Raw genomic sequence first — 221,913 nt, 5'->3', positions numbered from 1 at the left:
TGGTCGCCCCGCGCCGCGACCCGCTCCTGTATCTCGGGGGCGCCGTCGCCGTCGCGCTCAACGGCTGGCTCGACCTCGTCGACGGCGAGCTCGCCCGCGAGACCGGCACCGGCAGCGCCGCCGGCGACCTGCTCGACCACGTCCTCGACCGCTACGCCGACATCGTCGTCATCGCCGGCCTCGCCGCCGGGCTGGAGGCCTACGCCCTCGGTCTGGCCGCCGTGACCGGCGTCCTGATGACCTCCTACCTCGGCACGCAGGCCCAGGCCGTCGGCCTCGACCGCGTCTACGGCGGCCTCGTCGGCCGCGCCGACCGCCTCGCGCTGGTCGTTCTCGTGGGTACCGTCGCCGCGTTCGTCACGGGGTCGTTCTCGGGGCTTACTGTGGTCGGGTGGCTGCTGGTCTTCTTCGCCGTCGTCGGCCACTTCACCGCGCTCCAGCGCTTTTACTACGCGATGAAGGCGCTTTGAGGGGTTTGGAGTCGAGGAGCGTCGGTTGGAGCGAACGACGGCGAGCGATGAAAGCCCTCGACCCGCTCGCTAGCAGTCATCTCACCCGTACTCGACAGCAGCCGCTGAAAGCCCTCGACCCGCTCGCTCACGGCTCACTCCGTTCGCCGTTCGCATGTCGAGGTGCTCGCTTCGCTCGCACCTCGCACTCGCGGTCGCTGAGCGGCCTATCCGCGCTCGGACAACCGCACAGCACCACACTCGCGCGGATAGGGGCCGCTCAGGCGACTGAAATAAACGCGAGCGCGCCTCGCCCTTTCAGTCCGCCAGGACAACCCAGCAGACCGCACCACACGGCACTGCAGACGGCCACACACCTCCCCATCCGATTGCGTTACTCGTCGCTTCGCTCCTGCGTTACTCATCCCTCGCACGGTGCTGGCGCGAGACGAGACTCGCGACAGCGCGCGCCACCGCACCCCAAATATTTCATAGATATCCGCCGAAGCGACAGCCCCAAATCGCCGGAGAACGTGGGTATCGACACGGTTCGTGCCGCCGCGAAACAACCAGGCACGTCCGAAATCACGATGTCAGACGCAAACTACGATCCGTCGAGAACCAGCAGGATCGACACACAGATCGGACTCGTCGTCGAGGACCAGCGCACCGCCGAGTTGCGGCAGGTGATCTACACCGACGACAGCGTCGCGCTCCTCCGCGACGAGTCCGGGAACACGACGCTCGTCCGCCGAGACACCTTCGACGCGGAACTCGGCACCCGCTATCGACCGCGTCCGGGCGCCGAGATGCCGAGCGACGCCGGACAGTACGACCGCCTCCGCGAACACCTCTCGACCTACGAGCGCGAGGAGGGTCGCAAGGCGAAACACAAGGCCGACGCGCTCCGGGAGGCGCTCGACCTCCTCGCGAGCGAGGGGGGAGAAGAGGCAGAGGTCGACGGAGACGACTCAGACGATAGCACCGACGAGACGGAGGTCCCCTTCGAGGAAGTCGCGGGCATCGGCCCGACGACTGCCGGGAAGTTGCGGACCGCGGGCTACGTCACCGAGCGAGACGTTCGCGCGGCGAGCGACGACGAACTGCTCTCGGTCGCCGGCCTCGGTCCCGAGAACCTAACGAATCTCCGGGGGTTCGTCGACTGAGGAGTTACCACTCCAGCAGCACGTCGTCGCCGACCGCGAGGCCGAACGCCTCGTCGCCGCGGCCCTGGTTGACGGCGAACTCGACGTTGCCGTGGCTCCCCACGGTGACGAGTCGGTCTTCCGGGTCCAGAGCGGCGTACGCGTCTCGAACGGGGACCGATTCGCCGCCGACGCGGACGGTGTCGCGGTCGGCGACCGTCTCGCCGGGGACGTTGGTGACGACGTTCCCGAACCCGTCGACGACGAGCACCTCGCCGCGGGCCGCCGAGGCGAGGACTTCAGGTTCGGGGAAGGTCAGGTCGACCCAGTCGTCGGTCGGGACGCAGCGGTCGACTGCTTCGGGTCCGCCCGCGTCGTGGACGTCGGCCGCGCCGGGAGCGAACACGTCCCGCCCGTGGAAGGTGTTGCTCGCCGTCTCGTCGTCCTCGTACTCGATCTCCCAGACCGCGAAGTCGTCGCCGGCGAGTTCGCGAGCGACCGGGATCGCGACGCCGTTGTCCGGCGCGACGACGTGGTGGTCGCCGGCCTCGACGACGACGGCCGCTCGGTCGGTCCCGACGCCGGGGTCGACGACGACGCAGTGCGTGGCGGGCGGAAAGTACGGCAGCACCTCTCTGAGCCAGAACGCCGTCGCTCGCACGTCCTGGCGCGGGAAGTCGTGCGCGATCTCTTCGATGCGCGCGTCGCTACGCGAGCAGATCACGCCCCGCATCGCCGCGGGGTAGGGAGTCGGGAAGTCCGACGCGAGGGTTATCATGTCTCTTGTCACGGCGATACAGCTGTTAAGACTCCCGATATATCACGAGGGAGCGAGTCACAGCACCCGCGCGTCACCCGGGTCGAATCCGAGCGTCAGGCGCTCGGCGTCGTGGGGGTCCGGCGTGCGGAAGACGATACTCTTCTCGCCCCAGTCGACGTAGTAGCGGGTCGTCTCGCCGAGGAACTCCACGGTGTCGACGGTCACCTCGAAGCGGTTGGTGTCGGCGTCGACGGTCAGGTCCTCCGGCCTGACGCAGAATGTGAGGTCGCCGGCCGCGAGGTCGCCGTCAGCTACCCGGAACTCCGTCCCGTCGACGGCGACGGTCGTCGTCCCGTCGTCGCGGGTGCCGACGGCCTCGCCGCGAAAGAGGTTGTTCTCGCCGACGAAGGCGGCGACGAACTCCGTGGCGGGGCGCTCGTACACCTCGCGGGGCGTCCCGACCTGTTCGACGCGCCCGTCGTGCATCACGGCGAGGCGGTCGGAGATGGCGAGCGCCTCCTCCTGGTCGTGGGTGACGTAGACGGTCGTCACGTCGAGTTCGGCCTGGATGCGCTTGACCTGCCGGCGGAGCGTCTCCCGCAGGCGGGCGTCGAGCGCAGACATCGGCTCGTCGAGCAGGAGGACGTCGGGAGCCGGTGCCAACGCTCTGGCGAGCGCGACGCGCTGCTGCTGGCCGCCCGAGAGCTGGTCGGGTTCGCGGTCGCCCATCCCGGAGAGGTCGACGAGGTCGAGCAGTTCGGTGACGCGCTCGTCGGTCGATTTGCCGTCCGGGGGCTCGACGAAGTTCAGCCCGTAGGCGACGTTCTCGCGGACGCTCATGTGGGGAAACAGGGCGTAGTTCTGGAAGACGATGCCCACGTCTCGCTCCTCCGTGGGGACGCCCGAAACGTCGACGCCGTCGAAGCGGACGCTACCACTGGTAGGCGTCTCGAGGCCGGCGATGGTACGGAGCGTGGTCGTCTTGCCACAGCCCGAGGGGCCGACGAGGGTAAAGAACTCGCCCTCGGCGATGTCGAGGGAAACGCCGTCGAGCGCGACGGTGTCGGCGAACTCCTTGCGGACGGCGTCGAGTTCGAGGCTACCCACCGAAACCACTCCCCTCGCCGAGGCGGTCGATGATCACGAAACTCACGCCGGTCACGACGAGCAGGACCACGCCCATCGCGGTCGCGGGGCCGAGTCGCCGGCCGATGAAGCGCTCGATCGCCACTGGCATGGTGTAGCTGGTTCCGCCCGAGGCCAGTATAACCGTCGAATCGAACTCGCCGATGCTGATGGCGAACGCGAACGCCGTCCCGGCGAGGATGGCCGGGACGACCAGCGGGAGTTCGACGTCGAGCATCACCCGAACCCGGGATGCCCCGAGCGAGCGCGCGGACTCGACGAGGGAGTCGTCGATGCCGGCCAGCGCGGGCGCGACGTTCCGGGTGACGAACGGGTAGGCGCCGACGGCGTGGGCGGCGACGATGGCGATCGGTCCGGCGATGGTGAAGCGGTAGCCGAAGGCCTCGGTGCCGAAGACGAACCCCCGGAGGAGGCCGAGGCCGACGACGACCCCGCTCACGGCGAAGGGGGCCATCGCGAGCGTGTCGATCAGCTTCCGACCGCGGAAGTTCCGGGTGCTGACGACGGCGAGGAACACGCCCATCGGCACCGCCAGCAGGAGCGTCCCGCCGCCGAACAGGAGGGAGTTGACGACGGCGGTCAGCGGTTTGACCTGGAAGTCGTACGCGTCGGCCTGCCGGTCGAGGAGGAACTGGTAGTTCCGGAGCGTGAGTCCCTCCGAACCCGTGACGCTCGCGAGGACCATGCTCGCCATCGGGCCGACGAAGACGACGAGAGCGACGACGGCGTACCCCCACGCGAACAGCCGACGCTTCGAGACGGCCCCGAAGAGATCGACGCGCTCGGCCGGGCGAGCGGCGCTCGTGGCGCGCTGTCTGGCCTCGTAGCGCAGGTAGGCGTACGTGAGCGCCAGCGAGAACAGCATCTCCAGCACCGCCAGCGCGGTCGCGGTCTGGTAGTCCAGCTGGTTGACCCTGTCGTACACCCACACCTCGACGGTCGCGAGGCTGAGCCCCCCGAGAGCGAGGACGATGGCGAACGACATGAACGAGAAGATGAACGTGAGGAGCGCGCCCGTCAGTACGGCGGGGAGCAGTTGCGGGACGATGACGTCACGGAACGCTCGGAGCGGCGACGCACCGAGCGAGCGGGCTGTCTCGGTCATCTCGGCGTCGACGCCCTCCCACGCCGCGGCCGTGATCCGGGCGATCAGCGGCGCGTCGTAGAACGCGTGAGCGAGGACGATGATCTTCAGCGTGAACAGGAGCTCGACCGTCGGGAGTCCGAGCGACCGCAGGACCGTGTTCAACACGCCGTTGCGTCCGAACGTCGCGACGAACCCGATGGCGACCATGATCGACGGCATCACGAACGGGAGCGCCGTGAGCGACCGGACCGTTCGGCGCCCGGGGAACTCGAAGCGAGCGAGCACGTACGCCCCGGGGAGTCCCAGCAGGACGGCCGCGATAGTCGACAGAATCGCCTGGTAGACGGTGAATCCGAACAGGCCGAGACGGTAGTCCGGGAACGAGCGGACGAGCACCGCCGGGTCCGAGAGCGCCTGCGCGAACACGCCGAAGTAGAACTCGTCTGTGAGGATGGCCGTGATCGGCGCGAGCGAGTAGCCGCCGGGGACCTGCACGGACTCAACGAGGACGATCGCGACCGGGTAGACGAACATCACGCCGAGGAGTCCGAGTGTCACCACTCCCAGAGCGGGCGCACCAACCCGTTCGGCGACCCGCGCCAGTCGCATCTACTGGCTCGCGATCTGCTGGGACCAGTCGTTCAGCCACGGCTCGACGTTGCCCATCAGCTCGTCGTACCCGAAGCTGACGATCTCGTCGGGTTCGTGGACGAAGTCGTAGTAGTCGTCGGGGAGCGTCGCGTTGTCGACCGACGGCAGCCCGACGTTCCGTTCGGCGATCTCGGCCTGCATCTCCGGCTGGAGGACGAAGTCGATGAACTCCGTCGCCAGGTCGAGCTTGTCGGTGCCGGTGAAGGGCGCGGCGCCTTCGAGATAGGCGTACCCCTGGCCGTTCGGGAAGGCGATCTGGTGTTCGGCCATGTCCTGGTCGTAGCGGTCGGCGTACACCTGGTCGGTCGAGAAGGACACGACCATCGGTGCCTCCCCGTTCGAGTACGCGTCGTAGGCGGTCCCCCAGTCTTTCAGGACCTGCGTGCCGTTGTCCATCAGGTCGCTCCAGTAGTCGAGGTAGCCGTCCTCGCCGAACTGGTCGACGGTCCAGAACAGGAACTCGAGCCCGGTCTCGCTGTTCTGGGGGTTGGGGACGAGCAGGCCGTCCTCGTAGGGCTCGCTCGTCAGGTCGTCGAAGGTCTCGGGCCCGCCGATGCCTCGCTCGTCGAGGAGGTTCTGGTTGTAGACGAGGCTGATGTAGGAGGCGCCGACGGGGATGGCGCGGTCCTGCGGGTCGAAGCGGTAGTCGTCGACGACGTGGCTCTCGTTCGAGAGGTCGCCCGTGTCGACGCTGGTGAACAGGGAGTCGCCCTCGCCGGTCTCGCGGTCGGCCTTGACGAGGTTCTCCGGCGTCAGCCCGAGGAACAGGTCCGTGTCGATGGTGACGTTCTGCTGGCGGCGCTGGAGGAAGTAGTCCATGTTGCCCTCCGGCGCGAACCACTGCAGTTCGGCGTCGTACTCGGCCTCGAACTGCTCTTTGAGCCACGGCCCCGGGCTGGTACTCGGCGCGTCGACGTACGACGAGTAGGTCCCGACCCGGAGCACCGGCGTCTGTCCAGACATCGTGCCGGTGACCGTGCCCTCGGCCGTCCCGCTCTGGGTCGGACTGTCGGTCGCGTCGTCGGTCGTCTCGGTCGACCCGTCCTCGGTCGGTTCCGCGCTACACCCCGCGGCGAGGCCGGCCACCCCGGCACCCACTGCCTTGACGAAACGTCGTCGGTCCATAACCAGGGAATATAGGTCGCGAATAAAAACCCCCGCGATCCGTCCCGCACGGAATCGGACAATATCGCCCGTTCCAGTCCGTGTCTGTCCAGAAGTGGACAACCAGCCGTCAGGAGAGGTCGGTCGGGACCGGCGACTCCTCGGAGCGGCGCTCGTCGACCATCGCCGCCCGCTCGTCGGCGCTCATCGGTTCGAACGACTCTGCCGCGTCGAGGATCGGGTCGACTAAACGTGGATCGCCCGCGTTCGTCAGCGTGGTCACGTCCTGCGAGAGGGTGTATCGGAGACACCGCGCGAGTTCGTCGGGGTCGTCGTACGGTTCGTACCACGTCTCGTAGGGGCGCTCGTCCTCCGGCATCGAGTCGGGCCAGGGCCGTTTCGCGAACGTCTTGATGGCGATCACGCCCAGTCCCTGCTCGGAGAGCTGGCGCGCCAGGTTCAGGAAGTCGTGGTCCGCGTCGTCCTTCGCGGCGACCGTCGCGTTGACCGGGAACATCGCCGTCTCCAGGTCCGGGATGCGCTCGACGGCGTTGCGGATCACGTCTGGCCGACCGTGGCTCGTGAGGCCGATGTGGTCGATCAGTCCCTCCTCCTGAGCCTCCCGATAGGCCCGCAGCGCGCCGTCGTCGGCGGTGATCCGGTCGACCTCCTCGTGCTCCGTGACGGCGTGGAACTGGTAGAGGTCGATGTGGTCGGTGCCGAGGCGGTCGAGGGACTCCTCCAGTTTCTCCCAGGCAGCCTCGTAGCCGCGTTCGAGCGTCTTGCAGCCGAGGAACACCTCCTCGCGGCGGTCTTCGAGCGTCGGCGCGAGTTTCACCTCCGCGGTGCCGTACTGGGGGGCCACGTCGACGTGGTTCACCCCGCGGTCGAGCACTTCCTCGGTCAGTTCGTCCGCCTCGTCCTGGTCAAGGAAGTCCAGCGCGATGGCGCCGAAGGTGAGTACCGTGCTCTCCTGTCCGGTGTCGCCGAGTGGTCTCGTCTCCATACCACCGGTACGGACGAGCGCGGCAAAAAGGGGATGGGGCGAGTCCCCCCGGTCGGCTGCGCCGCGGTCCGCGGAGCGGGCCGGACCAACCACGCCGTCGCTGGCGTATACTTTATCAACAGTCGCCGGTAAGGATGGACTATGGTTCAGTGTGAGATGTGCGGGAGCGAGACGAGTTCCCCCAACCGCGTCAAGGTCGAGGGGGCGGAACTCGACGTCTGCGACGAGTGTACGGACTTCGGGACCGAGGTGAAACAGCAGACCTCCTCCGGCGCGTCGACGAAGTACTCCACGTCGTCGTCCTCGTCGAGTTCGTCGAGCGGGTCGTCGACGTCGTCGTCCTCGAGCTCGGGTGGCTCCTCGCAGCGTCGCCAGGACATGTTCGACGAGATGGACGAACTCGCACAGGACTACGACGAGATCGTCCGCTCGGCCCGCGAGGACGCGGGCCTGAGCCAGGAGGACCTCGCGCGCAAACTCAACGAGAAGGCGAGCCTCATCCGAAAGATCGAACGCGGCGACACGCTCCCGGCCGACGACGTCCAGACGAAGATCGAGAGCGCGCTCGACGTCGACCTCTCGGCGGGTGGGACCGCCGACGAGTCGGAGTGGTCCGGTGGATCCTCGACGGGCGAGTACACGCTCGGTGACGTCGTCGAGCGGAAAGACTCCTGAGAAGACGGGTCGAGACGCGCGGCGGTTACTGTTCTTTCGCGACGTAGTCGGTGCCGAGGTCGTCGGCGATGCCCTGGATGGTCTCCTCCATCTCGGCGATCTCCGTCTGGAGGCGCTGGAACGTGTCGCTCTCGTCGAGTTCTGACTCCGTCTTCTCCACCTGCAGGACGTTGCGCTTGAGCTTCTTCGAGGTGAGATCGCGCATCCGGTCGTTGTACTCCGAGAGCTTCATCAGCCGCTCGACGACGTCCGTCAGGCGGTCGCGCGTGACCGGTTTGACGACGTAGTCGTCACAGCCCATGTCGATGATGTCGAAGTCGGGGTCGACGGCCGTCACCATGGCCACCCGGCACTGCAACCCGCGCTCCTCGATCTCGGCGAGGACTTCGTTGCCGGAGACGATCGGCATCCGACGGTCGAGGAGGACGACGTCGAGGTCCGATGCGAGCATCTCCATGGCCTCGACGCCGCCGTAGGCGGTCCGAACGTCGTACTCGTCGGCGAGATACTCCGTGTACAACTCGGCGAGGTGGTCCTCGTCTTCGACGACCAACACCGTTCCCCGTTCGCCGGTCCCCTCTGTCACAACGGGAGTACGTTGCGAGTAATCCGCCTTAACTCTCACCCATCTCGCGCCGAGCGATCGCCGCGGCAACACCTGTCGTCACCGACCGCCGGAGGGTCGTGTCCGCGTCTCCTGACTCACAACCTATTTTGTCGTCGGGGTCCCCCACACGGGTATGTTCGTCCTGGTCAATCTGAAAGCCTACCCGTGTGACCCCGTCGAGATCGCCGAGGCGGCACACGAAGTGAGCGAAGACAGCGGCGTCCGCGTCGCCGTCGCACCGCAGGCCGCCCACCTCGGGGCCGTCGCAGACACCGGCGTCGAGACGTGGGCACAGCACGTCAGCCCCGTCGAGCACGGCAGCCACACCGGGAGTACCCTCGCCGAAGCCGTCGCCGACGCCGGCGCGGTCGGCACAATGATCAACCACTCGGAGGCGCGGCGCAAGCTCGCCGACATCGACGCGAGCCTCGACGCCGCCGACCGCACGGACCTCGACACGGTAGTCTGTGCGAACAACCCCGAACAGGTCGGTGCCGCGGCCGCGCTCGGCCCGGACGCCGTCGCGGTCGAACCGCCGGAGCTCATCGGCACCGGGACGCCGGTCAGCAAGGCCGACCCCGACATCGTCACGGACGCGGTCGAGGCCGCCGCGGCGGTCGACGAGTCCGTCGACGTCTACTGCGGCGCCGGTATCTCGACCGGCGAGGACCTCGCGGCCGCTCGGGAACTGGGCGCGTCGGGCGTGCTCCTCGCGAGCGGCGTCGCCAAGGCCGACGACCCGAAGGCCGCCCTCGAGGACCTCGTCGCACCGCTCTCCTGATCACCCCTCGAGATCCGGGAGGGTGAGCCACTCGCGGACCGCGTCGGCGTCGGCCGCCAGCCTCACCACGCCGCGCTCGCGGTCGTGATCCAGAACTCCGGCGTCCGCGAGTTTCGGCACGTGAGTGTGATACAGCGTCGCGTGTGTGGTTTCGACCGACGTACCGTCGTCGCCGTCACCTCTCCACGCCGCGAGTTCGGTCGCGAGTTCCTCGAGCGCCGTCTCACCGGAGCGCTCGGCGAGGACGGCGACCAGGAATCGCCTGTCGGCGTCCGAGAGGGCGCGGAAGACGCGGGTCGCGTCGGCGTCGAACGCGTCTGCAGCACGAAGGGGATGGGACTCTGCTGTCATGGTACTCGAAGGGAGTCGCCGCACACGAATCAGCTACGGCCTTCGGTCGTAACGCCGTTTAACTGCAGTCGACGCCCTCGTCGATCAGCAGCGCGTTTCGGACGAGCGCGCCGGAGCCGCGTCGAATCCGCTGTGAGGCGGCGTTCCCGGATATCCCGAGTCGGTCACCGAGGTCCGCGGCGGACACCTTCCGCGGGACGTCGAAGTAGCCCGCACGGGCGGCGGTCGCGAGCGCCTCGTACTGGTCTTCGGTGAGGTCGAACTCCCGCTGGCGCGGTCCCGTGGAGTGCCACAGCGACCGCACCTCGAAGTGCCGGCCGGTCTCGTCGAAGTGCTCCCGGAACGACGACACCATCTCCTCGTCGGCGAAGCGCAACCGGAGCGTCCACTGCGTGCCGCTCGCGGCGGCTTCGACGATCGCGGCGTGGTGGTCGACCATGTCGTGGATCAGCTCGCGGAACGGCTTCGCCCAGGTGATCCGATACAGCACCGCGTCCTCCGTCCGCTCGGCGACCGAGACGGACTCGATCGACGGCGACGCGTCGAGTTCGTCCCGGAACGCCTCGAAGTCGCCGCCCGTCGCCCAGAGAAAGGGAAGGACCTCCCTCGGACTGTGGGTCGCGTGTCGGTCCGCCTCCAGTCGCATCTCCGGGTGGGAGGCGAGCGCGTCCGCGAGCACGAACGACGCTGCCGGCACGGTGAACTCTCCGATGACGCTCATACCCTCCAGTTGGGCCCGGAGCCGAATAAGACCGCGCCGGCGGTTCGGTGCAAGCTACGTACCTGTTTGTTACGTAAGGGTGAATCACTAAATCTATCGGGGCCGAACCACCGAGCGATGGACGACGAACGTGAGACCGACGTCGTGCGCAGAGATCTCGACACCGACGCCGATGAACCGGCCGCGCAGGTCGCGGTCGCCGTCGCCGAGATGGACGGCAAAGACGTCACCGAGGTCGGCAACATGTACGACTGCGTGGACCACGTCCTCGACAATCTCTTCTCGACTCCACCGAGCCCCGACGCGCGGATGGAGATCACCTTCAGCTACGAGGGCTACCGCATCACCGTCGGGCAGGACGGGACCGCGCGGTTCCTGAAAAGCGAGTGACCGACCGCCGGCGTCCGTGACCGCCCGCGAGCGTCCGTGACCAGCAGCGGGCGCCGACCGATCGGCTATAGGGGCGTCGGTCGCAACACCGATGCATGGTGGACGACGACGCCGACGGGCCGTCCAGCGACGAGGACGCGGCCGGCGGCGACCCGGACGGCGCCGACATTCCCGCCGGCGACCCGGACGGCGCCGACGTCCCCGCCGCGGACGCCGCCGACGCCGTCCCGCGGAGTTCCTACCTGCTCGTCGTCCTCGGAGCGGTCGGCTACCTCCTCCTGATGGCGAACTGGTTCGTGCTCGCGGCCTTCCTCGAACCGATCGCCGACGGTCTCGGTCTCTCGGACACCCAGTCCGGCGCGCTCGTCGGCGCGGTGCCGCTCACGTACGTCCCGATCTCCCTGCTCTCTGGGCTCGCGCTCGACCGAATCGGCGCTCGTCGGGGGATCGCGCTCGCGGTCCTGATCTTCGGCGTCGCCCAGCTGCTCCGGTCGGCGACAGTCGGCTTCGCCGGGATGCTCGCGACGACGGTGCTGTTCGCCGTGGGCGCGACGGGGATCACGTTCGGCCTGCCGAAACTCGTCGCGAGCATCTTCCCCTCGCGCCTCCTGGGGACGATGTCGACGGTGTACATCCTCGGCTCCTACGCCGGGACAGCCGCCGCCTACAGCGTCGGTCGGGCGATCCTCGGCCCCGCGCTCGGCGGCTGGCGGCCGACGTTCCGCGCGCTCGGTGGCGCTGCGCTCGCCTTCCTCCTCGTGTGGGTCCCGGTCGCCGTCTGGCACGCCCGCCGCCACGGGACGCCCTACGGCGGCGACGAAGAGAGCGGCTTCTCGGTGGCCTCGCTCCGGGCCGACGTGGCGAACGTGTTCTCCCACCGCGTGATGCGACTCCTTGTCGTGATAGGGACCGTCTATCTCCTGCTCGGTCATAGCCTGCAGGGGTGGCTCCCGACGCTCGCCGGGTCGCGCGGTGTCTCGCCCGAGGCCGCCGCCACGGTCGCGACGCTGTTCGTCGTCGGGCAGGCCGTCGGGACTATCGTCGTCCCGCCGGCGTCCGATCGGCTCAATCGCCGACGCGAAGCGGTCGTCGTCTGCGGACTGGCCGCGGTCGTCGGCGTCGTGGCGCTCGTGTTCGTCGGGAGCGCAGTCACCGCGGCCGCCGCGGCGCTCGTCGTCGGGAGCGGCGTCGGCGGTGTCTCCCCGCTGGTCCGCGCTATCCCGACCGAGATCGAGGAGATCGGCCCGGCGCTGACGGCGACGGCGGTGAGCCTCGTGTTCGCGGTCGGCGAACTCGGCGGCTTCTTCGGCCCGTTCCTCGTCGGCGGTCTCCGGGACCTGACGGGGTCGTTCGTCCCCGGCCTCGCCCTGCTGGCCGTCGGCGCGCTCGCGATGGTCGTCGCCGGGCTTCGGCTCCCGGAGATCTGAGCGGCGTCGCTGTCTACAGGGTAGCCGGTCAGGCCGTGTACCCGAACCGCGTGACCAGCCCCACCTCGTCCGGGATCCGGAACAGCGTCGCCTCTATCGGTCCGAGGCCATCGCCCTCGCAGTCTCCGTCCAGTTCCGTGCGTTCGTACGCCAGTTCGATCGCGACCGCCCCCTCCGGCCCCTGTTCGGCCGCTCCCCATTCGAGGCGGTCCAGTCGGCGCGTCTCGCACGTTTTCACGTAGTACTGGTGGATCAGGAGCGTCGCTTCCGAGAGGTCGGTCTCGGCCGCGAACGTTCGTGCCGCGTCCGCACCGCTCGTCGCCCCGGAGAACTCCAGCGCGTCTCGCTCGTCCGAGTTCGAGACGGTCCAGCGCTCGTCTGCCGGCCTCGCCGGGGTCCCAAGCATCACTTCGTCTGTCGAGCGGGCCGACGAGCGGACCGCCGGTGCTCCGTCGACGTTCCTGACGGTCCGGGCGGCCGGGTCCGAGACGCTCCGCTCGTAGGAGCGCTCCGTGGCAGTGGCCGTGTCTGTCCCCCTGTCCCCGTCCGCGCCCGTACAACCGCTCACTCCGGTGAGAAGGGCAGTACCTGCCCCGAGTATCTGCCGCCGGGAGAAGGATATCACATCGAATCGAGTTGTCAATCCGTGATGAATTTTGTGGTCGAGGCGAGCGGTCGGTCACAGCCGATTCCGTCAGATCACCTGTCGAGCGACGTCGAATCGCGGATCCTGAGCGTCGCCGTCGCCTCCGCCGACGCGAGTTCGTACGACCCCGCGGGGACGACCCGTTCGCCGGACCCGGTCATCCCACCGCTCGTCACCGCGAGCGCATCGAGCGAGAGCGGGACCGCCGCCGTCGTCGTTTCTCCCGCGTCGACGCCGACGCGCTCGAACCCGACGACCTGCCGTGCGGGCGGGATCGCCGGACTGTCCGACCCGTCGGCCTCGTGGTCGTAGTCGGCGAGGACGACGACCACCTCGTCGGTGGCCCGGTCGCCCTCGTTGGTGATCTCGACCGTCGCGGTCACGCCGTCGGTCGCCGCGGCGCTCTCGACCGTCGACGCGGAGAGCGTCATCCCGTCGTGCGAGGTCGGGACGTAGCTCCCGCCGTGGCCGAACGGGAACTGCGGTGCCGATCCGTCACCACCGCCTGCCCCGACACCGTCCCCGACCGCGCCGCCGTCGTGGGGCGGCGTCCGGTGAGTGATCACGTCCGGGATCTGGCCGACGTCGCGGGGCCACGTGAACGGCAACCGGCCCGCAGGCGGTTTGGCGCCGAACAGAGCGTCGCCGACCGCACGGCCGCCCTCGCTCCCCGGATAGTACGCCATCAGCGCAGCGTCGAGGTCGTCGAACAGGTCCGGGGACCCACGCGAGCGGCCGGCGACGATCACCCCCACGGATGGAGCGTCGGCGTCGCCGAGCGCGGACACGAGTTCGCGCTGACCCGGCGGAAGCGACAGGTCGTCGACGTCTCCCTCGCCTTCGGCGTAGGGTTCCTCGCCGATGGCCGCGATGGTCACGTCGGCCTCGGCGGCCGCGTGCTCGACCTCGTCACGGTTCGAGAGGGTCTGCGCGCCGGTCTCGACGACGGTCACGTCCACGCCCGTGGGCGCGGCAGCGTCGACGCCCTGGGCGACCGTGACGGTCTCCGGGGCGGCCTCGGGCTGTTCGACGCCCTGCCAGCCGGTCGTCCACCCGCCGAGCTGTCGACGCGCCGAGTCGGCCGTCGGCCCCGCGACCAGTACCGAGTCCACGTCGTCCCCGAACGGGAGCGTCCCGCCCTCGTTCGACAGCAGGGTCAGCGATTCGGCGGCCGCGCGACGGGCGAGCGTCCGGTCGCGCTCCGTCGCCGCCTCCGTATGGCGCTCCACGGGGACCGTCGGGTCGTCGAACAGGCCCAGTCGGTCCTTGACGCGGAGGATCCGGCGGACCGCGTCGTCGAGCCGCGACTCCGACACGCGGCCGCTCTCGACGTGCTCCCGGAGGGCCGACTGGTACGGCCGGATCTGCCGGGGATGGGGCGCCATGTACATGTCGACGCCCGCGTTCACGGCCATCGCGACGGCCTCGGGGAAGTCCGACGCGTAGCCGTGCGCGGTCACCAGGTTGTGGAGGTCGGTCCAGTCGGAGACGACGAGGCCGTCGAACCCCCAGCGCTCGCGCAACACGGTCGTCTGGAGCCACTCCGAGGCGTGGGCGGGGACGCCGTTGACCGACCCGCTGTTGGCCATCACCGTCTCGGCGCCGGCGTCGACGCCCGCACGATACGGCGGGAGGACGGTGTCTTCGAGCGTCCGCCGCGACACGTCTGCGGGTTCGCGGTCGTTCCCCGTCTCGGGCAGCGAGTAGCCGGCGAAGTGTTTGACCGACGCGGCGACGCGTTTGTCGCCGTCGTCGACCCGCTCGTACCCGCGGACCATCGCGGCGGTGAACGCGCCCGTCACGAGGGGGTCCTCGCTGAACGACTCGTAGTAGCGGCCCCACCGCGGGTCGAAGGCCACGTCGGCGACCGGCGAGAACGTCCAGTTGACGCCGACCGCGGACAGCGACCGACCCGTCGTCGCCGCCAGCGAGCGCGCGAGCCCCGTGTTCCACGTGGCCCCGACCCCGATCTGGTGTGGGAACACCGCCGCCTCCGCCACCGTCGCGTTGCCGTGGACGGCGTCGAGGCCGATCAACAAGGGGACGCCGACCGAGTCCATCGCCGCCGACTGCATCTCGTCGAAGAACTCCGCGGCCTCCTCGGCGGTCGCCCCGGGGGCGTTCGCCCCGCCGAAGAGGATCGACCCGACGCCGAACGAGTCGACCTCGTCACGCGCTCTGTCGATATCGTACACCTGTCCGCGCTCCTTCGGTTCGAGCTGTGTCGTCTGGCCGATCTTCTCGGCCAGCGAGAGGTCATCCAGCACCGACTCGATCCGCTCGGCGTCCGCACTCGCCGTCTCGGCGGGCGTCCCACCGGCGTCGAGGTCACCGATGGTCGACTCCGGCGTCGGTGACGACCCGTCGGACGGTCCCGGGTCGGTCGCCGACTCCGACCCGAACAGCCCCGAACAGCCGCTCACCGAGAGTCCGGCCACCGCTCCGCTCAATCCGAGAAATCGACGCCGGCCGATCGACCCTGCGAGCGTCCGCGAACGCCGCTCCCGACCGCCGTCACCCACCGTTCCGTCGCCGTCAGCGCTCCCGTCTGCTGTCATGACTCTCGTGTCACAGAGTCGCAAAATAAGCGCTTCGCCACCACGTCGGCGGTCACGGAGAGAGGCGCCGTCAGTCCGCGCTGCCGGCGTCGCTCGCGTCCCCGACGGGTTCGTCAAGCGGGCTCTCGACCTGCTGGACGAACGGGTCGACCGTCTCGCCCTCTGTCCGTTCTTCGAGCAGTTCGGGGACGCGATAGTCGTAGCGGCCGCGGCCGACGTGTTCGACGAGGCCGTGGACGCGCAGGCGTCGGTTCCGGGCGTACGCCTCGGTGCGGTCCTCGGAGCCGCCCGCGGCGAACAGCGCGTCCATGGGCGTTCCCGGGCCGTGGTCGCGGTAGTAGCGGAGCATCTGACGGGTCTCGGCTTCCATGTCGGCGAGGTCGTCCGCCAGTTCGCGAGCGAACGCCGCCGCGTCGGCGACGGCCTCGTCGTCGACGGCTGTCGACGTGCCCGAGGCGAACGCGTCGGCCGCCCGGTCGCCCAGCGGGTTCTCCTCGACGCCGTCGAAGCCGCGCGTCACCGTCGACGGGACGGTCGAATCGGGGTGTGCGCTCGCTCGGTCCGACAGTTCGGACTCCCCGTTACTCACCAGCCCACCGTCGGTCGCCGCGCCGCCGTCCGCCGTCCCGGCGTCGGCCGCGCCGCCGTCGTCGCCGAACGCGCCGGCCATGTCGAACATCCCGCCGGCGTCGGCGGTCGCGGCGTCTCCGTTCGTATTCGCGCCGTTCGCGCTCGCACCGTTCGCATTGCTCGCGTTCGCCGCCGGGGCGTCGCCGGCCCAGGTCATCGCGGTCTCCTCGTAGCCGTCGTCCTCCCGGGCCGTCTCGTCCGGGAGCGGCGGTTCGTCGCCGGGTCGAGGGCCGGAGTCGCTCCACGTCTCGGCGTCGTCGAACGAGGCCTGGTCGCCCGTCGCGGCCTGACGCCGGTCGCGCATGCGCTCCTGTTCGGTACGGCCCGGGTTCGCGCCCTTGACGTGGTCGACGAGCGCCTGCGTGAACTGGTCGGCCATCCGCTGCATGTCGCGAGCGTCCTGCAGTTCGGCTTCGAGCTCCGCGATCCGCGAGTTCTTCTCGTCTAACTGGTCGCGCAGTTCCGAGATGCGGTCCTCGGTCTGCTCTTTTTCCTCGCTGATCTCGGCGAGTTCGGAGACCAGGTCGTCGCTGACGGACTTCAGGTCGGGGCGCTCGAAGTCGTCGAGGCCGGGGGTCGCGCCGGCGTCGAACGTCTGCTTGCGGCGGAACTGGACCCGCTGTATCTCCTCGGCCCAGTCGTTCATCATGAACGCCTCGCCGTCGTCGAGATCCTCGACGGCCTCGGCGTACTCGCGGTCCAGCACGCGGCTCACGACTTTCGTGTCGTTGTTCCAGGTGAGCCGGTGCCAGACGAGCCAGTCGCACTGGGTGATGAAGTCCTTCTTCACGTCGGCGGGGCGCTGACTGATGCCGACGATGCCCAGGCCGTGTTTCCGGCCGCGCTTGCTGATCTTGATGAGCATCTTGCCGCACTCGCCGACGCTCCCCTTCTGGGGGATCCACTCGTGGCACTCCTCGACGAGCATGAGGAACGGCTGTTTGAGCTTCTTGGCCTTGGCGAACAGCCGCTTGGACACCTCGGTCAGGAGCTCCGCGGCCTCGTCCTCGTCGAGGAACGAGGAGACGTCGAGGATGATGGGGACGTTCTGTTCGAGGGCGAGAGTGGCGATCTTCTCGGCGTGTTCGACGGTGACCTGGATGTCGCACTCGTCGTCGGCGCCGGCGTGGAGGATCTCGTACTCCTCCTTGAGCCCGTAGTACTCGCCGTCGATGTCGACGATGAGCATGCCGAAGCCGTTGTCGAGCAGCTTCTCGACGACGACGCTCGCGGTGTTGGACTTGCCGGAGCCGGACTTCCCGGTGACGAATCCCCGGCCGGTCAGCAACTCGACGACGGGCAGGTCGACCGGCCGACCCGGCTCGCCCGACCCACAGGGTCCGTCGCTCACGTCCGCGACGGTGATCGACTCTGTCTCTGCCATTACCGATCGACAGCCGCGGCGGAGCCATAAGCCCCCGTCAGACCTCCGTCAGACGCGGCACCGCCGCCGAACGGATCCCCGCGAGCGGCCGCGTCGGTGCGGCCGTGCGTAAGGTCAAGCGATTTAACTGCGGACCACGAACGTGGAGTAGAGTGGTCGCGACCGATGGAGTGGATGGGACTGTGACGCGCTACGAGACGACCGTCGAGGAGGGGACGGTGTACGTCGGCGCGCCGGACGGCCCGCTGGAGATCGGGTCGCTGGAGACGGTGCTCGACGCCGTCGGCGGCCCCTCGTGGACGATCACCTACTCCGCCGCCGAGACGGACCGTCACCCCGAGATGGACACCAGCGACGCGGGGCTCACCGTCGACGTCGTGGACATGATGCACACGATGACCTTCGGCGAGCGCTTCGTCGAGACGATGGCCGCCCACCCGACCGAGACGCCCGAGAACGGCGACCTGTCCCCTCGGATGGGGCTGTTCGTCGGCAAACTTCTGGACAATCTGGAGAACGGCGTCGACTGACGCCGCGTCGGTCTGCCGGATGTCGGCGCTATGCTACGCCAGAGCCGCGCAAACGGGGTGGAGTCGCGGTGTCGCGGCGTCTCACGCCACGGTCCGACGGGCCAGCACGACGCCGATCAGGGACCCGACCGCGGCGATCGCGGCGAGGACGAGGAACAGCGCGGTCGCGTCGGCGAAAGAGAGGATGCCGCCGGCGATAGTGCCGCCGAGCGCGCCGACGCCGAACACCCCGAGATACGTGAACCCGTAGGAGAGGCCGCGAGTGCCCGAGGGCGAGTACTCCGCGACGGTCGCCTGGTACATCGGCTGGACGACGAACAGGAAGCCGCCGAGCAGCGCCCCGAGCGCCATCAGCGGTCCGATTCCCATGTTCGAGACCGGGACGAACAGGACGGCGAGGACCGCGAGCACGCCGAACGAGCCGGCGATGCCGTACTCGACCGGGATGCGGTCGGTGAGCTTGCCGCCGACGTACTGCCCGACGACGCCGACCAGGAGCAGTCCCGAGTAGAAGTAGTCCTGCGGGTTGAGCGTCTGGCCGGTCCCCGACTCGACGCCCAGCGCCGAGCGGAGCGACTCGGGGAGGAGCGTCTCCACGGGGATGGGTTCGAAGCCCGGTAGCTCGCGCAGGAGTTCCGGGAGGAAGGTGAGGACGCCGCGGTAGTAGAGCCCGGAGCACATCACGACGACGAACACGAGGACGAACGCGCCGGCGAACAGCCGCCGGGACTCCGCGAGGAACTCGCCGAGGTCGTCGACGCCGCTCCCGGCCTTGGAGTCGTCGGTTTCGGGCCCGTCTCCCGCCGACCCGCCGTCCGTGGCGGCGGCCTCCGCGTCGACGGCCGCCGTCTCGTCGAAGTTCGCGCGGGCGGCGTAGACGGCCGCCAGCACGGCGGGCGCGCCGAGGACGAGCGCGACGGTCCGCCACTCGACGAACAGGAGCATGACCGCGGCGGCGAGCGGCCCGAGTCCGATACCGAGGTTGCCGGCGATGCCGTGGTAGGCGAGGCCGGTCCCGCGCTCCTCGACGCCCTTGCTGATGAGCGAGAGCCCCGCCGGGTGGTAGACGCTGGCCGCCAGCCCCCAGAGGACGAGCGCGGCGGCGACGACGACCATGTTCGGAGCGAGACCGAGCAGGACGTAGGAGAGCCCCATACCGAACAGACAGGCGCTGATGAGCCGCCGGGAGCCGATCCGGTCGACGAGGATCCCGCCCGGGAGCGCGCCGACGCCGAACAGGCCGTAGCCGAGCGTGACGATAACGCCGACGGTCGCCGTCGTCACGTCGAAACTGGCGACGCCGAGCGAGATGACCTCGAACTCCGTCAGCCAGACGACGACGAACAGCGGCACCGCCATCTCGTACGTGTGGACCGCGCCGTGGGCGAGCATCACCAGCGCGGTGATAGCCCTGTCGTTGGCGTTCACTGTCCCTCCGTTACCCGTCGACGCTCTTTATTTCGATGATAGCGGAACCCGAGTGCTCGCGACGAAACCGCCCGTTCCGCGCCCCGCGTTCGAGGTACCGACTCCGCGCCTCAGTCGCCCGCCGCGACGACCGTGTTGCGCAGCGTCCCGACGCCCTCGTAGGTGATCTCCACGGTGTCACCGGGCTCGACGGTGCCGGGGTTCGCGGGACTCCCGAACGCGATGGCGTCTCCCGGCCGGAACGTGAACCGCCGGGAGAGATATGAGACGATCTCGTAGGGGTCGAACAGCATCAGTTCCGTGTTGGCTTCCTGGCGCCGCTCCCCGCTGACGAGCGTCTCCATGTCGAGGGTCCGCGGGTCGAGATCCGTCTCGATCCACGGGCCGAGCGGCCCGGAGGTGTCGAAGGCCTTTCTGGCCGTCCGACCCTGCTGGTCGAGCGCGTCCACGTCGTTCATGATCGTGTACCCGCGGACGACTTCGGGCACCTCCTCGGGCGTCACGTCCCGGCAGCGCTCGTCGATCACGGCGACGAGTTCGCCGGCGTAGGTCAACTCGTCGGTCCAGTCGGGGTAGCGGACCGGGTCCTCGGGCCCGACGAGCGACGCCGGCGGCTTGACGAAGAAGTCGGGTTCCTCGGGGCGCTCGTAGTCCATCTGGTCGAGCGTCTCCGCGAAGTTCCGGCCGACGCAGTACAGCGCCGACGGCGAGCACGGGTAGGTGAGGTCGCCGTCGCGGCCGACGACGTACTCGCCCTCGTCGGTGATCACCGTCCCGTCCTCGTAGCGTCCCTCCACGACTCCTTCAGGAGTCTGTAAGCGGGCCAGTCGCATGCCACCGCGTTCGACGGTCTCCTACAAAGATCTGCTGGATACTCACTCGTACTCCCGGAGCGAGCGCTGGCCGTCGCGCTCGCCAGCGGTATCGCCCTCGACCGCTTCGTCCCCGTTCCCGGGTGCCGATGCGGACTCCGAGTCGTCCGCAGACGCAGTGCCGTCCGCGGACGCGCTGTCGGCACCGGACGCGCCATCGCCCGCGGACGCGTCTGAACCGGACGCGCTCTCGAACCCCGTCAGACTCGCCTGCTCGTCCTCGGTAAAGGAGAGGTTCGAGACGCGGACGCCGAGCTTTCGGACCCGGTCGTCCTCGAACTCCTCGAGCAGGTCTAGTGCGGTCGACTCGAGGAGGTCGGCGTCCTCGACGGGACCGGGGAGGGACTCGGCGCGGGTGTTCACGTCGAACGGCGGCGTGACGACCTTGATCCCGATGGTCCGGTAGAGCGCGCCCTCCCGCCGGGCGCGCTCGGCCACGTCTTCGGCGAGCGACCGGACCTTCTCCCGCTTCTCGTCCGTCGCCTCGGTCGCCTCGGTGAACGCCGACTCGCGGGAGAGGCTCTTGGGCTCGCCGACGGGCGTCACTTCGCGAGGGTCCTCGCCGCGGGCGAACCGCCGGACCTCCAGTCCGCGCTCGCCGAAGCGGTCGCGGATGCGGTCGGGGTCGGCGGCCGCCAGGTCCCCCGCGGTCTCGATGCCCATCTCCCGGAGCTCGCGGGCGGTGACCGGCCCGACGTTGTGGATCTCGGCGACGTCCAGCGGGGCGAGAAACGCCCGTATCTCGCCGGGTTCGACGACCACGAGGCCCTCGGGCTTGTCGTAATCGCTGGCGATCTTCGCGGCGCTCATCGTCGGCGCGACGCCGACGCTCGCGACGACGCCCACTTCCTCGCGGATCCGCGCCCTGAGGTCACGGGCGAAGGCGTCGACGGTGGGGAGCGAGTCTCCCTCGTCGCCCGCGGCACTCGCGTCGCTCTCCCAGCGGACCCGGTCGGTCACGTCGAGGTACGCCTCGTCGATGCTCACTTCGCGGACGGTGTCGGCCGACTCGTGGAGGATCGCCTTGACCTCGGCGCCGACCTCGTTGTAGTAGTCCAGATCGACCGGGCGGTAGAACCCAGCCTCGTCGACGTCGAGGTCCGGGTCCGTCGCCGCCTCGACCTTGCGCGGGAGCAGCTCGAGCGCCTCGGAGATGGCCATCGCGCTCTCGACGCCGAACTCGCGGGCCTCGTAGCTCGCGGTGGCGACCGCGCCGTGGGGCTCCTCGGACTCGTAGCCCATCCCGACGACCAGCGGCTGACCCCGGAGCGCGGGCTCGCGCAGGCGTTCGCACGCGGCGTAGAAACAGTCCATGTCGACGTGGCAGATCACCTGCTCGGGCCCCGTGTCGTCCGTCCCGAAGCTCCCGAGGTCGCCGCTCACGGGACTCCCTCCAGTGCCGGAATCCGCCGACCCGCACCGCCGCCGCGCTCGCTCGCGTCCATCGGCTCGTTGGCCCCTCTAGCGTGAGCGATGAAGAACCCCTCGGCGCTCATCCGTCGACCGGCGTCGCGGTCGGCGTGTCCGCCCCCGTCGGCGTCCCCGTGACGGTCCCTCCGGGGGTCGCGGTCCCGTCCGTCGCAGTCCCGTCTGTCGGCGTTCCCGCGGGTGCGGTCGTCCCGTTTGGCGCCGGTGTCGCCGTCGCGTTGCCCGGCGTTCCCGGCACGGTCGTCCCGTTTGGCGCAGGGGTGGGCGTGGGCGTCACCGCGGGCGTTGGCGTCGGTGTCGGGGTCACAGTCGGCGTGGGGGTGACCGTCGGCGTCGCCGTGGGAGTCGGTGTCGGCGTGTCCGCGGCGGGGCGTCGGTCGAGGATGAGCCGCTCGTCGCCCGGTCCGCGCCAGACGACGTAGAGCTGTTCGTACGCCGCCCCGGGGACGAGACAGCTCGTCCCCGTGGTCACGTTCGACACGGGGGTCGCGCAGGCCCCGCTCTCGTTCGACCAGTTCCCGAGCGTGCCGCGGCGCTCGGACTCCACGTACAGCGTCGACCCGTTGAGTGCGTCGCCGCCGTAGTGCGTGACGAGCACGTCCGTCTCGTCGGTCTCGAAGACGAAACTCGCCCGGGGCCGGTCCGGGTCCGCGTCGCTCCCCGAGAGCGACGTGACGACCGACATCGCCAACAGCACCGCGGCCACGGCCATCAGAACCAGGAGCGTCTCCTCCGAGATCCCGCGGCCGCCCCAGCGTCCGTTCACACCACCCTGTTTCTGTGCTCCACAATAGTGTTACTGCCCGACGAGCGGATGACCGTGAACGGCCGCAGACCGAGACAGTCACGGCTCAATCGGCGGTCGCCGTGGTCGGAGCGGTTCGGACGGTCTCCCGCGCTCGAACGCCTGTCGCCGGACGAGCGGGTCACCGTATCCGGCGCGGTCGCTCGGAAGGAGTGACGTCGATAAAAGCCTCGAGGTGCGACGGGGTGGCCAGGCCCCGTCGCGGTTCGTGCGCTGATTCGTGCGCGGTGCCAATATTCCGGGAGTTCACGACGGTGGTTCACGTCGGGAGCCCCGTATGGCTCCACCTGCATGTTAATCCCACGCATACTTAGTCCTTCCTCTTGCGGTGATGCTTGCACGGGTCGGGGTCCCGCCGTCGGTCGGCCAGTTCCCGGGCGTGGTACGACTCCCGGCACGTCCGACAGTAGGCGCTGGGCGTCGTCTCGGCGGGGTTCAGCGCCGTGTGACCGTTCGGGCAGGCCACGCGATACGGGTCCGAGAGCAGGTCGGCGAGCTCCTCAGGGGCCACCATCCGTCGCCCCCGCGAGCGCTCCCGTTCGGTCGTGGTCGCCGATACAGCCACAGCGCGGGCACCGCGCCGCGCCGACGGTCTCGCCGCCGAACTCGAACCCGCAGCCGTGGCACCGATATCGCGACCAGCCGTCGGGTCTCGACTCGTCTGGCTCCGATTCCCCGCGCTCACCGCCCGGGTCGTCGCCCGCGTACTGGTTCGCCGGGCCGTCCCTCGTGTATTCGCTCGCCGTCATACCTCCGACCAGTGACTCCGGTACAAAAGCCGTTAGCCGCGTCCCCGGAGCGGAAGTGAAAGTAGAGATCCGCCGGCGATCCGCCCGCCGTCCTGCGGGTGAAAGTGGTTTTCCGGCCGTGAAAGTGGTCGCGCGTCTCGGGGTGATCCGCCGCCACGCTCGCCGCCCCGTGCTCACTCGAAGGCGGCGAGCGTGAGGTCCCGCCCGTCGCGGAGGTACCGCCGGATCTGCCCGCGGTCCCACCCCAGCGGCGAGACGACGCTCTCGGCCGCGCGGATCAGACGTTCGCGGTAGAACTCCACGTCGTAGTCGCTCGCGTCCTCGAACGGGAGCCGGACGCGGTCGGCGTCTCCTCGCCCGTCGTCGACGACGACGTACTCGACGCTCGTTCCCGGCGGTCGCTCAAGTCCGTGGGCCGCCGTCCGCTCCAGCGCCGCGACCGTCCGGGTCCGCTGGGCATACGCCTCGACGGACTTCGAGACGCGCTGTCGGATCACCAGGTCCTCGGCGTCGACCGCCCGGCGCTCCAGCCGACCGAGCGCGCGAGCGAGGCGGTCGCAGACGGCTTCGGGGTCGTGGCTCGCGGGTCGCTCCGTTCGCGGTTCGCTTCGCTCACCGCTCTCGTTCGAGGCGTCGAGCGTCCGGATCAGGTCGCGCTGGACCGCGGCGACGAACGGCGGCGTCGAGCGCTGACGCGTCTCGATCCCGCGGAACTTGAACGCGTCATCGTCTTCCGGATCGGCGCCGGCGACCTTGCCATAGTACTTCGTCAGCGCGCCTGCCGACGAGTTCCGCATCGGGACGAACGCCACCCAGTCGAAGCGCGCCTCGACCTCCAGCGAGATGCGGGCGTCCTCGGACACGACGGCCGCGATCTCGTCGATGGGCTCGGGATCCGCCGCCCGCGGTTGCACCCACAGGCTGTCGACGATCCCGTGAACGACCCGCCAGCCGCCGGCCTCCAGTCGCTCCTTGGCGTCCAGCAGGATCTCGCGAGCGTAGGCGTTGATCGCCTCGTGACACTCGATGCGCCCGAACTTCGCGTTCCGGTAGCCCTGGTAGCCGAAACAGGAGACGAGCACCCACTTCAGCGCGTCAATCCGCCCCTCCAGCGCGGCGACGCGCTCGGCGACCGGCGAGTCGCCGTCCGGTTCGGCGTGCGTGGCCTGATAGTCTCCACTGGCCACATCGAGCGCGTCCGTCGCCGCTCGTTCGCGCAACTCGGCGAGTTCCTCCTTGAATCGGGCGCGGTCGTCGATGAGGCCGCCCAGCACGTCGGCGAGGAAGCCCCGGTCCTCGCAGACGCTGTAGCCGAGGCCGGGCACGTCCTCCCGATCGTGACAGTCGCAGTTCACCGTCTCCGGGCTGACGTTGTACTCGCGCATGATCGAGGGATAGAGGGAGGCGAAGTCGACCTCCACGACGTCCTCGTAGATTCCCGGCTCCGGCGCGAACGTGAACCCGCCGCGGTCGGCGTCGTGGAGCGTCCCGACCGACTTGAACGCCTCCGGCTCCCACTTGTTCCACGGCGCGAGCACGTCCCGCTCGCGTGCCTCCTTGATCTCGATGGACGTGAGGATCGTCCCGATAGAGCCGCGGGCTGTCTCCTGGAGCGGCCGCCACGACCGACCCACGAGGTCGAGCAGTCCGGGCAGCCCGGCTTTCCCGAGCAGGAAGCTGTTCGACCGGTCGACGATGGCTCGTCCGGGGAGCGCGTAGCGGGCCGGCGAGTGACCCACCTGTCCGTAGCTCTCGTAGGTGCTCGCGCCGGCGAGGCGCTCGTAGCCGTCCGCCCGCCCCAGCCGGAAGTCGTCGAGCCCGAGCGCCTCCGCTCGCTCGTGACACCGCGGGATCAGCTCGGCGGTCGAACAGACTAGCACGTCCGGATCGACCACCTCGACGCGCTCGCGGAGGGAGTCGAGGACCGCGCGGTCGGCCTGGCGGCTCGCGGGTCCCCCGTCCCCGCTCGCTTTCGAGGCGCGAAGCGCCTCGCCGTCGACCCGGAGCGCGGTCAGGTCGTCCTCGGCCAGCGCGCGTTCGGGGATCGACAGTTCCAGCCGGCGCAACTCCCGCTCGGGCACCGGCGCGGTCCCGGTGTCGACGCAGTAGCGAAACCCCGGCGCGAGGTCCACGTCGTAGAGCCGCACCGTCCCCGGCGCGTAGTCGGCGGCGTGGTGGGACAGGATCTCGTGAGCCAGCGTCCGTACCTCGTCGACGCGGGCGAGGTCGACTCGGAGAACGGGCTCGCGTTCGTCCGCATCGAGCGAGAGGTAGCGGCGCTCGGTCGCCGTCTCGACGACCTTCGGGTCGGCGGCCAGCGCGGCCGCGAGGTCCGCCCGGACGGGGTCGGGCGCCGCGACGGAGAGCGAGGGCGCGTAGTCGTCGTTCACCCGGGTCTCCACGCCGTCGGCCGTCGCGTGCCACTCGCGGACCGTCCCGTCCGGCCGGAACTCCGGAGTGAGCAGAGACATCACTCGGTCCCGGTCCCGGCACCGACCGAAGCGGGGCTGGCGTCGCCCCCGTCGCCGCGGTCCGTCTCGACCGCGTCGACTCGCTCGCGCAGTTCCCGGAGTTCGCGCTCCTGTGCGACCAGGACCGACAGCAGGAAGGCGAACTCGGGGTCGGTGCCGTTGGCGTAGCCCGCGGCGTCGGCGTGGTCGCGCGCCCGCTCGAACAGCCGGTCGAAGTCGCTCTGGGAGCGCCGGCGCAGTCCCCGTCGGAAGGAGCGCCAGTCGTCTTCCAGTCGCCGGAGGAAGTCCCGATACGTGGGATTGGTCCGGCCCATCAGTCCGCGCCCCCCGCCGCGCCGGCCGCCGCGGCGAGACTGATCTGTTCGATGGGCTCCGGCGAACCGGTTCCGACCGGATCGACTCCCGGCCCGAGCGACTCGGACGCGACGCCGAGCAGGTCGACCCAGTAGGGGATGGTCGTCTGCCAGTACCCCTCGTCCCAGTAGACGGTCGTCTCGACGCCCGGTCCCTCGAAGCGATACCCCATCTCCGTCCGCTCACACCGGATGATTCGGTCGGCGTGCTCGGCGGCCGGGCCCGGGTCACGACCGGCGGGCACGCTGAGCAGCGTCGGGATCTCGCGAGCGTCGGCCAGCGCCGCGAACGTCCGGACGGTGCTGTCGAGCAGGCGCTCGCGCTCGTACCGGGGCACGTCCTCGTCGCGGTACAGCGACGCGACGTTCGGCGCGACGAGCAGTCCGGTCCGCCCGTCCACCCGCTCGACGACGCGGCGTCCGAGCGCGTGGTGCTGATAGGCGGTGAACGCCCGCGCCACCCGGAGATTTCTGAGCCTGCGCGGCGAGTGTACGATGTCGTACAGCGTGTACGTCGAGGCGGCGTTGCGGGCGTCCACCCAGTAGGCCACCCCGGTCGATTCGGCGAGTGTCGCGAGCGCGAGACGATGGATCGCCGTCGAGCGCGGCCCGGGCGGGCGCAACAGCGTGAGCCCGGGATCGAGGGTCGGAACGTCGACAGGTTCTGGCATCGCCCGTATCCGACGGACTCCGGGCTATAAAACGCCAGCCTACCCCGGAGCGGAAGTGAAAGTGAATGCAGACGGCCGCTTGCCGGCGATTCGCGAGTCGACCGTCGGTGAAACTGATGGCGGCGTGGCGGCGGTCGGGCGGTGGGCAGGGCGTGGGGCAGCGCGCCGGGCGTGGGGCCGCCCGACGACACGTATATTCGAGTGAGGGGCCAACGGGCGGGCGTGACGCGGCGGGTTCGGCTACGCAGTGGGATCGAGATCACGTTCGCCGGCGGCGAGCGGTTCGTCGCGGACGGGAGCGGCGACGCCGACGCGACGCTCGTGAGCCACGCCCACGGCGACCACTACGCCAGCGGGTCGGCGGTCGTCGCCTCGGACCTGACGGCCGCGCTGGTCGGCGCCCGGCGCGGCGGGGCGGCCCCGACCGCGGTCGACCACCCGGCGGCCGAACTGTTTCCGGCGGGCCACGTGGTCGGCTCGCGGGCGATGCGGCTCACGGACCCCGACACCGGCCGGCGGTACCTCTACACCGGCGACTGCTCGACGCGGGACCGCTTCCACCTCGACGGGTTCGACCCCGTCGACGCGGACGTGCTGATACTCGAGTCGACCTACGGGAAGCCCGAATATCGGTTCCCATCCACGGAGGAATCGGTCGACGCGATCCGGTCGTGGCTGGCGGAGACGATGGATCGACCCGTCCTCATGTTCGGGTACGCGCTGGGGCGAGCGCAGAAGCTCCAGCGACTCCTCGCGGACTCGCCGCGCGACCGCGTGTTCGTCACGGACGCCGTCGCTGACGTGAGCGACGTGATCGAGGACCACCGCGACGTGACCTTCCCCGGCGAGCGCTACGGTTCAGAGGGAGAACTCGGCGCCGGTGACGCGCTCGTCTGCTCGGGGTCGCCACGGAGCCCCTGGGTCGAGTCGCTGGTCGAGTCGACCGGTGCTGTCACCGCCGGGTTCTCGGGATGGGCCGTCGACGACTCGTTCGTCTACCGTCGGGGCTTCGACGAGGGGTTCGTCCTCACGGACCACTGCGACTACGACGAACTCCTCGCCCTCGTCTCCGCCGTCGACCCCGAGCAGGTGTACACCCAGCACGGCTTCGCCGACGAGTTCGCCACCGCCATCACGTCGGAACTGGGCTACCCCGCCCAGTCCCTGAAAGCCAACCAGGCCACGCTCGGCGACTTCTGACCGGCGTGCTAACGGTTGCCACCCCACGGGAACGCTCTTGTCCGACGCGACCGATCGAGCGGACACGGCGATGGAGATCAGTTACTACCGCTGACCGGTCCGACCCGCGTGAGCGTCCAGCGCCCGTCCGTAACGGGGGCGACAGCGCCGACGGACGCTCGCGGGCGTCTCCGCGGCGGCCCGACGGCGCGGCGGAGGCGGGCGCTACGACCCTCTCGCGACCGGTGTACTTCTCGACCGCAGAGCCCGGCGGCCGTCGGTCACGTCGGCCGTCGCGTCGGCCGGGCCTCGTATCGCTCGCAGATAGAATCCACAGAGACACACATGAGACGACAACCAGGAACGGACGCGATCGTCGCGGCGCGAGCGGCGGAACCACCGGTCGAGACCGACGAGATACGGGCGCTGACCGAGGCGGCGGGCTACGAGGTGCGAGACGCCGTGACGCAGGCCCGCACTGAGGACCCGGGGACGTACTTCGGACGCGGGAAGGTCGCAGACCTCTCGGCGCGAGTCGCGGAGACGGGGGCGGACCTCGTCGCCGTCGATGGCGAGTTGACGCCCCGGCAGACGGCCGCTATCCGGGAGGCGCTCCCCGAGGGAACGGCGATATTCGACCGCTACCGGCTCGTCCTCGCCATCTTCGCCGAGCAGGCGAGCACGCGCCGGGCGAAGCTACAGGTCGAACTCGCCCGGCTGAAGTACGACCTGCCGCGGCTGCGAGAGCGCTCGGACGTACAGGGCATGAACAAACGAGTCGAGAAGGGGACGCCGATAGACGGCGTCGAGAATCGGATCGCGGACCTCGAACGGAAGCTGGCGGACCTGCCGAGCCCCGCCGAACAGCACCGCGCCGAGCGCCGCGAGCAGGGGTTCGACATCGTGACGTTCGCCGGCTACACCAACGCCGGCAAGTCGACGCTGCTCCACCAACTGGCCGATGACCTGGAACTGGACGGCGATTCGGCGGGCGGGCCCGACGCCGATCCCCATCCCGACGCCGCGACGGAGACGGCGAGCGTCGAGGACCGGCTGTTCGAGACGCTGGAGACGACGACCCGGCGGGCGACTATCGACGGGCGACGCGTGCTGTGTACCGACACCGTCGGGTTCGTCGCGGACCTGCCCCACTGGCTGGTCGAGTCGTTCAGTGAGACGCTCTCGGACGCCGCGGCGGCCGACGCCGTCGTGCTCGTCGCCGACGCGAGCGACCCACCCGCGCGACTGCGGGAGAAGGTACGGGTCGCCCTCGACGTGTTCGACGGGCAGGGCGTCGACGAGTCGGACGTCGTCACGGCGCTGAACAAGGTCGACCTGCTCGACGACGAGGCCTCCGAGGAGCGACGAGCCGCGGTCGACGGACTGGCACCGGACCCGATCCCGGTCAGCGTCCGCGAGGGGACGAACCTGGACCGACTCCGTGAAGCCGTGGTCGACCGGTTACCCACCGAGCGCGCCGAGCTGACGGTCCCCAGCTGCGACGACGCGATGGGACTCGTTTCGCGCGCCTACGACTGCGCGAGCGTCGAGTCGGTCGACTACGTCGCCGAGACCGTCGACCTCGTCGTTCGGGGCCGGCCGGCGGTGGTCGAGCGACTGCGGGCCGAGGCCGAAGCGGTGTCGGCCTGACGCTGCCGGTTAGACGCCGGCGATCGGGAGGAATCGGAAGGTGAGATACGCGCCGACGGACGCGATAGCCGGCACGACGTTCTGCATGAGGACGACCCGGGCGGTCGTCGCGGGGTCGAACAGGTCCCCGGCGCTGGGGACGGTCTCGGGGTCTTCCTCGCCGATCGGCGGCAACTCCTCGCCCTCTTCGTCGGCGGCCAGCGCGTCGACGGTGACCGACGGCGACTTCTCGGCGGTGACGGCCTCGGGGACGGTCACCGGTCGGGTCGCTCGGCCCCACCCGAGGCCGATGATCGACACCGTCGCGATGATGACGAAACTCGCGGGGATGCCGAGCGTCGAGAGGAAGACGACGAGTATGGAACTGACCGACGCGACGACGATGGCCGCCGTCAGCGGCAGTTCCGTGATGTCGCTCCCCATCGTCTCGAGCGTCCGCCGTGCGATGGTGAACGCGCCGATCGTGACGGCGATACCGCCGAGGACGATCGCCGGGTCCATCGCGAGTTCGCCGCTGCCGACCAGCGGTGCGACGGCGTTGGCGATGTTCGACGTTCCCGAACTGAAGGCCATCAGACAGCCGATCGAGATGACCGTGATCGTCCCGAACAGTTCCCGTCGGTTCGTCGTCTGGTGGACGCGCGGGATCGGCAGGACGCCGGAGCGGTCGATATCGAGCAACGGCCCCTCGCTGCGCTCCATCGCGACCAGCCGGTTGAGTCGCGCGTAGAAGTACCGGCCGATGATCAGCGACACCCAGAAGCCGATGATGGGCGAGACGACCCACCAGGTGACGATTTCGCCCATGACGGCGAGGTCGAGCACGCCGCCGGCGAGGCCGAGCCCCGCGATCGCACCGACGGCGGTCATCGACGTCGAGGCCGGCACGCCGAAGACGTTGCCCACGAGCAGCGCGACGCCGATGAAGAAGAGCACGACGATAGACGATTCGAGCGTGAACACGCCGGTGTCGACGACGAGTTCCGTCCCGAGCTTCGTCACGACGTTCCGCCCGATCGTCCAGGCGCCGATGAAGAAGAACACACCCATCAGCGCCGCGGCGGCCGTCTTCGAGATGGCGTCGGCGCCGACGGCCGGCCCGAACGCGGGCCCCGTCGTCGACCCGCCGATGTTGTACGCGACGAACATCGCCACGAGCACGCCGACGACGAGCAGGAGCTGGACCATCAGCTCCCCCCGTCGGTGTCCTCGTCTTCGGAGTCGCCCTCAGCCGCCCCCAGCTGTTCCTCGACGACCTCTCCGACTTTCTCCTCGACCGTCTCTTCCACCGTCTCCTCCACGGTTTCGCCGACCGTGTCTTCGACGGTTTCCTCGACGGTCTCTTCCACCGTCTCCTCGACGGTTTCGCCGACGGTGTCTTCGACCGTCTCGCCGACCTTCTCCTCGACGGTTTCTCCGACTTTCTCCTCGACGGTTTCTCCGACTTTCTCCTCGACGGTTTCTCCGACTTTCTCCTCGACGGTTTCTCCGACTTTCTCCTCGACGGCTTCTCCGACTTTCTCCTCGACAGTTTCGCCGACTTTCTCCTCCACGGTTTCGCCGACCGTCTCTCCGACGGTCTCCTCGACCGTCTCGCCGACCTTCGCTTCGACCGTCTCCTCGACGGTCGCTTCGACGGTTTCGCCGACGGTCTCCTCGACTGTTTCCCCGACGGTCTCCTCGACGGTTTCACCGACGGTCTCCTCGACGGTTTCGCCGACCGTCTCCTCGACCGTCTCTTCGACCGTATCGCCGACCTTCTCGTCGACCGTCTCTTCGACGGTCTCCTCGACCGTCTCTTTGACAGCCGTGGTCATCCAGTCGGGGTCGAACCGGGCCATCTTCCAGACGACGTGGATCATGAAGGAGATCAGGACGCCGAACCCGAACGCCAGGCCGACGGCGTTCTCGACGACCACGATCAGCCCCACCGAGATCGCGATCAACAGCCCGTACACGAGGTCGACGAGCGAATCGACGCGGTTCGGATTCATACGTCACCCGACCGTGGCCCTCGTCGGTTCGTCGCGGGAGCGATTCGCTGTCCACCAGGCGGTAGAGAAAACACGTGTACCGGTACAGAGGCGGCCTCGGGTAAAGTAACTTGGCAACGGCGGCCGGCGCACGGTATACGGTGACGCTTCTCGGCCCCGTTCGCCGGTGAGCGGTGCTCTGTACCCTGCGGCGCCGCGTCGAACCCGACAGTGGGTCGGGGCGAGCGACGGCGGGAATCGGCCCGCGAGAAGCCAATCCTGATGCCGCTGGCTCCGTGACTGCACCCATGGAACGACGCCGGCTCGTCGCGGTCGTCGCGGTCGCGGCGGTCGCGACCCTCGCGACGCTGAGCGGGTGTGCGGGGCTCGGGCTGGAGGCCGGCGGCGGGGCCGACGCCGGGTCGACGGCCACCGCACCCGACGCGTCGAACGGGGCGGTCGCGACGGTGATCGACGTGGTCGACGGCGACACGATCGACGTGCGCTACCCCGACGGGTCGACCGACACGGTGCGACTCCTCGGCGTCGACACGCCGGAGGTCCACGCCGACAACGACCCGGCGGAGTACGAGGGCGTGCCGGACGACGAGACGGGCGCGGCATGTCTCGAAGCCGCCGGCGAGGACGCCAGCGCGTTCGCCGAGCGGTGGCTCGCCGATACGCGGGTGACGCTCGTCGTCGACCCGACCGCCGACCGGCGCGACCGCTACGGACGACTCCTCGCGTACGTCCACGTGAACGCGAGCGAGCGGGACGTGACGGCTGCGACCGGGACTGCGGACACAGACGGAGTGACAGTCGCCGACGGGACGACGACCGACGGTGGGGCGAACCGGACCGACTTCAACTACCGGCTGGTGGCGACGGGCCACGCCCGCGTCTACGACAGCACGTTCGACCGGTCCGACCGCTACTACGCCGCGGAGGCAGACGCGCAGGCGGCCGAACGCGGTCTCTGGCACTGCCGGACGGACGGCGCTGGCGGAGCCGCGAGTGACACCGGGGGCGAGAGTGGCGACCGGGACGGCACGGACGGCGCGCTCGCGACGTCGGACACCGGTCTCGCGCTGGACCGGGTCCACGCCGACGCCGCGGGCGACGACCACGAGAACCTGAACGACGAGTACGTCGTCTTCGGCAACGCGGGCGACGAGACGCTCGCGCTCGGCGGCTGGACCGTCGGCGACGAGGCCGGTCACGGCTACACCGTCCCCGAGGGCTTCGCGCTCGGACCCGGCGAGACCGTGACGCTCCGATCCGGTACGGGCGAAGACACCGCGGACGCGCTCTACTGGGGGCGAGACGCGGCCGTCTGGAACAACGGCGGCGACACGGTCGTCGTCGAGCGCGACGGCGAGACGGTCCTGCGGTACACGTACGACTGAGCGGCCGCTGGGGCCGACCCACTCCGCAACCGCGGCGACCGCCAGAGCCAACCGACTGGCTCCGCTGCGATCGATATGGACCTGCCACCGGTCGGACTCGGGACGATGGGGATCGGCGATCCGTCGACGATCGAGACCGCGATCGACGTCGGGTATCGCCACCTCGACACGGCACAGATATACGACAACGAGGCGGTCGTCCGCGAGGGGGTCGCCGCGAGCGACGTGGCCCGTGAGGAGCTGACCGTCGCGACGAAGCTCTGGGTCGACTCGCTGGCCGGCGACGACGTGCGGTCGGGTGCCGAGGCGAGTCTCGACCGACTGGGACTCGACGCGGTCGACCTGCTGTACGTCCACCGGCCCCGGGGCGACTACGACCCGGAGACGACCCTGCCCGCGCTCGACGAACTGCGCGAGTCGGGGCTGGTGGGCGAGGTCGGGCTCTCGAACTTCGAGCCCGACCAGCTGGAGGAGGCGCGCGAGGTGCTCGACACGCCGATCGGGGCCCATCAGGTGGAGTTCCACCCCTACTACGGCGACCGCGAACTGCTCGCCGACGCGCAGGCCCACGACTACCCGCTGGTGGCCTACTCGCCGCTGATCGGCGGCGACGCCTTCGACGACCCGGTACTGACAGACGTGGCGGCGAAACACGACACCTCCGCGGCGGCGGTGAGCATCGCGTGGGCGCTCTCCCACGACAACGTCGTCACCATCCCGAAGGCGTCCTCGCGGGCGCACCTGCGAGCGAACTTCGAGGCCCGGACGCTCGCCCTCGACCCCGAGGACGTCGAGCGCATCGACGGCATCGAGCACGAGCGGGAACTGTTCCCGGAGTGACCTGTGCGCCCGCCGTCCTGCGCCCGGTCGCCCGCCAGTAGACGGATCGAACTGGTAACTACCGGGTCCCCAGGTGTCGCCACTCGGCGCCGAGTGGCGCGTATCTGACCCGGACGTGGCACGTACTGTCAACAAATAATCGCTTGCCTTATACGGAGTAGCCCTCTCCTATCGACGACGACGATACCGCCGCGTCCGCTAGATCACTATGATACGCCATTCTCTCCTCGAGTCGGATCGCAACGGAACCGAGCTGAGCCGTACAGAGCGGGACTGTTCGAGAACGGTGACGGTGAGTCAGCGACGATGAGCATGAACACGCTCCGCGGCGACGAACGGAACCCGGTCGTCGGGCTGGACAGCGGGGTCGATTCGCTCCGGCGGAGCCCGGAGTTCCGCGGTCCGATCGAACCGATGGACGGGCACGACCACGCGAACGACCACTTCGCGCTCGTCTACGAGAGCGAGGACGAGCGATACGCGGCCGCCGTCCCGTTCCTGCGCGAAGGGCTCGACCGGGGCGAGCGGTGCATGTACGTCGGCGACGAGCGCTCGCTCGGGGCCGTCCAGGCGGCGTTGCGCTCGCGCGGCGTCGACGTCGACGCGGCGGTCGAGTCCGGTGCGCTGGTGTTCGAGACCGTCCAGAACACGTATCTCAGGGACGGTTCGTTCGACCCCGATTCGATGATCGCGCTCTACGAGGACGTCATCGACGCGGCAACCGAGGAGTACGAGGCGCTACGGGTGGTCGCGGAGACGGACTGGCTCCTCGAGGACGGGGCGTCCATCGAGCAGTTCATGCAGTACGAGAGCAGGATAAACGAGGTCTTCGCGAACGAGGACTGTATCGCGATGTGTCAGTACGACCGCGAGGCGTTTCCGGCGGAGGTCGTCCGGGACATCGTCCGCACGCACCCCCATCTGATATACGGCGACACGGTGTGTAACAACTTCTACTACACGCCGCCCGAGGAGTTCTTCGGAGCCGAACGGCCCGAACGCGAGGTCGAACGGATGATGGGGACGCTCCGCGAGCGGACACAGGCGAAGGCAGCGCTCCGGGAGCGAACCGAGACCCTCCAGGAGACACACGACATCATCTCGCGGCTCGACCTCACGTTCGAGGAGAAGCTCCGGCGGTTCCTCGAACTCGGCTGCAGGCGATTCGACCTCGATATCGGGTACCTCTCGCACACGCCGGGCGACCGGTACGAACTCGTCGACGCGGTCGGCTCCCACGAACTGATCCAGGCCGGCGAGTCCGCGATGCTCTCGGGGACCTACTGCAGGAGAGTCCTCGAGACCGACAGGATCGTCAGCGTCCAGAACGCGACCGAAGAGGGGTGGGAGGGCTGTGAGGCGTACGAGACCTACGGGCTCGACAGCTACCTCGGGACGGCGGTGACCGTCGGCGACGAGCAGTACGGCACGCTCTGTTTCGCCTCGGAGGAGCCGCGGGAACGGCCCTTCTCCGAGTCCGAGCGCACGTTCCTCGAACTGACCGCGCAGTGGGTGAGCTACGAACTCGAGCGCGAACAGCGGCAGGCCCAGCTGGCCGCCCTCAACGAGATGAGCCGCGACCTGATGGAGGCCGAGACCCACGAGGAGATCGTCCGATCGACGGTCGAGCACGCGGACGAGACGCTCACGCTCCCGCTGACGGCGTTCGTCCGGTACGACAAACAGGCCGGGCAGCTCCGGACCGCCGGCGAGACCGAGCGCGGCGCGGACGAACTCCCGACGGCCACGCTGAGCGAGACCCCGTCGGGGCCGCTGTGGAAGGCGTTCACCGCGGGAGAGACGCGGATCGTCGACGACGTCGCCTCGGTGTCGGGCGCCGGCGACGACCTGACCGAACTCGCGGCGGTCCCGCTGGGCACCCACGGCCTGCTGGTCACCGCGACGGAGGCGTCCGAGGGGTTCTGCGAGGTCGAACTCGACTTCCTGCAGACGACGGCCGCGACGGTGGAGACGGCGTGTACCCGCGCCGACCGCGAGCAGTTGCTCCAGGACCGCGAGGAGACGCTCGAGGAGCAAAACGAGTCGCTCGAACGGCTCAACCGCATCAACGACACCATCAGGAGCATCGGCCAGTCGCTCGTCGGGGCGTCGACGCGCGAGGAGGTCGAGACGGTCGTCTGCGACGAACTGGCCGACGTGGGCCCCTACGAACTGGCGTGGGTGGGCGAACACGACACGGTCACCGACGAAGTCACGCCCCGCACGTGGGCCGGCGCCGAGAAGGGGTATCTCGACGCGACGACCGTGACGGCCGGCGAGGAGGCGGCCGGCCGCGGGCCCGCGGGCAAAGCCGTCAGGACCCACGAGCCACAGGTCGTGAACAACGTCGTCGACGACCCCGACTTCGGGCCGTGGCGTCAGGCGGCGCTCGAGCGCGGCTATCACGCCTCGATCGCCCTGCCGCTCGTCTACGGCGACGTCCTGTACGGCGTCCTCAACGTCTACGCCAACCAGCCGGGCGTGTTCGACGACCTCGAGCGCTCCGTGCTCGCGGAGCTGAGCGACACCATCGCCTACGCCATCAACGCCGTCGAGAGCAAGAAGGCCCTCGTGAGCGACGAGGTGGCCGAACTCGAGTTCGTCGTCGAGGACCGTGGCCTCGAGGTCGTCGACCTCGCGGCCGAGACCGGGTGTGACCTCCAGATGGAGGGTGTCGTCCCGTCGCCCGACGGCGCGCTCCGCGTCTACATGTCGAGTCGCGGCGTCCCGGCCGACGAACTCCTCTCGTTCGCACCGGACATGGCGACGACGGACGTGTCGCTCGTCTCCGAGTACGAGGAGGACGGCGTCCCGGTCTGTCTGTTCGAGGCCACGCTGGCCGAGGAGAGCCTCTGTGAGACGGTTCGAAGCCACGGCGGTCGACCGCGGACGGTGACCGTCGAGGACGGCGTCGCGACGGTGGTGATCGAGGTCGCAGCGGACGCGGATATCCGGGAGTTCGTCGAGATGTTCGTCCGGAACTACCCCGAGTCCGAACTGGTCGCCCAGCGGACCGACGAGCGGCCGCGCCAGACGCCGACGGAACTGCGCGCGACGCTGACCGAGGAACTGACCGAGCGGCAACTGGAAGTGCTCCAGACGGCCTACTTCGGCGGGTACTTCGAGACGCCGCGCGACCAGACCGGGAGCGAGGTCGCCGAGTCGATGGGGATCAGCCAGCCGACGTACAACACGCACGTGCGGGCCGCCCAGCGCAAACTCTGCCGGGAACTGTTCGAAGCCGACCTGACGGGCGAGTAACTCAGTCGGTCTCCCGCCAGGCGCGCAGGCAGCGGTCGTCACAGAAAGAGAGTATCGTCAGCGAGCCGTCGCCGTCGGCGCGAGTGCGCGCGGGGTACCACTCCGAGCCCACCAGTCGCTCACCGCAACGCGCGCAGACCTCCAGGGGGTCAGGGCCTGCGGACGAAGCCATCTACGAACGGAGGACCAGTTCGCCGTCGCCGGACACTTCGACCTCGTACCCGTAGTAGGAGAACGAGACGGACGAGGGCCCCGCACCGTCGGCGCCGGCGGCCGTCCGATAGAACGCGTCGAGCGCGTCGGGGTCGACGGCGTCGTACAGCGGGACGGCGAGGTCGAGTACGTCGACGCCGGCCTCCTCGGCGATGGCGTCGAGCACTGCTTCGCTGGCGGTCTGGTCGTCGTCGATCGGGTAGGTGTCTTCGGTGTCGATTGATGTGGATGACTGCATCATCTATCTACACCGATGCGGTATTCCACCTAAGCGCTTGTAGCTCGATGTAAAGCGTCCCGCCGGACGGTGGGCTATCAGTCTAGACGGACCCGGATCCCTCGGCGTCGTCCTCGGATCCCGACGGAGACACGTCAACACAAGACCAATATGGTTCCCGGGCGATCCGAGAGACGATGGCCCTCTCCGACGTGTTTCTCGCCCCGCTCGGTCTCGCGGCCGCGCTGGTGGTGGTCCCCATCGTCCTGCTGTACCTCATCCGGCCGGACCCCGACCGGGTGGAGCTCCCCACGTTTCGCTTCGTCGTCGACGAGCAGCGCCAGCGTGCGACGACGCCGCTGTTCGAACGGATCGCACGCAGTCTCCTGCTGTTGATCCAGATCCTCGCCGTCCTGTTGCTCGCGGGCTCGCTCGCGGCGCCCTACGTCCCCGTCGAGGAGCGCGCGGTCGTCGAGGAGACCGTGATCGTCGTCGACACGAGCGCGAGCATGGCGACGACCGACGGCGGCGAGACCAGACTCGACCGCGCGCTCGCGGCGGCCGACGAGGAGGTGACGACCCGGACCTCGGTCGTCACGACGGCCGGCGGCGGACAGGTGGTCGTCCGGCGCGGGCCGCCGAGCGCCGCTCGCGAGGCGCTCGAACGGCTCGACGCGACGGACGCGCCCGGAGACCTGCGCGGCGCCGTCGCGCAGGCGCGGGCGCTCTCGAACGAGGACGGCCGCGTCGTGGTGCTCAGCGACTTCGCGGGCGAGGAGTGGACGGACGCGGTCAGGTCGCTGCGCGCCAGGGGGCTGAGCGTGTCGCTCCGACAGTTCGACGCCGGCGGCGACGCCAACGTCGGCTTCGTCGACCGGCGGTTCAGACAGTCCGAGGTGACCCTCTCGGTGAAGAACTTCGGCGACGAGCCCGTCAGCCGCACCGTCAGCCTCGGCGACGAGGCGGAGACGGTCGACCTCGGCGCGGGCGACGTGGCGACGGTGACGTTCCCGGTGCCCGCGGGCGAAAGCGAGGCACGCCTCGAACCGGGCGACGACTTCGAGACGGACGACGCCGTCCCGGTCGTCGCGCCGGCGGACCCCACCGTCGACGTGCTCGTGCTGACGAACGACCGGAACCGCTACCTGACGACCGCCCTCTCGCTGGTCGACCAGGTCGACCTGACTGTCGACAACCCGCCGACGACGGTCGAGTCCGAGTACGACGTGGTGATCTACAGCAACGTCGACGCCGACTCGTTGCTCCCGGGCAACGTCGAAACGGGCAGGGACGCCATCGCCGCGGGCGGCGGCGTCGCCGTCCAGGCCCAGCAGGACCTCCCCGACCGGCTCGGCGACCTCCTGCTGGTCGAGCCGGGCGAGCTCGCCACGGCGCCGACGATCCGGCGGACGGCCGAGACGGACCTGACGGACGGGATCGACTTCCAGCCGCCCGACGAGTACCTGACCGGGACGCTCCGCTCGGGGGAGACGCTCGTCGAGTTGCGCGACGGGACGCCGCTGCTCGCGACCGACCGGCGCGAGGGCGGACGGCTCATGTACTACGGGTACATCGAGGAGCGGTCGAGTTTCAGGTACAACTACCAGTATCCGGTGTTCTGGAAGCGCGCCGTCTTCCACCTCGCCGGGCGGGAGCCGCTGTCGGCGCTCAACCACGAGACCGGCGACGCGGTCCAGTTCGACGCCGACCGCGTGACGGGGCCGTCCGGTCCGCTCGACGGTCCGACGGTCACCCTGCGGGAGGCGGGGCTGTACACCGCCGGCGACCACGCGGAGAGCGCAGCGCTGATCGACGAGCGCGAGTCGACCGTCGACGTCGAGTCGCTCTCCGAGCGGACCGGGTCGGCCGAGAACGTCACGACGGAGGAGACGCGGACCGTCCCGCAACGGGTCACCGAGTTCGCCGCGCTCGGGGCGCTCCTCGTGGTCCTCGTGGAGATCGGATACCTCCGACGGCGGGGTGAGCTGTGATGTCCGTCTCCTACTCGCTGGACGGGCTCACGGTCGGGGTCGAACAGCTCTGGCCGCTCGCGGCCCTGCCCGTGGCGGTGGCGCTGCTCGCGTACCTGATATTCCGCGGGGATGGTGGGTCGCGCTCCGCGTCGCGACGGAGCCGGCGGCTCCTGTTCGCGAGCCGCGTCCTCGTCGTCGTCCTCCTCGTCGCCGGGGCGATGGGGCCGTACACGGTCCAGACGCGGGAGACGCCGGGGGAACCGCGTGTGACGATGCTGGCCGACGAGTCGGCGAGCATGGGCGTGTTCCCGAACGCGACAGACGACCTCGTCGACGACGTCGAGAGCGCCGGCGTCCCGGTCACCACGGCGACCGTCGCCAGCGGCGACGACTCGCGGATCGGCGACGGCGTCGCGGCCAACCTCCGGGAGAACGGGACGGTCGTCGTCGTCTCCGACGGGCAGGTGACCGGCGGACGGAGCCTCGCCGTCGCCGCCGAGGACGCGCAGGCGCTGAACGCGACCGTCAGCGCCGTCGAACTCTCGCCCGAACGGACCGAGCGCGCCGTCTCCGTCGCCGGCCCGTCGACCGCGAGCGTCGGCCTCTCGACGGAGTTCGTCGTCTCGCTCGCGGGCGTCGAGGCCGACGAGTCCGTGCCGGTAACGGTCGAGGTCGACGGGGAGGAAGTCCGCGAGGCGGACGTCGCCGCCGGAGAGGCCGTCTCCGTCGAGCACACCTTCGAGTCGGTCGGTGACCACCGGGTGACCGCGCGGGTCGAGGGAGACGACGTCTACGAGCGCAACGACGTGTACTACCACGACGTGCGCGTCGTCGAGAAGCCCGACCTGCTGTACGTCGCGGGCGGCGACTACCCCCTGCAGAGCTACCTCGGGTCGCTGTACAACGTGACGAACGCGACGGCGGTCCCGGACGACCTCGACGACTACGCCGCGGTCGTCGTCCAGGACACGCCGGCGTCACAACTGGGCAACGTCAGCGCGCTCCAGGAGCACGTCATCGACGGCGGCGGACTGGTGACCGTCGGCGGCGACAACGCCTACCAGCAGGGCGGCTACGAGGAGTCGCCCATCGCCTCGATGCTCCCGGTCAGGATGGGCAACGCGACGGGCGGGCAGACCAACATCGTGCTGCTCGTCGACATCTCCGGGAGCGCCGAGGAGGGGCTCGCGACGCAGAAAGGCATCGCGCTCGACGTGCTGGACCAGCTCGGCGACCGGAACCAGGTCGGCGTCGTCGCGTTCGGCGGCGAGCCCTACCGGATCGCCGACCGCCGCCAGCTCGGCGAGGTCCGCGAGGAAGTGGCCGAACGGATCCGTCGCCTCCAGACGACACGCGGCGGGACGAACGTCGCCAACGGACTCCTCGGCGCGGACGAGATGCTCGGGGACAACCCCGGGACGATCATCCTGCTGAGCGACGGCAGGGACGACCCCGAGCGGCCCGCCGCCGTCGCCAGCCAGCTGGGCCGGCAGGGCGTCCGGGTGATCACCGTCGGCGCGGGCGACGACGTGAACGAGGACACCCTCCAGCGCATCGCCGAGCGGTCGGGCGGTTCGTACTACGCCGCCGACGAGACGAGCCGCCTCCGACTGCTGTTCGGGGGGAGCTCGCGGCAGTTCCGCGGCCAGAACCTCACCGTCGTCAAGCAGAACACGTTCATCACGAGCGGCGTGACGCTGACCGCGAACCCCTCGCAGGCCAACGAGGTCGCGGTCAAGGCGGGCGCGGACTACCAGGTCGCGACCGCCGACGGGACGCCCGCCATCGCCTCCTGGCGGTTCGGCCTCGGGCGGGTCGTCTCGATCACCGCCTACGGCGAGGACGGCGGGCTCGACGGCCTGCTGGAGGAGCCCGACTCGCTCGTCGTGACGAAGTCGGTCAACTACGCCATCGGCGACCCCGAGCGGACCCGGACCGGCGTGACCGACGTGAGCGACGCCCGCGTCGGGACTCCGGCGACGCTGACCTACCGCGGCGACGAACGCCCGAGCGTCGACAACGTCAGCTTCCGACAGATCGCCGAGCGGACCTACCGAGGTGAGTTCACCCCGCGGACGGCCGGCTACCACGAGACCCTCGACACGAGCTACGCCGTCAACTACCCCGTGGAGTACGGTCGCCTCGGCGTCGAACCCGACCTGGAGCGGCTGGTCGACCTGACCGGCGGCCGGGAGTTCGCTCCCGACGAGGGGGCGGCGATCGCGCGACTGGCACGCGAGCAGTCGACGCGCGTCCGCACGGTGCGAGACGCGTGGGGCTGGGTCGCGTTGCTGGGCGCGTTCGTCGTCTTCTCAACCGAAGTGATCGTCCGGCGAGTTCAAGTGTACCGCGGTCGCACGTCACTGACGAGTGGTCTCCCATGAGCGCAGTCGGCCGTAACATCAGTCTCGGACTGGTCGCCCTCCTCGTCCTCACCGTCGCCGGCGCCGCGGGAGCGACCGTCTTCTACCAGGACTCGGCCGAGCAGCTCCGGTCACAGAACGACGACCTCCGCACGGAGAGAACGCAACTGACCGACGAACTGAACCAGACCCGGACGCAGCTTGAACAGACCCGATCACAGCTCAACCAGACGCGGAGCAGGCTCGACACGCGCACGCAGGACGTCGACCAGGTCGCCGCGGAACTCAACCGGACGGAGCGCCAGCTCAACGCCACCGAAGCGCAGTTGACCCGCACGCGCCGACTCCTCTCGGACGCGCGGGAGAACGTCTCCCGCCTCGAATCCGAGGTCGGCGCCCTCGAACAGCGGCGAGACGAGCTCGAGACGCAGGTGTCGGACCTGCGAGACGAGCGCGACGAACTCCAGTCGACCGTCAGCGACCTCCGTAGCCGGGTGGACACCCTCGAAACGGACCTGGCGAACACGGAAGACCGGATCGACGAACTCGAGGGCAGGCTCGCGGAGCGCGACGCCCGAATAAACGAACTGGAGTCCAACGTGAGCAGCCTCCAGACCGAGCTAGAGAACGAGGAGGAACGCGTCGGCGAACTCGAGAACGAGGTCCAGAACCTCGAAGAGACCCTCGCGGAGCGCGACGACCAGATCCGCTCTCTCAGAGCGAGACTGGACAGCAAGAACCAGACGATCAGCGATCTCGAGTCCGACCTGAACACTCTCTGTTCGGACCCCGATAACCGGAACGAGACCGCGTGCGAGGGGCACGGATGAGCGACGACACGCCGGCTGCCGGCGGCGGCGTCGCACGAGACACGGACGCCCCTCACGACCCGGACGACTCCCGCGATCGGATGGAGCGAGCGATCACGGAGATCCGCCGCGAAGGGTGGAAAGCGGCCGTCACGGTCGGTGTCGTCGAAGCCGTGGCCGTCTTCCTCGGCGCGAATCTCGTGCTGTCGGCGCTCGGCCCGGCGTGGCTCCCGGAGCGGATCTCGGTCCCGTCGAGCGTGACCGGCCCCGTCGGTGACGCGATCGGACGGGACCTGGGCGCCGCCGGGATCCCCGGGTCGGCGACGGTGGCGGTCGCCGTCGGCGCGCTCGCGTTCGCGCTCGCGGTCGGCCTGCGAGTGCGCGACCCCCTCGTCGAACAGTTCGAGGCGGTCAACCCGCAGGTCGCCGAGAAGCTGCGGACCGCCCGGGACGCCGTCGAGGACGACGCCGAGTCGCGGATGGCCCGCCGGCTCTACGCCGAGGTGCTGGCGGACCTGCGGACGAGTTCGGCGTTCGGACTCGTGAACGTCGGGCGGCTGGGCGCGGTGACCGTCGTGGCCGTCGCGCTGAGTCTCGCGACCGTCCAGGTCGCCGTCGTCGACGTGGCGCTGTTCGACCGGCCGGAGCCCGCGACCGACGGCGGGACCGGGGAACCGGAGGAGTACACCGGCCTGCGTGACGGCGAACGCGTGCTCGGCGACCGCGAGGAGGTGTCGGCGGGCGAGGACAACCAGACGGCGGAACTCGAGTCGACCGGCGGCGGGCGCGACGTCGACGAGGAGCGGACCTTCCCGGACCGCGAGCGGAGCGGCGGGAGCGACGGGAGTTCGAGCGGCGTCGACAGCCAGCAGGCGGAGTTCGCCGGCCCCGACCAGGTCGAGGACGCCGACCTCGTCCGCGAGTACAACCGCCGCATCCGCGACCAGGAGCGCGACGACGCGGACGACGCCGCTGACGAGAACTGACCGCCCTGAGACCCACCACCCATGCAAGACGAACCAGACATCGACGAGTTCGACGACGTAGAGGCACTGCAGGACCGACTCGCGACCGCCCGCGCGGAGGTCGGCAAGCGCATCGTCGGCCAGCGGGAGGTGCTCGAACAGCTGTTCGTGTGCATCCTCGCCGACGGCAACGCGCTCCTCGAGTCCAACCCCGGACTGGGCAAGACCACGATGGTCCGCACCGTCGCCGAGGTGACGGATCTCGCCTTCTCGCGCGTCCAGAACACCCCGGACCTGATGCCCTCCGACATCACCGGGACCGAGATCATCCGCGAGACCGAGACCGGGCGCGAGTTCGTCTTCGAGAAAGGCCCGATCTTCGCCAACGTGGTCCTCGCGGACGAGATCAACCGGGCGACGCCCAAGACCCAGGCCGCCCTGCTCGAAGCGATGCAGGAGCGTCAGGTGACCGCTGGCGGCGACACCTACAGTCTCCCCGAACCCTTCTTCGTCCTCGCGACGCAGAACCCCATCGACCAGGGCGGCACCTACGCCCTCCCGGAGGCCCAGACCGACCGCTTCATGCTCAAACTCGTGGTCGATTACCCGGAGGCCGACGAGGAGCGCGACATCGTCGACCTGTACACGAGCGGCGCTCGGCAGGTCCCCGTCGAACAGGTGCTGACCCGCGCGGAGATCCGCGAAGCGCAGGACCTCGTCCGCGAGGTGCCCATCGCCGACGACCTCCGCGACCGGGCGATAGAACTCGTCCGCGCGACCCGCGAGGCCGAGGCAGTGGAGTTCGGCGCCAGCCCCCGCGCGAGCATGGCGCTCGTGGTGGCGTCGAAGGCCCGGGCGTTCCTCGACGGCCGCAACCACGTCTCGGCCGAGGACATCGAGGCGCTCGCAGCGCCGGTCCTGCGCCACCGCATCATCCTCGACTTCCGCGCCGAGCGCGACGGACAGACCCCCGACGACGTGATCGAGTCCCTGCTGGAGTGAGCCGTGACGATACATCCGGGCTTCCTCGACGAACTAGACCGCTTCGACGCGGCGCTGGACCGCGAGACCGCCGCTGTCCGCCAGGGCGAACAGCAGTCGCCCCGAGTGGGTGAGGGGCTGACCTTCAGCGACTACCGCCGGTACTCCCCCGGCGACGACACGCGCCTGATCGACTGGAAACTGTTCGCCCGCACCGAGGAGTACTACATCAAGCAGTTCGAGGAGGAGCGAAATCTGACCGTCCACACGCTCCTCGACTCCAGCGCGTCGATGGACTACGGCCGGGGGAACGTCCACAAGTTCGAGTACGGCGCGAAGATCGGACTCGGCTTCTGCTATCTCACCGCCGAGGAGCACAACGACTTCCGCTTCTCGACGATCGGCGAGCGCGTGAATCGGCTGGACACCGGCCGCTCGAATCGCGGGGAAGTGCTGGCGCTCATCGACCAGATCAACGGGTTAGGGCCCGAGGGCGAGGTGGACTTCGAGACCGTCCTCTCGGCCTACGCCGACCAGATCCGCTCGCGGTCGCTGGTGGTGCTGGTGACCGACTGCCTGGCCGAACCCGAGGCGATCGAATCCGGGGTGTCGGCGCTCGCTCGGAACGACGTGGACGTGCTCGTAGTTCGGGTCGTGGCGCCGGAGGAGCGTGACCCCGACGTGGTCGGGGACGCGCTGTTCGCCGACCCGGAGACGGAGACGACCCGCCGCTCGTACTTCAGTCAGTCACTGGCCGACTCGTATCGGTCGCGCCTCGACGCGCACGTCGACGAAGTGAAGAACCGGGTGACCGGGCTGGGCGGGGAGCACGTGCTCGTGGACACTGGCGAGGAGTACTTCGACTCCTTCGCGAGCGTGTGGCTGGGGTGACGGTCGACGGGCGCTCGAATCCTGCGGCCGATTACGGAAGATGTTCGCAGGCCACGCCGTCACCGTCGCCGTCTAGCCCGTGTGCCCCGTTCGACTCCTCGTACACTTCCTGTGCGGCCCGTTGCGACGAGAAGTCGTCGCAGTCGTAGTCACCGCTGTACCCGGACGACTCGCCGGACCGTTCGGAGCGGTCCGTCTCCGGTGTGGGTTCCGGCGGCGTCTCGGCCCCCTCGGACTCCAGCGGGTTGTCGAACTGCGTGGCGAGGTCGCCCTCGGACGCTACAACGGCGCCACCACCGCCGACTGCCGCGACGACGAGCACGAACGCGACGATACCGCGGCCGGGTCTCCCGAAGAAACTCAGTGCACTGCCGAACAGCGCCCCGACCGCGATGGCGAGGTTCGAACCGGCCGCCACGAGGTTCAACTGGACGAGGACGCCCGCGAACTGCCAGAGATAGACCGCGGCGACCCCGAGTCCGACCACGGTGAGGGCGTTCTTGAGACGGGTGAGAGCGAGAACGAGGACTATCCACAGCACGCTGAAGAAGTTCCGACGAAATCGCCGCCACGCGCTACTGGCCATCTACTTGCTACGTCACTGTAGTCTTCGTACAAAAATTCCCGCGTTCCAGACCCCGAGTCGACGGCGTCTCGAACCGCGATGTGGGGATGCTCGGTGTGTCTCGGACCCGGACGCGTCGCGTGTGCGACTGGTAACCCACTGGCAAGTGATGATTTACAGCCATGTTCCGTACCGTCTGCCATGCGATCGTCCGAAGATCTGGCCGAACTCGAATCGGAACTCGTCAGCGTCTCTCGAACCGCGATCGGCGACGACGTCCGTAGTATCACGTACTTCACCGCCGACGATTACGAGCAGTTGTACCTCCGGAGCGACCTGGAACAGGACGCCGACCTGGAACCGTTCGTCGCGAACGAACGACTCGGGTTCACCTCCCAGCAGACCTACGACGAGACTGAACTCGGTGAGTACCAGTTCACCATTCGCGTCTTCGAGTGGGGCTCTATCACGAGGACCATTGTCGGCGACCACGGCGTGTTCGTGACGACCGACCCGCTCAGTCTCGACGAGTTCAGGGAAGTAGAGCGCTCTATCAGGACGGTTCTCGAAGAGTTCAGTGACTGAACGGGTAGAGCGTTTTGGGTTGGCCTGTGGGCACCGACGGGATACAGAGGAGATTCTAAGGAAGGTTTAAATACGGTATGGGGTCGGAGTGGATTTTCACCCGACCGCGAGACGGTCGCTCACTTCGTTCGCGCTCCGACTCGCGTGGTTCAAATCCCACCGAGACATCCGTCGCGCCTCACGACTGGCGAGCACACGAGGTGCTCGCCGTCGTAGTTCGGCGCAGAAGTATGGGGTCGGAGGGATTTGAACCCCCGATCGACTGATATCTCCGGTTGCGCCTCGGAACCCCAGAGGGTCATCACAGGGTCAGTGATCAGCCGACCCGTTCAGTATATCAGCTGGAGTGTCGTCCCGGGCGCGTTGCCTCTGGAGTCAGTCGCCATGCCGGACTTGGCCACGACCCCGCCTGCATGCATCGGTAAGCCCAATCCCACTAAAGGGGTTTCGGTCTCTGGCGTTCAGTCGTCGTCTTCGATCGCGGACCAGTCGCAGTCCTGGCACTTGTAGCCGGTCACGAACGACGTGACGCCGGGCATGTAGCCGACTTCGAGGACGTCGCCGGCGCACTCGGGACACTCCCGGTCTGCGTCCTCGATGGCTTCGGCGTCCATGACCGATTCGCCCTCGATGAGTTCCGCGAGGCTCTTGGGCGTGACCATCCGCCCCTGCACGACGCGATTGTCTGCCATACCGTTGCATGGCCGCGCCCCCGCTAAAGCCCTTCCACTCACGGCTGAGGATCGGGTCGCTACGTCCGAAGAACGGAAGTCGAATTCACCGACTCACAGCCACGGCGCGCGTTCGTCGTCGGTGGTGACGTAGTTGGAGACGCGGCCGGGGACGGATTCGGACTCCGAGTCCTCGGCATCGGCTTCGTCGCCGCTTGCGTCCTCGACGTCGCCGCCGTCGGCGACAGCGGCGTCGTCCGGCGTGTCACCGGGGACGACGTCGTACTCGCGCGCGCCGTCGGGATCGAAGGCGAACAGGGCGGTCACGCCGAGGACGGCCAGTGCGAGGGGCGCGTCGCCGGGGACGAGCCCGAAGATCGAGAGCGGGAGCACGCCGAGCGCGACGGCGCTGCCGAAGCGGAAGCGGTCGATGTCGACCGCGGCGCGCAGGCGCGGGCCGAGCAGGGCGACCAGGAGCGCGAAGCCGACGCCGACGCCCGCCGCCGCCACCGCTCGCGCGACCAGTTCGAGGTCGGTCGTCACCGTCAGCGCGAGGCCGCTCGGGTCGAAGCTCGCGACGAGACCGAGGCCGATGATGACCGCGGGGCGGGGGAGATACTCGCCGATGCGGGCGCTGGCGGTCTTGGCGGCGACCGCGAGGATGACGAGGCCCGCGAAGCGCTCGAAGACGACCATCGAGAGCATGTCGCGGATGGTCGGCGCGAGCGCGGCCTCGACGGCGGCGACCGGTATCAGGACCGCACCGACGGCGAGGATGGTCGTCACCTGCTCGCGGCGGGTGCCGTCCATCTCGGCGAGGATGACCGCGACGGTGGCGCTCCCGCCGAAGATGAGCAGGCCGACCTCGAGGATGCCGATGGGGTCCGAGAGCGCGCCCGCGAGGACGAGTGCGGGGAAGATGCCGTCGACCAGCGGGAGACACATGATGGTCGCGAGGAGCTTCGTCGCACCGCCGACCTGCCGCTCGACGGTGAGCGCGACCGGGTGCTGGGAGCTACTCATGCACTCAGCAGTGGCCGTCTCCCGTGGCCAGTGGGTGTCCCGATCCTCGATACGGTCCTCGGCGACCGGTAGACTGCCACCAGTCGGCGCCGAAGTTCGAGGTGGGGATCTCCGCGAAGTCCCGTTTGAAGAAGTCGGCAGAAGCTGTGAACGCGACGCTCGATGCGTCGCGGGCAGTCTTCTGACCGATGCCAGCAGCGATGGGACTGGCGGAATCCATGTTTATCATTATTTTCCAGTTGGGTATAAGGATTGCGTGAGAGACGGCCACATACGGCGCGAACGTGCCCGAATCGGGCGTCAGATGTGCCGAACGGCCGTTCGGAGTCTCGGGAACGGGTCCCACGGAGCGACCGTCTCGCAACGTTTTTGGCCCGGCGGGGGCGACGATTTACATGGCGAACGATTCCGAACCGTTCTCGGAGAAACTCCGCGTACCTGAGGCGCTGACGTTCGACGACGTACTCCTCCGTCCCAAGGAGAGTCGGGTCGAGGCCGACGAGGCCGACACGACGACGCGCGTGTCGAAGAACGTCCAGTTGCAGGTGCCGGTGCTCACGGCGGCGATGGACACCGTCACCGAGAGCGATATGGCGATCGCGATGGCTCGCGAGGGTGGACTTGGCGTCATGCACCGCAACATGAGCGTCGACGAGATGGTCACAGAGATAGAGCGCGTCAAGCGCGCCGACGAGCTCATCATCCGCGACGTGGTGACGGCCTCACCCGACCAGACGGTCCGAGAGGTCGACGAGATGATGGCACGCGCCGGCGTCTCCGGCGCGCCCGTGGTCAGCGACGACGGTGACGTCCTGGGGATCATCTCCGGGACGGACATCCGCCCGTACCTCGAAGTCGGCGAGTCCGACGAGGTGCGCGAGGCGATGACCGACGAAGTCATCACCGCGCCCGAAGACGTGACGCCGCGCGAAGCGCTCGAACTCATGTACGAACACAAGATCGAGCGCGTCCCCATCGTCGACGACGGCAACCGCCTGGTCGGCCTCATCACGATGCAGGGGATCCTCCAGCGCCGCGAGTACGACGCGGCCGCTCGCGACGAGGACGGCGCCCTCCGCGCGGGCGTCGCCGTCGGCCCGTTCGAGGCAGAGCGCGCCGAGGCCGCGGACGAGGCCGGCGCCGACGTGCTGTTCATCGACTGCGCCCACGCGCACAACCTCAACGTCGTCGACAGCGCTCGCGAGATCACCGACGAGGTCGACGCCGACGTGGTCGTCGGCAACGTCGGCACACGGGAAGCGGCCGAGGCCGTCGTCGACTTCGCCGACGGCATCAAGGTGGGCATCGGTCCCGGCTCCATCTGTACGACGCGCGTCGTCACCGGCGCCGGGATGCCCCAGATCACCGCCGTCGCGCAGGTCGCCGATGTCGCGAGCCAGCACAACGTGCCCGTCATCGCCGACGGGGGCATCCGCTACTCCGGCGACGCCATCAAGGCCATCGCCGCCGGTGCCGACGCCGTCATGCTGGGATCGTACTTCGCCGGCACGGACGAGGCGCCGGGCCGCGTCGTCACGATGAACGGCAAGAAGTACAAGCAGTACCGCGGCATGGGCTCGGTCGGCGCGATGCAGTCCGGCGGCGGCGACCGCTACCTCAAGGACGTCGACGAGGACGAGGAAGAGGAGATGGTCCCCGAGGGCGTCGAGGCCGCGACGCCCTACAAGGGCACGCTCGCCAGCGAACTCCACCAGCTCGTCGGCGGCATGAAATCGGGCATGGGCTACGTCGGCGCCGAGACCATCCCCGAGTTCAAGAACCGCGCCGAGTTCGTGAAGGTCTCGCAGGCCGGCCAGCAGGAAGGCCACCCCCACGACGTGGTCATCACCGACGAAGCACCCAACTACAGCCCAGACGACGCGTAATCGAGCCGTCTACGCGTACTGGCCGCTGACCGCAGTGAATCCGACGACGGACGGCCCTGCTTTTCGAACCGCTTCGGTCGCTTCTCGACCCGCCGGTGCGCTCGGCACCGGGCCTGATCTCGGCCTCCGCCGGCCCCCCAGTCCGTGCCCGACCGGAACGACGTCAGACCAGTCCGGTGCCGACCGATTCACAGCGCGGACTGCAGTAGCTCGTTTCGGCGGCGCGTGCGCTGGGATGGGCCGCGAACTCACCGTCACAGTTGTCGCAGTCGTAGGTTTCGAAGTCGGACATACGATGGCCGAAGTAGGACCGCCAGTGGCAAAAAGGACACGCTGACAACACGACGACCGGCGCGACGGCTGTCCTGGGACCGCTCGACCGCAATTCTCAGGAGCGTCCGGCCACGAACGTTCTGGCATGACTGTCGACGTGCGAGTCGCAGAGAGCGACCCCGACCGGGAGGCGGCGCTCTCCGTCCGCCGCGAGGTCTTCATCGAGGAACAGGGCGTCCCCGAAGACATCGAGATGGACGGCAGAGACGACGAGGCCGTCCACTTGGTCGCGACAGCCGGGGGTGAACCGGTCGGCGCCGCACGGCTCCGCGAGGTCGACCCGGGCGTCGGGAAAGTAGAGCGGGTCGCGGTCGTCGACGAGCGACGCGGTGAGGGGATCGGACGCGACCTGATGGACACGCTCGAAGCGACCGCCGCCGACCGCGGTATCGACCGCCTCATCATGCACGCCCAGACCCACGTCGAAGCGTTCTACCGGCGGCTCGGCTACGAGACGACGAGCGACGTGTTCGAGGAAGCCGGTATCGACCACGTCGAGATGGAAAAGACGCTCTGACCGGCCGGCTGTCGCCGTCGTACGGGTCAGTCGCCACCGCCCGCTCCGGGCGCGGCCGTCGCGCGCGTCGCCGTCGCCTTGAACGATGCGACGACGAATTCTCCCGCTTCCAGCCCCAGTTCTCGGCGGCTCGTCTCTGTGACCCGGACGACGAGCGGATCGTTCGCGCCCACGTCGATACGGACCAGCGCCGTCCCCTCGCCAGGGTCGACGTCGACGACGGTTCCCCCGAATCGGTTGCGCGCGCTCGTCTCGCCACCGCTGGGAGCGCTCTCGGGCGCGTGAAGCGTGACCGCGTCTGAGCGAAAGGAGACCTGCACGTCCTCGGCGTCAGTGAGAGCGAGCGCGCGGACGCTCCCCGCGACCGTCTCGACGGTGACGAGGTCGCCGTCCCGTTCCTCGACCGTGCCGTCGAGGACCAGTCGCTCCGTGGTGGCCGTGCCCTCCAGCGTGGCCTGGAGTCGGTCGAACTGGGCGAGCAACTCGCGGGCGTCGTCGGTCAGTCGGCTGCCGCCGCCCTGGCTCCCGCCGCGCTCGCGCTCGACGAGTGACCCCGCCTCCGCTTCGAGGTCACCGATCCGCGCGTGCGCTCTGGAGTACGAGCGCCCCAGCGCCGACGCCGCCGCGTTGAGCGACCCCTCCGCGGCGACCGCGCGCAACAGCGCCGCGTCTCGACCGTCGAAGGACTCGTCGCCCACCCGGAGATGTGCCTCGAATCCCGCGTCCATACCGCCCCGTCGACCGGCCCGACCAAAATCGTTATGTCTCGACCGACACAACGTCGATATGTCTATGCCGACACAACGGTCGGGAGGCGATCGCGGGCGGTCGACACAACGGTCGGGGGACGGGCACGGGCTGCCGACACGACGGTGGTTTCTTCGAACGGTCGGTGCCGCCGGAGCAGCGGGTGGGGCCGCTACTCTGAGCGGCTGTGCCGGGAGCGTCGGGAGCGTCGCCGGCGCCGGCGATGAGAGCGACGAGGCCGTTTCGGTCCTCGCCGCAGGAAGCCTCCAGTTGCCCCTCTCGGAGGGGTTTCGGGCGGCCGTCGACCGACCGGTGCGAGTCGAGACCCACGGTTCCGTGACGGTCGCCAGACTGGTCACGGAGGGCAGGCGGGACCCCGATATCGTCGCGCTCGCCGATCCCGTGCTGTTCGAGGGGGTACTCGACACCGACTGGCACGTCCGATTCGCGACGAACGCGCTCGTGGTCGCTTACGACCGGGAGAGCGAGGGCGGTCGGCGCGTGCGCGACGCCGACCGCTGGTTCGACCCGGTTCTCGCGGACGAGGCGACGCTGGGGCGCACCGACCCCAATCTCGATCCGCTGGGGTACCGGACGCTGTTCGCCCTGGAACTCGCCGAGGGGTACTACGACCGGCCGAACTTGCGGGCGAACCTGACCGACTCACGGCAGGTGTACCCGGAGACGTCCCTGCTCTCCCGGTTCGAGACCGGCGATCTGGACGCCGCACTCGTCTACCGGAGTATGGCCGTCGACCGCGGCTACGAATACGTCGATCTGCCGACCGACGTCGACCTGAGCGACCCCGCCCGCGACGACAGGTACCGGACGACGAGCTACGACCTCCCGAGCGGCGAGACGGTCCGCGGCGCACCCATCGAGTACGGCGCGGTCGCCCGAACTGACGAGGAGCGAGTGAACGGGACCTTCGACCACCTCGTCGCCGGCGACTACCTCGCCGACCACGGCTTCGCCGTCCCCGAGACGTTCCCGGAATACAGTGGTGATCCCCCGCGTGGCATCCGCTCGTGAACGGGCGGCGTGGGAGACGGCCGTCCCCATCGCGGGCGCGACGCTGCTCGTCCTCTACGCGCTACCCGTCGCGTGGCTGTTCCTCGCCCGGTCGCCCGCCTCGGTCCTCGCGTCGCTGAACGAACCGTTCGTCGTCGGTGCCGCGCGGAACACGCTCGTCTCCGCGACCGCGAGCACGGCACTCGCGCTGCTGTTCGGCCTGCCGCTGGCCTACTGGCTCGCGCGCACCGACGTTCGCGGACAGACGCTCGTGACGGCCGTCGTCGCCTTCCCGCTCGTCCTCCCGCCGGTCGTCAGCGGGATGGTGCTGTTGAGCGCGTTCGGGTCGGACGGGCTCGGCGGACTCGTGGGAATATCCGTCGACGGGACGCTCTTCGGTGTGGTTCTCGCACAGACATTCGTCGCTTCCCCGTTCGTCGTCCTCTCGGCGCGGAGCGCGTTCGAACGCGTCGACCGTCACCTCGAAGAGGTCGCGTGGACGCAGGGCGTCTCGCGCTGGCGAACGCTCCGACGGGTGACGCTCCCGCTCGCTCGCCGCGGGATCCTCGCCGGCGCGACGCTGGCGTTCGCCCGTGCGGCCGGCGAGTTCGGTGCGACGCTCATGCTGGCGTACTACCCCCGCACCCTCCCCGTCCAGATATGGGCGACCTTCCAGGGCCGCGGGCTCGACGCCGCCGTCCCGGTCGCCGTCGTGCTCGTCGTCGTCGCGTCGGCCGCGCTGGTCGTGCTGAACACGCTCGGTCGATCGTCACCCGTCGGCGTCCGCGAGTAGTGTCGCCAGTCATCGAACCGACCGCCCAGTGGCGGCCACGACTCCCCCGCGCCACCGAGCTACTGCTCCGCCGAAGGGCACCCCGTGTGCGAAGTGAAATCCGACTATCTCTTCCTCCGATGGCGGTTCTCTTCTCCCCCCCACACCCCGTGTGCGAGATGAATTCGGGGAGGAGGGCGGGGTGGGTCTCCGGGGCTGCGGGTCGAACGTCGGGTGAACCACCGAAATTCCGCCCGAGACTCTCCGAGAAGACTCGACTCCGGTCCGCTATTGGAAACGGATACTTTTATGATATGGGCCTGAAAATAACTCTGTAATCCAGCTAGTGTCGGTCGGTTTGAAACAGATAGAAATGTGATACGACTCGCCAGAGCTCGGCGATGTTTCGTAGGAATCTACGCGTCCTCTCGCCGTTCACGCTTCTTCTCCGGCGACCCACCCGAAACCCGGTGAGAGGCGGCCGGTACCCCTCGGCCGAATTCATCTCGCACACGGGGTGGGGGTAGTCGGACCCGAGAGCGCGACGGGACCGCAGGGCGAGCAGAGACTGGTGAGTGATGCGGGACCGAAGAGCGATCCGAGACTGGGGAACGAGACGAAACGCCCGTCGAGACGTCTCGGCGGTACCGAGTGGTCGTCCGTCTCGCGTGCCATTTCACTTCGCACACGGGGTGGGGATCAGGAATTGACTTTGCCATCGGTCGAACGCCTTCAACACCCACGCCGCACAGATAGCTATATACGTCCGAATTCGCAGTATTTAATCTCGCACACGGTCTCAGGAAGTATATATAGGAGGACATCGAGACGGGTATCATGGCCAACGGCGACGATAGTTCGTCTCTCTCGGAATCCATCAAGGGCCGTCTTCAGGGAGGTGTCCAAAATTCCGTCTTCAGAGACAAGGGGTTGCTCGATCCGGACGTCGTCATCGACGAGGACCGCATCGTGGGTCGCGAGCAGCAGTTAGAAGACATCATCACGTACCTCCGTCCGGCGCTTCAGGGCAACAAACCGCCGAACATGCTCCTCTACGGTCCGTCCGGGACCGGGAAGTCGCTGATCATCAACGCCGTCTGCGAACAGGTGCTGGCGCTCTCGAAGTCCCAGGACGACCGCTTCGGCGTCATCAGGATCAACTGTCAGACGATCAAGTCCCACGACCGCGCCGTGTATCGGCTGGCGAAGAACGCCGCGACCGAAGCGGGCGTCGACCTCGGCGTCCCCGAGAGCGGCATCTCGACGGACCAGAAGCTCGAACGGTTCTACAATATCCTGAGCGACAACTTCGACTCGGTCATCATCATCCTCGACGAGGTCGACCTCCTCGTGGGTCGACAGCGAGACCCGAACGCCGAGCCGGCGTACTCGAAACTCCTCTATCAGCTCTCCCGCGCGACGCAGCTCGGCCGGATCGACGGCCACGTCTCGGTCGCCGCACTCACGAACGACCCCCGGTTCATGGAGGACCTCGACGGCCGCGCCGAGAGTTCGTTCAACCCGCAGGACGTCGTCTTCCAGGACTACGACGCGAATCAGCTGCAGGCGATCCTCGAACGACGGCGAGACGCCTATCAGGACGGGGTGCTCGAAGACGGGATCATCCCGCTCAGTGCCGCGTTCGCCGCACAGGACCACGGCGACGCGCGGAAAGCCATCGACCTGTTCCGGAAAGCCGGCGAGATCGCCGACCGGGAGGGCCAGGAGACGGTCCGTGAAGACCACGTCCGGGGGGCGCAGGAAGAGGCCGAACGCGACCGCACGCTGACCCAGATGCAGGGGCTCTCGGCACAGAAGAAGCTCTCCCTGTACGCGACAGCGGTCGTCCCCGTCTACTCCCAGCGGAGTTTGAACGCGGTGCCGAGTACCGTCGCCTACCGCGTGTACCAGTATCTCACGAGCCTCGTGGACACCGAGGAGAAGTCCCGCGATTCGTACCTCCGGTACATGAGCGAGGCGGAGACGTACAACTTCATCACGTCGGAGAAACGCGGCCGCGGCTACGGGAGCGGCGTCCACAAGGAGTACACCTTCATCGACGACCCGAAAGTCGTCGCGGAGACGCTACAGACCGATATCCGGCTCGAGGAGGTCGAAAACAACGAGGACCTCATCGAGTCCGTCGTCACCGCCCAGACCGAGGAGTTCTTCGAAGAGCACTAGCGCTCCGTCTCGACACCGTCCCGGACCGATTTCATCTCGCACACGGGGTGTCGGCTCGTCGGACGCCGGTTTCACTTCGCACACGGGGGGGCCTGCCGATCCGGTCTCGCAGTCCGCCGCTCGCGGGCCACGAAATCATCTCGCACACGGGGTGGCCCCCACTGACGCCCCCGGCATCGGACGGTTTAGACCCGTGACCCGTCGACAAATTCATCTCGCACACGGGGTGCCGTGTCCGTGTCTCCGAATTCGCTCCGGCCGTCGATGCGCGGGTGGACTCTACAGGTGGCCCGACCCCGCGACGATTCCGCGGTGGCGGGATTCGCTCCTGCATCGGTCGCCCCGATTACATTTCGCACACGGGGTGTCTTCCCACGGGAGCCGCTGTCACCGACAGGTCGCTCCAGCCTCGGCAAATTCATTTCGCACACGGGGTCTCGATGCCGCCGCCTCGGTTCGGGCGCCCGGTAGTCGATCGAACGGAAACGGATACGCCCCCACCCGTCAACAACGGGGTAGAGATGCCGTACTTGTTCGTTCACTTCAGGGAGACGCGGACGCCGGACGGTGAGCAGGTGTACTTCGGGATCAGTCGGGACGGCTTCCACTGGGAGGCGGTAAACGGCGGCGACCCGGTCCTCTGGAGTTACGAGGGCGACAAGGGAGTGAGAGACTGTACGATCACCAGAACGGAGGACGGGAGATTCGTGATACTGGGGACCGACCTCAGCCTCGCGTACGGGATGCCAATCAGTACCAGGGTTCGTGGGAGGAGATCAATCGCAACGGGAGCGACTCGCTCGTGATGTGGGAGTCCGAGACCCTGACCGACTGGTCCGACCAGCGGATGGTCCAGTTCGAAGACGGGCAGTTCGGCTGTCTCTGGGCGCCGGACATCACCTACGACGGCGAGACCGACGAGTACGTCGTCCACTGGTCGTCTTCACACCGTCGCGACGGCTTCGAGGACAAAGCGATCTACTACGCGACGACCGACTCCTTCGAGACGTTCTCCGACCCGGAACTCCTGTACCGGAAAGCGGATAGCGGCGTCATCGACTCCGCCATGTACGAGGAAGACGGCGCCTACTACTGCTTCCTGAAGAGCGACGCGAACCCGACCGGAATCATCTTGCTGCGGAGCGACCGGCCGACCGGGCCGTTCACCCGGGTGTCGGCGTTCGATCGGACAATGAAGGGGCTGGAGGGCGGGCGGTACGAAGCGCCGACCGCCGTGCGACTCGACGACGGGCGGTGGTGCCTGTTCCTGGACTACTTCGGCGGCAGCCCGGAGACGCAGGGCTACGTCCCGTTCGTGGCGGACTCGCTGGAGGACGAGTTCGTGCGCGCCGACGCCGAGTTCGAGTTCCCGTACGGATTCAAACACGGCACGGTCCTCCCGATCACGGCCGAAGAGTACGACCGCTTGGAGGCGTACGAGAAGGAGCCGTCCGAGCGGTAGGTCAGGGTTCGATCACGGCGTGAAGCGCCCCGCCCGTGTACCGAGCGGTCGCGCCGCGGCGCGAGGACGTCCCCAGAACCCGAGCGTATGCGAACGCGTTCTTTTTCACCCGTGGCCGACTCTCTCCGGGCATGAGCGACCGCGAGGAGTTCCTGGCCGGCGACCGGCCGGAAGACGTGTTCATGTACTTCGCAGACGACGCGGTGTCGGGCATCGACGCGCTGGCCGGCCACGGCGAGCGCGTGGACGGCGGTGTCGTCCTCGTCGTCGAGGGCGACAGCGGCCGCAGCGCCTTCCAGCGCGCCACCGACACCGACCCGATGGCCTTCGCCAAGCAGGCGATGGCGAACGACGGGAGCGTCGACGCCGACTGCACCGGTGGCGTCTGTCCCGACACGGACGAGACCGAGGGGCCCCACGACGCCCGCTTCGTCTTCGCCTTCGCCGAGGAACAGAACGAAGAGGTGGAGGGGCTCTACGCCGAGGGCGACGTGATACACGCGTACGTCCAGTGCACCTGCGGCACGCCCTACTCGGAGAAGTGGCTCGCCGGCGAGCGGTGAGAGCGGCCGACCGCGCATGAGTTATCCGAGTTTCGGGCCCGCGGACCCGCTCTCTCGCGAGGAACTCGCGGCGACCGTCACGTCAGTCCGCCCGGACTGGCGTCTCGTGGACGCCGAACCCGTCGCCGAAGCGAGCGACATCGTCTACCGCGTCACCGTCGCGACCGGCGACGGGGGCAGCGAGCACTCGGCGCCCGAACGCGAGGCCGTCCTGAAGTGTTTCCGCACCGCCGAGGCGCTCTCCTTTCGCACCCACGAGCGCTTTCTCGTCGAAGTCGATCTGCTCGAACTCGTCGGGCGAGAGACCGACTTGCCAGTCCCGCGAGTGTACGGCGTCCGCGAGTCTCACGAGGAACTCCCGGCGCCCGCGTTCCTGATGGAGCGGATGCCGGGCGAATCAGCCGTGTCCGTCCCCATCGGTGAGGATGCCGAACCGTCCGCCGACCGATTCCTCCGCGAGTCGGGCCGCGCCCTCGCGCAGATCCACGACCTGCGAACGTTCGACTCGTTCGGCGACCTCGTGGCGAATCCAGATGCCCCCAGAGGTGACGACGACGGCGCCACGGTAGCGGACAGGATCGCGGTCGTGGACGGGCGCGACTCGTGGGCCGACCGCCTCCGCGACATCGTCACGGCCGCACTCGCCGACCTCGACGAGCGCTTCGCCGACCTCGAATCGCCCCTGCGTGAGTACACCGACGAGCGGTTCGACGCGCTCGAACTCGAGGCCGAACCGGCGCTCCTCCACGGCGACTACCGACCGGGGAACGTGCTCGCCGACCCGGAATCGGGCGAGCTGACGGCTGTCCTCGACTGGGGCGCCGCACAGGCGGGTGATCCGCGCTACGAACTCGCCTGGGTGACTCGCGAGTTCTCGAAGCAAGCGCCGCCGGACTCACCCGTCCGCCGGCGCGTCCGCGAGACGCTCCTCGACGCTTACGAGTCCGAACGCAGCGCGGCATCGGACGGTGAAGCCGTCTTCGACCACGGTGCGGCCTTCGAACGGCGCCAGCGGTTCTATCTCGCTGTCACGTGGATCGCCGAACTCGGATCGTTCGATCTCTGGTGGGCCGGCGCGGACGAGTCCGTCCGCGCCGCGCGGACTCAGCGACTGCGCGAAAACGTGAAATCGCTGTTCTGAGAGGGCGGAGCCGTCGTTTCGAGACCGTCTCGTCGACCTATCGGTCGGTGTCGACGCCTTCCTCGGCCTCTTCCGGGGGAAGCGCGCGGAACGCGTCGAGGATCGCCTGTTTCGCGACGGCGCCGCGGGTCGTCCAGTGGTGGGCGTAGTCGAGCATGTCGTCGTAGATGTGGGGCTTGCAGCCCGCGGCGCGCGGGTGGCCGCCGCCGCTGACCTGCTCGGCGACCTCGTGGGCGCGCTCGAAGCCCTCGGAGCCGCGGATCGAGGCGCTCCCGGCCGGTTTGACGATGACGGAGGCGTCGGCGCCCTGCTGGCGGAGCGCCTCGGCGACCTCGTTCTGGGAACAGCGGCCGTAGGTGACGCCGACGGTCCAGTCGCCGACCTCGCGCAGTTCCGCGCGCTCGACGGCCTTCTCGATGAGGGCCTCCTTCTCCACGCGCTCCTCTTCGAGGAACTCCTCGACGGCTTCGGGGAAGTCGACGCCGTAGCGGCGGATCACCCGGACGTACTCCTCGGGGTCGGCCCACATCGCGTAGTCGGCGAGGTCGTCGCTGCGCTCGTCGTCTTTGATCCAGAGGTCGTGGTCGCGGGTGACGCGCGCCAGCCGGGCGAACTTCTCGGGGAAGTCGTAGTCGAGTTGCGCGAGCGCCACGTCGGTCGTGCAGACCTCGTCGGAGTCGCCGACTGTCAGGTCGACGCCGGCTGCCTCCACAGCGGCCGCGACGTCGTCGTCCCACTGGTGGTGGTCGAACCAGCGGACGGTCGTCCGGTCCGCGAGCGCGTCGAGCCCCTCGACGTCGTCGACGCTGTCCGGGGCGAGATCACAGACGAACACGGTCGCGCCGTCGGGGGCGTACTCGACGGCCCACTCGATGCTCTGGCGGAGCTCGTGCGGGCCGGAGGGAACCATGGCGGCGTCGTCGCCGTACACTTCGCGGACGAGGGCGACACAGCCCAGTCCGTCCGCGTCGGTGTCGGCGACGACGATCGTCTCGGCGCCCGACAGCGCCTCGACCGCCTCGCTCTCTTTTTTCGTCTCGCGCAGCGAATCCGGGTAGAAGAACCCCTCGCCCGGCAGGACCGACTTCCGTTCGAGCGGGAGTCGGTCGCCGTCGATGATCCAGTCGTCCATACGGTCGAGAACGGTCGCGGGGCAATGAAGCCCCCGGTTGGCCGGGTCTGACGCGATCGGCTGAGAGAGTCCGACCGTCCCGCGGTCAGGCGAGCGACTCGGCCTCGGCGTCGTCGAGCTGTCGGACGGTAAGCACGGGGCGGTCACACCGGCGGACGACGGCGTCGGCGACGCTCCCGAGGACGAACCCGTGGTCGCCGTGACGGCCGCGCGTCCCGAGCGCGACGGCGTCGGCGTCGACTTCCTCCGCGTACTGGGGGATCTCCTTGCCGGGTCGGCCGTTGCGGACGGCCGTCGTGACCGAGCGGTCGGAGCGGTCGCGGACGTCGTCCAGCGCCTCCTGGGCGGCAGCTTCGAGCGCGTCGACCAGTTCCTTGCGAAGTTCGTCGGGCGAGGCCGCCACGTCTCCGCGGTCCACGACGTACAGCGCGTGGACGTCGGCGTCGAACTTGTCGGCGAAGTCCAGCGCCACGTCGACGGCGCGCGAGGCGCTCTCGGAGCCGTCGGTCGCGATGACCACCGTGTCGAACATAGTCGAGCTATCCCGGGCCAGGGTCATAAACCACGCGAGATGCGAGGCCGAGCGAAGCGACCCGCGAGTCGGGAGGCGCGAGCGACGCGAGCGCCTCCGAAAGGGTGAGCGGTGACCGGAGGGAACCGCGAACCGTGCGAGGGCGAGCGAAGCGTCTCGAACGCGAGCGGCCCGTACGCGGGGCGAGGGCCACGTCGGACGAACCTCGGTGTCTTTTTGCCGTCGCCCGACGGACGTGGTGACTATGAGTCTGGACATCGAGCAGGTCCTCGTTCCGGTCGACGACACGGAGCAGGCCGAGGCGGCCATCCGCTACGGGCTCGCGGTCGCCGACCGGTACGACGCCGCGGTCCACGTCTTGCACGTGATCGACGAGCCGGTCAAACGGGGGATCGAGAGCGGGGACGTCGACGCGGAGACGGTGGCCGAGGAACAGGTGTCGTTCGTCGACGAGACGAACGAACTCGCCGACGGCGTGTCGGTGACCCACTCGACGGTCGTCGGCTTCTCGCGCTCGCGGCTCCGCCAGCACCCCGGCAGCGCCATCCTCGACGTCGCCGAGGAGCTCCCCGTCGATTTCATCGTCGTCCCGCGCGAACGCGGTACCGAACCGGACGAAGCGCTGGGCAAGTCGGCGCAGTACGTCGTCGAATACGCGAGCCAGCCGGTCCTCTCGGTTTAATCGCCCAGCCGGATCGCCATCTCGAGTTCGAAGCTCTCCGCGTTGCTCGTCTCGAAGCCGAGCTTCTCGTACAGCGCGATGGCAGACTCGTTCCAGCGCTCGACGGTGAGCCAGACGTGCTCGATGCCCGCTTCTTTCCCGTACCCCAGTAGCGCCTCGAGGAGTCTCGTCCCGATGCCCGCGCTCTGGTAGTCGTCGAGGACGAACACAGCCAGTTCGAACGCCTCCTCGCGGTCGGGGACGAGGATCGCGTGGCCGACCGGGGTTCCGTCGTGGACGGCGAGGACGTTGACCGACTCCTCGGTGAGGAGCTCGTCGAGCCACTCACGGATGGCCTCTTCTTTGACCGGCGGGATCCCCTGTGCGCGGTCGGCCGGGTCGAAGCGGTCGTACATCTCGACGAGTTCCTCGAAGTCGTCGATCCCGCTGCGTTCGATTCGGATCTCGCGGCCCTCGCCGTCGGTGAACGACAGCGGCGGGTCCGGGAACGAGTCGACGGGCTCGTCGGGATAGGTGCGTCCTGTCATCTGACGAGTGTCACCGTCGTGTCGGCGTTCAACAGCACGAACTCGGCGACCTCGCCGAGTTCGATCTTTCCCATCGGACTGCGCTGGCCGCCCCCGATGACGATTCGGTCGAACCCCTCGCGCTCGGCCAGCTGCGAGAGCTGGCTCCCGGGGTGACCCGAGAGCGTGTGTATCTCGGTCTCGACGCCCGCTTCGTCGAGTCGCTCGCGCACCTTCGCCTCTACCTCGTCGACGTCGTAGTCTTCGGAGGTGTCGAGGACGGCGACAGTGAGGTCGTCACCGGCCTGGCGGGCGCGGTCCAGCGTCTCCTCCAGCGCGTCGAATCCGTCGGGGCTTCCGCCCATGCCCAGGAGGACTTTCATGCCCGAGGGTCCCACGGCCGGACGCAAAAAGCTTCCCGCCTGAGTCGGCGTGGAGACGTGCTACCCGCCCGCACGGGGATCGAAGACGACCGCGACCGTTCGCAGACCGCTACCGCGTCAGTCGTCGTCCGACGCCTCGGTCTGGGCGCGCCGGCGCGCCGCCCGTTCGATGAACTCCTCGGGGAGTTCGTCGATCTCGCCGGCCTGGACCGCCCAGAGCTTCGCGTAGAGGCCGTCTTCGGCGATGAGTTCGTCGTGGCTCCCGCGCTCGACGATCTTCCCGTCCTCGAGGACGACGATCTTGTCCGCGTCTCTGATGGTCGAGAGGCGATGCGCGATGGCGAAGGTCGTCCGGTCGGCCGTCAGCTTGTCCAGCGACCGCTGGATGAGCATCTCCGTCTCCGTGTCCACGTCCGAGGTCGCCTCGTCGAGGACCAGGATGTCCGGGTCTTTCAGGATAGCCCGCGCGAGGGCGATACGCTGGCGCTGTCCCCCCGAAAGCTTCACGCCGCGCTCGCCGACCTTCGTGTCGTACCCCTCCGGGAGGTTCTGGATGAACTGATGGGCTTCGGCCATCTTCGCGGCCTCGACGATCGACTCCCGGTCGGCGTCGAAGGTGCCGTACTCGATGTTCTCCTCGACCGTCCCGTAGAAGAGGAACGTCTCCTGACTGACGTACCCGAGCGCCTGCCGGAGGCTCGGGATCGTCGCCTCGCGCAGGTCCGTCCCGTCGATCCGGATCGCACCCTCGTCGACGTCGTACATCCGGAGCAGGAGCTTCATCACCGTCGACTTGCCGGCGCCGGTCGGCCCGACGAGCGCGACGGTGTCCCCGCCGTCCACGTCGAACGTGATGTCCTGGACGATGTTCTCGCTGTCGTCGTAGCCGAAGGAGACGTCGTCGAACTCGACGTGACCCTCGTCGACGACGAGCGGGTCCGCGTCCGGTTCCTCGCGGATGCGACTCGGCGTGTCCATCAGCCCGAAGATGCGCTCGCTGGACGCGTGGGCCCGCTGGTACATGTTGATGATCTGCCCGAACTGCGCCATCGGCCAGATGAACCGCTGAGTCAGCAGGATGAAGAGGACGAACTCCCCGGCCTGCAGTTCACCCGAGAGCGGGCCCAGTGGCTCGCCGATCACCCAGAGTCCGCCGATCACGAACGTGACGACGAAGCCGATGCCCGAGAGGAGTCGCAGGCCCGGGAAGAACTTGATCCGCGTGTCGATGGCGTCCCAGTTGGCGTCGAAGTACTCCTCGCTCACGTCGTCGACGCGCTCGGACTCGAACCCCTCGGTGTTGGCCGCCTTGATCACCTGGATGCCGCCGAGGTTGTTCTCCAGCCGGGAGTTGAGCTGGCCCACCGACGACCGAACGTCGGCGTACTTCGGCTGGATGATGTCGATGAACTTCTTCGTGAACAGCGCGATGAGCGGCACCACGCCCAGCGCCACCAGCGCCAGTTGCCAGTTGGTGTACAGGAGGATGCCGGCGATCGCGATCACCATGATCGACAGCCGGAAGAAGGAGTTCATGCCGTCGTTGAGGAACCGCTCCAACCGGTTCACGTCGTTCGAGAGGATAGACATCAGCTCGCCGGTCTGCTTGTCGGCGAAGAATTCCATGTTCAGCCGCTGCATCTTGTCGTACGTGTCGGTCCTGACGTCGTGCTGGATAGACTGCGCGAACGAGTTCCAGCCCCAGTTGCGCGTCCAGTGGAACGCGGCGCCGACGAGGAAGGCGGCGGCGATGATCGCGACCGTCAGCCACAGCTGGGCGGCGGTGTCGGTCGGCAGCCACGCGTCGGGGACCAACCACAGGCTATACTCCGTGTTGTCGAGGAAGATGGCGTCCACCGCGAGGCTCAACAGGAGCGGTGGGATCAGGTCGAGCACCCTCGCGGCGATACTGCTTATCAGCCCGACCACGAACTCGAAGGCGTTGTCGCGGCCGTACTCGGCAAACAGCCGGCGCATCGGGTCGTCCACGCGCTCGCGGACGTCCTCGAAGACCTCTTCCTCGTCGAGGTCTACACTCATCGACTACCTTGACGGCGTGGACCCGCAAAAGAGCGTCGAAGCCCTGTGATTCCTTCTCATTTCGAAAGCCGTGCCGCCGCCGAGGGCCCGAACACCGGTCACCCGCTCACGTTGCGTGCCGCCGGCGGCACGGCGATCCGGTCGCCCTCCTCGACGCCCGTCTCGTTCGCCCAGCCGCGGGGAACCTCCAGTACCCACTTGCCACGACCCCGGTAGGTCCGCTCGTAGCTGCCCTCCGGCACGCCCGCGTGATGGATCGTCGTGATTCGCTCGTCCGCGTCGACGAAGACGATGTCCAGCGGGAACGCCATATCTCGCATGACGTAGCCGTGACTCCCCTCCGACTCGTGGACGAACAGCATCCCCGCCCCCGTCGATAGCTCGGAGGTGTTGCTCAGTCCCAGGTATCGTTTGGGCTGCGTGTCGGCGACGCGGACCTCGACCGTCGCGAGTTCCGTCCCGTTGTCGTCGTAGGCGGTGACAGTGACTCGCTCGTACCCGTCCGGGTTCGGCTCGTCGATCTGATAGAGGAGCCCGGACTGGGAGACGTAGACGCCCCCGACCAGCAGAAGGAGGAAGACTGCGAACCCCCAGACGATGCGGCTGTCGACCATACCGGTGGGAGGAGCGGGGTCGGCGTAAGCCTGGGGGTTCGACCGAGAGAGAAAGGGTTATTCCGGGGCAGGCGGAACCGTCAGGCGAGGGTTCGTGGTCTAGTTGGTTATGACGCGGCCTTTACAAGGCCGAGATCGGTGGTTCAACTCCGCCCGAACCCACTTCTGACGGCGACTGCGACGAACGAAGTGAGGAGCCAGCGCCGTCTGTGTGGCTCCGGCGGAGTTGAACCCTGGAAGGCGCGCGCAGCGTAGCGAGCACGTCTTCCTCTGGTTCACACTCCGCCCGAACCCATCCACGTTCTCGCTGCGCTGACTCACGAGCGTCGCACGTTGGCAGCGGTCCGGGATAGTTGGAACCGTTCTAACATGTATAAATAGAAGTAGACTCGTGGGAAGGAGTGATGACGGACGTCTCTCTACCGAGCACTCCCGGGTTCAGAGATCTCTCCATGCCGTTCTCGAATCGTGTACTCGTCTGCAGGAAGGTAGATCCGATACGCGGGTTTGCACTCGGCCGTCGGCGAATCGACCGTCTTGTCCACCCAGTACACGTCCCACGTACAAGCTTCGCGCGAGAACTCGACGACGGAGTATCCCCACTCGGCACCGTCGGCGAGCGTGAAGTGAGGCGCCAGTCCGGCGTCCGCGAGCCGTTCTGCCGCCCCCGATGCCGAGCCACGTCCGAGGATCTGTGAGAGCATCCAGCGGCCCGACCGTTCGATCCAGTCACTGAGGCTCTGTATCGCGTTGCGAATCGCACTCCTGTTCGTTGCGCTCGGCGAGAGACGCGCAGCAACTCTCTCGGCGAACGCCTCGGCTTTTTCGAGGGGGTTCACGCTCGTCACGCTCGGCGTCATGAACTCGACACCGACTGGCGTCTCGCCGTTCCGCTCGTTTCGGAGGCGGGTCGCGAGGGTCATGTGCATATCACCGGTGAGGACGACGACGTTCGTGCCGCCCCGTCGTCGAACCTCGGTGAGGACCTCGATGATCGCCCGCCGTTCGGACTCGAACCCGCTCCAGGCGTCCTTCCAGAATATCAACCCCTTGGCGAGGAGATACAGTGGCTTGAACAGGACCGCGTTCGCCCAGACGGTCCACACCGTCTCGCTCTCGCGGAGTTCACTGCAGAGCCACCGACGTTGAGTCGTTCCCAGCATGGTCCGGGGCGAGTCGGGTCTGGTCCAGAGATTGAACAGTATTGCGGGCCAGGACCGCGGTCGACTCCTGTAGAGCCGTTCGTCCGTCAACAGGAGCGTCACGAGGTCGCCGAACCGGAGGCTCCGATACAGTTCGAACGAGTCGTGGATGTGGTCCGCAGTCGGGTCGTACCCGATGCGCGCGGGGATGAACTCCCACCACGCCTGAATCCCCGCCCGGGTGAGATACCGCGTGAACTCCGGGACGTCTCCGCACGGGTGATCGGGAAACACCGGTGCATCGGTCTCGTAGTCCCAGTAGCGGTCGTTGGCGATGGCGTGGTCGTCCCACGTCTGGAGGGCGGTGTGACGTTCGTGGAGCCGTCGAAGATGCGGATCCACCTTGTACGTCTCGTAAATCTCCCGGAAGTCGTCGAGACTCATCGGCCGCGTTCCGCCGTCCGGGAGGTCGATGCGCCGGTCCGCGTACCGGCCCTCGCCATCCGTCGGTTCTCCGTCGGTGACTTCTTCGTAGATGTAGTCCCCGAGGTGCAGGACGAAGTCGACGTCCGTCTCCGCGAGACGGGTCATCGCGCCGAAGTAGCCGTTGTGATAGTTTTGACAGTTCAACACCCCGAACCGGAGCGATTCCGGGGAGGAGTTCACGGCCGGGAGCGTCCGACATCGCCCGGTGTTGCTTCGCACACCGCGATACGTGAACCGATAGTAGTAGACCGAGTCGGGATCCAAGAGCCCCTGGAGGTCGACGCGAATTGTGTAGTTGTCCGGGGGTTTCACGCCGGGTCCCGAGAACTCGAACCCCGTGGCGTCCTCGTCGAACGACCGGTCGCTCGAGACCTCGAGATACAACGATTTCGACGGATCGTACCGGTCGGGATCGATACGCGTCCAGAGGATGATCCCGTTCGGGGTGGGTCCACCGCTCGCGACGGACTGTGGAAACGTCTGAACGGTTCGAGGGGCCGGGCCGTCGCCCACGTCGATCGGCGTCTCGACGGTCGGGAGGTCCGTGGCAACGACCGGCTGACGGATCGTGACGGTGGACATGTCGTTTTTGTATCGTTCAGTCACGCTCGCCCGGGCGCGTTGTTCGATGGACGTACAGTCGGAGAGCGACGGTAGTATCAACGGCACCGAAGACGATGTGTGTTGACCTTTCTCCCACAAGCAGTACTCCATAGTCCGTCCAGCTCGGTCCGCAGACGGCAGCCCGGCCGCAGACGATAGTCCGGGCGTTCCGGGCGGACGTTCCGGGGGGCGTTTACGCCTCGTCGCCGAAGAGACCGAACCCGTCCACTCGCTCGCGAAGCACGAACAGCGGCACCACGAACAGAGTCCCGAGCGCGTTCGCGTACGCGTCACCGACGGAGAAGTAGCGCCTCGGGATCAGCGACTGCCAGAACTCGATGCCGATGCCGTAGACGATGGTGACCCCGAGAACGAACAGAGCGACGAGCCGCACCGACCGGTCCCAGTCGAGCGTCGCGTACCACAGACTCCCGGCAAGCGCCCCGTAGGCGAGGAAGTGGCGCCACTTGTCCAGCGGTATCAGGTCCGGCGGGCCGAGCTTCGGGACGACCGCCTCTGGCGGCGGTGTGGTGACGATAGACGTGTAGAAGATGAAGCCCGCAACCAGTGCGACAGCTGCCCAGCGAACTGCGCGCGGGAGCAGCGGAATCCGAACCGTTCTCATCTACAGGACTCGGATAGCGCGTCCACCCTGAAACTACCGACTCCGAACGAGGACCTACACCTGGTGGAGCTTCGCTTCGGCGCCCTGGTACTCCTCGGGGCAGTCGCCGATACCCCAGCCTTCGCCGGTCGTCTCGACGAAGGAGTACTTCCGGCCGTCGAGTTCCCAGTACCAGCCCTCGGGGTCTTCCTGATAGATGCCACAGGCCATGTGCCCCGGTGGCTGGATGAGTATCATGTCGTAGCCGAACGGGTCGGCCTGGAGGATGGACGCGAGCATGATCGAGGTGTCCTCGCAGTCGCCCTCCGCTTCCGTGATCGTCTCGACGACGAACTTCGTGTAGTCGTCGAAGCCCTTGCTCACGTCGTCGGTGACGTAGGGGAGTCGCTGGACGAAGTCGATCACGAAGTCGACTTTCTCCCGCGACTCGGTGAAGCCGATGTCCTCCGCGTCGGAGTCGAGGATGCTCGCCAGCTCGCCCCCGATCCCCTCGGTCAGTTCGTAGTCGACGTACTCCGGCCGGGAGCGCCCTCGCGAGCGGTCGATGGCTTCGACGTACGCCGCCTTCCAGATGATCAGGCTGGAGGTCCACTCGGTCCCGTTCGTCCGGCCCGAGACTTCCAGATCGTACGCGCCCTCGATCAGGTTGCGTTCGAAGGCGTCGCCGGAGTCGGCGTCGAGTCTGTCGGGATGAGGCGCCCGGAGCATGCCCCGGTCGGGATCGCGCAACTCGAACGGGTCGGTCGACATGAGATACGCCCACTCGTCGTCGTCGATCTCCTCGTCGGGTCTGTCCGGGATCACGAACGCCGATATCTCGAGTCGCGTCTCCGTCGGGAGCGCAGAGCGGTCGAGCGAGACGGACACGTTCGTCCCGTCGTCGTCGAGTGTGAAGGCGGAACTGGTGTTCTGGGCCACGGTCCCGTTCCGGGGGAACTCCGAGACGGCGACCCGCACCGCGGCCTCGGAGTACTCCACGTCGAGGTCCGACTCGTACACTTCCACGGAGACCCCGTCGACGCCGTACTCCGTGATCGACGTGACGCCGTCCCAGTAGTCGTCGGTCACCGCGAACGAATAGGTCGGTTCCGAGTCCGGGGGCGTCTGCGTCGGTGTGGGTGAAGGGGTCGGCGTCGGTGACGCCGTGGGAGTTGGGGTCGGACTCGGGGTCGGCGTAGCCGTCGGAGACGAGGTGGGTGTCGGCGTCGGTGACGCCGCATCGGCGGTCTCGGCCGCCGTGCTCCCGTCCGAACCGCTCTTACCGTCGGATTCCCGTGTCGCCGTCACCTTCGGCCGCGCCGTCCCGTCGGTGAGGTCGGACTTCTCCTGTACCGAGGCGTCGTTCGGAGCGTAGTCCTCGCTGTCGATGACTCCGTCACCGTCGCTGTCCTGGATCGAGTCGTCGTCGGAATCCTCGAGCGACGAGCACCCGGCGATGCCGGCCGAGACCGCCGAGAGGCCGAGTAGCGCTTCGCGACGAGAGAACCGTTCGTCCATACCACACAGAGAGACCGATCATGACCTATAATTGCTGTGATACAGTCATATCCCGGAGACGACTGCGACGGTCCTTCCCCAGCGCGTTCGACCGGGAGGGATGTACATGGAGACGATGAGTTAGGAGTACTACGGGTATACGACGGAGGAACTGAAGATGGTCGCCGGGACGGCGGTCGCGCTCACGCTCGCACCGCTCGCGATGTTGCCGGTGGACGGATGGGGTATCGACCGGTTCGCCTCTTCGCGCTCGGGTGGGGCGCGCTCGCGACACTGGTCGGCTGGCGCTCCACCGACAGGAGAAACCGGCGAAACCGCCGGAGACCAGTAATTTCAACCGGGTTCCCGACGAACGGGGAGGCGGTGACAGTTCTATGACGGACGTACCGACGCAGACGCTGCCGAGTGGCGACGAACTCCCACAGCTGGGGTACGGCACCTGGAACATCGAGGGCGAGACGGTCAAAGACGGCGTCCGGGCCGCTCTCGATGCCGGCTACACGCACGTCGACACCGCAGAAGGGTACAAGAACGAGTCCGAGATCGGCGAAGCGCTCGCCGACTACGACCGCGACGACGTGTTCCTCACGTCGAAGGTCCTCGCCAAGAACCTCAACTACGACTCGCTGATCGAGTCGTGTCGCGACTCTCTCGACCGCCTGGGGACGGACTACCTCGACCTGTATCTGATCCACTGGCCCAACCCCGCGATCTCGCTGCGGGAATCGCTGAACGCGATGGCGACGCTCCACGACGAGGGGCTCGTGAAGAACGTCGGCGTCTCGAACTTCAGCGCCTACCAGCTGAGTTGCGCCCAGCACGTCTCCGACGTGCCCATCGCCGTCAACCAGATCGAGTTCCACCCGTGGTTCCAGCGGCCCGACCTCGTGGAGTACTGCCGCGAGACCGACACCGTGATCGAGGCCGCCGCGCCGCTGGCCCGCACCGAAGTGTTCGAGGACGACGTCGTCCAGGAGCTCGCGACGGAGTACGACAAACACCCCGCTCAGATCGTCCTCAAGTGGGCGATCGAACGCGACGTCGTCGTGCTCCCGAAGTCCTCCTCGCCAGACCACGTCCGCTCCAACGCCGACCTGTTCGACTGGTCGCTGTCCGACGAAGACCTCGCCGCACTGGACGACCGCGACCGCGACTACCCCGTGTACGACACCCCGGCCCGCGACTGGTCCAGCGACGTCTACGGCATCGAACAGTAGCACCGACACGCCGATTACCCGTTTTCAATTTTTCCGCCACCCCTTCCCGATCACCGCCGTATCTGGCGATCATTATAGATCATTGCAGTACACATTTGGCTTCGATAACCAAACATACACAGCAGTATCCCGGATCGTAGTTGATACACTAGTCAGTATAAGACCCAAATAAAAACATTCATAACCTTCCCCTGAGGACGTTCGAGTATGAGCACCGATGTGCGGTCGTTCGACGACGAATCGGTGGACGAACGCGATGTCGTCGCGACGGTCGACGAGACCGACGAGGTCGTCCGGTTCGTCGTCGCCGACATCGCCCGCGATGACGCCTGGCTCTCCATCGCGGACGACGAGGCCTGCTCGCTCGACGAGTGGCGATAGGCCCGGACCGCCATCGTCGACACTGTTTCTCCGATTCGGCTTCGAAACCCGGGTTCGACAGTCGCGAGCACACGCTACGCGGTGCTCGCGGGTAGTTCACGACAAAACGGGCCGGACGGGATTTGAACAACGCCCAGACGTGCTCGCTCCGCTGCGCGCGCCTGTTCTCGTTCGAATCCCTTCCGTGACGCACAGCAGGCGCTCGCGGGTTGTGAGCGCCAGAGAGAGCGGGCCGGAAGGGATTTGAACCACGGTCGGAGCGAGCTCCTCCCTGATTCAAATCCCTCCGGCCGGTTCACTCACCGATTCGCGCTGCTCATCGGTTCGTTGCACGGGCCGGAAGGGATTTGAACCCTCGACCGTCTGATTAAGAGTCAGACGCTCTGCCGGACTGAGCTACCGGCCCACGAATTCGACTTACGGAGGTTGATTGATATACGTTACTGTTCGGTCGTCCGAACGCGGCGGAAAGGTGGGGATTATATGCCTCGTCGCCCTGTGACGTGACACTATGAGCACCGGGATCACGATGGCGTCGATGTCTCGCTATGCCATCCTCGGGTGTGGGAGCGTGGGCCACGCCGTCGCAGAGGAACTCGTCAGCGAGGGCAAAGAGGTCGAGATCATCGACCGCGACGAGGGTCGCGTCGAGGCGCTGCGCGACCAGGACCTCGACGCCAACGTGGCTGACATCCGCGACGAGAGCGTCGTCGACCAAGTCGCGGACTGCGACGTCGTCCTCATCATGTCCTCCGACGTGGAGGCCAACTCCGCCGCCGTCGGCAACATCCGCGACCGCGGCGGCGAGCAGTTCATCGTCGCGCGCGCCTCCGACCCCGTCTCCGCGGACGAACTCACCGAACTCGGCGCCGACGTGGTCATCAACCCCTCCGCAGTCATCGCCGACTCCGCACTCCGCGCGCTCGAGACGGGCGAACTGGAGTTCAAGGCGCGCAACCTCTCGGAGGTCATCGACGGCACGGACGAGCGGATGGCGATCCTCGTCCACCGCAGTCCCGACCCCGACTCGATCGCGAGCGCGGCCGCGCTGCGCGACATCGCCGCCAGCCGGGACGTAGAGGCGGACATCATCTACGAGGGCGAGATCGGTCACCAGGAGAACCGCGCGTTCGTCAACCTGCTCGGAATCGACCTCGTCTCGCGCGACGACGTCGAGATGAGCGACTACGACACGGTCGCGCTCGTCGACTACGCCAAGGGCGGTGAACCCGAAACCGGCGAGATCGACATCCTCCTCGACCACTACGAGCAGGAAGACGGCGAGCTCGACACCCGCTTCGAGGACGTTCGCTCGAACGTCTCCGCCACCTCGACCATCCTCACGAAGTACATCCAGGAACTCGACCTCAACCTGAGTCAGGAGGTCGCCACGGCGCTCCTGTACGGCATCCGCGCCGAGACGCTCGACTTCAAGCGCGACACGACGCCGGCCGACCTCACCGCCGCCGCCTACCTCTACCCCTTCGCCGACCACGACACGCTCGAACAGGTCGAGTCGCCGTCGATGTCGCCCGAGACGCTCGACGTGCTCGCCGAGGCCATCCGCAACCGCGAGGTCAGCGGGAGCCACCTCGTCTCCAACGCGGGCTTCATCCGCGACCGCGACGCGCTCGCGCAGGCCGCCCAGCACCTCCTCAACCTCGAAGGGATCACAACGACGGCCGTCTTCGCCATCGCCGACGACACCATCTACCTCGCCGCCCGCTCGAAGGACATCCGAATGAACATCGGGAAGGTCCTCGACGACGCGTTCGGCGAGATGGGCGAGGCGAAGGGCCACTCCACCGACGCCGCGGTCGAGATCCCGCTGGGCATCTTCACCGGGATCGAGACCAACGAGGACAACCGCGAGACGCTCCTGCAACTCACCGAAGAAGCCGTTCGGAAGAAACTCTTCGACGCGATGGGCGTCGAGTCCAGCGGCGAGAGCAACGGGAACTGACGGGCGCCGTTCGTCGCCGCCGAGCCCGGCGGCGCCCCGAACGGGAGATACATACCGGAGAGGTGCCAAGAGAGACGTATGAGCGACAGCGACTGGACCGACCGGATCGTCGGCGAGCGGATGCAGGTGGACCAGGAGTTCGCCGAGAAGGTCGCGGCCTCGAACTTCTCGCGCCAGCAGTGGGGCCTCATCATGACCGCCGTCGAGTTCGAGATCGAGAACTCCGACGACCCCGAGGCCGCTCGCCTCGTCGCCGACACGAGCAAGGTCGAGAGCATCGTCCCCGAACTCGAGCGGGTCGACCAGGCGACCGGGATGGCCGCAGGCGGCGGTCGAGCCGGTGGCGGAGACTCCGGCGGCTCCGGCGGCATCATCGACGGTGTGAAGGACGCCCTCGGGCTCGGCGGCGGTGGCGGCGGCGTCGACCGCGAACAGCTGGCGGCCGCCGAGGAGATGGCCCAGATGTACGCCGGTGACCTCCAGGAGAAGCTCGAATCCCGTGGCAAGTGGGAGGAGATCCGCGTCCTCGCCAGCGAGTGAGTCGCGGCCGCCGCTTCCTCAGTCCCGCTCGAACGGTCGGCCCGTCACTCGTTCGTGAACAGCGTTAGCCCCTCTGCCTCGTAGATGTTGACGAGTTCAGTCACGAGATCGTCGTATGACTCGTCGTCCACGCGCAGTGCGTCCAGCCGCTCGATCGTCTCCTCGTCGAGTTCGACTGTTGGCATACGACTGTGAGTGAGACGGCTGAGAAACTTAACTCTCGTGGCGGACGCGACAGCGAGCGGTGGTCGGAACGGGCGAACGGCGATCAGAGACGGTCGACGATGGCCGTGGTGACCTCGTCGGTCGACGCGTCGCCGCCGAGGTCGGGTGTTCGCGGTCCGTCTTCGAGGACGCCCTCGACCGCCTCGCGCACCGCGGCGGCCTCGTCGCCGTAGTCGAGGTGGTCGAGCAGCATCGCGGCCGAGAGGATCATCGCGGAGGGGTTGGCGATCCCCTGTCCGGCGATGTCGGGTGCCGAGCCGTGGACCGGCTCGAACAGCGCGTTCTCCTCGCCGACGTTCGCGCTCGGGAGCAGGCCGAGTCCGCCGACCAGGCCGGCCGCCAGGTCCGACAGCATGTCGCCTGCGAGGTTCGGGCAGATGACGACGCCGTAGTCCTCGGGGTGCATGACCAGATGCATCGCGAGCGCGTCCATCAGCGCCGTGTCGTAGTCGATATCGAAGCTGTCGCCGACCGCCTCGGCGGTCTCGAGGAACAGGCCGTCGGTCTCGCGCATGACGTTGGCCTTGTGCGCGATGGTCACGTCGTCGATGCCGTTCCGTTTCGCGTAGCGGAAGCCGAACTCGGCGATCTCGCGGGAGGCGTCCTCGGTGACGACGCGGGTCAGGGTGCGGACGCCGTCGGCTATCTCGGCCTCGATGCCGGAGTAGACGCCCTCGGTGTTCTCGCGGATGAACACGATGTCGGTGTCGGGCTGGACGGCGTCCAGTCCGGGGTACGAGCGGGCCGGGCGGACGTTAGCGAACGAGTCGACGATGTCCCGGAGCGGGAGGATCACGTCGGCGGCCGTCTCGCCGGCGGCGCCGAACAGCGTCGCGTCGGCGTCTGCGGCCAGTTCGCGGGTCTCCTGGGGGAGCGCCTCGCCGGTCGCTTCCTTCACGGCGTCGCCGGCGTCGCCCTCGACGAAGTCGAAGTCGGCGTCGACCGCCTCCAGCACGTCGACTGCCGCCGGTGTGACCTCCTGTCCGATGCCGTCGCCCGGGATCACGGCGATCTCGTGAGTCATGGGTCTACCTGCGCCGGGTGCCGAAAAGAGCGTGTCGATGTGTGCCAGCGACGGGCGGGAGACGGACGATGCCGGTCAGTCTCCGGCGTCGTGTTCCTCCGGGTAGGCGACCGCCCGCACGGGCGACGCGTCGGCCCCTTCGAAGCGGTGGGGGTACGCGTGCAGCACGAAGCGGTCGGGGAGCCTGTCGAGTCCGCGGAGGTTCTCGACGATCAACCGGTCGGCGCCGAGCAGCGCCTCGTGGACCGGGAACCCCTCGGGTTCGTCGGCCGCGGCCCGGCCCGTCGGCGTCGGGTCGGGATTGACGGTGTCGACCCCCAGGTCGCAGTCCCGGTCGGCGAGCCAGCGTGCGGCCTTGCTCGTCAGGTACGGGTGGTCGAAGTACCGCTCCTCGCCCCAGTGGCGGTCCCAGCCGGTGACGACCGCGATCAGGTCCACCTCGGCGGGATCGACCGCGAGACCCTCCCGGAGAGTGTCGAGACCGACCGACTCCCTGGGGTCCAGCGGTCGCAGATCGGCGCAAGTGGCCGAAAATCGGAACCGCTCGGGCGGGAACTCGTCGAGCGACGGCCCGTCGACCAGATGGGCCGGCGCGTCGACGTGCGTCCCGGCGTGTGAGTCCAGGTCGAGCCTGGTCGTCCGGTAGCCGTCCGACTCTCTGGTGGCTCGCGGTTCGACGGCGACCGGTTCGGTCCCGGGGTAGACTGGCATCTCGGTCGCCAGCGCATGCGAGAGGTCGAGCGGTGGCACGCGTGGCTATCGTTCGTCGGAGAAGATAGGACCGTCGGACGACGCGAACGCGGACGAAAACGAGCGACGAAGTCGCCGGTCAGTCCGCGCTCTCGACGTACGGCAGCGAGTCGGCGGTCTCCTGGATCGCGTTCTGGTTGGCCTTCATCAGCGCGGTCGTGTCCCAGTTGCCCTCGACGAGGGCCTCGCGCTGGGCGCGGTCGACGCTGACGTTGATCTCGTTGTTCCCGTAGGTAACCGTCTCAGCCCGCACGTCGACCTCGATGTCGCCGTCGGGGTTGTCGTCGACCCACTGCTGGAGCGCGTTGATCGTCTCGTGGTCGGCGGTCACCGTCGGGATGCCGAGCGCGAGGCAGTTGCCCGCGAAGATCTCGGCGAATGACTCGCCGATGATGGCGTCGATGCCCCAGCGCATGAGCGCCTGCGGGGCGTGCTCGCGCGAGGAGCCACAGCCGAAGTTGGCGTTGACGACCATCACGTTCGAGTCCTGGAACCGCTGCTCGTTGAACGGGTGGTCCTTCTCCTCGTCCTCGTCGTCGAACCGCAGGTCGAAGAAGGCGAACTCACCGAGGCCGTCGAAGGTGACGACCTTCATGAACCGCGCCGGGATGATCTGGTCCGTGTCGATGTCGTTGCCGCGGATCGGGATGCCCGACCCCTCGACGTAGTCGACGGACGGGATGTCCTCGGTCGGGTCGCTCATGCGAGCACCCCCAGAGCGAAGCTCTGTCGTGCTCGCATGGACTGCTCGCGGACTCCGTCCGCTCGCATTTCCGAGACGCTTCGCGTCTCGCTTCTCATGCCAGGTTCACCTCCTTCAGGTCGCGCACGTCAGAGACCTCGCCGGTGATCGCCGCGGCGGCGACCATCCGGGGATTCATCAGGACGGTGCGTCCGTCCTTGCTCCCCTGACGGCCGACGAAGTTCCGGTTGGAGGAGGAGGCACACGCCTCGTCGCCCTCCAGCTGGTCCTCGTTCATGCCGAGACACATCGAACAGCCGGCGTTGCGCCAGTCGAAGCCGGCTTCCTCGAAGACGTCCTTCAGGCCCTCTTCCTCGGCCTGTCGCTGGACGCGCTGGCTGCCGGGGACGACCATCGCGCGCACGTCGTCGTCCACCTGACGGCCCTTCACGATGCGGGCCGCGCGGCGCAGGTCGGGCAGGCGGGCGTTGGTACACGAGCCCAGGAAGGCGACGTCGATGTCGTAGCCTTCCATGGTCTCGCCGGGCTCGACGCGCATGTGCTTCTGGGCGCGCCGGGCCGTGTCGACCTTGTCGTCGGCCAGGTCCTCGGGTGCCGGGATGGGGTCGTGGATGCCGACGCCCTGCCCGGGCGTGGTGCCCCACGTGACGACCGGTTCGAGTTCGTTCGCGTCGATGTGAACCACGTCGTCGTACTCGGCGTCCGCGTCGCTGCGGATGGACTCCCAGTAGGGCTTGAGTTCGTCGAACTTCTCGGGGTGCTCCTGGAAGTAGTCCGTCTGCTCCAGCCACTCGTAGGTGGTCTCGTCGGGGTTGACGTACCCCGCGCGAGCGCCGCCCTCGATGGACATGTTGCAGATGGACATCCGCCCCTCCATGTCGAGGTTCTCGATGGCCTCGCCGGCGTACTCGTAGACGTAGCCGACGCCGCCCTCGGTGCCGAGGCGGCGGATGATCTCCAGCACGACGTCCTTGGCCTCGACGCCCTCGCCGAGTTCGCCGTCGACCTGGATCTTGCGGACCTTCTGTTTCTCCATCGCGATGGTCTGGGTGGCCAGCACGTCGCGGATCTGTGAGGTCCCGATCCCGAACGCCAGCGCGCCGAACGCGCCGTGCGTGGAGGTGTGAGAGTCACCGCAGACGATCGTCTTGCCGGGCTGGGTGATCCCCTGCTCCGGGCCGATGACGTGGACGATGCCCTGGTCGCCCGTCGTCGGGTCCGAGAACTGGATGCCCGCGTCGCGGACGTTCTCCTCCAGTTCGGCCATCATCGTCTCGGCGGCGTCGTCGGAGTACGGCCGGTCCTGGTTCGCCGTCGGGACGATGTGGTCGACCGTGGCGTGGGTCAGGTCCGGGCGCGCGACCTCGAGGCCGCGCTCCTGGAGCATGCCGAACGCCTGCGGGCTCGTGACCTCGTGGATGAGGTGGAGGCCCACGAACAGCTGGTCCTGCCCGTTGGGCAGCGTCGTTACCTTGTGTCGATCCCAGACCTTGTCGTACAGTGTGCCCTGACTCATGCGAAATATCTCTGATATTGAGTGTGAGGTCGATAGTCGCAGCCCGCGCAGCGGCGCGAGCAGGAACGTCTATCGGAACTCATTCTGAATCTACCGGCTCCTCGTTGCCCCGCTGGAAGACGCGATTGGCGTCCTCCGCGTCGTCGTCGGGGTGCTCGTGGTCGACGTCTTCCATCGTCTGCTCGTCGTCGTCTTCGGCGTCCGCTCTGCCCCCGTCGGTGGCGACTGCCGGGCCCCGCTGGAAGGCGAAGTCGTCGCCGAAGGCCTTCCCGGTGTGGGGGTTGGTGTGGCTGAACTCGGCCATCGTCGCCTTCGCGGCGGAGTCGCTGACGGTGTCGGTCGTGGTCTCTGTCGTGTGTGTCGTGTCGTCTGTCATCTGTCTGCGTACGTTCGCTCCCGTCACTCCTCGTCGTCGTCCCACGCGAACAGGCCGCGCAGGCGCTCGCCGACGTCCTCGATCTGGTGGTTCGCTTCGGCGTCGCGGTACTGCTTGTACGCCGGTCGGTGCGCCTGGTTCTCGTTGATCCACTCGCGGGCGAACTCGCCCGTCTGGACGCCCTCCAGGATCTCGTCGAACCCGTCCCGGTCGATGATCTCCTCGCCGCGCGTGAGGCCACCGTACTCGGCGGTGTCCGAGACGGAGTCCCACATGCCCATGTGGCCGCCCTCGTACATGAGGTCGACAATGAGCTTCAGTTCGTTCAGGCACTCGAAGTAGGCCATCTCGGGGGCGTAGCCCGCGTCGACCAGCGTCTCGAAGCCGGCCTTGACCATCTCGGTGACGCCGCCACAGAGGACGGCCTGCTCGCCGAACAGGTCGGTCTCGACCTCTTCCTGGAAGTTCGTCTCGATGACGCCCGCGCGGGCACAGCCGATGGCCTGCGCGTAGGCCAGCGCCTCCTCCCTGGCGGCGCCGGTCGCGTCCTGCTCGATGGCGATGAGACCGGGCGTCCCCTCGCCGCGCTTGTACGTGCGGCGGACGAGGTGCCCGGGGCTCTTCGGCGCGACCATCGTCACGTCGACGCCCTCCGGGGGCTCGATCTGCCCGTAGTGGATGTTGAACCCGTGGGCGAACTGCAGCGTGTCGCCCTCGTCGAGGCCGTCCTCGACGGCCTCGAAGACGGCCGGCTGGACGGTGTCCGGGACGAGCATCACGGTGATGTCCGCCTCGGCGACGGCCTCGTCGGGCACCGCGACGCGGATGCCGTCGGCCTCGGCTTCGGCGCGCGAACTCGACCCCTCGCGGAGGCCGACGACCACGTCGACGCCGCTGTCGGCGAGGTTCTGGGCCTGCGCGTGGCCCTGGCTGCCGTAACCCAGTACGGCCACTGTCTTGTCCTCGATGTACGATGCGTCGGCGTCGCCGTCGTCGTAGACGGGCGTGGTGAACTCGTCAGTCATCTGTAGCTGTCTCAGGGGTCGCAGTGGTGTTTGATACCTCCGTCGTTTTCCGGCGCTCGTCCTCGAGCACCTCGGCGCCGCGTTCGACCGCGGCCGCGCCCGTGCGGACGACCTCCTGCACGTCGAACTGGTCGAACGCCGCGACCGCTGCCTCGATCTTCTGCTGGCTGCCGGTGATCTCCACCGTGATCGTCTCCGGCGAGGCGTCGACGACGTTGCCGTCGTACATGTCCGCGACCGCGTTCACGTCGTCGGGCTCCTCGCCGTCGACCTTGATCAGTATCAGCTCGCGCTGGACCGCCTCGGGCTCGAGCTCCGTCACCGAGATGACCGGCACGAGCTTCGCGAGCTGCTTCTTCGCCTGGTCGACGCCCGGCTCGGGCTCCTCGATGACGATGGTCATCCGCGCGACCTCGTCGTCGTCCGTGGCGCCGACGGTCAGGCTCTCGATGTTGAACTGCCGACGGCTAAAGAGCGCCGACACCTCCGAGAGGACGCCGGGCTCGTGTTTCACCAGCGTCGACAGCACCGCCTTGCGCGGCTGGTGGGTCGCCTCTGCCTCGGGATCGATGCGGATCCCCTGCGAGTTCCGTCGGCCCGCCGGACGCATCCGGTCGTCCGGGTGCGGGCCGTCCATTCCTTGTGTCATCGGTGTGTCTCCTGTGTCCTCATTAGATATCTCCCAGCTGGTCGCCGTTCAGTGCGAACAGCCCGTTGTCCCCGCCGCTGGGGACCATCGGGTAGACGTTCTCCGCCGGGTCGATGATCGCGTCGATCACCGCGGGGCCGTCGTAGTTGCGCGCCTTCTCGATGACCTCGTCGACCGAGTCGTAGTCCTCCAGGCGGAACCCGCGCGCGCCGAACGCCTCGGCGAGCATGTCGAACTGCGGGATCCACGGGTACTCGGAGGCCATCCGCCGGCCCTCGTAGAAGCCGTCCTGCCACTGGCGGACCATCCCGACCGCCTCGTTGTTCAGGACGACGTACGTCACGTCGAGGTCCTCGCGGACCGCGACCGAGAGTTCCTGCACGGTCATCAGGAAGGAGCCGTCGCCGTCGAAGCAGACGACCTCCTTGTCCGGTGCGGCGATCTTCGCGCCGATGGCCGACGGGACGCCGTACCCCATCGTGCCCAGCCCGTGACTGGAGACCCAGGTGCGGGGCTCCGTGAACGTCCAGAACTGGCTGGCCCACATCTGGTGCTGGCCGACGCCGGTCGTGACGATGGCGTCGTCGTCTGCCACTTCGGAGAACCGCTCGACCACGTACTGGGGCTTGAGCGGTTCGTCCTCCGGCATGTCGTACTCCATCTCGTACTCGTCTTTCCACGTCTGGCACTGCTCGCGCCACTCCTCGTACGCCTCGGACGAGGTGCCGAGCGCCTCGTAGGCCACGGGCATCGCGTCGTGGAGCTGGTCGAGGACGGCCGCCGCGTCGCCGATCAGCGGGTAGTCCGCCTCGATGTTCTTGCTGATCTCGGCGGGGTCGATGTCGACGTGGACGAGGTCGGCGTCGGGCGCGAACGTCTCGACGTCGCCGGTGAGGCGGTCGTCGAAACGCGTCCCGATGGCGAGCATGCAGTCGGTGTTCGTGATCGCCATGTTGGCGTAGCCGGTGCCGTGCATGCCGGCCCACTCCAGCGACAGCTCGTGGGTCTCCGGGAAGGAGCCGATGCCGGGCATCGTCGTGATGACCGGGATCTGGTACTCTTTCGCGAAGGCGCGCAGCTCGTCGCTCGCCTCGGCCTTGATGACGCCGCCGCCCGCGAGGATCACCGGCCGCTCCGCCTCGGCGAGCGCCGCCGCCGCGACGTCGACGGCTTCGGGTTCGGCCGTCGTCGGCGGGTTGTAGGTGTCCGGCGTCTGGGGCTGGCCGGGGAACCGGTCGGTCTCGCCCTTGGTCACGTCCTTGGGCAGGTCGACCAGCGTCGGCCCCTGCCGGCCCGCGTCCGCGAGCGCGAACGCCTCGCCGACGTCGGTGCCGACCGTGTCGGAGTCGTCGGCGAAGTAGCTGTGTTTCGTGACCGGCTGGGTCACGCCGACGGTGTCGGTCTCCTGGAACGCGTCGTTGCCGACGAAGTTCGTCGGAACCTGCCCCGTCAGCGCGATCATCGGGTCCGAGTCCATCGACGCGTCGGCGATACCCGTCACGAGGTTCGTCGCGCCGGGGCCGGAGGTCGCCAGGCAGACGCCCGGTTTCCCCGAAACGATGCCGTAGGCGTCCGCCGCGTGGGAGGCGCCCTGTTCGTGGGCCATCGTGATGTGGGTCAGCTTCTCCGAGTCGTACAGGGCGTCGTAGACGGGCATGATCGCCCCGCCCTGCACCCCGAAGAGCGTCTCCGCACCGGCCTGTTCGAGCGCCGCGACGACCGACTCCGCGCCGGTCGATACGGTGTCGTTGGTGGTCTCGCTGCCCTCGTCGGTCGCCGCCGCTGTCTCTCTCGTCGTCTGTTCGTCCGTCTCTGTGGTCTCGCCGTCGGGCGGCGACACCGGTGTTTGCTCGCTCATGTCTGGTTGGGTGGTCGTTGCACTGGGTCGAATCGATGCGTCCGCCGAGAATCGAAGTGTGCGACTTGTGGGGCTAGAAGGCCCCTACGATACGAACGCGAATAGCGCCGCTGGAGACGAGTTCGGCCCCGTCCGGTCCAGCGGACTCTCTCATCAGTACGTAGTTCTGCACACCGGCGGCAATAAATTTTCCGTGTCGTGCCCACAGACGGGCCGACCGCGGGGCTCACGGCTGTGTCTTGCTCTCGCTGTGGGCGTTCGGCGGACGTGGAGGCGGGCATCGTCCTACGCCCGGACCTCCTCTTCGTCGACCTCGCGGTCGACGCCGACGTCCTGGGCGAACTCCTCCAGGACGTCCATGGTGACGCGGTTGTCGTCCGCGCCGAACTCCTTGACGCGCCGGGTGAGCGTGCGTACCTCCTCGTCGGTGGGCTCGTAGCCCGCCTCGACCAGGCGCTCTCGCACCGAGTGCTGGCCGGTGTGCTTGCCCAGGACGAGTTCTCGCTCCGCTCCGACCATCTCCGGGGTCATGACCCCCGGTTCGAACGTGTCGGAGTTCTCGATGACGCCGGCCGCGTGGATCCCGCTCTCGTGGGAGAATGCGTTGCGGCCGACGACCGGCTTGTTCGCCGGCACCGGGATGTCGCTCTTGCCCTCGATGGTCCGCGAGATCTCTGTGATCCGCGTCGTGTCGATCCCGGTGTCGACGTCGTACAGCGACTCCAGGGCCATCACGACCTCCTCGTAGGCCGCGTTGCCCGCGCGCTCGCCGATGCCGTTGACCGAGACCTGCGCCTGCGCGGCGCCGGCCTCGTAGCCCGACAGCGCGTTCGCGGCGGCCAGCCCGAAGTCGTCGTGCGTGTGCACGTCGATCTGAGCGTCCGTGCGGTCGACCACCTTCGCGATCATGTCGCGGAACCGGCCGGGCGTCGCGACCCCGCAGGTGTCCGGGATGTTGATCCAGTCGGTGCCCGCCTCGCTGACGGCGTCGACCATCTCCATCAGGAACGCCTCGTCCGTCCGGGTGGCGTCCATCGGAGAGAACATGCACTGCACGCCCGCGTCCTTGACGCGCTCGACCGATTCGATAGCGCGTTCCTTGGCCTGCTCGCGGGTCGCGTGCATGGAGTCTTCGAGCTGTACGTCACTCGTCGAGACGAACACGTGGACCAGCTCGACGCCGGAGTCCAGTGCCGCTTCGACGTCTTTCTCGACGACCCGCGCTAACCCGCAGGTCGTCGTCGAGGTCGACTCCGCGATGTCGCGGACAGCCTCGAATTCCGCGTCGGAGTTGACGGGGAACCCGGCCTCGATGACGTGGGTGCCCATGTCGTCCAGCACGGCCGCTATCTCGCGCTTGTCTTCGTACGAGAACGACGTGCGTGGTGACTGCTCTCCGTCGCGGAGCGTCGTGTCGAAAATGCGTGCCTCAGTTACTTCAGAGGTACTATTTAGAGTACCCCGGAAGAACTCGATCCGCCGGCGAAGCCGACGTGCCCTCAGTGTTGGACATTGTACCCTATCGTGTTCCCTCGCAGCATATAAAGTCTCCGCTCGGTGCCCCGAAGTGGTAGCGCGTGACACGCTCCGGCGCCCCTCGATGACGGCGATCCGCGCTCTCCGGGAAGTAGACGAACGCGGGGGCTTCGTCGTTCAAACGCCGAGATCGACCGACTGCGGCTCGCGCGACCGCGCTCTCGACAAACCTCGAAGACTGTCACTCGAACGATCAAACGATCGGCCAGCGTGAAAATGGTAGCAGTTCACAGGGGCTCGTCGCGTTGATCAGCATACGGGTGAATTACAAGTGTCAGCAGAGACGCCTATATCGGACGACGAAGCGGTCGCCGAATTCGAAGTGTCGCTCCGGGGGTCGCTCCTCCGGCCCGACGACGAGGGCTACGACGAGGCACGGACGGTCTGGAACGGGATGATAGACAAGCACCCGGCGCTCGTCGCTCGCTGTGCCGGCGCCGCCGACGTCATCAGCGCGGTCACGTTCGCCAGAGAGCAGGACATCGATCTCTCGGTGAAAGGCGGCGGACACAACATCGCGGGGAGGGCCGTGGCGGACGACGCCCTCGTGATCGACCTCTCGGCGATGGATTCCGTTCGGGTCGATCCGGACGCGAAAACCGCCCGCGTCGAACCGGGCGTCGTCCTCCACGAACTGGACCACGAGACCCAGGCGTTCGGGCTCGCCACGCCCGCCGGGTACAACTCGACGACCGGTATCGCCGGGCTGACCCTCGGCGGCGGCTGGGGGTGGCTCTCGCGCAAGTACGGACTGACAGTCGACAACCTGCTGTCGGCAGACGTGGTCACCGCGGAGGGCGAGCTGGTCCACGCCAGCGAGACCGAACACGAGGACCTCTTCTGGGGGCTCAGAGGCGGTGGCGGCAACTTCGGGATCGTCACGTCCTTCGAGTTCCAGTTGCACGAGGTCGGCCCGACCGTGCTGTCCGGCCCGGTCGTCCATCCGTTCGACGACGGGCGAGCGGTCCTCTCGGGGTACCGCGAGTTCACCGCCAGTGCGCCCGACGAGGCGACAGTCTGGTGCGTCATCAGACACGCTCCGCCGATGCCGTTCGTCCCCGAGGAGTGGCACGGCCGGAAGGTCGTCATCCTGGCCACGTTCTACGCCGGCGACGTCGAGGAGGGAGAAGAGGTACTTCAGCCGATCCGCGACGTCGGCGATCCGATCGCCGACGCGGTCGGACCGCACCCCTACACCGGCTGGCAGCAGGCGTTCGACGACCTGGCTCCGGCCGGAAACAGGCACTACTGGAAGTCCCACAACTTCGTCGAGCTCACCGACGAGATGATAGAGACGTTCATGGAGTACGGAGAGACCATCCCGACGCCGCACACCGAGATCGCCATCCCGAACCTCGGCGGGGCGATAAACGAAAAGCCCGTGGACGCGACGGCCTATCCCCACCGCGACGCGGAGTTCATCATGAACATCCACACCCAGTGGGAGGACCCCGAACGGGACGACGAGTGCATCGCGTGGGCGCGAGACCTCCACGAGGCGATGGCTCCTCACGCGACAGGCGGCGTCTACGCCAACTTCGTCCCCGAGGCGGTCGGCGACCAGCGGGCCGCCTACCGCGAGAACTACGACCGGCTGGTAGAAGTCAAAAACGAGTGGGACCCGGAGAACCTGTTCCGACTCAACCACAACGTCGAACCGACGGAGTAGGCGACCGGCGGCGAAATTTTTTCTCGGAGTCGACGGATGGATCGCGACATGAACGGAGTAGCCGGGAAGACGGCGCTCGTGACTGGAGCCGGGTCGGGTATCGGCCGCGCGACGGCACGGCGCTTCGCCGAGGAAGGTGCCAACGTCGTCGTCGCCGACGTCGCCGTCGAGCAGGGCCGCGAGTCGGTCGACCTGATAGAGGACGCCGGCGGGGACGCGACCTTCGTCGAGGTGGACGTGTCCGACACCGACTCGGTCGAGCGGATGGTCGAGGTCGCCGTCGAGACCTACGGGAGCCTCGATTTCGCCCACAACAACGCGGGTATCCTCACCGACTTCGTGGAGACGACCGGGATCTCGGAGGCAAACTGGGACCGGATCGTCGACGTCAATCTGAAGGGGATCTGGGCGTGCATGAAGGCGGAACTCCCGGTCATGGAGCGCCAGGGGAGCGGCGCGATCGTCAACACCGCCTCCGAGGCGGGTCTCGTGGGGATGGGCGGGCTCTCCAGCTACTCCGCCAGCAAGCACGGCGTCGTCGGCCTGACGAAGTCCGTCGCGCTGGAGTACGCCGGACGCGGCGTCCGGATCAACGCCATCGCCCCCGGACCGACGAAGACGAACATCCAGTCCGGGATGCTGGGCGAGACCGGCGGGTCGTCGTCGATACTCGACCGGGTTCGGTCGGTGGTCCGTCTGATCCGGATGATGATCCGGACGTCCCGGGCCGAGTTCGACACGTCGGCGATGCGGGACGTGCCGATGGGGCGAATCGCCGACCCCGAGGAGATGGCCGGCACCGTCGCCTTCCTCTGCTCGTCCGACGCCTCGTACATCACGGGCGTCACGATCCCGGTCGACGGCGGGCAGGCGGCCGACTGAGCCACCGCGGCCGACGACCGACCGAGTCACCGCGGCCAACGACCGACCGAGCCACCGCGGCCGACGACCGACCGAGCCACCGCGGCCGACGACCGACCGAGCCACCGCGGCCGACGACCGACCGTGATTCAAGGGGCTTGCCGACGTAGCATCTGGAGATGACGCCGGAGTGCGAGCGAGCGACGACCGACCCGTCCGAGAGCGAGAGCGGGAGCGCGCTCTGAGATGGACGGCCCCCACCAGAACCGGCCGCTCGTGACGGCGGGCGCGCCGCTGTCCGTGGCCGAGGCGGCGACCGTCCTCGTCCACGGCCGCGGCGGGACGGCGGAGGGCATCGTCGCGCTCGCCGACGAATTCTACCGTCACGGCCTCGCGCTGGTCGCTCCCGGGGCCGCGTTCGACCGCTGGTATCCCGGGTCGTTCCGCGCGCCCGTCGAGTCGAACGAACCGGAGTTCTCGTCGGCGCTCGCGGCCGTCGGGGACGCGGTCGAGACCGTCCGCGAGGCGGGCATTCCACGGGGGCGGGTCGTCGTCCTCGGCATCTCACAGGGCGCTTGCGTCGTCGCCGAGTTCGTCGCCCGCACACCGCGACGGTACGGCGGCGTCGCGCTGTCGAGCGGTGGCCTGATGGGGCCCGACGTCGGCGAGTACGAGGGCTCGCTCGACGGAACGCCGGTCCTCGTCGGCGGACACGAGGAGGACCCGCACGTCCCGGTCGAGCGCCTCCGCGAGACCGCCGCGACGTTCGAGGCGCTCGGCGGCGACGTGACCATCCGGATCGGTGAGGGCGAGCACCACGGGATCACGGACGCCGAACTCGCGGCGGTCGGCGACCTCGTCGACGCGCTCGTCGACGACGCGAACGGCCGCTCGGCGGACGGGTCAGCCCCGTAGCTCGCCCGTCTGTGAGAGGGTCCGTACTCTCCGATCTCGGCTGTTTGAGTGTGCCGACAAAGGGGTTATCGGCGTCGAACTCCAACCCGTCCGCATGCCAGCCGACATCCCCGGGATCCACCACGTGACAGCCATCGCGAGTGACCCCGGACGGAACTACGAGTTCTACACGGAGACGCTCGGATTGCGCCTCGTCAAGCGGAGCGTCAACCAGGACGACGTGTCTGTCTATCACCTGTTCTACGGGGACAGGACCGGCAGTCCCGGCACGAGCATGACGTTCTTCCCGTACACGGACGCCCGGCCCGGCCGCGTCGGGACCGGTCAGGCGACGACGGTCCAGTTCGTGATCCCCGTGGGGTCGGTTGAGTACTGGACCGACCGACTGGACGACCACGGCGTCGATACGAAGGAGCCCCGCGAGCGCTTCGAGGACACCGTGATCCCCTTCGAAGACCCCGACGGCCTGCACCTCGAACTCGTCGCACGCGCGGACGCGCCGGACGGCGACCCGCCGGAGGGGCCCGTCCCCGCGGAACACGCTATCCGCGGCTTTTTCGGCGTCTCGCTCTCGCTGTCGACCGGTAGCCAGACCGCGAACCTCCTCAAGACGATGGGGTTTCACCCGACCAAGAGCGTCCGCGGCCGCCAGCGCTTCGAGGCCCACGGCGACCTCGGCTACGTCGTCGACCTCCTCGAAGACCCGGAAGCGCCACAGGGGAAGTCCGGTGCGGGGACGGTCCACCACGTCGCCTTCCAGGTGTCCGACGCCGAGCAGGCCCAGTGGCACGACGCCCTCGTCGAGCGTGGCCTCCGCCCCACGCAGATCATCGACCGGAAGTGGTTCAAGTCGATCTACGCCCGGACAGAGGCCGGCGTGCTCTTCGAGTTCGCCACGAAGTCGCCCGGCTACACCGTCGACGAGGACGTCGACGAACTCGGCGAGCATCTCGTCCTCCCCGACTGGCTCGAAGACCGCCGCGAGGAACTCGAGGCCGACCTGCCGGAGCTGACCGTCGTTCCGAAGTCGACGTGACCCCGAGGGCCCCGTTCACTCGCTCACGAACGGCGGCAGTTGCCCCTCGATCATCTCGCGGTCCTCCTCCAGCCACGGCGGGAGCACGAGCGCCTCGCCCGGCGACGGTTCGCGCTCCCCGACGCCGAGTCCGGGGCGTTCGGTCGCCAGTTCGAACAGGATCCCCGCGCCGTCGCGGACGTACAGCGAGTGGAAGAAGTGCCTGTCCTTCACCCGCGATACGTCCAGATCCCTGTCGGCCAGCAGGTCGCGCCACTCGCGAAGTTGCGCCTCGCTCTCGACGCTCAGCGCGACGTGGTGGATCGAACCCCGCCCCTCCCGGCCGTACTGAGCCTCGTCGGTCAGCAGGTCCACGACCGACTCGCGGCCGCCGGGCAGTCGGTAGCGAACGGCGTCCGCGCGTTCGGCCACGAGTTCGAACCCGAAGGTGGTGAGCAGACTCGCCGTGACGTACGGGTCCGCCGAGCGCATCGTGACGCCGCGGATCCCCCGGACCGCGTGCTCGACGGGCACCGACTCGCCGTTCCGGGGATCCCCAGCACCGTCGTCGACGCCCACCAGTTCCAGTCGCGTTCCGTCGGGGTCGCGGAACGGGAGGACGGCGTCGCCGAAGCGTTCGGTGACCGGGTCGCGGTCCACGCCGTGGTCGTCGAAGCGGTCGGTCCAGAACTCCAGCGAGTCCGCGGGGACCGGCAGCGCGGCGGTGGTGATGTCGGGTTTGCCGATCCGACCGGGCTCCTCGCGGGGGTAGGTGAAGAACGTCAGGACGGATCCGGGTGCACCGCGCTCGTCGCCGTAGTAGAGGTGATACACGAACGGCTCCTCGAAGTTCACGGTTCGGAGGACGAACCGGAGGCCGAGCACGTCCTCGTAGAACCGGCGGTTCTCCGTCGGGTCGCCCGCGACGACCGACACGTGATGCAGGCCGAGCGTGTCCGAAAGCACTGCCCTCGCTACGTGTCGGACCCGGTTAAGCCTGTCAGCGGACGGTCGCGGCAGAAACGGTTCGTGCGCCGATCAGATACCGCCGTTCACTCGTAGCGCTCGCCGGCAGTGACGGTCGTCTCCAGCCAGTTCTCCTCGGGCGGGTACGGACAGGAGAACGTCTCGCTGAAGGCGCAGAAGGGGGAGTACGCGAGGTTGAAGTCGATCGTGACCTCGCCGCCGTCGCTCAGTTCGCCCTCGGGTTCCAGTTCCATGTAGCGGCCGCCCTTGTACGTCTGCTGGCCCGTGGTCTTGTCCCGGAACGGGACGAACAGCGCGTCGTCGTCGGGCGTCTGCTTGTACCCGTGGAGTTCGCGGGTCTCGCCGTCGAGTTCGAACGCGAACGTGACGACCCGTTCGTAGCGGACGGTCCGGCCGTCGCTGGTCTCCATCTCGACGGGGTCCGGTTCCTCGTGGACGGTGACGGTCGCCTCGACGCGGTAGTCGGCGTCGGGGTCGAAGTAGTCGAGGCCGTCGAAGTCGTCGCGCTCCTCGGGCGGGATCGGCGATTGGGGATGCTCGCCGAAGAAGTCGTCTTTCTCCTCGCGGTTCGCCCTGAGCCGGTCCGCCCAGCCGTCCTCGGTGTCGCTCATGATTCGGAATTGCCGCCGCGGTGGTTTGAGTCCGGCGGTCCTCCCGTTCGGCTCACCGACTGAGCGGGGCCGCGTTCGACTCCCTCCGTGGGGAGGGTGACGGTAGCTCTGCCAATCCTTATAAACGAGTGGGTACAATGTACACACAGAACCGGATCATGGGAACGACTCGCGTCAACTTTCGACTCCCCGAGGAGCTGATCGAGAAGGCGGACGTGGCCGCCGAAGTCTCGCACAAGAACCGGACTGAGATCGTCGTCGAGGCGCTTCGGGGCTACCTCGACGACATCGAGGATCAGGATGCGTTCAGGGAGGCCGTGGTCGAACTCTATCTGGACGACGAGATCGGGTTCGACGCGTTGAAGGAGTTCATCGGGCGGCAGGACGCCGAGTCCGTTCGCGCCTCGAAGACTCTGCTCGGCCGCGGCGACGAACTGGCCGACGACCTCGCGGACCTGTAGATGATCGTCGCAGACGCGTCTGCGCTCGTCTCGCTGGCCGCCGTCGACACCGTCGACGCCGTCCTCGCCGAGTTCGAGGTCCACACGACAGAGACGGTCGTCGGTGAACTGAAAGACACCAGCGAGTACGACGACAGGCACGGAGCCGCCGCTCGGGCGGTACTCGACAACCGGGACGAGTTCGAGACTCACGAAGTATCGGAGACGCTCGAATCGTCGCGAATCGACCGCGGCGAGGGCAGTTGCGCGCTCCTGACGCGACGTCTCGATGCCGAGTTCCTGATAACCGACGACCTCAGGGCGCTCCCCGAACTCCAGACCGCCAGCGACGCGGAAGTCGCGATCTCACCTATCGTTCTGAAGGCGCTGGTGAAGCGAGAGGTGATGGAGACCGAGCGGGCGCGGGAGAAGGTCGACCGGCTCGCGGAACAGCGGTCCTGGCTCGGACAGCCTATCTACACGAGAGCGAGAGGCCTGTTCGAGTAGCCGCTCTCTCCGTAGCCCGACCCCCGTCCGGCGCACACCTTTTTCTCGGTCGACCGCGACGGGGGTGGTATGAGCGAGATCGACCTCGACCTCCAGACGGTCGAGGAGGAGTTGACCGACGAACGCGACGAGAAGGACGGCGGCGGTCGGGTCGTCCTCGGCGTCCTCGACGGGACGACCCCCGACGAGGAGTGGATCGACGCCATCGAGAACGGACAGACGCTCGTGCTCTCGATCGAGGGAGACGTCAACGAACTGGCGGCCGGGTTCGCCCGGAACGTCCGGGAGGTCGACGGCGACCTGATGCAGTTCCGCGGGTTCCTCGTCGTGACCCCGCCCGGCGTCAGCATCGACACCAGCCGACTGGACTGAGCGGGGCCCGCCACCCGCGGACGACGGTCGCGGGCGGAACCGACGGCGCGCCCCAACGAGTCGGTATCGGCGCTTATGTGGCGGGCGCTCCTACCTCGAGGCATGCCGATGAAAGCCACCGGGAGCGCGTCGTCGTGGCGAGAGATAGACCAGTGGGACGGCGGGACAGGGTGGATCGCCTACCCCGAAGAGGCGATGCAGCGGGCCAGCCACGCGCTCGTCGAGGGCGACGACGTGTGGCTCGTCGACCCGGTCGACGTCAGCGGTCTGGACGACATGCTGGCCGACCACGGGTCGGTCCGGGGCGTCGTCACGCTCCTCGACCGCCACAAGCGTGACGCGGCGGCCATCGCCAGACGGCACGACGTGTCCGTGTTCGTCCCCGAGTGGATGGACGACGTCAGGTCGGACCTCAACGCCCCCGTCGAGTACGTCCGTCGCGGCCTCCCCGACACGGGCTACGACCTCCACAAGCTCGTCGACAACCCGTTCTGGAAGGAGGGGTTCCTCTACGACGAAGACGCGCGGACGCTCGTCGTCGCCGAAGCCCTCGGGACGACGCCGTACTTCCTGACGAGCGAGGAGCGCCTCGGCGTCCACCCGGCGCTCCGCCTGAAACCGCCGAAGACGCTCGGCCGCTTCGCGCCCGAACGGGTGCTGGTCGGCCACGGCGCGGGCGTGTTCGACGACGCGCCCGGCGCGCTGGCGGACGCACTCGACGGGTCGCGGCGGCGGACGCCGCGGCTCTACGCGAAGACGGCCCGCGAATTCCTGCTGTAACGGCGTCAGTTACACCGAATCGAGCGACGGAGTTTTGCCCCGTCCGTCGAAAGGTCCACTGTGGTGTACGCTACGCGCGGACTGGTCGAGTCGTGTCTCCGCTTCGCCAGAGAGTCCGACCCCGACCCGGTGACTATCTCCGTGTCCGTGACGCCCGCTGAGGAACTCCCGACCGTCGATCTCCCGCCGGAGACGCCGGTTTTCACCCACTTCTACTACCCGGACTCGGCGAGCTCGGTCAACTTCGTCTTCGGCGTCGACCTCGGGACGCCGGCCGGGCAGACCCAGGGCCGGTTCGTCTCCCACCCGAACGGGGAGCTTCGCGTCCGCCAGCGCGACGACTTCCACCAGTTCATCTTCGTCGCCGTCCCGCCGTGGGACGACGAGTCGATCGCCGTCTTCGACCGCCGCGGCGAGGAGAAGCCGCTCGAGTTACTGGACGCCGAACCGCCCGAGGAGTTCCCGGAGTAACCCCGTCCTGCCCGGTCGAACTGCCCGTTCACCGCCTCAGTCCAGGTACCCCAGGTCCTCGAGCTGGTCCGCAATCTCCGAGAACTCCGCCTCCGTGAGCTCTCCCTGTTGCTCGTGCTGGATGACGATACTTCGGAGGAGGAACCGGACGAGGTCGCTCGTACTGGAGAAGCTCGTCCCCTCGATGGTCTCCTCGACGCGGTCTGCCAGGTCTTTCGGGATCGAGACGGTGGTGTAGTCGGTCATATCCACCGGATCGGGAGCGGCGCGGTTAGGTATTGTGACTGCGGACCCGCCGCTCGGCGGTTCACGACCCGTTCGACCCGGCTCCACACCGAACCGCTACAGCGTGAGTTCGACGCGGTAGTCGGTGAGGTTCTCGTACCCGTCCTCGGTGACGACGACGAGGTCCTCGATGCGGACGCCGCCGACCTCCGGGTCGTAGAGACCGGGCTCGATCGTGATCACGTGGCCCGGTTCGAGCTCCGGCCCGCCGGGCGCGAGACTCGGCCCCTCGTGGACGTCCAGCCCGACGCCGTGACCCGTGGAGTGGATGAACCCGGTCTCGGCCGCCTCGTCGCTCCGAAGCGTCGGCTCGCCGGCGTCCTCGTACACGTCGCAGGCCGCGTCGTGTACGTCACCGCCTGTCGCACCGGGTTCGACCGCGTCCAGCGCCGCGCGGTAGGCCGCCTCGGTCAGATCGTACCACTCGCGGACAGTCTCGTCGGGCTCGCCCCTGCAGAACGTGCGGGTCATGTCCGCGTGGTACTTCGTCGCCTTGTTCTGGGGGAAGATGTCGATAATGATCGGTTCGTCGGCCGCGAGTGGGCCGCTCCCGCGCTCGTGCGGGTCGGCGGCGTCCGCACCGCAGGCGACGATGGTCTCGTCCAGCGCACAGCCGTGGCGGAGGAGCGTCACCTCGATCTCCGTCTTGACGGCCTCGCTCGTCAGCGGATCGCCCTCGTAGTACAGCGTTCCATCGCGCACGTCCGCGCCGGCGATCAGGTCCTCCGCCGCGTGCATCGCGGCCTCGTTGGCCCGCTGGGCCTCCCGAACGTTGTCGACCTCCTCGTCGGTCTTGACCGCGCGGATGTCGGAGACGGCGTCCTCTCGGTCGACGGTGACTGTCACGCCTCGTTCGCGCAGACCGTCGGCGGTGTGAAGGGGGAACCGCGGCGGGGCGGCGACCGACTCCACGTCGTAAGCGTCGAGGAAGTCGGCGAGCACGTGGTAGGTCGCCTCGCGACGGCCGTACTCCTCGCTGTACTCGCCGTAGCCGTAGTCGATCGAGCGTTCGACCGTGGCGGCGCGGGCCTCGCGCTTGGCGCGGCCGAACTCCAGGCTCCGGTGGAAGAGCAGTCGCACCTGTCCGTCGTAGAGCGTGACGAACGGGTCGGGCGCGTCGAACCCCGAGAGGTAGTACTGCGTTGAGTCCTCCGAGTCCGCGTGGACGAGGTAGCCGTCGTAGTCGTTCTCCGCGAGGAAGTCGTCGAGCGCCGAGAGGTCCGGTTCCATACCACCACGATACGGTCCGGCGGATAAATAGAGTGGGCCCGACAGCGGCGGGCCGACGCGGACTCGCTCGCCCCGACTGCCGACTCCGGTAGCCTGATGCACCGCGGGGACGACGCCCGGCACATGGACGCAACTATCGAGCGGTCGACGGTCGAGGGCCGGGCGCGCGCCCCGCCGTCGAAGAGCTACACGCACCGGGCGATCCTCGCGGCGGGCTACGGGAGCGAGGCCACCGTCCACGACCCGCTGATCAGCGCCGACACGCAGGCGACCCGACGCGCCGTCGAGGCATACGGCGGCGAGACCGAACTCTCCGAGGACCGGAGCGCGCTCACCGTCGACGGGTTCGACGGCCGCCCGGACGTGCCCGCCGACGTGATCGACTGCGCCAACAGCGGCACGACGATGCGCCTCACCACCGCGACCGCCGCCCTCGCCGACGGCCTGACCGTCCTCACCGGCGACGGGTCGCTCCGGTCGCGCCCGCAGGGACCGCTCCTCGACGCCATCGAGCAACTCGACGGCCGGGCAGAGAGCACGCGCGCCAACGGGCAAGCGCCGCTCGTGATCGGCGGGCCCGTCGACGGCGGCACGGCCTCGATTCCGGGCGACGTGTCCTCGCAGTTCGTCACCGCGCTCCTGATGGCCGGCGCCGTCTCCGACGACGGCGTGACGGTCGATCTGGAGACGGAACTCAAGTCCGCGCCGTACGTCGACATCACGATCGAAGTGCTCGAGGACTTCGGCGTCGAGGCCACCGAGACCGACGCCGGCTACCGCGTCGAGGGCGGCCAGTCCTACGCCCCCACCGATGGCGAGTATCACGTCCCCGGCGACTTCTCCTCGATGTCCTACCTGCTCTCCGCGGGTGCGCTCGCGGCGCCCGAGGGCCTCGTCGTCGAGGGCGCCTACCCCAGCGCGCAGGGCGACTCGGCCATCGTCGACGTGCTCGAACGGATGGGCGCCGACATCTCGTGGGACCGCGAGGCCGGCGAGATCACCGTCACCCAGTCCGAGTTGACGGGCGTCGAAGTCAGCGTCGCCGACACGCCGGATCTGCTTCCCACGATCGCCGTGCTCGGCGCCGCCGCCGACGGCACCACCTCGATCACCGACTGCGAACACGTCCGCTACAAGGAGACCGACCGCGTGAGCGTCATGGCCGAGTCGCTCACGGAGATGGGCGCCGCCGTCGTCGAGGAACAGGACCGCCTCTCGATCCGCGGCGCCGAGACGGACCTCCGCGGCGCGACCCTCCCCGGTCGCGACGACCACCGCATCATCATGTCGCTGGCCGTCGCCGGCCTCGTCGCCGACGGGCAGACGACGATCACCGAGGCCGAAGACGTGGACGTGTCCTTCCCCGGCTTCTTCGACACGCTCGCCGACCTCGGCGCGAACGTCTCGAAGTAGGTTCGAGCGTCTCGAACTCGGCCAGCGAGTCGCCTCAGGCCGTCGACCGTGCGGTCCCCGACGGCGGTTCGTCCGCTACGACGTCCGCTTCCGGACAGATCGATCCCACGTCGCGCCACTCGTGGCCGATGTCGCGCATCAACAGCGCGTTGTCGAAGGTAACAGTATCTGACGGGAACCGCCGCTCGTCCTCGAAGAAACTCGCGCTCACGTCCTCGACCGACAGCGGCGTCACTCGCCACTCGTCGGTCGCGAGTTCGACGCCGTCGAAGCGCCCGCCGCCGGGCGCCGGGGAGTAACCGACCGCGCCCAGTCGGTGGTACTCTGAGGCGGCCCCGACGGAGTCGAAGACGCTCCCGGCCGGCAACTCGTCGGCCTCGCTGGCCGTCACGGACATCCTCGTTTCGCCGTCGTGACTCTCCATCGCGACGGCGTAGCGGCCGTCGCCCTCGCGAACGTCGAAGTCGGCCCGGTAGTACTCGCCGAACGACCGGCGGCCGACGGCGGCGGTGAGTCGCGACGAGGAGTCCCGCCGCGGCACGTAGACGCCCGAGCGTCGCTCGCCGGTGTCGTCCTCCCACTCGACGCCGATCCGGTGGGCGGCGTTCTCCGACCGTGTGCCCACGAAGGCAGGGAGCCCGCGCGGCCGGACGTCGGTCAGTCTGAGCAGGCAGATCCCGCCGATGGCGTGACCGTCGACCGTCCGCGGTTCGAACGGGTCGGGGAGCACGTCCTCCAGCGCGGCCGCGTCGATCCGGTAGTTGACGAGGATTCGTCGGTCGATGACGCCGCGGAGCGACGGGAGCCGAACCATACGGTCGTGTCGGCCGTTCGAGTGATGTATCTTTCCCGCGGCGGCTCTCGAACCCGACTCACTCGTCCGTCTCGACGTCGGCCGCTTCCGGCCTCGCTCCGTCCTCTCTGCGGTCGATTTGCGCGTGTGCCTCGTTGATCAGTCGGAGCACCTCGGGGAGCACCTCGATCTCGATCTGTTCACGGACGGTCGGGTCCACCGCCTCGACCTCCTCCAGTTTCGTCGCGTACGTGTCCGGTAGCTCGATCTCTACGTTCACACGATCTGTTGCTCTGTCTGACAATATATTTCTACCGCCGGAACCCTGCCACGGAGGCGACGACACACCCAGGGCGGTGTCAGTACGGACGTGGATCGAGTCGAGCCGGCCGGACGAGTCCGTTCCCGGCCGGTCCAACTGATTAAACGCACGAAAATTTTATTTCATTTGCAGGAAACTGGCAAACGATGTCACAGTCAGATATCATACTGGAACGGGATCGGGTTCTCGTCGTCGGTGACGAGAACGGGGTCGACATCACGACCGAAGCAGGGACAGGGGCTGACATCAGGTTCAGACCCGGGAAGGCGAACATCGTGGCCGGTGGTGGGTCGGACGACGACACAACCTCGGAGGGTGACCTCATGCTGCGGGACCAGGCCGACAACACCCGGATCCACCTGTCCGCCGAGACGGGGTGGAAGGCCGACGACGAGGAGAACCGCGTCTGGATCAACGGCGAGAGGGGCATCGTCAAGCTCGCGGCAGACAACACGAAGGACGGCAACGAGGACATCAATCTCGATACGCCCAAGGCGAACCTCACGCTCGGTGGCGGCAGCCGGCCGGAGTCGAGCGACCTCGCGCCGTCGGAGGGAGACCTCATGTTGCAGGACCGGGACGCGAAGACCCGGGTCCACCTGTCCGCCGAGAAGGGGTGGAAGGCCGACGACGCGAACAACAGGGTCTGGATCAACGGCGAGAAGGGCGTCGTCAAGCTTGGATCGGTCAACACGCAGTGGGAGAATCAGGACATCAAACTGGACTCGACTGAGGCGAGGATCAAGGTAGGCGGCGGCAAGCGCGACACGGAGGACTCGCCCGACTGGCGAGGGGACTCCGTCGGGCAGATCACGGTCCAGGACGACGAGGACAACACCCGGGTGGACCTCAGCGGCGAGGGGCGGGTCGAACTCCGGTCGGACGACGACGACGCGACGATCGAACTGGACGCCGACGAGGCGCGGGCGACCGTCGGCGGCGGTGGAACGGGCGGGACGCTCGAACTCGACGACGGCTTCGCCGGGCACGGCGTCGAACTCGACGGCGCCGAGGGGCGAGCGTCCCTCGGGGCGGCGGGCGAGAACGGCTCGCTCGAACTGCGCAACGACGACGGCGATCTCACGGCCGTCCTGCGGGTCGAACACTTCGAACCGAACCCCGACGTGCCTCCCCAGTTAGGTGGCGACGGCGCGAACGACCTCGTCGTCGAGACCGGGGACGGGACCGAAGCGATGCGGATCAAGCAGGACGGGACGGTGGAGATCGACAACCTCGCGAACTCCTCGTAACCATGGCGGGCGACGACGCCGTCTCGCTCCGTTCCGTCGCGGACCGGATGGACCCCGAACGTCCCGCCAGACGACTCTACGGGAACGGGCCGCCGTTCGATTCGGATCGGCGCCAGGCGTACGACACGGACGAACTGGACTTCCCGCTGAAGACCGTCGCCAACGAGACGACGGGTCCGTTCGAGTCGGTCGACCCACCGAAGAGTCGCGTCGTCGAGGGCGACGTCGACATCGGCCACCTGTGGTACAAGACCGCGTTCCAGCCGTCCGACAGCGACGAACCCGTCCAGTACCTCGACACAGTGTACTCGGACGTCCTGATCGTCGGCGACCAGGAAGAGATCCGGACACTCGACGGCGAAATCGCGGACGACGACCGCGAGATGTACCGATACAACGCCGTCTGGGCCGACATGAACGCGTACGACCTCGGGATGATAAACCGGACGCCGGACAACGGGTCCCTCCCCGAGGGATACACGGACAAGGGGATCGTCGAGACCCACAGGTGGGTCGAGTCGACCGACACCGGTGACGCTCGCGACGACTGGCGGTCGATCCGCAACGTCGCCGACCGCCACAGCGAGGGCGTTCGCCACCGGGTCCTCTGTCAGAACATGTATCAGCCGTCCACCAGGGGCCCGTCGGGCAAGCTGAAAGCGGTACGAAAGGAGTTCGGGAAGCGGTTCTCGAAGACCGGGTTCGACATCGTCGGCATGACCGAACTGCCCAAGGAAGGGCATCTCGACGACGTTCGGAACGCCTACACAGGCGAAGGCAGCTACGAGGACGTGGACACGCGATACGCCGGCAAGGACCTGGGCGTGCTGGTCGGTGGCCGGGGTGACGGCGAGTCGGAGACCGAGCGGGACATCACCGGGAAGAACGCGAGCCGCTACGACGAGACGGGACCGTTCCTGAGCGGCACGAGCAAGGAGGGCTGGCTCCGCGCCACGATCGAACTGCCGTCGCTCCCGAACGACCCGAAGATCGACCTGTTCGTCACGCATCTGCAGCCCGTGATGGGCGGCCGGAAAGACAAGAAACAGAGCGTCAAGATAACGCAGATGCGGAACTTCGCCGACGCCATCGAACGGCGACAGGCCGAACTCAGATCGGACGACGACAAAGAGCCCCACCCGATCGTCGCGATGGGCGATTTCAACGTCAAGTCCCAGGCGGGCGGGTATAGCGACAACGTCAGGAACGCGCAGTACCTGAGCAACTTCCTGCAACAGATGCACGCGCGCGGGATGCAGGACGTCTGGCTGACACGCGGCGGCCCGGGCGGCGAGTCCGGGTGTAACCGCACGGGCGGCGGCGTCAGGTGCGACCCGTTCCAGCCCGGAGCCGGCGAGTCCTACGAGAGCTACTATCGCGGGAACCGGCTCGATTACGTGTTCGTCGAGAAGCCGAAGCCGGACCACTCGATCCACGTCGACGTGAGTCGCGCACAGACCGTCGTCTGGTCGGGCTCACCGCTGGGCGACGCGCTCTCGGACCACACCGGTCTCGCGTTCGACATCGTCACGAGTCCAGCGGACTGAAGCGATAAGCGGTCGGATCCGGGCGCCCCAGTTCGTCGCGCCCGCGCCGGTCTGACCGCCCTTCCCCGTGCCATCGAGTGGCACTGGCCCAGTAGACTCAACTGCGAATACACTGTACACGACTGCGTGCTCCGGACCGACGTCGAACGGTCGCTCCTCGACGAGGGCTATCTCTTCCCCGACTACGAGGGATACTGTTTCGCGAACGTCAACCCGACCGCCCTGTCGCTGCTCGGCGCGGACTGCGACCGGCGGCTCCCCGAGCGAGTTTTCGAGGGAGTCGACACCGACGTGGACCGCGTCGTCCTGGTCTTCCTCGACGGGTACGGCTGGGAACACTGGAAGCGCGACCACGCGGACGTGCCGCTGCTCTCGGCGTTCTCCGAGCGCGGGACGGTGACGCCGCTGACCTCGATCTATCCCTCGGAGACCGCGGCCGCCACGACGACGTTCCACACTGGGCGGACACCCGTCGAACACGGCGTGCTCGGGTGGGACCAGTACGTACAGGAGATCGACGCGCCCCTCCAAGTCCTCCCGTTCGCGACGCGGAACGGCGACCCGGCGGACGAGGCGTACCCCGAGTACGACCGGGAATCCCTGTACGAGGGGTCGTCTATCTACGAGCGCGCGGCGGCCGACGGCGTCGAGAGTCGTCACTTCCACCCGTTCGACGCGCACAACCCGAGCGCCGGCGCGACGGAGCGCACCTACGACACCGTTGCCGACCTCGGGGTGGATCTTCGACAGGAACTCGAAACCGAAGACGGCGCGGACTACCTGTTCGCATATCTGCCACAGATCGACGAGATCGCACACGCGGTCGGAACCGGCGACGAGCGGTACCGCGCGCGTCTCCAGATGGTGACCGAGTGTCTCCGCCGAGAGGTCGTCGAGGGAGTCGACCCCGCTGTCGCCGAACGGACGCTCGTTCTGCTCACGGCCGACCACGGGATCGTCGACACGGTCCCCGACGAGAATGTCGACCTGCGGGGCGACGACGAACTGTGGGACGCCCTTCGCCGTGACGGCGACGGCGACCCGATCCCGCCGGTCGGGAGTCCGCGGAACTGCCACCTGTTCCTGCGCGACGGGACCGTCGACCGGGTCCGCGAGCGGATCGAGTCACGCTACCCCTGTCGGACGTTCACTCGCGAGGAAGCAATCGAGCGCGGTCTGTTCGGCGACGCCGAGCCGAGCGACCTGTTTCGCCGGCGCTGCGGAGACCTGATCGTCGTCCACCGCGACCGCGGGATGTGGTACTCCGAGGACGAACTGTCGCTCGTCGGGATGCACGGCGGTCTCACTCGCGAGGAGATGCTCGTCCCGTTCGCGGCCGCTCGGGTGAGCGACCTCCGGGAGTAATACTCTCGGAGAAGCGTAGTCGTCGACAGCCAGTCAGTCGTCGGACTGGGCCGCCTTCGAGGCGAACTGCTCGCGCACCTTCTTTACCTTCGGTTCGGCGTGGAACTGGCAGTAGCGGTCGTTCGGGTTCTTGTCGTAGTAGTTCTGGTGTTTCTCTTTGGCCCGCCAGAAGGTGTCGAGCGGCGCGATCTCGGTGACGATCTCGTCGTTCTCGTAGCTGTCGAACTCGCCACCCTGCTGGAGGTTGTGGACGAACCGCTCGACCGTCTCCTTCTGGTCCTCGTCGTGGTAGTAGACCGCCGACCGGTACTGCGACCCGATATCGGGCCCTTGCTTGTCCTTCGTCGTCGGGTCGTGGATGCGGAAGAACACCTCCAGCAGGTCCTCGTAGGCGAGCGCGTCGGGGTCGTACTCGACCTGGACGACCTCGGCGTGGCCGGTCGACCCGGAGCACACCTGCCGATAGGTGGGATCGTCGACGTGTCCGCCGGCGTACCCCGAGGTGACGTCCTCGACGCCGTCGAGCTGCTCGAACGCCGCCTCGATACACCAGAAGCACCCGCCGCCGAGAGTCGCTGTCTCTGTCATTACCCGGAGTTGGGTACGGAGCCGTTTGAACCCAGCGACGAAGCGGGGGTCGCCGACGCTCGACGGCGGCCCCGAGTCGAAGGGTATTCAAGAAAACTGGGACCGTAGTACTGTACCGATGGCCCCAGGAGAAGGCGAGCGCTTCGATTACGTCGTCGATACGGACGGGACAGGGGACTACGAGCGCCTGCAGGCGGCGATCGACGGGGCGAAATCGTTCCCCGACGATCGGGTATCGATCTTCGTGAAAGACGGCGTGTACGACGAGAAGGTGACGATCCACGCCTGGAACACGAAGATCGACCTGGTCGGCGAGAGCGTCGAGAACACGATCGTCACGTACGACGACCACTTCGACTCGATCGGCAGGGGACGCAACAGCACGTTCTTCACGTACACGCTGAAAGTCCGCGGGAACGATTTCTCCGCGCGGAATCTGACCGTCCGAAACGCCGCCGGGCCGGACGTTGGGCAAGCCGTCGCGCTCCACGTCGAGGCGGACCGCGCGTCCTTCGAGAACTGTCGGTTCCTCGGCAACCAGGACACGGTCTACGCCGCCGGCGAAGGGTCGCGGCAGTATTTCGACGACTGCTACGTCGAGGGCACGACCGACTTCGTGTTCGGTGGCGCTACCGCCGTCTTCGAACGCTGCGAGATACACTCGAAGTCCGACTCGTACGTCACGGCGGCCTCGACGCCGCGAAGCGAGCCGTTCGGATTCGTGTTCGACGACTGTACCCTGACCGCCGACCCGGAGGTGTCCGAGGTGTATCTCGGTCGGCCCTGGCGAGACCACGCTCATGTGGCCTTCCTCCGCTCGGACCTGGGCGACCACGTGCATCCGGCCGGGTGGCACAACTGGTCCCGCCCGGAAGCGGAGGAGACTGTCACCTACGCGGAGTACGACAACAGCGGTCCCGGCGCGTGGGACCCGGACGAACGAGTGCCCTGGTCGACGGAGCTCTCACCGTCGGAAGCCGAGACGTACACCAGAGCGAACGTCCTGCTGCGCGGAGACGACCGCGAACACGCCCCGCACTGGTATCGGACGGTCACCGAATAGGTCCCGCGGGAGTCGCGGATCGGCGGTCACAGCGCCGAGAGAGCGATCCCGGTCGCGAGCAGGTTCGCGCCGAGGTGGGCGACGGTGCTGGACGCGGTCCCCCATCGCACGCGGAGCGCGCTGAATATCGCCGCGAGGATCACGAGCGACGCGAGTCGGAGCGGGTCGGCCCCGCCGTCGACGACGACGTGTTTCAGGACGAACCCCGTCGCCGCGAGCGTACTGCCCGCGAGCACTCCGTAGGAGTCCATCAACGCGGTCTGGACGACGCCGCGCCAGGCCAGTTCCTCGGCGACCGGGACGACGACCCCGTTGACGAGGAGCAGGGCCGCGAGCACCCACGTCCCCGCGCCGGGTTCGACGACGGGCGTCGCGGTACCGGCGTCGGGCATTCCCCGAATCGCGGCCAGTACGAGGACGGCGGCGAGGAGTCCGACGAAGAAGAGGACGACGCCGCCGACCCCGGCAGCCATCGACCGGAGCGAGAACTCGTAGTCCCAGTCGGCGGGTTCGATCCCGCGACGCAGACCCAGCCACGCGATCGCTCCGGCGAGGAGCGGAAATCCGAGTCCGACGAGGATCATGTCCGCCCCGCGCGGACTCCCGACCGGACCGGCCAGGAGCGCGACGAGTTCCCACCGCAACACCACCTCGACGAGGACCCACAGGACTATCGCGCCAGCGGCGAACGCGGGGAATTCGCCCACGGCGCTGTCGCCTGTTTCGGTCCGCCCGTCCGTCGACATGTGTCACCCGAACGACTCGCTGTGAGGAAAAGTTACGGGTCGCGGTGGTCTCGGTCGGGCGGCGTGCACCGATGGCCGCCGGAGTCGCGGTTTCGCCGTGCGGCGCGGTCAGGTTCGCCCACATCTTCAGAACTATATGCCCGGCCCACCGACCCCGTGGTAATGAACGGCAACGAGTTCGGCCGGCTCTTCCGGTTCACGACGTTCGGTGAGAGCCACGGGGAGGCGATGGGCTGTACAGTGTCGGGGTGTCCAGCCGGGGTGGAGATATCCGAAGACGTGGTGCAGGAGGAACTCGACCGCCGGAAGCCCGGCCAGTCGATGATCACCACCTCCCGGGGCGAACCCGACGAGGTGTCGATCAAGTCCGGCACGCTGGAGGGGTACACCACTGGAACGCCCATCGGGATGGTCATCCAGAACAAGGACGCCCGCTCGGGCAAGTACGAGCCCTTCATCACCGCGCCGCGGCCCTCCCACGGCGACTACACCTACTCCGCGAAGTTCGGGACGCGCAACTGGGGCGGCGGCGGTCGCTCGTCGGCCCGGGAGACGGTGAACTGGGTCGCCGCCGGCGCCGTCGCCAAGCAGGTGCTCGACCAGTCCGACCACGACGTGACTATCAAGGCCCACGTCAACCAGATCGGCGACATCACGGCCGACGACGTGACCTGGGAGGACATGCTCGAACACACCGAGGAGAACGAGGTCCGGTGTGCCGACCCCGAGAAGGCCGAGGAGATGCGCGACGCCATCGACGAGTATCAGCAGGAGGGCGACTCTATCGGCGGGTCCGTCTACTTCGAGTGTCGAGGCGTCCCCCGCGGACTCGGCTCTCCGCGCTTCGATTCGTTCGCCGCCCGGCTGGGGCAGGCGATGTTCTCCATCCCCGCGACGACCGCCGTCGAGTACGGACAGGGGCGCGAGGCCCGCGAGACGCGCGGGATCGACCGCAACGAGGACTGGGAGTTCGACGACGGGACCCGCGACGACGTGGTCAGCGAGGAGGGCGACCCCGTCCCTGTCGGTAACGACCACGGCGGTCTCCAGGGCGGGATCACGACTGGCGAACCAATCTACGGCGAGGTGACGTGGCACGCGCCCGTCTCCATCCCGAAGACCCAGACCACCGTCGACTGGGAGACCGGCGAGAAGAAGGAGGCGAAGGTCGTCGGCCGCCACGACCCGAGCCTGCCGCCGCGCGCCGTCCCCGTCGTCGAGGCGATGCTCCGCGTGACGGTGCTCGACTTCATGCTCCTCTCCGGGCGCATCAACCCCGACCGCATCGACGACCGACCCGGCGAGTACGACACCGACTACCACCCCGAGAGTCCGCAGGACGACCCCGACGACGCGGACACCGTGACCGAGACCGTCGACGAGGACTGACGCGATGGACCGACGTCGACGAGGACTGATTGCCGTGGAACCCCTACGCGACACAGACAACTCATAATGGACGCACGACAGGACGAACTGTCCAACCCGTTCGGGATGGACGAGGACTGCACGAACTGCCCGGAACTCGTCGAATCGCGCTCGCAGGTCGTCCACGGCTACGGCGACGTGGGCGCCGACTTCGTCGTCGTCGGCGAGTCGCCCAGCGCCGCCGCCGACGAGACGGGCGTCCCCTTCGCCGGCGACCAGTCGCTGGTCTGGGACGTCCTCGACCGCGTCGGACTGGTCGAGGGCGAGACGCGACCACCGGGAGCGTCTCGAAACGGCGAGCGGGGAGCGGAGCGAGCCGAGAGCGAGGGTGATCCCGTGGCCGAAGAGCCGCTCCCGGACGAGGTGTACCTCACGTACGTCACCCGGTGTCGCCACCCGGACCGCGACGCGACCGACGAGGAGGTGCGGGCCTGCGAGGGGTACCGCTCCAGCGAACTCCGGATGATCAACCCGGAGATCATCGTCCCGGTCGGGCAGCGCGCCATCGAGGCGCTGGCCTTCCAGTACACGACGAAGAGCGCGGACGAACTCGACGTCGACGAGTTGCACGCGACGACGATGCGCGGCCGCGGGTTCGAACTCGTCCCGATGAAGACGCCGGCCGACCAGACGCCCGAGGAGACCGAGGCGTTCGTCGAGCACTTCGCCGAACTGCTGGGCACCGACTACCGCCAGACCAAGGGCCGGCAGGGCAGTCTGGAGACCGGACGCGGCCCCGACAACGGCGAGTAGCCGCCCGGGTCCCGACGGCGCCGAGTAACCCGCTGCGAGCGGGGGCGGGTGTCTGGCAGTTCCGCGGGCACGCGTACCCGCGTGAACGGCGTCAGACCGGAATGAACTGCGGGTCGACGTCGTTCAGTCGACCGGTCGTCGCGAAGTAGTCGTGGAAGTCCCGGTAGAGGTCGACGCACTTGCCGTCGTCGTCGTACCGGAGCGTGTGGAAGTCACCGACGACCGCGCAGTAGCGTTTCGCGCGCGTCAGTGCGACGTTCAGCCGTCGCGGCCCGTCCTCGGGTCGGCCGAGGAAGCCCAGCGATCCCTCGCTGTTGCTCCTGACCAGCGAGATCAGTACCGCCGTCTTCTCGCTCCCCTGGAAGGCGTCGATAGTGTCGACCGTGACCGCCTCGAGAGCCGGGTCGGCCTCGCCGAGCGACCGACGTATCTCCCGGACCTGCGCCGCGTAGGGGGTGATGACACCGATCTCGTCCGGCGGGACGTCGTCGAGAAGTTGCAGCGCGAGGTGGACGACCAGCCGCGCCTCCGTCTCGTTGACCCGCGAGTGGTTCACGACGTCGACCGACCCGCCGACGTTGAACCCCTCGACGGCCGGCCGGTCGGGGAGCGACTCGACGGCGAGGCCGTTGCGCAGCGTTCGGTCGTAGAACTCGCGGTTCGGGAAGTACGCGACGTCGCGGTGCATGCGATACTGCGTCTTGAGCTGGAGGCCGACGCCCTCGTAGACGCCCGACTCGGCGTAGAGGTGCTCGAACAGCGAGAGCCCGTAGCTCGATTCCGGCGGCTCCTCGGTCGCGCTGAACGGCGGTAGCTGGCGGTGGTCGCCGGCGAGAACGACGCGGTCGGCGCGCGCCAGCGGGATGGACGACGCTGTGCAGGTCGACTGCGTCGCCTCGTCGAGCACCAGCAGGTCGAACTCCCGCGGGACGGTCGCGGCGCTGCTGTTCGTGGCCGCGACGACGTCGGCGCGCTCGGCGACGTGGTCGTAGCGGTCGCGGACCACCGCGCGGGCCGACCGGCTGGCGTTCACCCTGTCGAGCGTGAACTCGCCGGTCCCGTGCTGGCTCCGGGCGTGGAGCGACTGCGGGTCGGCGTCCTCGCTCGTCGACGACCCCGCGACGAGGTTGTCGAGCGCCTGGTTGGAGTCCGCACAGACGAGGACGTCCTCCCCGGCGTCGACGGCCCGCCTGATTATCTCCAGCAGCGTCCGCGTCTTCCCCGTCCCCGGCGGTCCGTGAATGCAGAACAGGTCGTCGGCGAGCAGCGCGTAGCGGACGGCGAGTTGCTGTTCCTGGTTCAGATCCGCGTCGAACCCATCGCTGCTCGCCGCGGCGCCGTTGGAGAAGGTGACCGCCCGATCGCCGGCCAGCACCGCGCGGAACGGGTCGTCGCGGAGTTCGGCGACGGCGTCGCGCTCCCGGTCGAACGGGACCGGGTTGAGGAGTTCCGAGACGCCGAACTCGCGGTCGCTCTCCAGCGCGGCCCCGACGGCGGCGGAGTCGTCGACGTCGCTCCAGTCGATCGCGAGACGGACGTTCAGGCCGCGGATCCGCTCGACCTCGGCCGCGACGGGAAACGCCGCCGGTGGGTCGCTCCCGACGGCGTGCAGCAACACCTCGTTGCCCCCGTGGATTCCGAACTCGCTCTCGACGAAGTACGCCCAGTCGCCGTCCCTGCGGTCCGTCAGGTCCGGATCGAGGTCGACGCGGAAGCGGTGGACGCCGTCCGACTCGCCAACGCAGGTGAGCGAGGGGACGGCCGCGCCGCCCCTGTCGTAGATGGCCTGCGGCGACTGTGACGCCGCCCGGGCGCGGTTCGCGGCCCGCGTCGCGTCGCGCTCGCCGGCGACGTACGTCTCGAACTCGTCGAGCAGCGTCGCCGCGTCGACCGGGTTCCGCGGCGGCTCGCGGTCGTCGATCGGCGCGTCGTACGCCGGCGGGTACGTCTCAGGGAGGTAGTCCGAGTGCCAGAAGCGGATTCGGTCGGCCAGCCGCGTCGCGCCGAACTCGTCGGCCGGGACAGACTCGCGACCGCCGTCGCGCTCGACGACGAAGATCGGTCCTCTGACCTCGTGTTCGGTGAACGCGACGTACTCGTCGATCGGCTCCGCGCCGTCCGGCCCGTGTAACGGGATACAGGTCCATCCCTCCTCTGGGTGGGCGAGCGAGTCGTAGTACCCGGCGAACTCCGCGACCGGACGGACAGGGACCGCGTCGCCCGCGGCGTCGAGGTCGGCGTCGTCCGCCGGGTACAGGGTGGCGTCGTCGATCGAGAACCGGTCGACGGCGTGCTCGAACAGCAGTGACATTCGGGCGAGTGTGTCGCCTACAGCACTATAGTCTTCGTGGCCGGAATGCGGGGCCCGTCGGCCGGTCGGCGCTCCCGGACGGCCGTAGCCGAACCGGCGTCAGTCCCCGATGTCGACGACGAGGACCGGCGCACCGACGTCCTCGAGGACGCGGTCGGTGACGCTCCCGAGGTTCTGGACCCGGTCCCGCCCCGTCCGACCGTGGGTCCCCATCGTCACGAGGTCGATCCCCGCTCGCTCGACGTAGTCGACGATCTCCCTGTGGGGGATCCCGTCGCGCAGTTCGGACTCGACCGCGACGCCGGCGTCTTCGAGGTCCACCTCCAGGTCCTCGATCGCCCGCTCGCCCTCGACCTCGAGGGATTTGACGATCTCGGCTTTCGTGTCCGACTCCGCCGCGCGGTACCGGCGGCTGTCGACGACGTACAGCACGTGGACGGTCGCGTCGTTGTCCCGTGCGATCTGGACCGCGTGCTCGACCGTCTCAGTCGTCCCCTTGCTCCCGTCCGTCGGCAACAGGATGTCGTCGTACATAGTCTGCCGTTGGGAACCCGGGTAAATAGTGGTAGGTGTCGAACACACAGCGACCGGACGACGCCTGCCGGAGAGACGTGACAGATATCGTTGACAACTGTTTTGTAAATTACGATTATACGTTCTGCGTGTGACGATGGACGAAGGAAGAGAGGCCGACGGAGTCCGAATGGAAGTGTACGTGCGGTCGTTACGGCCGCGCGGAGAGACGACGCAGCGACGCGTGCTGGACAGGGTCTCGCGCCTGGCACGGACCGGTTCGATCGAGGGGTACGACGTCGTGGTCTGGGGGGACCGCGCGCCGCCGACGCCCGACGAGGTGAGGACGCGGGCCGGCCGGTTCGTCCTGGACAGGGTGACCGTCTTCCAGCGGTGGGCCGAACGCAACGGCGCGTCGATCGACCACGGGTTCGAAGTGCGGTCGGTCGACTCCGCTATCACCGGCGAATCGTACCGCGAACTCGCCCTCCCGCGGTTGGTCGTCGCGGCGGTCCGCGGCGACAGACTCCTGGGCGTCGCGCCGGCGACCATCGGCGACGAACACGTCTCGGTCACCGACTACCTCGACCACTTCGAGGCGAGCGAATCACTCTGCGAGGCGACGCCGGTCGAACTCCGCTCGCTCGCGCGCACGACCGACGCCGACCCCGCGGACGACCACCGCCCCCCGGAACTACCGGAGGGCGACGCGACGACGCCGATCCCGGAGGACGGGTTCGGTCGCGACGGGGACGCGTGCGCGGACGAGGCGGACGCCACCGACCCCGGACCCGTCGACGCGGAAGCGGTCGACGCCGAAGCGGTCGACACGACGGTCTCGACCGACACGGAGTCCGTGCGGTACCCGCCGTACTGATCACCGCCCGGTGAAACTCGGGTGGTCCCCGACGTGCTTCGGGAGGTAGCGCCGTTTTCGGGGGAGTCCCTCCGTCTCTTCGCGGACGTGCTCGCGGAGGTCCGCGGGGGTCATGTCGACCTCTTCGTCCTCGGCGCGCACGTTGACGCCGAGCGTCCCGCTGTCCAGTTCGCGGTCGCCGACGACGGCGTAGTAGGGGACCCAGTCGGTCTCGGCACGAGCGATCCGCTTGCCGACGGTCTCGGAGCGGTCGTCGACGTCCGCGCGCACGTCGGCCGCGGCGAAGTCGTCGACGAGTTCGTCGCAGTACTCGACGTGTTCCTCGCCGACGGGGATCAGCCGCACCTGCGTCGGCGAGAGCCACGTCGGGAACCGCGGCGTGTCCATCGTCGCCGTCTCCTCCAGCAGCGCGGCGACGACCCGCTCGATCCCGCCCGACGGCGAGTAGTGGAGGATCGGCGGGTGGTGGCTCCCCTCCTCGTCGGTGTAGGTGATGTCGAACCGTTCGGCGCTCTCGACGTCGATCTGGACGGTCGGGTTCTCGATCGGGCGCCCCAGCCCGTCGATGGCCGCGAAGTCGATCTTCGCCGACCAGTAGTGGTGTCGCTCCGGGATGATCTCGACCAGCGCCGGCTTGTCGAGTTCGGCGACAACCTCGGCGACCCACGCCTCGTTGTCCTCGTAGAACTCGCGAGTCATTCGCAGCGCAGGCTGGTAGTCGAGTCCGAGGTCGTCGCTGGTCCGTAGCGAGAGCTTCGCCTGCTGCATCAGTTCGTCGCGAGCGCCGTCCATGTCCGCCGTCGCGGTGTGCATGTCCGGCATCGTGAACGAGCGCAGTCGCTTCAGCCCCGTGACCTCCCCCTTCTGCTCGCGGCGGAAGGAGTAGGTCGACATCTCGTAGATCCGGAGCGGGAGGTCGCTCGCGGCGATGTGCATGTCCCGCATGATCGAGAACTGGCCGAAACAGGCGGCGAAGCGCAGCATCATCCGGCGGTCGCCCGACTCGAAGCGGTACTGGCGCTCGCCGAACTTCCCGGCGTGTTCGTCGATCGGCCGGGCGCCCAGATCGTACATGATCGGCGTCTCGACGGGCATCCCGCCGTAGTCGACGACGAGGTCGTTCACGTACTCCATCAGGGAGTCGCGGACGAGTTTCCCACGCGGGTACCAGCGCAGGTTGCCCACGTCGGAGAGGTCGTCGTAACCGACGAGGGACTTCTCCTGCATGAGTTCGACGTGGGGCGGTTCTTCGCCCGGCGAGGCGACCACGTCCTCGACCTCGTCCTCGACGAACGCCCGCATATCGTCGCTCACCGCCTCCTTCGCGGCGACCGCGTCCTCGGTCGAGCCGTCGGGGAACATGATCAGCCACTCGCTGGGTTCGCGGTCGGGTTCGCCCGCTCCCGCCTCACCGCTCGCCTCCTCGTCGCGGTGGGCGGAGACGTGCCGCGAGAGCTCCGAGAGCGGGTGGCCCTTGCAGGACACCTCGAAGGACTTGTACCAGCCGAAGGGCGCCCGGAGTATCTCGAAGCCGTCGGCCTCGAGTTCGCTCTCGAGGTTCCGCATGACCGTCTTCGCGGCGTCCGGGTTCGCGAGGTCCTCGCTGAGGTGGGCGTAGGGGTACAGCACCACTCGGTTCGTGTTGAGTTGTCCTGTCACGTCCCGGAGTTCGTCCGTCGCGTTCGCGACGACGCCGTCGAGGTCCGTCTCGTCGTCGGATTCCACGCTGATAAACGCGGTCACGCACTCCTCCATGCGGCCGTCCATCGGCACGCCCTCCTGCTCGGCGAGGTCGTCCGGGCCGGCCTGTTCGCGCGCCTCGAACTCCAGGTGGTCCGAGTGGATGAACAGGAGTCGCATACTCGGAGGTGTCGACGCGCGAGCAAAAGTGTGCCGCCGGGTCCAGGCCGAGGGGGCGAAACCGGGCGCCCGGCGGCGAACACAGACCCGTCGTTTTATATCGGCGGGCGAGCCTTCGCCGGTATGCTATTCGGGCTGTCGACGGGTGCGGTCGTCGTCTTCGCGCTGATCGCCGTCGCGCTCGCGCTGTTCGTCAGCGAGTGGTTGCCGCCCGACATCACCGCCATCGGCGTCCTCGTCGCGCTCGCCGTCCTCGAACCGTACACCGGCGTCACGGCGGGCGACGCGATACAGGGGTTCGCCAGCCGGGCGACCGTGACCATCCTCGCGATGTACATCCTGAGCGCCGGCATCGAACACACCGGCGTCGTCGACTACCTCGGCGCCGTCCTCGAAGAGGTGACCGGCGGCGACGAGACGCGGCTGCTCGGGGCCACAGTCGGCGTGACCGGCCTCTCCGCGGGCGTCGTGAACAACACGCCGGTCGTCGCGGTGTTCATCCCGATGATCACCGGTCTCTCCGAACGGGCGGGGATTTCCCCGTCGAAGCTCCTGATGCCGCTGTCGTTCGCGGCGATGCTCGGCGGCACGCTCACGCTCATCGGCACGTCGACCACGCTCCTCGCGAGCGACCTCTCGCGGACGCTCCTCGACCACCCCATCTCCATGTTCGAGATCACCCCCGTCGGGTTCGTGGTCCTCGTCGTCGGGCTGGCGTATCTGATGACCGTCGGTCGATGGCTGGTCCCCGAGCGCGTCCCCGCCGGCGCCGACTTCACCGACGAGTACGACCTCGAGCGCCATCTGAGCGTGCTGGTCGTCCGCGACGACTCCCCGCTCGTGGGCCGCACCGTCGCCGACGCGGTCGACGACGGGGCGCCGGCCGAACTCGACGGCTCCGACGGGTCCGACAGCCCCGACACACCCGACAGCCCCGACACAGCCGACGGCTCCGACGGCCCCGACACACTCGACGAACCGGCCGCCGGGCCGGACGAGGGCGAGGCGGCCGGAGCGGTCGACGAACCCCCGGACCACGACGTGGACGTGCTCCAGATCGAGCGCGACGGCGAGGCGTACGTGGCGAGCGGGACGGACAGGGAACTGGCCGCGGGCGACCTCCTCACCGTCCGGGGGAGCCTCCAGGACGTCAACGGCTTCGCCGACCGCTACGGGCTGTCTCAGCGGTCCAGAGAGGCCGTGACCGAAGACCGACTCGCCGCCGCGCCCCACGACGCGACGCTCGTCGAGGCAGTCGTCCACCCCGGGTCGCGAATCGCCGGCAGAACGGTGGGCGACCTGCAGTTACGCGAGCGATTCGACACGACCGTCCTCGCGCTCCGGCGCGGGGACGACCTCAGACGCGAGGGGCTCGACGGACTCGAACTCGAACGCGGCGACGCGCTCTTGCTCCAGACGACGGTCGCCTCGGCCGACTACTTCGAGGAAGCCGACTACGTCGTCGTCACCGAGCGCGTCCAGCCGACCGACGGCGACGACGAGTCGCTCGCCCCGGTCGAGACCGGAGGGTCCGACGACGAGCCGACCGGTCCGGGCCTCGACGCCCGCGCTCCCGTCGCTATCGGCGTGCTCGCGACCGTCGTCACGCTCGCGGCGACCGACCTCGTCCCGATCACCATCGGCGCGCTGGGAGGGGTGGTCGCGCTCGTCGCCACCGGGACGATAACCGCGAACCAGGCCTACGACGCGGTCAACTGGAGCGTCGTCTTCCTGCTCGCGGGGCTCCTGCCGCTGGGCGTCGCGATGCGAGCGACCGGCGGCGCCGACGCCCTCGCCGCGCTCCTCGTCGGCGCCGGCGAGACGCTCCCCGCGCTCGTCCTGCTGGGTCTCGTCTACCTGCTCACCGCGGTCGTCGCCGCGATCATCACGCCCGTCGCGACCGTCGTCCTGCTGATACCGGTCGCGGTCACCAGCGCCCAGGAACTCGGACTCAACGGGTTCCCCTTCCTGATCGCCGTCACGTTCGCCGCGGCGAACGCCTTCGTGACCCCCATCGGCTACCAGACGAACCTCATGGTCTACGGGCCCGGCGGCTACAAGTTCACTGACTACGCGAGGGTCGGGGCGCCGCTTCAGGTGATCCTGGCCGTCGTCACGACGCTGGGTATCGCAGCGATGTGGCCGCCCTGAGAACAGAGTGAACGAGCGGGGCGCCGCCGTCTCCCTTCCGGCCGCGCTACTGTTCGTCCTCTTTCAGCTCTTCGAGTTCCGCCTCGACCTCCGACTCGTCGACGGACACCTCCTCGCCGCCCTCGCCGTTGGCGTCCACGTCGGGCGCGTCCACGTCCACGTCGGCCGACTCGCTCTCGACGTCGCCGCTCCCGCCGCTGTCCGAGCCACCGGTGTCGGCCGCTTCGCGCTCGCTCTCCGTCTCGCTCGAACTCGTGCTCTTGCCCATCTCGCCTTTGAGGGTGTCGAGTTCGGCGTCGACGGAGCTGTCCGTGCTGAGCTGTTCGAGTTCGCGGTCGATCTGGTCCTTGTCGGAGAGCACGTCGTCGAACGCGCCGGTCTCCTGGAGTTCGTCCATCGCCTGCGAACGCGCCTCCATGTCCTCGGTGCGCTCCTCGGCGCGCTCGATGGCCCGACCCACGTCCTCGAACTCGTCGCCGGCGCCCGTCATCGCTTCGGAGACCTTGGTGCTGGCCTCGGCCGCCTCGTAGCGGGCCTTCATCGTCTCCTTCTTGGTGCGGAACTCCTCGATGCGGCTCTGGAGCTTGTTCTTCTGCTCGACGAGCTTGTCCTGCTGGCCCTGCAGTTCGGCGATCTGGGTCTCGAGCCCCTCGATCTGGTTCATCTTCTGTTTCTTCTTCTCGAGGGCCTTCTTCGCGAGGTCGTCGCGGTCCTGTCGAACGGCCTCGCGCGCCTGCTCGTTGTGTTTCTCGACGTTCTCCTCGAGTCGTCGCTTCTGGATCTCCAGGCGCTTCTTCTGCGTCGTGAGGTCGGCTATCCCCTGTTTGACGTCCTGTAGCTGGTCACGCAGCTGCTCGTAGGAGTAATCGAGCGTCTCGGAGGGGTCCTCGGCCCGATTCAGGACGGCGTTGATCTTCGAGCGGATGACGTAGGATGTCCGCGAGAGTATTCCCATATCCCCCGCTTGGGGCCCGAGCCCTTAAAACGTTCAGTGAATGACGAGTCCCCGACCGCTACACCCGGACTGGTATCGCCCGTCGACAGGTTGAGGGGCCGGCGCGGCGTTCGTCGTGTCGTGAGCGAAGCAGTCGTGGTCCCCGGCGCTCGAGACGTGCGCGGGTCGCTCGACGCGCCCGAGGCGACCGATAGCTGCGTCGTCGCGTGCCCGCCCCATCCGCAGATGGGCGGCTCCCGTTCGAATCCGCGGCTGACCGCTGTCGGCGACGCGCTGGTCGAGCGCGGCGTCGCCTATCTCCGCTTCGACTACGGCCCGTGGGACGAGGGGACGGGAGAGCTTCGGGACGTCGCGAACGCGCTCGACTGGGCGCGCGAGCGCTACGAGTCGGTCGGCCTGTTCGGCTACAGCTTCGGCGGCTGTCTCGCGCTCGTCGCGGCGGCCGACGCGCCCGACCTCGCCGCCGTCTCCGCGCTGGCTCCCGCGGCGCGCATCGGCGACGACCTCGACGCCGTCGCGGCTATCGACGCCGTCGCGTGTCCCGGGCAGGTCGTCTACGGCGAGCGCGACGACACCGTCGACTGGCAGCCGGTCGTCGACCGCGCGACCGAGCGCGGGTTCGAGGTCGCGGCGATGGCGGCCGACCACCACTTCGTCGGGCAATCGGACGACGTGGCGGCCGCCGTCTCGGAGTTTCTCGCGGCCCGCGTCTGAGCGCGATTCCCGCCGAGTGATCGAAGGTCACGATATCGTCGGCCGAGGCCGTCAAACGTTGACAGACCACCGGGTTTGCAGTGGCTCCCGAAACGGTTTTGGGCGGGCACCGCCCACGGTCGGTATGCCGACGGAGCCAGAGACAGAGTACGACGAAACTCTGGGGAACAAGTTCGTTTTCGTCACCGGGGGCGTCATGTCCGGGCTGGGCAAGGGCATCACGGCCGCGAGTACAGGCCGACTCCTCTCGAACGCCGGGTTCGACGTGACCGCGGTCAAGGTCGACCCGTATCTGAACGTCGACGCGGGGACGATGAACCCCTTCCAGCACGGGGAAGTGTACGTCCTCAAAGACGGCGGCGAGGTCGACCTCGACCTGGGGAACTACGAGCGGTTCCTCGACATCGACATGACCTCGAAGCACAACGTGACCACGGGCAAGGTGTACCAGTCCGTCATCGAGAAAGAGCGCTCGGGCGACTACCTCGGGAAGACCGTCCAGGTCATCCCCCACGTCACCAACGACATCAAGCGCCGCATCCGCGAGGTCGCGGAGGGCAGCGACGTGTGCCTCATCGAGGTCGGGGGCACGGTGGGGGACATCGAGGGGATGCCCTACCTCGAAGCGCTCCGCCAGTTCGCCCACGAGGAGGACGAGGACGACATCCTCTTCGTCCACGTCACGCTCGTCCCCTACTCGAAGAACGGCGAACAGAAGACGAAGCCGACCCAGCACAGCGTGAAGGAACTGCGCTCGATCGGGCTCCAGCCCGACGTGCTCGTCGGCCGCGCCGACGACCCGCTGGACCCCAAGACGAAGGAGAAGATCGCGCTGTTCTGCGACGTGCCGACCGACGCCGTCTTCTCGAACCCCGACGTGCCCGACATCTACCAGGTCCCGCTCGTCGTCGAGGACGAGGGCCTCGACGAGTACGTCATGGACCGACTCGACCTCTCCGACCGCGCCCTGCCGAAGAGCGAGCGCCACAACGAGTGGCGCGACCTCGTCACCCAGGAACAGTCCGGCTCCGTCGACGTGGCGCTCGTCGGGAAGTACGGGCTCGAGGACGCCTACCTCTCTATCTACGAGTCGCTGAAACACGCCGGCCTCGCCCACAACGTGAACGTGAACACCGAGTGGATCCACGCCGAAGAGCTCGCGGACGGCCACGACGGCCAGCTCGACGGCATGGACGCCGTCGTCGTCCCCGGCGGCTTCGGCTCGCGAGGCACCGAGGGCAAGATGGAGGCCATCCGCTACGCCCGCGAGAACGGCGTCCCCTACCTCGGCCTCTGTCTCGGCTTCCAGCTCGCAGTCGTCGAGTACGCCCGGAACGTCCTCGGACTCGAGGGCGCTCACTCCGCGGAACTCGACGAGGAGACGCCCCACCCGGTCATCGACATCCTGCCCGAACAGCAGGGCGTCGACGACATGGGCGGGACGATGCGTCTCGGCGCGCACGACACCGACATCGAGGAGGACAGCCTCGCTCACCGGGTCTACGGGGACACCACCTGTACCGAGCGCCACCGCCATCGCTACGAGGTCAACCCCGAGTACATCGACGACCTCGAATCGGCGGGCCTGCGCTTCTCGGGCAAGTCCGGCCGCCGGATGGAGATCCTCGAACTCGCCGACCACCCCTACTTCTTCGGGACGCAGTTCCACCCCGAGTTCCGCTCGCGACCCGGCCGCGCCAGCCCGCCGTTCGTCGGCCTGCTCGGCGCCGCGCTGGACCTGCAGGAGGAGGCGCGCGACGAAGAGATCAGGGCCTGACGACTCCGCCGCGGTGATTTTCGGGTTCGTTCCTGACCGCTCGTGTAGTGACGGCCTCGCCGTCCGATCCCTGGTCCATCAGCGACGCGCGCCGCCGGCAGCCCGGAGTTCACAACCGTTTTAGCCGCCGCAGTTCGAGCAGTTGTATGCAGACAGTTCACCGACTCGCTTCTCGCGGTCGCGCCGGTCGTCCGGTCGGAGGTGTCGCCTGATGGTCGACGTCGACTCGTTCATCGACGAGAAGATCGAGGAGATCGCCGACGCCGTCGGCGACGCCAACGCCGTCATCGGTCTCTCCGGCGGCGTCGACTCCTCGACCGCCGCGGCGCTGGCCTACGAGGCCATCGGCGACCAGCTCACCGCCGTCTACGTCGACACCGGGCTCATGCGCAAGGGCGAGACCGACCAGATCCGCGAGACGTTCGACTACATGGACTCCCTGCGGATCATCGAAGCACAGGACCGCTTCGTCGACGCGCTCTCCGGCGTCACCGACCCCGAGGAGAAGCGCCACATCATCGGCGAGCAGTTCATCCGGGAGTTCGAGGAGGTCGCCCGCGATGTCGAGGCGGACTACCTCGTCCAGGGGACCATCTACCCCGACCGCATCGAGAGCGAGGGGACGATCAAGTCCCACCACAACGTCGGCGGCCTGCCCGAACGCATCGACTTCGAGGGCATCGTCGAGCCGATGCGCGACCTCTACAAGGACGAGGTGCGCGAGGTCGCTCGCGAACTCGACCTGGAGGAGATCATCTCAGAGCGGATGCCGTTCCCGGGTCCCGGTCTCGCCGTTCGCATCATCGGCGAAGTCACCGAGGAGAAACTCGAAGTCGCCCGCGAGGCCAACCACGTCGTCGAGGAGGAACTCGAGGACCACGACCCGTGGCAGGCTCTCGCCGCGGTACTCGGCAAAGCGACGGGCGTCAAGGGCGACAACCGCGTCCACGGCTGGGTCGTCGCAGTCCGCTCCGTCGAGAGCCGCGACGGCATGACCGCCCGCGCGCAGGACGTCGACTGGGACACGCTCCAGCGCATCCAGTCGCGGATCACCGGCGAGAACGAGAACGTCTCGCGCGTGCTGTACGACGTGACCCACAAGCCGCCGGCGACGATCGAGTACGAGTAGACTCCGCAGGCGACCCGATTTTTCCGACGAGCGAAACGTGAGACACAAGCCCCCGGGTGTCGTCGGTGGGGGTATGAACGCAGTTTTCGCGGGGAGTGATACCGAAGGGCTGGCCGACGAGTTGCGCGAGCGAGGGGCGACGGTGTCCGTCGTCGACGGCGTCGCGAACCGACCCGCGCTCGAAGAGGCGGGCATCCACGACGCTGACGTGTTCGTCCTGACCGACGTCGGGCAGGCGACCTCTATTGTCGTCGCGAAGGACCTCAACGACGACGTGCGCATCGTCTCCTACACGGACGACTCCCTCCCGGAGTTCGTCAGCGGCCAGCAGGTCCTCGGGATGGACCCCGCGCTGTTCGACGCCGACACCGTCGCCGAGGAACTGACCGCGGAAGTCGGGGCGAACGCCGACGAGCAGTAAGCGGCGGGGTTCGATCACACCGCCTCCCGGCCGGCCGACGCACTGGCGCCGGGACATTTTTGTTTCTTCGAGAGAAGTTCACGTCGCATGTCCAGTCACTCGCCGGAGACGCGAATCGAGGCGTCGCCGACCGGAGCGGTCGCGTCCGCGCTCCGCCGCGGTGGCGTCGCGGCACTGGTCGGCGTCGCAGTCGGCGTGTTGCTCCGGTCGCTGCTGGCGCAGTACGGGGTCGGGGCGCCGTCGCTGGCGGTACTCGTCGGTGTCACCGCGGTCGTCGCAGCCAGTGGCGTCCTCGCGCTCGCGGCGACCCGCGCGGCCGGGACGAGCGTCCGGTTCGGCCGTGACCGACTCGCGGTCGCCGGCGACGGTCCGTTCGGGCCGCTGGTCAGCGAGACCACCGTCGACTACGACGACGTGGACCTGGTCCTGCGCCGGGACACCGGCGGTGACCGCCGCGTCGGGACTGCGAGCTACGAACTCGTGCGGTCGGGCGAGTTGACCGTCCGATTGAACCACTGCGCGGACCCGGAGACGGTCGAACGCGAACTCGACCGACGCGTACCGACGCCCCGCGACCGGGCGGACACCGTCGACGAGGACGCGGTTCGGACGGCGCTCCAGCACGAGCGGGTCTTCTGGCGAGACTGGCCGAGCGACGAGCCCGTTCCGCGTTCGGCCGTCGTCACGAGCGCCGAACTGGTCGAGCAGTATCGCGCGTCGAAGACGCCCGAACCGTCGGAGCCGACCGGTCCGTCCGCGGCGAACGACGAGCCCTCGTCGTCGGTGACCGCCGCGGACTTCGAGAACGGGAACTTCGCCGGCGGCGGGGGCGGCGGGGACGCGGACTTCACCGGCGGGTCCGCCCGCCACTCGCCGGGTCACGCCTCGAACGAGGGCGGCGCCGAGGGCAACGTCGGCAGCGACGAGGCGACCGACATGCACGACGGCGGGATCTGACGCCTGTTCGATCGTCGTCTCGCGGTCGGTGAGACGGGCCGAGGTGACCGCCGTCCCGTCCTGCGGTCAGCGCCCCGAAGCGAGGTCGTCGAGGCGGGCTCGCCCGGCTCGCTCGAAGGGGATCCCGTGCCCGACGGCGGCGACTTCGAAGTCGGGTGCGTCAACCGCCAGTCTGCGGACGCTCTCGCGTGCCTGTCCGGTGTCGTCGGCCATGTACCACGGTGAGACGCGCAGTCCTCCGCCGGATTCTAACACAAGATCGCCCAGAAGACCCAGCGAGAGATCATCGCTCACGTACGAGACGTGCCCGGGCGTGTGGCCGGGCGTCTCGTAGACGGTGAACGAGCCGACCTCGTCGCCGTCGGTGAGGGGGACGACCTCGTTGTCCGGCGGTGTGATCAGGGGGCCGACCAGTCGCTGGAAGGCGCCTTTCGGGAACGAGAACGGCGGCGACTCCCGACCGGTTATCAGCGGCGCGTCGCGCCGTCCGGCGTAAATCGTGAGGTCCAGTCCGTCGAGCCTGGGGAGGCCACCGACGTGGTCGAGGTCGTAGTGGGTGAGGAGCACGCGGTCCAGGTCGCCGAGGACGAACCCGGCCTCGACGATGGCGTCGACCACGTCGCCGCCCTGCCAGGGCATCCCGGCGTCGACGAGCGTGAGTTCCCCGCCGTCGTCGACGAGGTAGGCGTTGACGCCGCGCAGGTCGATCCACCACACGTCGTCGCGCAGTTGCGTGACCATGCGGACAGTACGACCGTCGACCTGATAAACGCACGACACCACGTTTATACCCGACGCGCTCGCGCCCTCCCTCATGCGAGCGGAGAACGTCCCCGCGGTTCACCAGCGGGTCGCCGCCGCGGCCCGCGACCGCTTCGACGGCGACGACACCGGCCACGACATGGCCCACGCCTGGCGCGTCTACCGACTGGGCCGTCGCCTCGCCGAGCACGAGGGCGCCGATTTCACGGTCGTCGGGGCGGCAGCGCTCGTGCACGACCTCCACCGCCTGCGCGGCGAGGGGTTCACCCATCCCCGCGAGACGCTCCCCGAGGTCAGGGACCTCCTCGACGCCGCCGAGTTCCCCGAGGAGCGCCGCGACGCGGTGTGTCACTGCGTCGCCCACCACGAGGAGTACGACTTCGCGGAGCGGACGGATCTCGACCACGCGCCGACGGTCGAGGAGCGGGTGCTCCGGGACGCGGACAACCTCGACGCGCTCGGTGCGGTCGGCCTCGGGCGCGCGTTCACGTTCGGTGCTCACCACGGACAGGGGATGCACGACCCCGAGAGAGCGGTGCGCGAGACCTACGACCGGAGCGACCGCGACAACACGGTGATCCAGCACGTCCGGGAGAAACTGTTGCGACTGCCCGACGCGATGGAGACCGAAGCGGGACGGGACCTCGCCGCGGAACGTGCCGCGTTCGTCGAAACGTTCGTCGAGCGATTCGAGGCCGAGTGGCGCGGGGAGCGCTAGCGGTCGACTGCGACGTCGAGGCGGCGGTCTCTCGAGGAGCGGCCCAGCGAGACGACGTGCTCGCCGGCGTCGACCGTCCAGCCGCCGCTTTCGTCGTAGCGGCCGAACGCCCGTTCGTCGAGCGCGACGGCGACGCGGCGTGACTCACCGGGGTCGAGGGACAGGGCGACGAAGCCGCCGAGTTCCCGGGGCGGCCGGTCGAGGTCGTCGGGTGCAGCGGGCGAGTCGACGTACGCCTGGACCACTTCGCGGCCCGGCCGGTCTCCGGTGTTCTCGACCGTGAGTTCGACTGTCGCGTCGTCGATCGCCTCGGCGTCGCTGTACTCGAACGTCGTGTAGGAGTGGCCGTGCCCGAACGGGTACGTCGGCTCGGCGTCGGTCGCGTCGAAGTGCCGATAGCCGACGAGCAGCCCTTCCTCGTAGTGGACTTCGCCGTCGACGCCGGGGAAGCGCCGCTCCGTGTTCGCGGGGTACTCGCCTTCGGGCGCGAACGTGACCGGGAGTCGGCCGCCGGGGTCGCTGTCCCCGTAGAGGACGGCGCCCGCCGCGTCGCCGTGAGCCTGTCCGGGGTACCAGCACGAGAGGAGCGCGGCCACGTCGTCGCGCCAGGGCGTCTCGACGGGGCCGCTCGTGTTCGCGACCACGACCGTCCGGTCGTTGGCCGCGGCGACCGCCTCGACCAGTTCGTCCTGCTCGCCGGGGAGCGCGATGCTCTCGCGGTCGGCCGCCTCCGTCGCGGCGTCGCGGACGAACACGACGGCGACGTCCGCGTCTTCTGCCGCCGCGACGGCCTCGTCGATGGACACCTCGGGTTCGTCGTCCGCACTCTGGTCGCCACCGTCGACCGCCTCCGCTCCGTCGTCTTCGAACGCGTCGAACAGCGACACGTCCTCGATTCGGGGGACGCCGTGGGCGACCGAGACCGCACCGTCTGCGCGGTCGGTGATTCCCTCGATTGGAGTGGTCTGCGTGAACGGCGTCGTCTCGGAGGAGCCCCCGCCGCCGGTGATGGCCTGGTCGACGTTCGGGCCGACGAGGGCCACGTCGGCGTCGTCAGCGAGCGGGAGGACGCCGTCGTTCTCCAGCAGGGCCGTCCCGCGAACCGCGACGCGCTCGGCGAGTTCGCGGTGTTCGGGCGTGTCGATGGCGCCTTCGTCGTTCCGGCCCCCGTCGAGCAGTCCGTGCTCGTCAAGGACGGAGAGGTACCGTCGGGCCATGTCGTCGAGTCGCGATTCGGGGACCTCGCCGGACTCGACGGCGTCGGCCAGTTCCTCGCGGTAGAGCCCGCCGGTGGTCGGGTCCGGCATCCCGTCGGCGTAGTCGACCGCGTCCGGGTCCATCTCCATCGCTTCGTCGCCAGTCCCTTCCTCGTCGGTCTCCTCCCCGTCCGGTACATCGTCGCCCATACTCATCGACTCGAACAGTTCCTTCCCGGAAATGCCGGGCATCTGGAGGTCCAGCCCGCCGTTCGCCGTCCCGACGACGCTCTCCGTGCCGAACCAGTCGGACATCACGACCCCCTCGAAGCCCCACTCGTCTTTGAGGACCTCGGTGAGGAGGTGGCGGTGTTCGCTCGCGAACGTGCCGTTGACGCGGTTGTACGACGACATCACCGCGCCGGCGCCGGCGTCGACGGCGTCGCGGAAGCCGGGCAGGTACAGCTCGCGGAGGACGCGCTCGTCGACCTCGGCGCTGACCGAGGCGCGGGCCGTCTCCTGGTTGTTCGCGACGAAGTGTTTCGGCGTGGCGACGACGCCCTCCGACTCGATGCCGTCGACCACGGACGCGGCGAACCGGCCGGTGACGACGGGGTCCTCGGAGTAGTACTCGAAGTTGCGCCCGCAATGAGGGACGCGGACGAGGTTGAGACCGGGGCCGAGGAGCACGTCCTGATTCCGTGCGTTCGCCTCACGACCCAGCGTCTGGCCCAGTTCGCGGGCGAGCCCCGGGTCGAAGGAGGCCGCGAGCGCCATCGACGCCGGGAACGCCGTCGCCGGTTCGTCCGTCCGAACGCCGAGCGGCCCGTCCGTGAACCGGACGCCCGGGATGTCCAGCCGTTCGATGGCCGGGACGAACCCCGTCGCCGTCCCGTCGGTGTCCGCCGCGCCGTGCGTCAGTTGGACCTTCTCCGCCCGCGTGAGGTCCGCCAGCAGTCGTTCCACCGTGTCCGAAGACATTGACTGGACGTTCAGTCAGGACCGACTTAACGGTTACCCCGCATCCGCCGCGAACGCGCTCCGGAGAACGGGTACCGCAGTGAAGCCTAACAACGGATGGAGGGCGGAAAGGAATGGGGACCGGAACGGGCGGGAGAGGTGCGGTGGGGTGGGGTGGGGTGGGGTGGGGTGGGGTGCGGTGGGGTGGGGTGCGGTGGGATGCGGTGCGGTGCGGCAGGAGAGGGCACGGTGCGGTGCGGTGGGATGCGGTGCGGTGCGGCAGGAGAGGGCACGGTGCGGTGCGGCGGGGTGCGGCGGCGGGCAGTGGGGTGCGGTGGGGTGGGATGCGGTGCGGTGCGGCAGGAGAGGGCACGGTGCGGTGCGGCGGGGTGCGGTGCGGCGGGGGGCGGTGGGGCGGGATGGGGTAGGAGGGCGCGTCGCGAAATCGTCTGTGACGGGCAGGTCAGTGCTCGATGATAGTCCCGCCAGCGCCGACGGCGATCTCGGTCTCGCTCTCCCGGAGGACCGCCTTCAGGTTCTGGCCGGTCGGCGTCGTGTCGGCGGTCCACTCGCCGCTCTCGCGGTCGTAGACTGCGCCGCCACCGCCGACGGTGAGGCCCTCGCCGTTCTCGACTTCGATGTCACGCAGGCCCGCGTCACCGGTGTCGGCGGGCGTCCACTCGGTGCCGTCCCAGTGGAAGATCATCCCGCCGCCGCCGGAGACCCACACGTCGTCGGAAGCGTCGGAGTCGACGCCGTAGAAGTTGACGTTGGCGTCGGCGAGTCCGATCCTGTCCCACGTCGAACCGTCCTGGGTGTGGAAGACGGACTTGTTGCCGTCGACGATGTGACCCTTCCGGTCCTCGCAGAAGTCCACGGCGTTGATCGCCGACCCCGACCCGGGCGTGACGTCGTCCCAGGTCTGGCCGGCGCCGTTCTCGAAGCTGTAGTACATCTTCCCGGAGTCGCCGGCGACGTAGACGTTCGCCTCGCCGGCCTCGCCGGTGACGGACACGTCGTTGAAGTTGTTCGTCACGTCCATCGGCGCCGAGTGGTCGTTCAGGTTGCCGGTCGTCACGTCGAGTTCGCCGATGGCGCCCGACGAGCCGACGAACCACAGACGCTCCCCGTCGTCGGTCACGTCCGCGCCGTAGAGGTTGTTGCCGTTGCCGGTCGGACCGCCGTCGAGCACCTTCCGCCAGCCCTTCTGGGTGCGTTCGAGGACGACGCCGGCGTCCCCCACGGCGTACGCGCCGGCGGCCGTCTCCTCGACGTCGTAGAGCGTCCCGCCGACGGGAGACTCGACGGTCGTCCACTCGGAGTCGTTCGTCGACGCGGACGCGACCGACGGGAGGGCCGCCGCGCCGAGCGCTGCGCCAGTCGCCTTGAGCACGTTGCGTCGGGTCGCGGTGCGTTCGGACATTGCATCCGACGGCTGGGACCGGTTCTACTTAATGGGGTGTCGAAGTTAACGCCGATTTACGGCGTTTTAAGCCCTGAAACAGCCGTTTTGGCTCCGTTCGTTCACGGGAACTGACCGATTTCGGCTCGCGAGCCCCGGACCGCCAACTGGAATTAACCGACGTGAAACGCCGCAAGGTTGAAGTAGTGAAACGAAGCTCGCCGGTTTCTCCGGAGACCGGGGGACGCGGCGGCGGTTGCCGGCGCCGATCCGGTACCGAATTACTGTGGTGCCGGCCTACTCGCGGCGGGCCAGACTCACGAGGTGGCCCATCTCCTCCACGACGAGTTCCTCGGTGCCGAGTCGGGCGGCGGCTTCGCTCCCGGGGAGACAGAACACGGGGACGCCGTCGACCATACCGGCGGTCGCGCGGGAGGCCATCGCGCGGGTGCCGATCTCCTCGTAGGAGAGGATGCGGAACAGTTCCCCGAAGCCCGGGAGTTCGCGGTCGAACAGCGGCCGCGCGCCCTCGACGGTCACGTCGTCGGGCGTGACGCCCGTCCCGCCGGTCGTGACGACGACGTCCACGTCGTCTCTCCCGGTGAGATTCAGGAGCGCGGTCTGGACGCCGTCGAGGTCGTCCCGGAGTATCTCGCGCGTCACGACCTCGTGGTCCGCGGCCTCCACAATTGCCTCGATCACGTCCCCGCTCGGGTCGTCCTCGTGTGTACGCGTGGACGATACCGTCACGACCGCGACGCCGAGGAGGTCGACCTCGGCGCCGTGCGCGTGTCCGTGACTGCCCGATCCGTGTTCGCCTTCGTGTGGGTGATCGTGACCGCCCGATCCGTGTTCGTCTGTGTCTGCGTGCGCGTGATCGTGACTCCGCTCGTCAGTTCCGTGACCCTCCCCGTGGCTCTCCGGTTCCTGAGCGCTCTCTCGCTGGACCGCCTCGTCGTCGACGGATCCGGCGTCTCCGGCGGACGATTCGGGTTCGCTCTCGGGCGCAGCGGGGTCCTGCGAGGCGTCGGCACTGTCAGCGAACGGGTGGTCGCCCGTCGCTCCCGACGAGTCGTCGAGCGCGTCGTCGCCGGTGGACGGCGCGAGCGGGTCGTCGTCTCCCGACCCCGCGAGCGGGTCCGCGCTCGGGTCCGGCGACTCCTCCGGCTCTTCCCCCTGATCCGGAGCCGCCCGAGCCGACGCGTCTCGTTCGGTCGCCGCGTCCCCCTCCGTCTCGTCTTCCCCGGCGGACTCCCCCGGTACCTCGGCGTCGTCCGCGGACGCGGACTCCGTCTCGTTGGCGGACGCGTCCGGTTCCTCGGACTCCCCCTCGTCCTCGTCGTCGTCGACCCCGCGGCTGGTGTCGCGGGACTGGAAATCGACCATGGGATCGCTACCCGACAGCGGACCAAAAAGGCAAGCATGCTGGCCGACGGTCGGCCGCGGTCACGCCGACAGCGTGGCGACGACGGTGTCGGCGGCGGCGTCGGCGTCGCGGTCCTGCAGGAAGGTCGCGACCGCGTCTTTCAGCTCGACGACTTGCTCGGGCCGGACCGCGAGGCCGTGACACATCGACGGCAACTGGGTCGCGCGACCGCCGAACGACTCGTGGAGCTGTCGGCTCAGCGGGTGGAGGTCCGAGACCGACACGTCGCTCCGCGGCGGGACCGACCCGCTGATCGTGTTGAACCGCTCGATCGTCTCGGCCGACCCCACGTACTCGAGGAACTCCGCGACCGTCTCGTCGCCCGCAGTGTGCGCCGCGGGGACGAGGGCGTTCGTGTTGACGACGTGGGCGCCGTCGGTCCCCGGGAACGGGACGCAGTCCCAGTCGCGGCCGAACGCCATGTCGCTCCCGGCCATGTGACCGGTGGTCCACGAGCCGTTGTTGATGCAGGCGGTCTCCCCGTCGGAGAACTCCCCCTCCAGGTCGCTGGAGTCCATGAACTCGGGGTTCTCCGGGCCCGCTTCGAGGCAGGCGCCGAGCGTGTCGAACGCCGCCTCGAGGGTCGAGCGGTGGGGCGAGGGGCGACCGCCGACGGCCTCCTCGTAGCCGCTCGGGTCGCCGTGTCCGAGGAAGAGCGTCTCCCAGAGCTGCAGGAGTCCGAACGGGTTCCGTCCGAAGACGGCGACGGGGTTCTCGGCGTGGTCGGCCAGCGCCGGCAGGACCTCGACGAGTTCGTCCGGGTCCGACAGCCGTGCGGGGTCAACCCCGGCGGCTTCGAAGACCGCGACGTTGTAGTAGAGGTTGCTGATCCGGTGCATGTCCAGCGGGACGGCGTGGTACTCGCCGTTGAAGCGGGCGACGTCGACCATCCCGTCGAAGTACGCGTCGTCCATCCCCGTCCGCTCCCACAGGTCCGTGATGTCGGCCGTCGCGCCGGCCTCGACGGTGGGACGGAGGTTCGCGCCCGGCCACTCGTCCCAGACGTCCGGCGGGTCCTCGCGGAGGATCCGGCTCTTGATCATCAGGCGGAGAGCGTTGATCACGGTCTGCTCCTCCGAGATCCTGACGTCCGCGTGTCGGTCCGTGTACTCGTCCAGCACGACCGATATCGCCTCTTGCTCACTCCCCCACACGAAGTGATGGTGTATCTCGATCTCCCGCTGCCCGCCGAGCGTAGACGACATACCGTATCGTCTGTGAACCGCCCATAATGACCTTACCCCCGGATTATACGATCTGAGAATCGCCCCCGAGATCGACGCGCCGGCCGCCATCGTTTTGCACACAGCGCGTCTTGGGCCACCTATGTACGCAGTCCAGTACGCGGGCCACGGCGATCGTGACGTTGTCGAGTACGCCGAGCGGGCGGACCCGTCGGTCGGCCGTGACGACGTGCTCGTCGACGTGAAGGCGGGCGCACTGAACCACCTCGACGTGTGGACTCGCAAAGGGCTCCCGGGGATCGATCTGGAGATGCCTCACGTTCCGGGCTGTGACGCCGCGGGCGTCGTCGAGTCCGTCGGCGAGGGCGTGACGCGCTTCGAGCCGGGCGACCGGGTGGCGGTCACGGCCGGTGTCAGCTGCGGCGAGTGCGAGTTCTGCCGCCACGGCGAGGAGTCGTTGTGCGTCGACTACCACATCATCGGAGAGCACGTCCCCGGCGTCCACGGCGAGTACGCCGCCGTGCCCGAGGACAACCTCGTCGCCGTCCCCGAGGGCGTCGACTGGGAGACGGCCGCAGCGGCACCGCTGGTGTTCCAGACCGCCTGGCGGATGCTGATGAGTCGCGCCGACCTCTCGGCCGGGGAGTCGGTGCTCGTCCTCGGCGCCTCGGGCGGTGTGGGCCACGCGGCGGTACAGATCGCCGACTTCGCCGGCGCGGAGGTGTTCGCCACCGCGAGCACCGAGGAGAAACTGGACTTCGCCCGCGAGGTCGGCGCCGACCACGCGATCAACTACGAGGAGAACGACTTCGCCTCGGAGATGTACGGCCTGACGGACGGTCGCGGCGTCGACGTGGTCGTCGACCACGTCGGCGGCGAGACGTGGGACGACTCGCTGAAGTGCCTCGCAAAGGGCGGCCGGCTCGTCACCTGCGGCGCGACCGCCGGCGCCACGCCGGAGACGAACATCAACCGCGTCTTCTGGAACCAGCTGTCGATCCTCGGGTCGACGATGGCCACGCCCGGCGAGGTCGACGACGTGCTGGCGAAGGTGTGGGACGGCACCTTCGAAGTGCGCGTCCGCGACACGCTGCCGATGAGCGAGACCGCCAACGCCCACGAGATGCTGGAAGAGCGCGAAGGGTTCGGGAAAGTCGTCGTCGTCCCCGACAGTGAGTTCGATGAGTGAGGGCACCGACCCGCGTGCACCGAAGCAGGCGCCGGGCTACGACGTGGCCGACCCGGAGTCGAAGGAGTTCGGTCGCCGAGGGTGGTTCCTCGTCGCCGTCCTCGTCCTCGCGTTCGTCGTGATCCCCTGGAGCCTGATCGCGCTCCCGGCCGCGGGCGACTTCGCGGGGTCGATCGGTCTCGGCTGGCGCGACGCCTACCTCGTCTTGCCGCTGATCCCGGCGCTCTTGCTCGGTGTCGTCGGCGTCTGGACGGCGGTCGAGAGCCGCCGTCCCTGAGCCGGTGACAGCCCCGGGTACGTACCGTTCGATCCAAATTTGATACCCGGTCACTTACACTTATTCGGTCGAACGGGAAAACTCGCCGTAGGATGGCGATGCCGCCCCACACGCCGGTCGTCCTGCTCGCCGCCATCGTCGGGAGCGGCGTCGCCGTGTTCGTCTGGGTGTTCCGAAACACGCGGGGAGCGAAGCCGCTCGCGGCGTTCGTCGTGAGCGCCAGCCTGCTCGCGCTCGCCCAGGGGATGGCGCTCGCCGCGCCGGTGCTCGCCACGAAGCTCTTCTGGTCGAACGTGGCCGCGTCGGTCACGGCGCTGTTGCCGCTCGCGTGGCTCCTGACCGTCCTCGCGTACACCGACAGCGAGCGACTGGTCGGCCGCCGCCGGCTCGCGCTGTTGCTCGTCGAACCGGCGGTGTTCGCCGCGCTGGTCTGGACGAACGCCGACCACGGGCTCGTCTGGACCGATCGATGGATCGCGATCGCCGGCGACACGTCCTATCTCGCCCCCGAGTACGGCCTCGCGATGTGGGCTCACGTCGGCTACGCGTACCTCCTCGTCGCCGTCGGCGGGCTGGAACTCGTCCGGCTGAACTTCCGGACGACCGAGTTCTTCCGCAGTCAGGGGACCGCACTGCTCGGCGCTATCTTCGTCCCGGCCGGTCTCGGCGCTCTCAACGTGTTCGGGACCCTCCCCGGACAGTACGAACTGACGGGGATCGGCTTCGTCTTCTGTGGTCTGGTGATGACCGTGGTCCTCTTTCGCGGTCGGCTGCTCTCGATCACGCCCGCGACGCGCCAGCTGGGCCGGGAAGCCGTCATCGACGAGATGGACGACCGGATCGTGATCCTCGACGACGACGACCGGATCGTCGACGTCAACCCCGCCGCCGCGACGCTGTTCGACGTCGACCCCACCACGGTCGTCGGCACGCCCATCCGAACGGCCGCCCCGAACCTCTCGGACGCCATCGAGTCGGTGTCGGCCGGACAGGCCGAACTCGAACTCGACGGTGCGGACGGTCGCCACTACTACGACGTGCGCGTCTCACCGCTGTACAGGAGTTACGGCGGGACTGCCGGCAGAGTCGTCAGCTTCCGCGACGTGACCGCTCGTCGGCAGCACGAGCAGCGCCTCGACGTGCTCAACCGCGTCCTCCGACACAACCTCCGCAACGAGTTGAACGTCGTCCGCGGCAACGCCGAACTGCTCCGTCGCGACGTCGACCTCTCCGAGGGCGACACCCGTCGCCGACTCGACCGCATCGAGGACACCGTCGACACCGTCGCCGAGCGAAGCGAGAAGATCGGCCGGATCTCCCGGATAGTCGACGGCGAACCGGACCGGGAGTTCGACGTCGAGACCCGACTGGAGAGCCTCGCGACATCGATCGAGTCGACGTACCCCGGCGCGACCGTCCGGGTCGACCTCCCCGACAGCCTCACCGTGGTCGGCGGCCCCTCGCTCGAACGGGCCTTCGAGGAACTGCTCGAGAACGCCGTCGAACACGCCGGCGACGATCCGTCCGTTCGAGTGAGCGCGTCACCCAGCGAGGGCGACCTCGTCGAGATCTGGGTGACCGACGACGGCCCGGGGATCGAGCGACAGGAACGGGTCGTCATCGAGGAGGAGCGGGAGACGGCGCTCGAACACGGGAGCGGCGTCGGGCTCTGGCTCGTCAACTGGGTCGTCAGAGAGTGCGGCGGCTCGGTCACCTTCGACGACGGCGGGGACGGCTGTACCGTCGTCGTCACCCTCCCGACGCCCGAGGCCGGCGTGACCGACACCAGCCACGCCGCCGAAGATGATGATACAGCCGACGGCTCCAACGATGACGACACCACCGACGGCTCCAATGATGACGACACCGCCGACGCCTCCGAAGATGACGACACCGCCGACGTCTCCACCGAGATAGAGGCCGACGACTGACGGCGCTCCCGGGTGCGCTCACCCGCCGTCGGCCGACTGCACCCACACCGTCTTCCGGTTGACGAACTCCCGGATCCCGTCGCGACCGAGTTCGCGGCCGTACCCGGAGTTCTCGACGCCGCCGAAGGGGAGCCGGGGGTCGGACTTGACGAGTTCGTTCACGAAGGTACAGCCGGCGTCGATCCGGCGGGCGATCCGTTCTCCCCGGTCGAGGTCGTCGGTCCACACCGACGCGCCGAGTCCGAACTCCGTGTCGTTCGCCAGTTCGACGGCGGCCGCCTCGTCTTCGACCTCGAACACCGCAGCGACCGGACCGAACACCTCCTCGGTCGCGACGGCCGCGTCGCGCGGGACGTCGGTCAGCACCGTCGGCGGGTAGTAGAACCCCTCGCGGTCGAGCGGTTCCCCGCCACAGGCGACGGTCGCGCCCGCGTCGACGCTCCGCTCGACCTGGTCCTGGAGGTCACCCAGCAGGTCCTCGCGGGCCTGCGGTCCCAGGTCCGTGTCCTCGTCGGTCGGGTCGCCGACCGTCAGCGACTCCATCTCCGCGACGAGTCGGTCGGTGAACGCGTCGAACACGTCCGCGTGGACGACGAACCGCTTGGCCGCGATGCAGGACTGCCCGGAGTTGATGCAGCGAGCGGTCGCGCCCGTCTCGGCCGCGGCGTCGAGGTCCGCGTCGTCGAGCACGACGAAGGGGTCGCTTCCGCCGAGTTCGAGCACGGACTTCTTGAGTTCGCGACCGGCCGTCTCGCCGACCGCACGGCCGGCCCGCTCGCTCCCCGTCAGCGTCACCGCGGCGACGCGGTCGTCGGCGACGACCTCGTTGGCCGTCTCGCCGTCGACGACCAGCGACTGGAAGACGCCGTCTGGGTAGCCTGCCCGCTCGAACACCTCGGCGATGGCGCGTGAACACCCCGGAACGTTCGACGCGTGTTTCAGCAGGCCGACGTTCCCCGCGGTGAGATGCGGCGCGGCGAAGCGGAACACCTGCCAGAACGGGAAGTTCCACGGCATCACCGCCAGTATCGGCCCCAGCGGCTCGTGGGCGACGTACGTCTTCGTGCCCGGCTGTCCACCGATCCGCCGGTCCTGCAGGTGTTCGGGCGCGCGTTCGGCGTAGTACTCGCACACCCAGGCGCACTTCCGCACCTCGCCGCGGGCGCTCTCGATGGGTTTCCCCATCTCCCTCGTCATCAACTGGGCGTACTCCTCGACGTTCTCGCGGAGGACCGCGCCCGCTCGCTCGATCAGTTCGGCGCGCTCCTCGATCGGTCGCTCACGCCAGGACTCGAACGCGTCGCTCGCTGTCGAGAGCGTGTGTTCGACGGCCGACTCGTCGTCCGCGTCGACCGGGTCGAGCGCCTCGCCGGTCGCCGGATTGACGCGTGCCATACGATCGCATGTGTCGTCGGTGTGAATGTAGTTTCCGCCGAGAGAACGTCGTCGGCTACTCGAAGTCGCGGCGCATCGCGATCTCGAACCAGGGGCAGAGGCGCAGTTGCCGGTACCAGCGCGGGTGTTCGTGGAGGCGCTCGTAGGGAACCCACATCAGGCCGCCGACCTCGTCGGGGTCGGGGTCGAGCGACGTGTCGACGAGCGTCGCCTTGAGGACCGCGCATACCTCGTGTTCGAGCCCCTCGTCCATGTAGTAGCGCTTGTACTCGAAGCGGTCGGTCACCCGGAGGTTGTCGTACTGGTCGGGCGTGACGCCGAGTTCCTCCTCGAGGCGCTCGCGAGTGGCCTCGACCTGCGTCTGACCCTGGATCGGGTGAGAGGCGACGGTGCCGTCCCAGTAGGTGTCCCAGAGGCGCTTCTTCGGACTGCGCTGGGCGAGCAGGATGCGACCCTCCTGGTCGAAGAGGAGCGACGTGAACGCCCGGTGGCGCCGTCCGTCCCCCGTGTGCGCGTCCAGCCGATTGACGAGCCCCTGCTCCTCGTCGTTCTCGTCGACCGCGATCACGGCCTGTTCCGCGTTCTCGTGGTACTCCTCCGTCGCGCCGGAACCCGGCGCGTCGTCGGGTTCGCTGGAAGCCCCCGCGTCCTCCGAACTCATGAGATTTACATCGGAGAGCGGGTTCAAACAGTCTTCGACTTCGATTACCCGACGTCACGGCACTGCGCCGGGCCCGCGAACCGGAACGCCGGTCAGCTATCGCCCGAAAATGATAACCTACTAATCCGTCCGACGGAGATACCGGACGGTATGGCATCCGTGGAGACCGGGCGGCTCCGGTCGATGGGCTCGCGGACCGCGACGACACTCTCGAATCTCCTCTCCCTGCTCGCGCTCCCCGGCGTGGCCGTCCACGAGCTCGGTCACGCCGCGGCCTGTCGACTGCTCGGTATCGAGGTCCAGCGAGTGGTCCTCTACCGGTGGCCGGCGGACTTCACGAGAGACCGGAACGGCGGCGGGTTCGTCCAGCACGAACCGGCGGATTCGACCTGGAAGAGCGCACTGGTCGGTACCGCGCCGCTCGTGACCAACACCGCGGCGTCGCTGGCCTGTCTCGAACTCGCCGGCAGGCTCTTCGAACGCGCCGGGCCCGCCTCCGCGGACGTTCCCCTCGGCGCGACGGTCCCGTACGTCTCCGCACGGCTGTCGGCGCTCGGTCCCGGGCGGACGGCCGCTGTCCTCGTACTGACGTGGGTCGGCCTCGCGCTGGCGTTCACTGGCTTCCCCAGCAGGCGGGACTTCAGGAATCTCGGCGGGTTTCTGGACCGAGTCTGGGGCGTCGCCGACAGCTCCCGGAGCGTGTGGTACGCGCTCGAACACGTCCACTACGAACTGTCGACCTTCTACACGCTCGCCGTCTCCGTCGTCGGCCTGTTCGGCCTGCGGACGTTGCTCGCAGTCCCGGTCGGCGAGTTCCTGAACTACGTGCTGATCGGCCTCGCGTTTCTCGCGGTGCGGGTGACCCGCAGTGAGTTCGACCGGGTACCCGGCGGAAAACGCGACCGACGAAATCGGACCAGGCGGCTGTCACGCCGTGCGTCCGACGGGGACCGCCTCGACGCGGACGAGGTCACCTTCCTCGTCGAGACGCTCTCGGAGTCGAACCAGACGCTCCGGGAGGACGCCGCACGGGCGCTCGGGCGCGTCGCGAGACACCACCCCGAGACCCTGCGCGAGTGGGAGTCGGAGATCCTCGACCGCGCCGAATCCGACCGCTCGTCGACCGTCCGCCGTCGGCTGATCGACGTGGTGTACGACGCCTACGACGAACTCGAACGGACGGAGCGAACCGCGTCGCTCGGCGTCGACGCGCTGGCCGACGACGAGTTCGACGAGGCGACGAACGCGCCGGCGCTCGTGACGAGAGCCGCTCAGGACACGCCAGCGGCCCTGCTCGACCGCCTCGACGAGATCGAACGAGCCACGTCGAGCGTCTCACCGGCCCAGCACGGGAACCTGCTGTACGCCGCGGCGCTCGTCTCGACTGCGGACGCCACCGATACCGACGACACCGCCTCCGTCACGACACACGAGAGCCTCCCGGGCGACCCCGACCGAGCGCAGACCGGTGGGGAGCGTGCAGCGGTCCTGTCGTCTCTTCCGGAACCCGCCCGTGGCGTGACGGAGCGGCTGTTTCACAGTCTCGACGACACCACTCCCGTTCGGTCGAGCGCGCTCACCGGACTCGGCGTCGTCGGCGCCGCACGTCCGGAGACGGCCCCGGCGCTGGCAGCAGTGTTCGAACGGTCACTCGACGACGAGGCCGACGCGATTCGCTCCGCGGCGACCGGGGCCATCGCACGGATAGCCGAGGCAAACCCGGACGCGCTGACGGACGTACAGGACGATATCATCGAGTTACTGCGCGACGAAGACGACGCCGTCCGCAGTAGCGCGGCGCTGGCACTGGCGCGGCTGGCGGACGACGCTCCCGACTCGGTGGGGTCCGTCGACTCGTTCGTCGAGCGGCTGGCCGACGACCACGGGAACGTCCGGTCGAACGCCGCGCTGGCCCTCTGGAAACTGGCGGACGTCGACCCGCGACGGGTCGGCGAATCGGTCGACGCGGTCGTCGCGCTGCTCGACGACCCGGTGGACTCGGCGCGCTCGAACGCCCTCGGCGTGCTCTCGGCCGTCGCGGAGGAACGACCGGACCTCGTCGCACGCCACATCGACGACGTCCTCTCGGCGACGCGTGACGGGTCCCTGGCGGAGCGAGTCAACGCGACCTCCGTCCTCGCGACGCTCGCGGAGGCGTACCCGGAAGCGGTCGAACCCTCGCTGGACGCCGTCGCCGCGCACTTGGAGACCGATGACGGCCGGCTCCGCGAAAACGCCGCCGAGGCGGTGGCCGGGGTGGCCCGGACGCGGCCGAGAGCGGTTCTCCCCGTTCTCGACACGCTGGCAGACCGCCTCTCTGACGGGGACGAGGACGAAGACGTGCGCGCGGCCGCCGCGCTCGCGCTCGCACGGGCGGCCCGGTCGGACCCGCTGTCGGTCGCGCTCCACGTCGACGCGGTCCGGGACGCGACGGCCGACGACGACGACCGTGTCGCGACGCGCGCCCGTTCCGCGCTCCTGTCCGTCTCCGGTCTCGACGCGGAGGGAGCTCTCGACGAACCAGTTTCGGCTCGGTCCGGGTAGGCCCCGACCGGCGCTCACGGTCTCACTCGCCCGGCCAGGCCGACGGCGTCGGCTCGTAGGCCTCGCCGACCCGGACCTGCATCGCACCGGGGCGGACGGTCGCGTCGAGCTGTCGCCGCTCCTCAATCTCGCCATCGAAACTGAACGCCATCGGCCGGTCGGTCGTCGAGACGACGAGTTCGTCGGTCACGAGCCGCTGTACGTGCTCGGGACTCCGATGCAGTAGCTTCCCGAACGCTTCGTCCGCGAGGTAGTCCATGGCCGGCGCGTTCTCGACGATGACGACCTCTAGCTGTCCGTCCTCGATGTCGGCCTGACCGCGGCCGCTCCCGAGGAACCGACGGCCGTTCCCGACGAGCACGACCAGCGCTTCGCCGGTCCACAGCGGGTCGTGGGACTTGCCGATTCGCACCTCGAGCGTCGGTCCGTCGTACTCCCTGACCTCCGACAGCGTCTGGAGCGCGTACGCGAGCGATCCGATCCGGGCTTTCGCCTCGTCGGCCGTGTCCTCGCTCGCCTCCGCGATCAGGCCGCCCATACACGAGTTGACGAACACGTCGCCGTCGGCGACGCCGAGGTCGAGGGAGCGACGGTCGCCCGATTCGGCGACTTCGAACGCGTGCTGGACGGACTCGATACCGAGGTTCCCCGCGAAGTTGTTGCCGGTCCCGGCCGGAACGACGCCGACCTCAACGTCGTCGAGCGCGTCGGCGGCGTCGACGCCGCTGACTACTTCGTTGACCGTGCCGTCGCCGCCGCAGGCGAGCACCTGGTCGGCCTCCGCGGCGGCGTCTCGCGCCAGTCGGACGGCGTCGCCGGGCTCCGAGCTGTCTCTCACTTCGATACCGAGCGCGTCCGCACGTCGACGCGCGTCCTCCGCGTCCGCTCCGTCGCCGCTCTCCGGGTTCCGGACCATCACGCGGTACATGTGTACACACGGGGCGGCAGGTCTTTACGCGTGTCGCCCCTTGTTACCACGTGTACGCCGTCGACCTCCATCTCCACACGCGGCCCTTCCACAACCCGCGTGGCGCGCCGACAGCCTTCGACCCGTACGGAGCGAAACTGATGGCCGCGACGGCCCGGAACAGAGGACTGGACGGGCTCGCTCTCACCAACCACGACTACAGCGTCCCGTACAGCAACGCCGACCCCGTGTTCGTCCCGGGCATCGAGGTCACGACCCGACACGGCCACGTTCTCGTCGTCGGCCCAGACCCGCCCCGGCGGACGCACAACCAGAAACCGCACCCGGCGGACGTCGTCGAAGACGCACACGAGCGGGGCTGTGCGGCCATCATCGCCCACCCGTTCCGCGACAGCACCGTCATGAAGGTCGACGCTCCGTTCGACGCCGTCGAGATCAACGGGAAACACCCCGAACGCAAGCCGAACATCGACAGGATAGCCGAAGAGCGCGGGATTCCGGTCGTCGGCGGGAGCGACGCGCACTTCCCGTTCGAACTCGGCCGCGTCCACACGCTCGTCGACGCCGACGAACTCACTCCCGAGTCGCTCGTCGCGGCGATCCGCGACGGCCGCGTCGAACCCGGCCGGCGGACGTACCTCACCGACCGCGTCCTGCTCCCGATGTACGACGCGATCCACGACGTCCGAGACTTCGCGAACCGGGCACTCCCGGGCTGACACCGCTGGTCGCCGGAAACTGTCGTCGCGCCGGCTCACGGCTGCGCCGCTCGCAGCTCCGCTTCGTGCCGTGGATGCGGCTCGCGGCAGAGCCGCTCGCATTTTCACGGCGCTTCGCGCCGCGCCCCTCACCCGACGCGTTCGTCGAGGATTAGCCTCACTCGGTTGATTCTGGAATGAACTCGTTATCCAACTCGTTCGTCCAGAATCAACCTCGTCTTCGTACTCACGACTTCCTCCAGCTCTCGCGTCTGGGTGATGATCTCGTTGACGCGCTCGGTGTCCTGCGCGTCGACGACGAAGACGATGTCCTCCTCGCCGGAGACCTGCCAGGCGAAGTCGACCTCGGGCCAGTCGGCGACCCGGTCGCTGATGTCGTGGGTGTCGACGCTCACGTCGACGCCGACCTCGATCATCGCTTTGACGTTCCCCGTCCGCGTCGCCACGGTAAAGCGCTCGATGACGCCTTCGTCGACGAGCGACTCGACGCGGTTACGGACGGTCCCCTCGGAGGTCCCGACGCTGTCTGCGATCTCCGTGTACGGCGTCCGCGCGTCCCTGCGGAGGATGTTCAGGATCTCACGGTCGAGCTCGTCCATCGAATACACGTCCGTTCGCCGGGCGCCCACTTGACCGTTACGAAATTCGTAACGTGGCTTCGAAAGCAAGGCTTATCACCGGGGATGGTATACGCATCTCGTAATGACGGACGCCTACGTGGCACTGGAAGGCGGACGCGTCGTCGAGGCGCGTGCTCGCTCGCCAGGCACGACACGCGGTGAACTGGTTTTCACGACAGCGTACACGGGATACGAGGAGAGCCTCACTGACCCGTCCTACGAGGAGCAGATACTCACCTTCTCGTACCCGCTGATCGGCAACTACGGCGTCCGAGAGGAGCGCTTCGAGTCCGACCGCGTGCATCCGCGCGGCGTCGTCGCGCGCGACCTCACCGAGGACGTGGCCGAGTGGCTCCAGGAGGAGGGCGTCCCGGCCGTCGACAAGCTGGACACCCGGGACATCGTCACGGAGATCCGCGACTCCGGCGCGATGAAGTGCGGCATCGCCGCGGGCGAGGACGTGACCGAGCAGGACGCGCTCGACGAACTCGCCGAGTGCAAGCACATGAGCGACCACGTCGACATCGGCGACCAGGTCACGACGCCCGAGACCGTCGTCTACAACGAGGACGGAGACGGCCCCGACGTGGCGCTCGTCGACTGCGGCGCGAAGGGCTCGATCGTCTCCTCGCTCGTCGAGCGCGACGCGACGGTCCACCTCGTCCCCCACGACACGACCGAGGACGAGATCGCCGAACTCGACCCCGACGTGCTGTTCATCTCGAACGGCCCGGGCGACCCGGAGAACTTCGAGGAGGCCAACGAACTCGTCGACAGCTACGTCGGCGAGAAACCCATCGCGGGCATCTGTCTCGGTCAGCAGGTCGTCGCCAACGCGCTGGGCGGCGAGACCGAGAAGATGGAGTTCGGTCACCGCGGCGTCAACCAGCCCGTGCGCGACCTGCGGACCGACCGCGTCGTCATGACGACCCAGAACCACGGCTACACGGTCGCCGACCCCGGCGACAACCTCGAAGTCACGCAGATCAACGTCAACGACGACACGCCCGAAGGCCTGGAGAACGACGACCTGGGCATCATCACGCGCCAGTACCACCCCGAGGCCAACCCCGGCCCCAACGACTCGAAGGGGTTCTTCGACGACGTGCTCGCCCTCGCCGAGGACGACACCGTCGCGACGCCGACGAACTGACGAGCGCGTTCTCTCTTCTCCCGGCGACGCGACCGCGAGTCTCGTCTCCAGAAATCACGATCGAGGCGCCAGCAGACGGCCAGTTCAGGACCCGACGCTCGGGAGGAAGTTCCCGGTTTCGCGTCGGACACCGCCCAGGAGGATCGAGGCCGCGACGAGCGGCATGGCCGCACAGCAAAGATAGACGGGCCAGAAGCCGACGATATCGACGACCGGGAGCGTGACAATGGGGCCGAACCCGCCGCCGATATCCCCGAACACGTTGTTCGTCCCCACGGCACGGCCCATCTCGCCGTCGGCGACGAGGTCACCTAACAGCGCCATCAGTGGCCCGCTGGTTCCGCCCTGTCCGAGTCCGATACACAGGCAGGCGATCGCCAGCGTCGGTACCGAATCCGCGAGCGCGAGCAGCACGAACCCCACCGACGTGACACACAGAAACACGAGCAAAACCGGGACTCGCGACTGGTTCCGATCGCTGACGTACCCACCGACGTACATCGACAGCCCCGCGGCCACGACGGTGAGGCCCATGAACAGGCCCGAAGAGCCCTGGGCGTCGAAACCGAAGGCGCTGAGCTGGTTCTGGTCGAGAAACAGGACCAGCGTCGCGAACAGCGCCCCGATGTAGACGAACAACACGGCGAAGTTCACCAGGCCAACCGTCACCGCGGGGAGGCTCGTGTTGACGTCCCACGGTTTGACCGACTGATTTGTCCCTCCTTCCACGTGTGTCTCGGGCACCGTCAGGTACGCGACGACACTGGCAAAGAACGCGAAGCCAGTGGCGACGGTGAACGCGACCACGTTACCGGAGAGTTCGCTGACGAGCCCACCGAGGACCACTCCCGCCGGGAACCCGAAGAGAACACCGCCCCTGATGAGCCCCATGTTCGATCCCCGCGATCCGCCGTCGCTGATATCGTCGGCGATCGTGTACGCAGTCGCGAAGACGAGCGCGCTCCCGACGCCCCAGAGGAGGCGCGCAACCATGAACCACGCTTCGGGAAGCGGTGCGATCATGGCGATAACGTAGCCCGACGTGGAGATCCCCTGAACGAACATCCCGACGACGAACGGTTTTCTCGTCCCGAACCGGTCCACGAGGCTCCCGGCCGGCGCGTTCGCGAACAACCGCGAAAACCGGTTCGCGCTCAGGATGAGGCCGACGAGAAACGGGGAGATCCCGAGAACGGCACCGAGATTCGGCAAGATGGGGAATATCACGCCGCCGCCGAAGCCGATGAAAAACGTACTGACGATGACCGCTCCGAGAACGAGTCGACCCTCGTCTTTCGTCTCACGGAGCCGAGTTCTCACGTTCGGGACGACCGCTTCCGAGTCTATGAGCATTTCCATACCCGAATCTATCTCTCCCGGCCGGTCGGGCAGTTGGTGTCGGACACGAGCGGTTCCCTTCGGACGGCAGGGAACCGTCCCGCCCAGAGACGGCTACCGGCCCCACTCGTAGAACAACCACGCCGCGCCGAATAGCATGATTCCAGCACCGAGCACGGACGTCGCGGGTTCGGGGACGACGAGCATCACGAAGCCGACCAGTATCAGGAGACCCGGTTCGATCTCGTTCCAGAACTGGGGGAAGTTCGGGAGAACCATACCGGTCCTTCGACCGGCGCGGGGAAATAGATTGACCGGTCGGGTGGTCGCCGTGAACCGTCAGGTGGTCGCCGTGAACCGTCACTCGGTCGCCGTCGGAAGCTCGATCCGGACGCGGTTGCCCGACTCCGTCCGCTCCACGTCGATGGTACTGTTCGACAGCTGCACGCACCAGTAGACGAGCCAGAGGCCGAGCCCCGTGCTGTGGTACACGTCGTTCATCTCGTGCTCGCCCGTCAGCACGTCCGACTCGTTGGTCGGGAGTGGCGGACAGTCGTCCGCGACGGTCAGTTCGGTGCGGACGTCGGTCGTCCGAATCGCGACCGTCACGGTCGGACGCTCCGTCTCGCTGTGCCGGATCGCGTTCTCGACGAGTTCGATCACCGCGATACCGAGTTTCTCGAGCGCGTAGACGGGCGCGCATTCCGGGAGCGAACACTCGACCGTCGCTGCCGGGGACTGCTCCCGGACCGTCTCGACGGCCCGGTCTACCGCGTCGACCAGGTCGATCCGGGACGGCTGCGGGTCACCGACGAGGAAGTCGATGATGTCTCGTTCCTTCTCGGCGGTCGCGAGGAGGTCGTCCCCGGTCCGGCGGATCACGGCCGTCTTCTCAGAGAGCTCCGGCGCTTGGTCCTCGATGAACTCCGCGGCGCCGAGGATCACGTTCATGTCGTTTCTGAGGTTGTGCCGGAGCAGGTTGTCCATCACGTACAGCTGTCGCTCGCGGCGGTGGCGCTCCGTCACGTCCCGGGTGAACCCCGCGATCCGGACGACGTCGCCGTCTTCCCGGATCGGCTGTCCCCGCACCCAGACCCACACGTCGTAGTCCCGTTCGGGATTGACGCGGTACTCGATGTCGACCGGGTTCCCGCTCGTGAGCGCCGCCTTGGCCTCCTCGACCGCCGCCACGTCGTCGGGATGGATCGTCTCCAGAAACTTGCTCGGGTCGCGTTCCAGTTCGGCCACCGGCATCCCGTACACGTCCTCGTAGGCCGGGTTGACGAACAGGAGTTCGCTCCAGTCCCCGGTGAACATCCAGAGGACGTCCCCGGAGTTCGCGGCGAGCTCCTCCAGGCGCATCGCCGTCGCTTCGCGTTCGCGCTCGGCCGCCATCCGGTCGGACACGTCGCGTGAACTCACGACGTACCCGTCGAGTTCCGAATCGGTCAGGTTCGACATCCGGCTCTCTATCCACACCCACTGTCCGTCGGCCGCCCGAAACCGGTACTCCGTCGTCGTCTCCGTGAACGTCTCGCTCTCTATCGTCTCCGCGAACACGGCTCGAACCGGCGGCTGGTCGTCCGGGTGGATGAACGCGAGCGCGTTTCGGCCGACCAGATCCGCGGGGTCGTGGCCGAGGATCCGTTCCACCGCCGCGTTGACGTAGGTGAACGTCCCCTCGTCGTCGAGCAGCGCGATCTTGTCCTGCGAGTGGTCCACGAGGACACCGAGCGCGTCTGCGTCGAGCATTCCCCCCAATATGTCGCGTGTCTGTAAAAGGATGGCGGGAGGCCCGGCTCCCGGACGGACCGCGTTCCCAGCGGCCGGGCGCCGCTCTCGGTCGGCGACAGCAGCGTCGAACCGCGGCTGATGGGGCCGTCAGGCGGGCGACGGCGCTTCCGCGGTCGAGATGTACGACGCGAGGTCCGTCGTCGATATCATGCCGATGACGCCCTCCTCGTCGTCGACGACGGGGACGTGGTGGAACCCGTGTTCCATCATCGTGTCGGCGACCTCGACGATCGACGCCTGGGCCGTCGTCGTCACGACGTCCGTCGTCATGTACCGCTCGACGGTCGTGTCCGCTTTCGGCTTGCTCTTGGCGACGATGTCGACGAAGTCCGTCGTCGTGAGGATGCCGACCAGCCGGTTGTCGTCGTCGGTGACTACGAGCGACCCGATCCCGTGGGACCGCATCAGTTCGGCGGCGTCTTCGACGAGCGTGTCCGGCCCCACCGACTGCACACCCGACGTCATCAGTCGGGCGACGAAGATGTCTTCCATACCAGTTCATCACATACCCAGAGTATAAATACCGACGATTTTCCCCCGACTGCAGGGCGGTCGACCGCCGTCGGACGCGATCTGGTCGTCGGATCGGAAGGCACAGGCCCGGACCGACGGTACCCAGTGGACATGTCCTGGTACCTGCTCGGCGTGGCTGGACTCTTCGAGATCGCGTGGGCGATCGGCCTGGAGTACTCCGAGGGACTCACGCGCCCGGTCCCGACCGCCGCGACCGCGGTCGCACTCGTGATCAGTATGGTCCTCCTCGCGAAGGCCATCGAGACGCTCCCGGTCGGCACCGCCTACGCCGTCTGGACCGGCATCGGCGCGGTCGGCACCGCCGCGCTCGGCATCGTCCTCTTCGACGAGTCCGCCGACCCACTCCGCATCGCGTTCCTCGGCCTCGTCGTCGTCGGCATCGTCGGCCTCAACGTCACCGGCGGCGGCCACTGACTGGCCGAGCGACCGGACGGTCGACCGACCGCGCCGCTCAGAACTGCCGATACAACAGGGTGAGAACGCCGAGCGACAGCAACAGGAGGCCCCACCAGACCGAGTCACCGGGGAGCACGGTCAGCACGAGCGTGACGATACCGGACGAGACGAGCGACCAGCCGAGCGTCGTTCGATAGGCCATACTATCCGTTGGTGACTCGGACGGAAAGCGGCCACGCCCGGCTCGAAAATCGGCCGAACTCGATCGTGTGGTCGCCGCTCAGTTGCCTTTGGGCTGGCCCCAGTACTCGTCGCGCTTGACGCGCTGGCCGACGGGCTGGACGTCCAGCGGTTCGTCGGCGGCCTCGATGGCCTCGAGGGCGGCGCGAGCGCTCGCGAGCGTCGAGAAGTAGGTGATCTCCTCCTCGACGGCCGTCTGCAGGGGCGCGCGCTGGCGGGAGACGATGATGTCGACCTCGCCGTTCTCGATGGCCTCGACGAACTCCTCCTCGCTGTCGAAGCTGACGAGGTCGAAGTGCTCGGCGTAGGCCTCGATGAGTTCCTCGCCGGCCTCCGTCTCGCGGCCGGGGAACTCGCTCTCGGAGAGGTCGACGACGGCGGTCCCCTCCAGGGGGATCGCCTTGCCGACGGACATCTGGGCCTTCTGGTAGGCCTTGCCGAAGGAGTCAGCGGTGCCCATGACCTCACCGGTGGACTTCATCTCCGGCCCGAGGCGCGGGTCCGAGCCCGGCAGGCGGTCGAACGGCAGGACGACCTCCTTGACGGAGACCTGCTCGGGCACCTGCTCGGTGACGTCGAGGTCCGCGAGCGTCTCGCCGGCCATGACCTTCGCCGCGACCTTCGCGATCGGGACGCCCGTCGCCTTCGAGACGTACGGCACAGTTCTGGACGAACGCGGGTTGGCCTCGAGGACGTACACTTCCTCGTCCTTGACGGCCAGCTGGACGTTCATCAGCCCGACCGTGTCGAGCGCGCGTGCGATGTCTTCCGTGACCTGGCGGACCTTGCGGTTCACGTCGCGGCCGAGCGAGCGCGGCGGGATCATGCAGGCGGAGTCGCCGGAGTGCACACCGGCAGACTCGACGTGTTCCATGATGCCGCCGATGAGGACGTCCTCGCCGTCGGAGACGGCGTCGACGTCGAGTTCGACGGCGCCCTCGAGGAACTCGTCCACGAGGATCGGCTTGTCCGGGCTCACGCGGACGGCCTCCTCGATGTACTCCTTGAGGTCCTCGTCGCTGTAGACGATGTCCATCGCGCGGCCGCCCAGCACGTACGAGGGGCGCACGAGGACGGGGTACCCGATCTCGTGTGCGAGGTCGAGCGCTTCCTGTTCGCTCGTCGCGGACCCGCCCTGGGGCTGGGCGATGCCGAGGTCGTCCATCAGGCGGTTGAAGCGGTCGCGGTCCTCCGCGAGGTCCATGGCGTCGACGGACGTGCCCATGATCTCGCAGTCGAGGTCGCGACGCTCGATCTCCGCTTCCAGCGGGTGACCGATGTCGACGGACGTCTGTCCGCCGAACTGGACCATCACGCCGTCGGCGCCGGTCTCCTCGACCACGTCGGCGACCTCTTCGGCCGTGATGGGTTCGAAGAACAGCCCGTCGGAGGTGTCGTAGTCCGTCGAGACGGTCTCGGGGTTGTTGTTGACGACGTGGGCCTCGATGCCGGCCTCCTCGAGCGCGCGGACCGCGTGGACCGAACAGTAGTCGAACTCGACGCCCTGCCCGATGCGGATCGGGCCGCCGCCGACGACCACGACGCTCTCCACGTCGCGGTCGACCTGCACCTCGTCGCGACCCAGTCCCGAGATGGGGTCGCGGGAGGAGTAGTAGTACGGCGTGGTCGCCGCGAACTCGCCGGCACAGGTGTCGACGAGCTTGAAGTCGCGGTCGGAGGTGTGCGTCTCGACCTCGTCGACGGTCACGTCGGGGCCGGGCGAACTGGCAGCTTCGGCCGCATCAGCGGCCTCGGAGCCGCCGTCGGCCATCGCGGTGTCGTCGTCGGGGGCGTCCGGGCCCTCGACGACCGGGAGCCAGGACGCGTGGGTGTCGTTGAACTCGCCGCCGGCGAGCGCGGTGACCTCCTGGTCGGTGAAGCCGACGTCCGCGGCGGCCTGGTAGTCCCCGTTCTTCGCGGCCTCGGCGGCGTCGGCGATACGCTCGAAGCGTTCGAGGTACCACTCGCGGATCTCGGTGATCTCGTTTATCTCCTCGACCGTGTAGCCGCGACTGAACGCCTCGAAGATGGCGTACGGGCGGTCGGGCGAGGGGCGTTCGAGGTAGTAGTCCTCGAGTTCGTCGTTGAACACCGTCGAGAAGTCGACGGCGGGGTCGTACTCCGAGGAACGGAGGGCCTTGAGGAGCGACTCCTCGAAGGTGCGGCCGATGGCCATCGCCTCGCCCGTGGACTTCATGGCCGGGCCGAGTTCGAACTCGACGTCGGTGAACTTGTCCTTGGGCCAGCGCGGCACCTTCGTGACCACGTAGTCGATGGCCGGCTCGAAGGCGGCGGTGGTCTGCCCCGTGATCTCGTTGTCGATCTCGTGGAGGCGCTTGCCGAGCGCGACCTTCGCGGTGACGCGGGCGATGGGGTAGCCGGTCGCCTTCGACGCGAGCGCGGAGGACCGGGAGACGCGCGGGTTGACCTCCACTACCCTGTACTCGCCGCCGGGCGTGCCGTCGTCGCGCCAGGCGAACTGGATGTTACACCCGCCCTGGATACCGAGTTCGCGGATGACGTCGAGGGCCGTGTCGCGCATGACCTGGTGGCCCTCGTCCGGGATGACCTGCGAGGGAGTCACGACCGTGGACTCGCCCGTGTGGATGCCCATCGGGTCGAGGTTCTCCATGTTGCAGATGATGATACACGAGTCGTCCGCGTCGCGCATCACCTCGTACTCCAGTTCGATCCAGCCGTCGATGGACTCCGTGATCATCACGCGGTCGTCGCGCGAGAGGCGCAGGCCCTTGTGGACGGCGTCTTTGAGTTCGTCCATGTCGTCGATGACGCCCGACCCGGCCCCGCCGAGGGTGTAGGTCGTGCGCATGATGACGGGGAGGCCGCCGACGGCTTCGACGGCGTCCTCGACCTCGTCCATGGACTCGATGGTGATCGACTCGGGGACCGGCTCGCCGATGGACTCCATGCGCTGGCGGAACTGGTCGCGGTCCTCCGTCGCGTAGATCGTGTCCAGCGGCGTGCCCATCACGTCGACGTCGTGTTCGTCGAGGACGCCCTCCTCGGCGAGTTCCGCGGTGACGTTGAGGCCGGTCTGGCCGCCCAGGCCGGCGATGACGCCGTCGGGGTTCTCCTTTCGGATGATCTCCGAGATGGCCTCCGTGTTGATGGGTTCGATGTACACCGCGTCGGCCATCTCCGGGTCGGTCATGATCGTCGCCGGGTTCGAGTTGACGAGCACGACGCGAGCGCCCTCTTCCTGCAGCGCGCGACACGCCTGTGCACCCGAGTAGTCGAACTCGGCCGCCTGCCCGATCTTGATCGGGCCGCTCCCGATGAGCAGTATCGTACGGTCCTCGTCCTGTGTCATTACTCGGGCAGAGTTCGCTCGTCGTAATAAACCCGGCGATAGAATACGGATATCGAAAGGCAGTTTCGAATATCGTATTCTCTCCCGTCGGCCCGCCGCCCGGCCGTCTGGCGGCCGTCGACTGTGAGAGCGGAAAATCCACGAAGTCCGGTCGGTTCAGAGCGGGGAGGGACGTCTATCGGAGAGAGTACGACGAGGCATATATGCACCACGATATGGCGGCGGCTCGCGGTAGCAGTACCTCCTCCACAGACGGATCGGCCTCAGTTGCTCCGCTCGCTGAACTCGTATCGGTACGGTTGGTCGCGGATGACTTCGACGTCGCCGGACTGGGCGTGGCGACCGAGGACCGTCGCGACGCGGTGAGCGCTGTCGAACTCCTCCCCGTGTTCCTCGAGGAGGTCGAGGATCTCCCGGGCCGTCAGCGGCCCCTCTGCCTCGGCCTCTTCGAGCACGGAGCGGATCCGGTCGAACTCGCGCTGCCGTACGCGCATGTCCGAAGCTACACCCCCATCGACCATTAAACGCCGTCAGACAGCCGTCAGACGGCCGATCTCCGCAAACCGCAAGACGACGCCGCGGTCGTCCGTCAGCGTCTGTCATACAAACGGGCCCGCGTCCGCAGGCGGTCGGGGGACCGGCGACGGCCGCGACCGGGGAGGGTTAGACGGCGGAGTCGTGTTCGGTCTCGAACTCGCGTTCCTCGCGGTACTGCTCGACGAACGCGGCCACGTCGAACTCGTGGAGCCACTGCTCGAACTGGTCGGTGGCCTCGTCGTCGTCGGCGTGACTCACGGCGTGGTCCATCAGTTCGACCAGCAGTTCGACCACGACCTCGTGGAGGCGACGCGCGTCGAAGTCGGCCAGCCAGAGCATTGAGTAGCCGACGCTCCCCTCCTCGGAGAGGTCCTCGCTGACGACCGCCTCGGGGAACTCCTCCATGACGATGCCCATGACGTGGGCCGTCGTGAACTCCGGGAACTCGTCGGCCGTCTCGATGGTCTCCCTGAGCACGTCGCCGAGGAACTCGGGGACGAACCGACCCAGCGGGTGGACGTCCATCACGACCGCGTGCGCGTCGCCGCACGAGCAGTCGTACTCCCGCAGGCCCATGTCGAGGTCGTGGACGGCGACGGTCTCCCCGCAGGGCAACTCGATGTCTGCCCCCTCGCTTCCGGGGACGCGCGGCTCTGCCATTACCGGATATACCGGCCTGGGCCGTTTAAACGCCGCGATACCTCGCGAGGAACCACGCGTCCGAGAATCAGGGCCAGTCGTCGCGCTCGTCGTCGCCAGCCGTCTCCGCGGGCGTCTCCGGTTCGCCCAGTTCCCAGTCGGCCGCCTCCGCCGCGTCGCCGACGTCGAGGAACTCCCAGCCGACCTCCTCGGCCAGTTCGGCGTCCTCGTCGTCGGTTCCGACGAAGACGTGCCGCTCGGTGCCGAACTGTCGCTGGACGTTCTCGAGGCTCTCCGCGCGCGAGCGCGGCCCGGAGAAGAAGTCCTGGCGGACCCGGTGTTTGCGCGTGAAGTTCGTCACGACGTACGTCGGCTGTTCGGAGACGACGCCGACGTACTCGCTCCACTGACGCGCGTCCTGGAAGACCCGGTCCGGGTAGGCCAGTTCCTTCAGCGCGTCGAGGTCGAACGCGAGCGTCATGTCGCTGCTGCCGCCGCTGTCCATATCCGACAGACGGTCAGGACCGGGGAAAACGGCTTCGATCAGGCGCCGAGGCCGTCGCTCTGGCCCGCCGGCGCGGCGCTCGCCTGGCCGCCCGCGCCGCCCGTCGCCTGCAGGTACGCGCTCGTCAGCAAGGAGACGCCGAACACGATGACGACCGTGCTCGCGGTACGACTGAACGCCCCGCTCAGGTCACCGAGCGGCACCATCCCCGCGATGAACACCGTGAGAAACCACGTCAGCCAGAAGACGACCCCGAGGACGACCATCGGCACCGCGTTCTCCTTCACGAGCGCGTAGCTCTGTGAGAGCGCCTCGAACACCCCGTCGCCCGCGAGCACGATCCGGTGGCGGACGAAGAAAAACAGGACCGTGAGTGCGATCCCCGGGATCAGGAAGAACAGCGTCCCGAGGACGATCAGGACGACCGCGACGAAGTTCGCGACCAGCGACTTCACGTACGCGCCCGCCAGTCCCGACGTGATCTCGTCGACCGGGACGGTGTTCGGCCTGTTCGCCGCGAGCGCGCGCACGCCGACGACGTGGAGGAACTCCGCGACGAACGGGAGCATCGCCAGCAGCGCGATCGCGACCGGGAACGAGACGTCCATCCCCGTCTGGTCGATCGCGTCGACCAGGGGAAGCAGGAAGTCGTAGCCCCGCTCTATCAGTTCGAATCGCACGTCCTGAAGCGTGTACCCGCCAGCCTCGCTGAGTGCGAACTCGACCGCTCTCGCGAAGAACGTGTTGTAGACCACCGGATTGGTCAGTCTGAACACCAGGAAGGCCCCGAGCACCAGCAGCCCCGGCACGGTCACCAGCCGTCTGACCGAGTCTTCTAGCGTATCCCCCACTGATACTGTCATGGGGCGGAGTGGTAGGCTCTATTACTTAAAACTAGCTACTGTAGGATGGAGTGTCACGACCGGCGTCGTGCCGAACGGCGAGAAACGGCGAGCGAGAAACGAACGGACGAGTTACTCGGGCTTCGGCGCGGCTTCTTCGAGTTTGTCCATGTCGACGTCCTCCTCCATGAGCAGCTCCTTGTGCTGGGCGACTTCGCGTTCCTCGCGGATGAGTCGCTTGAACTTGGACTGCTGTGACAGGTCGCCGATCAGGACGCCCCCGACGATCTTGCCGTCCTGGAACGCGAGGCGACGCCACTCCGTGTCGCTGTACTTCTGGCTGGCGTCGTCGTCGCCGATGGTCGGGTGACCGAAGGAGAGGAACGGGAAGTCGAAGTGGGTGATCGAGTACGAGGAGACCCAGCGGAACTCCTCGGGGTCGTCGGTCTCGCCGCCCTCGCGGAGGTCTTCGACCATGTTCTGTGCGGCGACGGAGCCCTGCTCCTTCGCGGAGCCCCAGGAGCCGTTCTCGCCCATCTCGCCGAGGATGGTGTCGTAGAACCAGGTGATGTCGCCCGCAGCGTAGATGTCGTCGACGTTCGTCCGCAGGTACTCGTCCGTGACGATGCCGTTGTCGTTCGTCTCGACCGGCGTGTCCTGGAGGAACTCCGTGTTGAAGCTCAGGCCGATCGCGACGCCGGCCCAGTCGCCCTCGTAGCGCTCGCCGTTGGGGTCAACGGCGGCGGCGACCTGTCCGTCCTCGTCGGTCTCGAAGCGGTCGACGCCGGACTCGAACACGGGCGTGACGCCCTTCTCGCGCATCGCCTCGTGGAGGATCTCCGCCCCTTCCGGTTCGAGCGCGTAGCGCCACCAGGACTCGCCGCGCATCAGGTAGTTGGCGTCCAGTCCCTGCGCGCCGCAGATGGCCGCCAGGTCGATCCCGAGCAGGCCAGCGCCGACGATGATCCCCTGGTCCGCGTTCTCGACGTTCTCCTTGATCGAGCGGGCGTCCTGGAACGTCCAGAAGTGGTCGATGCCGTCGGCGTCGGCGTTGTCGATGCCGTAACTTGCCAGACTGGCGGGGGTGCCGCCGGTCGCGACGAGGAGCTTGTCGTAGTCGTACACGTCGCCCGAGTGCGTGTGGATCTCGTTGGCCTCGGTGTCGACGGTCGTGACGTACGTGTTGAGCTGGAGGTCGATGTCCCGCTCCTCGTACCACTCGGGTTCGTGGATCGAGATTGGCGCCTCGGGCAGTTTGCCCTTCGCGAACTCTTTGATCAGGATGCGGTTGTACAGTGCCTCCCCCTCATCGGTGATCACGGTGATATCGGCGTCGGGGTCCTCCTCGCGAATCGTCTCGGCTGCCGAACTCCCCGCGATGCCATCACCGATGATGACGTGGGATGCGCTCATGCCCGCAACCTTCGTAACCGTGGTTAATGTGGGTTGCTATCTCTCCATGCGGTTGATTGGCAAACACACTCCCTCGAACGCAAATATTGATCGTTCCGTCATCTCGAACGCGCAGTAACGGTCGAACCGGGTAGTCCGACCCGCGGGGGCCCGCTGGCGAGCGGGACGTTGAAGACGGACCAGCCCCGTGTTCCGTCACGATGAAGATCCGACAGAACGTCCGCCACTTCGCGGCCAAGCAGGCGTTGACGCTCCCGGTCGTCGGGGAGAAGGTCAACGACCGCCTCGTCGGGATGCACACGGACATCTTCGCCGACAAGGCCGACCCCGAGCACCGCGACGAACGGCGCGACCACCTCGACGACTTCTTCGACGCGACGATGGACACCTACGTCGCCGCGCTCGAGGACGGCTACCCCGAAGCCGAGGCCCGCGAGATCACCCACGTCCAGGCCAACTTCGACTTCTACAACCACGGCTGGACCGAGATGATGGAGTTCCCGAGCGACGAACTCGGCGACCACTACGACCGCTACCGCGACTTCTTCGAGCGGTACGACATCTCCATCGACGACCCGCTCGGCCGGTTCGCTCCGGCGGGCGGCGTCACCGACGCCCCGTCGACCCCCGAGAAACTCGACGACCCCGAACACCCCTACGCCGAGGGCGGGTTCGCCGACGACGTGTACGTCGAGACCGCGGACGGCGACCTCGTCGTCGGCGGGCAGGAAGCGCCCGACGACGTGGCCGTCGAAGAAGCGCCGGGCGTCGAGTCGACCGACGAGTAACCGCCCGTTCAGCCCACGGGCGACTGATCGCCCGTTCAGTCCGCGGACGATCTCTCGCTCGTTCAGTCGCCGTCGGGATTCGCGGGTCCGACGCCTTCGGCCCCGGAGAGCGCGTCGACGACCGTCGACCGCCACTGTTCGACGGACCGGAGGTCGTCCTCGAGAGTCGACACGTCCGTCTCGACCTCCTCGACGGCGTCGGTGAGTTCGACTCTGGTCTCCCGGAGCGACTCGTCGAATTCGTCGACCGTCTCGAGCGCCGATGATAGCTCGTCGAGCTCCGACTCGACGGAAGAGAGCCTGTCGTCCAGTTTCGACTGGGCCGTCTCGACCGATTCGACGCGCCGGGTAACGTCGTCGATGCGAGCCTCGGCCGCCCGGAGCTCGTCGCGCAGTTCCGAGAGGAGTTGCTCGGCCGACCCCTCCTCGTCGAGGAATGCCTCGAGCGCGTCGACGTAGGCGTTCAGCTCGCCGATCCGCGTCAGACAGTGGTCCAGCTTCGCGTCGACGCTCCCCGACGTGTCGGGCGCCAGATGGCTCCGAAGCGTCGCGACTGCCTGTGACGACGGTTCGTCGCGCCGCAGTTCCTCGGCGAACTGTTCGACCACCGAATCGTGTGGCTCGGGCTGCGTCGGCGTGTCGGGCACGGGCGTGCCCGCTGACGACGCATCTGGCCCGGACTGCCGGTCTGCTGTCGCCGGGATCTGGTCGCGCTCCGCCGATCCGCCGCGGGTCAGGACACCCGGTTCACCGTCGCTCTCCGCTGGTTCGCCGTCTCCGAAACCGTCCGATTCACCGTCGTCCGCGCCCTGATCGGCGGTTCCGTCCCGACCTTCCGCTTCCATGGTCGGTTCTTCCTGCTCGTCGCGCTCGTCGTGCTCGTCGCGCTCTCGTGGTTGTTCCGCTCGTTCGTCTCGTTCGCCCGACTCCAGTTCCGAGACGTCCGTTTCGCCGGTCGTACGCGTTTCGTCTTCGTTCATCGTAGTGTCCGAGTCGCCCCAATCCCCGCCCGCAGGACTGTTCTGTCGGTCCGCGAGGCGGGAGTCACCGTCGACCGCGCGTTCGTCGATAGTCACCTCGATCCGGTCGTCGTCGAGCGGCGTCCAGTCGGCGTCGGCAGTCGCGTCGAGGTCGTCGACTCGTGCGACTTCGACCGCCGGCGCGTCCAGACACTCGATCAGACGGTCCGGGGCCGCGTCGACCCCGTAGAGCGTCGATACCGGCTTCTCCGGCTCGACGACGTTCGTGTAGACTATCTGCCCGCCATCCGCCACGGACCAGTGTTCGTACCCCTCGTCCGCGTGAAACCCCACGGCGGCCTCGTCGACGTCAGCCGGTATCGACTCGGCGACGCGAACCGCGACCGGTTCGTCGGCGTCGGTCGCGACTCGCAATCGGACCGACGGATACGCGTAGCCGTCGACGACGGGCCGCTTCGACACCGCGAGGGAGAGATCGTGGCACATTCGTTACCGCCAACTGAAGAGTATGGTACACTGTTACTTCAGTATTGGCACGATACGTGCGTTCTCATCACGCAAGAACACCAGGAACGAACGCTTATTCGTGGAAAACGTGCGGTTTGTTTTCAGAATACTTGCCAGACGACAGCGCGCCTCTGGTCGCGCCGGACGCGCTCACGGCCGACTACTTCTCGGCGATCAGGTCCGCACAGGCGTATCCGGCCTCGATACCGCCGTTGAGCGACCGCTCGGGGTACTGCGCGCGCGACGCCATCCCGGCGTAATAGACGCCCTCGGCGACCTCCTCGCCCAGGTCGTACGGCACGACCATGTCGAGATACCCGCGCTCGTAGATGGGCGCCGTCCGCGGGTTGCGCGCCGTCTTCACCCAGTTCACGCTGTCCGAATCGAAGTCGGGGAAGAGGTCGCCGACCCCCTCGCGCCAGTAGGACTCGACTTCCTCGTCGGACATCTGCCAGAGGTCCTCGGCCGGGTCCTGGATGTAACTCGCGGTGTAGTAGAGGTGTTCGCCGCCGTAGCGCTCCGGCGGCACGAAGTTCGTGTGCTCGATGAAGACGCCGAACGGCGCCTCGTCCTTGATGTTGAGCCAGTAGGTGTCCGAGAGCGACTCGTCCATGCTCCACACCGAACACACCGTCCCCTGGAAGTCTATCTCGCAGGGATAGCCCGTCAGGTCCTCCAGCACGTTGGGCATCGCCGCCACGACCACGGCGTCCACATCGCGGGTCTCCGCCTCACCGCCCCGCTCGACGGTCAGCGACTCGACGCGACGGCCGTTCACTATCGCCGAACCTCCGTTCGGGGCCTCGACGGTCGACTCCTCGTCGAATCCGACTTCCGTCACGCGCGCACCCGTGGTGACGTTCTCATGACCCACGGCCGCGAGCAGGTCGTCGAGCAGCGTGCCGAACCCGCCGCGGAGATAGCCCAGTTGCTCGCCGCGGAGCGGGTCGCGCTCGCCGCGGAACTTGACGCGGCCGAGGAGCCACGCGGCCGAGACGTCCTCCTTCCGGGAGCCGAACTTCGCGTCGAGCAGCGGTTCCCAGAACGACTCGTAGACGTGTCTGGTGGTGTGTTCGAGCAGGAACTCCTTGATGGGAACGTCCTCGAAGTCGGTGATGTCGTCGTAGGTGTCGAACTTCGGCCAGCCGCCGCGGACGTCGATCTCCTTGACGAGCATGGCGAGGCGGAACTTGTCGTAGATGGAGAGGTGCGGGTAGGCGAGGATCTCCCACGCCTTCTCCATCGGGTGGATCACGCCGTCGACGTAGTAGGAGTCGACCTTGTAGCGCCACTCGAGGTCGTCGCCGAGGCCCAGATCCTCGATCAACTCGACGATCGTCCCCTCGGAGGCGGAGAGGTGGTGGTAGAACTTCTCGATGGGGTCGCCGGCCGTCTCGTAGACGGCGGCCAGCCCGCCCACGTCGTCGCTCGCTTCGAACACCTGGACGTCGTGGCCGCGTTGCTGGAGGCGATACGCGGCCGCGAGCCCGGCGATACCGCCGCCGACGACACCGATCATACCCGCCGGTTCCACGGTGACCGGAAAAGCCCTTTCGTTCGCCCGATAGGTTCGGCGGTCCCGCGTTCGAGCGCCGACCGACGAGTTCCCGCGGCGTCGTGCGGAACTGCGGCGTCGCCGGACCGCGATAATCCCGATGTGTCGGCGTGCGTCCGCTACCTTTTTGCCCGCAGTCCGAAAACTCAGGCGCATATGGTGACGGTGCGGGCGCCGGCGACGAGCGCGAACCTGGGTAGTGGCTTCGACGTGTTCGGTGTGGCGCTGGACAGACCGGCCGACGTGGTTCGGGTCGAGAAGGCCCCCGAGACGACCATCGACGTGACGGGCGCCGGGAGCCAGTTCATCCCGGAAGACCCCGCCGACAACACCGTCGGCGCCGTCGCCGAGGCGCTGGACGCCCCCGCGCACATCGAGATCGACAAGGGCGTCCGCCCCGCCTCGGGACTGGGCTCCTCGGCCGCCAGCGCCGCTGCCGCGGCGGTCGCGCTGAATCGTCTCTACGACCGCGGGCTCACCCGGAAGGAGCTCGTCCCCATCGCCGCCGAGGGCGAGGCCGTCGTCTCCGGCGACGCCCACGACGACAACGTCGCGCCCGCCATCCTCGGCGGGTTCACGATCGCGACGCCCGGCGGGATCTCGAAGGTCGACGCCGACATCTCGCTCGTGACCTGCCTCCCCGACATCGTCGTCTCGACGCGAGACGCGCGCGAGGTCGTCCCCGAGGGCGCCCGCGTCGACGACATCGTCGAGACCGTCGGCAACGCCGCGACCCTCACGACCGGGATGCACCGCTCGGACCCGGAACTCGTCGGTCGCGGGATGCAGGACTCCGTCGTCACCCCCGCCCGCGCGAAGCTCATCGACGGCTACGACGACGTCCGGCAGGCCGCCTTCGACGCCGGCGCGACCGGCGTCACTATCAGCGGCGCCGGCCCCAGCGTCATCGCCGCCTGCTACGAGTCCGACCAGCGCGCTATCGCCTCCGCCATGGTCGACGCCTTCGATGACAGGGGCGTCGAGTCCCGCGTCTACCAGACGCGGATCGGCGAGGGCGCTACCTTTCACTGAACCCGTCTCCGCTCCATCGCGGGTCCGATGACGAGTCGTTCCCACCCCGACCCCGACAGCCCGCTCTCCGGGTCGGTCCCTATCGCCTGTCCGGGTCGGTCACTCTCGCCTGACCGGGCCGGTCCCTCTCGCCTGGCTGGGCGTCGGCTACGGTCGACCCGCGTCGCGTTCTGCGGGTCGCTCGGTCGGGCCAGCCGTGCCCGTCGAACGGGCCGACGCGGTCGAGTCGGCCGGCGCGGGGCGACGACTGACCGCGTCGGCGACCCAGACGTCCGCCTCCGGGTTCTGGAACGGTTCGACGACGAGCCGGCCGTCGAGGCGGGCCCGCTGGAGGAGTCCGCCGGCTGCGGGGCGACTCGTTCCGCCCAGGACCATCATCGCGTCGATCAGGATCCGTCTCGGGGCGGGCGGCGACGGGTCGTCCGGGGTGGCGCCCCTGGCGGCCGCCAGGTCGGCGGCGATGACTTCGACGTACCGAACTGGATCGCGAACGCCGCCGAGCGTCCGGTGCCAGCGAGCGGGGTAGACGCTCACTCGACTGGGTCCGACCTCGTAGAGGGCGTCGGGAAGCCAGAGGTCGAGGTCGGTGACGCGACCGTCGAGGATCTGTTCGAACCGCTCGACGGTGTACGGCGCCCTCGACCCGAGCCGATACAACAACTCGGCGACGTACCGTCTGATGACAGGCCGCGGGACGCCGGGTCCCTCTACACCGTGGAAACGCTCGATCACGTCGACCACGTCGGTCGGATAGAGGTACCGACCCCTGCGGAGCAACTCGTCGAGGATCCGCGGCTGAAGCGGGTCGCTCATGACAGGCAACACTTCGCCCAGCAGCGGCATAAATTGCCACACCGGTCGCGCCTCCGCTTCCGCCTCCGCGTCCGCCTCCACCTCCACCTCCACCTCCGCGTCCGCCTCCACCTCCCGAACTTCCGAGCGACTCGCACCGCTCGTCGCTCGACGTTCGGCCTATCGGCCGAACCGCCGCGAATCAGAGATTCGCGTGCTTCGGGCGCTTCGCGCAGCTCAGCGCCCGAACCGCCGCTGACGGTTCTGGTAATCCCGCAATGCGCGCAGGTAGTCGCGCCGGCGGAAGTCCCGCCAGTTCACGTCCGTGAAGTACAGCTCGGAGTAGACGGACTGCCAGATCATGAAGTCGGAGAGCCGCTCGGCGCCGGTCTTGATGACGAGGTCGGGCTGGACCGGGAAGACGAGTTCGCGCTCGATGGCGCCCTCGTCGATGTCGGCGGGTTCGAGGTCACCGGCCTCGACCTCCTCGGCGAGCCCCTGGACGGCGGTGGCGAACTCGTGTTTGCCGCCCATGCCGATACCGACGAGGATGGGCGCGTCGGCCTGTTCGTCGTCCTCCGGCCCGCGGACGGCTATCTCTCGGGGGGCGTCCACCTCGGCGAGTTCGCGGCGGATCCGGTCGACGACCTCGGTGTCGAGGACGCTCACGTAGACGACGATACGCTCGGCGCCGAACGCGACGGCCCAGTCGAAAAACCGCTCCAGGGTCCGGTAGCCGTCCTGTTCCAGCAGGTCGCGTTCGGTGACGATGACCGCGACCGTCTCGGGGAGCTCGGCGTCACTGTAGCGCAGGCGGAGGGCGAGATACCGGTCGTACAGTCCCACGCACTCGCTTCAGGGGGGTTCGCCCTAAAACTCACGCTCGGCAACGGCGGTTCGACGCCGACTTCGAGCGGCGGCGAAGCGGCGCTCGTCACGACGGAGCAGTCGGGCGGGTTCGGAAACGGTAAGTAGCTCACCGCGGGATACCGACAGTAGCGTGACAACGACAGTCCGACGTGCGGGCGCGTTCGCCCTCGTCGGGACGCTCGCGCTGGCCGTCCCACCGATAGCCAGCACCACGAGTCGGGCGCTCGCGACCGTCGCCGCGCCCGGCCCGTTTCTCGCAGTCGCGGCCCTCGCGCTCTACTACGTCGACGAGGGCCCGCTCTTCGAACTCTTCGCCCGCCCCGGCGACCGCCGTGACGGGCGACTGTACGGCCTCGCGGGCTTCGCGCTCGCCGCCGCGGCGCTCGCACTCCTCGCCGTCCGCTTCGCGATGCCACTTCCGGTGTTCGTCGGTACCGTCCTCCTGCTCTCGTGGGGGAACCTCGGCGGGCACCTCGTCCGCTCCGTCCGCGACGAACCCATCCTCGCGACCGCCGGGTTCGTCGTCGCGGGCTTTCTCGCCGGGAGCGCCGGCCAGTACGCGGCGGCGCTCCTGATCGGGACGTCGATGCACTGGCCGCTCGCCGCGTTCCTCGCCGCCAGCGGCGCGCTGCTCGGCGCGCTCCTCCGGGCCGTCCTCTTCGAGCGAGACGACCCGCTCGTGATGATCTCCATCGGCCTCCTGCTCTGGCTGTTCGCCGACCTCCCGCTGGAGATCGATACCTCGAGCGTCGCCATCGCGCTCGCCGTGACGGTCCTGCTGGGGTATCTCGCCTACGCGCTGGAGACGGCGTCGCTCCCGGGGATGATCACCGGTGTCTTCCTCGGACTCCAGACGATCGTGCTCGGCGACTTCGGCTGGTTCCTCCTGCTGTTGACCTTCTTCGGGGTCGGGGGCCTCTCGACGAAGTTCCGGTACGAGGAGAAAGAACAGCGCGGGATCGCCGAAGAGAACGACGGCGCCCGCGGGAGCGGGAACGTCCTCGCCAACTCGCTGGTCGGGCTGTTCGCGGTGCTCGGCGCCGCGGCGAGTCCGACGCTGACGCAACTGCCGCCCGAACTGTTCCTGTTCGCGTTCGCCGGCTCTATCGCCGCGGCGATGAGCGACACGCTCTCCAGCGAGATCGGCGGCGTGTTCGACGAACCGCGACTGATAACCACCTTCGAGCGGGTCGAACCGGGGACCGACGGCGCCGTCACCTGGCAGGGCGAACTCGCCGGACTCACCGGCGCCTTCCTGATCGCCGGCATCGCCGTGACGACCTTCGAGACTGTCGGGACCGTCGGCGCCGGCATCGTCGTCTTCGGCGGCGTCGTCGGCATGACGGTCGACAGCCTGCTGGGCGCGACCGTCGAGGGACTCGTCCTCGAGAACGAGGGCGTCAACTTCTTCGCGACGCTGGCGGCCGGTGTCGCCGCGGCCCTGGCGGCGGTCGCCCTCGGTATCGTCGCCGTATGACGCGCGTTCGTCCCGGCGAGACCGTCGACCTGCCCGCGCTCCGCGCGATCCAGACGACCGTCCTCGCCGAGCAGTGGGACGAACTGCTCGCCGTCGCGCCCGACGGACCGCCGATCCTGCTAGTTGCAGAGACGGAGCGGACCGGAGCGGTCGACGCCGCCGACACCCCCGTCGGCTACGCGCTCGCGGTGACCGACGGCGACGACGAAGCCTGTTATCTCGCCGAACTCGCCGTCGCGCCGGATTCCCAGGGTGAGGGGCACGGCTCGGCCCTCCTCGACGCCCTCACGGAGCGCTGTCGCGAGATCGGCGTCGACGACCTCCGCGTCACCGTCCGGGAAGTGGACGACCGGGCGCGCGAGTTCTACGAGGAGCGCGGCTTCGAACGCCGCGAGCGCCTGCCCGACCACTACGAGAGCGGTGACGGACTGCTGCTCGTTCGCGAACTCCCGGAGTAGAGAACGGTCCCCGCTCTCCCCTCAGACCTCGTCTGCGGTGAGAACGCGAGGGGTCACGGGCTGTTTGACGTACTGGCCTTCGGAGCGGGCGACGACGAGGTCGACGCCGCGCTGGGCGGCCACGTCGAGGATCCGCTGGGACACCTCGCCGTCCAGGACGACCGTCGACGGCACCAGTTCCGCCGTCTCGACGAGGTCGAACGCGTCTCCGGCAGGCCCCTCGGCGACGGTGTCGTACTCCGCGTCGAGGAGGCGCACCTGTCCGGTCGACTCGCCGACGACCGCCTCGACGTGGCTGGGGAGCGTGTCCGGCGGAGCGGCGGCCGCGGCCCCGGCGTCAGACGGTTCCGCGGCGGCCGTTGCCCCGCCGTCAGGAGGGTCCGCGGCGTCCGCGGTGTCGACGGAGGCTTCGGGCCCTGCGTCGGTGAACTCGTTCACCGTGGTCGCGGTGTCGCTGGACGCGCTCGACGCGGCGGCCGCGTCGGCGGACGCTGTCGTCGGTTCGGTGGCCGTGTCGGCCGGGGCGTCGACGGCGTCGGTCGAGTCCGGGCCGGTCGGTTCGTCCGGTCGGACCGTGCCGGCGTCGGCGTCGGGCGGGGAGGGCTGGGTGCTCCCGTCGGTCGCGGCCAGTCCGTGCGTGTCGTCGGCGTCCGCGTCGGCGGCCGAGACCGTCTCGTAGGGCACCTTGTCGCGGAGGGCGTCCATGACCTCGTTCCGGGAGAGGTCCTCGACAGAGCGGTCGGTCGGTGCGAGCGCGACGTAGTCCACGTCGCCGACCTGCGACAGCTCCTTGAGGATGAGGTCGCCGCCGCGGTCGCCGTCGAGGAAGGCCGTCACGGTGCGGTCCGCGGTCAGGTCGGCGACGGCGTCGGGCACGTCCGTCCCCTCGACGGCGACGGCGTTCTTGATGCCGTAGCGGAGGAGCGTCAGCACGTCGGCGCGGCCCTCGACGACGATGATGGCGTCGCTGTCGGCGACGCGCGGGCCGGCGGGCAGGCCGTGGAACTCGGTGATGTCCTCGACGCGAACGCTCCGTCTGACCTCCTCGACGAGGTCCTCGCTCGACATGCGCGTCGCGTCGAACTCCGCGAGGAGGTCCTTCGCACGCTCGACGACCTGCCGGCGCTTGGCCGAGCGGACGTCCTCGATGTCGCGTACTTCGACGTCGGCCGTCGACGGGCCGACGCGTTCGATGCTCTCCAGGGCGGCCGCGAGGATCGCCGTCTGGACGCGGTCGAGCCCGCTGGCGATGGTCACCTCGCCGAAGGAACTCCCGCGCTCGGACTCGACGGTCACGTCGATGCGGCCGAGTTTCCCCGACTCCTGGAGGTCCCGGAGGTCGAGTTCGTCGCCGAGCAGCCCCTCCGTCTGTCCGAAGACGGCGCCGACGACGTCACTCCGTTCGACCACCCCGCTGGTTCGGATGTCCGCGTGGATGAGATATTTCGCTGAATCGTACATTGATGAACTGCCCCCGTGGGGGGCGTGATGGTGATGGTGAATGTCCGTCCATGAACTGCCTCATGGAACTAGCCGTAACTTGTCACTGGAGCACTCTAATACCTGCTGTTGAGGGGCCTCTCTCCCGGCCGACCGCGACGGCTCTCAGACCCCCCGCCGTCTCGTCCTATTGAAGAACTTTTCTCTTCGAACGAGTGGATCGTTGACGTTCGACGAAAGATTAACGGTATCGGAGTCGAACAGTCGGGCCATGAGCGATCGAGTTCGTGTGGTCGGCTGGTCGGTCGTCGCGGCGGTGCTCGCGGCGCTGTCGGTCCCCTGGTTCCTGTGGGGGAGCGACACGGTGGTCGCGGGCCTGCCGGTGTGGGTGTGGTGGCACGCGGGGTGGCTCTCGCTCACGGCGGTCGTGTTCTGGGTGTTCACCCGGCGGGCGTGGGGACTCGGCGTCGAGGGGGTGAGTCGCGATGGCTGACGTGGGACTGCAGATCGGGATCGTCGTCGGCTACATGCTCGTCGCGCTCGCGATCGGCGTCGTCGCGTACCGACTGACCGACCGGACCGCCGAGGACTACTACCTCGCGAGTCGGACCCTCGGGACCGTCGTCCTCCTCTTCACCACCTTCGCCACCCTGCTCTCGGCGTTCACGTTCTTCGCCGGCCCGAACATCAGCTACGGCGCCGGCCCGGAGTGGATCCTCGTCATGGGCCTGATGGACGGCGTCATCTTCGGGATCCTCTGGTACGTGCTTGGGTACAAGCAGTGGCTCGTCGGGAAGGCGAACGGCTACGTCACGCTCGGCGAGATGCTCGGCGACCGCTTCGGGTCGCTCCCGCTGCGCGTCCTCGTCGCCGCGATCAGCATCTTCTGGCTGTTCCCGTACGTCATGCTCCAGCAGCAGGGCGCGGGCACCGCCATCGAGGCGCTGACCGGCGGCGCGGTCCCCTACTGGGTCGGCGCGGGCGGTATCACCCTGTTCATGATCGGCTACGTCGCGCTCTCGGGGATGCGCGGCGTCGCGTGGACGGACACCCTCCAGGGGGCGTTCATGCTCGTGATGGTCTGGGCAGCGTTCGTCTGGGTCGCGGTCTCCGTCGGTGGCGTCGGGAGCGCGACGGCGACGCTCGGCGACGTGGACGGGAACTTCCTCGCGCTCGGCGGCGGGCTCTACACGCCCCAGTACGTCCTCTCGACGGCCATCTCAATCGCCTTCGGCGTCACGATGTTCCCGCAGGTCAACCAGCGATTCTTCGTCGCCGAGTCGAAGGCCGTGATCAAACGGACACTGCCGCTCTGGCCGGTGCTCGTCCTGCTGCTGTTCGTCCCGGCGTTCATGCTCGGCGCGTGGGCGCGCGGGCTCGGCATCGCGGCCGGCGAGGGGGAGAACGTCCTCCCGCTGCTCCTCGCGGAGTACACGCCCTCGTGGTTCGCGGCGCTCGTCGTCGCCGGCGCGATGGCCGCGATGATGAGCTCCAGCGACTCGATGCTGCTGTCGGGGTCGTCCTACTTCACCCGCGACGTGTATCGCCCGCTCGTCGAGGAGGCCACCGAACGGCGAGAGGCGTTCCTCGGCCGCGTCGGCGTCGCCGTCTTCGCCACGCTCTCGTTCGTCGCCAGCCTGTTCCAGCCCGCGACGCTGCTGGAGATCGGCGACACCGCCTTCGGCGGGTTCGCGCAGTTGGCGCTGCCAGTGCTGGTCGCCCTGTACTGGCGGAACACGACGAAGTGGGGGATGTACGTCGGCATCGGCGTCAGCCAGTTGTTCTACCTGTCGAGCGTGTTCACCCCCGTCCCGGGGAGCTACCTCGGCGGTTGGTCCGCCTCGGTCGTCGGCATGCTCCTCGGTCTCGTCCTGACTGTCGGCGTCTCGCTCCTGACCAACGCCAGCCCCGGCGAGGACGCGTCGGTGTACGCGACCCGCGCGGACTGACCGACGAGTCTGCTGGTTTTTATACGCTACCGGAGTCTCGTACCGAGTATGCAGACACACATCGTTCCGGTCGGGTTCGACTACGACCGGCTGATCGCGCCGCTGGTGCGCGACAGGCTCGACGTGGATCGCGTCGTCCTCCTCGAAGGCGCGGTCGGCAGCGAGGCCAACGTCGAGTACTCCCGCAACCTCGCCGAGAAACTGGAGAAGGACTACCGCAATCTACTGGGCGCGGCGACGGAGCGATTCGTCGTCGAGGACGTGTACGACTACGACGAGGCGTTCGAACAGGCGTTCGAGCTCATCAACGCCGAACTCGACCGCGAGGACGGCGCCGACGTGTGGGTCAACATCTCCGCGATGCCGCGCACGGTCTCCTTCGCCTTCGCTACCGCCGCCCACTCCATCATGGTCGAGCGCGAGGAGGACCGCCAGCGCATCCACACCTACTACACCGTCCCCGAGAAGTACCTCGAGACTGAACTCGCCGAGGAACTCCACCGCGGTATCGATCTGCTCTCGGACTTGCAGGGCGAGGTGGACGACCCCGACCTCTCCGACCGGGTCGACGACCGCCTCGACGCCGCCGAGGAACTGCTCTCGGAGTTCGACGAGCGCGGGACGACCATCGGCGCCAAGGAGTTCGACGGCAAGCACATCCTCGAACTTCCCGTCGCCTCCTTCTCCAACGTCAAACCCTTCGAGGAACTCATCCTCTTCACCCTCGGCGAACACGGCGAGTTCGAGTCGGTGTCGGAGCTGGCCCAAGAGCTGGCCCGGGAACTCGGAGAGGAGTACACCGACAGCTTCCGCTCGAAGGTCATCTACAACGTCGACCGGCTGGGTCCCGGCGGGAAAGGCTACATCGAGCAGGAGGAACACGGGAAGTCCTACCGGACCGGCCTCTCGCGGATCGGCGAACTGTGGGTGCGCGCGCACTCTGACGACTGAGCGTCGCGGGATAGGCCGACGGTCGGACTCCCCGCCCTTCTCCTCTTGCAGCGAGACCCGCCGCCGCGGCCACCTTCAATAGCACCGGCGGCGGAGTGTCGAGGGAAACAATGACGAACGTAGGACTCGTCGGCGCCGGCGGCATCTCCGACCTCCACCGCCCGGCGTACGATGACTTCCCCGAGAAACTGACTCTCACAGGCGTCTGCGACGTGTCCGAGGAGAACGCCCGCGCCTTCGCCGACGACTTCGGCGTCGACTACTGGACCGACCACGAGACGTTCCTCGAAGAGGCCGACGTCGACGCCGTCGACGTCACGCTCCCCCACAGCGTCCACTACGAAGTCGCGAAGGCCGCGCTGGAGGCCGGCAAACACGTCCACGTCGAGAAACCGTTCGCGACGGATCTGGCAGACTGCGTCGAACTGGTGGACCTCGCCGCCGAGCGCGACCTGCGGCTGATGGTCGGACAGATGCAGCGGTTCCACCCGCCGTATCGCGCGCTGAAGCGGCGCGTCGACGACGGCGACCTCGGCGCGATCCGACACGCTCGCTGTGACGCGCTGGTCAATCAGGGCGACCTCTTCCCGCCGGGCCACTGGCTCTACGACGGCGAGATGGCTGGCGGGGGCGGCGTCATCGGCTACAGCGTCCACAAACTCGACCTCCTGCGGTACTACCTCGGCGACGTGGCCGGCGTCTCCGCGCTGGACCGCTCCGTCAGTCCCGACTTCGACGGCGCGGAGGACTACGCGACCGGACTGCTGGAGTTCGAGTCCGGGACCATCGCCGACTTCTCCGTGACGCTGTCCGCCCCGGCGATGCCGTACACCGAGGCGTTCTGGCTCGTCGGCGACGACGGCGTCGTCCACACGCTCCCCGAGGGCGAACAACAGGAGGGGTACGTCGGCTCACCGACCCCGCGGATCAACACGCGCGACGACCCCGAGCGCCGCAAGTCCTTCGACGCGATGGACGACTTCGACACGGACCTGCCGACTTCGGACGCCTTCGTCAACGAGCTGCTCCACTTCGCCGACTGCGTCGAGCGCGGGAGCGAACCGCTGACGAGCGGCCGGGACAACCTCGGGACGATGGCCGCTATCGAGGCGATCTATCGGAGCGCAGCATCGGGCGGCGAGCGGGTGACGACAGAGGACGTGCTGGCCGAGGCACGGGAGGGGGTCTGATGGTCTCGCTCAGTGTCACCGACGACGACGGGACGGTGTCGGTGTTCGCCGACGATATCCTGCTGACCCGGTACAACGCCGACCCCGCGGGGAGCAAGCCCGGCTTCGACACCGTCGCGCTCCCGCCCGGCGTGGACAGCAAGCCCGGCGAGAACCTCGTCGTCTCCTCGCCACACGACCACCCGTGGCACTTCGGCCTCTTCTTCTGTCAGAAACTGGTCGACGGGATCAACTGCTGGGAGTCCGAGCCCAACGCCGCGGCCGGCAAGCCCCACGGCTTCGCCGACGCCGGCGCCTACGACGTACGGAGCACTGGTTCGGGCGTCGAGATCACTCAGGAGGCGACGTGGCAGACCGACTCCGGCGAGGAGTTGCTGGGAGACGACCGGACGATCCGGATCGCCGAACCCGACGACGAGGGGTACCTCCTCACCTGGGAGCAGGCGGTGACCGCGCTCGGCCAGCGGCGCCACCTCTCCAGCGAGACGCTCCACGGCCACTACAGCGGCCTGAGCACGCGATTCGCCCGGAGCCTTCGTGGCGGTCGAGTGCTGTTGCCCGACGGGACCGACCCCGGCGAGACGTCGCCGCCGCGCGCCGCGAGCGGTCCCGCGGGGCGCTGGTGTGATTACTCGGGCGCGCTGGACGGGCGGCCGGGCGCGGCCGCGGTCGGCGAGCCGTGGTCGGCAGGTATCGCGATGTTCGACCACCCCGAGAACGGGTCTGACCCGGTGAACTGGTTCATCATGGACGAGCCGTTCGGGTTTTTGGCCGCGAACCCGACGTGGGGGACCGTCGAGACGCTGGCGGAGGGGGAGTCGCTCTCGTGGACGTGGGGGTTGTGGGTTCACTCCGGGACTCCCGACGAGGAGCGCGTCGAGGACGCCTACGAGTCGTTCGTCGATTCTGTGTAGGTCCATCGGGTTGGAGTTCGCGGTGGGCGATAAAAAGGCGAGGCGCGCTCGATACGAGTTGAAACAGTCTCTGTGAGCGACAACGAGCGACGAAAGCCCTCGACCCGCCCACTCTGAGTCGAATCGACCGCAAACGACAGCAAGCACGGAAAGCCCTCGGCACGCACGCGGTCGCTGAGCGGCATATCCGCGCTCGAACAACCGCACCGCACTCGCGCGGATAGGGGCCGCTCAGGCGACTGAACTGCACGCGAGCGTGCCTCGCCCTTTCAGTCCGCCAGGAACTACACCCGCTCCGCACGGCACAGCACGGCACCGCGGACAGCCACAGACCTCCCCAGCCGATTGCGTTGCTCGTCGCAAGCTCCTGCGCTACTCATCCCTCGCACGGCTTCGTCGCGGCACGAGAGCCGCGACAGCGCGCGCCATCTGTAAGTTGTCCCGGTCTCCCGCTCACGGCGTGACGACGGCCCTGCCTTCGATTTCGCCGTGTTCGAGTTTCTCCGCGACGGTGTTGATATCGTCCAGGTCGTAGCGGCTGGTGTGCAGGTCGACTTCGTCGCGCTCGACGAGGGCGACCAGTTCCTGCAGTTCGGTGAAGCGGCCGACGATGTTGCCCTGGAAGGCGAACTCGCCGTTCACGAGCGCCTGCGAGGGCTCGTGGATGTGGCCGCCGTAGCCGATGATGTGGTGGTCGCCGCCGGCGGCGACGATGTCCGGCGCGAGCGCGGTCGTCGAGTCCGCTCCGACGAAGTCGAGCACCTGTCGCGCGCCCGTGCCGTCGGTGAGGTCGTCGATTACCTGCGCTACGTCCTCGCTCGACGGGTCGACGGTGTGGTGAGCGCCCAGTTCCGCGGCGAGGTCGCGAGCCGACTCCTTGATGTCGAGCGCGACGATGTCGGCGGCGCTCATCGCGTCGACGCACTGGAGACCGATGTGGCCCAGTCCCCCGACCCCGACGATCACGGCGGTGTCGCCGGGGTTCAGGTCGCCGACGGCCTTCTTCGCCGCGTGGTAGGCCGTGATCCCCGCGTCGGCGTGGGGCGCGATGTCCGTCGGGTCGACGCCGTCGGGGAGCGGGATCACGGAGCGCTCGCCCGTCTGGAGATAGTCGGCGAAGCCGCCGTCGACGGTGAGACCGTTGAACGACTGGTTCTCGCAGTACATCGTCTCGCCCTGCCTGCAGGGGCGACAGACGCCGCAGGTCTGGACCGGGTGGCAGATCACCTGGTCGCCCTCGGAGACCGTCTGTACGTCCTCCCCGACCTCGACGACCGTGCCGGCGTTCTCGTGGCCGAGCGTCATCGGGAGGTCCTGATCGACGTAGTCGGCCCACATCCCCTCGATGATGTGGTTGTCCGTCTGGCACCAGCCGGCGCCCTCGACTTCGACCAGGACGTCGTCACCGGCGGTGACGGCCGGTCGGTCCACGTTCTCGATCGAGAGTCCGTTCGCCATGTCGTCCGTGTACTCGTGGAGTCTGGCAGCCCGCATGATCGGATCGTCGGACCGAATCCCGAAAAAGCCACGCCGCGATTCGGCCCGGAGGAGTTCGGTCCGAACCTGTAAGGGGCGCTCGCCCGTAGGAGGGCCATGCCAACGGTCCGGTACGGCGACAGCGAGATCGACTGCGACGAGGGGGCTGTGCTCCGCGACGTGTTGCTCGACGCCGGAATCGTCCCGCACAACGGCGGTGCGGAACGGGCGAACTGCCGAGGCCAAGGCACCTGTGGCACCTGCGCCGTCACCGTCGACGGCGAAGCGAGCGAGCCCACGCGGCGAGAGTCGTGGCGACTGGACTTCCCGCCGCACGACGCCGACTCCGGCCTCAGACTCGCCTGCCAGACCCGCGTCGAGGGCGACCTGACCGTCGAGAAGTTCCCGGGGTTCTGGGGCCAGCACGTCGACCGCCCGCCCCTGACCGACGAGGAGTGAGGGCGCTGGCGCCTCGACCGTCGTCACGTCTGCGCCTGCCGCGATGACGTAAGAGTTATTTTCCCGCCTCGACCACTCTCTGTCGATGACAGGGCCGTTCGCAGCAGTCGCCACGCCCGCCTCGAACGAGCCCCCGGCTTCGGTAGCCGTCACCGTACGTGTAGGGGCCCCCTAGCCCCACTACACCCATTCTGACGCCGCGTTCGAATCGTCTCGCCGAGTATCCCGACACAGACCTATGCACGAATCACCACCGACCACGGACAGCGCGCATCGACCACCAGCCACGGCCACACCGGCCGCATCGACCCCGACACGCTCCGGGAGTGAGTCCCGATGAGCACCGACAGCGAGAGCGCGAGCGACGACGCGGCCGCCGACGAGAGCGCCACCGAGAACACCCTCCCCGGCGAGTACGACCCCGGAGCGGTCGAGCCGAAGTGGCAGGACCGCTGGGTCGACGAGGGGACCTACGAGTACGACGGCGACGCGGACGTCGACTCCAACCTCGTCTACTCCATCGACACGCCGCCGCCGACGGTCTCCGGGAGCCTCCACATGGGCCACCTCTACGCCCACACGCTCCAGGACTTCACCGCCCGCTACCACCGGATGGCGCGGGAGCACACGTTCTTCCCGTTCGGCTACGACGACAACGGCATCGCCTCCGAGCGACTCACCGAGCAGGAACTCGGCATCCGCCACCAGGACTTCACCCGTCGCGAGTTCCAGGAGAAGTGCCGCGAGGTCTGCCAGGACTACGAGGCGGAGTTCACCGACGAGATGCAGTCGCTCGCGATGTCCATCGACTGGACGAACACCTACAAGACCATCGAGCCGCGCGTCCAGCGCATCTCACAGCTCTCCTTTATCGACCTGTACGAGCAGGGCCGCGAGTACCGCCAGCGCGCCCCGACCATCTGGTGTCCCGACTGCGAGACGGCCATCTCGCAGGTCGAACAGGAGGACAAGGACAAGCACACGAAGTTCAATGACATCGACTTCGACCTGCTGGAGACCAGTGACGGCGCGGCCGCCGACGGCGCCACCTTCACCATCTCGACGACTCGCCCCGAACTCCTGCCGGCCTGCGTCTCCGTGTTCGTCCACCCGGACGACGACGAGAACCAGCACCTCGTCGGCGGCACCGCGAAGGTCCCCATCTTCGGTCAGGAGGTCCCCATCATCGCCGACGAGCGCGTCGACATGGAGACCGGGAGCGGCATCGTCATGTCCTGTACCTTCGGCGACCAGACCGACATCGAGTGGTACCAGGCCCACGACCTGCCCCTGCGCATCGCCATCGACGAGTCGGGGACGATGACCGACCTCGCCGGCGACTACCAGGGCATGTCCACCGAGGAGGCCCGCGAGGCGATCATCGAGGACCTCGACGACGTCGGCGCGCTCGTCGAGAGCCGCGACCACGACCACACCGTCCAGGTCCACGAGCGCTGTGAGACGGAGGTCGAGTACCTCGTCACCGAGCAGTGGTACGTCGAGATGCTCGACCGCACCGACGACTACCTCGAAGCGGGCCGCGAGATGGAGTGGTACCCCGAGAAGATGTTCACCCGCTACCAGCACTGGATCGAGGGGCTGGAGTGGGACTGGTGTATCTCCCGCCAGCGCGACTCGGGCATCCCGATCCCCGTCTGGTACTGCGAGGACTGCGGCGAGACGATCATGGCCGAGAAGGAGGACCTGCCCGTCGACCCCCTCTCGGACGACCCGCCGGTCGACGCCTGCTCCGAGTGCGGCGGCAGCGACTTCCGCCCGGAGGAGGACGTCTTCGACACGTGGGCCACCTCGTCGCTCACGCCCCTCATCAACGCGGGCTGGGACTGGGACGCCGAGGCCGGCGAGTTCACGATGGAACACCCGGAGCTCTACCAGTTCGACCTGCGCCCGCAGGGTCACGACATCATCTCGTTCTGGCTGTTCCACACCGTCGTCAAGTGCTACGAGCACACCGGCGAGGTGCCCTTCGAGAACGTCATGATCAACGGGCACGTCCTCGACGAGAACCGCGAGAAGATGTCCTCCTCGCGGGGCAACGTCGTCCTCCCGGAGGAGGTCATGGAGAAGTACCCCGTCGACGCCATCCGCTTCTGGTCGGCCAGCGCCTCCGTCGGCGACGACTTCCCGTACAAGGAGGGCGACCTCGAGGCCGGCGAACGCCTGCTCCAGAAGCTCTGGAACGCCTCCCGGCTGATCGACCAGCTCACGCCGGCAGCCGACGCCGTCGAGGAGCCTGACGAGGACGACCTCGCGGCCGTCGACCGCTGGATGCTCGCCGAACTCGACGACGCCGTCGACTCGCTCACCGAGCAGTTCGAGGCCTACGAGTTCTCGAAGGCGCGCAACGAACTGCGGTCGTTCTTCTGGAACAGCTTCTGCGACGACTACCTGGAGATCGCCAAACAGCGCCTTAGCGACGGCGGCGACGCCTCCACGGAGTACGCGCTCGTCACCGCTCACCGGACGTTCCTGAAGCTGTTCGCCCCGTTCCTCCCGCACGTCACGGAGGAGCTCTGGCAGCGTCTCTACACGGACGAGGCCGAGGAACTGGACTCCGTCCACACGACCGACTGGCCGGAGACGCGCGGCTACGACGCGGATCTGGAGGCTGGCGAACGCGCGATGGAGGTCATCGCCGCGCTCCGCCGCTACAAGACCGACTCCGGACTCCCGCTCAACGCCGACCTCGACACCGTCCAGGTGTACGGCGGCATCGCCGGCTTCGAGGACGCCGTCGCCGAGGCGATGCACGTCGCCGACCTGGAGACGCTCGACGAACCGCCGGAGGTCACGACGGAAGTCACCGGCGTCGACCTCGACTACTCGCTGGTCGGCCCCGAGTACGGCAGCGAGGTCGGCGACATCGACGCCGCCATCGAGGCCGGCGAGTTCGAGGAAGTCGACGGGAAACTGCAGGTCGCCGGCGTCGAACTCGACGGCGAGATGTACGAGATAGAGGAGTCCCGCACCTACTCCGGCGAGGGCGAGATGATCGAGACGGAGAACGCCGTCCTGATCGTCGGCTGATCGCGGTTCCTATTCTTCCCGAACGACCGGCTCCCCGCCTTCGACGAACGGAACGCCGGCCATTGCCGGCCAGTACCCGAAGAGGTCGCTCGCGGCGTCGCGGCGGATGTCCTCGACGTCCTCCCGGGAGAACCGGCTGATCGCGGCCATCCGGGCGCGCTCGCCGGTGTTGATCCCGGCGGCGTGCGTCAGCAGGCCGTGCCAGAGGACGACCGTACCGGCAGACCCCGCCACCTCGTAGGGGTCGGTCTGCTCGTAGAATCGGCGGTCGTAGTCCCACTCGCCCGCCTCCTCGCCCATCGCGGGGAGCTGCGAGTTGTTCGGCGTGCCGCCGACCGATTCGAGCGCGTGGTCCTCGAAGTACGCCGCGGCGACGCGGTGCGAGCCCGGCCAGACGGTGAAGCCGCCGCCTCGCGGCCCCACGTCCTCCAGATAGACGGCCGCCCCCAACTGGAACGTCGTGACTTCGGGATTCTCGTCGAACGCGGCGTAGCCGTCGAGGTGCCCCGCCACGGATTTGGGCCCGTGGACCGGGTCGGCGGCGTCCTCGTCCGGGAACTTGAGCGCGACCTGCATTCCCGGCCCCGGCGGTGCGAGGACGCCCTCGCCCACGAGCGCCTCGGCCGCGGGGAACAGCGCATCGGCGATCACGGTAAACGGCTCCTCTGGAACGCCCTCGACCGCCACCTCGTACCCCGACCCGATCACCTGGTCGGGGTCGTCTGGGTCGACGTCTATCGCGTCGACGACGGACCCGCGAGCGTCTTCGACCAGTTCGGCCGGGAGCAGGTCGTCGCGCGTGAGAAACCCGTTGCGCGCGAACGACCTGCGCTCCGCATCGGTGAACGATACCATACCACTCACTCGGGAGAGCGCGGTGTATAGCTTCGGACCGCGGAAGCACGTTCCCGGAGCGGCCGCGCCGGGGGCGACGCCGTCGCCTCACTCCGCGCCGCGTTTCACCTTCTCGACGCGGGTCGCGAGCGCGAGGAAGGTCGCGACGAGCGTGAGCACGACGGCCCACCCCGCGGCGAGGTCGTGCGCGGCGACGGAGTGGTCGGGGACGCCGGCCGCGAGGAACGGTTCGGCCCGCAGCCAGGTGTGATGCGGGCCGTCCAGCAGCGGCCAGAAGTAGTCGACCACGTCGTTGAAGCCGTACCACGCGAGGGCGACGGCGACCGAGCCGACGGAGAACCTCGCGTAGCGGTGGATCAGGAACGCTTCGACGGCCATCGCGACGTGACTGAGTATCAGGAACCAGTAGAGCCACGCGGCGATGCCGCCGGGGCCGTTGAGGACCAGCTGGACGAACGGCGTCCAGAGGCCGAGTTTGATACAGCCGAAGAAGGCGAGCATGTGGAGGGGGCCGGCGTCGAGGTCGAGTCGCCACGCGACCAGCGAGAGGCCGATGAACATCGTGGCGACGGGCGAGTCCGGGATGAGGGCGTAGGCGAGCGGCTGTGCGGCGCCGAGCTGTCCCCCAAGGAGCGGCGGAGCGAGGTCCGTCGGACGGCCGGCGTAGTACCAGAAGCCGAAGAGCGTGCCGACGAGGTTGACGAGCGCGATCGGCCAGGCGAGGCGGAGGCCGAGGTCTTCGAGCCACTGGGGGAGCGGCGCGACGGAAGCGGGGAGGCCCTCGGCCTCGGGCAGCGGCGCGTCGAAGTAGCGGGCGACGATCCGCTCGACGCGGCGACCAGCGCGGGTGACGGCCGACATGTCTCTCCCTGTGGACGCCGAGCGCAAAACGGTAGCGGTCGGGCGGGTCGGCGGGACGGGTCGGTCGCGCGGTTCAGTCGGTCGAGCCGGTCGAGCGCGCCGGGAAAGATACTCGTTAAGTGATTCCGACGCGAAGACCGGGACATGACCGACGAAACGGATCTGGAGGAACTCCGTCGCGGGACCGAACTGGTCAAGCGCGGGTTCGCGAAGATGCAGAAGGGCGGCGTCATCATGGACGTCGTGAACCGCGAGCAGGCGCGCATCGCCGAGGACGTGGGCGCCGTCGCGGTCATGAACCTCGAAGCCGTCCCGGCCGACATCCGCAAGCGCGGCGGCGTCGCCCGGATGGCCGACCCGGCGTCGCTCCGCGAGGTCATCGACGAGGTGTCCATCCCGGTGATGGGCAAGGCCCGCATCGGCCACACGAAGGAGGCGCAGATCCTCGAGGCCACGGGCGCGGACATGATCGACGAGAGCGAGGTGCTTACGCCCGCCGACGACAAGTACCACATCGACAAGCGCGACTTCACCTCGCCGTTCGTCTGCGGCGCGCGCAACCTCGGCGAGGCCCTCCGGCGCATCGACGAGGGCGCGGCGATGATCCGGACCAAGGGCGAGGCCGGCACGGGCGACGTGAACCAGGCCGTCCACCACCAGCGCAACATCAAGAGCGCGATCCGCAAACTCGAAGGCATGAGCCACGAGGAGCGCGAGGCGTGGGCCCGCGAGAACGACGCGCCCGCCGACCTCGTCCACGAGACCGCGGAGATGGGCCGTCTGCCTGTCGTCAACTTCGCCGCCGGCGGCATCGCGACCCCCGCGGACGCGGCGCTCATGATGCACCACGGCTGTGACGGCATCTTCGTCGGCTCGGGCATCTTCGGCGCGGAGGACCCCGAGGCGATGGGCACGGCCATCGTCGAGGCCGTCAACAACTGGGACGACCCCGAGACGCTCGCCGAGATCGCCTCGAACATCGGCGAAGGCATGAAGGGCGACGCCAACGTCGACCTGCCCGAGGAAGAGAAGATGCAGGGTCGCGGCGTCTAATCGCTCGGTTCTCGGTTTCCGTTCACTCTCGCTCGCTCGGCGTCTCGAACCGCTCCAGCGTCAGCGTCGCCGGGTCGAGGTCGTAGTACCGCTCCCAGACCGGCGCCAGCGAGACGACGCGAGTCTCCCCGATCGTCAGCTCCGCGTGGGTGTGGTGGTGGCCGACGAGACACAGCGACGGCTCCACAGCCCCGATCAGCTCGTCGATCGCGTCGATCCCCGGATCGTAGCTGTAGCTGACGAGACCGTGCGGTGCCGCGTGCGTGAGGAGCAGGTCGACGTCGACCTCGCGACCGCGTTCGATGGCCCGTTCGACCTCCGCACGGGTGAAGTGTCGACGCCGGTCGTCCGCGAGGTCCGCTCGGTCGTAGTCGTACCTCGTCGGCGCGTAGTTGCCCGAGAGCCCCAGGACGGTCAGCCCGCGCACCTCGACGAGGTCGCTGGCGATCAGGTGTGCGTTGCGGACTTCGGTGGCAATTTCGGGGCCGCCCTCCGGTGTGTCCGACCCGGTCCCGCTCGACCGCAGGGCGTCGATCACGTCGAAGTCCTCGTTGTTCCCGGCGACGAACCACGTGGGGACTGGCAGGTCGTAGTACTCCAGGTCGCCGACGTGGAGGGCGATCTCGGCACCGGAGGCCTCGTAGGCGGCCAGCAGTCGCCGGCGGTTCTCCGGGTCGGCGGCGTGGGCGTCGCCCAGGACGAGCATCGGCGTCACCCCGCCGCCAGCAGGTCGTCGATGCGCGCCTCGAGCGTCTCGATCTCGTCCCGGAGCTCGTCCGCGTCCTCGTCTCCGAGGTCGTCGAGCCTGTCCTTGAGCCCCTGGAGTCGCGACCGCTTGGCCCCCGACTCCACGCTCGTCTTCTGCACGTAGTACTGGTCGTGGACGTCGTACACGTCGCGCTCGTCGACGTTCGTGGTAGCCACGACCACGTCGAGTTTCTCCTCGTCGACGCCGAGCACCCACTCGTGTGGGACGCCCTCCTCGTCGAGGCGGTTGAGTATCTCGTCCTCGTCTTTCAGCTGGCGACGCTCGCGGCCCGTCCGAGTGACGCTCCCGTACTGGCCGTGGAGGCGGCCGTCGGGGCCGAGGGAGTCGAGCAGTTCGTCGCCGACGCCCCTGCGGAGGTCGTCGGCGCCCCACTGGAGGTCCGAGAGCAGGACGTACAGGTCGACGGCGTCCTCCGACGAGAGCCTCCCGAGCTCGGTCGCGTCGTGGCGCTCCAGCCAGTCGGCGACGAGCAGTGCGTCGTCGTGGACCTCCTCGGGCGGGCGGCGAACGTCCCAGCGCGAGCGGCGGAACGGACTGGTGGCGCCGTCCTCCGACTCGGCCGCTGTCCCGTCGGTGGCTTCGAGCGCCCCGGCTTCGACGGCGAACCCGGGTGCGAGCGAGAGCACCGAGACGTACGGACCGACGCCCGGCGGGAGTTCGTCGAGCGAGAGCGGATCCTCGGCGACGCGGTCCGCGAGCACCTCGAACTGGTCGCGCCGGAGCGTCCGCTCGCCGTCGTCCCGGAACGTGACGAGGATGGCCGTCTCGTCCGTGCGGTCGACGGCGAACACCCGCTCGTCTCCGGGCGTGACCAGAACCGCGTCGGGGTCGAGCGAGTCACACCGTTCGCGGAGCGTCCGCCATCGGGCGTCGAAGGTCATACCGCCAGTAGGAGTCACGCGTGGAAAAGCGACGCGCCGAACCGACCGGCTCACCGCTCCGCGACGATCATCGAGTCGGGGCCGGGGAGGTCGGCGCGTCGCGTCTCGGCGAACCCCGCGTCGTCGAGCCACCGCTCGCACTCGGCGAACGTGTACCCGCGACCGGCCTCCATCGTCACGAGCATGTTCAGACTCATCAGGAGCGCGTGGGCGTGCTTCCGCCGCTCGTCGTCGACGATCATCCCGTACACGACGAGCGTCCCGTCGGCCGGGAGCGCGTCGGCGACCCGTCCGAGGAGACGGCGAGTGCGTTCCTCGTCCCAGTTGTGCAGGACGTGCCCGAGGACGTACACCTCGGCGTCCGGGAGCGAGTCCTCGAAGAAGTCGCCCGCGCGGAAGTCGACCCGGTCGTCGAGTCTGGCGTCGGCGACGTGGTCCCGGAACTGCGACTCGACCGGCGGGAGGTCGAGGCCGACACCGGTGAGATGCGAGTGCCGACCGACGACCTCGGTGAGAAAGGCGCCCTTCGACGCGCCCAGGTCACAGACCCGATCGTACTCCTCCCAGGGAAAGCGGTCGGCGATGGCGTCGGCCGAGAGGGCGCTGAACCCGCTCATCGCGTCGTGGAACGCCGCGAGGCGTCCTCGTCGTCGGCGACGAGGTCGTAGGCGTCCCCCTCGCCCGGGTCGGGAGCGCCGGTCTGTGGCTCACCGGTCCGCAACGCGTCGTCGAGACCGGCCCACGATCCGTAGATGCTCGTGCCGGCGAAGGCCAGGAAGTCGCCGGCGTAGGCCCCCCCGTCCGGATCCAGATACCGCTCTGCCGCCCCTGCGAGGCTGTACACTCCGTCCTCGCGGTCGAGCAGGTCGAGCGCGACGAGGGCATCGAAGAAGTCGGCGGCGCCCCTGTCGTCGACGCCGGTTCGGTCCGCGAGCAGCCCGAGTTCGAGCGGTTCCGAGGCGAGTTCCTCGAACACGCCGAACTCGACGGCGACGGCGAGCGCCCGCGACTCCATGAAGCCGAACCCCACGTCGAACGGCCCGTCGGCCCCCGGTTCAGACACGCCGACCACCGCCGGACGGTCGCGAGTCGCGCGTCGGTCGCTCTGTTCGTCGATCGAGTGACATGGATCCGGGAGCGACGACCCTGCCCGACAAAAACGTTCCGTTCGAGTGACCGTTCGAGTGACCGTTCTGTGTCCGTCTCCGGATCACTGCGGTGATTCGGCAGCGGAGGCGGCGGGTGCCTCGTCGTGGCGTCGCCGGAGGTAGCCGAGGCCGAGGCCGACGGCGGTCGTCACGACCATCGGCGTGCCCAGCGTGGCGACCAGCGCGACGAACGTCCCGACGAGACCCCAGGCGACGGCGTTTATCAGGTACCCCGCGACGATGATCGGGGTGACGAGGGAGACGTCTGCACTGTAGCCGCCGGCCTGCGGGAGCGTCATCCCGAGTATCGCCAGCGGCGGCGCGACGACGAGCGTCAGACTTCCCACGAGCAGGCCCATCAACCCGTACGCTCGGTACGACCGTCCGTCGGTCCACGAGAGCGGGTAGCGCCAGACGACCACGCCGGAGACGAACGCGCCCAGCGTCGCGGAGACGGCGAGCACAGACGCCGAGACGACGAACAGCCCGTACGGGCTGACGAACCTGACGTACGCGGCCGTGTACGCCAGCGCCGACGCGGCGAACGCGATGCCCGCGACTAGCGGTCGGTCGGCCCGACTCCCGACCCACGACGCGAGGCTCACGTCCGTGTCACGCGTGGCGGCGACATGTAAAGCCACTGTCCGTCTCTGGGAGGCGACACCGGCGCCTGCCGGAGCCCTCGGCAACGACCACGGAGTAACAAAACGCCCATAACTGTCCATTCACGATGGGGTAGGTATGTTCCAAGCGACGACGACTGCCGAGTCGACCCGGGCGTTCCTCGAAGGGTTCGACACGCTCGGCGGTCGATTCGGCTTCACCGCGGCGCTCCTCGTCGTCGTCGCGCTCGTCGGGTGGGCGATCGTCCCGCGACTGGTGGACGGCGTCGACGGGTCGGCGGTCCAGTGGGCCGTCGGCGGCGCGATCCTCCGGGCCGTCCAGTTCTGTCTGGTCGTCGGTGGAGCGGTCTCGCTGATCTACGTCTGGGGCTTCGGCTCGCTCGTCACCGAACTGGAGTCGCACTTCGAGGACGACATCGTGGTCGCGGGCCGCGTGCTCGGGTCGCTGTTCATCTTCTTCGCCGCGTACGCCGGCGCCAGATTCCTCTCGGGCGTCGTCGCCAACCTCGGACACCGCGCGGACTGGATGACCGACCACCAGGAGGAGATCGTGCTCCGCACCTCCCAGTTGCTCCTGTTCGGCTTCGTCGGCCTGGTCATCCTCGGCATCTGGGACGCGAACATCGGCGGCCTCCTCGTCGGTGCCGGCTTCCTCGGCATCGTCGTCGGCCTCGCGGCCAGACAGACCCTCGGGTCGCTCATCGCCGGGTTCGTCCTCATGTTCTCCCGGCCGTTCACTATCGGCGACTGGGTGCAGGTCGGCGACGAGGAGGGGATCGTCACCGACATCACCATCTTCAACACCCGACTGGAGAACTTCGACGGCGAGTTCGTCGTCCTCCCCAACGACAGCGTCGCCGACCGGGCGATCACGAACCGGAGTCAGAAGGGACTCCTCCGGATCCGCGTCGACGTGGGTATCGACTACGCGGCCGACCCGGAACGCGCCCAGCAGGTGGCTATCGAGGCGATATCCGGTCTCTCGGAGGTCGTCGACGCCCCGCCGCCACAGGTGTTCCCGAAGGAGTTCGGCGACTCGTCGGTGATCCTCGAGATGCGGTTCTGGATCGACCACCCGACGCCCCCGCGCAAGTGGAAAGCCGTCTCGTCGGTCATCTCGTCGGTGAAGGCCGCCTTCGAAGCCGAGGGCATCAAGATCCCGTTCCCGCAGCGCGAACTCGCCGGCCGCGCCGAGTCGGGCGGGTTCCACGTCCGCGACACCGACGGGCAGACCGGGAACGCGGAGGACGCGACTCCGGAAGCACACGGCAACGACTGACGGACGGTAGTAGGTTACGACGGTCGCGGAGAAACTGTGCTGTCGACTCCGACCGTGGGGCCGCTCAGTCGACGCCGAAGTACCCCTCGACGACGAGCGCGAAGCCGACGATCCACACCCCGGCCAGCGCCGTGACGGCCGCGACGTGGAACGCCCACGCGATGCCGGCACCGCCGAGGAGCGGCGTCCCCATCGCCTCGCCGACCCACGAGAGCGGCCCCGTTGTCCCCTCGCGAGTCAGCGCGACCAGCAACGCCGTCACGAGCGCCGGTCCCGCCGCACCCAGCAACGCCAGCCCCAACCGGCGACTCGCTCGCGCGACGCTGCGCGGCCGCGTCCCGGTCGTCACGAACGCGTCCGCGTCCGAGCCCGAGTGTGCCATGATAGTGTATCTCACACACCACCCGGACTTAAACGTACCGTCATCCGTGTGAGGAAGTCGCACGGAGAATCGGTCGGACGGTTCGGCCGGAACGTCTGTTCAGTCGGCCGGCAGTCCCGTTCAGTCGGCCGGCTGTTCGAGTTCGGGATCGGTGTCGGTCTCCGCTTCGAGCGCTTCGCGTTCGGCGCTCGGGAGCGCGCCCTTGAACCGCTGGAGGACGCGACGGGCCTCGCTCACCTCGGCCTCGCCGAGCGCTCTGACGAGCGCGAGCGCGCGGCGGGCGCGAGTCTTGCGCCAGGACTCCTCGCGGTGTTCGTAGGTGCGGATCGACCGCAGGAAGTCCACTTTCCGGAACTCCGGCCAGTAGGGCGTACAGAAGTAGACGGCCGCTTCGTTGCCGTTCGCGTGCCACGGCAGGAAGTTCGACGTGCGTTCGTCGCCGCCGGTCCTGACGATCAGGTCCACGTCGCGGCTCGGACCCTCGTAGAGCCGCCGTTCGACCGTCGCGACGTCGATCTCGTCGGGGTCGAGCCCGTCGCGTTCGACTTCGCGAGCCACGTCCCTCGCGGCCGAGAGCAGTTCCGCGCGGCCGCCGTAGGCGAGCGCGATGTTGAGGTTGAGGGTGTCGTACCCGGCCGTCCGTCGCTCGGCGTAGTCGACCGCCTTGCGGACGCGCTCGGGGAGCTGCTGGGTCTCGCCGATCGCCCGGATCCGAACGCCGGAGTCGTGGACGCGGTCCGCGTCCGCGAACTCGCGGAGTTTCTCGCACAGCAGGTCGAACAGCGCCTCGTTCTCCTCCTCGGGGCGGTCGAAGTTCTCCGTCGAGAAGGTGTACAGCGTCAGTTCCTCGACGCCGAGTTCCTGGCACCACTCGAGGACCTGTTCGGTCGTCTCCGCACCGGCCCGGTGGCCGTCGGTGGCGTCGTCGCCCCTGTTCCGCGCGTATCGACGGTTCCCGTCCTGGATGACGGCGACGTGGCTGGGCGTGCCCGATACCTCCCACTCGAGCAGTCGCTCGTACGCGCCACGCGCCCACTGCCGCACTCGCTCCATCTATTAGGTTCTTTCAGGCCGCCGATATGAGTTTTGTGTTTGACTCGGCCGGAGGCGGCCAGCCACGTCCCGAAGCCGTTTTGACACCTTGCGCTGTAGGAGGTGATCGAACACGCCGAGATGACAGTCGCTCAATGATAGATCTCACTGCCGGAGCTCAGGACACGGTGCCCGCCCACGCCCGAGACGCGGTTGACGGTCTCGAGGCCGACGATCCCAGCGTCGTCAGCGTCAGCGACTTCCACGGCTATCTCGACGCGGCGCGCGCGGCGCTGACGGCCGTCGGCGACCACCCGGACTACGACCCGCTGGTCGACAGCGACGACGAGGGGCGACTCCACTGGGCCGGAGACGACGACTACGTCCTCGTCGTCAACGGCGACCTCGTGGACCGCGGCCCCGACAACGAAGGCGTCGTCGCGCTAGTCGAACGCCTCGCGCGCGAGGCCCCACCGGGTCACGTTCGCGTGACCCTCGGCAACCACGAGTGGGGCGTGCTGTTCCCCGACCTCGTCAGCTGGGACGAGTGGTACTCCGGGCAGCGGACCGACGACGACCGTCGCCAGCTCTGCGACGCCGTCGAGGCGGGCACCCTCGTCGCGGCCTACGAGGGGTACAACTTCACGTACGCTCACGCCGGACTGGTCACGGCGTACGACGCGTCGTCGGTCAACGACCGGTTCGTCGACGCCGCGCTCGAACTCCGCGAGACCGTCGCCACCCCCGACGACGCCGAGACCCAGCGTCGCCTGGTCGAGGACTACCGAGACGTGCTGGGCCTCGGCCGGCAGGGCGGTCGGGGTTTCGGCGCCGGGATCGCCTGGCTCGACTTCCGCTTCCTGACGGGCACCGCACCGCCCCAGATCGTCGGTCACACGCGCCAGGACCACCCCGTCCAGAAAGGCAACGTCGTCTGCGAGAACGTCATCCGGGCGAACCGGGACGACCCCGGCGGCGAGGCGGTCCTCGTCGAGACGCCCGACGCACTCGTCTCGCTCGAACGCACCGGCGACGGCGACGTCTCCCGCCGCCGGTTCGACGTGCCGGACGTCGACTGACGCCGCGTCCTCCGACCCGACGCAGACGGGGAACGGGACTCAGGTCCCGTCGTCGATCGCCTCGGTCGAGGGGGTGTAGACGTTCCGTTCGATCTCCGCCCAGTCGTCGAACGGGTCGCCGTCGGAGTATCCGAGTACTTCTCTGCCGCTGTTGTAGTTCATGACGCTGGTGTACTCGCCGTACGACACGTCGTTCGAGTCGATCCCGCGGTAGTCGCGGGACCCGAGGCCGAGCGAGTGCCCCATCTCGTGCATGAGGTGGTTGGCCTGGTAGAGCGGCGGGTCGAGCGGCTTGCCGACGAGCGCGCCGTTACTGTTCTCGATGGAGGCGAACCCGGCCACGTCGCGACCGTAGAGGTAGGGGTCGACCACGAGGATGCCGTACCGGTAGCCCTTCCCGTCGGTGTCCATGTGCTCGTCCATGATCCGGTTGCGTTCGGTGAGGTTCGTCGTCGGCGAGCGGGGTATCTCGTCGTCGACGTCGACGTGGAGCGCGATCCCCGTCGACCCGTCGGGGTTGTCGATCGGCGCGTCGGCGAACTCCTCGTCCAGCATGGAGAGCGCCTCCGGGGACGGTTTCCGCCCGCTCATGTAGTCGAACTCGAAGAAGACGTCGAACCTCGCCGGGTCTGCGCGCGACATCGCCGGGTCGTCCGAGACCTCCTCGCCGTCCGTGAGGCCGTCACCGTCCGAGTCCCTCACCGTCGGGTCGGATCCGTACCGGTTCACTTCGGGGCCGTCGCCGACGCCGTCGCCGTCCGAGTCCCGGAGCGTCGGGTCCGCGCCGCTGTCGAGTTCGTCGCCGTCGTCCAGTCCATCCCCGTCGGTGTCGGCGACCGCCGCGTCGGTATCACGCTCCAGTTCGAACCCGTCCCCGAGGCCGTCCCCGTCCGTATCCGCGACGGTCGGGTCGGTGGTCGAGCGATCGACCTCGGCTCCGTCCGCGATTCCGTCGCCGTCCGTGTCGGACGCCGCCGGGTCGGTCCCGAACTCGGTCACCTCGGACCCGTCCGCCAGCCCGTCACCGTCCGAATCGGATTCCAGCGGGTCGGTCCCGTACTCGTCGACCTCCGCGCCGTCGTCCAGCCCGTCGCCATCGGTGTCAGCGACGACCGGGTCCGTCCCGGTGTCGTCGATTTCTACACCGTCGTCGAGGCCGTCACCGTCCGTGTCCGCAGCGGTCAGGTTCGTTCCGGCCTCGATCTCGTCGCCGTCCGCGAGCGAGTCCCCGTCGGTGTCCGCCGTCGTCGGGTCGGACCCGTACGCCTCGACTTCCTCGCCGTCCGAGAGACCGTCCTCGTCCGTGTCTGCCACGAGCGGGTCGCTCCCGTGGGATTCGATCTCGGAGCCGTCCGCGAGGCCGTCTCCGTCGGTGTCCGCGACGACCGGGTCGGTCCCGTGCTCGCCCGTCTCCGCCCCGTCGGAGAGCCCGTCCGCGTCCGTGTCGGCCGCGAGCGGGTCCGTCTCGTGGTCCTCGACTTCGGCTCCGTCTCCCAGTCCGTCACCGTCCGTGTCCGCCACTGCGGGGTCGGTCTCGTGTCGGTTCACTTCCGCGCCGTCACCGAGTCCGTCACCGTCGGAGTCGCTCGCCGTCGGATCGGTCTCCTCGACCGCGACCTCGGTGTGGTCGTCCAGCCCGTCACCGTCCGTGTCAGCCACGAGCGCATCGGTTCCGTGCTCGTCGACTTCGGCGCCGTCACTCAGGCCGTCGTCGTCGGTGTCGGCGACCGTCGGGTCGGTGCCGAAGTCGTCGACCTCGGCACCGTCGTCGAGGCCGTCACCGTCCGTGTCCGCGACCGTCGGACCGGTCCCGCGGTCGAGTTCGACGCCGTCGTCCAGCCCGTCGCCGTCGGTGTCCGTCGCTAGCGGATCGCTCTCGTGCTCGCGGAGCTCGGTCGCGTCGTCGATGCCGTCCCCGTCCGAGTCTGCCGCGGATGGGTCCGTCCCGTACTCGTCGACCTCGGCGCTGTCCGCGAGCCCGTCACCGTCGCCGTCTGCGACTGTCGGGTCGGACCCGAGCGCGTCGACCTCCTGTCCGTCGGTCAGCCCGTCATCGTCGGTATCGGCGGCCGTCGGGTCGGTGCCGTGGTCGTCGACCTCGGCGCCGTCCGCGAGCCCGTCCCCGTCGGTGTCGGCGGTCGACGGATCCGTCCCGAGTTTCTGTTCGCGGCCGTCGTCCAGCCCGTCGCCGTCCGTGTCGGCCATTTTCGGGTCCGTCCCCGGGTCCGAGACCTCCGTGTCGTCGCCGAGTCCGTCCCCGTCCATGTCGGCGACGGCGGGGTCAGTCCCGTGGTCGTCGATCTCTGCGCCGTCCGAGAGACCGTCTCCGTCCGAATCGGTCGCCATCGGGTCCGTCTCGTAGCGACTGTGTTCCAGTCCGTCGTCGAGACCGTCCCCGTCCGTGTCGGCGACGACGGGGTCGGTTCCGTGTGTCCGTAACTCCGCGCTGTCGTCGAGACCGTCGCCGTCCGTGTCGGCCTCGAACGCGTCCGTCTCGGAGAACAGTTCCGCAGCCAGAGAGCGGTCGTCGCCGTCCGCGGAGACGAACCCCGCCGTCGCCCCGCCGACCGCGAGCATCACCACCAGGATCGCGACTGCCGACGTAACCTGCGCCATGCTTACACTCGATCATAGTTTTACCGTATATACTTTTCTGAGCGCCCCTAGTAGGTGTAAATAACTACCAGATACGGTCGGGTTACGTACCAGATGGGGCTGGAGACGTACGGTTGCCCCTCAGTTCGAAACGGAAAAGATTGGCACTGGAGAGCCCGCTAACTGGTGTTTAGTTTTCTGAGAGACGGGGCGATTTCCCCCGTCGTGTCACCTGCCTACGGCGGTGGGACACCTCGCATCAGGAAACAGGAGAATGATGGGAAGGCGAGAGGTCGTGAGGCGCGGCGCGGTCGCTAGCCGTTCGGTTCGTGGAAAAAGCGACACAGAGTGCCGCTCGAGTCGTGTTGAAGTGGGACCGCCGAGATTCGAACTCAGGTCCGACGCACCCCATGCGCCGAGGATACCGCTACCCCACGGTCCCGCGTATCGGCAGATGCGCCCTCCCCCATTAACCCCTTCGCTTTCGGTCGGTCAGACCAGCACTCGTTCGAGGTCGAGGACGACTCCCTCGTCGGCGTCGAGGTCGCCCGCGACCCGCCCCAGACAGACCGCTGCATCGTCCGGCGTGTAACAGGCGACGAGGTCGCCGCGGAACACGTCGTCGACGTCGATCAACCCCGGCGCGTACACCGGCGCGCCCTCCGCGACCTGTCGCGCAGCGCTCTCGGCGATGGTCGCGCTCGGCAGGTCGACGAGCGCCCGTTCCGCGGGCTGGACGACCTCCCTGAGTGGCGCGGAATCACCGTCGTCCGCCCACGCCAGCGCGTCGGCGAGGTCGTACAGCGACACCAGATTCGCGTCGTCGAACGACCCCGTCGTCGTCCGCCGGAGGTGCCCCATGTGTGCGCCGGTCCCCAACGCCAACCCGACGTCGTGACACAGCTTCCGAATGTACGTCCCGCTCTCGCAACGGACGCGGAGCAGCGCCTGGCGCCCCTCGACCTCGAGGACGTCCAGCGAGAATATCTCCCGGGAGCGCAGTCGGCGGACGACGGCGCTCTTCTTCGGCGGCTTCTGGTAGACGTTCCCCTCGAACTCCGCGAGCACGGCTTCGAGGTCCGCGGGCGTGGGGCCGTGGAGTTCGAGCACGGCGACGTACTCCTTGACGCTGTCGTCGAACACCTGCGCCATCCGCGTGGCGTCGCCGAGCAGCATCGGCAGACAGCCCGTCACCTTCGGATCGAGCGTCCCCGCGTGAGCGGCGCGCTCGACGCCCGCCATGTCGCGCACCCAGGCGGCGACCTGATGCGCCGACGGTCCGGGCGGTTTGTCGAGGTTGACGACCCCGAACTCGAGGAGGTCGTCGACCGACCGCTCGTCGGGCGGACCTCGCAGGACCATCAGAAGTCGTAGTCCACGCCGGTGACCGGCGCTCGCCCCTCGTCCTCCTCGGGGTCGTAGGACTCGACCGCCGCCAGGACGATCTCCAGTTCCGCGGCGGGGGTCCAACGAGACGTGTTGAGCACCAGGTCATAGATAGAGCGGTCCTCGATGTCGATCCCGTAGTACTCCTCGTAGCGGTGCGCCTCGCTCTCGGCGCGGGCGGTCGTCTCCTCGCGCGCCGTCTCGACGGACTTGTCCTCGCGGTCGGCGATGCGCGCCGCCCGGACGTCCATCGGCGCGTCGAGCCAGATACGGATGTCGGCGTGCTCGCCGGCCATCCACCCCGCGAGCCGCGATTCGAGGACGAGGTCGTCGTTCTCGCTCGCTATCTCTCGCAGACGACGGTCCAGGTCGCGGTCGACCTGGTCGTCCTCCTCGGCGAGTTCGTTGAACGCGACCACCGACATGTCGCGCTCGGCGGCCATCTCCCGGAAGATGTCGCCACCGCTCACGTGGTCCACCTCGAGCGCGTTCGCCAGCGCCGCGGCGAACGTACTCTTGCCACTTCCGGCGGGGCCGGAAACGGTTATCAACATACTCCGTGTCCGTTCGGTCCGTAAATAGGCTTTCCGAACCACCTTTTTCCCGACCGGGTTTCCTCGCGCGCCTCCGGCGCGCTGCGGGGAACCCGGTCGGCAAAAAGATGGGGCAAAAAGGCCGGTCGCTCCCTGCGGTCGCGACCGGTGAACCGCCCCGTTCGCTTCGCTCACTCGGCGGACGCTGGCAACGGGTCGAGATCCACGGTACGTCGGGCGCACAGCACGTCGAAGGGTCGAGAGGGGACCGCCCGTTCAGAGGCTGAGCGCGGTCGAATCGTTCGGTTCGTTGTCCTCGTAGTGGCCGAAGACGTCGGTCACCTCCGGGGTCGCGCCCGTGCCGGAGTAGACGGTCAGCAGGTCGCCGTGTTCGATACGGGTGTTCCCGCGGGGCGTGATAGGCCCGTCTGCCGCCTCGCGCTCGATCGCGACGACGAGCGTGTCCTCGTCGAGCAACCCCGCTTCGTCGGCTTCGGTGAGGGTCAGGCCTGCGATCGGCGCGTCCTCTCCGACCGTGATCTCGAACACTTCGGCGACGTCGCCGACTCGCATGTAGTCGACGATCGACGGGCGTTCCACGGACCGAAAGAGCGACTCCGCGATGAGTCGCTGGGGGTTCTGCATCGTGGTGACACCGATCCGGCGAAACAGGCTCATGTGCTCCGGGTCGTGGACGACCGAGACGATGGCGGGGATACCGAGTTCCTGTGCGAGCAACGAGACCATCACGTTGGTCGCGTCCTGGCCGGTCGTCGTGACGATCGCGTCTGCACGCTCGGCACCGGCGTCTACGAGCGTCTCCTTGACCGTCGCGTCCGCGTCGAGCACGAGACAGTCGTACTCGCCGGCGACTTCGTCCGCTCTCGCGTCGTCGGTCTCGATGACGACGACCTCGTACCCGGACCGCGTTGCGATCTCGATGAGCGGCGACCCGATGTCCCCCGCTCCGACGACGATGACGTACATGAGTGATATCCTCTACGGGAACTGTCCGCCTGACCGACATCCGACTCCGGTCACGCGTCACCCACCGGTCGGTCGGGCAACACGAGGATCGGGACGTCGCTGGCGTCCAGTAGTTTGTGAGTGACGTCGCCGGACAGCAGTTTCTTCCAGCGGCTCCCCGTTCGTGGCGTGAACACGATGGCACTGGCGTCGACGTCGTGGGCCGCATCGACGATGGTCTCGGCGACGTCGGTCCCGTAGCGTATCTCCGTCTCGAGCGGCGCCTCGGCATCTTCGAGCCCGTCCGAGACGACGGCGAATATCTCTCGCGCGGCCAGTTCGCGCTGCTCGACGGACGCTTTGTCGAGCGCGCCACCGGCCTTCTCGATGACGTGGAGGACGACCACGGTGCCACCCGCTGCGTCGACGTACGGAGCGAGAGCGGCCGTCGTCGCCGCTGCGTTGTCGCGGCTGGCGACCGGCACCATCGCCCGCTGGAGGAACGACTCCGACACGCTACTCGCCCCCGGATTCGACGTCGACCTTCCCGAGGTAGTGCCACCGGTACTTCCCGGCCCCGTCGTCGAAGTCGGGAACCCACTTGACCCGGTACGCGAAGGGGCCGCGCGCCTCGCCCATCTCGCCCGGACGCTCGACGACGACGATCGAGTAGTCGCCGTGGTCCTCCATCCGAACGAGTTCTTCCCCCTCCCGCGATTCGATCGCGTCTGTGAGCGGCGGGAGGTCCCTGAGGAGTCGTTGCGCGTAGTGGATGACGTCCCTGAGCTGACTGTCACTGCTCGCCTCGAGCGCGGTCGCGATCTCCTCGGGAACTCCCTCCGGAGGATCCGTATCGGATACAGTCATTGGTTCGAATGGAACACCGCCGTTCCTGCGATGGCCGCGCCGGCGCTGACCCGCCGGGCCGGATACGCCGACAGCTTCGACGTGGCTGCTGCGACACGGTCCATACACTGTTCGGTTGCCGCTAGCGCATAAATATTTGGTCTGAATTTTCGCATCGAAAATATAGGCGCAATCTTTTTGCAACGGCGAAACATTGGTACGTGAAAATGACAGGTGGCCCCCTTCGTCGCGGCCGACCGCTCACCCGGAGAACGGGAGTTAATTATGAGTTCTGACCGAATCGCCAGTATGGACTACCGTGTCGACGAGATCGACAAGCGCATCCTCTATTATCTGGCGGAGGACGCCCGGAACACGGCAGCGCCGGCTATCGCCGACGAGATGGAGGTGACTGCGGCGACGATCCGGAACCGGATCGGCGAACTCGAGGCCCAGGGCATCCTCCGAGGGTACCTCGCGGACATCGACTACAAATCCATCGAGGGGCACGTCACGTACCAGTTCAGCTGTACCGCCCCCATCCCGGACCGCGACCGACTGGCCCAGGCCGCCATGGAGGTCTCCGGCGTCGTGACCGTCCGAGAGCTGATGACCGGCACGTCGAATCTCGCCATCACGGTCGTCGGGTCGGACACGACCGACATCAGCCGGATCGCGGGCGAACTGTCGGATATCGGGTTGCAGATCGAGGACGAGAGCGTCATCGAGGACGAGTATCACCAGCCGTACAACCCGTTCGGCCCGGAGGACGCGCCGGTGGGTCCCTCGCTGACGGATTTCATGAGTCTCGCCGGCGGCGCGGAGGTCGCCGAGTTCACCGTCTCGGAGGGAGCGGCGATCGCGGGACTGACCATCGAACACGCGGTCGAGGAGGGGCTGCTGGCCGACGAGATGCTGGTTGTCGGCGTCGAACGAGACGGGGACGTCCTGACGCCGAAGGGCGAGACGGACATCCAGACGGGAGACGTCGTCTCGTTGTTCTCTAAGACGCAACTGGAGAAAGAGGCGCTGGAGGTCTTCGGCACACAATGACACAGCCGAACGCTCTCCGGCACGGACCGCGACGGCGATTCACGGGTGACTGTCGTGAAGTGTGACCGATGTGGCGAGGACGCGTCCGTCGAGCGGTACGACGTAGACGGGTTCACGGGCAGACTCTGTAACGACTGCGTCGAGACCTGGGACCAGATTCAGGCGAGCTAGTCCGTCTCGCGAGACGGGGTCGCAACTCCAGTGAGCGACGGGTACGTCGTCGACAGAACGGAATCGAAACGGGTAGAAACGGCCGAGGGACGAACCGACGGAGAGCCGTCCGCGACCGGTCCGATTACGAGGACGGCGTCGTCTGGACGTTCAGCGCCTTGCGGACGATCTGGGTGAAGCTCATCGAGCAGACGAAGTACCAGATGATCCACGCCCACATCGGACCGATCCGGGTGCTCCACCGCTCGATGCCGCCGATGATCGGGAGGACCATCACGTTGTCCGTGCCGGCCGGGACCGTCATCGCCCCGGTCTGGACCATGTAGTAGATCCAGAGGAACACGGGGATGTTGACGAGCATGATCCACACCATCGGGCGGAACTGCTGTTTGAACATGCCCAGCTGGTCGCCCATCGCCTCCATCTGCTCCTGCTGGATCTCTTCCAGGGCCTCGTCGTCGCCGCGCTCCTTGGCCTCCTTGCGGCGGTCCTGGATCTCCTGCATGCGCTCCTGGTACTCGCCCATCTTGTCCATGTTCATGAGCTTGCCCTGGAGGATCGTCGAGTTGAGCCCGGTGAACACTGCGAGCACCAGGATCATGATGTAGAACGGGAGGACGTTGGCCAGCGGGCCGAGCGCCAGGTCGAGGACGCCTCCGACGGTGTTTCGGATCGGCGCCTGCGAGTAGCCGAGGAACAGTGCGATGGTCGCGACGGCGGCCATCTTGTCCCAGCGGGACCACCCCTCGTCCTCGTCCGTGTCGTCGCTGTCCGAGGCGGAACTCGACGCGGAATCGGACCCGCCCGAACTCGAATCGTCGGCGGTGTCGGCCGGCTCGGGCGCGGAGATGCCGAGCGCGTCGCGGACGCCTTCGGGGTCGTCGACGACGAACCCCTCGCCGTCGACGTCGACGAGGATGCCCTGCTCGATGAGCCGGCCCCACTCGCCGCTCGTGATGTCGTCGCTGACGTCCGACCACTGGACCGTGCCCTTCTCGTCGGCGACTGCGAGCACGTGCTCCAGCGCGTCGGCCATCGACTGGCTCTCGGCGGCCAGCGACTCCGCTTTCTCTGCGGTCCGTGCCATTGCTATCTATCTCCGGGCTTGGTGGTTATCAAGCTTTTACTCTCCGGTCGGCTGCCGTCCGGGCGCTCACGCGTTCGATTCGACGGCCGAGCGGACGTCGTCCCAGACCTCGTCGGGCGTCTGGTCGCCGTCGATCTCGACGTAGCCGTCGTGGTCCTCGTACAGTTCGAGCACCGGTTCGGTGTTGTCGTGGTACACTGACAGCCGGTTGCGCACGGACTCCTCGTTGTCGTCCTCGCGCTGGTAGAGCTCGCCGCCGCACTTGTCACAGACGCCTTCCTCCTCGGGCTGGTTGAACTCGACGTGGTAGTTGGCGCCGCAGTCCTCACAGACCCGGCGGCCCGTGAGCCGGTCGACCAGTTCCTCCTCCGGCACGTCGAGCACGAGCACGACGTCGAGGTCGGTCATCTCGCGCAGGGCCTCGGCCTGGTCGCCGTTGCGGGGGTAGCCGTCGAGGACGAACCCGTCCAGGTCCGAGAGCGCCTCCTCGACCATCGCGTCGACGACGACGTCCGGGACGAGGTCGCCCTGGTCCATGTACTCGCCCGGCGTGTCGTACTCGAGGTCCATGTCGCTGATGTCCATCTCCTTGTTCGCGCGGAGCGCGTCGCCCGTCGTGACGTGCTCGACGTCGAACTCCGTCGCGAGGCGCTCGCTCTGCGTGCCTTTGCCGGCGCCCGGCGGCCCGAGAATCAGGATCTTCGGATTCATATCGGCGGTTTCGCGGCACCGCCTCTTTTTAGTGTCGTTCTGGTCGTCGGGCGCCACGCTTACTATCCGCCCGCGAACACGTCCGGCCGATGGACGAACGCGTCCGACGGACCGTCGAAACGTACGAACGAGTCGCCGATACCTACGCGAACATCCACGGCGACAGAGAGGTGGTCGCCGACCTCGTCGAGCGGTTCGTCGCCGCCGTCGGCGACGCGAGCGGACTCGGCGCACCGGCCGCTCGGCCTCGCGTGCTTGACGTGGGCTGTGGCCCCGGCTGGGAGTCCGCGGCCTTCGACGAGCACGGGTTCGACCCGGTCTCGTTCGACCTCACCGGGCGCTTCCTCGAACAGGCGCGCGAGCGCGTCCCCGACGCGGCCGCCGTCCGCGGCGACATGCGCGCGCTCCCCTTCGCCGACGCGTCGTTCGACGGACTGTGGGCCTGCGCGTCGCTGTTGCACGTCCCCGAGTCCGAGGTCCCGGCGACGCTCGCGGACTTCGAGCGCGTCCTCACCGACGGCGGGGTCGTGTTGGTCTCCCTGAAGCGCTCTACGTCCGGGGACGACGGCCTCCGTGGGAGCCCGTACGACGACGACGAGCGCCACTTCGAGCGCTACGAACCGGAGACGGTCACGCGGCTGTTCGAAGACGCCGGGTTCGCGGTCCGAAGCGTCGATACGAGCGACGACAGCGACACCCACGACGACTGGGTCGCCGTGTGCGCGGTCGCGTGACGAGGGCGTGGGCAGGGACAGAGACGGGGAAAGGGAGAGGGACAGGGACGGTCGGTCACAGCCACCCGACGAGCGGCCCTATCAGGAGGAACACCCACAGGAGGACGCCGGCGCCGAGCGTCCGGTCGACGGTCTCGCCCGACTCCGTGTGACTCACCGACCCCGCCGCGATCAGGCCGAGCGCGACCGCGATGCCGATCCGGTGGAGCCCGACGTCCAGCGGGATGTTCGTGACGCCGAGAAAGCGGTAGTCGACCACGATGGCCGTCCCGATCCCGACCGCGCCGACGGCGAAACACCGGACCGGTTCCAGTCCGCGACCGAACGTGTACGCGGCGATCGGGAGTCCGAACGCGATGACCGGGTAGAGCCCGGCCGCGATCACCTTCGGCGACGTGGTCTCGAACTGCCCTTCGAGGAAGATCCCGCCGAACCTGACCGACAGGTAGAGCACGAACAGCGACGCGAACAACAGCGCGTACCACAGCACCCGCGAGAGAACGAGGGCCTGTCTGTGGTTCAATCGACGCCACGAGTGCAGCATCGACAGGACTCGCCGCCGCGAGAGCACGCCCCCAGCGCGCTGGTCACCGGAGCGTCGCGAACTCACACGGCGACGGGGCAGTGATTCGCGGTGGTCGAGCAGTGATTCGCGGTGGTCGAGCAGTGATTCGCGGTGGTCGAGCAGTGATTCGCGACGCCCGAACGGTGACTCGCGACGCCCGAGCAGTGACTGGCTGCGCCGGGCCAGCGACGTGCGGAGACGGCCCAGCGGTCGGCGACCGGAGACGGGTCCGAGCGCGACGAGTCCCGCGAGCGCGGCGAACCCCGCGGTCCCCACGTCGGGAAACGGCGTCCCGCCGCCCCGGAAGTCGATCACCGTCGCCCAGCCGTCGGACCGCGACCCTCGCTCGTTGTCGAGGTACATCCGCCAGACGGTGTCGACCGCCGGATTCCGCATGAACTCGCGCTCGACGTAGTTCTGGGCGTTCTCCGTGTCGTGGACCGTGTGGCGGAGCCGGAACCAGTCCCAGTGGTCGCTGTGTGCCTGGATAGCGACCCACTCGTCGGACTCGAAGGGCGATTCGTAGACGCGCAGGTGGTAGCGCGACCCGAAGTACCTGCCGTCGTGAAGCTGGTACTGTTCGTCGATCCACCGACCGCCGGTGTTCTCCGGCAATCCGCCGGTGAACGGGGCCGCGCGGAACGGCCGTCGAGTCGTCGAGTTCGGCCGCTCCTCGGTCAGCGCCAGGTTGTGGACGTAGAGGTAGCGCTTCGCGCCGCGGGCGGCGGCCCACTCGACGACCGTCTGGTTGGCCGCGTCGACCTCGCTCTGCTCGCCCTCGTCTGGGTCGACGTCCTGCCACTGCGCTTCGGTCTCGTTCCACCTCGCGCCGCTGCGCTCGCTGAGGTGGAACCGGACGCTGTCCGCGTCCGCGTAGACGACCACGTTGATCGCCAGCGTCTGCCCGGAGGGGGAGCGTCGACGGCTCGTGTACGGCCAGAAGACGTTCTCGCCGGGCTTCGGTTCGACGAGTTTCTGCGGGACCGTCCCCGTCGCGCTGGCCTCGGTCGACACCGTCGACAGCGCGAGCGTGCCCGCTCCCGCGAGGACGAGCACCACGACGAGCGCCGCCAGCGTCGCCGCCGGCGGGAGAGGCCACGACTGCTCCACGGCGCCGATAAGGGTCCGACGAGTTTACGCGTTCTGCCGACCACGCGCTTTTTACCTCCCGGGCCGAATCCGGGACGTACTCCACCGTATCGATGCGAGAACTCCGGAACATCAGGGGGCTCCACCCGCGTGACCTCACTGGCCGCCAGCGGTTGCTCGTCGTCTTCGCCCTCGGCGTCGTCGCGCTCGTCCTCGCGTTCACTTACGTCTACTATCTGGGCATCCACCGGCTCGAAGGCCGAGACTACTCGATCTACCGGGCGTTCCAGACCGTCGTCGAGACGTTCACGACGACCGGGTACGGCGCCGACTCGCCCTGGGACACGCCGGCGATGAACCTGCTGGTGGTGACGATACAGGTCAGCGGCATCGCCGTCGGCCTCGTCACGCTCCGTGTGCTCGTCATCCCGCTGTACGAACGCACCCCGGTCAACCTCGACAACCGCCTCACCGGGAAGGACGACCACGTCGTCGTCGCCGAGTACACGCTGGACTCGGAGGTCCTGCTGGACGAACTCGAGGCGCTCGGCGTCGACTACGTGCTCGTCGGCAGCGACGTCGAGGAAGCGAAGCGCCTCTCCGACGACGAATACCAGGCCATCGACGGCGACCCGGAGAGCCGTGCGGACCTCGACCGCGCGACCATCGACCGCGCGTCGCTCCTCATCACCGACGCCGGCGACCGCACGGCGAGCGTCGTCCTCACGGCGCTCGAAGTCAACGAGGACTTGCGGGTGATCAGCTTCATGGAATCGACGCGTCGAACGGAGGCGCTCGCCGAGATCGGCGTCGACCGAAGCGTCGCGCCGCACACGCTCATCGGCCGCCGCCTCGCCGAGAAGGCGACCACACCTATCGTCGTCGACGAGGCGGACGGTCCCGATGGCGGGGACGCGGTCGCGATACGCGAGGTCCTCGTCCGGCGCGATAGCCCACTCCACGGCGTCCGGGTCGGCGATTCGCCGCTCGCTGTCCACCCCGACCTGACGCTGGTCGCCGGCTGGTTCGACGGCGAGCTCGTCGTCTCGCCGCCGCCGGACGAACGGCTGACGCCCGACGCAGTGCTGGTCGTCGCGGGACCGGAGCGCGCGATCGACGAGATGAGCGGCGAGTTGTCGAGCGTTCGACCGTCCCGAAGAACGACCCCCTCGAACGTGGTCGTCGCCGGGTACGGTGAGGGCGGCCGCGCCGCCGTCGACGCGCTCCCCGACGAGGCCACCGTGACGACCGTTGACGAGAGCGAGGCGACCGACCCCGACGTCGTCGGCGACGTCACCGACCCCCGGACGCTCCGGGCGGCCGGAGTCGCGGACGCGGACGCGCTGGTCGTCACCGTCGACGACGACGCGACGGCGCTCATGACGGTCGCGCTGGCGCGGTCGCTGGCGGCGGGCCTCGAGATACTCGCCCGCGTGACCGACGCCGAGAAGGCCGGCCCGGCGTTCCGCGCCGGCGCCGACTACGTGCTCTCCGTCCAGCGAGTCGCCGCCCGACTCGTCGCCGCCGAGGCCCACGGCGAGCGCGTGATGGATCCGACGAACCAGATCCGCCTCGTTCGCGCCGGCGGGGCGCCGTTCGCCGGGCAGGCACTTGCCGACGCCCGCCGTGATACCGAGCGAGGCTGGACTGTCGTCGGCGTCTCCCGCCGCGGGACGGTGCTCACCGACGAGGACACTATCGTCGAGGCCGACGACGACGTGTTCGTCGCCGGGAGCGACGTAGCGATCCAGGAGTTCGAGGCGACCGTCGACGAGTTGGAGTGAATACGGTGTCAGCGCGTAGGCCCGATTACGACCGCCAGAACGCCGGTGTCAGGAGCACGAGCACTGGGATGATCTCGATGCGTCCGACCCACATCATGACGATGAACGCGACCTTCGTCGTCCGGGGGAAATCCGCGTAGCTTCCGTACGGGCCCGCGATTCCGAACGCAGGTCCGATGTTCAGGAACGTCGCCGCCGCCGCGCCCAGCGCCTCGAACTCGCCGATTTCGAGGCCGACTCTGGCCGCGTCGGTGACGACGAACACCGTCAGGAGGACGAAGATGACGACGCTCAGCAGGACGTACGCGTACACGTCGCGGACGACCTCCTCGTCGACGACCTGCCCTGATAGGCGTACTGGGCGGATGGCGTGGGGGTGGATCTCGCGGAAGAGGTCCCTGCGGAAGGACTTGACGACGACCAGCCAGCGGAGCGTCTTGATCGAACACGTGGTGCTCCCGGCCATCCCTCCCGAGAACATCGCCAGGAACAGCATGTGTTTGGCCGCCGGCGACCACAGGTCGAAGTCCACGGTCGCGTATCCCGTGGTCGTCAGGATCGAGACGACCTGGAACAGCGAGTGACGAACGGTCTGTTCCGCGCTGGCGAACTCGTCGGAGGCCACGAGGAAGACTGCCGTCAGTCCCGTCAGTCCGAGCACGACGGCGAGATAGAACCGGAACTCGTCGCTGTTTTTCAGTCGCGACGGGTTCCCCCGTGTGAGGTGATAGAGCAGGACGAAGTTCGTCGCGCCGAAGAACATGAACGGGATCGTCACCCACTGTATCGCCGGCGAGAAGGCGCCGAGACTCCCGGGTCGCGGGGAGAACCCGGCCGTCGAGACCGCGGTGAAGGCGTGCGCGACTGCGCTGTAGAGCGAGACCTCTGGAGCGAGCCCGACGGCGCCCAGCCCGAGCCACGAGAGTATCATCAGTCCCGTCAGTCCGGCGTAGATCCAGCCGAGCAGCCGGGCGGTCTCCTCGATAGAGGGTGCGAGCTTGTTGACGTCCTGCGTCTGCGATTCGGTCTCCATGAGCTGTGCCCCACCGACCGAGAGCTGCGAGAGGACGGCGACGGCGATGACGAGGATGCCCAGCCCACCCATCCACTGGAGCGTCGACCGCCAGAGGTGAATCGATCGCCCGTGCGCGTCGAACGACTCGACGACCGTCGCGCCTGTCGTCGTGACGCCGCTGGTCGACTCGAACAGCGCGTTGATCGGTGCCCCCAGCGTCCCCTCGCCGGCGACCAGAAACGGGAGCGCGCCGACGACGGCGATCGCGAGCCACGTCAGTGCGACCATCAGGTACCCCTCACGCAGGCCCAGATCACCCCGCTCTAGTCGTTCGAGGCCGACCCCTGCCCCCAGCGTCAGGACCGCGGGACCCAGAAACGGGAGGAGCGGCTCGTTGTAGGCGAGGGCGACGAGTGCAGTCGCCACCAGCGGCGCGGTGAGTGCCTTCAGAACTGTGCCGATGAGGCTCACGCTCGTCCGCCAGTCGACGCGGAGCCGGCGGCGTGTACTCACAGTAGGTCAGTTACCTCGTCGAGCACCGCCGTGTCGACGAAGACGACAACGTGGTCGCCTTCCCTGACGACCGTGTCACCGCGCGGGGTGATGTGTTCGTCTCCGCGAGTGATGGCACCGATGACGACGCCCTCCGGGATGTCCGACGTAGCCTCGCGAATCGACCGGCCGGCGAGAACGCTCTCGGCGTCGACTTCGAGTTCGAGGACTTCGGCCTTGTCCCCCTCGATGATCGCGACGTTCTCGGCGCGGCGCGCCCGTGTGAACCGCGTTATCTCCTCGGCGGTCGCCTTCCGCGGGCTAACGGCCACGTCCACGCCGACCGCCTCGAACAGCTCCGCGAAGTCGCCCGTGTTGACGACCGTAATGGCCCTGTCCGTCCCCTTCCGCTTGGCCAGGAGCGTCGCAAGCAGGTTCTGCTGGTCGTTCTCCAGCGCCGCGACGAGCAGGTCGGCCATGCCGACGTTCTCCTGGTCGAGGAGTTCCTGGTCGGTCGCATCGCTGTTGAGAACCGTCGTTTTCGGCAGATTCTCCGCGAGCCAGCGTGCACGGTCCTCGTCCTGCTCGATCAGTCGTGGCGTGAACCCGCTCTGTTCCAGCAGGCGCGCGGTCTGGTAGCCGATCTCCCCACCACCGACGATGACGACGTCCTTGGGCCCCTTCTCCTCCGGTGCGATCGCCGACCCGAACGCCCGGATGCTATCGGGACTCCCGATAGCGATCACCTCGTCGCCGCCCTCGATCCGGGTCTCTCCGGTCGGTATCACCACCTCGCCATCTCGGATGATCGCGGCGAAGGTCAACGAGTCGAAGCGGTCGGCCTCGGCGACTGTCTGGTTCGCGATCGGGCTCTCGGCGGGGATCTCGAACTCCGTCATCTGGACGAGGCCGTCCGCGAACGTGTCCACGTCCTGTGCGGTCGGGAGACCCGCGAGACTGACGATCGCTTCGGCGGTCAGCAGGTCCGAACACACCATGAAGTCGACGCCGAAGGCGGACCGGGCGCGCTCCCACGCGGTGAGATACTTCGGGTTCTTCACGCGGGCGATCGTGAACGCGTCGCTGACGACCTTGGCGGCGCCACAGGTGACGATGTTCGTCTCGTCGTCGTCGGTGCTCGCGATCAGCATGTCGGCCTCCGCGACCCCTGCTTCCTCTAACACGCCGATGTCACTCCCGTCACCCTCGATCGGGAGCACGTCGTGCGAGTAGGTGAGCGATTCGACCCGGTCGGCGTCGATGTCGATGACGACCACGTCGTGGGAGTCGGCGAGGCTCTCGGCGATCGTGGAGCCGACCTCACCGGCCCCGACGATGACTACGCGCATCGAATACCCTCCGCGTACATGTCCCGGGCTTTTCGCGGCGTGCGTAAGTGGATTTCCCTCGCTCGCGAACGGGCGGTCCAGAGATTCGGCGGCCGCCGCTCCGTACGTCGACGCCCGTCAACCCGCGCCCGGGAGAAGCGGGACCAGCACGTCGGTCAACCGGTCGGAATGCTGGATGAGGACCGTTCCGACGATGCTCATCACGAGGACGTATCCGACCGCGAAAGGCGGGATCACCGTCGCCACCTGACCGGACGCACCGAGCGCGAGCGCCGCGATGACCAGCGAGAACTCCCCCCGCGGCACCAGCCCGATCCCCGTCCGGAGCGACCGGAGCGGCGAGAGGTCGTACGCGCGCCCCGAGACTGTCCCGCTCACAACCTTCGTCACCGTCGTGACGACGACGGCCGCACCGAGCAGCCCCGCGACCGTCGATATCACCGTTACGTCGATCGTCAGTCCGATCGCGAAGAAGAAAAACGCCGCGAAGAGGTCTCTGACCGGCGCGATCAGGTGCTCGATCCGGTCGACGTGTTCGGTCTGACTGAACCCCGCGCCGACGAAGAAGGCGGCGACGGCCTCGCTCAATCCCAGCGTCAGCGCCGCACCGGCGACGAGCGTCGTCGTCGCGAGCACCCCTATCAGGAACAGTTCGTCGGAGTCGACGGCGAAGACGCGGTCGAGCACCGCCGTCCCCACCCACGCGCCGACGGCGAGCACCCCGAGGAAGGCGAACGCTATCCCCACGTCCTGGGCGACCGCCGCGACGTCGTCGCTCCCACCGACGAGCGCCACTAGCACAGCCAGATAGCCCGCGATGAAGAGGTCCTCGTAGACGAGCGTCCCGAGGATCGGCTCGCTCTCGGCGTTGGCGATCCACCCCTCCTCGATGAGTGACTTCGTCACGATTGCAGACGAGGAGATGTAGACGACACCGGCGACGAACAGCGTTGTCGTCGCGTCGAGGCCGAACAGGAGTCCGAGCGCGATCCCGGCGCCAAAGTTGATCCCGAGGTCGGCCGTCCCCGCGGTCAGGATCCGCCGTCTGTCGGCGAGCAACTGGTCGACGCTGAACTCCAGTCCGAGGAAAAAGAGGAGCAGGACGACACCGAGTTCCGCGAGCACCTCGATGAACTCCGTCTCGGGGACCAGCGTGAGCGAGAGACCGAGGACCGAAGTCGGTTCGTGTGGACCGACGACGATCCCGGCCACGATGTAGGCCGGGATTACCGACAGCGAGATGCGCATCGCGAGGTATCCGACGAGCGCGAGCGCGGCCAGTCCGATCCCGACCTCCACCAACGCCTCGCTCATTCCTCTCCCGCGACGAGCGCTTCGAGTTCTGACTGCTCTCTGCGGGTACCGAGCGTGACGACCGTGTCACCGAGCTGGATCCGCGTGTCCGGTGTCGGGTTCGGGATCGTCTCCGATCCGCGCTGGATCGCGATGATCGAGGCGCCGGTCTTCTCGCGGACCGACGCGGTTTCGAGTGAGTCGCCGGCCAACTCCGACCCCTCACCGACCTCGTGCCACTCGATAATCGCCTCGCCCAGCGGGACCGTGACCTCGTCGAGTTCCACTGGCTGGAAGTACGCGCCCTCGAGGATCGACCCGAACTTTCGCGCCTGGTCGCCCGACAGCGTGAACAGCTGTTCGCTGTCGGCGTCGTCCGACGGACGGATGTACACGTCGCGCTTTCCGTCGTGGTGGAGCACGGCCACCAGCCGCTGGTCGTCGCCGATCTCCAGTTCGAACTTCCGTCCGACACCCGGAACGTCCGTCTCGTAGACCGTCATACCCGACCTTGGCCCGGAGATCGGTTAAACACTGGCGGCCGGTGGACTGCCAGTCTGGCGGACCCGACTCTCACTCTCGCCAGAACGACGGCGTCAGGATGACCAGCACCGAGAGGATCTCCAGTCGCCCGATCCACATGAGAAAGACCATGTACAGTTTCGCAGGGTCGGAGAAGTTCCCGAAGCCGTTCATCGGTCCGACCTCGCCGAATCCCGGGCCGATGTTGCCCAGCGTCGCGATGGCGACGCTCATCGCTTCGAGCCCCGAGAGGTCCATGTCCGGGATCAACAGGCTGTCGATGTAGATGACGACCGTCGACACCATGAACAGCGTCAGGAATATCATCACGAAGACGAGCACGTCCCGGACCGTCTCCTCCTCGACGGCCTGTCTTCCCATCCGAACCGGCCTGATAGCCTCCGGGTGGACCGACGTGAACAGCGTCCGCGACATCGCCTTCTTGACGAGCACCCAGCGGACGATCTTGATCGACCCCGCAGCGGACCCGGCCGAGCCGCCGAGGAAGAAGGCGAAGAGGAGAATCGTCTGGGCTGACTGGTCCCAGACGTTGAAGTCCATGCTCGCGTATCCGGTCGTCGTCACGATCGCGAGTACCTGGAACAGTCCCTGCCGGAACGAGTTCTCGAGGTTTCCGGGGATTGGGTCCATATTCGGCGCGGCCTCGGCGAGGCCGACACCGGTCAACAGGAGGACGGAGATGATCGCACCGAAGACCGCCATCAGGCCGATGTACGCGCGGAATTCGGCGTTATCGATCAGCTCCCGGACCTCGCCGTTGAACGCGTACCAGAACAGCGCGAAGTTCGTCCCCGCGATCACCATGAACGGCATTATCGCCCACTGGACGGCCGGCGTGAACGCCTCGATGCTCCGACCCTCGGGCGAGAACCCGCCGGTCGGGAGCGTCGTCAGCGCGTGGGCGACGGCGTTGTAGATGCCCATGTTCGGCGCAAGGCCGACGACGTTGAGCCCGTAGTATACCAGCGCCGCGAGTATCGTGAACCCGACGTAGATGCGCCAGAGCGCACGCGCGGTCTCCTGTATCCGCGGCGTCAGTTTCTCCATCGAGATGCCCGGCGCCTCCTGGTTCATGATCTGAGCGCCACCGACCGACAGTTCGGGCAGGATCGCGACCATGAGGACGAGGATACCCATTCCGCCGAGCCACTGAGAGAGCTGGCGCCACATCAGCATCGCGTGGGAGTGCGTGTCGAACGAGATGTCCCCGAGAACGGTGGCGCCGGTCGTCGTGAACCCGCTCATGCTCTCGAACATGGCGTTGACCGGGTTAGCGACCGTCCCCTGTCCGGCGACGAGATACGGGACCGTCCCCAGTATCGGGACGATGAGCCACGAGAGGCTCACGAGCAGGAACGCCTCGCGGTGACCGAGTTCGTTGTCGTCGGAGAGTTGCTCCAGTCCGAAACCCACCGCGACCATTACGGCGCTGGTCGCGAGAAACGGCATCGGGCTCTCGCCGTAGTAAAACGCGACGAGCACCGGGAAGAGGGGTGCGGCCGCGAGGTACTTGACGACCGTGCCGACAAGTGAGAGACTGACACGGTAATCGACGTACCGTCCAGAGGCGACAGCCATGAGACATCAGGTACGGACTGACCGGTGGAAGATGTTTGTTTCGGAAGCGGGACAGATATAGAAGGGGCTCGGGCTCCGTCTCGCGGGGCACCACCGCTCGTATCTGTCGTCTGTTCAGTCGGCGTGACAGGCCACCCGAAATCACCGCCTGTCGGACAAAGCGGTTAAGTCCGGTCGCTCGCACTCTCCCGGCATGCATCGGTTCGTCTCCCCCGGTCGACCTGTCGTCTCCAGCACCGGAGCGGAATCGGACTGCCGCCGACCCGCGGGGTCACGGCGATGAGCGACCTGCTCGACCGCGTCGTCCTCCCCGTCGCACACGACGACGACGCCACGGCGACCGCTCGCGCGCTCGACGGCCACGAGTTCGGGTCCGCGCTCGCCGTCCACGTCGTCGAGAAGGCCGGCGGCGCGCCGGACAAGGCCTCGGTCGAACAGCGAGAGGAGGCCGCGGAGGAAGCGTTCTCCGTCCTCCGGGCTTACTTCGACGACGAGGTCGACCTCGAGACGCGGATCCTCTACGGGACCGACGTGGCCGACGCCATCTTCGAGGCGGCCGACGACTACGGGGCGTCGTCTATCGTCATCACGCCGCGAGGCGGAAGCCGCTGGATACAACTCCTCACCGGCGACGTGGCCCTCTCGCTCGTGACCGAGACCGACCGGCCGGTCGTCGTCCTGCCGGACGTGGAGGAAGAGACGGGAGGGTCTGACGGTGAGTGACGAGGAACTCGCGAAGGATCTGGGCCTGCTCTCGGCGATGACCATCGGGATCGGGACGATGATCGGCGCCGGGATCTTCGTCCTCCCGGGCGTCGCCGCCCAGGAGGCCGGACCGGTCGTCGTCGCGTCGTTCGTCGTCGGCGGCGTCGTCGCGATGATAAACGCCTTCTCCGTCTCGGAGCTCGGGACGGCGATGCCCAAGGCCGGCGGTGGGTACTACTACATCAACCGCTCGCTCGGACCGCTCTTCGGCTCGATCGCCGGGATGGGCGACTGGATGGGGCTGGCGTTCGCCTCGGCGTTCTACTGCATCGGATTCGGCCAGTATCTCACCACGCTGGCCCCGATCCCGGGACTGCTCTTCCTCTCGGATATCCAGGTCGGAGCGCTGATCGCCGGTATCGTCTTCGTCGGCGTGAACTACGCCGGCGCGAAGGAGACCGGCGGCGTACAGTCGGTCATCGTCCTCGTGTTGCTGGGGATCCTCAGCATCTTCGCCGTGTTCGGCTGGCTCTCCTTCGATTACGCGACGCTCACGGGCTCTGGCGGACTGACGCCCATGGGGTACGGTGCGATCCTGCCCGGGACCGCAGTCGTCTTCGTCTCCTTCCTCGGGTACGCGAAGATCGCCACGGTCGCGGAGGAACTGAAGAACCCCGGACGGAACCTCCCGATCGCGGTCATCGGGAGCGTCGCTATCGTGACCGTCATCTACGGGATCCTCGTGACGATCATGCTCGGCGTCGTTCCGTGGAACGACCTGAGCCCGAACGCGCCCGTCGCACAGGTCACGGAGATCGCCTTCCCCGGCGGACTGACCGGCCTCGCGGTGACGATCGTGACGCTCGCGGCCCTGCTCGCGACGGCCTCGTCGGCCAACGCGTCAATCCTCGCGTCGGCGCGGATCAACTTCGCGATGGGTCGGGACGGCATCGTCACCGACTGGCTCAACGACATCCACCCCTCCTTCGCGACTCCCTACCGGTCGATCCTCGTCACTGGCGGCGTGATCATCGTGTTCATCGCCGCCCTGGGGCGAGACCTCGAGGTGCTCGCGAAAGCGGCGAGCGTGCTCCACCTCATCGTCTACGCGCTGATCAACGTGGGACTCATCGTCTTCCGCGAGGCCGACGTCGAGGAGTACGACCCCGACTTCACGGTGCCGTTGTACCCCGTCACGCCTATCCTCGGGGCCGTCGCGTCGCTCGCGCTCGTCACGTTCATGGACACGATCGAGATCGCGCTCTCGCTGGCGTTCGTCGTCACCGCAGTCGCGTGGTATCTCGTCTACGCTCGACGACACACCGTCTACGAGGGCGAACTCGGCAAGTTCGTGACCGAGCGCTCCGACGAGATGCCGGACATCGCCGTGTCGGCGGCGGAGACCGTCGCACCCGACGGCGGCGACTACCGCGTGATGGTCCCGCTCGCCAACCCCGAGCACGAGGAGGATCTCATCACGCTCGCCAGCGCGATGGCCAAGGCCAACGACGGAACACTCGTCGCCACGCACATCGTCACGGTACCCGACCAGACTTCTCTGTCGAGCGCCCGCGAACGCGCCGACGACATCGACACGACCTCCGAACGACTGCTCGAACGCGCCCGGGAGAACGCCGAGACGTTCGGCGTCCCCGTCGAGACCCACACCATCCTCTCTCACCGCGGGTTCGAACAGATCTTCGACGCCGCGCGCACTCACGACGCCGACCAGGTCGTCATGGGATGGGGTCCCGACTCGCACGGCTCGCCGGGTCGTGCCGAATCAGCCATCGACGAGATGACGGGCGACCTGCCCTGTGATTTCCTCGTCCTCCGGGACCGCGGTTTGGACACCGAGCGCATCCTCGTCCCGACCGCCGGCGGCCCGGACTCCGATCTCAGCGCCGAGATCGCCACGATCCTCCGTCGGGAGTTCGGATCGAAAGTCACGCTACTGTACGTCGCCGACGAGGGCGAAAGCGCCGAGGGCGCCGACTTCCTCGCCGGCTGGGCCGGGGACCACGACCTCGGTGATGCCGACCTGCGCGTCGAGACGGGGGACGTGGAGACGGCCATCGAGTCGGCCGCCGACGACGCGACACTCGTCGTCATCGGCGCCAGCGAACAGGGCCTCCTCCAGCGGCTCGTCAGAGGCTCGGTCGTCATGGACGTCGTCGACGACGTGGACTGTTCGGTCATCCTCGCCCAGAAACGAACCGAGCGCTCGCTCGTGGAGCGACTGTTCGGCTGATCAGTACTCGTCGAGCGCGGACTGGTCGGGGCCCCGTCGCTCCTCGGGAGGGACGTTCGTCGCGACGATCTCGTCGACCTCCCCGCGCGAACTCGCGTCGCTGTTGATGGCACGCGTCGCTCCCTCGCGCTCGACGGAGAAGCCCGCCGTCTCGTAGCGGTCGTAGGTGACGCCCGAGTTCGAGAGGACGACCGCCACACCGCGCTCGTCGAGTTCGCGAGCGACCTCGAGCAATCGCTCCTGGTCGTCGCGGTCGAAGCCGGCGGCGCTGTACTCCGCGAAGTCCGCCGTCGGACTCATCGGTTCGTACGGCGGGTCGAAGTACACCAGGTCGCCGGCCTCGGCGGCGTCGAGGACGTACGAGAAGTCGCCGTTGCGGAGTTCGGTCCCGGCGAGCGCGCGAGCGGCGGCCCGGACCCGCTCGGCCTGCACCCAGTCGGGGTCGGCGTAGCGACCGATAGGGACGTTGAACCCGCCGTCGCTGTTCTCGCGGTAGAGCCCGTTGTAGCAGGTCCGGTTGAGATAGAGGAGCAGTGCGGCCTCTTCGAGGCGGTCGCCCTCGTCGTCGGGCCAGGCGTCGGCGTAGGCGCGCTCGTTGAACCGCGCGCGCTGCTGGTAGTAGTACTGCTCGACGGCCTTCCCGCGCCGGGTCTCCTCGGCGAAGGCCAGTTCCGGGTCGGGGTCGGCCTCCGGGTCGCGAAACTCGCGCAGTCGCGCGATCAGGGCCTCCGGCCGGTCGCGCACCTGCTCGTAGAAGTTGACCAGTCGCGGGTTCGTGTCGTTGACCGTCGCCGCGGCCGGTTCCAGGTCGAAGAAGACGGCGCCGCCGCCGAAGAACGGTTCGTGGTAGCGGTCGAACGTCTCGGGAAACCGCGCGTACAGCGCGTCGAGCAACTGGCGCTTGCCGCCCGCCCACTTCAGTACCGGTTTCGCCATTCACCGGACGGTGGACGGACACGCTCTTAAGCGATTGGCATCCGGTCCGCTCGACGGGCGAACTCCCACCGAGACCGGACGAGTTCAGTCCTCGGGGAAGAACAGCGACGGGTCTTCGTGCGTGAACGTGACGTCCTCTTCGGAGAGGGTGCGGACGTGCGTGTAGATCCGGCCCTCGCGAGCGGCCAGTTCACCCAGTCCCTCCACCGCGGCGTCGTCGTAGTAGAGCGGACAGCAGACCGCCCGCTCGTCGTCGTCGTCCTTCAGCACCACGAGCGCGAAGACGATCCCGCTCTCGACGCGGTAGACGTCGTGTTCGTCGAAGCTCCCGCCGTCGACCCACTCGCGCAACCGGTCGAACTCGTCGTCGGGGACGAGCACGTCGAACCCCCAGCGCTCGCCGGTGACGGCCGTCACGTCGCCGGGGTGGAGTTCGAGCGTCTCCCAGCCCGCCGCCTCGAACTCCGCCGCGGTGGCCTCCATGTCGCCAACGAGGTCGTCCCAGTGTTCGCGCACCGCAGTCGCCGCCCCCATCCCGGCGAAGGCAGGCCCCGATGCGACCTCCTCGTCGTCGGTCATACCACCGACTCCGATCGGCCCGGCGGAAAAGGTGTCGCTCCCTCGTGTTACTCGTACCCACGAGTCCGTCGGGGCGAGTCCGCCGACTCAGGCGCCCGCACCGCCGTGCGGGTCGCCCGACGGAGCCAGCCAGCCGCCGACGCGCGCTCCGACGACCCCGGAGAGGACGGAGAAGAAGACGACGACCGCGACGACCGCTGCCGCGGTGCCGACTGCGAGCGCGAGTCCGGCGGCGACGAACCAGTCCGGCCCGCCGAGCCCGCGGGTCGCCAGCAGGATGTCGCTCACGACCAGCAGCGCCGGGAGACTCGCGACGAGGCCGACTCTGGCCCCGACGCCGCGGTGTGTCCCGGTCTTTCTGGCCGCCAGATACCCGGCCACGACACCGCCGAGGAGGACCGGCCCGAGGGACAGCTCCGAGCCCGTCTCCAGGTAGCCCAGTGTCATCAGCGGTACCGCGACGAGACCGCCGCCGAGCGCGTACCGCCAGCCGTCGCTCAGTTCGTTCGGACGCGAGAGGTGCGGGGACATACGTGACACGTGTCTCTCGACCTATATTAATCGACCGTCGGGACGCCGCGTCTCGAACTGCGACGAGCGGGGCCGCGGGCGACCGCGCTCAGTCGCCGCTGCTCGTCGTTTCGTCGTCGGCGAACGCGTCGACGCGTCAGTCCTGCTCGCTAGTGTCCGCACGGGGCCCGTTCTCCGGGAGCGCCCGCGACAGTCAACTGTCGCTACCGCTCGTGCTCTGGGCCCGGTGGATTAGTTCGTCCACGCGCTCGTTCTGGAGCGACGTGAGCGCCCCGTCCGAGGTCAACAGCGGGGTGATCGTCTGGCTCGCGTCGAACGTCGCGTTCCCCCAGCCGACGAGGTAGAAGGCCGGCCTCGTCGAGATGTCACCGTCGAGCAGCGCGTCCCTCAGGGTCCCGAAGTCTCGCCGGTGTATCGACGCCGAGACGTTCTCCAGGTCGTCGATGTAGCCGACGACGGCCTGTGCGATCTCCACGTCCTTCAGATAGCGGCCGCTGGGCGTGTGCAGTTCGATCTCGGCGCCCGCGTACCCGCTCTCCTCGACGAGGCGCTCGGCCTCCTCGGGGTCGTAGGGATAGGGGTCGAGATCCGGGTTGTACCCCGTGAACCCCTCCAGCGTCGGCTGCGAGGCCCGGTCGGCGAAGCCCGAGAGGACGGTGTCGACGATGCTCTCCACGTCGACCGCGTAGTTCATCGCCCGACGGAACGCCACGGAGTCGAACGGCTCGCGGTCGTAGATCATCGCGCTGTAGATGACCCGGACGCTGGGCACCGCGCTGATCTCCGCCTCGTCCGCGTCGCGGATCTGGCTGACGTTCTGGGGCCGTACGTTGACGATCACGTCGGTCTCCCCGCCGAGTAGCTGATCGACGCGCGTGCTGTCTTCACTGGCCGCCGTGATCACCAGCTCCTCGGCGGCCGCCTCGTCGTCCCAGTAGTCGCCGAATCGCTCGAAGACGACCTCCACGTCCTGCTCGTAGCTGGCCAGCCGAAACGGGCCCGTCCCGTTCACGTTGGAGTTGACGTACTCGTCGTCGTTCTCCTCGACCCACGACCGGTTCAGCACGTCGCAGTGCGTCGCGAAGAGCGCGAACACCACCGGATTGAACCCCTCGGACTCGACGAGTACCGCGCTACCGTCGTCGTCCGGTTCCGCGCCCGTGACGCCGGCGAGCTGGTCGGCCTGCGGGCTCTCCAGTCCGCCGACGTCGGGCTTGACGATCCGATTTATCGAGAAGGCCGCGTCCTCCGCAGTCAGCGAGTCGCCGCTGTGGAAGGAGACGCCCGACCGGAGTTCGAAGCGGACCCGTCCCTCATCGACTCGCTCGTAGGCCGTCGCGAGTTCCTCGACGACTCTCCCCTCGCGGTCGCGGGCCAGCAGTCCCTCGTAGGCCTGCACGACGATGTTGTCCGTCGGCGTCTCGCGGTGGTCCTGCGGGTCCAGCCCCGAGTCCAGCTGCGACTGAGTGATCTGTACCGACGACCCCGAACCCGTCGGCTCGATGGCGTACCCGTCGATGCGCTCGTCGCGACGAGCCTCCCAGTCCACGTCGGTCGACTTCCCGTACACCGAGTACTGCCGGTTGAGGAAGATCCACGGCGCCTCGTCGTGCAACACCCGATTTGCCCGCTGGAGGTACCCCTCGCGGGTCTCCGGTTCCGGCCGCGCCGTCTCCGTGCTCGTCCCGTCGCCGCCGTCGTCCGCGCCGTCACCGCCCTCGGACTCCGTCTCGTCGCCGTCACCGATACACCCGGCAACGGCCGCCGCCCCTGCGGCCGTGCCGGTCAGCACGAGAAAATCCCGTCGATCGACGTCGCGCGACATTGCTCGTGTCGTCGAGGGGGACGTACAAATATGCTGTGACGAATCGGCAGACCGCGGTCGGTCGGCGCCGGTATCGCGGCCCGTCTCCGCGCCCGTCCCCTACGGGTTGCAGTACTCGAGCGCCTGTCTGACGGCCTCTTTCCGGCCGATGAACGTCAGGTGGTCCCCCCGTTCGATCCGGTCGTCCGGGTGCGGGAGGCGGTTCTCCGTGTCCCGCGTGATCAGCGCGAGGTGACAGTTCTCCGGGAGCTCCGACTGCAGTTCGGAGACCGTCTCGCCGACGATCCCCTCGGTCGTGACCTCGACCTCCTGCACGTCGCCCTCGCGGTCCAGTTCCGTCATCCAGCGGGCGATCCCCGGCCGCTCGATGACGTTGTCCATCGACCACGCGATCGACATCCCGCTCGAGATCGCCTCGATGTCGAGGTTCTCGAACGCCTCGACGTTGTCGGGGCTGTTCACCCTGGCGACGACGGTCTCGACCTCGAAGGTGTTCCTCGCCAGCTGGCCGATCAGCAGGTTCACGTCGTCGTCGGCGGTCGCCGCGGCGATCACTTTCGCCGTGTCGGCGCCCGCGTTCTCGAGAACGTCCTTCTGTGTCCCGTCGCCCCTGTGGACCGAGAAGCCGTCGCGGCGGAGGCGCTCGACGGCTCGGTCGTCGGATTCGACGATCACGACCTCTTCCCCGCGGTCTTCGAGTCGCTCGGCGAGCGCCCGCCCCACGCGGCCGCCGCCGACGACGATGGCTCGCATCGGGATCACGTTCAGTCCCTGTGCGATGTGACGAGCCAGACCACCTTCAAACACGACGGTCGCGAAGATGACGAGGAACACGGCGCCGACGAGCGTCGTCGCCGCCTCGGGGTTCTGTGGCCGCAGTTCGAGGGCGAACAGCGTCGCGACGCTCGCCGGGATGATCCCGCGCGGCCCGATCGCGCTGATGTAGATCCGCTCCGCGAAACTGAACCGGTCGCCGACCGTACAGAGCAAGACGAGCGCCGGCCGGACGACCGCTGCGACCGCGAGAACCACGACGACTCCCCGGAGCCCGAGCGCGGCGAAGTCGTCCAGCGTCAACAGCGACGCGAGCACGATGAACACGAACGTCAGTACGATGAGCGTCAGGTCGCCTTTGAACTGCTCGATCTGGTCGCGGTACGGCAGCGAGACGTTCCCGAGGACGAACCCGGCGGCCGCGACCGCCGCGATGCCCGCCTCCGAGCCCAGTTCCCCGGCGATACCCGTCTCCGCCGCCAGTATCTCCGCGAGTCCGTACGCGCCCAGCGCGGCGATGAGCACGATCAGCCGGGCGTTCTGCGGCGCGTTCTCCACCGAGAGTTCGACGTGGTTGAGCAGGTACCAGACGACCGCGGCGACGAGACAGCCCACCGCGACCCCCAGCCCCAGCCGGACCAGGAACGTCTCGACGAGCGTCGGTAGCCCGCTCGACCCCAGCAGGACGTACTCGAACATCACCAGCGCGAGGATCGCCGCCGTCACGTCGTTGACGACGCCCTCCGTCTCGAGCGTCGTCGCGACGCGCTCGCGAACGGGGACGACGTTCATGATCGGGGTGATGACCGTCGGCCCAGTCGCCACCAGCAGCGACCCGACGAGCAACGCGACGGCCCACGAGGTGCCCAGCGCGAACCGCACGGCGAGCGCCGTCCCCACCAGCGAGACGAGCGCGCCCACCGTCACCAGCCGTATCGTCTCGCGCGGCGCTTCGCGCAACCGGTCGACGTGGAGGTGGAACGCACCCTCGAAGACGATGATCGCCACGCTCAGCCCGACGATCGCCGGGAGCGCGTCGCCGAATATCGCCGGACTGATCAGGCCCAGTCCCTCGGGACCGACCACGACCCCGGCGACGATCAGGAACAGCACGCTCGGGATCTGGAGGCGGTCGGCGAGCACCTGTGCGGCGACGCCGATCCCGAGGACCGTGACGACGAGCTGGACGATCGCGATCGCTCCGCTCATCTGTCGCAGTCGAGCCCCCGACGGGCCGGCGTCGTTCGGTCTCTCCGATGCACGTGATCCGGTGCTGGGACCGGGACCGACAAAACGGTTTTCGAACCGGCGACGTCGGCGGTCCCGCCTACTCCTCGGTCCACTCGGACCACACCGCGTCGGAGTAGTGACGGTGGATCCGAACGTCCCACGCTTCGCGTGTCGACGGCCACTCGACGATAGTTTCGAGGCACGGCGCCCGCTCCGAGACCGCCGATGCCCTCGAGCACTCCACGGGTCGTGATCAGTCGCTCCGTACTGCCGCCGTCGTCCTCGCTCTGTCCCGTCATCCGTCTCGTCTCTCCCGCTCTGACGCGGTCCGACCGCCCGACGACCGTCGGCACTGCGCGTGTCCGTCGGTGGTGTCTCGACTGAAGCGTCTTAAAACCGTGACCGCCGTATGGTCCTACCCGGCGACTATCTCGGTTCCCGTCCAACCCGGAGACTGCGAGACCGACCCGTCCATCGAGAGCCTGCGACCCGATGAGCGACCCCGTATCACTCCGGGCGCGCCATCCGCGAGAGGTTGTCCGAAAGCCACTCGGGCACGTCCAGGTCCGCGGGCTCGCCGTCGCGGCGTCCCATCTCGACATCCACCTCGCCGCTCACGTCCAGGAGGACGACCCACTCGCGGCCGTCGGGGTGTTCGACCTCCATCCGGGCCCCGTCTTCGATGTTGTCGAGGTGCCGGACGTCCACCACTTCGCCGTCGTAGTCTCTGATCTTCGTCTCCTTCGGCGGCATAGATCTTCCGACGTGAGCGAGGCGGTTAAACGATGCTACCGTCCCGTAGACGAGACTCGCTTTCGCCGCTGGGGCGGTCACCGCGTCGCCGACATCCGATTCAGTCGGAGACCGCCCGGTCCACGAGCGGTTCGGAGCCAGTGCTCCCCGTTGAATAATGAAGAATCGAAGCATCCCGTCGCGGGATGTTCGGGCCGCGGTCGTCAGTTCGTGATCGGTCCGTAGCGCGTCGGAGTACAGATGGCCGGCGGCGTTAGCCGAACATCTGGCGCATCATGGGGTGCATCTCCATGAGCTGCTCCTCGGCGATCTCCTCGTAGATCTTGTAGGTGATGGACACTGTCAGCAGCAGACCCGTCCCGGAGACGTCACCGATGGTCCCCATCATGTTCGCGAGGACGGCCAGCAGGCCGACCAGCGCGCCGCCGATGACGGTCACCTGTGGGATGTAGCGTTCGAGCACCTTCTCGATGACGCTGACGTTCCGGCGGAAGCCGGGGATCTCCATCCCGGAGTTGTGGATCTGTTTCGCCGTCGCTTCCGGGCCCATGTCCGTCGTCTCGACCCAGAAGATGGCGAAGATGGCGCCGCCGATGACCATGAAGGTCAGGTCGACGCCCACTCGCGTGACGATCTGCCACGGCGCGTTGGACGTCTCACCGAGCCACCACATCCACTGGGCCGGGTTCCGCACCGGGGCCATGTAGTAGAACAGGCCGCCGACCGGATTCGCGACGCCACCGGAACTCTGCTGGTAGACGCCGAGCCACGCGGGCATACTGCCCAGCTGCGCGTTGAGGATGCGACCCAGGAACTGGATGTTGGCCTGGAGCGCGCGGACGAGGATCATCGGCAGGACGCTCGCGTAGATGAGCTTGACCGGGAATCGACCCCGGGCGCCCTTCACGCGGGTGTTCGAGAGGGGGATCTCGACGCGGACGCTCTCCGCGTACACGACCACGACGAAGATCATGACCGTCGTGATCAGCGCGAGGATCTGCCCCTGCCCGAAGATGAGCGTCTGGAAGCCGCTCCCGAGGATCGGGCCGACGTCGACCTCACCGGTGACGATACCGATCCAGTACGGAATGATACCGATCTCCTGGGGGTTACCGATGAAGCTCGTGGAGACGAGCCCGCCGATCAGTCGCTGGCTGACGCCGGCGATGATGAACAGGCCGATCCCGGAGCCGACGCCCCACTTGGAGATGACCTCGTCCATGTAGAGGATGAGGACACCGCCGACGAAGATCTGCGCGAACATCAGCCACTTCACGCCGAAGGTCCCGCCGGGGAAGGTGACGGCCAGCGCGTCGCTGGCCGGCAGGAAGCTCCCGGCGAACACCATCGGCAGCCCGGTCAGGCAGATCATCACGATCACCAGGAACTTCTGGAGCCCCTGGTAGAGGACCTGGTCCCGGGGGTTGTTCTGCGTGTCGAGGCCGAGCAGGTCGGCACCGCCGAGCAACTGCAACACGATGCTCGCCGTGACGATCGGTCCGATACCGAGTTGCAGTATCGTCCCCTGGCCACCGGCCAGGATCGAACGGAACTGTCCGAAGACGTCGCCGCCCTGTCCGCCGCCCAGCCCGAACAGGTAGACGTTCGTCAGGAAGAAGTACAGCACCAGCACGCCGGCCGTCCAGCCGAGCTTCCGCTTGAAGGGGACGTGCCCCTCCGGTCGCTGGACGGTGGGCATGCGGGTGAGTACCGGTTCGGCGGTGTCCTTCCAGCCCATGTTTATGAGTCGTCTTCTTCGTCAGGTGTATCCTTGTCGGTTTCCTCGGCGCGCTCCTGACCGGCCTCGGTCAGTTCGACCGAGCCGCCGGCGTCGGCGACCTTCTCCTCGGCCGCCTCGGAGAAGTCGTCGGCCACCAGGTGCAGCTCGTTGCGCACCTGACCGCCGCCGAGCACCTTCACGACGTCGACCTCGTGACCGTCCTCGACCACGTCGCGCGCGTCGATGCGGAAGCCGTCGCCTTCCTCCTCGGCGAGGCCGTCGGCCGCCAGCAGCGCGGCGTCCTCGTCGAGCGTACGGACCTCGACGGTCTCGACGTCGTCCTGCACGTCGTCGGGTCGCTCGAACCCGTGTTTGTCCCACGGGCCGTGGTTGTGCATCTCGTGTTTGCGGCTGCCGGCGTTGCCGCGCCCGCCGCGATGGCCGGCGCCGCGGCGGTTCTTGTGGGAGCCGCCGCCGTGCGTTCGCGAGCCGCGCTGTCGTTTCTTCTTGGAAGTCATCGCATGGCCTCCAGGAGGTCGTCCATCGAATCGGTGTCGTGTCGACCGAGTTCGCCACCCTCCTTGGTGGGGTGTTTGATACCGTCGTGACCGCCCCGCGGCGGGTGCAGGCGCAGCGTCGGCGCCAGCCCCTGCTCGGAGAGGGTCGTCTCCTCGTCGACGATCGCTTCGGCCAGTTCCTCGACGCTCATGTAGTCGGTGTTGGCAACGACCCACGAGTCGTCGATGTCGGCCTCGCCTTCCGCGGGCTCGCCGCGACGCTCGATGAGCATCGCGACCGTCTCGACGCTGGGCTCGCCGAAGGCCACGTAGTCGTTGACCTTCGTGATCATGCCACGGTAGGTGTCCGTCTCGGGGACGAACGTCGCGTGGTTCACGTGGTGGACGTTGAGCATCTCCAGCGTGTCCCGAATGTCCGTGTTCATGTTGACCTCACCGCGCAGTTGCACGAGCACTTGCATCACTCGATCACCTCTCGCTTCTCCCAGGTCTCCTGGGGGACGCGAGCTTCTGCGGTGTTCTGGAGCGCGTTGAACGTCGCTTTCGCGAAGTTCACCGTCGTGCGCGTGTTGCCCGACGAGCGCGTCCAGATGTCCTCGATACCGGCGAGTTCGAGGACGTGCCGGACGGTCTCTCCGCCCGCCAGTCCGAGCCCGCGCGGCGCGGGCTGGAGCTCGACCTCGACGCTGCCGGCCTTGCCGGTCGTCCGGAGCGCGACGGTGTGGGCGCGCCCACAGCCACACTCCCAGGACCCGCAGCCCCGCGAGACGTCGATCAGGTTGAGCTTCGCGACCTCGATGGCCTTCTGAATTGCCCCGCCGACCTGGTCGTCGCGTCCCTCCGCGTAGCCGACGAGGCCGTCGCGGTTGCCCACGACGACCACGCAGCGGAACTTGACGCGCCGACCGGAGTCGGTCATGCGCTGGACCATGTTGATGTCCAGCACCTCGTCCTCCAGCCCGGGGACGAGCTGGTCGACGATTTCCGGTTCCTTGAGCGGCAGACCGGAGTTGAGGGCGTCCTGCATCGAGTCGATCTCGCCCTCGGCGACCGCGTGGCCGAGCCGCGTCCGCGGCTCCCAGCCGCTGCTCATAGTTCGTCAGCCTCCAGTAGTTGTTCTCGCATGTCGTCGAAGTGGTCCGGTAGGTCTGTTGCGTCGAACTCCCCGCCGTACAGCCCATCGTCGAGCTGCTCGGCGTACTCGGCGATGTGCTCGCCGCGCGTGCGCGACCAGTCCGCGAGTACGCTGTCGTTGTGGGGGATCTCGAGTCCGGCGTCGATTGCGCCTTCCTGTACTGCGAATACTTTGCTACCCGGCGTCGGTGAGTTGAGGCCGATGTCGAGGACGGCCTCGTCGAGACCGGCCGCCTTCGCACGCAGCCCCGCGAGGATCCCGGTCAGGTAGGCCGCGGGCATGTTGCCCGTCGGGCCCTCCCAGCCGTGGTCCTCGAGGTCGCTGGAGTGTGCGCTCGCGACCGTCTCGTCGCCGTTCGTCCCGGTCGTGACCAGCTGCGCCGTGACGTGCTTGTTGCTCTTGCGAGCGACCAAGCGCGGTTTACCGGATTTCAGCAGGCGCAACCTCTGATGGTAATCGGTTCGGGCCTCACGGCGACGCCGCATCGGCACCGTGTATCGTGGTCCTGTCGCCATTAGTTGTCCTCCAAAGTTCGTTCGATGTCCGCGACGCTGTCGAACTCCCCACCGCTCGCGCGGTCGTAGAGGTCGCGGTATCGCGACTTCGAGATCTCGCCCGAGTCGCGCAGCTCGCGGAGCTTGTTCCGCTGTGCGCGGATCTTCGACTGCCACTGCTCCTTCTCGTTCTCACGCCCGCCGGCCGTCCCCTTCCGGGACCCCTGTCCCTTCTGGTGGCCGTAGGCCTGCTTCTTCTGGCGCTCTCGCGCACGACCGCGCGAGTTGCCCTTGGGCTTCTCGGCGCGGATGGCGCCTTCGTCGACGAGCTGGCGGATGTCTTCGCGCGTGATCGCGTCCGCGAGCTCGCCCTGCCGTTCGGGGTCGAGCCAGATCTTGTTCTCCCCGACGTCGAGGACGTCGGAGGCCATTCGCTTCTGTGCGCTCAGGTCAGTCATCTACTTCGGCCTCCTCGTAGGTGGGGTTGAGCACGCGGATCTGTCGGTCCTCGGCCTCGTCCTCGATGCGCTCGCGCTTGCGACCGCCGACTTTCGAGGCGATTCGGACGGCTTCCGTGTCCGCGTCCACGTCCTCGAGGTCGTCGAGGTTGTGCACGCGCACTTCCTCGAAGCCCGAGGGGTGCAGGCCGCGGACCGCCTTCGGCGAGCGGAAGCCCGCCTGGACGGTCGCGCCCTTGCCCTTGATACCGATCCGCTGTTTCGAGAGCGTCCCGCGCGGCTTGCGCCACGACGTGGAGACGCGTTTCTTCTTGTGGTGGTCCTGCCGGTTGAACTGCGGCGTGCTCGTGTTCGCTCGCGTGTTGAGCAGCCGCTCGGTGTTCTCGTCGAGGTCCGGCTCGATGTCGACGTCGATGCGCGGTCGCATCTCCGTCTCCACGTCCTCGGCCGGCTCCTCGTCCTCGACGGCGTCCGGCTCGTCCTCTTCGACTTCGGCCTCGGTCTCCTCGGCGACCTCGAGGCCACCGACGTCGGCCTTGATACGGGCCGCCAGTGCGTTGCCCACCACGTCGGCGAGCTCCTCCTGACTGGCACCGCGGACGTCGTCGATGGTCTCGTAGCCGGCGTCTTCGAGGTCGTCCGAACGGGACGGACCGACGCCGCTGATGTCGGTCAGCTCCTCGAACTCTTCGGTGTCTTGGTTGTCGTCTGCCATCAGGCGTCACCTCGGGTCGGCTTCTGTGTGATGTAGACCCCGTCCTGGAAGACGCGAACGTCCTTGTCCGTGACGCGGGTCAGCTGTTCGATGTCCGCGGCGGTCTGGCCGACGGCTTCGACGTCGGGCCCGCGCAGCGTGACCGTCTCCTCGGAGACCTGCACTTCGGTGTCGCCGTGGATGTCGGTGCGTCGCGGCGCGCGCTCGCCGAGGAAGTTCTCGATGACGACTTCCTCGCCCTCGACGTCGACCTGCATCGGGAAGTGAGAGTAGAAGACTTCCATCTCGTACTCCCAGCCCTCCGTCACGCCGTGGAACATGTTCCGAACGTGACTCTCGAAGGTACCCAGCGTCGACATCGTCTTCGCGTCGTCCTCGTCGCTCTCGATGACCACCTGGTCACCGTCGACCGACACGGACACGTCGGGGTACCAGAGCCGCCGGGTGACGCTCCCGTTGGACCCCTCGACTGTGAGTTCGAGGTGGTCCATCTCGGCGCGTACCTCGTCTGGAATTTCGAGTTCTGTGCGTGGCATTGTTAGTAGACGTAGGCGATGATCTGGCCACCGATGCCCTCGTCGCGGGCCTCGTAGTGGCTCATGATCCCGTGGCTGGTCGTGACGACGAGCGTCCCGTAGTCACGGGCGGGGAGGTATCGCTTCTCCCACTTCTCGAACTCGTCGGCGCCCGCCGAATAGCGGGGCAGGACCGGGCCACAATCGTTGATCGCTCCTTTCAGCTCGACCTCGAACTGACCGGCTTTGCCGTCGTCGACGAAGGTGAACCCGTCGATGTACCCGCGGTCGTAGAAGACCTCGAGTACGCTGCCGATCTCGTTCGAGGCGGGTGATACCTCGTGGTCGAGATGCCCGACGCTCTCGGCGTTGTCGATGCCCGACAGCGCGTTGGCGAGTGGGTCGTTTCCTGTCATGAATACTTCCTGAAGCCCATGCTTCGGGAGATCTCCCGGAAGCACTGTCGACACAGCCAGATGTCGTACTTGCCGACCAGTCCCTGCTCGCGACCGCACCGCTGGCAGGACTCGAGCTGGCCGGTCCGCTTTGCAACCTGCTCGCCTGTTTTCTCGGGCTCTGATTCGCTCTCGCTCATTCGCTGACCTCCACGTCGAACGCCCCCTCGACGAACGCGACCGCGTCGTCGACCGTGAGTCGATGACTCGTCGGGATCTGCCGGGACGCCTTGTCTCGTTTGGACACGCGGTACCCCGGTCGGACCAGGTTGACCGTCACGTCCAGCCCGTAGATGCCGGTGTTCGGGTCGTACTCCTGGCTCGGGAAGTCGGTGTGCTCCTCGACACCGAAGCTGAAGTTGCCGGTGTCGTCGAACTGCGACCGACTCAGGTCCGCGAGCTCCAGCGCCGTCTCGATGAACTCGTGGGCGTCGTCGTCGCGAAGGGTGACCTTCGCGCCGATCGGGTCGCCCTGGCGGAGGCCGAACTCGCCGACCGTCGTCTGCGCCTGCGTGCGGACCGGCTGCTGGCCCGCGACGTCCGCGAGGATCTCCTCCGCGTCCGCGAGCTCGCGGCCGCCTTCGCCGACGCCCATGTGGACGACGACCTTCTCGACGCGCGGTTCGCGCATCTCGTGGAAGTCCGAGCCGGAGTCGGTCTCCGAGCTCATTCCTCGTCACCTCCCTCGTCGACGCCGGCCGACGCCTCGTCGGTCACGTCTTCGGGGGCCTCGTCGTCGTCGCCCGTGAAGTTCTCGTCGATGACGACGACGTAGCTCTCGATGGTCTCGAAGCCCTCGCCGTCGTCCTGCTCGACGATCACGTTGTTCTCTGCACTGCCGGGCGTGATCTGGATGGTCTCGACCGTGCCGACCTCTCCCGCGTGGGAGCCGTCGACTGCCGTGACCAGCGCGCCCTCCTCGTACTCGAAGTGGGCGACGATCTCGCCGTCGTCGTTGGAGACGACGACCGAGTCGCCACCGTCGTAGGGCGCGCCCTCGTCGACGAGCAGCGTCTGCCCGTCGTGGAGCGTCAGCTGCACGTCGCCGCCGGGGACGTGCTGTTTGTTCACGATCTTGCCGAGCGCGGAGTCCGCCGCGTCCTCGTCGAGCGGGGTCAGGGCGAGTCGGCCGCCCTGGCCCGGGAAGACGCGGTAGTACTCGTCTCGCTCGACGAACGCCAGGATGTCGAACATCCCGACCGGACGCTCCTCGTCGGAGACCGCCTTGCCGTTGATCAGGACGCTGTCCTGGTTGAGGGCGTAGCGGGCCTCCTTGCGGGAGTCCGCGTAGCCGAGCACGTCCCGGAGGACGATGAGCAGGGGAACCCCCGCCTCGCCGTGGGGACCGGCGTCGGCCTTGACGGTGAACGTCTCGGTCTTGCGCTCGATCGGCCAGCTGTTCGGCACCGAGAGTCGTTTCTGATGCTTCGTCATGCGCTGTCCTCCTCGGATTCGAGACGCTCCTCGCGCAGGTCGTCCTCGAGGTTCAGGTCGGTGACGCGCAGGTTCGAGGCGTCGACCGGACGGGGAACTTCCTCGCCGTCGGCCGCCTCGACCGTCACGTCCTCGACGCGGACCGTCGTCTCCGACAGGTCGACGTCGATGACCTCGCCGGTCTCGCCGGCGAAGTCGCCGCGCAGCACCTCGACCGTGTCGCCTTCGTTGACACGGACGTTGCGCTGGTCGTACTCGTCTCGCAGGTCGTCCGCGAGCGTGGCACGAACCTTCGCGTGGCGCTCGTGGAGCGCCGCGGAAGCGTCGTCGTTTCGCTGTTTGCGTGGTTGCTTGCTCATACTATCATCGTCGCCGTCGAGGCGACCGATCCGAATCGCTCCGCGACTTCGCGGGCGATGGGTCCTTTCAGTTCGGTCCCGCGGGGGTCCTCGTTGTCGTCGACGACGACCGCCGCGTTGTCCTCGAACTTCACGCGGGTGCCGTCCGGGCGGCGGATCGGCTTGCGCTGGCGAACGACGACCGCTTCCAGCACCTGCCGCCGCATCTCCGGGGTCCCTTTCGTGACCGAGACGGTGATCTTGTCACCGATACCCGCCTTCGGGTGGCGGTTCTTCACTCCCGAGTAGCCTGCGATGGAGATGACCTTGAGCTCGCGTGCGCCCGTGTTGTCCGCACACGTGATCAGCGAGCCCTTCTCCAGACCCTGCGTGACGTCTGCTTTCATCGCCTCCATCAGTCGTCACCTCCGTCACCGGAAACGACAACGTGGCTTTTCGTCTTCGAGAGCGGTCGACACTCTGCAATCGTGACAGTATCGCCTTCGGCGAGGTCGAGACACTCGGGTGCGTGGGCCGGAACACGGCTCCGCCGTTTCATCAGGCGGTCGTATTTCGGCACCGGCACGTCGTACTCTCGCTCGACGACGACGGTCTTGTCCATGTCAGTCGACGCGACTGTGCCTTCGAGGGTCTGCCCGCGGACACTCAGCGTGCCGTGGAACGGGCAGTTCTCGTCGTCACAGGCCGCGTCGGGTTCCTGTACGTTTAGTCCTAGCGCCATTTGCTATCACCAGATTTCTCCGTTCTGCGTGCAGGCCGGGCGACCAGCCTGCGTCCTTCGACGGTCACGACCTCCCCGCTGGAAAGCGTGAACTCGAAGGTCGTCCCCTCCTTGGGGACGTGTCTGACCCGATCCGCTCCCTGCAGTCCGAGGGTCTTCGTCGTCTCGGTGACGACGCAGCCCTCGATACCGAGCAGGTCGGGGTTGGCGCCCGCTCGAACGCGGGCGTCCAGTCCGACCAGTTCGTGTCGCGGGAGCGTCTCGGGTGTCAGCGGCATCACTCAGACTCCTCGAGGTCGCCTTCTTCCCGCTGGATCGTCTTGATCCGCGCGATGGCCTTGCGGAGCTCCTTGATGCGACCCGGGTTCTCCGGGGCGCCACCGGCCGCCTTCACCGCGCGGTCGTTCAGGAGTTCGGTCTCGAGCTCTTCGAGTTCCGCCTCGCGTTCGGGCGGCGTCATGTCGCGGATCTCCTCGGTGTAGAGGACGGTCATTCGTCGTCACCCTCCTCTTCGTCCGCGTCGGCGTCGGCCTCGGATTCCTCGTCGGCCGCGTCGGCCTTCGAGTCCTCGTCCGCCTCCTCCATCTCGTCCATGAGCTCCTCGGCTTCCGCCTCGGTCTCCTCGTCGAGTTCCTCGTCGACGGCCTCGTCGAGGTCTTCGAGTTCGTCCTCGATCTCCTCGCTCTCGGGCACGTCCACGTCGTCTTCCTCTTCGACGACTTCTTCGACGACTTCCTCGTCGACCTCGGCGTCTTCGGCCGACTCCTCGTCGGACTCCGATTCGGCCTCGGCGGCCTCGCCGTCCTCGGGCTCGCCTTCGAGGAGTTCCTCGACGGACTCGTCGCTGACGTCGGCGACGTAATCCTCGACTTCCATGTCCTCGTAGACCTCGAAGTCGTCGGGGAGTTCGGCCTCGGGCGGGATGATCTTGACCTGCACCCCGATGGTGCCGAGCTTCATGACCGCGGTACCGATACCGTGGTCGACGATCTCCTCGGCCGGTTCGCCGTTGTGCTTGATGTACCCGCGGTTGAACTTCTCGACGCGCGAGCGCGCACCCGTGACCTTCCCGGAGAGGACGATCTCGGCGCCCTTCGCGCCGGACTCCATGATCCGGTCGATCGTGGTGTGGCCCGCCTTGCGGAAGTACCAGCCACGCTCGAGCGCGTTGGCCAGTCGGTCGGCGACGATCCGGGCGTTGAGGTCCGGCTCGTCGACTTCCTGGACGTCGACCTGCGGGTCCTCGAGGTTGAACCGCTCCTCGAGCTCCGTCGTGATCTTGCGGATGTTCTTCCCGCCCTTGCCGATGACCATACCGGGTTTCTCGGCTTTCAGGACGATCTGCGTGCCCATCGGGGTCTTGGCGACTTCCATGCCGCCGTAGCCCGCACGGCCCAGTTCGTCGCCGAAGAACTCGTCGATCTGGGTCCGCTGGAGGCCGTCCTCGATGAACTGCTGTTCGTCGGCCATTACTCCTCGACCTCCTCGAGGATGAGTTCGACGTCGACCTGCGGCGTGTTCCAGGGGCTCGCACGACCCATCGCGCGGGGCTTGCGACCCTGCTGTTCGCCGACCTTGTGGGCGGCGACGTGCTTGATCTGCATCGCCTCGCCCTCGAAGCCCTGCTCGTCCGCGTTACCGACTGCGTTCTCGAGCAGGTCGAGGAAGCCCTTGCTGGCCTTCTCCGGGTAGCGGCCGGCGTCCCAGCCGTCGATGTCGTTTCGATGACCGACGCCCGAGTTGTGCTGGCGGAACGGCACCGACTGCTCCTCGTCGATGACCGCCTGCAGGTAGTCGACGGCCTCGCCGGCCGTCTTCCCCTTGATCTCGCGGGCGATGGCCTTGCTGTGCTTGTGGCTCATCTGACGCTCCCGAAGCATCGCTTTCGCCGTGGTCTCCGGGTCTGCGTCGACTGAGTAGCTGATTCCCATGTTATTTGAGCGGTACGAACTTCGAGGAGCGCGTGGCCCCGATACCGGCCTGGCCGTGTTCGACCGACGTGCGTGTCAGCTGGAACTCGCCCAGGTAGTGACCGAGCATCTCCGGCTCGACCGCGACGCGCTCGAAGCTCTGACCGGTGTAGACGGCGAACGTGATCCCGACCATCTCCGGGACGATCGGCATGTCCCGCAGGTGCGTCCGGATCGGGTCGTTGGCCGTCTCCTCCTCGTCTGCTTCGCGCGCCTCGTCGAGCAGCTTCTGCTTCTCGACCGAGAGCCCGCGCTTGATACTTCGCCGCTGTCGAGCGGGGAGCAGTTCCGCGACGTCCTCCAGGCTCATGTCCTGCAGCTCGTCGAGCGTGTGACCACGGTAGGTGAACTCACCTTCGTGGCCGATCTGGTATTCCGAACTCATTAGTTACCACCTCGGCCCGTACGGCGCGAGGAGATGTCCCCGACCTTCCGGCCCGGCGGAGCGTTCCGCGAGACGGATTTCGGTTTGCCGGGGTGCTGGCGCCCACCGCCACCGAAGGGGTGGTCGACAGCGTTCATCGCGACACCACGAACGGTCGGGTACTTGGACCCTCGCGCTTTCATCTTGTGGTGCATGTTGCCGGCCTTGACCATCGGCTTCTCCGTGCGGCCACCGCCGGCCACCACGCCGATCGTCGCCCGGCACTCGGGGTCGAGACGCTTCATCTCGCCCGAGGGCAGCTTCACGACCGCGACCTTGCGGTCGTGGGTGAGCAGCTGGGCGTTGACACCGGACGCGCGGGCGAACTTCCCGCCGTCGCCGGGGTTGGCCTCGACGTTGCACACCGGGATCCCTTCCGGGATCTCCGCGAGCGGGAGCGTGTTCCCGGGCGCGATCTCTGCGCTGACGCCGACCTGGATGCGGTCGCCGACGCCCACGCCCTCGGGGGCGAGGACGAGGCGCTGGTCGCCGTCCTCGAACTCGATGGCCGCGATCGGCGCCGAGCGGGCCGGGTCGTGTTCGATGTCCACGACGGTCCCGTCGATCACGTCGCCGTCTTCGACCTTCCGGTGCGAGAGCTCTGCCTTGTAACGGTGCGACGGCGCTCGGAACGTCGATGTCCCGCGACCGCGCCGTTGTCCCTGAATTCGTCGTCCCATCGTTAGAACACCCCGATCCTCGAGGCCACGTCCTCGGCCTCGTCGTCTTCGGAGAGTTTGACGTACGCCTTCTTCTCGCCGTTCGGCTTGACCTGCGTCGTCACGTCGACGACGGTCACGTCGAACTGCTCGGAGACGGCGTCGGCGATCTCCGGCTTGCTCGCGTCACCGGCGACGACGAACTGGAGCTTGTTCTGGAAGTCCAGGTCGTCCATCGCCTTCTCCGTCATCGTCGGGTGCTTGATGATCGAGTTCATCGATCGGACACCTCCTCGACGGCGGACTCGGTCCAGACCGTGAGGCGACCGGCTTCGCCGCCGGGCGCCAGGTCCTCCGCGTTGACCTCGCGTGCGGTCGTCACGTCGGCGCCCGCGAGGTTGCGGGCTGCCTTCGACGGCTCCTCGCTCGTCACGAAGAGCACGGAGGTGGCGCGGTTGTACTTCCGACCGCGGGTCGTCCCGCGACCGGCGCGAACCGTCGCCTCCTCGGCGCGTTCGACGTCGTCGTCGATGCCGAGCGTCTCCAGCACGTCGACGACCTCCTGGGTCTTCACGAGGTCCTCGAAGTCGTCGGAGACGACCAGCGGGAGCACGACGTCGTCCGCGAACTCGTGGCCGCGCTCGCGCACGACCTCCTCGTCCGTCGTGGCCGCGATGGCCGAGCGGACGGCGAGCTTCTTCTCTTTCGTGTTGAGGTCGAGCCCGCGGTCCTTCTCCGCTTTCGGCGGGTGCGCACGGCGACCGCCGACGGTCTGCGGGACGCGCGCGCCCTGGCCGTTCTCCCGGGGGACGTGAGCCATGCCGCGGCCACTGCCCTGGGACTCGGCGGGCGTGCGGAGCCCCGCGTAGTCGTCGCTACCGTAGTCCTGCTTGCGGTTGGCCTGCGCGGCGACGACGGCCCGCCGGACGACGTCCGGTCGGTACTCCGTCTCGAAGACGTCGGGGAGGTCGATGCCCCCGGCGTCGTCGCCGTCCAGGTCGAGTACTGTTGTTTCCATGCGTTAGTCCTCCTGTGATGTCGCGGCACGCCCGCGACCGCCCTGGTTGGACTGGTTCGAGACGTAGCGAACCTCGGGGTCCAGACGGGGCTGGTCACCGGGTCGGACGGCCGGCCGGAGGCGCACGACGCGCTGGTCCGGGCCGGGCACCGAGCCCTTGACGAGCGTGTACGGCCCGTCGACCTCGCCGTAGTTGACGAAGCCGCCCTCGACGGTCGGCTCCGACCCCTCGCCGATGTCGATGAGTCGCTTGTTCAGTTCGGTGCGCTGGTGGTAGCCGGTCTGCCCCTGCTGGGGGACCGTCGAGCGCACACGCGAGGGGTTCCACGGACCGAGGTTCCCGATGCGGCGGCGCCAGCCCTGGCGGGCGTGTTTGCCTTTCCGCTTCTGGACGCCCCAGCGCTTGACGGGACCCTGCGTCCCTTTCCCCTTGGTGACCGCGGCCACGTCGGCGTACTCGCCGGCGCGGAACACGTCGGTCATCGAGTGCTCGCCGCCGTCGGCGACGAGGTCGAGCCCGAAGTCGAGGCGCTCGCCGAGCGAGCCGCCGCCGACCCGGGTCTCCATGACGTCGGGTTTCTTGCGCGGGACGCCGGGGACGTCGCTCGGGACGGTGTGCGTGATGACGCGCACGTCTCCGAGGTCGCCGGCGTCGTGTGCTTCGCGGATCTGTTCCTCTGCGGCGTCAGCGTCGTGCTCCTCCGGGACGTCGAGGGCGCGGTCGAGCTCCCCGTGGAACTCGTCGGCCCACACTTCCGTGAGGGGACGCTGGCCGTACGGCGTGTCTTCGTAGGCTCGGAGTGCGACCGCGCGCATCGGCGGCGTCTCGACGACCGTCACCGGGACGGTCGTCTCCATCCCCTCTCGGGGGGAGTCGGGCTCGTCGTTGATCAGCACGACGTGTGTCATGCCGGCCTTGTATCCGGCGAAGCCCTGGAGACCCGGCTGGCCCTCGTCGTCGGGCCACGTGTTGAAGCGCGGAGTCTCACTAGCCGCTCGCGTACGCGGGCCGAAGCCCAGCGAGCCTTTGCGTGGTCTGTGCTTTCCTGGCATTTGTCTTACCTCGTCAGCCTGAGGGGAGCGAGCGTGGCGAACACCGCTTCTTCCGTTCGCACGACCTCGCTTCCCTGGTCTGGAACCGTATTCAGCCAGAGGTCGAACCTTTCGTCGCCTGTCTCCGCCGCGACGGTGTTCGGGTCCTCGTCGAGGATAGCGGGCAGCCCCCGCTCCGGCGCGCCGAACGCCACCGTCAGGTGGTCGTCGTCGGCCGCCTCGTCGAGGGGTGCGTCAGTGTCGTCGGATCCGCCCGCCCCGTCGCCGCCATCTGTCCCGCCACGAAGCCGTTCGACCAGCTGGTCGAGCTTCGTGACGGTCA

Annotated in this window: 224 protein-coding genes and 4 tRNA genes (2 of these 228 running past the window's edge); 84 read left to right on the top strand and 144 right to left on the bottom strand. The window is 68.1% G+C overall.

Annotated features, from left to right (window positions below):
* Positions 1–470, top strand: the 3' portion of a protein-coding gene (locus tag D1409_RS03305; RefSeq protein WP_123533990.1) for a CDP-alcohol phosphatidyltransferase family protein. It extends 139 nt beyond the left edge of the window; 470 of the gene's 609 nt are visible here — the last part of the coding sequence; its start codon lies off the left edge, out of view; it ends in the stop codon at positions 468–470.
* Between the two features lie 569 nt (positions 471–1,039).
* A complete protein-coding gene (locus tag D1409_RS03300; RefSeq protein WP_206424959.1) occupies positions 1,040–1,615 on the top strand; it encodes a helix-hairpin-helix domain-containing protein in 576 nt (191 codons plus the stop codon).
* 4 nt (positions 1,616–1,619) lie between these two features.
* Here D1409_RS03300 and D1409_RS03295 read toward each other — a convergent pair whose 3' ends face one another.
* The 5 genes from D1409_RS03295 to D1409_RS03275 all read right to left on the bottom strand — a co-directional run bounded on the left by D1409_RS03295 (position 1,620) and on the right by D1409_RS03275 (position 7,348).
* Positions 1,620–2,372 carry an SAM hydrolase/SAM-dependent halogenase family protein gene (locus D1409_RS03295; protein ID WP_123533988.1) on the bottom strand — a complete coding sequence of 251 codons (753 nt, stop codon included), beginning with the start codon at positions 2,370–2,372 and terminating at the stop codon, positions 1,620–1,622.
* Between the two features lie 57 nt (positions 2,373–2,429).
* Positions 2,430–3,461, bottom strand: coding sequence for an ABC transporter ATP-binding protein (locus tag D1409_RS03290; protein WP_123533986.1), 1,032 nt, complete (start codon positions 3,459–3,461; stop codon positions 2,430–2,432).
* A complete protein-coding gene (locus tag D1409_RS03285) occupies positions 3,454–5,196 on the bottom strand; it encodes an ABC transporter permease (RefSeq protein WP_123533984.1) in 1,743 nt (580 codons plus the stop codon). The genes D1409_RS03290 and D1409_RS03285 overlap by 8 nt, the downstream gene beginning before the upstream one ends.
* Entirely contained in the window at positions 5,197–6,363 is a 1,167-nt protein-coding gene (locus tag D1409_RS03280) for a thiamine ABC transporter substrate-binding protein (RefSeq protein ID WP_123533982.1), read from the bottom strand.
* 109 nt (positions 6,364–6,472) lie between these two features.
* The gene (locus D1409_RS03275) at positions 6,473–7,348 is read right to left on the bottom strand and encodes an aldo/keto reductase (protein ID WP_123533980.1); all 876 of its coding nucleotides are present in this window, start codon (positions 7,346–7,348) and stop codon (positions 6,473–6,475) included.
* Positions 7,349–7,489: 141 nt separating this feature from the next.
* Here D1409_RS03275 and D1409_RS03270 point away from each other — a divergent pair, with 141 nt between their 5' ends.
* Entirely contained in the window at positions 7,490–8,023 is a 534-nt protein-coding gene (locus D1409_RS03270) for a multiprotein bridging factor aMBF1 (protein WP_123533978.1), read from the top strand.
* A 25-nt stretch (positions 8,024–8,048) separates the two neighbouring features.
* On the opposite strand, the gene D1409_RS03265 is transcribed toward D1409_RS03270, so the two are convergent.
* Positions 8,049–8,609: a response regulator transcription factor gene (locus tag D1409_RS03265; RefSeq protein WP_164471553.1), complete on the bottom strand. Its 561-nt coding sequence runs from the start codon at positions 8,607–8,609 to the stop codon at positions 8,049–8,051.
* Between the two features lie 154 nt (positions 8,610–8,763).
* On the opposite strand from D1409_RS03265, the gene tpiA reads away from it, so the two are divergent.
* Complete coding sequence (tpiA, locus tag D1409_RS03260; protein WP_123533975.1) at positions 8,764–9,411, top strand: triose-phosphate isomerase; 648 nt, start codon at positions 8,764–8,766, stop codon at positions 9,409–9,411.
* Here the strand turns inward: tpiA and D1409_RS03255 are convergent, their stop codons facing one another.
* Positions 9,412–9,762, bottom strand: a complete 351-nt coding sequence (locus D1409_RS03255; RefSeq protein ID WP_123533973.1) for a DUF7344 domain-containing protein — start codon at positions 9,760–9,762, stop codon at positions 9,412–9,414.
* Positions 9,763–9,820: 58 nt separating this feature from the next.
* The gene (locus D1409_RS03250) at positions 9,821–10,483 is read right to left on the bottom strand and encodes a helix-turn-helix domain-containing protein (RefSeq protein ID WP_123533971.1); all 663 of its coding nucleotides are present in this window, start codon (positions 10,481–10,483) and stop codon (positions 9,821–9,823) included.
* 117 nt (positions 10,484–10,600) lie between these two features.
* Between D1409_RS03250 and D1409_RS03245 the strand changes: the two genes are divergently transcribed.
* Entirely contained in the window at positions 10,601–10,873 is a 273-nt protein-coding gene (locus D1409_RS03245) for a HalOD1 output domain-containing protein (protein ID WP_123533969.1), read from the top strand.
* A gap of 95 nt (positions 10,874–10,968) precedes the next feature.
* Positions 10,969–12,300 carry an MFS transporter gene (locus D1409_RS03240; protein WP_123533967.1) on the top strand — a complete coding sequence of 444 codons (1,332 nt, stop codon included), beginning with the start codon at positions 10,969–10,971 and terminating at the stop codon, positions 12,298–12,300.
* Between the two features lie 28 nt (positions 12,301–12,328).
* Here D1409_RS03240 and D1409_RS03235 read toward each other — a convergent pair whose 3' ends face one another.
* The 3 genes from D1409_RS03235 to D1409_RS03225 all read right to left on the bottom strand — a co-directional run bounded on the left by D1409_RS03235 (position 12,329) and on the right by D1409_RS03225 (position 17,518).
* Positions 12,329–12,925 carry a hypothetical protein gene (locus tag D1409_RS03235; RefSeq protein WP_164471552.1) on the bottom strand — a complete coding sequence of 199 codons (597 nt, stop codon included), beginning with the start codon at positions 12,923–12,925 and terminating at the stop codon, positions 12,329–12,331.
* Between the two features lie 74 nt (positions 12,926–12,999).
* Positions 13,000–15,504 carry a beta-glucosidase gene (locus D1409_RS03230; RefSeq protein ID WP_123533964.1) on the bottom strand — a complete coding sequence of 835 codons (2,505 nt, stop codon included), beginning with the start codon at positions 15,502–15,504 and terminating at the stop codon, positions 13,000–13,002.
* 70 nt (positions 15,505–15,574) lie between these two features.
* Entirely contained in the window at positions 15,575–17,518 is a 1,944-nt protein-coding gene (locus D1409_RS03225) for a helicase HerA domain-containing protein (protein WP_123533962.1), read from the bottom strand.
* Positions 17,519–17,700: 182 nt separating this feature from the next.
* Between D1409_RS03225 and D1409_RS03220 the strand changes: the two genes are divergently transcribed.
* Complete coding sequence (locus tag D1409_RS03220) at positions 17,701–18,048, top strand: hypothetical protein (RefSeq protein WP_123533960.1); 348 nt, start codon at positions 17,701–17,703, stop codon at positions 18,046–18,048.
* Positions 18,049–18,129: 81 nt separating this feature from the next.
* On the opposite strand, the gene D1409_RS03215 is transcribed toward D1409_RS03220, so the two are convergent.
* From D1409_RS03215 to D1409_RS03175, 9 genes are all read right to left on the bottom strand, one after another.
* The gene (locus D1409_RS03215) at positions 18,130–19,440 is read right to left on the bottom strand and encodes an MFS transporter (protein ID WP_123534816.1); all 1,311 of its coding nucleotides are present in this window, start codon (positions 19,438–19,440) and stop codon (positions 18,130–18,132) included.
* 146 nt (positions 19,441–19,586) lie between these two features.
* A complete protein-coding gene (locus tag D1409_RS03210) occupies positions 19,587–20,309 on the bottom strand; it encodes a fumarylacetoacetate hydrolase family protein (protein WP_123533957.1) in 723 nt (240 codons plus the stop codon).
* Positions 20,310–20,351: 42 nt separating this feature from the next.
* Positions 20,352–21,731, bottom strand: coding sequence for a DNA polymerase IV (gene dinB, locus D1409_RS03205; RefSeq protein WP_123533955.1), 1,380 nt, complete (start codon positions 21,729–21,731; stop codon positions 20,352–20,354).
* A 109-nt stretch (positions 21,732–21,840) separates the two neighbouring features.
* Positions 21,841–22,542: a type IV pilin N-terminal domain-containing protein gene (locus D1409_RS25140; protein ID WP_123533953.1), complete on the bottom strand. Its 702-nt coding sequence runs from the start codon at positions 22,540–22,542 to the stop codon at positions 21,841–21,843.
* Between the two features lie 349 nt (positions 22,543–22,891).
* Positions 22,892–23,092, bottom strand: a complete 201-nt coding sequence (locus D1409_RS03195; protein ID WP_164471551.1) for a hypothetical protein — start codon at positions 23,090–23,092, stop codon at positions 22,892–22,894.
* Positions 23,082–23,330: a hypothetical protein gene (locus tag D1409_RS03190; RefSeq protein ID WP_123533949.1), complete on the bottom strand. Its 249-nt coding sequence runs from the start codon at positions 23,328–23,330 to the stop codon at positions 23,082–23,084. The genes D1409_RS03195 and D1409_RS03190 overlap by 11 nt, the downstream gene beginning before the upstream one ends.
* A gap of 173 nt (positions 23,331–23,503) precedes the next feature.
* Positions 23,504–25,801 carry a type B DNA-directed DNA polymerase gene (locus tag D1409_RS03185; RefSeq protein WP_123533947.1) on the bottom strand — a complete coding sequence of 766 codons (2,298 nt, stop codon included), beginning with the start codon at positions 25,799–25,801 and terminating at the stop codon, positions 23,504–23,506.
* Complete coding sequence (locus D1409_RS03180) at positions 25,801–26,115, bottom strand: hypothetical protein (RefSeq protein ID WP_123533944.1); 315 nt, start codon at positions 26,113–26,115, stop codon at positions 25,801–25,803. Before D1409_RS03180 ends, D1409_RS03185 begins: the two co-directional genes overlap by 1 nt.
* Positions 26,115–26,825 (bottom strand): P-loop NTPase family protein, encoded by a 711-nt coding sequence (locus tag D1409_RS03175; RefSeq protein ID WP_123533942.1) that lies wholly within the window; start codon positions 26,823–26,825, stop codon positions 26,115–26,117. The genes D1409_RS03180 and D1409_RS03175 overlap by 1 nt, the downstream gene beginning before the upstream one ends.
* Before the next feature lie 222 nt (positions 26,826–27,047).
* Between D1409_RS03175 and D1409_RS03170 the strand changes: the two genes are divergently transcribed.
* Both D1409_RS03170 and hflX read left to right on the top strand, forming a co-directional pair.
* Positions 27,048–28,025, top strand: a complete 978-nt coding sequence (locus tag D1409_RS03170; RefSeq protein WP_123533940.1) for an MBL fold metallo-hydrolase — start codon at positions 27,048–27,050, stop codon at positions 28,023–28,025.
* A 324-nt stretch (positions 28,026–28,349) separates the two neighbouring features.
* Complete coding sequence (gene hflX, locus D1409_RS03165; protein WP_123533938.1) at positions 28,350–29,654, top strand: GTPase HflX; 1,305 nt, start codon at positions 28,350–28,352, stop codon at positions 29,652–29,654.
* Between the two features lie 9 nt (positions 29,655–29,663).
* On the opposite strand, the gene D1409_RS03160 is transcribed toward hflX, so the two are convergent.
* Both D1409_RS03160 and D1409_RS03155 read right to left on the bottom strand, forming a co-directional pair.
* On the bottom strand, positions 29,664–30,842 hold the full coding sequence (locus tag D1409_RS03160; RefSeq protein WP_123533936.1) for an inorganic phosphate transporter: 1,179 nt from the start codon (positions 30,840–30,842) through the stop codon (positions 29,664–29,666).
* Entirely contained in the window at positions 30,842–31,648 is an 807-nt protein-coding gene (locus tag D1409_RS03155) for a hypothetical protein (protein WP_123533934.1), read from the bottom strand. Before D1409_RS03155 ends, D1409_RS03160 begins: the two co-directional genes overlap by 1 nt.
* 287 nt (positions 31,649–31,935) lie before the next feature.
* Here D1409_RS03155 and D1409_RS03150 point away from each other — a divergent pair, with 287 nt between their 5' ends.
* The 3 genes from D1409_RS03150 to D1409_RS03140 all read left to right on the top strand — a co-directional run bounded on the left by D1409_RS03150 (position 31,936) and on the right by D1409_RS03140 (position 37,134).
* The gene (locus tag D1409_RS03150; RefSeq protein ID WP_123533932.1) at positions 31,936–33,033 is read left to right on the top strand and encodes a lamin tail domain-containing protein; all 1,098 of its coding nucleotides are present in this window, start codon (positions 31,936–31,938) and stop codon (positions 33,031–33,033) included.
* Between the two features lie 75 nt (positions 33,034–33,108).
* On the top strand, positions 33,109–33,873 hold the full coding sequence (locus tag D1409_RS03145) for an aldo/keto reductase (RefSeq protein WP_123533930.1): 765 nt from the start codon (positions 33,109–33,111) through the stop codon (positions 33,871–33,873).
* A gap of 306 nt (positions 33,874–34,179) precedes the next feature.
* Positions 34,180–37,134 (top strand): MEDS domain-containing protein, encoded by a 2,955-nt coding sequence (locus tag D1409_RS03140; RefSeq protein WP_123533928.1) that lies wholly within the window; start codon positions 34,180–34,182, stop codon positions 37,132–37,134.
* 1 nt (position 37,135) lies between these two features.
* On the opposite strand, the gene D1409_RS24280 is transcribed toward D1409_RS03140, so the two are convergent.
* Together D1409_RS24280 and D1409_RS03135 are read right to left on the bottom strand one after the other, a co-directional pair.
* On the bottom strand, positions 37,136–37,306 hold the full coding sequence (locus D1409_RS24280; protein WP_164471550.1) for a DUF7576 family protein: 171 nt from the start codon (positions 37,304–37,306) through the stop codon (positions 37,136–37,138).
* Positions 37,307–37,588, bottom strand: coding sequence for a HalOD1 output domain-containing protein (locus D1409_RS03135; protein ID WP_164471549.1), 282 nt, complete (start codon positions 37,586–37,588; stop codon positions 37,307–37,309).
* A 173-nt stretch (positions 37,589–37,761) separates the two neighbouring features.
* Between D1409_RS03135 and D1409_RS03130 the strand changes: the two genes are divergently transcribed.
* Genes D1409_RS03130 through D1409_RS03105 form a run of 6 tightly spaced genes read left to right on the top strand, consistent with a single transcriptional unit; the run spans position 37,762 to position 45,546 of the window.
* Positions 37,762–39,555 (top strand): vWA domain-containing protein, encoded by a 1,794-nt coding sequence (locus tag D1409_RS03130; RefSeq protein ID WP_123533923.1) that lies wholly within the window; start codon positions 37,762–37,764, stop codon positions 39,553–39,555.
* Positions 39,555–41,921, top strand: a complete 2,367-nt coding sequence (locus D1409_RS03125) for a vWA domain-containing protein (RefSeq protein WP_123533921.1) — start codon at positions 39,555–39,557, stop codon at positions 41,919–41,921. The genes D1409_RS03130 and D1409_RS03125 overlap by 1 nt, the downstream gene beginning before the upstream one ends.
* A complete protein-coding gene (locus D1409_RS03120; RefSeq protein WP_123533919.1) occupies positions 41,918–42,730 on the top strand; it encodes a uroporphyrinogen-III C-methyltransferase in 813 nt (270 codons plus the stop codon). The genes D1409_RS03125 and D1409_RS03120 overlap by 4 nt, the downstream gene beginning before the upstream one ends.
* Positions 42,727–43,695: a DUF7502 family protein gene (locus D1409_RS03115; RefSeq protein ID WP_123533917.1), complete on the top strand. Its 969-nt coding sequence runs from the start codon at positions 42,727–42,729 to the stop codon at positions 43,693–43,695. Before D1409_RS03120 ends, D1409_RS03115 begins: the two co-directional genes overlap by 4 nt.
* 21 nt (positions 43,696–43,716) lie before the next feature.
* Positions 43,717–44,676 carry an AAA family ATPase gene (locus D1409_RS03110; protein ID WP_123533915.1) on the top strand — a complete coding sequence of 320 codons (960 nt, stop codon included), beginning with the start codon at positions 43,717–43,719 and terminating at the stop codon, positions 44,674–44,676.
* A gap of 3 nt (positions 44,677–44,679) precedes the next feature.
* On the top strand, positions 44,680–45,546 hold the full coding sequence (locus tag D1409_RS03105) for a DUF58 domain-containing protein (RefSeq protein WP_123533913.1): 867 nt from the start codon (positions 44,680–44,682) through the stop codon (positions 45,544–45,546).
* 31 nt (positions 45,547–45,577) lie between these two features.
* On the opposite strand, the gene D1409_RS03100 is transcribed toward D1409_RS03105, so the two are convergent.
* Positions 45,578–46,132, bottom strand: coding sequence for an excalibur calcium-binding domain-containing protein (locus tag D1409_RS03100; RefSeq protein ID WP_123533911.1), 555 nt, complete (start codon positions 46,130–46,132; stop codon positions 45,578–45,580).
* A 180-nt stretch (positions 46,133–46,312) separates the two neighbouring features.
* Here D1409_RS03100 and D1409_RS03095 point away from each other — a divergent pair, with 180 nt between their 5' ends.
* Positions 46,313–46,696, top strand: coding sequence for a DUF7522 family protein (locus D1409_RS03095; RefSeq protein WP_123533909.1), 384 nt, complete (start codon positions 46,313–46,315; stop codon positions 46,694–46,696).
* Positions 46,697–46,927: 231 nt separating this feature from the next.
* On the opposite strand, the gene D1409_RS03090 is transcribed toward D1409_RS03095, so the two are convergent.
* The 4 genes from D1409_RS03090 to D1409_RS24275 form a co-directional block, all read right to left on the bottom strand.
* A tRNA-Trp gene (locus D1409_RS03090) sits at positions 46,928–47,103 on the bottom strand.
* 54 nt (positions 47,104–47,157) lie between these two features.
* Positions 47,158–47,388, bottom strand: coding sequence for a DUF5795 family protein (locus D1409_RS03085; RefSeq protein ID WP_123533908.1), 231 nt, complete (start codon positions 47,386–47,388; stop codon positions 47,158–47,160).
* A gap of 93 nt (positions 47,389–47,481) precedes the next feature.
* Entirely contained in the window at positions 47,482–48,390 is a 909-nt protein-coding gene (locus D1409_RS03080) for a DUF5794 domain-containing protein (RefSeq protein WP_123533906.1), read from the bottom strand.
* A 4-nt stretch (positions 48,391–48,394) separates the two neighbouring features.
* Complete coding sequence (locus D1409_RS24275; protein WP_164471548.1) at positions 48,395–48,610, bottom strand: hypothetical protein; 216 nt, start codon at positions 48,608–48,610, stop codon at positions 48,395–48,397.
* Positions 48,611–48,785: 175 nt separating this feature from the next.
* On the opposite strand from D1409_RS24275, the gene guaB reads away from it, so the two are divergent.
* A complete protein-coding gene (guaB, locus tag D1409_RS03075) occupies positions 48,786–50,276 on the top strand; it encodes an IMP dehydrogenase (RefSeq protein WP_123533904.1) in 1,491 nt (496 codons plus the stop codon).
* A 163-nt stretch (positions 50,277–50,439) separates the two neighbouring features.
* On the opposite strand, the gene D1409_RS25520 is transcribed toward guaB, so the two are convergent.
* A complete protein-coding gene (locus tag D1409_RS25520; protein WP_268895804.1) occupies positions 50,440–50,568 on the bottom strand; it encodes a hypothetical protein in 129 nt (42 codons plus the stop codon).
* Positions 50,569–50,694: 126 nt separating this feature from the next.
* On the opposite strand from D1409_RS25520, the gene D1409_RS03070 reads away from it, so the two are divergent.
* The gene (locus D1409_RS03070; protein ID WP_123533902.1) at positions 50,695–51,126 is read left to right on the top strand and encodes a GNAT family N-acetyltransferase; all 432 of its coding nucleotides are present in this window, start codon (positions 50,695–50,697) and stop codon (positions 51,124–51,126) included.
* 26 nt (positions 51,127–51,152) lie between these two features.
* Here D1409_RS03070 and D1409_RS03065 read toward each other — a convergent pair whose 3' ends face one another.
* Positions 51,153–51,854 carry a TOBE domain-containing protein gene (locus tag D1409_RS03065; protein WP_123533900.1) on the bottom strand — a complete coding sequence of 234 codons (702 nt, stop codon included), beginning with the start codon at positions 51,852–51,854 and terminating at the stop codon, positions 51,153–51,155.
* Between the two features lie 64 nt (positions 51,855–51,918).
* On the opposite strand from D1409_RS03065, the gene D1409_RS03060 reads away from it, so the two are divergent.
* The 7 genes from D1409_RS03060 to D1409_RS03035 all read left to right on the top strand — a co-directional run bounded on the left by D1409_RS03060 (position 51,919) and on the right by D1409_RS03035 (position 59,006).
* The gene (locus D1409_RS03060) at positions 51,919–52,905 is read left to right on the top strand and encodes an extracellular solute-binding protein (protein ID WP_123533898.1); all 987 of its coding nucleotides are present in this window, start codon (positions 51,919–51,921) and stop codon (positions 52,903–52,905) included.
* Positions 52,880–53,677 carry a molybdate ABC transporter permease subunit gene (locus D1409_RS03055; protein ID WP_123534814.1) on the top strand — a complete coding sequence of 266 codons (798 nt, stop codon included), beginning with the start codon at positions 52,880–52,882 and terminating at the stop codon, positions 53,675–53,677. Before D1409_RS03060 ends, D1409_RS03055 begins: the two co-directional genes overlap by 26 nt.
* A gap of 816 nt (positions 53,678–54,493) precedes the next feature.
* Entirely contained in the window at positions 54,494–55,840 is a 1,347-nt protein-coding gene (locus D1409_RS03050; protein WP_123533896.1) for an orc1/cdc6 family replication initiation protein, read from the top strand.
* A 521-nt stretch (positions 55,841–56,361) separates the two neighbouring features.
* Positions 56,362–56,646 (top strand): hypothetical protein, encoded by a 285-nt coding sequence (locus D1409_RS25135; RefSeq protein ID WP_206424957.1) that lies wholly within the window; start codon positions 56,362–56,364, stop codon positions 56,644–56,646.
* A complete protein-coding gene (locus tag D1409_RS03045) occupies positions 56,646–57,302 on the top strand; it encodes a glycoside hydrolase family 43 protein (protein ID WP_206424956.1) in 657 nt (218 codons plus the stop codon). Before D1409_RS25135 ends, D1409_RS03045 begins: the two co-directional genes overlap by 1 nt.
* Positions 57,303–57,433: 131 nt before the next feature.
* Positions 57,434–57,865, top strand: coding sequence for a DUF5807 family protein (locus D1409_RS03040; protein ID WP_123533894.1), 432 nt, complete (start codon positions 57,434–57,436; stop codon positions 57,863–57,865).
* A gap of 16 nt (positions 57,866–57,881) precedes the next feature.
* Positions 57,882–59,006, top strand: coding sequence for a phosphotransferase family protein (locus D1409_RS03035; protein ID WP_123533892.1), 1,125 nt, complete (start codon positions 57,882–57,884; stop codon positions 59,004–59,006).
* A 37-nt stretch (positions 59,007–59,043) separates the two neighbouring features.
* Here D1409_RS03035 and D1409_RS03030 read toward each other — a convergent pair whose 3' ends face one another.
* Positions 59,044–60,138, bottom strand: a complete 1,095-nt coding sequence (locus D1409_RS03030) for a DHH family phosphoesterase (RefSeq protein WP_123533890.1) — start codon at positions 60,136–60,138, stop codon at positions 59,044–59,046.
* An 85-nt stretch (positions 60,139–60,223) separates the two neighbouring features.
* Positions 60,224–60,670: a universal stress protein gene (locus D1409_RS03025; RefSeq protein ID WP_123533888.1), complete on the bottom strand. Its 447-nt coding sequence runs from the start codon at positions 60,668–60,670 to the stop codon at positions 60,224–60,226.
* A gap of 244 nt (positions 60,671–60,914) precedes the next feature.
* Between D1409_RS03025 and D1409_RS03020 the strand changes: the two genes are divergently transcribed.
* Positions 60,915–61,352: a universal stress protein gene (locus tag D1409_RS03020; protein ID WP_123533886.1), complete on the top strand. Its 438-nt coding sequence runs from the start codon at positions 60,915–60,917 to the stop codon at positions 61,350–61,352.
* Here D1409_RS03020 and D1409_RS03015 read toward each other — a convergent pair.
* The 4 genes from D1409_RS03015 to D1409_RS03000 all read right to left on the bottom strand — a co-directional run bounded on the left by D1409_RS03015 (position 61,349) and on the right by D1409_RS03000 (position 64,895).
* Positions 61,349–61,879 carry a GNAT family N-acetyltransferase gene (locus D1409_RS03015; protein ID WP_123533885.1) on the bottom strand — a complete coding sequence of 177 codons (531 nt, stop codon included), beginning with the start codon at positions 61,877–61,879 and terminating at the stop codon, positions 61,349–61,351. The two genes, D1409_RS03020 and D1409_RS03015, sit on opposite strands and share 4 nt — an antisense overlap.
* Positions 61,876–62,241 (bottom strand): universal stress protein, encoded by a 366-nt coding sequence (locus D1409_RS03010; RefSeq protein WP_123533883.1) that lies wholly within the window; start codon positions 62,239–62,241, stop codon positions 61,876–61,878. Before D1409_RS03010 ends, D1409_RS03015 begins: the two co-directional genes overlap by 4 nt.
* A 117-nt stretch (positions 62,242–62,358) precedes the next feature.
* A complete protein-coding gene (locus tag D1409_RS03005) occupies positions 62,359–64,281 on the bottom strand; it encodes an ABC transporter ATP-binding protein (protein ID WP_123533881.1) in 1,923 nt (640 codons plus the stop codon).
* A 98-nt stretch (positions 64,282–64,379) separates the two neighbouring features.
* Complete coding sequence (locus tag D1409_RS03000) at positions 64,380–64,895, bottom strand: DUF192 domain-containing protein (RefSeq protein ID WP_123533879.1); 516 nt, start codon at positions 64,893–64,895, stop codon at positions 64,380–64,382.
* 88 nt (positions 64,896–64,983) lie between these two features.
* On the opposite strand from D1409_RS03000, the gene D1409_RS02995 reads away from it, so the two are divergent.
* Positions 64,984–65,057, top strand: a tRNA-Val gene (locus D1409_RS02995).
* A gap of 257 nt (positions 65,058–65,314) precedes the next feature.
* Here the strand turns inward: D1409_RS02995 and D1409_RS02990 are convergent.
* From D1409_RS02990 to D1409_RS02980, 3 genes are all read right to left on the bottom strand, one after another.
* Entirely contained in the window at positions 65,315–67,105 is a 1,791-nt protein-coding gene (locus tag D1409_RS02990) for an alkaline phosphatase D family protein (RefSeq protein ID WP_164471547.1), read from the bottom strand.
* A 214-nt stretch (positions 67,106–67,319) separates the two neighbouring features.
* Positions 67,320–67,751: a VanZ family protein gene (locus D1409_RS02985; RefSeq protein WP_123533875.1), complete on the bottom strand. Its 432-nt coding sequence runs from the start codon at positions 67,749–67,751 to the stop codon at positions 67,320–67,322.
* A 54-nt stretch (positions 67,752–67,805) separates the two neighbouring features.
* Positions 67,806–69,248, bottom strand: a complete 1,443-nt coding sequence (locus D1409_RS02980; RefSeq protein WP_164471546.1) for a hypothetical protein — start codon at positions 69,246–69,248, stop codon at positions 67,806–67,808.
* A gap of 374 nt (positions 69,249–69,622) precedes the next feature.
* Between D1409_RS02980 and D1409_RS02970 the strand changes: the two genes are divergently transcribed.
* Both D1409_RS02970 and D1409_RS24270 read left to right on the top strand, forming a co-directional pair.
* Positions 69,623–70,465 (top strand): aldo/keto reductase, encoded by an 843-nt coding sequence (locus D1409_RS02970; RefSeq protein WP_123533869.1) that lies wholly within the window; start codon positions 69,623–69,625, stop codon positions 70,463–70,465.
* 207 nt (positions 70,466–70,672) lie between these two features.
* Entirely contained in the window at positions 70,673–70,846 is a 174-nt protein-coding gene (locus D1409_RS24270; protein WP_164471545.1) for a DUF7556 family protein, read from the top strand.
* A 332-nt stretch (positions 70,847–71,178) separates the two neighbouring features.
* Here D1409_RS24270 and D1409_RS02965 read toward each other — a convergent pair.
* A tRNA-Lys gene (locus D1409_RS02965) sits at positions 71,179–71,252 on the bottom strand.
* Between the two features lie 105 nt (positions 71,253–71,357).
* Here D1409_RS02965 and D1409_RS02960 point away from each other — a divergent pair.
* Together D1409_RS02960 and D1409_RS02955 are read left to right on the top strand one after the other, a co-directional pair.
* Positions 71,358–72,809 (top strand): DHH family phosphoesterase, encoded by a 1,452-nt coding sequence (locus D1409_RS02960; protein WP_123533867.1) that lies wholly within the window; start codon positions 71,358–71,360, stop codon positions 72,807–72,809.
* A gap of 78 nt (positions 72,810–72,887) precedes the next feature.
* Positions 72,888–73,349: a DUF5799 family protein gene (locus tag D1409_RS02955; protein WP_123533865.1), complete on the top strand. Its 462-nt coding sequence runs from the start codon at positions 72,888–72,890 to the stop codon at positions 73,347–73,349.
* Positions 73,350–73,393: 44 nt separating this feature from the next.
* Here the strand turns inward: D1409_RS02955 and D1409_RS24265 are convergent, their stop codons facing one another.
* The 10 genes from D1409_RS24265 to D1409_RS02910 all read right to left on the bottom strand — a co-directional run bounded on the left by D1409_RS24265 (position 73,394) and on the right by D1409_RS02910 (position 82,978).
* Positions 73,394–73,534 carry a DUF7557 family protein gene (locus D1409_RS24265; RefSeq protein WP_164471544.1) on the bottom strand — a complete coding sequence of 47 codons (141 nt, stop codon included), beginning with the start codon at positions 73,532–73,534 and terminating at the stop codon, positions 73,394–73,396.
* A gap of 83 nt (positions 73,535–73,617) precedes the next feature.
* Positions 73,618–74,598, bottom strand: coding sequence for an isocitrate/isopropylmalate dehydrogenase family protein (locus D1409_RS02950; RefSeq protein WP_123533863.1), 981 nt, complete (start codon positions 74,596–74,598; stop codon positions 73,618–73,620).
* Positions 74,599–74,673: 75 nt separating this feature from the next.
* Positions 74,674–75,348, bottom strand: coding sequence for a cyclase family protein (locus tag D1409_RS02945; RefSeq protein ID WP_123533861.1), 675 nt, complete (start codon positions 75,346–75,348; stop codon positions 74,674–74,676).
* A 79-nt stretch (positions 75,349–75,427) separates the two neighbouring features.
* Complete coding sequence (gene leuD, locus D1409_RS02940; RefSeq protein WP_123533859.1) at positions 75,428–76,051, bottom strand: 3-isopropylmalate dehydratase small subunit; 624 nt, start codon at positions 76,049–76,051, stop codon at positions 75,428–75,430.
* A gap of 94 nt (positions 76,052–76,145) precedes the next feature.
* Complete coding sequence (leuC, locus tag D1409_RS02935; RefSeq protein WP_123533857.1) at positions 76,146–77,567, bottom strand: 3-isopropylmalate dehydratase large subunit; 1,422 nt, start codon at positions 77,565–77,567, stop codon at positions 76,146–76,148.
* Positions 77,568–77,646: 79 nt separating this feature from the next.
* A complete protein-coding gene (locus D1409_RS02930; protein WP_206424955.1) occupies positions 77,647–77,943 on the bottom strand; it encodes a hypothetical protein in 297 nt (98 codons plus the stop codon).
* Between the two features lie 23 nt (positions 77,944–77,966).
* Positions 77,967–78,968 (bottom strand): ketol-acid reductoisomerase, encoded by a 1,002-nt coding sequence (gene ilvC, locus D1409_RS02925; RefSeq protein ID WP_123533855.1) that lies wholly within the window; start codon positions 78,966–78,968, stop codon positions 77,967–77,969.
* Positions 78,961–79,617, bottom strand: a complete 657-nt coding sequence (gene ilvN / locus D1409_RS02920; protein ID WP_164471543.1) for an acetolactate synthase small subunit — start codon at positions 79,615–79,617, stop codon at positions 78,961–78,963. Before ilvN ends, ilvC begins: the two co-directional genes overlap by 8 nt.
* Positions 79,618–79,639: 22 nt before the next feature.
* Positions 79,640–81,475 carry a biosynthetic-type acetolactate synthase large subunit gene (ilvB, locus tag D1409_RS02915; protein WP_123533851.1) on the bottom strand — a complete coding sequence of 612 codons (1,836 nt, stop codon included), beginning with the start codon at positions 81,473–81,475 and terminating at the stop codon, positions 79,640–79,642.
* A 285-nt stretch (positions 81,476–81,760) separates the two neighbouring features.
* Entirely contained in the window at positions 81,761–82,978 is a 1,218-nt protein-coding gene (locus D1409_RS02910) for a LeuA family protein (protein WP_123534810.1), read from the bottom strand.
* 304 nt (positions 82,979–83,282) lie between these two features.
* Here D1409_RS02910 and D1409_RS02905 point away from each other — a divergent pair, with 304 nt between their 5' ends.
* The 4 genes from D1409_RS02905 to D1409_RS02890 all read left to right on the top strand — a co-directional run bounded on the left by D1409_RS02905 (position 83,283) and on the right by D1409_RS02890 (position 87,492).
* Positions 83,283–84,680 (top strand): FAD-binding oxidoreductase, encoded by a 1,398-nt coding sequence (locus D1409_RS02905; RefSeq protein ID WP_123533849.1) that lies wholly within the window; start codon positions 83,283–83,285, stop codon positions 84,678–84,680.
* Positions 84,681–84,728: 48 nt separating this feature from the next.
* A complete protein-coding gene (locus tag D1409_RS02900) occupies positions 84,729–85,562 on the top strand; it encodes an SDR family NAD(P)-dependent oxidoreductase (protein WP_123534808.1) in 834 nt (277 codons plus the stop codon).
* Between the two features lie 225 nt (positions 85,563–85,787).
* Positions 85,788–86,456, top strand: a complete 669-nt coding sequence (locus tag D1409_RS02895; RefSeq protein ID WP_123533847.1) for an alpha/beta hydrolase — start codon at positions 85,788–85,790, stop codon at positions 86,454–86,456.
* A 94-nt stretch (positions 86,457–86,550) separates the two neighbouring features.
* Complete coding sequence (locus D1409_RS02890) at positions 86,551–87,492, top strand: VOC family protein (RefSeq protein ID WP_123533845.1); 942 nt, start codon at positions 86,551–86,553, stop codon at positions 87,490–87,492.
* Between the two features lie 15 nt (positions 87,493–87,507).
* Here D1409_RS02890 and D1409_RS02885 read toward each other — a convergent pair whose 3' ends face one another.
* Both D1409_RS02885 and D1409_RS02880 read right to left on the bottom strand, forming a co-directional pair.
* The gene (locus D1409_RS02885; protein WP_123533843.1) at positions 87,508–88,437 is read right to left on the bottom strand and encodes a VOC family protein; all 930 of its coding nucleotides are present in this window, start codon (positions 88,435–88,437) and stop codon (positions 87,508–87,510) included.
* A gap of 86 nt (positions 88,438–88,523) precedes the next feature.
* A complete protein-coding gene (locus D1409_RS02880; protein WP_123533841.1) occupies positions 88,524–89,069 on the bottom strand; it encodes a DUF1684 domain-containing protein in 546 nt (181 codons plus the stop codon).
* Positions 89,070–89,227: 158 nt separating this feature from the next.
* Here D1409_RS02880 and D1409_RS02875 point away from each other — a divergent pair, with 158 nt between their 5' ends.
* The 5 genes from D1409_RS02875 to D1409_RS02855 all read left to right on the top strand — a co-directional run bounded on the left by D1409_RS02875 (position 89,228) and on the right by D1409_RS02855 (position 91,639).
* Positions 89,228–89,530 (top strand): ribbon-helix-helix protein, CopG family, encoded by a 303-nt coding sequence (locus D1409_RS02875; protein ID WP_123534806.1) that lies wholly within the window; start codon positions 89,228–89,230, stop codon positions 89,528–89,530.
* The gene (locus D1409_RS02870) at positions 89,531–90,016 is read left to right on the top strand and encodes a hypothetical protein (RefSeq protein ID WP_123533839.1); all 486 of its coding nucleotides are present in this window, start codon (positions 89,531–89,533) and stop codon (positions 90,014–90,016) included.
* 69 nt (positions 90,017–90,085) lie between these two features.
* Positions 90,086–90,388: a DUF5779 family protein gene (locus D1409_RS02865; protein ID WP_123533837.1), complete on the top strand. Its 303-nt coding sequence runs from the start codon at positions 90,086–90,088 to the stop codon at positions 90,386–90,388.
* 102 nt (positions 90,389–90,490) lie between these two features.
* The gene (locus D1409_RS02860; protein WP_123533835.1) at positions 90,491–91,168 is read left to right on the top strand and encodes a hypothetical protein; all 678 of its coding nucleotides are present in this window, start codon (positions 90,491–90,493) and stop codon (positions 91,166–91,168) included.
* Positions 91,169–91,228: 60 nt separating this feature from the next.
* Positions 91,229–91,639, top strand: coding sequence for a hypothetical protein (locus tag D1409_RS02855; protein WP_123533833.1), 411 nt, complete (start codon positions 91,229–91,231; stop codon positions 91,637–91,639).
* Between the two features lie 36 nt (positions 91,640–91,675).
* Here D1409_RS02855 and D1409_RS02850 read toward each other — a convergent pair whose 3' ends face one another.
* Both D1409_RS02850 and D1409_RS02845 read right to left on the bottom strand, forming a co-directional pair.
* Complete coding sequence (locus tag D1409_RS02850; protein ID WP_123533831.1) at positions 91,676–91,885, bottom strand: ribbon-helix-helix domain-containing protein; 210 nt, start codon at positions 91,883–91,885, stop codon at positions 91,676–91,678.
* 96 nt (positions 91,886–91,981) lie between these two features.
* Complete coding sequence (locus D1409_RS02845) at positions 91,982–93,154, bottom strand: M24 family metallopeptidase (protein WP_123533829.1); 1,173 nt, start codon at positions 93,152–93,154, stop codon at positions 91,982–91,984.
* 123 nt (positions 93,155–93,277) lie between these two features.
* Here D1409_RS02845 and aroA point away from each other — a divergent pair, with 123 nt between their 5' ends.
* Entirely contained in the window at positions 93,278–94,567 is a 1,290-nt protein-coding gene (gene aroA, locus D1409_RS02840) for a 3-phosphoshikimate 1-carboxyvinyltransferase (protein ID WP_123533827.1), read from the top strand.
* 34 nt (positions 94,568–94,601) lie between these two features.
* Here the strand turns inward: aroA and D1409_RS02835 are convergent, their stop codons facing one another.
* On the bottom strand, positions 94,602–95,381 hold the full coding sequence (locus D1409_RS02835) for a DUF2071 domain-containing protein (protein ID WP_123533825.1): 780 nt from the start codon (positions 95,379–95,381) through the stop codon (positions 94,602–94,604).
* Between the two features lie 58 nt (positions 95,382–95,439).
* Positions 95,440–95,640 carry a hypothetical protein gene (locus D1409_RS02830; protein ID WP_123533823.1) on the bottom strand — a complete coding sequence of 67 codons (201 nt, stop codon included), beginning with the start codon at positions 95,638–95,640 and terminating at the stop codon, positions 95,440–95,442.
* A 188-nt stretch (positions 95,641–95,828) separates the two neighbouring features.
* Between D1409_RS02830 and D1409_RS02825 the strand changes: the two genes are divergently transcribed.
* From D1409_RS02825 to D1409_RS02815, 3 genes are all read left to right on the top strand, one after another.
* Entirely contained in the window at positions 95,829–96,932 is a 1,104-nt protein-coding gene (locus D1409_RS02825) for a hypothetical protein (protein ID WP_123533822.1), read from the top strand.
* Positions 96,933–96,934: 2 nt separating this feature from the next.
* On the top strand, positions 96,935–98,479 hold the full coding sequence (locus tag D1409_RS02820; protein WP_123533820.1) for a hypothetical protein: 1,545 nt from the start codon (positions 96,935–96,937) through the stop codon (positions 98,477–98,479).
* Positions 98,480–98,605: 126 nt separating this feature from the next.
* Entirely contained in the window at positions 98,606–99,844 is a 1,239-nt protein-coding gene (locus tag D1409_RS02815) for an alkaline phosphatase family protein (RefSeq protein ID WP_123533818.1), read from the top strand.
* A gap of 33 nt (positions 99,845–99,877) precedes the next feature.
* Here the strand turns inward: D1409_RS02815 and msrA are convergent, their stop codons facing one another.
* Positions 99,878–100,432, bottom strand: coding sequence for a peptide-methionine (S)-S-oxide reductase MsrA (gene msrA / locus D1409_RS02810; RefSeq protein ID WP_123533817.1), 555 nt, complete (start codon positions 100,430–100,432; stop codon positions 99,878–99,880).
* 118 nt (positions 100,433–100,550) lie between these two features.
* On the opposite strand from msrA, the gene D1409_RS02805 reads away from it, so the two are divergent.
* The gene (locus tag D1409_RS02805) at positions 100,551–101,495 is read left to right on the top strand and encodes a pectinesterase family protein (RefSeq protein WP_123533815.1); all 945 of its coding nucleotides are present in this window, start codon (positions 100,551–100,553) and stop codon (positions 101,493–101,495) included.
* Between the two features lie 26 nt (positions 101,496–101,521).
* On the opposite strand, the gene D1409_RS02800 is transcribed toward D1409_RS02805, so the two are convergent.
* Entirely contained in the window at positions 101,522–102,241 is a 720-nt protein-coding gene (locus D1409_RS02800; protein ID WP_123533813.1) for a CPBP family intramembrane glutamic endopeptidase, read from the bottom strand.
* Positions 102,242–102,403: 162 nt separating this feature from the next.
* On the opposite strand from D1409_RS02800, the gene aroC reads away from it, so the two are divergent.
* Both aroC and D1409_RS02790 read left to right on the top strand, forming a co-directional pair.
* Positions 102,404–103,630 (top strand): chorismate synthase, encoded by a 1,227-nt coding sequence (gene aroC, locus D1409_RS02795; RefSeq protein ID WP_123533811.1) that lies wholly within the window; start codon positions 102,404–102,406, stop codon positions 103,628–103,630.
* A gap of 66 nt (positions 103,631–103,696) precedes the next feature.
* Positions 103,697–104,422: a uracil-DNA glycosylase gene (locus D1409_RS02790; protein ID WP_123533809.1), complete on the top strand. Its 726-nt coding sequence runs from the start codon at positions 103,697–103,699 to the stop codon at positions 104,420–104,422.
* 91 nt (positions 104,423–104,513) lie between these two features.
* Here the strand turns inward: D1409_RS02790 and D1409_RS02785 are convergent, their stop codons facing one another.
* On the bottom strand, positions 104,514–106,733 hold the full coding sequence (locus tag D1409_RS02785; protein ID WP_123533807.1) for an AAA domain-containing protein: 2,220 nt from the start codon (positions 106,731–106,733) through the stop codon (positions 104,514–104,516).
* Positions 106,734–106,832: 99 nt separating this feature from the next.
* The gene (locus D1409_RS02780) at positions 106,833–107,267 is read right to left on the bottom strand and encodes a universal stress protein (protein WP_123533805.1); all 435 of its coding nucleotides are present in this window, start codon (positions 107,265–107,267) and stop codon (positions 106,833–106,835) included.
* A gap of 136 nt (positions 107,268–107,403) precedes the next feature.
* Here D1409_RS02780 and D1409_RS02775 point away from each other — a divergent pair, with 136 nt between their 5' ends.
* Positions 107,404–108,123, top strand: coding sequence for an HTH domain-containing protein (locus tag D1409_RS02775; protein ID WP_123533803.1), 720 nt, complete (start codon positions 107,404–107,406; stop codon positions 108,121–108,123).
* Here D1409_RS02775 and D1409_RS02770 read toward each other — a convergent pair whose 3' ends face one another.
* Positions 108,124–109,983 carry a threonine--tRNA ligase gene (locus tag D1409_RS02770; protein WP_123533801.1) on the bottom strand — a complete coding sequence of 620 codons (1,860 nt, stop codon included), beginning with the start codon at positions 109,981–109,983 and terminating at the stop codon, positions 108,124–108,126.
* A gap of 123 nt (positions 109,984–110,106) precedes the next feature.
* On the opposite strand from D1409_RS02770, the gene D1409_RS02765 reads away from it, so the two are divergent.
* A complete protein-coding gene (locus tag D1409_RS02765; RefSeq protein ID WP_123533799.1) occupies positions 110,107–112,134 on the top strand; it encodes an SLC13 family permease in 2,028 nt (675 codons plus the stop codon).
* 46 nt (positions 112,135–112,180) lie between these two features.
* Here the strand turns inward: D1409_RS02765 and D1409_RS02760 are convergent, their stop codons facing one another.
* Positions 112,181–113,089, bottom strand: a complete 909-nt coding sequence (locus tag D1409_RS02760; protein ID WP_123533797.1) for a PspA/IM30 family protein — start codon at positions 113,087–113,089, stop codon at positions 112,181–112,183.
* Between the two features lie 120 nt (positions 113,090–113,209).
* Between D1409_RS02760 and D1409_RS02755 the strand changes: the two genes are divergently transcribed.
* The 5 genes from D1409_RS02755 (at position 113,210) to D1409_RS24260 (ending at position 118,087) form a co-directional block, all read left to right on the top strand.
* Positions 113,210–113,803 (top strand): CocE/NonD family hydrolase, encoded by a 594-nt coding sequence (locus D1409_RS02755; RefSeq protein WP_123533795.1) that lies wholly within the window; start codon positions 113,210–113,212, stop codon positions 113,801–113,803.
* 124 nt (positions 113,804–113,927) lie between these two features.
* Positions 113,928–115,580, top strand: coding sequence for a CTP synthase (locus D1409_RS02750; protein WP_123533792.1), 1,653 nt, complete (start codon positions 113,928–113,930; stop codon positions 115,578–115,580).
* A gap of 211 nt (positions 115,581–115,791) precedes the next feature.
* Positions 115,792–116,709, top strand: coding sequence for a glutamine-hydrolyzing GMP synthase (guaA, locus tag D1409_RS02745; RefSeq protein ID WP_123533790.1), 918 nt, complete (start codon positions 115,792–115,794; stop codon positions 116,707–116,709).
* 73 nt (positions 116,710–116,782) lie between these two features.
* Positions 116,783–117,130: a DUF7126 family protein gene (locus D1409_RS02740; protein ID WP_123533787.1), complete on the top strand. Its 348-nt coding sequence runs from the start codon at positions 116,783–116,785 to the stop codon at positions 117,128–117,130.
* 87 nt (positions 117,131–117,217) lie between these two features.
* On the top strand, positions 117,218–118,087 hold the full coding sequence (locus tag D1409_RS24260; protein ID WP_164471541.1) for a hypothetical protein: 870 nt from the start codon (positions 117,218–117,220) through the stop codon (positions 118,085–118,087).
* 66 nt (positions 118,088–118,153) lie between these two features.
* Here D1409_RS24260 and D1409_RS02730 read toward each other — a convergent pair whose 3' ends face one another.
* Positions 118,154–118,828: an MBL fold metallo-hydrolase gene (locus tag D1409_RS02730; protein ID WP_123533785.1), complete on the bottom strand. Its 675-nt coding sequence runs from the start codon at positions 118,826–118,828 to the stop codon at positions 118,154–118,156.
* A 73-nt stretch (positions 118,829–118,901) separates the two neighbouring features.
* Here D1409_RS02730 and D1409_RS02725 point away from each other — a divergent pair, with 73 nt between their 5' ends.
* Complete coding sequence (locus tag D1409_RS02725) at positions 118,902–119,567, top strand: HD domain-containing protein (RefSeq protein WP_123533784.1); 666 nt, start codon at positions 118,902–118,904, stop codon at positions 119,565–119,567.
* Here D1409_RS02725 and D1409_RS02720 read toward each other — a convergent pair.
* From D1409_RS02720 to D1409_RS02705, 4 genes are all read right to left on the bottom strand, one after another.
* Positions 119,564–121,744, bottom strand: coding sequence for a beta-glucosidase (locus D1409_RS02720; protein ID WP_123533782.1), 2,181 nt, complete (start codon positions 121,742–121,744; stop codon positions 119,564–119,566). The two genes, D1409_RS02725 and D1409_RS02720, sit on opposite strands and share 4 nt — an antisense overlap.
* Before the next feature lie 442 nt (positions 121,745–122,186).
* Positions 122,187–123,146, bottom strand: a complete 960-nt coding sequence (locus D1409_RS02715; RefSeq protein ID WP_123533780.1) for a WD40/YVTN/BNR-like repeat-containing protein — start codon at positions 123,144–123,146, stop codon at positions 122,187–122,189.
* 276 nt (positions 123,147–123,422) lie between these two features.
* A complete protein-coding gene (locus D1409_RS25645) occupies positions 123,423–124,511 on the bottom strand; it encodes a MogA/MoaB family molybdenum cofactor biosynthesis protein (RefSeq protein ID WP_328587659.1) in 1,089 nt (362 codons plus the stop codon).
* Between the two features lie 60 nt (positions 124,512–124,571).
* Positions 124,572–125,756: an ABC transporter substrate-binding protein gene (locus D1409_RS02705; protein WP_164471540.1), complete on the bottom strand. Its 1,185-nt coding sequence runs from the start codon at positions 125,754–125,756 to the stop codon at positions 124,572–124,574.
* Positions 125,757–125,877: 121 nt separating this feature from the next.
* Between D1409_RS02705 and D1409_RS02700 the strand changes: the two genes are divergently transcribed.
* The 3 genes from D1409_RS02700 (at position 125,878) to D1409_RS02690 (ending at position 129,132) form a co-directional block, all read left to right on the top strand.
* Positions 125,878–126,924: a zinc-binding dehydrogenase gene (locus D1409_RS02700; RefSeq protein ID WP_123533776.1), complete on the top strand. Its 1,047-nt coding sequence runs from the start codon at positions 125,878–125,880 to the stop codon at positions 126,922–126,924.
* Complete coding sequence (locus tag D1409_RS02695) at positions 126,917–127,201, top strand: hypothetical protein (RefSeq protein ID WP_235853485.1); 285 nt, start codon at positions 126,917–126,919, stop codon at positions 127,199–127,201. Before D1409_RS02700 ends, D1409_RS02695 begins: the two co-directional genes overlap by 8 nt.
* Before the next feature lie 92 nt (positions 127,202–127,293).
* Complete coding sequence (locus D1409_RS02690; protein WP_123533774.1) at positions 127,294–129,132, top strand: histidine kinase N-terminal 7TM domain-containing protein; 1,839 nt, start codon at positions 127,294–127,296, stop codon at positions 129,130–129,132.
* 18 nt (positions 129,133–129,150) lie between these two features.
* Here D1409_RS02690 and D1409_RS02685 read toward each other — a convergent pair whose 3' ends face one another.
* Both D1409_RS02685 and D1409_RS02680 read right to left on the bottom strand, forming a co-directional pair.
* Positions 129,151–130,527 (bottom strand): NAD-dependent succinate-semialdehyde dehydrogenase, encoded by a 1,377-nt coding sequence (locus D1409_RS02685; protein WP_123533772.1) that lies wholly within the window; start codon positions 130,525–130,527, stop codon positions 129,151–129,153.
* 55 nt (positions 130,528–130,582) lie between these two features.
* Positions 130,583–131,188, bottom strand: coding sequence for an NUDIX hydrolase (locus D1409_RS02680; RefSeq protein ID WP_123533770.1), 606 nt, complete (start codon positions 131,186–131,188; stop codon positions 130,583–130,585).
* A 150-nt stretch (positions 131,189–131,338) separates the two neighbouring features.
* Here D1409_RS02680 and D1409_RS02675 point away from each other — a divergent pair, with 150 nt between their 5' ends.
* Positions 131,339–133,732, top strand: coding sequence for a HEAT repeat domain-containing protein (locus tag D1409_RS02675; RefSeq protein ID WP_123533768.1), 2,394 nt, complete (start codon positions 131,339–131,341; stop codon positions 133,730–133,732).
* 22 nt (positions 133,733–133,754) lie between these two features.
* Here D1409_RS02675 and D1409_RS02670 read toward each other — a convergent pair whose 3' ends face one another.
* Positions 133,755–134,660: a diacylglycerol/lipid kinase family protein gene (locus D1409_RS02670; RefSeq protein WP_123533766.1), complete on the bottom strand. Its 906-nt coding sequence runs from the start codon at positions 134,658–134,660 to the stop codon at positions 133,755–133,757.
* A gap of 50 nt (positions 134,661–134,710) precedes the next feature.
* Between D1409_RS02670 and D1409_RS02665 the strand changes: the two genes are divergently transcribed.
* Entirely contained in the window at positions 134,711–135,379 is a 669-nt protein-coding gene (locus tag D1409_RS02665; protein ID WP_123533764.1) for a CehA/McbA family metallohydrolase, read from the top strand.
* Positions 135,380–135,564: 185 nt separating this feature from the next.
* On the opposite strand, the gene D1409_RS02660 is transcribed toward D1409_RS02665, so the two are convergent.
* Positions 135,565–135,978: an Lrp/AsnC family transcriptional regulator gene (locus tag D1409_RS02660; RefSeq protein ID WP_123534799.1), complete on the bottom strand. Its 414-nt coding sequence runs from the start codon at positions 135,976–135,978 to the stop codon at positions 135,565–135,567.
* A 103-nt stretch (positions 135,979–136,081) separates the two neighbouring features.
* Between D1409_RS02660 and carA the strand changes: the two genes are divergently transcribed.
* On the top strand, positions 136,082–137,152 hold the full coding sequence (gene carA / locus D1409_RS02655) for a glutamine-hydrolyzing carbamoyl-phosphate synthase small subunit (protein ID WP_123533763.1): 1,071 nt from the start codon (positions 136,082–136,084) through the stop codon (positions 137,150–137,152).
* 84 nt (positions 137,153–137,236) lie between these two features.
* Here the strand turns inward: carA and D1409_RS02650 are convergent, their stop codons facing one another.
* The 4 genes from D1409_RS02650 to D1409_RS02640 all read right to left on the bottom strand — a co-directional run bounded on the left by D1409_RS02650 (position 137,237) and on the right by D1409_RS02640 (position 140,776).
* Positions 137,237–138,511, bottom strand: coding sequence for an MFS transporter (locus D1409_RS02650; protein WP_235853484.1), 1,275 nt, complete (start codon positions 138,509–138,511; stop codon positions 137,237–137,239).
* A 93-nt stretch (positions 138,512–138,604) separates the two neighbouring features.
* Positions 138,605–138,769: a hypothetical protein gene (locus D1409_RS24255; protein ID WP_164471539.1), complete on the bottom strand. Its 165-nt coding sequence runs from the start codon at positions 138,767–138,769 to the stop codon at positions 138,605–138,607.
* A gap of 81 nt (positions 138,770–138,850) precedes the next feature.
* Positions 138,851–140,242 (bottom strand): PAS domain-containing sensor histidine kinase, encoded by a 1,392-nt coding sequence (locus D1409_RS02645; protein WP_123533762.1) that lies wholly within the window; start codon positions 140,240–140,242, stop codon positions 138,851–138,853.
* Positions 140,243–140,371: 129 nt separating this feature from the next.
* On the bottom strand, positions 140,372–140,776 hold the full coding sequence (locus D1409_RS02640) for a CBS domain-containing protein (RefSeq protein ID WP_123533760.1): 405 nt from the start codon (positions 140,774–140,776) through the stop codon (positions 140,372–140,374).
* A gap of 132 nt (positions 140,777–140,908) precedes the next feature.
* Here D1409_RS02640 and sugE point away from each other — a divergent pair, with 132 nt between their 5' ends.
* Positions 140,909–141,232 carry a quaternary ammonium compound efflux SMR transporter SugE gene (gene sugE, locus D1409_RS02635; RefSeq protein ID WP_123533758.1) on the top strand — a complete coding sequence of 108 codons (324 nt, stop codon included), beginning with the start codon at positions 140,909–140,911 and terminating at the stop codon, positions 141,230–141,232.
* Between the two features lie 37 nt (positions 141,233–141,269).
* On the opposite strand, the gene D1409_RS24250 is transcribed toward sugE, so the two are convergent.
* From D1409_RS24250 to D1409_RS02605, 7 genes are all read right to left on the bottom strand, one after another.
* Positions 141,270–141,416 (bottom strand): hypothetical protein, encoded by a 147-nt coding sequence (locus D1409_RS24250; RefSeq protein WP_164471538.1) that lies wholly within the window; start codon positions 141,414–141,416, stop codon positions 141,270–141,272.
* A 78-nt stretch (positions 141,417–141,494) separates the two neighbouring features.
* Positions 141,495–144,785, bottom strand: coding sequence for a carbamoyl-phosphate synthase large subunit (gene carB, locus D1409_RS02630; RefSeq protein WP_123533756.1), 3,291 nt, complete (start codon positions 144,783–144,785; stop codon positions 141,495–141,497).
* 263 nt (positions 144,786–145,048) lie between these two features.
* A complete protein-coding gene (locus tag D1409_RS02625) occupies positions 145,049–145,279 on the bottom strand; it encodes a hypothetical protein (protein WP_123533754.1) in 231 nt (76 codons plus the stop codon).
* Positions 145,280–145,448: 169 nt separating this feature from the next.
* Complete coding sequence (locus D1409_RS02620; protein ID WP_123533752.1) at positions 145,449–145,982, bottom strand: DUF5815 family protein; 534 nt, start codon at positions 145,980–145,982, stop codon at positions 145,449–145,451.
* 67 nt (positions 145,983–146,049) lie between these two features.
* Positions 146,050–146,466: a DUF7124 domain-containing protein gene (locus D1409_RS02615; RefSeq protein WP_123533751.1), complete on the bottom strand. Its 417-nt coding sequence runs from the start codon at positions 146,464–146,466 to the stop codon at positions 146,050–146,052.
* A gap of 38 nt (positions 146,467–146,504) precedes the next feature.
* Positions 146,505–147,329 carry a hypothetical protein gene (locus D1409_RS02610; protein ID WP_164471537.1) on the bottom strand — a complete coding sequence of 275 codons (825 nt, stop codon included), beginning with the start codon at positions 147,327–147,329 and terminating at the stop codon, positions 146,505–146,507.
* Positions 147,330–147,440: 111 nt separating this feature from the next.
* On the bottom strand, positions 147,441–148,721 hold the full coding sequence (locus D1409_RS02605; protein WP_123533746.1) for an NAD(P)/FAD-dependent oxidoreductase: 1,281 nt from the start codon (positions 148,719–148,721) through the stop codon (positions 147,441–147,443).
* Positions 148,722–148,921: 200 nt separating this feature from the next.
* Here D1409_RS02605 and D1409_RS02600 point away from each other — a divergent pair, with 200 nt between their 5' ends.
* Positions 148,922–149,509 (top strand): DUF6149 family protein, encoded by a 588-nt coding sequence (locus D1409_RS02600; RefSeq protein ID WP_123533744.1) that lies wholly within the window; start codon positions 148,922–148,924, stop codon positions 149,507–149,509.
* A 62-nt stretch (positions 149,510–149,571) separates the two neighbouring features.
* On the opposite strand, the gene D1409_RS02595 is transcribed toward D1409_RS02600, so the two are convergent.
* Together D1409_RS02595 and D1409_RS02590 are read right to left on the bottom strand one after the other, a co-directional pair.
* Entirely contained in the window at positions 149,572–150,975 is a 1,404-nt protein-coding gene (locus tag D1409_RS02595; protein WP_123533743.1) for an ICP22 family protein, read from the bottom strand.
* A gap of 181 nt (positions 150,976–151,156) precedes the next feature.
* Complete coding sequence (locus D1409_RS02590) at positions 151,157–152,515, bottom strand: NAD(P)/FAD-dependent oxidoreductase (protein WP_123533741.1); 1,359 nt, start codon at positions 152,513–152,515, stop codon at positions 151,157–151,159.
* 192 nt (positions 152,516–152,707) lie between these two features.
* On the opposite strand from D1409_RS02590, the gene D1409_RS02585 reads away from it, so the two are divergent.
* Positions 152,708–153,583, top strand: a complete 876-nt coding sequence (locus tag D1409_RS02585; RefSeq protein WP_123533739.1) for a homoserine kinase — start codon at positions 152,708–152,710, stop codon at positions 153,581–153,583.
* A 147-nt stretch (positions 153,584–153,730) separates the two neighbouring features.
* Here the strand turns inward: D1409_RS02585 and D1409_RS25130 are convergent, their stop codons facing one another.
* Complete coding sequence (locus D1409_RS25130; RefSeq protein WP_206424954.1) at positions 153,731–154,507, bottom strand: hypothetical protein; 777 nt, start codon at positions 154,505–154,507, stop codon at positions 153,731–153,733.
* 105 nt (positions 154,508–154,612) lie between these two features.
* Positions 154,613–155,221 carry an undecaprenyl diphosphate synthase family protein gene (locus D1409_RS02575; protein WP_123533737.1) on the bottom strand — a complete coding sequence of 203 codons (609 nt, stop codon included), beginning with the start codon at positions 155,219–155,221 and terminating at the stop codon, positions 154,613–154,615.
* 154 nt (positions 155,222–155,375) lie between these two features.
* Here D1409_RS02575 and D1409_RS02570 point away from each other — a divergent pair, with 154 nt between their 5' ends.
* Together D1409_RS02570 and D1409_RS02565 are read left to right on the top strand one after the other, a co-directional pair.
* On the top strand, positions 155,376–156,722 hold the full coding sequence (locus tag D1409_RS02570) for a DUF92 domain-containing protein (RefSeq protein ID WP_123533735.1): 1,347 nt from the start codon (positions 155,376–155,378) through the stop codon (positions 156,720–156,722).
* Positions 156,719–157,180 carry a GNAT family N-acetyltransferase gene (locus D1409_RS02565; RefSeq protein WP_123533733.1) on the top strand — a complete coding sequence of 154 codons (462 nt, stop codon included), beginning with the start codon at positions 156,719–156,721 and terminating at the stop codon, positions 157,178–157,180. The genes D1409_RS02570 and D1409_RS02565 overlap by 4 nt, the downstream gene beginning before the upstream one ends.
* A gap of 21 nt (positions 157,181–157,201) precedes the next feature.
* Here the strand turns inward: D1409_RS02565 and dnaG are convergent, their stop codons facing one another.
* Positions 157,202–158,641, bottom strand: coding sequence for a DNA primase DnaG (dnaG, locus tag D1409_RS02560; RefSeq protein WP_123533731.1), 1,440 nt, complete (start codon positions 158,639–158,641; stop codon positions 157,202–157,204).
* Between the two features lie 250 nt (positions 158,642–158,891).
* Here dnaG and D1409_RS02555 point away from each other — a divergent pair, with 250 nt between their 5' ends.
* From D1409_RS02555 to D1409_RS02535, 5 genes are all read left to right on the top strand, one after another.
* A complete protein-coding gene (locus D1409_RS02555; RefSeq protein ID WP_123533729.1) occupies positions 158,892–159,113 on the top strand; it encodes a DUF3311 domain-containing protein in 222 nt (73 codons plus the stop codon).
* On the top strand, positions 159,106–160,569 hold the full coding sequence (locus D1409_RS02550) for a sodium:solute symporter family protein (RefSeq protein ID WP_123533727.1): 1,464 nt from the start codon (positions 159,106–159,108) through the stop codon (positions 160,567–160,569). Before D1409_RS02555 ends, D1409_RS02550 begins: the two co-directional genes overlap by 8 nt.
* 48 nt (positions 160,570–160,617) lie before the next feature.
* Positions 160,618–161,520, top strand: a complete 903-nt coding sequence (locus D1409_RS02545; RefSeq protein ID WP_123533725.1) for an HFX_2341 family transcriptional regulator — start codon at positions 160,618–160,620, stop codon at positions 161,518–161,520.
* A gap of 110 nt (positions 161,521–161,630) precedes the next feature.
* Entirely contained in the window at positions 161,631–162,710 is a 1,080-nt protein-coding gene (locus D1409_RS02540; RefSeq protein WP_123533723.1) for a Gfo/Idh/MocA family protein, read from the top strand.
* Positions 162,710–163,624 carry a DUF6807 family protein gene (locus tag D1409_RS02535; RefSeq protein ID WP_123533721.1) on the top strand — a complete coding sequence of 305 codons (915 nt, stop codon included), beginning with the start codon at positions 162,710–162,712 and terminating at the stop codon, positions 163,622–163,624. The genes D1409_RS02540 and D1409_RS02535 overlap by 1 nt, the downstream gene beginning before the upstream one ends.
* A gap of 453 nt (positions 163,625–164,077) precedes the next feature.
* On the opposite strand, the gene D1409_RS02530 is transcribed toward D1409_RS02535, so the two are convergent.
* The gene (locus D1409_RS02530; RefSeq protein ID WP_123533719.1) at positions 164,078–165,118 is read right to left on the bottom strand and encodes an NAD(P)-dependent alcohol dehydrogenase; all 1,041 of its coding nucleotides are present in this window, start codon (positions 165,116–165,118) and stop codon (positions 164,078–164,080) included.
* A 99-nt stretch (positions 165,119–165,217) separates the two neighbouring features.
* On the opposite strand from D1409_RS02530, the gene D1409_RS02525 reads away from it, so the two are divergent.
* Positions 165,218–165,559 carry a 2Fe-2S iron-sulfur cluster-binding protein gene (locus D1409_RS02525; protein ID WP_123533718.1) on the top strand — a complete coding sequence of 114 codons (342 nt, stop codon included), beginning with the start codon at positions 165,218–165,220 and terminating at the stop codon, positions 165,557–165,559.
* A 336-nt stretch (positions 165,560–165,895) separates the two neighbouring features.
* Positions 165,896–168,607, top strand: coding sequence for a valine--tRNA ligase (locus tag D1409_RS02520; protein WP_123533716.1), 2,712 nt, complete (start codon positions 165,896–165,898; stop codon positions 168,605–168,607).
* Between the two features lie 9 nt (positions 168,608–168,616).
* Here D1409_RS02520 and D1409_RS02515 read toward each other — a convergent pair whose 3' ends face one another.
* Positions 168,617–169,462: a phytanoyl-CoA dioxygenase family protein gene (locus D1409_RS02515; protein ID WP_123533714.1), complete on the bottom strand. Its 846-nt coding sequence runs from the start codon at positions 169,460–169,462 to the stop codon at positions 168,617–168,619.
* 87 nt (positions 169,463–169,549) lie between these two features.
* Positions 169,550–170,323, bottom strand: a complete 774-nt coding sequence (locus D1409_RS02510; RefSeq protein ID WP_123533712.1) for a DUF1405 domain-containing protein — start codon at positions 170,321–170,323, stop codon at positions 169,550–169,552.
* 144 nt (positions 170,324–170,467) lie between these two features.
* On the opposite strand from D1409_RS02510, the gene pdxS reads away from it, so the two are divergent.
* Entirely contained in the window at positions 170,468–171,376 is a 909-nt protein-coding gene (gene pdxS / locus D1409_RS02505; protein ID WP_123533710.1) for a pyridoxal 5'-phosphate synthase lyase subunit PdxS, read from the top strand.
* 22 nt (positions 171,377–171,398) lie between these two features.
* On the opposite strand, the gene D1409_RS02500 is transcribed toward pdxS, so the two are convergent.
* The 5 genes from D1409_RS02500 to D1409_RS02480 all read right to left on the bottom strand — a co-directional run bounded on the left by D1409_RS02500 (position 171,399) and on the right by D1409_RS02480 (position 174,779).
* Positions 171,399–172,082, bottom strand: coding sequence for a metallophosphoesterase family protein (locus tag D1409_RS02500; RefSeq protein WP_123533708.1), 684 nt, complete (start codon positions 172,080–172,082; stop codon positions 171,399–171,401).
* A gap of 5 nt (positions 172,083–172,087) precedes the next feature.
* Complete coding sequence (locus D1409_RS02495; RefSeq protein ID WP_123533706.1) at positions 172,088–173,026, bottom strand: hypothetical protein; 939 nt, start codon at positions 173,024–173,026, stop codon at positions 172,088–172,090.
* 50 nt (positions 173,027–173,076) lie between these two features.
* On the bottom strand, positions 173,077–173,643 hold the full coding sequence (locus tag D1409_RS02490; RefSeq protein ID WP_123533703.1) for a methyltransferase: 567 nt from the start codon (positions 173,641–173,643) through the stop codon (positions 173,077–173,079).
* Complete coding sequence (locus D1409_RS02485) at positions 173,640–174,089, bottom strand: methyltransferase family protein (RefSeq protein WP_164471536.1); 450 nt, start codon at positions 174,087–174,089, stop codon at positions 173,640–173,642. The genes D1409_RS02490 and D1409_RS02485 overlap by 4 nt, the downstream gene beginning before the upstream one ends.
* A gap of 147 nt (positions 174,090–174,236) precedes the next feature.
* Entirely contained in the window at positions 174,237–174,779 is a 543-nt protein-coding gene (locus tag D1409_RS02480) for a hypothetical protein (protein ID WP_123533698.1), read from the bottom strand.
* A gap of 136 nt (positions 174,780–174,915) precedes the next feature.
* On the opposite strand from D1409_RS02480, the gene D1409_RS02475 reads away from it, so the two are divergent.
* Positions 174,916–176,076 carry a mechanosensitive ion channel family protein gene (locus tag D1409_RS02475; protein WP_123533696.1) on the top strand — a complete coding sequence of 387 codons (1,161 nt, stop codon included), beginning with the start codon at positions 174,916–174,918 and terminating at the stop codon, positions 176,074–176,076.
* A 64-nt stretch (positions 176,077–176,140) separates the two neighbouring features.
* On the opposite strand, the gene D1409_RS02470 is transcribed toward D1409_RS02475, so the two are convergent.
* Together D1409_RS02470 and uppS are read right to left on the bottom strand one after the other, a co-directional pair.
* Positions 176,141–176,458: a hypothetical protein gene (locus D1409_RS02470; RefSeq protein WP_123533695.1), complete on the bottom strand. Its 318-nt coding sequence runs from the start codon at positions 176,456–176,458 to the stop codon at positions 176,141–176,143.
* Positions 176,459–176,578: 120 nt separating this feature from the next.
* Positions 176,579–177,511, bottom strand: a complete 933-nt coding sequence (uppS, locus tag D1409_RS02465; RefSeq protein WP_123533693.1) for a polyprenyl diphosphate synthase — start codon at positions 177,509–177,511, stop codon at positions 176,579–176,581.
* Between the two features lie 134 nt (positions 177,512–177,645).
* Between uppS and D1409_RS02460 the strand changes: the two genes are divergently transcribed.
* Positions 177,646–178,569, top strand: a complete 924-nt coding sequence (locus tag D1409_RS02460) for a metallophosphoesterase (RefSeq protein WP_123533691.1) — start codon at positions 177,646–177,648, stop codon at positions 178,567–178,569.
* A gap of 39 nt (positions 178,570–178,608) precedes the next feature.
* Here D1409_RS02460 and D1409_RS02455 read toward each other — a convergent pair whose 3' ends face one another.
* From D1409_RS02455 to D1409_RS02425, 7 genes are all read right to left on the bottom strand, one after another.
* Entirely contained in the window at positions 178,609–181,185 is a 2,577-nt protein-coding gene (locus tag D1409_RS02455; protein ID WP_123533689.1) for a hypothetical protein, read from the bottom strand.
* A gap of 350 nt (positions 181,186–181,535) precedes the next feature.
* Positions 181,536–181,606 (bottom strand) — tRNA-Pro (locus D1409_RS02450).
* A 50-nt stretch (positions 181,607–181,656) separates the two neighbouring features.
* On the bottom strand, positions 181,657–182,526 hold the full coding sequence (locus D1409_RS02445; RefSeq protein ID WP_123533687.1) for an RNA-guided pseudouridylation complex pseudouridine synthase subunit Cbf5: 870 nt from the start codon (positions 182,524–182,526) through the stop codon (positions 181,657–181,659).
* A complete protein-coding gene (gene cmk, locus D1409_RS02440) occupies positions 182,526–183,104 on the bottom strand; it encodes a (d)CMP kinase (RefSeq protein WP_123533685.1) in 579 nt (192 codons plus the stop codon). Before cmk ends, D1409_RS02445 begins: the two co-directional genes overlap by 1 nt.
* Before the next feature lie 255 nt (positions 183,105–183,359).
* Positions 183,360–184,070 carry a potassium channel family protein gene (locus D1409_RS02435; protein WP_123533684.1) on the bottom strand — a complete coding sequence of 237 codons (711 nt, stop codon included), beginning with the start codon at positions 184,068–184,070 and terminating at the stop codon, positions 183,360–183,362.
* Between the two features lie 50 nt (positions 184,071–184,120).
* Positions 184,121–184,564, bottom strand: a complete 444-nt coding sequence (locus D1409_RS02430; RefSeq protein WP_123533681.1) for a universal stress protein — start codon at positions 184,562–184,564, stop codon at positions 184,121–184,123.
* Between the two features lies 1 nt (position 184,565).
* Entirely contained in the window at positions 184,566–184,916 is a 351-nt protein-coding gene (locus D1409_RS02425; RefSeq protein WP_123533679.1) for a hypothetical protein, read from the bottom strand.
* A gap of 288 nt (positions 184,917–185,204) precedes the next feature.
* Here D1409_RS02425 and D1409_RS02420 point away from each other — a divergent pair, with 288 nt between their 5' ends.
* Positions 185,205–185,948 carry an Lrp/AsnC family transcriptional regulator gene (locus D1409_RS02420; protein WP_123533676.1) on the top strand — a complete coding sequence of 248 codons (744 nt, stop codon included), beginning with the start codon at positions 185,205–185,207 and terminating at the stop codon, positions 185,946–185,948.
* A 295-nt stretch (positions 185,949–186,243) separates the two neighbouring features.
* Here the strand turns inward: D1409_RS02420 and D1409_RS02415 are convergent, their stop codons facing one another.
* Entirely contained in the window at positions 186,244–187,206 is a 963-nt protein-coding gene (locus D1409_RS02415; RefSeq protein ID WP_123533674.1) for a DUF106 domain-containing protein, read from the bottom strand.
* Positions 187,207–187,272: 66 nt separating this feature from the next.
* Entirely contained in the window at positions 187,273–187,917 is a 645-nt protein-coding gene (locus D1409_RS02410; RefSeq protein ID WP_123533672.1) for an adenylate kinase, read from the bottom strand.
* 89 nt (positions 187,918–188,006) lie between these two features.
* Between D1409_RS02410 and D1409_RS02405 the strand changes: the two genes are divergently transcribed.
* Positions 188,007–188,651, top strand: coding sequence for a class I SAM-dependent methyltransferase (locus D1409_RS02405; protein WP_123533670.1), 645 nt, complete (start codon positions 188,007–188,009; stop codon positions 188,649–188,651).
* Positions 188,652–188,706: 55 nt separating this feature from the next.
* On the opposite strand, the gene D1409_RS02400 is transcribed toward D1409_RS02405, so the two are convergent.
* Positions 188,707–190,326, bottom strand: coding sequence for a hypothetical protein (locus D1409_RS02400; protein WP_123533668.1), 1,620 nt, complete (start codon positions 190,324–190,326; stop codon positions 188,707–188,709).
* A 92-nt stretch (positions 190,327–190,418) separates the two neighbouring features.
* On the opposite strand from D1409_RS02400, the gene D1409_RS02395 reads away from it, so the two are divergent.
* Positions 190,419–192,089 carry a potassium channel family protein gene (locus D1409_RS02395; RefSeq protein ID WP_123533666.1) on the top strand — a complete coding sequence of 557 codons (1,671 nt, stop codon included), beginning with the start codon at positions 190,419–190,421 and terminating at the stop codon, positions 192,087–192,089.
* 25 nt (positions 192,090–192,114) lie between these two features.
* On the opposite strand, the gene D1409_RS02390 is transcribed toward D1409_RS02395, so the two are convergent.
* The 5 genes from D1409_RS02390 to D1409_RS02370 all read right to left on the bottom strand — a co-directional run bounded on the left by D1409_RS02390 (position 192,115) and on the right by D1409_RS02370 (position 198,359).
* Positions 192,115–193,617 carry a TrkH family potassium uptake protein gene (locus tag D1409_RS02390; RefSeq protein WP_123533664.1) on the bottom strand — a complete coding sequence of 501 codons (1,503 nt, stop codon included), beginning with the start codon at positions 193,615–193,617 and terminating at the stop codon, positions 192,115–192,117.
* A complete protein-coding gene (gene trkA / locus D1409_RS02385; RefSeq protein WP_123533662.1) occupies positions 193,614–194,945 on the bottom strand; it encodes a Trk system potassium transporter TrkA in 1,332 nt (443 codons plus the stop codon). The genes D1409_RS02390 and trkA overlap by 4 nt, the downstream gene beginning before the upstream one ends.
* 117 nt (positions 194,946–195,062) lie before the next feature.
* Positions 195,063–196,259, bottom strand: a complete 1,197-nt coding sequence (locus tag D1409_RS02380; RefSeq protein WP_123533660.1) for a cation:proton antiporter — start codon at positions 196,257–196,259, stop codon at positions 195,063–195,065.
* Positions 196,256–196,741 carry a cation:proton antiporter regulatory subunit gene (locus D1409_RS02375; protein ID WP_123533658.1) on the bottom strand — a complete coding sequence of 162 codons (486 nt, stop codon included), beginning with the start codon at positions 196,739–196,741 and terminating at the stop codon, positions 196,256–196,258. Before D1409_RS02375 ends, D1409_RS02380 begins: the two co-directional genes overlap by 4 nt.
* A gap of 70 nt (positions 196,742–196,811) precedes the next feature.
* Positions 196,812–198,359, bottom strand: a complete 1,548-nt coding sequence (locus D1409_RS02370) for a TrkH family potassium uptake protein (RefSeq protein ID WP_123533656.1) — start codon at positions 198,357–198,359, stop codon at positions 196,812–196,814.
* 279 nt (positions 198,360–198,638) lie between these two features.
* Here D1409_RS02370 and D1409_RS02365 point away from each other — a divergent pair, with 279 nt between their 5' ends.
* On the top strand, positions 198,639–199,082 hold the full coding sequence (locus D1409_RS02365) for a universal stress protein (RefSeq protein WP_123533654.1): 444 nt from the start codon (positions 198,639–198,641) through the stop codon (positions 199,080–199,082).
* Positions 199,075–201,315: an amino acid permease gene (locus D1409_RS02360; RefSeq protein WP_123533652.1), complete on the top strand. Its 2,241-nt coding sequence runs from the start codon at positions 199,075–199,077 to the stop codon at positions 201,313–201,315. The genes D1409_RS02365 and D1409_RS02360 overlap by 8 nt, the downstream gene beginning before the upstream one ends.
* Here D1409_RS02360 and D1409_RS02355 read toward each other — a convergent pair whose 3' ends face one another.
* The 31 genes from D1409_RS02355 to D1409_RS02205 form a co-directional block, all read right to left on the bottom strand.
* A complete protein-coding gene (locus D1409_RS02355) occupies positions 201,316–202,251 on the bottom strand; it encodes a DNA adenine methylase (protein ID WP_123533650.1) in 936 nt (311 codons plus the stop codon).
* Positions 202,252–202,335: 84 nt separating this feature from the next.
* Entirely contained in the window at positions 202,336–202,830 is a 495-nt protein-coding gene (locus D1409_RS02350; RefSeq protein ID WP_235853483.1) for a DUF7529 family protein, read from the bottom strand.
* A gap of 87 nt (positions 202,831–202,917) precedes the next feature.
* The gene (locus D1409_RS02345) at positions 202,918–203,361 is read right to left on the bottom strand and encodes a DUF5518 domain-containing protein (RefSeq protein ID WP_123533648.1); all 444 of its coding nucleotides are present in this window, start codon (positions 203,359–203,361) and stop codon (positions 202,918–202,920) included.
* Positions 203,362–203,554: 193 nt separating this feature from the next.
* Positions 203,555–205,186 (bottom strand): ABC transporter substrate-binding protein, encoded by a 1,632-nt coding sequence (locus D1409_RS02340; RefSeq protein ID WP_123533646.1) that lies wholly within the window; start codon positions 205,184–205,186, stop codon positions 203,555–203,557.
* Between the two features lie 99 nt (positions 205,187–205,285).
* A complete protein-coding gene (locus tag D1409_RS02335; protein WP_123533644.1) occupies positions 205,286–207,169 on the bottom strand; it encodes a cation:proton antiporter domain-containing protein in 1,884 nt (627 codons plus the stop codon).
* A 528-nt stretch (positions 207,170–207,697) separates the two neighbouring features.
* Positions 207,698–207,943 carry a hypothetical protein gene (locus D1409_RS02330; protein ID WP_123533642.1) on the bottom strand — a complete coding sequence of 82 codons (246 nt, stop codon included), beginning with the start codon at positions 207,941–207,943 and terminating at the stop codon, positions 207,698–207,700.
* A 253-nt stretch (positions 207,944–208,196) separates the two neighbouring features.
* Positions 208,197–209,681, bottom strand: coding sequence for a preprotein translocase subunit SecY (gene secY / locus D1409_RS02325; RefSeq protein ID WP_123533640.1), 1,485 nt, complete (start codon positions 209,679–209,681; stop codon positions 208,197–208,199).
* 2 nt (positions 209,682–209,683) lie between these two features.
* Positions 209,684–210,181 (bottom strand): uL15m family ribosomal protein, encoded by a 498-nt coding sequence (locus tag D1409_RS02320; protein ID WP_123533637.1) that lies wholly within the window; start codon positions 210,179–210,181, stop codon positions 209,684–209,686.
* Positions 210,178–210,642, bottom strand: a complete 465-nt coding sequence (gene rpmD, locus D1409_RS02315; RefSeq protein WP_123533635.1) for a 50S ribosomal protein L30 — start codon at positions 210,640–210,642, stop codon at positions 210,178–210,180. The genes D1409_RS02320 and rpmD overlap by 4 nt, the downstream gene beginning before the upstream one ends.
* Positions 210,642–211,274 carry a 30S ribosomal protein S5 gene (locus D1409_RS02310; RefSeq protein ID WP_006884824.1) on the bottom strand — a complete coding sequence of 211 codons (633 nt, stop codon included), beginning with the start codon at positions 211,272–211,274 and terminating at the stop codon, positions 210,642–210,644. Before D1409_RS02310 ends, rpmD begins: the two co-directional genes overlap by 1 nt.
* Positions 211,271–211,831: a 50S ribosomal protein L18 gene (locus D1409_RS02305; protein ID WP_123533633.1), complete on the bottom strand. Its 561-nt coding sequence runs from the start codon at positions 211,829–211,831 to the stop codon at positions 211,271–211,273. The genes D1409_RS02310 and D1409_RS02305 overlap by 4 nt, the downstream gene beginning before the upstream one ends.
* Entirely contained in the window at positions 211,831–212,268 is a 438-nt protein-coding gene (locus D1409_RS02300) for a 50S ribosomal protein L19e (RefSeq protein ID WP_123533632.1), read from the bottom strand. The genes D1409_RS02305 and D1409_RS02300 overlap by 1 nt, the downstream gene beginning before the upstream one ends.
* A complete protein-coding gene (locus tag D1409_RS02295; RefSeq protein WP_123533630.1) occupies positions 212,261–212,983 on the bottom strand; it encodes a 50S ribosomal protein L32e in 723 nt (240 codons plus the stop codon). The genes D1409_RS02300 and D1409_RS02295 overlap by 8 nt, the downstream gene beginning before the upstream one ends.
* On the bottom strand, positions 212,983–213,519 hold the full coding sequence (locus tag D1409_RS02290) for a 50S ribosomal protein L6 (RefSeq protein WP_123533628.1): 537 nt from the start codon (positions 213,517–213,519) through the stop codon (positions 212,983–212,985). Before D1409_RS02290 ends, D1409_RS02295 begins: the two co-directional genes overlap by 1 nt.
* Before the next feature lie 2 nt (positions 213,520–213,521).
* The gene (locus D1409_RS02285) at positions 213,522–213,914 is read right to left on the bottom strand and encodes a 30S ribosomal protein S8 (RefSeq protein ID WP_123533626.1); all 393 of its coding nucleotides are present in this window, start codon (positions 213,912–213,914) and stop codon (positions 213,522–213,524) included.
* On the bottom strand, positions 213,911–214,093 hold the full coding sequence (locus tag D1409_RS02280; RefSeq protein WP_123533624.1) for a 30S ribosomal protein S14: 183 nt from the start codon (positions 214,091–214,093) through the stop codon (positions 213,911–213,913). The genes D1409_RS02285 and D1409_RS02280 overlap by 4 nt, the downstream gene beginning before the upstream one ends.
* Positions 214,090–214,623 (bottom strand): 50S ribosomal protein L5, encoded by a 534-nt coding sequence (locus tag D1409_RS02275; RefSeq protein WP_123533622.1) that lies wholly within the window; start codon positions 214,621–214,623, stop codon positions 214,090–214,092. Before D1409_RS02275 ends, D1409_RS02280 begins: the two co-directional genes overlap by 4 nt.
* Positions 214,620–215,387 (bottom strand): 30S ribosomal protein S4e, encoded by a 768-nt coding sequence (locus D1409_RS02270; RefSeq protein WP_123533620.1) that lies wholly within the window; start codon positions 215,385–215,387, stop codon positions 214,620–214,622. Before D1409_RS02270 ends, D1409_RS02275 begins: the two co-directional genes overlap by 4 nt.
* Positions 215,384–215,746 (bottom strand): 50S ribosomal protein L24, encoded by a 363-nt coding sequence (rplX, locus tag D1409_RS02265; protein WP_123533618.1) that lies wholly within the window; start codon positions 215,744–215,746, stop codon positions 215,384–215,386. Before rplX ends, D1409_RS02270 begins: the two co-directional genes overlap by 4 nt.
* Positions 215,743–216,141 (bottom strand): 50S ribosomal protein L14, encoded by a 399-nt coding sequence (locus tag D1409_RS02260; protein ID WP_123533616.1) that lies wholly within the window; start codon positions 216,139–216,141, stop codon positions 215,743–215,745. The genes rplX and D1409_RS02260 overlap by 4 nt, the downstream gene beginning before the upstream one ends.
* Complete coding sequence (locus D1409_RS02255; protein WP_123533614.1) at positions 216,141–216,467, bottom strand: 30S ribosomal protein S17; 327 nt, start codon at positions 216,465–216,467, stop codon at positions 216,141–216,143. The genes D1409_RS02260 and D1409_RS02255 overlap by 1 nt, the downstream gene beginning before the upstream one ends.
* Positions 216,458–216,745, bottom strand: a complete 288-nt coding sequence (locus D1409_RS02250; protein WP_123534793.1) for a ribonuclease P protein component 1 — start codon at positions 216,743–216,745, stop codon at positions 216,458–216,460. Before D1409_RS02250 ends, D1409_RS02255 begins: the two co-directional genes overlap by 10 nt.
* Positions 216,745–216,960: a 50S ribosomal protein L29 gene (gene rpmC, locus D1409_RS02245; RefSeq protein WP_123533612.1), complete on the bottom strand. Its 216-nt coding sequence runs from the start codon at positions 216,958–216,960 to the stop codon at positions 216,745–216,747. Before rpmC ends, D1409_RS02250 begins: the two co-directional genes overlap by 1 nt.
* Positions 216,957–217,937, bottom strand: coding sequence for a 30S ribosomal protein S3 (locus tag D1409_RS02240; RefSeq protein ID WP_123533610.1), 981 nt, complete (start codon positions 217,935–217,937; stop codon positions 216,957–216,959). Before D1409_RS02240 ends, rpmC begins: the two co-directional genes overlap by 4 nt.
* Positions 217,937–218,398, bottom strand: coding sequence for a 50S ribosomal protein L22 (locus D1409_RS02235; RefSeq protein WP_123533608.1), 462 nt, complete (start codon positions 218,396–218,398; stop codon positions 217,937–217,939). The genes D1409_RS02240 and D1409_RS02235 overlap by 1 nt, the downstream gene beginning before the upstream one ends.
* A gap of 1 nt (position 218,399) precedes the next feature.
* The gene (locus tag D1409_RS02230) at positions 218,400–218,822 is read right to left on the bottom strand and encodes a 30S ribosomal protein S19 (RefSeq protein ID WP_123533606.1); all 423 of its coding nucleotides are present in this window, start codon (positions 218,820–218,822) and stop codon (positions 218,400–218,402) included.
* On the bottom strand, positions 218,822–219,541 hold the full coding sequence (locus D1409_RS02225; protein WP_123533605.1) for a 50S ribosomal protein L2: 720 nt from the start codon (positions 219,539–219,541) through the stop codon (positions 218,822–218,824). Before D1409_RS02225 ends, D1409_RS02230 begins: the two co-directional genes overlap by 1 nt.
* A 2-nt stretch (positions 219,542–219,543) precedes the next feature.
* Positions 219,544–219,798 carry a 50S ribosomal protein L23 gene (locus tag D1409_RS02220; RefSeq protein ID WP_123533603.1) on the bottom strand — a complete coding sequence of 85 codons (255 nt, stop codon included), beginning with the start codon at positions 219,796–219,798 and terminating at the stop codon, positions 219,544–219,546.
* Positions 219,795–220,538 carry a 50S ribosomal protein L4 gene (gene rpl4p, locus D1409_RS02215; RefSeq protein WP_123533600.1) on the bottom strand — a complete coding sequence of 248 codons (744 nt, stop codon included), beginning with the start codon at positions 220,536–220,538 and terminating at the stop codon, positions 219,795–219,797. The genes D1409_RS02220 and rpl4p overlap by 4 nt, the downstream gene beginning before the upstream one ends.
* A 3-nt stretch (positions 220,539–220,541) precedes the next feature.
* Complete coding sequence (gene rpl3p / locus D1409_RS02210; RefSeq protein WP_123533598.1) at positions 220,542–221,591, bottom strand: 50S ribosomal protein L3; 1,050 nt, start codon at positions 221,589–221,591, stop codon at positions 220,542–220,544.
* 5 nt (positions 221,592–221,596) lie between these two features.
* Positions 221,597–221,913 carry the 3' end of a putative RNA uridine N3 methyltransferase gene (locus D1409_RS02205; RefSeq protein ID WP_123533596.1) on the bottom strand. Its footprint extends 589 nt past the window's final position, so only the last 317 of its 906 coding nucleotides appear in the window; its start codon lies beyond the right edge, outside the window — the gene reads right to left on this strand; the stop codon is at positions 221,597–221,599.

The organism is Halosimplex salinum (assembly GCF_003730195.1).
Lineage (GTDB): Archaea > Halobacteriota > Halobacteria > Halobacteriales > Haloarculaceae > Halosimplex > Halosimplex salinum.
This window is presented reverse-complemented; position numbering and strand designations above follow the sequence as displayed.

Excerpts from the sequence above, each read along its gene's own strand:
- leuC (WP_123533857.1), bottom strand. The coding sequence starts at position 77,567 with ATGAGTCAGGGCACACTGTACGACAAGGTCTGGGATCGACACAAGGTA.
- D1409_RS02835 (WP_123533825.1), bottom strand. The coding sequence starts at position 95,381 with ATGGTTCGGCTCCCGTCGCTCCGCGGCGTCATCGACCGACGAATCCTC.
- D1409_RS03230 (WP_123533964.1), bottom strand. The coding sequence starts at position 15,504 with ATGACAGCAGACGGGAGCGCTGACGGCGACGGAACGGTGGGTGACGGC.
- D1409_RS02845 (WP_123533829.1), bottom strand. The coding sequence starts at position 93,154 with ATGGAACCGGACCTCTCGGCGCTCGACGACTTCCTCGCGGAGAACGAC.
- D1409_RS02380 (WP_123533660.1), bottom strand. The coding sequence starts at position 196,259 with ATGAGCGAGGCGTTGGTGGAGGTCGGGATCGGACTGGCCGCGCTCGCG.
- D1409_RS02790 (WP_123533809.1), top strand. The coding sequence starts at position 103,697 with ATGGACGCACGACAGGACGAACTGTCCAACCCGTTCGGGATGGACGAG.
- uppS (WP_123533693.1), bottom strand. The coding sequence starts at position 177,511 with ATGGAGCGAGTGCGGCAGTGGGCGCGTGGCGCGTACGAGCGACTGCTC.
- D1409_RS02805 (WP_123533815.1), top strand. The coding sequence starts at position 100,551 with ATGGCCCCAGGAGAAGGCGAGCGCTTCGATTACGTCGTCGATACGGAC.
- D1409_RS02615 (WP_123533751.1), bottom strand. The coding sequence starts at position 146,466 with ATGGACAGCGGCGGCAGCAGCGACATGACGCTCGCGTTCGACCTCGAC.
- D1409_RS03030 (WP_123533890.1), bottom strand. The coding sequence starts at position 60,138 with ATGGACGACTGGATCATCGACGGCGACCGACTCCCGCTCGAACGGAAG.
- D1409_RS02420 (WP_123533676.1), top strand. The coding sequence starts at position 185,205 with ATGGACTACCGTGTCGACGAGATCGACAAGCGCATCCTCTATTATCTG.
- D1409_RS02270 (WP_123533620.1), bottom strand. The coding sequence starts at position 215,387 with ATGACGAAGCATCAGAAACGACTCTCGGTGCCGAACAGCTGGCCGATC.
- D1409_RS02260 (WP_123533616.1), bottom strand. The coding sequence starts at position 216,141 with ATGGAGGCGATGAAAGCAGACGTCACGCAGGGTCTGGAGAAGGGCTCG.
- D1409_RS03050 (WP_123533896.1), top strand. The coding sequence starts at position 54,494 with ATGGCCAACGGCGACGATAGTTCGTCTCTCTCGGAATCCATCAAGGGC.
- D1409_RS03130 (WP_123533923.1), top strand. The coding sequence starts at position 37,762 with ATGGCCCTCTCCGACGTGTTTCTCGCCCCGCTCGGTCTCGCGGCCGCG.
- D1409_RS02515 (WP_123533714.1), bottom strand. The coding sequence starts at position 169,462 with ATGGTATCGTTCACCGATGCGGAGCGCAGGTCGTTCGCGCGCAACGGG.
- D1409_RS02660 (WP_123534799.1), bottom strand. The coding sequence starts at position 135,978 with ATGGACGAGCTCGACCGTGAGATCCTGAACATCCTCCGCAGGGACGCG.
- aroA (WP_123533827.1), top strand. The coding sequence starts at position 93,278 with ATGGACGCAACTATCGAGCGGTCGACGGTCGAGGGCCGGGCGCGCGCC.
- tpiA (WP_123533975.1), top strand. The coding sequence starts at position 8,764 with ATGTTCGTCCTGGTCAATCTGAAAGCCTACCCGTGTGACCCCGTCGAG.
- D1409_RS02670 (WP_123533766.1), bottom strand. The coding sequence starts at position 134,660 with ATGTACCGCGTGATGGTCCGGAACCCGGAGAGCGGCGACGGAGCGGAC.
- D1409_RS24265 (WP_164471544.1), bottom strand. The coding sequence starts at position 73,534 with ATGCCAACAGTCGAACTCGACGAGGAGACGATCGAGCGGCTGGACGCA.
- D1409_RS02365 (WP_123533654.1), top strand. The coding sequence starts at position 198,639 with ATGAGCGACCTGCTCGACCGCGTCGTCCTCCCCGTCGCACACGACGAC.
- trkA (WP_123533662.1), bottom strand. The coding sequence starts at position 194,945 with ATGCGCGTAGTCATCGTCGGGGCCGGTGAGGTCGGCTCCACGATCGCC.
- ilvN (WP_164471543.1), bottom strand. The coding sequence starts at position 79,617 with ATGACACAAGGAATGGACGGCCCGCACCCGGACGACCGGATGCGTCCG.
- D1409_RS02955 (WP_123533865.1), top strand. The coding sequence starts at position 72,888 with ATGAGCGACAGCGACTGGACCGACCGGATCGTCGGCGAGCGGATGCAG.
- D1409_RS02290 (WP_123533628.1), bottom strand. The coding sequence starts at position 213,519 with ATGCCACGCACAGAACTCGAAATTCCAGACGAGGTACGCGCCGAGATG.
- D1409_RS03015 (WP_123533885.1), bottom strand. The coding sequence starts at position 61,879 with ATGACAGGACGCACCTATCCCGACGAGCCCGTCGACTCGTTCCCGGAC.
- rpl4p (WP_123533600.1), bottom strand. The coding sequence starts at position 220,538 with ATGGAAACAACAGTACTCGACCTGGACGGCGACGACGCCGGGGGCATC.
- D1409_RS02960 (WP_123533867.1), top strand. The coding sequence starts at position 71,358 with ATGAGCACCGGGATCACGATGGCGTCGATGTCTCGCTATGCCATCCTC.
- D1409_RS02595 (WP_123533743.1), bottom strand. The coding sequence starts at position 150,975 with ATGTGCCACGATCTCTCCCTCGCGGTGTCGAAGCGGCCCGTCGTCGAC.
- secY (WP_123533640.1), bottom strand. The coding sequence starts at position 209,681 with ATGGGCTGGAAGGACACCGCCGAACCGGTACTCACCCGCATGCCCACC.
- D1409_RS03160 (WP_123533936.1), bottom strand. The coding sequence starts at position 30,842 with ATGGTCCAGCTCCTGCTCGTCGTCGGCGTGCTCGTGGCGATGTTCGTC.
- D1409_RS02255 (WP_123533614.1), bottom strand. The coding sequence starts at position 216,467 with ATGGCGCTAGGACTAAACGTACAGGAACCCGACGCGGCCTGTGACGAC.
- D1409_RS03115 (WP_123533917.1), top strand. The coding sequence starts at position 42,727 with ATGAGCGACGACACGCCGGCTGCCGGCGGCGGCGTCGCACGAGACACG.
- D1409_RS02785 (WP_123533807.1), bottom strand. The coding sequence starts at position 106,733 with ATGTCACTGCTGTTCGAGCACGCCGTCGACCGGTTCTCGATCGACGAC.
- D1409_RS02605 (WP_123533746.1), bottom strand. The coding sequence starts at position 148,721 with ATGAGCGCATCCCACGTCATCATCGGTGATGGCATCGCGGGGAGTTCG.
- D1409_RS02880 (WP_123533841.1), bottom strand. The coding sequence starts at position 89,069 with ATGAGCGACACCGAGGACGGCTGGGCGGACCGGCTCAGGGCGAACCGC.
- D1409_RS02620 (WP_123533752.1), bottom strand. The coding sequence starts at position 145,982 with ATGGCAGAGCCGCGCGTCCCCGGAAGCGAGGGGGCAGACATCGAGTTG.
- D1409_RS02675 (WP_123533768.1), top strand. The coding sequence starts at position 131,339 with ATGGCATCCGTGGAGACCGGGCGGCTCCGGTCGATGGGCTCGCGGACC.
- D1409_RS02435 (WP_123533684.1), bottom strand. The coding sequence starts at position 184,070 with ATGTACGTCATCGTCGTCGGAGCGGGGGACATCGGGTCGCCGCTCATC.
- D1409_RS03185 (WP_123533947.1), bottom strand. The coding sequence starts at position 25,801 with ATGTCTCTGCTCACTCCGGAGTTCCGGCCGGACGGGACGGTCCGCGAG.
- D1409_RS02870 (WP_123533839.1), top strand. The coding sequence starts at position 89,531 with ATGATCGTCGCAGACGCGTCTGCGCTCGTCTCGCTGGCCGCCGTCGAC.
- D1409_RS03255 (WP_123533973.1), bottom strand. The coding sequence starts at position 9,762 with ATGACAGCAGAGTCCCATCCCCTTCGTGCTGCAGACGCGTTCGACGCC.
- D1409_RS03285 (WP_123533984.1), bottom strand. The coding sequence starts at position 5,196 with ATGCGACTGGCGCGGGTCGCCGAACGGGTTGGTGCGCCCGCTCTGGGA.
- msrA (WP_123533817.1), bottom strand. The coding sequence starts at position 100,432 with ATGACAGAGACAGCGACTCTCGGCGGCGGGTGCTTCTGGTGTATCGAG.
- carB (WP_123533756.1), bottom strand. The coding sequence starts at position 144,785 with ATGACACAGGACGAGGACCGTACGATACTGCTCATCGGGAGCGGCCCG.
- D1409_RS02300 (WP_123533632.1), bottom strand. The coding sequence starts at position 212,268 with ATGACTGACCTGAGCGCACAGAAGCGAATGGCCTCCGACGTCCTCGAC.
- D1409_RS02510 (WP_123533712.1), bottom strand. The coding sequence starts at position 170,323 with ATGTCGGCCGTCACCCGCGCTGGTCGCCGCGTCGAGCGGATCGTCGCC.
- D1409_RS02750 (WP_123533792.1), top strand. The coding sequence starts at position 113,928 with ATGCCGACGGAGCCAGAGACAGAGTACGACGAAACTCTGGGGAACAAG.
- D1409_RS02345 (WP_123533648.1), bottom strand. The coding sequence starts at position 203,361 with ATGTCCCCGCACCTCTCGCGTCCGAACGAACTGAGCGACGGCTGGCGG.
- D1409_RS03040 (WP_123533894.1), top strand. The coding sequence starts at position 57,434 with ATGAGCGACCGCGAGGAGTTCCTGGCCGGCGACCGGCCGGAAGACGTG.
- D1409_RS03125 (WP_123533921.1), top strand. The coding sequence starts at position 39,555 with ATGTCCGTCTCCTACTCGCTGGACGGGCTCACGGTCGGGGTCGAACAG.
- D1409_RS02980 (WP_164471546.1), bottom strand. The coding sequence starts at position 69,248 with ATGGACGAACGGTTCTCTCGTCGCGAAGCGCTACTCGGCCTCTCGGCG.
- D1409_RS02600 (WP_123533744.1), top strand. The coding sequence starts at position 148,922 with ATGAAGATCCGACAGAACGTCCGCCACTTCGCGGCCAAGCAGGCGTTG.
- D1409_RS02725 (WP_123533784.1), top strand. The coding sequence starts at position 118,902 with ATGCGAGCGGAGAACGTCCCCGCGGTTCACCAGCGGGTCGCCGCCGCG.
- D1409_RS03060 (WP_123533898.1), top strand. The coding sequence starts at position 51,919 with ATGCCGACACAACGGTCGGGAGGCGATCGCGGGCGGTCGACACAACGG.
- D1409_RS02555 (WP_123533729.1), top strand. The coding sequence starts at position 158,892 with ATGAGCGATCGAGTTCGTGTGGTCGGCTGGTCGGTCGTCGCGGCGGTG.
- D1409_RS02230 (WP_123533606.1), bottom strand. The coding sequence starts at position 218,822 with ATGAGTTCGGAATACCAGATCGGCCACGAAGGTGAGTTCACCTACCGT.
- rpmD (WP_123533635.1), bottom strand. The coding sequence starts at position 210,642 with ATGCAAGTGCTCGTGCAACTGCGCGGTGAGGTCAACATGAACACGGAC.
- D1409_RS02355 (WP_123533650.1), bottom strand. The coding sequence starts at position 202,251 with ATGGCGAAACCGGTACTGAAGTGGGCGGGCGGCAAGCGCCAGTTGCTC.
- D1409_RS02765 (WP_123533799.1), top strand. The coding sequence starts at position 110,107 with ATGCTATTCGGGCTGTCGACGGGTGCGGTCGTCGTCTTCGCGCTGATC.
- D1409_RS02895 (WP_123533847.1), top strand. The coding sequence starts at position 85,788 with ATGGACGGCCCCCACCAGAACCGGCCGCTCGTGACGGCGGGCGCGCCG.
- D1409_RS03155 (WP_123533934.1), bottom strand. The coding sequence starts at position 31,648 with ATGAATCCGAACCGCGTCGATTCGCTCGTCGACCTCGTGTACGGGCTG.
- D1409_RS02850 (WP_123533831.1), bottom strand. The coding sequence starts at position 91,885 with ATGACCGACTACACCACCGTCTCGATCCCGAAAGACCTGGCAGACCGC.
- D1409_RS03110 (WP_123533915.1), top strand. The coding sequence starts at position 43,717 with ATGCAAGACGAACCAGACATCGACGAGTTCGACGACGTAGAGGCACTG.
- D1409_RS02770 (WP_123533801.1), bottom strand. The coding sequence starts at position 109,983 with ATGCGACTCCTGTTCATCCACTCGGACCACCTGGAGTTCGAGGCGCGC.
- D1409_RS03020 (WP_123533886.1), top strand. The coding sequence starts at position 60,915 with ATGAGTCTGGACATCGAGCAGGTCCTCGTTCCGGTCGACGACACGGAG.
- D1409_RS03280 (WP_123533982.1), bottom strand. The coding sequence starts at position 6,363 with ATGGACCGACGACGTTTCGTCAAGGCAGTGGGTGCCGGGGTGGCCGGC.
- D1409_RS02690 (WP_123533774.1), top strand. The coding sequence starts at position 127,294 with ATGGCGATGCCGCCCCACACGCCGGTCGTCCTGCTCGCCGCCATCGTC.
- D1409_RS02415 (WP_123533674.1), bottom strand. The coding sequence starts at position 187,206 with ATGGCACGGACCGCAGAGAAAGCGGAGTCGCTGGCCGCCGAGAGCCAG.
- D1409_RS03250 (WP_123533971.1), bottom strand. The coding sequence starts at position 10,483 with ATGAGCGTCATCGGAGAGTTCACCGTGCCGGCAGCGTCGTTCGTGCTC.
- D1409_RS02985 (WP_123533875.1), bottom strand. The coding sequence starts at position 67,751 with ATGAGAACGGTTCGGATTCCGCTGCTCCCGCGCGCAGTTCGCTGGGCA.
- D1409_RS03210 (WP_123533957.1), bottom strand. The coding sequence starts at position 20,309 with ATGCGACTGGCCCGCTTACAGACTCCTGAAGGAGTCGTGGAGGGACGC.
- D1409_RS02425 (WP_123533679.1), bottom strand. The coding sequence starts at position 184,916 with ATGACTGTATCCGATACGGATCCTCCGGAGGGAGTTCCCGAGGAGATC.
- D1409_RS02700 (WP_123533776.1), top strand. The coding sequence starts at position 125,878 with ATGTACGCAGTCCAGTACGCGGGCCACGGCGATCGTGACGTTGTCGAG.
- D1409_RS03080 (WP_123533906.1), bottom strand. The coding sequence starts at position 48,390 with ATGAGTAGCTCCCAGCACCCGGTCGCGCTCACCGTCGAGCGGCAGGTC.
- D1409_RS03295 (WP_123533988.1), bottom strand. The coding sequence starts at position 2,372 with ATGATAACCCTCGCGTCGGACTTCCCGACTCCCTACCCCGCGGCGATG.
- D1409_RS02285 (WP_123533626.1), bottom strand. The coding sequence starts at position 213,914 with ATGACAGGAAACGACCCACTCGCCAACGCGCTGTCGGGCATCGACAAC.
- ilvB (WP_123533851.1), bottom strand. The coding sequence starts at position 81,475 with ATGAGCGAGCAAACACCGGTGTCGCCGCCCGACGGCGAGACCACAGAG.
- D1409_RS02970 (WP_123533869.1), top strand. The coding sequence starts at position 69,623 with ATGACGGACGTACCGACGCAGACGCTGCCGAGTGGCGACGAACTCCCA.
- ilvC (WP_123533855.1), bottom strand. The coding sequence starts at position 78,968 with ATGACTGACGAGTTCACCACGCCCGTCTACGACGACGGCGACGCCGAC.
- sugE (WP_123533758.1), top strand. The coding sequence starts at position 140,909 with ATGTCCTGGTACCTGCTCGGCGTGGCTGGACTCTTCGAGATCGCGTGG.
- D1409_RS03120 (WP_123533919.1), top strand. The coding sequence starts at position 41,918 with ATGAGCGCAGTCGGCCGTAACATCAGTCTCGGACTGGTCGCCCTCCTC.
- D1409_RS03225 (WP_123533962.1), bottom strand. The coding sequence starts at position 17,518 with ATGGCAGAGACAGAGTCGATCACCGTCGCGGACGTGAGCGACGGACCC.
- D1409_RS02520 (WP_123533716.1), top strand. The coding sequence starts at position 165,896 with ATGAGCACCGACAGCGAGAGCGCGAGCGACGACGCGGCCGCCGACGAG.
- D1409_RS02280 (WP_123533624.1), bottom strand. The coding sequence starts at position 214,093 with ATGAGCGAGAGCGAATCAGAGCCCGAGAAAACAGGCGAGCAGGTTGCA.
- D1409_RS02590 (WP_123533741.1), bottom strand. The coding sequence starts at position 152,515 with ATGATCGGTGTCGTCGGCGGCGGTATCGCCGGGCTCGCGGCCGCGTAT.
- D1409_RS02825 (WP_123533822.1), top strand. The coding sequence starts at position 95,829 with ATGTCACAGTCAGATATCATACTGGAACGGGATCGGGTTCTCGTCGTC.
- D1409_RS02320 (WP_123533637.1), bottom strand. The coding sequence starts at position 210,181 with ATGACTTCCAAGAAGAAACGACAGCGCGGCTCGCGAACGCACGGCGGC.
- D1409_RS03215 (WP_123534816.1), bottom strand. The coding sequence starts at position 19,440 with ATGCTCGCCCACGGCGCGGTCCACACGTACGAGATGGCGGTGCCGCTG.
- dnaG (WP_123533731.1), bottom strand. The coding sequence starts at position 158,641 with ATGTACGATTCAGCGAAATATCTCATCCACGCGGACATCCGAACCAGC.
- D1409_RS02565 (WP_123533733.1), top strand. The coding sequence starts at position 156,719 with ATGACGCGCGTTCGTCCCGGCGAGACCGTCGACCTGCCCGCGCTCCGC.
- D1409_RS24250 (WP_164471538.1), bottom strand. The coding sequence starts at position 141,416 with ATGGCCTATCGAACGACGCTCGGCTGGTCGCTCGTCTCGTCCGGTATC.
- D1409_RS02890 (WP_123533845.1), top strand. The coding sequence starts at position 86,551 with ATGCCAGCCGACATCCCCGGGATCCACCACGTGACAGCCATCGCGAGT.
- leuD (WP_123533859.1), bottom strand. The coding sequence starts at position 76,051 with ATGAGCGACCCGACCGAGGACATCCCGTCCGTCGACTACGTCGAGGGG.
- D1409_RS03010 (WP_123533883.1), bottom strand. The coding sequence starts at position 62,241 with ATGAAAGTCCTCCTGGGCATGGGCGGAAGCCCCGACGGATTCGACGCG.
- D1409_RS02740 (WP_123533787.1), top strand. The coding sequence starts at position 116,783 with ATGAACGCAGTTTTCGCGGGGAGTGATACCGAAGGGCTGGCCGACGAG.
- D1409_RS02685 (WP_123533772.1), bottom strand. The coding sequence starts at position 130,527 with ATGGCACGCGTCAATCCGGCGACCGGCGAGGCGCTCGACCCGGTCGAC.
- D1409_RS02220 (WP_123533603.1), bottom strand. The coding sequence starts at position 219,798 with ATGAACTCGATCATCAAGCACCCGACGATGACGGAGAAGGCGATGGAC.
- D1409_RS02625 (WP_123533754.1), bottom strand. The coding sequence starts at position 145,279 with ATGCGCGTACGGCAGCGCGAGTTCGACCGGATCCGCTCCGTGCTCGAA.
- D1409_RS03150 (WP_123533932.1), top strand. The coding sequence starts at position 31,936 with ATGGAACGACGCCGGCTCGTCGCGGTCGTCGCGGTCGCGGCGGTCGCG.
- D1409_RS25520 (WP_268895804.1), bottom strand. The coding sequence starts at position 50,568 with ATGTCCGACTTCGAAACCTACGACTGCGACAACTGTGACGGTGAGTTC.
- D1409_RS02860 (WP_123533835.1), top strand. The coding sequence starts at position 90,491 with ATGCCGATGAAAGCCACCGGGAGCGCGTCGTCGTGGCGAGAGATAGAC.
- D1409_RS02680 (WP_123533770.1), bottom strand. The coding sequence starts at position 131,188 with ATGAGTTCGGAGGACGCGGGGGCTTCCAGCGAACCCGACGACGCGCCG.
- D1409_RS02310 (WP_006884824.1), bottom strand. The coding sequence starts at position 211,274 with ATGAGCAGCGGCTGGGAGCCGCGGACGCGGCTCGGCCACGCGGTCGCC.
- D1409_RS02695 (WP_235853485.1), top strand. The coding sequence starts at position 126,917 with ATGAGTGAGGGCACCGACCCGCGTGCACCGAAGCAGGCGCCGGGCTAC.
- D1409_RS02455 (WP_123533689.1), bottom strand. The coding sequence starts at position 181,185 with ATGGCGCAGGTTACGTCGGCAGTCGCGATCCTGGTGGTGATGCTCGCG.
- D1409_RS02760 (WP_123533797.1), bottom strand. The coding sequence starts at position 113,089 with ATGGGAATACTCTCGCGGACATCCTACGTCATCCGCTCGAAGATCAAC.
- rplX (WP_123533618.1), bottom strand. The coding sequence starts at position 215,746 with ATGAGCAAGCAACCACGCAAACAGCGAAACGACGACGCTTCCGCGGCG.
- D1409_RS02500 (WP_123533708.1), bottom strand. The coding sequence starts at position 172,082 with ATGCTCGTCCTGGGCGACGCCCACGCCGCCGACCCGGAGAACCGCCGG.
- hflX (WP_123533938.1), top strand. The coding sequence starts at position 28,350 with ATGAGACGACAACCAGGAACGGACGCGATCGTCGCGGCGCGAGCGGCG.
- D1409_RS02780 (WP_123533805.1), bottom strand. The coding sequence starts at position 107,267 with ATGTACGACGACATCCTGTTGCCGACGGACGGGAGCAAGGGGACGACT.
- D1409_RS02930 (WP_206424955.1), bottom strand. The coding sequence starts at position 77,943 with ATGACAGACGACACGACACACACGACAGAGACCACGACCGACACCGTC.
- guaB (WP_123533904.1), top strand. The coding sequence starts at position 48,786 with ATGGCGAACGATTCCGAACCGTTCTCGGAGAAACTCCGCGTACCTGAG.
- D1409_RS02585 (WP_123533739.1), top strand. The coding sequence starts at position 152,708 with ATGGTGACGGTGCGGGCGCCGGCGACGAGCGCGAACCTGGGTAGTGGC.
- D1409_RS24270 (WP_164471545.1), top strand. The coding sequence starts at position 70,673 with ATGAGCACCGATGTGCGGTCGTTCGACGACGAATCGGTGGACGAACGC.
- D1409_RS02730 (WP_123533785.1), bottom strand. The coding sequence starts at position 118,828 with ATGGTCACGCAACTGCGCGACGACGTGTGGTGGATCGACCTGCGCGGC.
- D1409_RS24275 (WP_164471548.1), bottom strand. The coding sequence starts at position 48,610 with ATGGATTCCGCCAGTCCCATCGCTGCTGGCATCGGTCAGAAGACTGCC.
- D1409_RS24260 (WP_164471541.1), top strand. The coding sequence starts at position 117,218 with ATGTCCAGTCACTCGCCGGAGACGCGAATCGAGGCGTCGCCGACCGGA.
- D1409_RS02705 (WP_164471540.1), bottom strand. The coding sequence starts at position 125,756 with ATGTCGTCTACGCTCGGCGGGCAGCGGGAGATCGAGATACACCATCAC.
- D1409_RS03035 (WP_123533892.1), top strand. The coding sequence starts at position 57,882 with ATGAGTTATCCGAGTTTCGGGCCCGCGGACCCGCTCTCTCGCGAGGAA.
- D1409_RS02875 (WP_123534806.1), top strand. The coding sequence starts at position 89,228 with ATGGGAACGACTCGCGTCAACTTTCGACTCCCCGAGGAGCTGATCGAG.
- D1409_RS02350 (WP_235853483.1), bottom strand. The coding sequence starts at position 202,830 with ATGACCGACGACGAGGAGGTCGCATCGGGGCCTGCCTTCGCCGGGATG.
- D1409_RS02460 (WP_123533691.1), top strand. The coding sequence starts at position 177,646 with ATGATAGATCTCACTGCCGGAGCTCAGGACACGGTGCCCGCCCACGCC.
- D1409_RS02475 (WP_123533696.1), top strand. The coding sequence starts at position 174,916 with ATGTTCCAAGCGACGACGACTGCCGAGTCGACCCGGGCGTTCCTCGAA.
- D1409_RS02820 (WP_123533820.1), top strand. The coding sequence starts at position 96,935 with ATGGCGGGCGACGACGCCGTCTCGCTCCGTTCCGTCGCGGACCGGATG.
- D1409_RS02545 (WP_123533725.1), top strand. The coding sequence starts at position 160,618 with ATGCAGACACACATCGTTCCGGTCGGGTTCGACTACGACCGGCTGATC.
- D1409_RS03175 (WP_123533942.1), bottom strand. The coding sequence starts at position 26,825 with ATGCCAGAACCTGTCGACGTTCCGACCCTCGATCCCGGGCTCACGCTG.
- D1409_RS03245 (WP_123533969.1), top strand. The coding sequence starts at position 10,601 with ATGGACGACGAACGTGAGACCGACGTCGTGCGCAGAGATCTCGACACC.
- D1409_RS03300 (WP_206424959.1), top strand. The coding sequence starts at position 1,040 with ATGTCAGACGCAAACTACGATCCGTCGAGAACCAGCAGGATCGACACA.
- D1409_RS03180 (WP_123533944.1), bottom strand. The coding sequence starts at position 26,115 with ATGGGCCGGACCAATCCCACGTATCGGGACTTCCTCCGGCGACTGGAA.
- D1409_RS25135 (WP_206424957.1), top strand. The coding sequence starts at position 56,362 with ATGCCGTACTTGTTCGTTCACTTCAGGGAGACGCGGACGCCGGACGGT.
- D1409_RS03270 (WP_123533978.1), top strand. The coding sequence starts at position 7,490 with ATGGTTCAGTGTGAGATGTGCGGGAGCGAGACGAGTTCCCCCAACCGC.
- D1409_RS24280 (WP_164471550.1), bottom strand. The coding sequence starts at position 37,306 with ATGGCTTCGTCCGCAGGCCCTGACCCCCTGGAGGTCTGCGCGCGTTGC.
- carA (WP_123533763.1), top strand. The coding sequence starts at position 136,082 with ATGACGGACGCCTACGTGGCACTGGAAGGCGGACGCGTCGTCGAGGCG.
- D1409_RS02715 (WP_123533780.1), bottom strand. The coding sequence starts at position 123,146 with ATGTCCGAACGCACCGCGACCCGACGCAACGTGCTCAAGGCGACTGGC.
- D1409_RS03240 (WP_123533967.1), top strand. The coding sequence starts at position 10,969 with ATGGTGGACGACGACGCCGACGGGCCGTCCAGCGACGAGGACGCGGCC.
- rpl3p (WP_123533598.1), bottom strand. The coding sequence starts at position 221,591 with ATGCCAGGAAAGCACAGACCACGCAAAGGCTCGCTGGGCTTCGGCCCG.
- guaA (WP_123533790.1), top strand. The coding sequence starts at position 115,792 with ATGGTCGACGTCGACTCGTTCATCGACGAGAAGATCGAGGAGATCGCC.
- D1409_RS02775 (WP_123533803.1), top strand. The coding sequence starts at position 107,404 with ATGGACGAAGGAAGAGAGGCCGACGGAGTCCGAATGGAAGTGTACGTG.
- D1409_RS02525 (WP_123533718.1), top strand. The coding sequence starts at position 165,218 with ATGCCAACGGTCCGGTACGGCGACAGCGAGATCGACTGCGACGAGGGG.
- D1409_RS02495 (WP_123533706.1), bottom strand. The coding sequence starts at position 173,026 with ATGACCTTCGACGCCCGATGGCGGACGCTCCGCGAACGGTGTGACTCG.
- D1409_RS02640 (WP_123533760.1), bottom strand. The coding sequence starts at position 140,776 with ATGGAAGACATCTTCGTCGCCCGACTGATGACGTCGGGTGTGCAGTCG.
- D1409_RS02865 (WP_123533837.1), top strand. The coding sequence starts at position 90,086 with ATGAGCGAGATCGACCTCGACCTCCAGACGGTCGAGGAGGAGTTGACC.
- D1409_RS02900 (WP_123534808.1), top strand. The coding sequence starts at position 84,729 with ATGAACGGAGTAGCCGGGAAGACGGCGCTCGTGACTGGAGCCGGGTCG.
- D1409_RS02405 (WP_123533670.1), top strand. The coding sequence starts at position 188,007 with ATGGACGAACGCGTCCGACGGACCGTCGAAACGTACGAACGAGTCGCC.
- D1409_RS02645 (WP_123533762.1), bottom strand. The coding sequence starts at position 140,242 with ATGCTCGACGCAGACGCGCTCGGTGTCCTCGTGGACCACTCGCAGGAC.
- D1409_RS02335 (WP_123533644.1), bottom strand. The coding sequence starts at position 207,169 with ATGAGCGGAGCGATCGCGATCGTCCAGCTCGTCGTCACGGTCCTCGGG.
- D1409_RS02470 (WP_123533695.1), bottom strand. The coding sequence starts at position 176,458 with ATGGCACACTCGGGCTCGGACGCGGACGCGTTCGTGACGACCGGGACG.
- D1409_RS02610 (WP_164471537.1), bottom strand. The coding sequence starts at position 147,329 with ATGACAGTATCAGTGGGGGATACGCTAGAAGACTCGGTCAGACGGCTG.
- D1409_RS02340 (WP_123533646.1), bottom strand. The coding sequence starts at position 205,186 with ATGTCGCGCGACGTCGATCGACGGGATTTTCTCGTGCTGACCGGCACG.
- D1409_RS02535 (WP_123533721.1), top strand. The coding sequence starts at position 162,710 with ATGGTCTCGCTCAGTGTCACCGACGACGACGGGACGGTGTCGGTGTTC.
- D1409_RS02950 (WP_123533863.1), bottom strand. The coding sequence starts at position 74,598 with ATGACTCACGAGATCGCCGTGATCCCGGGCGACGGCATCGGACAGGAG.
- aroC (WP_123533811.1), top strand. The coding sequence starts at position 102,404 with ATGAACGGCAACGAGTTCGGCCGGCTCTTCCGGTTCACGACGTTCGGT.
- D1409_RS02305 (WP_123533633.1), bottom strand. The coding sequence starts at position 211,831 with ATGGCGACAGGACCACGATACACGGTGCCGATGCGGCGTCGCCGTGAG.
- D1409_RS02250 (WP_123534793.1), bottom strand. The coding sequence starts at position 216,745 with ATGCCGCTGACACCCGAGACGCTCCCGCGACACGAACTGGTCGGACTG.
- cmk (WP_123533685.1), bottom strand. The coding sequence starts at position 183,104 with ATGTTGATAACCGTTTCCGGCCCCGCCGGAAGTGGCAAGAGTACGTTC.
- D1409_RS03135 (WP_164471549.1), bottom strand. The coding sequence starts at position 37,588 with ATGATGCAGTCATCCACATCAATCGACACCGAAGACACCTACCCGATC.
- D1409_RS02530 (WP_123533719.1), bottom strand. The coding sequence starts at position 165,118 with ATGCGGGCTGCCAGACTCCACGAGTACACGGACGACATGGCGAACGGA.
- D1409_RS03025 (WP_123533888.1), bottom strand. The coding sequence starts at position 60,670 with ATGTTCGACACGGTGGTCATCGCGACCGACGGCTCCGAGAGCGCCTCG.
- D1409_RS02330 (WP_123533642.1), bottom strand. The coding sequence starts at position 207,943 with ATGCCGCCGAAGGAGACGAAGATCAGAGACTACGACGGCGAAGTGGTG.
- D1409_RS03100 (WP_123533911.1), bottom strand. The coding sequence starts at position 46,132 with ATGGCCAGTAGCGCGTGGCGGCGATTTCGTCGGAACTTCTTCAGCGTG.
- D1409_RS24255 (WP_164471539.1), bottom strand. The coding sequence starts at position 138,769 with ATGGTTCTCCCGAACTTCCCCCAGTTCTGGAACGAGATCGAACCGGGT.
- D1409_RS03000 (WP_123533879.1), bottom strand. The coding sequence starts at position 64,895 with ATGGTCGACAGCCGCATCGTCTGGGGGTTCGCAGTCTTCCTCCTTCTG.
- D1409_RS02650 (WP_235853484.1), bottom strand. The coding sequence starts at position 138,511 with ATGGAAATGCTCATAGACTCGGAAGCGGTCGTCCCGAACGTGAGAACT.
- D1409_RS03140 (WP_123533928.1), top strand. The coding sequence starts at position 34,180 with ATGAGCATGAACACGCTCCGCGGCGACGAACGGAACCCGGTCGTCGGG.
- D1409_RS02225 (WP_123533605.1), bottom strand. The coding sequence starts at position 219,541 with ATGGGACGACGAATTCAGGGACAACGGCGCGGTCGCGGGACATCGACG.
- D1409_RS03065 (WP_123533900.1), bottom strand. The coding sequence starts at position 51,854 with ATGGACGCGGGATTCGAGGCACATCTCCGGGTGGGCGACGAGTCCTTC.
- D1409_RS02550 (WP_123533727.1), top strand. The coding sequence starts at position 159,106 with ATGGCTGACGTGGGACTGCAGATCGGGATCGTCGTCGGCTACATGCTC.
- D1409_RS02490 (WP_123533703.1), bottom strand. The coding sequence starts at position 173,643 with ATGAGCGGGTTCAGCGCCCTCTCGGCCGACGCCATCGCCGACCGCTTT.
- D1409_RS02540 (WP_123533723.1), top strand. The coding sequence starts at position 161,631 with ATGACGAACGTAGGACTCGTCGGCGCCGGCGGCATCTCCGACCTCCAC.
- D1409_RS02370 (WP_123533656.1), bottom strand. The coding sequence starts at position 198,359 with ATGGCTGTCGCCTCTGGACGGTACGTCGATTACCGTGTCAGTCTCTCA.
- D1409_RS02240 (WP_123533610.1), bottom strand. The coding sequence starts at position 217,937 with ATGGCCGACGAACAGCAGTTCATCGAGGACGGCCTCCAGCGGACCCAG.
- D1409_RS25645 (WP_328587659.1), bottom strand. The coding sequence starts at position 124,511 with ATGGTCGATTTCCAGTCCCGCGACACCAGCCGCGGGGTCGACGACGAC.
- D1409_RS03145 (WP_123533930.1), top strand. The coding sequence starts at position 33,109 with ATGGACCTGCCACCGGTCGGACTCGGGACGATGGGGATCGGCGATCCG.
- D1409_RS02275 (WP_123533622.1), bottom strand. The coding sequence starts at position 214,623 with ATGAGCTCGGAGACCGACTCCGGCTCGGACTTCCACGAGATGCGCGAA.
- D1409_RS03085 (WP_123533908.1), bottom strand. The coding sequence starts at position 47,388 with ATGGCAGACAATCGCGTCGTGCAGGGGCGGATGGTCACGCCCAAGAGC.
- D1409_RS02235 (WP_123533608.1), bottom strand. The coding sequence starts at position 218,398 with ATGGGAATCAGCTACTCAGTCGACGCAGACCCGGAGACCACGGCGAAA.
- D1409_RS02295 (WP_123533630.1), bottom strand. The coding sequence starts at position 212,983 with ATGGCAGACGACAACCAAGACACCGAAGAGTTCGAGGAGCTGACCGAC.
- D1409_RS03070 (WP_123533902.1), top strand. The coding sequence starts at position 50,695 with ATGACTGTCGACGTGCGAGTCGCAGAGAGCGACCCCGACCGGGAGGCG.
- D1409_RS03005 (WP_123533881.1), bottom strand. The coding sequence starts at position 64,281 with ATGAGTGTAGACCTCGACGAGGAAGAGGTCTTCGAGGACGTCCGCGAG.
- D1409_RS02800 (WP_123533813.1), bottom strand. The coding sequence starts at position 102,241 with ATGTCGACGGACGGGCGGACCGAAACAGGCGACAGCGCCGTGGGCGAA.
- D1409_RS03190 (WP_123533949.1), bottom strand. The coding sequence starts at position 23,330 with ATGACGGCGAGCGAATACACGAGGGACGGCCCGGCGAACCAGTACGCG.
- D1409_RS02990 (WP_164471547.1), bottom strand. The coding sequence starts at position 67,105 with ATGTCCACCGTCACGATCCGTCAGCCGGTCGTTGCCACGGACCTCCCG.
- pdxS (WP_123533710.1), top strand. The coding sequence starts at position 170,468 with ATGACCGACGAAACGGATCTGGAGGAACTCCGTCGCGGGACCGAACTG.
- rpmC (WP_123533612.1), bottom strand. The coding sequence starts at position 216,960 with ATGACCGTCCTCTACACCGAGGAGATCCGCGACATGACGCCGCCCGAA.
- D1409_RS03095 (WP_123533909.1), top strand. The coding sequence starts at position 46,313 with ATGCGATCGTCCGAAGATCTGGCCGAACTCGAATCGGAACTCGTCAGC.
- D1409_RS03045 (WP_206424956.1), top strand. The coding sequence starts at position 56,646 with ATGTGGGAGTCCGAGACCCTGACCGACTGGTCCGACCAGCGGATGGTC.
- D1409_RS02375 (WP_123533658.1), bottom strand. The coding sequence starts at position 196,741 with ATGACGGTCTACGAGACGGACGTTCCGGGTGTCGGACGGAAGTTCGAA.
- D1409_RS03275 (WP_123533980.1), bottom strand. The coding sequence starts at position 7,348 with ATGGAGACGAGACCACTCGGCGACACCGGACAGGAGAGCACGGTACTC.
- D1409_RS02720 (WP_123533782.1), bottom strand. The coding sequence starts at position 121,744 with ATGTCTTCGGACACGGTGGAACGACTGCTGGCGGACCTCACGCGGGCG.
- D1409_RS02395 (WP_123533666.1), top strand. The coding sequence starts at position 190,419 with ATGCGAGAACTCCGGAACATCAGGGGGCTCCACCCGCGTGACCTCACT.
- D1409_RS02445 (WP_123533687.1), bottom strand. The coding sequence starts at position 182,526 with ATGGTCCTGCGAGGTCCGCCCGACGAGCGGTCGGTCGACGACCTCCTC.
- D1409_RS02410 (WP_123533672.1), bottom strand. The coding sequence starts at position 187,917 with ATGAATCCGAAGATCCTGATTCTCGGGCCGCCGGGCGCCGGCAAAGGC.